Raw genomic sequence first — 230686 nt, 5'->3', positions numbered from 1 at the left:
CTTTTGTTAGTTTAATTTATCTTTTGTTCTTATTCTATTTGTGCTTTTGAGCTTCTATTTAATACTAAAGCTTGATTTATTTTTGATTGAAGACGATCGCTTTGCATAGCCGCAACTTGTCGTGAAAATACAATAATCCATCCAAGAAATAGCAGACACGATAATGCTTCAACATTTGTAAGAGTATTATTTCCATGTATCCACTGATTTCCTGCCCACGCAGTAAGAATAACCGCTAAATCGGAAGCAATATAGAATGTGCGAGAAAGCTTAGGCGCAAGCCATGGAAGACATACAAGCATTGTGCAAATTAATCCTGTTACTCCTCGAGCACACAAATCATGTAAGAAAGGATGTGGTGTGTATCTAAAAGTTCCTATTCCAATAAACGATATTCCTCCAAGAATCAGCAAAGCTGCCATAACAGTTGTGCGCATCTTGAAGTGTTTAATTAGTTTTTGGCTATTGTGTTGCAGCATTTCATGCTGCGTTGCAACGAATTCAGTAATAGCAAAGTAGCTCGTTATGATAATGCAAATTCCTGACAAAACAAGTGTTGCATTAAACATACTAGCTGCAAATGTTGTGCGGTCTCCAAGTTGAGAGAAATTATTGTTATACCAGTACGGATCATCTGTCGTAAGACCTGCAGTTGCAGCTCCAGAAATAACGAATAATGGCAGGAGAGAAGCCACTGTTTTAGCTTCGAGAAGTTCAGCTTGAATAAGAGTTGCGTATCCAACAATTCCAGATAATGCTGAGCATAATACTGGTAAATAACTGTTCATTGCTGCTCTGCCAATAATACTATTAATAATAGATAGCAAAGCAAAAGACATAAGAAACATTGTCGCGCCGTAAATCGTAGAAAGTGCTGTTATTTCAAACGCATGCTTAGCTACTCGAATTAAGTGATGGCTGATAACTTTTTTATTTGTACGCAAGTATCCAACAATAAAAGCGCCTACGCTGCACAAAGACACAATAGTTGAAGCTGTAAGGAATAGTCGCTGACTAATTTGCCAAAACGCTGGCATTGTTACCATATACATTCTCATAATAATCATTCCACAAGCTGCGCAAACTATGAATGATATTAAGCCCATTGCCTCTGTTCGCTGGAAGCGTCCCATACTTAGCCCCTTTTTCTTCAAACTAATTCTATTGTATCGTTTGGTAGCTAGTAATGAGTTTTGCTAGTTGAATTTTGTAATGAAGAAAAAATTTTCATAATACGTGTGTCGTAATTTGCATTTGTCTGCAAAGTGCGCTATTGTAATTGATTGTGCTTGGAACTGGTAATCAGTTCAAAAGTCTCGGGGTGTAGCGCAGTTTGGTAGCGCGCCTGCTTTGGGAGCAGGATGTCGCAGGTTCGAATCCTGTCACCCCGACTTTTTATATCTAATGAAATATGCGTATTTTTGCTTTTTTATTCTTATTTAGCAGTACATGTTAATCGATAGTATTCATAGTATGAGTGATATTAACGATATTGCAGATTGCACTACTCCTTGGAAAGCACCGTATGCTAATCATCAATTAAAAGCTTATATTGAGGTTCCTGGCAGTAAATCTTTGTCGAATCGTTATTTAATTTTGGCAGCTTTGGGCACAAAATCAGTAGTTTTACAAGGATTATTGCGCTCGCGCGACACGGATCTTATGATTAACGCTTTATCTACATTTGGCGTTAGATGTGAGTCATTAAATGAAGATGGAACTAAGCTTCGTGTAATTCCTCCAGAAGACGGAGTTTTTAGGGTTCCAGATAATGCTGAAGTGTATTGCGGTTTAGCTGGAACTGTAATGCGTTTCGTTGCAGCTTTAGCTTTATTTGCAAATAAAGCTGTGCGATTTGATGGCGATAAGCAAGCTTATGCTCGTCCTATGAAGCCAGTTCTTGACGGTTTAGAGCAGCTTGGTGCTCGCGTAAAATATCACGAAGAAGAGGGTTTTTTACCTTTTACTATTACGCCACCTTCAGTCGAATTTAAAATAAATAATTTTTCTGAAAAAATCGTGCAAATTGATTCTTCTTCATCATCACAATTTATTTCTGCGCTGCTTCTGATTGGTTCACGTATTCCTGGTGGATTAGAGCTTAAACATATTGGTGACACATTGCCAAGTATGCCACATATTCGCATGACTATGGACGATATTTGCAAAGCGGGTGGGTCTGTAAATATGACTAGCAACGCAATGTGGCATGTTAAAGAGAGTAAAATAAATCTAGCTAACGTTGTTACTATAGAGCCTGATCTTTCTAATGCTGCGCCATTTTTAGGAGCATCATTGATTGCTGGAGGAAGTGTCAGTATACCTAATTGGCCGTTTTCTTCAACTCAACCTGGAGGATTGCTTCCTGGAATATTAGAAAAAATGTGTGCAAAAGTTAATTTTGAAAAAACAGGTGATGATGCTGGAATAATGCATGTGGAAAGCGATAGTGCGATTAAAGCAATTCCATATCTTGATTTGAGTGCAGCAGGGGAGATTGCTCCTAGTATTGCAGCTATTCTTGCTTTTGCGGACGGTCCAAGTGAACTTCATGGTATCGCGCATTTGAGAGGGCATGAAACGAATCGTTTGCAAGCGTTAGTTAATGAATTGAATCGAGTTGGGATTGGCGCTAAAGAGCTCGAAGATGGAATTCGTATTGAGCCAAGTAATCATATGCATGGGGAAGTAATGGAAACTTATGCGGATCACAGAATGGCAACTTTTGCTGCAATGCTTGGATTGCGCATAGAAAATATGAGAATCAAAAATATTTCTACTACTCGCAAAACGATTCCTGATTTTCCAGGCATGTGGCATAAAATGCTTGAATAACAAATAATCCCGAGCCTTTTTGACCCGGGATTATTTATATCTATTTATTTGTTTGTTCTACGCAGTTAAGCGCAAACAATTTAGTGCTTGAACTTGTTGCCGTAGCTATCTTCGCCAGCTTCAGCAATAGCTGCAGCCTTGCGTGCGATAGCCAACTCTTCGTTCGTTGGAATTACAGCAATAATCACAGAGCTGTCTGGAGTGGAAATAACGCGTGGCTCCTTAGAACGAACCAAATTCTTTTCCTTATCGAGCTTAACGCCGAATGGCTCAAGCTTTTCGCATACGCGAGCGCGCACGATTTCGTCGTTTTCGCCGACACCAGCTGTGAAGGTAATGACGTCAACGCCGCCCATTTGAGCAGTGTAGTTGCCAATGTATCCAACAATGCGGTGCACGTATACGCCGAGAGCGAGCTTAGCGTTTTCATCGCCTTCTGCGATGAGCTTGTGAATATCACGCAAATCGCCGTGACCAGTCATGCCCATCATGCCGGAACGCTTGTTGAAGAGAGTGTCAAGTTCGTCCACGTTCATGTGAGCGTTGCGAATAAGGTGGAACACTACAGCTGGGTCAATATCGCCAGTGCGACCGCCCATCATTAAGCCTTCGAGTGGAGTTAAGCCCATAGAAGTTTCAACTGGCTTACCAGAAATCTGAGCAGAAGCAGAAGCACCGTTACCAATGTGCAAAACAATCTGCTTCAAACCTTCTGCAGGCTTACCTACAACGCTTGGAACAACAGAGCCAATGTATTCGTGAGAAGTGCCGTGAGCACCATAACGACGAATATGATAGCGGTCTGCAATTTCCTTATTCAAAGCATAAGTTGCTGCAACCTGTGGCAAAGCATGGAAGAAGGAAGAATCGAATACCATAATCTGCGGAACATCTGGCAAAAGTTCAGTCATGACTTCAGCGCCAACAGCTTCTGGGCCGTTGTGAAGTGGAGCCAAAACTGCCAAATCCTTAACCTTATTGATTGTCTTTTCATTGACTAATGCAGGCTTAGGGAATGTTAAGCCACCCTGAACAACGCGGTGACCGACAGCAACAATGCCAGACTCTGAAAGCTTTGGACCATATTCTTCGAAGAATCCAAGTACGCGCTTCAAGCCCTGCTCGTGGTCGTGAACTGGCTCATCGAACTCATGCTTTTCGCTATTGAATACGTGCTTGTAGTGTCCGTCAACTGGCTCGCCAATCTTCTCAACGATGCCGGAAGCGATACCTTCACCGCTTTCCAAGTCAACGAGTTGATACTTAATCGAACTGGAACCAGAGTTGATAACAAGAACGGTTTTTGCCATGTGGGCATCCTCCATAAGTATTGATAAGGCTTATAAATTGCCACGCTCTAGTTTAGCGTTAAGTTCCTACAAACTTAAAGATATTGAGTGCAATGCAATACCTAAAAATCGTGTATGCACTGTGGTGCTGTTTTAGGAGCTTTATTATGTTTATTCTGATTGTGCTTCTAACGCGGTTAAAGCAACGGTATTAATAATATCTTGTACTAAAGCTCCTCTAGACAAATCATTTACAGGCTTATTTAATCCTTGCAAAATTGGACCAACAGCCAGTGCTCCGCTAGAGCGTTGCACGGCTTTATAAGCGATATTTCCTGCGCATAAATCAGGGAATACAAATACATTCACATGACCAGCAATACTATTATTTTTTGCTTTTGCTGCAGCAACTGTAGGAGACCATGCTGCATCAAACTGTATAGATCCAACAATTGCTAAATCAGGTGCTTTTTCTTTCGCAATGCGTGTTGCTTCCTCTACAGTATCAACATCTGGCCCTTTTCCTGAACCAAGCGTTGAATAGGATAGCATTCCAACTTTAGGGTTGAGTCCGAAAGTCTCAGCAGTGTGTGCAGACTGAATAGCAATATCAGCAAGCTGTTCTGCACTAGGATTTGGGTTGATTGCACAATCTGCAAATACAGATACGTGATCTTTGAAGCACATAAGAAATGCTCCAGAAACCAGCTTAGAACCAGGCTTAGTTTTGATAACTTGAAGAGCAGGACGTACAGTGTTAGCGGTTGAATTAACTGAACCAGAAACAAGACCGTCTGCTTGACCTAGTACTACTAGCATGGTGCCGAAGTAGCTTGCATCTGTTAATTGTTCACGCGCTTGCTTTTCTGTCATTCCTTTCTTTGCTCTTAATTCGCAAAGTTTTGTAATCATATGGCTTAGCATTGCCTCATCGTGCATAGATTGGAAACTAGCCTTGCAAAGAGAATTGAGATTTAGTTCTTCTGCTCGAGCAAGAATAGATTCGCGTTCTCCAATGATAATTAGATTTACAATATCACGTTCTAGCAAGTAGTTTGCTGCTTTAAGAATACGATCTTCTTCTCCTTCTGGAAGAACTATAGTTTTCTTATTTTCTTTTGCTTTTCCTAATAAACTGTATTGGAAAGCATAAGGTGTAGTTGGAACTTTAAATGGTTGGTGAAGAGCATTAAGAACATCATTTTCTCGAACGCAATTTACGAATGTTTCTAATGAAGAATTCTTAGTTTCTTCATCTATTGGTGGCAAAACCCATAATGGAGTTTGGCTTACTCGAGATGCTTCGTCGTTTGAGTTTGCATAATTCCTAGAGCTATAGTCACGCATTAACTCAGCTCCAAGTTCTGGATCGCAGTTTGTAACAAATACTCCTAAAACTTGTGTGCATGATTTAAGAACGCAAGCATTTGCAGAATCTATAGTTTGTAAAATTTGTTGTGAGTTTCTGCCTTGAGCTGAAACTGTGAGAAAAACAGGTGATGCCAAGTCAGCTGCAACAGTTGCGTCGAAAGAAAACAGTTCTGGATCATATGCTGGGTTTGCGTCACTAGAAACAATAATAGAAGCTTGAGCAGAGGTGGATTGCAACAATTCGTTATAGCGCGCAACGATATCTCCTCGCACTGTGTCTTTATTTGTTCTAACTATTTCTGGAGTTGTTGCAATAACTTGCTCTAATTTCGTTGAAGTATTTGTGATACCCAAAAGTTGTTTAGTAAAAGTGTCATTTGGTTGAGCGCATGGACGAAAAACAGTAGTGCTGTAGTTATTAGACAGAATATGTGTTATTCCGAATGCAACAGCATTTCTGCCGTACATATCTTCGTTGCCGATAATTGTTACATTAATATGCGACACGATGCGTTCTCCTTTGATACTTCGTGTTACTGCTAGGTTTATATTGTTAATGTAAGTTTTGCATTTTGCAATATAAACAAACTTTTTCTATTGTACGGCTTATCTATGTTGTACACGCACAAAATAGTAATTATAAATGTAATTTATTTTGCATATAACTAGTTTTATTGCATTGTTTGTTTTAATACACAAAACGGGAGCCAATCTTTCGATTGACTCCCGAAATGTTTTAGCTAACCAATTTTAGCTTTATCAGCTTAAAACTACTCGTTATCGCCTGCGGTTGCAGCGGTAGCGGTGACAGCGCCTGGCTTATCGGTCTTAACGCCTGGCCATACCCAATCGGTGTAGTCTGGGTGATCAAGACCCTTGTCGACTGCATACTGGAAGGCTTCGAGGCGGAAGTCCTCGAGCTTCTTGATTTCGTCGGCATACTTAGCGGCGTCAACCATGCGCAATGCTTCAGCGGTAAGCTCGTAACGATCCATGTCGTTCACACGAACCATATCGTATGGCGTTGTGGTGGAGCCCTGCTCCTTGTAGCCATGAACGTTGAAGTTATCGTGGTTTGGACGATCATAAATCAAGCCGCGAACGTCATGTGCATAGGAGTGATAAGCGAAGAGGACTGGCTTGTCAGCAGTGAAGAGCTCAGTGAACTCTTCGTCAGTCAAAGCTTCGTTGTTTTCCTTAGCGGACTGCAACTTGAGCAAGTCAACAACGTTAACAACCTTGAACTTAACGCCAAGCTTGTTCAACTTGTCGGCAGCTGCCATCAATTCCTGCTGTGGAACATCGCCAACACCAGCGAGAACAACCTGAACTTCGTCATTGTTCTTAGCGTTGGAAGCCCACTTCCACTCAGCAGCACCCTTCTCGAGCTCTTCGCGAGCTTCGTCGAGAGTCAACCAAGTAGCAGCTGGCTGCTTACCAGCGAAGATAGCATTAATCATGTTGGTGGACTTGTAAGCCTTTTCAGCAACAGCAAGCAACATGTTGGAATCTACTGGGAAGTAAATGCCGATTACGTGATCGTTGTTGAAGGTCTTGTTCAAGAGCACGGAGGTTACGCCTGGATCCTGGTGCGAGAAGCCGTTGTGATCCTGACGCCATACGTGAGAGGACACCAACAAGTTCACAGAGGAGATTGGCTTACGCCATGGGATCTCACGAACGGTAGCCTCAAGCCACTTTGCGTGCTGGTTCAACATGGAGTCGATAACGTGTACGAAGGACTCGTAGGAGCTCCAGATGCCGTGACGACCGGTGAGCAAGTAACCTTCGAGGAAGCCTTCCATCTGATGCTCGGAAAGCTGCTCGGTGACCTGACCGGTAACAGCCATGTGCTCATCGACTAAGCCGGAGAGATAGCCAGCATCCCACTGCTTGTTGGTTACTTCGTAAGCAGCCTGCAAACGGTTGGAAGCAGTCTCATCTGGTCCGAAGATACGGAAGGAATCTGGGTTGTTCTTGATGATGTCACGAGTGTAAACGCCAAGACGACGGGTAGCTTCGAGCTGACCCCAGCCGTGACCGAATTCCTTAACTTCCTTGACTTCGTAATCCTCAAGCTTTGGAAGCTTCAAATCTTCACGAATACGACCACCGTTGGCGTTTGGATTTTCACCAATGCGGAGTTCGCCCTTTGGCATGAAGGAAAGAACGTCTTCCTTCACAGCGCCCTTTTCATCGAAGAGCTCTTCAGGCTTGTAGGACTTCATCCAGTTCTTCAAAACCTCGAAGTGAGCTTCGGTATCGCGAGCAGATGCCAGTGGCACCTGGTGTGCACGCCAAGAACCTTCGGTCTTCTTGCCATCGATGAACTTCGGGCAGGTCCAACCCTTTGGAGTGCGGAAGATAATCATCGGGTAGTAAGGACGAGTTACATCGTTAGTCTGAGCCTCAGCCTTAATATCGCAAATTTCATCGAAGATAGTTTCGAACATGTCAGCAAAGCGACGGTGGATGGACATATGATCCTCATCGTCGAAGCCAGCAACGAACTCGTATGGTTCATAACCCATGCCGTGGAAGAACTCATGAAGCTCCTCATCGGAAATACGGGAAAGAATTGTTGGGTTAGCGATCTTATAGCCATTCAAGTGCAAGATTGGAAGCACGATACCATCGGTACGTGGGTTCACAAGCTTGTTGGACTGCCAACCGGTAGCCAAAGGACCGGTCTCAGCTTCACCATCGCCAACGATTGCTGGAACGAACAAGCTTGGGTTGTTCATAACAGCGCCGTAAGCGTGGGAGAGTGCATAACCAAGCTCGCCACCTTCGTGGATGGAGCCTGGGGTTTCAGGAGCGAAGTGAGAAGGAATACCGCCTGGGTAAGAGAACTGGCGGAAGAACTTCTGCAAACCAGCTTCGTCCTTTGTAATCTTTGGATAGTACTCAGTGTAAGTACCGTCGAGGTAGGACTGAGCAGTACCAGCTGGGCCGCCGTGGCCTGGACCCATGATAATCACGGTATTCTGCTGGTGGTCAGCAATGAAACGGTTGATGTGGCCAATAAGGAAGTTAAGACCTGGAGTGGTGCCCCAGTGGCCCACCAGACGATGCTTAACGTCTTCGCGAGTGAACGGCTCCTTCATTAGAGGGTTGCTGCGAAGATAAATTTGGCCAATTGCAAGATAGTTGGCAACGCGCCAGTACTTGTCTACGCCTTCGATAGCTGCCTCGGAAACTGGAGCGTTGAGCTTCTTCCAAGGTGTGCCAATAACAGGACTCGTCATGTGTACTCCTGTACTCAAGCACTTTTCAGTGCAATTTGATCATTACCATTTGGTTATAGAGACTGGAAAACAAATGTATTACAGCTCTTTTTCCATCCGTTTCAGTATAGTGCCAGCGTCTGACTTTTGTTCGTTTGGTTACTTCTTCGTGCATTTGTGTTGAAAAAATGTGTGATTATGTGCGTAAAAAATGAGCCATTTGTATAGATTATGTTATATTTAATGTTCATTTTATACTTTATAGTTAAGCGTTTCGCACAAAAATCTGTCAACGTTATTTTGCAGTGTTAGACTGTACGTGTAACTTTTGTGTTTAATTTTCGGCGTTTTGTAATTACGTAACGTCGCAAAGTTTCACTATTATAAGTTGAATCGTATTAGAACTTATATATAAGGAGAATCATGGCAAAAGGACCAGTGCTTGTCGTTGATTTTGGCGCTCAATACGCTCAGCTTATTGCTCGTCGAGTGCGCGAAGCAAATGTGTATTCAGAACTTGTTCCTCACTCTATGCCAGTTGACGAAATGCTTGCTAAGGATCCTCAAGCTATTATTCTTTCAGGTGGTCCTGCTTCTGTTTATGAACCAGGTGCTCCTGACATTGATCCAAAGATTTTTGAAGCAGGTGTACCGGTTCTTGGTATTTGCTATGGCTTCCAGGTAATGGCTCATGAGCTTGGTGGCGATGTCGATAAAGCTGCACTTGGTGAGTATGGCAAGACTGCTGCAACTATTGATGATTCTGAAGGTTTACTTTCCGGATCTCCATCTGCGCAGAATACTTGGATGAGTCACGGTGTTGCTGTTAAGCGTGCTCCAGAAGGTTTTACGGTCTTGGCTCACACAGAAGGTGCTCCAGTTGCAGCAATGCAAGACGAAAGTCGCAAACTTTACGGTGTGCAATGGCATCCAGAAGTTAAACACACTCCATTGGGTCAGGAACTTATATCTACATTCTTACATAAGTGTGCAGGATTAGATAATAATTGGAATCCTTCTAACATTATTGAAGATCAGGTTGCTAAGATTCGCGCAGAAGTTGGGAATGCACAAGTTATTTGTGGTCTTTCTGGTGGCGTAGATTCTGCTGTTGCTGCAGCATTGGTGCATAAAGCAATTGGCAATCAGCTTACTTGCGTTTTTGTTGACCACGGTTTGCTTCGTAAAGGCGAAGTTGAGCAGGTTAAGCATGATTTTGTTGAAGCAACAGGCATTAAACTTATTGCAGTTGATGCAGAAGATGACTTTTTGAACGCACTTAAAGGCGTGAGTGAGCCGGAGCGCAAGCGCAAGATTATTGGCGAAAAGTTTATACGCACTTTTGAAAAAGCTCAGCGTCAAGTTATTGAAGAAGCTGGTAAAACTGGAGCTGAAGTTAAGTTCCTTGTGCAAGGCACACTTTACCCGGATGTAGTTGAGTCCGGTGGTGGTGATGGTGCTGCAAATATCAAATCTCATCACAATGTTGGAGGTTTGCCAAAAGATTTGAAGTTTAAGCTTATTGAACCTTTGCGTACTTTGTTTAAGGATGAAGTTCGTGCTATTGGAACTGAGCTTGGACTTCCAGATGAAATTGTTTGGCGTCAGCCATTCCCGGGTCCTGGTTTAGGTATTCGTATTGTGGGTGAGATTACACGCGAACGCTTAGCTGTTCTTCGTGAAGCAGATGCTATTGCGCGCGAAGAGCTCTCTAAAGCTGGATTGGATCGCGATATTTGGCAATGCCCAGTTGTTTTGCTTGCTGATGTTCATTCTGTTGGTGTTCAGGGTGATGAGCGCACATATGGTTCTCCAATTGTTTTGCGTCCTGTGAGCTCTGAGGATGCCATGACAGCTGATTGGTCTCGTGTGCCTTACGATGTATTGGCAAATATTTCTACTCGAATCACGAATGAATGTCGTCAAATTAATCGTGTAGTGCTTGATGTAACTTCTAAGCCGCCTGCCACGATTGAGTGGGAGTGACCGTCAAAGTAAATATGTAATCTGTAACGATTATTTAAGTCTTCTTAAATTAAGATTATATAAATTAATTTGTTTATAACTGAAATAGATTGTCAATGACTTTCAAAAGTAGCATGCTTAATTTTAGAAGTTTTATTTTATGAGTCGCGTTTACTATTACCAGTGTGTTTTTAAAATGACGTGGATATGTGTGCCCCTTTCCTATAAATGTTTAGAAAAGGGGCACATGTAGTATCAGAGTGAGTTGCAGAAAGTATATCTGTTAATGATTTTGTATTGTAACTTTTTCATTTCTTATTTGATGTATCATGATTATAATTAGTTCTGTATTGGTAAAGATCTTGGATAATACGTATCAATTAATAGATATTTATCTATAATCTATAGATTGAATTATTGTTTATATTTGTTGTTTAAATATTATGATTCTTTGTTTGCTGTTTTGCAAAAGTAATATGAAAAGTTTTTTATACTCTTATAAATGGGAGTTTTCAATAAAAGTTGTCTTTTGTCTGGTCCTCATCGAATTTTTTTCGCCTATAATCCGAGTTGTGTGCACGGATCATTAATAGTTGGTGTTTTACTCTAGAGGTTTTTATTTTGCAAAGACATAGGCTATGACAAACTTAGCTATTCCTGTATTGTTTGAAGAGGATCCCTAACGTTGTTGAGTGGTGAAGTTATTTGTAGATATGTTTTAAAAGCTATCATTTTAGTATGAGGAATGTTTATGATGCTGTGTATTCAATAGCCTAGGTGAGTTGCATGTATCAAAAACTAACATGAAGATATATATCTTATGCATAGAACTACATGTACCCTATAGTGGACAAAATATGCATGTTGATGGATAGGCACTTTTATATTTGTGATTATTAAATTGTCCTAAGTAACTAGGAATAGGTGAAGTTCTTCCTAATCTCTATTGACTACATTATTTTATTTGGATACCTCAAAGGAGACGAACATGAAAGATGTACTTGTTGAGATTACAGATGCTGAATTAGATGAAATTCTCGGTGCTGGAGATGGAGTCATGCATACATTGACTCATGAATGCCATATGAACACTTGGCAATTCTTGTTAACCTGCTGTTAAGACCATAAAGAAGTTAGGAAGGATTTCACCTAAAATGGTTACTGATGAAACCAATGAGCTATATCAGTTTAATGGTGTATTCGAAAAAGTTAGAAGTGCTGATATTCGTCTTATAGATACTTCTAATCTGGAGCTGGAGCATGTGCTTGGGCCAACGATAGTACTGTTCCTAGCGAACTATAAAGCCAAGAATGGGAAACCGTCTTTTGCTGATTTCATCAGTCGTTTAGAGCATGATGATACTTTCTTTTCAGAATTCATGCATTTAGCAAGGCATAGGCTAGAAAATGTAGCAAAACTAGAATTAAAAAAGAAAGAATATAAAAAATGGGTTACAGGTTGTTTGCATAGTGATGTTCATCAGATAAACAAGGTTTTCAATTATTCTTTCAATAAGAATAATAAAATATTAACTAAAGTTTGCGGTGATTTACATGAAACACCTCCTTCTTTCCTAGTAGAATCAAAAGACTTTAAGTTGTATTTGAAGCGTGGCTCAAATGGTAATTTACAAGTATTGGAAGTTCTATGGAGCTTAATATCTGAAGATGAGAAAATATTGGATTTGGTTTGGCCAAAAAGTTTAAATTTGGGGGATCATTCTTGGTATGAATCTATTGATCGCAAACCATTATCATCAAAAGAACAGGCTTCAAGATACTACCGGAGATTTGGACAAATTATGTGTTTGGCTTATGCGTTGCGTATGAGCGATTTGCATTATGAAAATATTATTGCTCATGGAGAATATCCTGTAATTATTGATTATGAGACACTAGGTGCGTTAAATATAAATGAAAGTTATCGCAAGAATGATGTTAGTTTTAATTATAAACTATTGAAGCGGATAAATAACAGTGTTCTTATGACAGGAATGCTTCCACTAGCTGCAAATCAATCTGAGCGTGATGATGTTGGTGCTATATCTTCAAAGAGAATACTTAGATCTGTTAAGGAACTGGTTGATATAGGAACTTTAGATATGAGGTTTGAGAGAAAAGATAGAATAGTCTCTACTAACACTGCCTCTCCCTTCTTAAGTAAATATGATGGTGAAGAAAATTTGGCATGGGAAGATTATTACGATGATATATTAGATGGTTTTCATTATACGTATACAGCTATTCTTAAAGTGCGTAAGGAGTTGATTGCTAAGTTAGAAAGTGTTGCTACATCTATCGAAAGTAGAATTTTATTACGTAATACCCGAGAATATGCTGCTGTTATAGAGGCGTTGAAATCATATCGTTTTCAAGAACGTAAGGAATATATTTGGAAGATTTTTTGCGAAAAGAAGTATGGTATTTTATCTTCAAATTTAGTTGACTACGAGCGTTCGGTTCTAGAAGTTGGACTTATTCCGTCCTTTTACTGTAGAGCAAATTCAAAAGATCTTTATGGTGGAAATAAACAGCTACTATGTGAGCTTTCTTTGACTCCCATTACTTTAATGAAACAACAACTTGAAAGGCTGAATACAAAAGATCTTAAATTTCAAGTTGATGTGATTGAGTTTTCTCTTAAAGGTGTAGCTACAGTGCAAAACACGCAATGGTTAACCTATTGTGAGACTTGCAAAAAAAATAGTTTAATTGCGCTAAAGTCACAAACACAGATAGCTTCCGATTTATCTTTTAGTATTGAAGAATTCTTTACAAAGTATGCTGTAATTGATAAACATAATTCGAAGAATAGATATTGGTTTGGAGCCAATGTTGATGATCGGGACAATCTAGTTATTGATGTTGTTTCCAGTAATTTATATTCTGGAAGAGACGGTATTGAGACTGTTCTTAAAAATAGTCTTCCCGATGATAAGAATGGTCAATTTACATCTAGTTCAGTTTATTTGAGTTATATGTCTCGTTTGATTGTTGGTGAAGATCGTAATCGATTTTTATCGTGCAATATTAATGAAATCTTGAATTGTGTTCGAAAAGATAGTGTTCATGATGTTCTTGGAGGGAACGCGGGTTTTATTTTTTCTTTGGCTGATATGAACACTGATTATACGCATGTTCTTATTCAAGAAGCTGCATACAGTTTAAAGAAAAAAATGATCTGTGAAGAAGGGATTTTGCGATGGCCTATCGGAAATGAAGTAAGAAAAGCTAATGCCAGCTTTGCGCATGGTAATGCTGGCATAGGATTGTCGCTTCTTAAGGCTGGAATAGTTCTCCATAACGAAGAATACGTCGATCTTGGATTAAAAGCTATAAAGACAGATGATTCATTTATAAATGCAAGTGGTTTATGGGTGGATACGCGTCATATTCCATCAATTCCAACTGCTAACTGGTGTAATGGAACAACTGGTATGGTTCTTAGCCGATATTTATTATTGGAATTGGATAAAACAGTAGGATTTCTAGATTATTTTGAACGTCAAAAAGCTCGTGAAGAAATTCATTTAGGGATTCAACATATTCTTTCTAGCTTTTATTCATTAACAAGTTTTTCTATGTGCCATGGCATTTCAGGTAACCTTAAGTTGCTAATATTTCTTGATAAGCAAGGTCTTTTATCTGTAAATCAAAGTGTTGAATTGAGTCGTCAGATTAAACTATTCCTACGTTATATTGTTGATTTTGGATGTGGGTTCGGTAATAATCGTTTTCAATCTTTAGGACTTATGACAGGACTAGCCGGGATTAAATTGTTCCTCGATGAACTCTCTAATGACAAAGCAACTTTGTTTCCTCTTATTCCAGTAAGGAGTGATGCAAATGAAAATGATTAAACAACAGTCAGAAAAAGATTGTTTACTCGCATGTTTTGCCATGGTTTTGTCTGTTTATGGGATTAGCAGAGATCCATATTCGATTAATCCTGAACACTACCTATTTGAGTCTGATGGATTACGAGCATCTAGTTTGCGATCTTTATGTGAAAAATATGGTCTACTGTTAAAAGCATATCGTATTAATTCTTTAGAGTTGTTGGAATATGCCAAGCAAAGTGATTCAATCTTGATTTTACATTTGATCAACAATCATTATGTTGTGCTATCAAAAGTAAAAAAAGAGTTTTTAGTTATAAACGATCCAGCATACGGTATAAGACGTATTCGTATTGATGAACTTAGTAGAATTTTTTCAGGAACAGTGTTGTCGATTTCTAAAGATTCTTCATCAAAAGTGAAAATCGATAAAAAAGATCCTGTGAAAAAAACTAATGTTTTTTCTTTATTTTCAAAAACTGGTTTTTTGTGGATGCTGCTTTCTTTTATTTGTATTCAAGGTGTTTCATTATTATACGCTGCGTTATTGCGTTGTATAGTTGAGAAAAACAATAGTTTTAACTATTTGTTTATAGCAGTAGGGTGTATAGGGCTAATTACTGTATTGAATTATTTTGTGCAGGTAAAAGCATTAGAAAAAGGGGCTAGAGATTTTGATAGGGCTTATTCAAATCGTCTAATCAAATCAATGACACAACAGCCATTATCTTATTTCGAACGTTCCAGCATAGGTGCTTTAATCGAGAAGTTAGCTTTACGCACTACGGTGCGTGATACGCTACAAAAGGCAATCATTCCTCAACTGTTTTCAGCTATATCTTCTACTGTCCTTCTTGGATTCATAGCCTATTTTACCCCTATTATTTCAGTCGTTCTACTTTTAGGGTTAGCTTTTTTTGCAACCATTAACTATTTCATTGTTAATAGACAAAAAGAATTGACGTTTGATTTTATTCAATCTCAGCAAAACTTATCAACTAGAATTCAACATGATATTGAAGATATTGCTGTTCTTATTTCTACTCGTAAAACCAATTATATTGCAGATAAATGGATTCAATTAAATGATTCACTAACGTCTAGTTATCTATCGCTAACAAAACTAGTTACGTTAGCTCAGTCGTTCTCTTCTTTTTTCACATATGCTTCAAATATTTTTCTGGCCGTTTATCTAGCATTTTGTTTCAAAATGGGCAGTGTTAACCTGGGTGAAATGCTAATGATACAATCATGTGCAGCACTATCTGTATCAGGATTAAAAGATGTGCTTAACTCGTTTACTGGATATGTAACTGTACGACAAAATCTAGATAGGAATAATGACCTTACTGCTACGCAACCTAAACAATTATTTGTCGAAGATTCTTCTAGCTCTGAATTAGTTGCTACAAATTTGAGCGTAACTTTACCAGGAAATAAACATTTAGATTATGGGACTATTCATTTCACTCCTGGAGAGAAGGTATTTCTAATAGGCAGATCTGGTATTGGAAAAACAACCTTTATTAAGACTCTGCTTGGTTTAATACCTCATCAAGGTCTGTTGTATCAGCCGAGTAGTTTTAACGATAAAGTTGGAGTTTCGTTAGCTGATACACCTTTAGGCGGATCTACCATCCGAGAATTTCTTGTGGGTGAATATGATAAAAAAGATGCTAACTTACTTTGGTCGGCACTGGAAATAGTTTCTTTAGATCAACGTATAAAAGAATTTCCTTTAAAATTGGATTCCTTATTGTTGGAAAATGCTTCTAATTTGTCAAGTGGAGAAAAAAAGAGATTAGCTATTGCTCGCGCTCTTGTTTCGGCTCAAAACGGATGGGTTTTTTTGGATGAGCCTTATATTGGGTTAAATCAAGAACTTATAAAAACTATTCATTCGAATCTTAAAAACAACAAACAATTATCAATTATGTTAGTTACGCACAACTTGCGAATGTTGAAACCGCAAGACAAAGTTATATTTTTCAGTGATATTGCATCACCAGAAATTGGTACACATTCGCAGCTATTGAATAGTAGCGAAATGTATCGAAATTATTACAAATCACAAATGAATGGAGATATTAATGTCTAAGTACGCAATTGAAACTTGTAGACTATCAAAAGTCTATGGTGATCAGGCTGTAGTGCGGGATTTGTCTATTCATGTTCCACGTGGAAGCATCTATGGTTTTCTTGGACCAAATGGTGCTGGCAAATCAACAACTATGAAGATGTTGCTTGGTCTTGTTAAACCTTCAAGTGGTCAGATTGTAGAGTTTCGGAATTCTGCAAGTAATGGTAGCTCTAAGAAAGTGTTGCCGGGGTTATTGGTGGGATCGTTGATAGAAGGTCCGGCATTTTATCCTAATTTAAGTGCCTTAGAGAACGTTGATTTGGTTTGCGATTATCTTGGCATTGTTCGTGCTCAAGGTCGAGAAGCACTCGACATGGTTGGGCTTTCAGGTATAACTGGTAAAAAACCAGTGAAAGCGTTTTCTTTAGGAATGAAGCAGCGTCTAGGTATAGCGCTAGCTTTGGCAGCGAATCCACCTGTGTTGATTTTAGATGAGCCAACAAATGGTTTAGATCCTGCTGGTGTAGTAGAAATGCGTCAGCTAATTGTTAATTGGGCGCATAACCGTGGTACGACGGTGATGATTTCATCTCATATACTTTCTGAAATTGAACAGATGGCTGATTATGTGGGGATTATCTCAGCAGGAACTTTACGCTTTGAGGGGCGTATGCAGGATATTTGTTCTGCAGGGTACTTGCAACTACAAGTTTCTGATATGCAATCTGCAGTAGTTCTATTATCTAATTGTGGTATTGATTATAAAGTGGAAGAGGCTAGTAGATCCCTAATATTGCCAATTATATCTAATGAAGTAGTAGCAAATTTGGTTGCACATCTTGTGAATCAAAATGTGAAAGTATATAGGGTACAAATGGTTCGTCAATCTTTGGAAGAAGCATTCTTAGAACTAACAGATCCAATTTACACATCAAAGGTGGTCGCAAAATGAAGCAGTTTATTTTAACGCTAAAAAGTTTGCGTCATCGACAGATTTTGCTGATTACATTATTATTCATTGCTGTTGTTGGCTTATGGTTGGGTGCAGCGCTTGCTAAACGTGCTCGTGGCCCCAAAGAGATTCACCTTTATTTGCTAGCATTGAATGAGGTGATGATGTTAGCTATCTACGTGTTACCGATTATTGCTGCAATTGTCGCCTCTAGGGTGGTAACCACATCGCGTGATGGTGGTATGGATACTAAACTGCGTTCTATGGGAATTTCTGCTAGTCGCCAGTTTGGTGCAAATCTTGTTGTAACTATAATGATTACTACGCTAGTTGCTGTTTTCATTTTGGCATTAGCGCTCGTATCATCGTTAATATATGGATTTAATAGACCAAACAACATTACAATAATATCATTATCTGCTTTACTTGCACTGGTAGGAGATGCGATTGCTGTAAGTGCTATACATACATGGGCTGCTACACAATTTTCACAACAAGGTGTGACTCTTGGAATGGCTGTGGTTGCTGCTATAGGTACATCTGCACTTCCATTTGCTGGTTTAAATTATTTATCTTGGATTTTGCCTTGGGGTATTGTTAGTGCTGCGAATCCGGTACTTGGTTCAACTGGTGGCGTGGTTACTATTAGCTCCGAAGCACTACTGTTTGGCGTAGTAGCAGTGATTGTTGGGATTTTCTGGTCTAGTGTGTGCATGTTTTTGATTAAAATTAGAAAGGTGGAACAATGATAAAAAAAACATTTGCTTGGGAATGTAGGAAAAATAACATTACTTGGTATTGGATTGCTTTATTGTGTACGTCTTTTCTTGGATTGCTTATGGGAATTAGTCAATATGAGTCATATGAAGCAGAGTTCAAGGCTCAAGGAGTTACCTATTTAGCAGTATGGGGTCAGTCTGCGTTGTTGCCAACGACATTATTCTTTCCTATATTGCTTGGTGCACTGCAAGCGCAGAAAATGTCTAATGAGCATAATGGCCGTAATATTGCTCGTTTAAAGGCTATTGGAGTTGTTAATAAGTATATTACAACATTGACGCTTCATTCCTTTGTTATTTCTATGTTTTCTGTATTGCTGTTTGGCACTTTACAACTTGTTGCTGGCATATTTCTTCATTTTCATATTTCTGATGTATTTTCTCTAGTTCCTCGTTTATTTGCGATTGCATTAGCGATGACAGCTTGGCAACTGATTGTAGTGGGTATTGGGGTTCGCCTTTCAGGATTTTCTTCAATTGTTACAGTTGTGTTGGTTTCATCACTCATAGGATTTGGAATGGCTATTGTTGCACCCGCATTATCTGTTGTTTATCCACCGGCTCTTCTTGCGTATGCAAGTGCTGTACGTTGTATAGGTGATTTTTATGCGGTAGGTTCGATTGTTATCTCTGTTATGATGAATCTAATGTGGATAATTTTGGGAATGATATTCATAAAGGTTCAATTCAAACGAGCAAGGCTATGAGCACTTATATGCGTGAGAAAGCTTTATTTCATCACGATTATAACGCTAGACGAATATCCTCAAGTAGTTACCGGCTTGGGTTCTTTGACCAAATATATGCAGCTTGGATAAATAACTCTGAGCCGGTATGGATTATTGGAATACTTTCGACTATCTATCAAATAATAATTGGATTACGTAGTGATGCTGATCCGATTATAGTGTGGATGACGGTTGTGCTAACTTCTATTGCAGTATTTGGTAGGCGCCGATATTGGCATATTTCTGTTGCTTTATCTCTTATGGCCGCTAGTATATCTGCCTATTGTGGAGATGTAAATATTGGATTGCTTACCATGTATATTCTGGCTTCTTCAGGTATATGTTTGCTTGATATGCGAAAAATGTTAATAGGTATATTAGCCTTAGGTGCTGGAGTTGTCTTATCAACTCTTTATGGATATGTAGTCTTCGGCAGGAAATTAATTATTCCTGCCATTTCTGTTTTTGTATTTACATCTCTAACTGCTGCTCTAATACGAATGAGAGCAAATCAGGTCAGAGAGAAACAACAAGAACAAGCCATATTATCTGAACTACATGAGAGTGAATCCCAAGCACGAGTTAATGAGAAAGCTACGAGAATGGCAACTGTGCTACACGATTCTGTTGGACATTGTCTTACTGCAATTATTAGCCTCACTGAGGGTCTGCAAGTAGATGATGATTTAGATGTGAAACAGCATGAAATAGTGAAACTTATCAACGAATACGCTAGAAGTGGCTTACGGCAAACAAGAACTCTAGTTAACTCGATATCTGGTGGAGAACAAGATAGTAATAAGGAACATTCTATTACCGATATTGAAGAACTGGTTGCAGGAATCAATAAACTTGGAATACGCGCACAGCTAGAAATAACACCAGTAGTTCCAGAAGTGGGGGTTCAAATTCAATGGGCATACAGGATTATTCGCGAATCTATAACGAATACTTTGAAACATGCTACACATGCTACAGAAATTAGTGTTCAAATCACCATAACGTTGAAAGGAGAACTCGAAGTTGTTGTAATTGATAATGGCAAACAGATGGGTATTCATGAACAGACTCCGTCTACTGGTTATGGTCTTGCTCATATCGCTGCTGATTTAGTCAGTATTGGAGGCTCTATTACTGCAGGGGTCTATGCTAGAGGTGGCTGGAGAGTGCATGCAATTATACCAAAGGAAAATATCTATGATTGATCGCAAAAAAATCCGAGTTATTATTGTCGATGATCAGAAAGCTATCCGTTATGGATTTTCAATGATAATTAACAAATCTGCTACATGTACTGTCATAGGATCTTGTGAAAACGGGCTAGTTGCATTAGATATGCTTGAAAGGTTATCTGCATCGGGTGAGCAGTTGCCGGAAATAATAATTATGGATATTAGGATGCCTGTTATGAATGGGATCATTGCGACAAAACATATTAAAACTAAATACAGAAATATTAAGATTCTTGCACTTACTACTTATGATTATGACGACTATGCATTTAAAATGCTAAGTTCTGGAGCTTCCGGTTTCCTACTAAAGGATGTGCGCGGACCGCAACTTATATCTGCTATTGAAGCTATTAATGCAGGAGATGCTGTGCTAACTCCAAGAATAACAGGAAAGATATTAGCTCGTCATGTTTCTCAAATCAGTGCAAGTCAAGATGTGCAAATAGCTAGAGCTAAATTTGATGCTCTAACAGAACATGAAATTGAAATAGTAAGCCTTGTGTCATGTGGTCTCAATAATGCAGAAATTGCTGAGAAGCTTTTTATTGAACCTGATTCAGCCAAAAAAGCTGTCTCTCGTATTCTTGCAAAACTGGGGATGCGTGATCGCGTGCAACTAGCTATAGAATGGATAAAAACTTCTAATTGAGTAAAAATAAAAGTCATACTCTAATTAGACATATGTAAGACAATTCACATTTACGAAATAAATCGAAAAATTTAATAGTTTTGCACTCAAAAACGATAAAAACAATTATGTGGTATGAACTGTGCTAAAAATTAAAAATATTTTACTCAGCAGTTTTATATGTATTGTATATTTGAAAAAGTGGGAGTGACAGTTTTTGATGAGAATTATTGACCGAAATATAAACATATGTTTATACAGTAAAACATATGTTTATTTTCATTAAAAACTGTAATAATTACTGATTTTATAAAGCACTTCGTGAAAATGGAGTGCTTTTTTCTGTATATTGGTGTGTCGAATTTTCTAAAAACAGGTAAAAATTTCGAATTTTATTGATATTTAATAAATATTTTAGTTATAAATAGTGTTATTTTAATTGTTTATAATGTTTAAACGATATAATGAATTTGACATGAAACAACAGTATGAGCTGTAACAGTAGTTGTTGGCTGGGTATAAAAACTACTGCTCGTAGTAGCTCTTACTACTTTGCTTCATTGCGGAACCGTGAATTTTGTATGTGTAGTTTTACTGTGCTACGAAACTAATCGTGTATTTCGAATAGTTTCGCCTACGGTATCGTTTGCGAAGTTTGTAAGATATTTTTGCCGCCAATAATTGCGTAAGCCGCTCAAACTATATCGATTAATATGGTAAGGAGAGTTACGTGGACGGAATTCTGTCAGTACTGCTCGATATTTTCAGACAGCCATCTGTTATAGTTGCGCTTATTTCTTTTATTGGGCTTGCAGTGCAAAGAAAGAAATTCTCGGATATTTTGCAAGGATCAATCCGTACTCTTGTTGGTTTTCTTGTTTTAGCAGCTGGTTCTGGAGTTATTACTGAAGCGTTGAACCCCTTTGGCAAAATGTTTCAATACGCATTTCATGTGCAAGGCGTAGTGCCGAATAATGAAGCAATTATTGGAACTGTTTTATTGAAGTATGGCTCTGAATCTGCGCTTATTTTCTTCTTTGGAATGATTGTTAATATTATTCTTTCTATTACTTCTCGTTTTAAATTTATCTATTTAACGGGTCACGTAGCTTTCTATATGGCAAGTATGCTTGCAGTTATATTTAATGTTGCAGGATTTAGCATGTGGGAAGTTCTTTTATGGGGTTCAATTGCTCAAGGATTGTTTACGACAATTTCTCCAGCACTGGTGCAGCCGTTTATGAAGAAAGCTTCAGGCAAAGATGATGTTGCTTTAGGACATCCTGCTGGTACTGGTGTTGCTTTAGGTGCGTTAATTGCAAAGCTTACTGCTTCAAAAAAGCGTCCTTCTAAGTCAACTGAGGATATTAAATTCCCAGCAGCATTGGGATTCTTGCGTGATACAACAGTTCTTATCACGCTTTCTATGGCTGTTATTTATATAGTAGTGGCACTTTTTGCTGGATCTTCGTATGTCGAAACACATTTATCTAATAGTCAAAACTTCATTGTTTTCGTTATGTTGAAGGCTGCAACTTTTGCTGCAGGTGTTTATATTATTCTTGCAGGCGTGCAGATTGTTCTTGACGAAATTGTTCCAGCTTTTAAGGGAATATCGGAAAAGCTTGTTAAAAATGCGCGTCCTGCTTTAGATGCACCAATGACTTTTGGCTTTGCTCCTAATGCTGTTCTTATTGGTTTCTTAGCTAGTTTCTTTGGCGGTTTGCTTGGAATGACGCTTATGGCGATTTTGGGAACGACAATTATTATTCCTGGAATTGTTGCGCATTTCATGGCTGGTGGTGCTGCAGGAGTATTCGGTAATGGTCAAGGTGGAATACGTGGTTGCTTGACTGCATCATTTATTAATGGCCTTTTCATTACTTTCCTTCCGTTGTTCCTTTTGCCAGTGCTTGGCAATTTGGGAAGCGCAAATTCTACATATTCTGATGCGGATTATGGCGTATTTGGTGTAATACTTGGTTACGCAAATATTGTCGGTGGTCGTACTGTTTTAATTTCTGTAATACTTATTGCACTAATATTGTTCTATTCTGTTTCGATATTGATGAATAAACGCGATTCTAATAATTTTGAAAAGGTTGAAGAAATAAAATAAGTAAAGAAAATAAAAATACAATTAAATAATTGTATATACATATAAAAATTAAAAATTTTTTTACTCATTTTCTTATTTATTTGTACATTTTATTGTATGACTGGTAGGATAACAGAGTTATTAGTTTTGCATGAGCCGTTGTTACTATGCTGTGTTTTACACAAACTAGTATCAACGGCTTTTTCATATTAGCGTTTAGCTAGGGGAGAGTGATAATGGTCGAAGGTGTGCCTAAATACATTGCTGTGCGAGATAATCTACGCGCTCGCATTGATTCTATGGAAGCGAACGAACAATTACCTCCTGAAATTGAATTGTGCAAACAATACAATGTGAGCCGTATTACTTTGAGGCATGCAGTCGATAACCTTATTACTGAAGGATTACTTGTTCGTGAGCAGGGTAGAGGAACATTTCGAGCTTCTTCAATTATTCCTAGTTATAGTCAAGAAGTAATTTCTGATCGTGCGCAAGGATTTTACGAGCAGACTTATTCTAATGATGCAAAAAATTAGAATAAAAGTTATTGAAAACGATGTTATTCATGATGAAGATGCTGCTGCTCGTTTAGGCCTTGATCCAGTAGATGAATTGATATGTTTGAAACGCTTGCGTTATGTTGACGATGTTTTATCGCGTTATAGTGTGCTCTATTTGCCTGCTTCTCGTTTTCCTAAAATTTTGACGCATGATTTTTCAGATGAGTCGTTATCTGATTTTTTGCTTAAAGCGTACGCTGTTCAACTTGTAGAAAATGAAGTGTCTGTGCATATAGAAAATCTATGTGACAGGCTTGCAGCAGTACTTAACCTTGAAGTTGGAACTCCTGCAATTACAGCTTATTCTACTGTAAAAGATAAGTTTGGTACGATTATTGCTTTTGGTGCATCTGTTTATGCGCCAAATTCTGGTGAGATTCGTTTCCACCTGCATTCAAATGCTGCTTAATTAAACTTTAGGGCTAACTAAGAATGTCTTAGCTAGCCCATTTTTGTGTTAAAAAACAATAAAACCTTGCTGGTTTTCCAGCAAGGTTTTTTCGTGTCCGGAGCGGGAGTTGAACCCGCACGCCTGTAACAAATAGGCACTAGCACCTCAAGCTAGCGCGTCTACCATTCCGCCACCCGGACAGGTGTTTTAGACAACAGATAAGACTATAACATCTTTTTTTCTTCTTCGCTTCGGCGTGTTGAAAAAATTACGAATTTTCAAAATATTTATATATGAAAATAGTAATAATAGTTTTAAATTATGCTATTTTCAGTATAAAAATCTCCTTTACTATCTTGTTTAAAATCAATAATATTCACTGACTTTTTTGCCAAGTTTCCATCAAAGTCAATGAACGAGTGTTGTGGCAATGAAGAAATATCATGTTTTGGATAGTCTCTTCTAAAGAAAGCACCTCTAGATTCATGTCTAGCAAGTGAAGATTGCAATACTGCCTTTGCAAGTAGTGACATGTTCTTTATTTCCCATATTGCAGTAATTTCTTGGTTAAAAACTAAATTATTGCTATGGATGTGTAATGACTGAATTTTAGGATCTATAAATTCTTGTATTTCATTAAGTGCTTCCTTAATTGATTGCTCGTCACATGATATTGCAACAGCGTTTTCCATGATTTTTCCTAAATCTGCAAATAATTTATAAGGATTATATTCTTCTTCTATTTGTGAAAATTCGTCGTTATAGCTGTTGTCTGTAAAATCTGTAGCTTGATTCGCACTTGTTTTCATAAGCTGATTAAGCTCATTATTTCTTTGTTTATATAAGACTTGTAGCGCAGTATTATTTGAGAAAGTTTTATTGGTTTCGTTGGTTTCGTTGGTTTTGTTACTGTTAGTTTCGTCATCCTTGTTTAAGTTTTTCAATTCTTTTGCTATTGTTGCTCCCGCGCGATTTCCAAAAAGGCATGCGTCAAGCAAGGAGTTTCCTCCTAATCGATTAGCTCCGTGCACTCCTACGCATGAGCATTCTCCGGCAGCGTATAAACCATAAACAATAGTTTGGTTGTTATTTTGCCATCTATATACTTTTCCATCCAAAGTTATCGGTATTCCGCCCATTGTGTAGTGAGCTGTAGGACGAATTGGGACTAAATCGCAAGTTGGGTCAAGATGAGCATATTTTTCAATAGTTTCTGTGACTTGTGGCAAGTATTCTAACATATTTTCTCGGCTGATATGTGTCATATCTAGCCAAATGCAATCGTTATGTGAATTGCTTTGTTGCGTAGTTGTTGAATCGTTTACACCTCTGCCTTCGCGAATTTCTTGGGCAATTGCACGAGAAACAACATCTCTTGGAGCTAAATCTGCATGTACTTCATCGTATTTTTTCATAAAAGCTTCGCCATTTGAGTTCCTAAGCACGCCGCCTTCAGCTCTTGCTGCTTCTGAAAGCAGAATACCAGTATGAGCTAGTCCAGTAGGGTGGAATTGAATGAACTCGCAGTCTTCAAGTTGTAATCCTGCTTTTAAAGCTAAAGCCATGCCATCGCCTGTTAAATCCCACGAATTAGATGTTGTTGCAAATAATCTTCCCGATCCGCCTGTAGCTAAAAGTAGGAATCTAGACTTTATTGCTCGCAAGTTTCCTGCAGATAAATCAAATGCAACAATTCCTTCAACGCTCATAGTTTGATCGTTTATAGCAACATCTGTTACGTAACAATCTTCAGCAAATACAATATTCTCGGAAACACATTGTTGCCATAAGCTATGTAAAATTTGGTGACCAATACGATCTGCAGCAAAAGCTGCACGTTCAATTGGATTCTTTCCAAAATTAGCAGTATGTCCACCAAAACGGCGTTGGTTAATATATCCATTTTGTGTTCGAGAAAATGCTACGCCATCATGTTCAAGCTGAATAACTGTTTTTGGTGCTTCTTTTGCAAGTAGCTTTGCTGCATCTTGATCGCTTAGCCAATCTCCGCCATGAACTGTGTCATAATAATGCCATTGCCATTTGTCGTGCTCTACATTCCCAAGGCTTGCTGCTATACCTCCTTCAGCAGAACCCGTGTGTGAACGCAATGCTGGCACTTTAGAAATCACTAAAATTGATGGTGTTTTTCCTTCTTTTTTCATGCATGCGTATTCTTCGGATTTAATTAATCCTAGTGCTGCAGATAATCCTGCAGCTCCAGCGCCAACAATAATAACATCGTAGTATTCGCTTGATTGCATACTTTTATTTTCTCACATATCTTGTATTGAGCGCGTTATTTTACGCTACTTTTTGCTGTGATAATGTTAAATTTTCTTTATTTTGTACAATAATTCCTTCCAATTCTAGCAATGCAATTTTTCCAGAAATTTCAGCAATAGATGGTATGTAATCTAATTGTTTTTCTTTGTAAGAAGTTTTTATTATTTCGTATATTCTGTCAACATTTGCAAGTTCGTGTTTGCGTTTGCACGTTGTAATTGCGTCGATAATTAGTTTTTGTGTATTGTCATAATTTTTATAGTCTATACTTAATTTTTCTGGTTTAGGTTGAGAATAAGCAAAGTAGTGATGAGATTGAGGAAACAGAATATCTATATCTTGAGTTGAACACAATATTATAGCTTGTGAATCGTGTATTAGCTTGTTGCATCCCGCATTATTAGGCTGATTGATATCTCCTGGTATAGCGTATAGTTCGCGATTTAAATCCGTTGCCCATGTTGCAGTATTTAGCGCTCCGGATTGTAATCTTGCTTGAGCAACTATAATTTTTGATGCTAGAGCTGCAATAATTCTATTTCGCAATAAAAATCTGTGGCCTACTGGTGTTGTATCTGGGCATAGTTCGCTAATACACACTCCGCCTTTTGCAATAATTTGTTCAAAAAGCTGATAATTGCATCTGGGGCCCATATGATTTAATCCTCCTGCAAATACAGCAATGGTTTTTCCTGTAGGCTTATTTTCATCTATATCTTGTGCATCTAATGCGCCCCAATGTGCTGCTGCATCAATTCCGTACGCTCCACCAGAAATAACAGTATGACCTTTCGAAGCGCAATCATAAGCAAATTGATATGCAAGTTCTCTTCCGTAGTCTGTGCAAGAGCGTGAACCAACAATAGCAAGTGGATTATGACATTGTGTTAATGTTTGTGGATTCCCTACGCCCCACAAGCATAAAGGTGGTGAGAAATGACTCTGAAAAGCCAAATCTTGTAATTGTTTCGGCCAATATTTGCTGTGTGGTGCAATAATCCATTGCTTTCCGCCAGAAGTGAACCATTGACATAGTGATTCATTATTCCATGTCGGCAAATGCAATAATCGAACGCACCATTTTGAAATAGAATTGTGTAACACTTCTAAAGACTTAGGCGCATTATTGTGATAACCCCACGCTGTTAAGCCCTTCTTGAAATAATTTTCTAAGAGAGCAAGCTCTTTATGTTTTTTTATGGAACTTAACATTGTAGATACTAATTCTTGATTTTTGTTACGTTTTCTTGAGCTAAAAGTTTTAGAATTGGCATCGTTTTCTTGATCTGCTACTTCACTAATAATTGGAAGTTGCATTTGTTGAGCTGAGCATGCTGATTGTTGTTTCGTATAATTTTTCACAATTGTTTTTAATAGAGAGACAATTTCTTTAGCGCTTTTAGATCCCAATAGTAGTGTGTACATAATTGCATCCGCTCCTTCAAGGCAGAATGTAAGTATTGCACGAGATATTGTTTCTTCGTCTGGTGAAGAAAAATCGCTAGATGCACTAATGGTTTCTTTAGTGTTATCCGTGTTGTTTATGCTCTTAGTGTTCATATTCGTGTCCTTAAACTGATAGCTTGTACCATGTCTGTCATGTCTGGTGAAGTGTGTCCAGAAAGATCAGCAAGTGTCCACGCGAGTCGCAATGCTCTATCTACTCCGCGCAAACTCAATTGATGCTTTTCTAATGCACGGTTAATAAGTCCTACAGCTTGCTGTGAAGTGTATTTTCTAAGCCACGTTCCAGATGCTTGTGCGTTGCAATCCCAACCTTGTTTTATAAAACGATTGCGAGCAATTTTACGAGCTTCTATTACGTTACCTCGCATTGTTTTGCTATTCAGATACGTGTTTTTAACTGAGTTTTGTGCATTGTCTTGATAATGGTTTGAAATAATAATTCGTTCTACTGGAGGTACATCCATTTGAATATCAATACGGTCAAGAATTGGACCTGAAAGGCGTGAAAAATATCGTGCTCTTTCGCGCTCTTTGCAAGTGCATCTTTCTCCATTTCCGTATGCGTAGCCGCAAGGACAAGGATTTGCAGCAATAACAAGCTGGAATTTAGCTGGATAAAGAGTTGTACCTTTTGAACGAGAAATAGCAATATGCCCTGATTCCAATGGTTCTCTTAGGGTTTGCAATACTCTAGGAGAAAACTCTGGAGCCTCATCCATAAACAGCACTCCGCAATGTGCTCTAGTAATAATCCCAGGTTTTGCAACTCCTGTTCCTCCTCCAATAAGAGAAGCTGCTGAAGCAGTATGATGAGGTGCTTCAAATGGTGGAATATTGCTAATTCCGTAGTAGGGAAGTGTGCCACAAAGTGAACGAATTGAAGCAACCTCAAGCTGTTCTTGTTCGTTAAGTGGACACATAATGCTTGGTATTCGTGAAGCTAGCATGGTTTTTCCAGATCCTGGAGGTCCAATCATCATCACGTGATGTCCTCCAGCTGCAGCAACTTGTAGAGCCCATTTTGTATGTTCTTGCCCTATTACTTCAGACATATCTCCAATTTCATGTTTTGGTTCAATTTGTAGTGGGGAAGTGCTTTCTTCGTGAATTGACGGATTATAATCTTCTTCTCCATTGTTATAATTTCCATTTCGTTCAAGAACTTGCATATGTTTATACGCAGGGTCTTCTTCAATAAGCTTTAATGATTCCTCGCTCAAACTGCCATGCAATTGCGTCACTAAATCTAAAATATGGTGTATTCCAATAGATTCAATTCCATCTACAAGTTGTGCTTCGGCAAGATTTTCTTGTGGAATAATCATTCGTTTAAAATGCATCTTTTTTGCGTAAAGTGCAATAGGAAGAATGCCTTGAATAGGTAATACTGTCCCGTCAAGATTTAGTTCTCCTAGAATAACTGTATTTTCTAATTCTGTAAGTGGAATATACTTTTCTGCGCTTAGTATGCTTGCTGCGATAGCTAAATCGTATGATGCTCCGCTTTTTGGCATTGAAGCAGGTGATAAGTTTACTGTTACCTTTCCTTCAGGCCATTTGCAATGCAATGCAAAATGAGCTGATTTAACGCGCTCTCTTGCTTCGCTTAATGAAGTGTCGGGTAAGCCGATAATAGAAAAGTTTGGCATATTTCCAGATATAAAAGCTTGCAGCTGAATAGTAAAAGCTTTAAGACCAATAAGTCCTATTGATGTTGCGTTTCCAATATGCATTAGAATGCTCCTTGAACATGCTTGAATTGGATTGATGAATTATCTTCAATTCCTTCCAAAGATTGCAATTCATATGCAGAATCTGGATAAGTGTATTTGTTAATAACGAGAATTGATACAGCATCAAATCGAATACGGTAATGAGGTATGTCGCTTCCGCATTCTTCCAGCCATTTCATACCAGTTGTACGTAATTTGCTACATTTTTCTTGAGTAATTGCTTCAAGTGGAGTGCCACAACGTACGCTTCTTCGAGTTTTTACTTCTACGAATACCAATTTTTGTTCTGGAGTAATCATTACCAAATCTAGCTCTCCATTGCGGCAATGCCAGTTTCGGTCAATAACGTGCCACCCTTTTTGCATAAGTCGCAAAGCGGCGTATGTTTCTCCCAGTTTTCCCAACTCTTTACTTTCAAGAGAATCATCTTGAAGCTCGTTGGACACTTGTTCAAGTTTTTCTTGCAAAAATACTTGAGCAGTTTCAGCGTTGTCAATCTCGGCAAGCGAGATAATTTCATCGTCAATAATGTGTTTTTGTGTAATCATGCTGCTATTTTCTGTGCTTATTGAGCAGTAATCCAGATTTTTTAAGCATTGTGGATAAAAGCTGCATACGGCGTGTTGTATTAGAAATTCAGTATATTTTCCGTATTTTTCTAAAACAAATTTCGCTATTTTTTGCAAACTGTTAATTCGTTATAGCTAATTTTGATAACCGCACGTATGTACGAATGAACCATAGTGGCATATTGTCGTTATCACTTAAATAAATATGTAAACAGAAAACGGAAAAGTAAGCGGATGCGCAAAGTAAGCTGAAGCAAACTAATCTACTGTTTAAAAAGTCGCAAAACTGGAGGGGTATTATGAGCGATATTGAAGAAACGCAAGGAAAGTATCATTTTGAGACCTTGCAATTGCATGTAGGTCAAGAGCAGGCGGATCCGGCAACTGATTCTCGTGCAGTTCCTATTTATCAAACAACAAGCTACGTATTCCATGATTTTGACCATGCTGCAGCTCGTTTTGATTTGCGTGACGCTGGAAACATTTATGGTCGTTTAACGAATTCTACTCAAGATGTTTTTGAGCGCAGAATTGCAGCTCTTGAAAGTGGTACTGCAGCTTTGGCTGTTGCTTCTGGCGCGGCCGCTGTCGACTATGCTATTCGTAACATTACGCAGCAGGGCGATCACATCGTGTCTTCAAAGAATGTGTATGGTGGAACTTATAACCTTCTTCGTCACACTCTTCCTCGAGATGGTGTAACAACTACTTTTGTCGATCCTAAGCATCCTCAAAACTTCGAGGATGCTATTCAACCAAATACAAAGCTTGTATACTTTGAAACTTTCGGTAATCCTAACGCAGATTTGCCTGATTTTGAGACTATTTCCGAGATTGCTCATCGCCACAATCTTCCTGTTTTTGTTGACAATACTTTCGCAACTCCATATCTTTTCCGTCCGCTTGAGCATGGTGCAGATATTGTAGTCGAATCTGCTACGAAATTTATTGGCGGTCATGGTACAACTCTTGGTGGCATTATTGTTGAAGGCGGCAATTTTGATTGGGCTAAAGTCCCTGGAAAATTCCCAACTCTTACAGAAGCTGACCCAAGTTACCACGGTTTGAACTTCTATGAAGCTTTAGGACCTGTGGCTTTTGTGACGCGTATTCGTGCGATTATTTTGCGCGATACTGGTGCTTGCATTAGCCCATTTGCAGCATTCTTGCTTTTGCAAGGCACGGAAACCTTGAGCTTGCGTGTTGAGCGTCACGTTGAGAATGCGTTGAAGGTTGTTCAATATTTGCAAACTGTGCCAGAGGTTGAATCTGTAAGTCATCCTTCTATTGAAGGTCGTTCTGATCACGAGCTTTATAAGCGTTACTTCCCGAATGGTGGAGGCTCTATTTTTACGTTTGATATTAAAGGTGGAAGGGATGCAGCTCGCGTATTTATTGACAATTTACAGCTTTTCTCATTGCTTGCAAATGTTGCTGACGTGAAGTCATTGGTTATTCATCCTGCATCTACTACGCACTCTCAGGAAACTCCTGAAGAATTGGAAGATCAAGGCATTCATGAAGGCACTATTCGTTTGTCTATTGGAACTGAACATATTGACGATATTCTTGCTGATTTACAGCGCGGGTTTGATGCAGTTCGTAAAGCAGGACTTGCTTAAATAGAAAAGAGAAAGCAAAGCAAAAATTATCAATTAAAAATATTCCTGAAGATCCATTACCATTTTATTCGGAGCGCATATTGTATTTGTATGTGCTCCGATTTTTATACATTTTGTAAATTTGTGCATCATACTTTAGGATGAGACGCTAATTTTTTCTCAATAATTTCCGCCTTACGCACGATGGTAATCAGCTGTATTTTTCCGTAAATTTAAGTATTAACAGTAGATAACTATGCGATTACTACTTTTTAAGAAAAGGAGCAGTTATGAACAGTCCGTACGAAACAAGCTCATACGAGCAAGAAAATGCTTTAGATTTTAGAGCAGATTTTAACCAAAACTTGATTGGTGAAACAGCAGTTGCAGCTTTGCATGTTGTTAAAGATTTTGGCAAGGGTGCAGGCATTGTTCACGCTTTGCGAGATGTAAGTGTAAGTTTTGAACGAGGCAAGTTTACTGCAATTATGGGTCCTTCTGGCTCTGGAAAGTCAACTTTAATGCATTCTTTGGCTGGACTTGACAGCGTTAATTCTGGAAAAGTTTTGGTTGATGGCTTAGATATTACGGGCATGAGTGATAAGCAGCTTACGCTTATGCGACGCGAAATGGTCGGATTTATTTTCCAAAGTTTTAATCTTCTTCCAATGTTTAGCGCTGAGCAAAATATTCTTATGCCTCTTACTTTGGCAGGCAAAAAGCCAGATAAGCAATGGTTTAATACTTTGGTTTTAACTCTTGGATTGCAAAATCGATTACATCACAGACCTGCTGAGCTTTCTGGTGGTCAGCGTCAACGTGTTGCAATTGCTCGAGCTTTAATCTCTAAGCCTTCCGTAGTTTTTGCAGACGAGCCTACCGGAAATCTTGACTCTGCTTCCAGCTCAGAAGTTTTGCATTTCTTGAAGAAGTCTGTAACGGAGCTTGGTCAAACTGTGATTATGGTTACTCACGACGCTGTTGCAGCCTCTTACGCGGATCGAGCAATCGTGTTTGCAGATGGTCAAATCGTTGAAGACGTGCAAAATCCTACTGCAGAAGGCATGAGCAAGATGCTTATGGAACGCAGCGAGGCTGGTATTAATAATCAGCCTGCTCAATTGCAATAAAAGGTGGTGAAGTTAGAATGTGGAAAATCGCACTAAAACTTATGCGTAAAAGTGTACGCATGCTAATCGCCTCTGGAATTGCAATTCTTATAGGCAGCATGTTTATGAGCGCTACTTTGCTTTTTGTAAATAGTGTTGACGACTTGATGGTTCGCAATGCAACGGAAGAATTCCGTAGCGCAAATTATGCAATATCATTTAAAAATCCTAACAGCTCTCCGAGTAGTGAAATTCATTATAAAGACCTTCATTTAGACAAAATATCGAAGATGCCTGGTGTCAACGGTATTCGCAGTAACGATGCGACTGCGCTTGTAGGAGTAGAAAAAGGTGATAAATCAGTTACAAGTATTGCTTGGTCTAGTGGTTTGTATGGAAATCTTCCTGTGTATAAATCAACAGAAGGTAGAGATCCGCAAAAAATAGGCGAAATTACGCTTATTAAAAGTATTGCTAAATCCATACATGCAAATATTGGCGATACTATAACCTTGGTTAAAGTAGATGAAGCTGGCGGAAATAAAGAAAAATCATACGATGTTCGTGTGGTTGGTCTTGTTGACGATGGAGAACATTCTCAAATACCAATTTCAAATCGCGGCACGTATCTTGGTGGCATAACGAATGATTTTTGTGCAAAACTCAACAATCTTAAAAATTTTGACAATCAAGTTGTGCAAAGCAAAGTGTACATGAGTATTGATGAATCTAAAATAAACGATTTATCTCCTAAGATTAATGCTTTGCTTCCAGAGCAATTTTCTCTTATGTCTAGGCACGAAGTTGGTGTAAGAGCTGTTCGAAGTGTGTCAAACGGCACAAATTTTGTGACTATGTTCTTGCTATCGTTTGGTGTTCTAGCGTTGCTTATTTCTTCGCTTGTTATAGCAAACACATTCCAAGTGCTGGTTGCTCAACGCAGACGCACTCTTGCGCTTTTGCGCGTAATCGGTGCACAATCGCATCAGCTTTATACAGCAGTTTTGCTTGAAGCTGCAATACTTGGAGTTATTTCTGCGGCTATTGGCGTGCTTTGCGCAATCGGATTTATGGGCGCAATTAGTAACGTGAATATTAATTCTGGACCATTATCTAAAATTCCTTTGATTGTTTCACTTCCGGCGATTGTGTGGCCAATAGTAATTGGCGCGATTGTAACAGTTCTTGCATCTATGGGTGCTGCGCGATCTGCTACAAAAGTAACGCCTATGGAAGCGTTGCGACCAATGGATTTGATGAAAGATAAGCGTGCAAGCATTATTCGCGCTGTTTTTGGCGTTCTATTTATTGTTGTAGGTATTTTATTTACGGCTTTAAGTTCTACTTCTTTGGCAAGCATGATTGCTCAGCAGTCACCTAATGCTGGTGCTGACTCTTGGAGGACTTTGATTGGAGCAGTTTTTGGATGCGCGCTTGTGTTTATTGGAATTATTATTACAGCAACATTCTGGATGCCGTTTGCTATGAAGGCAACTGGCGCAGTTATGGCACTTTGTGGGCCTGCTTCTAAAGTTGCTAACGCAAACGTGCAACGAAACCCTAGAAGAGTTGCAGCAACTGGAACAGCTTTGCTTATTGGAGTAACGCTTGTTTCAACAGTAGTAACTGGCGCAATGTGCGGTAAAGCAACTCTTAAAGGTGTTGTTGATGACCGTTACAGTGTTGACATTATTATTCAAGGCAAGAATGTTGATGAATCTTTAGCTGCCGACATTTCAAAGATTAGTGGAATAAAGCATACTGAGTTGCTTCCTGCAGTTCCTATGACTTTTAAGAACGCTAAGGGCAAAACTGAGTACGCTATGGCAGCTGGAGTTGATAATGTAAATCAACTTAGAAATGTAATGCACACTGACCTTGATGGCGTTAATATAAACAAAGATTCTGTGCTTTTGCCTAAGTTTAATGATGAAGGTGGAGAGCCTTTTGATCTTAAAAAAGGAAGTCTTAATCTGCAGGCTTATGTAGAAAAGTACAGTTCTGGTGAAACAGACAGTGATAATATTACGCCATTTACTGGCATGAATACAGACTCTAGTAATAACGATAAGAGCATTACTGTAAAGCAAGTTCAGTTTAAGAAGTATCGAAATGTTGGTGTGTATTCAAATAATACTGCTTTTGTGAGCAAATCCTACTTCAATAACTACCTTAAGCCTACAACGCATATTTTGCTCATTTCGGTAGACTCTAGCAAAGCTAATCTTGTAGATATTGCTAAAAACATTCGAAATGTTACATCTAGTTATGCGGAGGTTGTGTCTACTGGAAGCGTGTTTGAGCGAGCAAAGTGGGAGAGTACTATCGACGCAATGATGATGGCGCTTGTTGGCTTAATAGCAGTAGCTGTTGTGATTGCTTTAATAGGCGTTGCAAACACATTAAGCTTGTCTGTTATTGAGCGAACCAAAGAATCTGCAACTTTGCGTGCAATAGGCATGACAAGGGGTCAGGTTAGAAGGTCTCTTGCGTTGGAGGCAACGTTAATTTCCTTAACAAGCACTGTTTCTGGATTGGTTATTGGAACAGCATTTGGTTGGATTGGATCCTACATGGTATTTAGCGTAATTGGCAAAGTTCCGTTTGTAGTTGATTGGACTATTTACGCGGTTCTTGCTCTCATCGCTTTGCTTGCAGCGCTTCTTTCCAGCGTGCTTCCAGCTCATAGGGCAGTAAAGTCTTCGCCAGTAGTTGCGCTCGCGGAGGACTAAATTTCGTAAGAACATATGTGAAAAGATAGTCTGTAGAAGCTAAGTTGCAGAAAAAATAGAGATAGTGCCGGTATGTAAATTTTACTTATCGGCATTATCTTTTTCTTAGGCTTTTTCGACACTCTGAAAAAATTTGTAATATTGTTATTATTTTTTTATTGAAACGTGCGTATAATTATGCGACTAGCATAATATTATGTAAAAAAAAGAGCATTTTTTATTAGTAATATTCAAAAATAATACGATTATTATTCATCATGACAAGTTTTATCGGAAATATTCCGAATAAATGGCATTGAAAATGTATTTATTTCTTTGTTATGCTCAAAATGACTGCTGACATAAGTTAGACATGAAGGCCGCTACGAGCAAGGAGTAACAAATATGGTAACGGTCAAGAAAAAATCTGCCGCAGCAATCGCAGGATTTGTTTTGTTCCTGCAAGGTCCAATGCCAGCATGGGCGCAAGAAGCTGCTGAGGTTGTACAAAATACGCAAGCTCAAACAGAGGTGACTGCAAAAGCATCTACTGAAAATAAATTATTGCAAGTTGAGCATAACATTGAAGAATTAAAGTCTAAAATTGATGAGCAAACTAAAAAACTTGAAGATGTAGTAAATAAGTTAAATAAGACTATAGAGAATATTAATACTTTTACAAAAGGTATTGCTAAAAAAGAAAAAGAACTTGATGGAATAAATAAAGTTATTGGAACTGATTTAGCTCAAGCACAAGCTGTTCTAAAAGATCTTAAGAAGAAAAAGCAGCTAAAAGAAGTAGAACTTAAAAGTCTTGAGATTCAGAAAGAACAGTCTAAAGATAATTATGAAAAATCAAAAAATGAATTAGATTCTCTTATTTCTCTTGAGAGTGAAGAATCTTCTAAGAAAGATTCATACGAGAAAATATATAAAAACTATGAGAATAAGATGCAGAATCTTAATTCAGACATTAAAGTTCTTTCTGAAGAAATAGAAAAGGATAGAGCTGCTCTGCTAAAACTTAGTGCTAAAGTAGATGAAGATGCGAAAGCATTGGAAGATGCAGAGCATCAAGATAATGCAGATTTTGATAAATTGCGTTCTAATCTTGAAAATGCTGACAAAGAGTTTAATTCTTTAAATCAGGAAATTGGTGTAAAGAAACTTAAGCTTAGCGATATGAATTCTTCTTTAACTCAGCTTGAGCCTAAGTTTAATGAAGCTGTAAAGTCGTTCGAAGAACAATCTAAGCAGCTTGAAAGTATTAAGCAAGATTTAGACATTGCAAAACAAGATACAGAAGATAAGCTTAAAGATTTGAATGATAAGACTAGTTCTATTGAAAACATTAAAGAAGAGCTTTCTGCAATAGAAGTAGATATCAACAGTTATGAGCTTTCTAATAATGAATCTGAAAGAAATAAAAAGATTGAAGGTTTGCGAACAAATATTGCTGTACTTAAAGATCTTCTAAAAAATTTCCAAGTTCAAAAAGTAGACAATGAAAAAGCAAAGAAGAATTTAGAAGATACTTTGAATGATCTTAAGAATCAGCATAGTCTTGCATTAGCTGAACTTGACGCTTTGAAAGCTTCTCAATCGGAAAAGAAGAAGAGCTCTGAAAGTGACTCTACTTCACCTGTTCCTAAAAGAAATAATTCTGATTCTCAAACACAATCTAATGATTCTGAAAGAAGAATTGCTCCTAATAATCCGCAATCTTCTGTAAATTCAAAAGATAATGCTGATTCTTCTATGCATCCTAAAGTTTCTACTCCTTCTGATGTAGAAACTTCGGGAGCGCCTTCTGTAAAGCATTCTGGAACTTCTTCTAAAACTCCTTCTGAAGCGCCTTCAAGTGCGACTAAAGAAACCTCTTCTTCTAGTGAAAGCTATGTTCCTCCGGTAACTGCTGTTGAAGAACAGAAACAGAATGAGAATATTTCTCAGGAGCAGCCTGCAGCTCAGTCTTCTAATCCTGTTCGTACTGTTGCAGTAAAGGATATTGTTTCTGAAGATGCTGCAGATAAGCAGTCAAAGCCTGTTGAAAGCAAGACTGTTGAATCTGCAAAGCCTTCTGCAAAGACTTCTGAATCTAATGTGGCTAAAGAAAACGCTAAAACTGCAGAAAGTACTGAAACTGCCGAAAATGATGATGTTCAGGATCGTCCTGCTAACGAAACTGACGAAAAGATTTCGGATACAGTAAGCGAAAAGCCAAAAACTCAAGCTAGTGCTACAGCCGAGAACAAGTCTTCTGGCAATATGCTTAGCAATATAATGTTGGGTGTTTTGGGTGTGCTAACTATTTCTGGAGCTGCTGCTGCCGGCGTTACTGTTATGCGTCACCGTCGCCTTCCGAGAGCATAAATTAAAAAACTACTCGGTACGTTGATAATCTAAATTTGCGGCTATTTGTGTCTATGCATAAATAGCCGCAGATTTATATGCTTACGGCTTAACTAAGCCATTTTCATAAGCGAAAACTACAGCCTGCACGCGGTCTCGAGCACCGATTTTTCCTAAAATATGCGCAACATGAGTTTTAACTGTTGGCAAACTAATAAATAGTTTGTCAGCAATTTCCTGATTTGAAAGTCCGTGAGCAATTTCAACAAGAACTTCGCGTTCTCTATCAGTAAGTTCTGTAATAGCTGAATTTGTGTACGCGCAGCTTTGTGTTGCTTGCGCAGCCGGATTTGCTTGTACATCGTAACTTTCTTGTGCAGCGTAATTCGCAGTGTAATTCGCAGCACTGTTTTCTGTAGTATTTGTTGCTACTTTGCCTTGCTGAATCATATTTTCAATCAAACGCTTCGTAGCAGTCGGAGCAATAATTGCGTTTCCTTGATACACTGTTCGTATTGAATTAAGCAAAGTTTCAGGTTCAGTATCTTTCAAAAGGAACCCGGAAGCACCAGCATGAATTGCAGCCATAACATATTCGTCTAAATCAAAAGTTGTTAGAATAATAATTTTAGTATTTTCGTTAGTTTTTTGCTGCAGAATTTTGCGAGTTGCTTCCAATCCGTCCATTACAGGCATGCGAACGTCCATAAGAATAATGTCTGGATTTTGGCTTTTAGAAAGCTCCACAATTTGTGATCCATTAGAAGTCTGAGATACAACGTGCATATCTTGCTGCGAATTTATTACCATCGCAAATCCTGCTCGCACAAGCTCCTGATCGTCTGCTATTGCAACGCGAATTACTTCATTGTTTTCCATATTTTCCATAGTATCAACTTACTATTGCTTATTTAATGCGTTGTGTTGAATTTGCTCATCAAGTGGGGCAGCAGGGCGAATAGCAATCTCAGTTACATTCGCAGCATTATTTGCTGAATGAACGCTTGAACCTGTTTCTCGCAAAACTCCAAGCAATTTTCGCATATATTTCAGTGCCGAACGACCTTCATCTCCAATATTTTTAAAGGCTTTACTAATTTCTTCACTTTGTTCCTGTGATTGCTTTGGTTCTGATAACTTTCGATTTTCTGCATTGCTATTTGTTTTTTCGTATTTATTTAGCATATCAATTCCGCTATTTGCGGCATCGATTACTTTATGCAATGTAATAGCAACTTTTTGCTGAATATTTGAGCTAAGTCGTTGCCTTTCTGCGTTAGCTGCAAGTACTTCTAGCTGTTTTTGCTCTTGCTCTAATTCTGTTCTGCGCGCTTTTAGAATCAGCAAATTATTGTCATCGTTTCTGCGGGAATAAGCAAATGCAATGGCCGCAAAACAAATTAACGCAACTATAAAACCAAAAACTAATCCAACGGACGCAAATTGCATAAAGTCATAAAAATTGGTTGTGGCAATATTTGATGTAAAGAATCGTATTGGAGTTTCAGTTTGTGGAATATTTTTTGATGAAATACCAATTTTTACGGCGAAAATAGCAGATTCGGCAAGCACTACTGCGCTAACCCATTGCCATGCGCGTTTTTTACCGTAGAGCACAGCAGCGTAAATAATATTTGGTATGAAAAAATTAGCGAATAAAATATTCGGCAAGAGTATAAGCTGTATTGCAGAAAATACTGCTGCAACAATTGCGCATGCGGTTGGAGCTTTTCTGCGAAACATGAATGGCACCATGGTTGTAAGAGTAAATACTTTATAAAGTATTTGTAATGAAAGCGAGTTGGAATATTGTGAAGACATTCCAACTCCAACAATAAAATCGTAGGTTGGCAGAAAGAGCATCATAACAACCCAAGGTGATGCATAAATAATGTCTCCAATAAGCCAATGTTGTTCAAACCATTGTGATACTTTCTCAATCCTATTTTTTGAAGTATTTGCTTCTGGTAAAACGTATGGCAAAACGTTTGTCAAAACTTCCGATGATGTTGAAACGTTTGCATTTTCCGGTTTTGTTTGTGCTTCTGCTTGATTATTAACTTTTGCATTCTTATGAGTAACGTTATGAATACTATTTAATACAGAAGCAGTACTGTTTGACTGGTCTGCGCTGTAGGAATATGGAATAAAAGCAACAATACTAAACGTTCCATCATTCATTTTTCCATAATCAAGCGTTCCGTGAAGATTTTCAATTCGCTCTTTCATGCCAATCAAACCATAACCGTTTTTATGTGGCGCACCGCTATTTTGCTCTTGATTAGCTTCTAGCTTGTTTATTTCATTTGTAATTTTTAGTGTTAAGCCTTGGTTCTTCCACTGTTCGTGAATGTTTATTTTAATGCCATCTCCTGCATGCTTTCGAATATTAGTAAGAGACTCCTGAACAACGCGGTATGCAACGGTTTGTGCGTCCGCGTTAAGCCTATTTTGAGAATTTATGCCATCAACAGTGTGCCAAAAAATATTTTTAGGAGATGCAATTTTTGCTTGCTCAATAAGAGAAGGCACGTGATTGAAGTCCAATTGACCCGATGGAGCGTCTGTTAAAGCTTCTAGAAGTCGGCGCATATCGTGAACGGCTCGCTCGGCTTCATTTTTAATAATATGCATTGTTTTTTTAGCAAGCGAAATATCTTTGGTTGCTGCATAACGACCACCATCTGCTTGCACAATAATAATAGAAAGCGTGTGGGCAACAATATCGTGCATATCTCTTGCAATTCTTGCGCGTTCTGCAGTAACAGCAATGTGTTGAGCTTTTCGGCGGTACGCGCGAATAGAATTATTGTGATCTTGCAAAAGTTGAATAGTATGCACGTGAGTGCGCTGCCAGTAGCCAATAATAACCGTAATAGTAGTAATAATAATCGCAAAAATTATTGAAGGAATTGCAAAATTAAGTATATTTGAAACGCAATTTTTTATGTTACTACTATTTATATTTTGTACACTACAAGTGTAACTAGCTTTTGAATGATTGTTGCCATATATTGGCCCCATTACGATATTCCACGATATTATTGCGCAAGATAATACTGTTGTTACGTAAGCTGCAATAACAAAAGCTTTTGAATGTTCTGGATTTCCGCGCGCAATAGCATTAACAAGTAGCACGAAACCAAAGAAATCAGCGAAAAGTTGAGTAGAGCCAAATGCTACTTGCACAATGCAAATAACAATAAAAATAGTAGCCGATTGTTCAGGCCATAGTTTTCGGACTGAAAGTAGTAATGCAACAACAATATTGATAAGCGTTACTGTAATAAGCGAACCTTGAGTCAAAAAGCCATCAACGTTGCTTATAACGTAGCGATCGCTTGAAAGCATAAAAAGAATAAACGGAATAATACCCCACAATATATCGTTTAGCGTAAGTTCAGTGCGTAAGCGTTGTATGCAACTGTTAAACGTGTGAGATATTTTCATATTTACTAGGCTAGTGCATAGTACTTTATAGAACAATCAAACTTGAGTATGATTTATAAATAGAGTGTGTAATTGATAGTTGCAATGTAGCACGAAAATAAAGAAAGGGATGGCAAGATGGCATTGCTTACAAGCTATTATGTTCCGGGATTGCATATTGAAGAACGAGCGATTGATGTGCCGCTTGATTGGGAGGGTAACACTCCGGGTGGTGCTATCAAAGGTGAGACTATTCGCTTATTCTGCAGAGTAGTTTGCGCTCCTGAGCATGTGCATGACGATTTGCCGCTGCTTGTGTTCTTGCAAGGAGGCCCAGGCGGGCAGTGCCCACGTCCGCTTTCACCTTCTAGCGATGGTTGGATTCAAGAGGCTATTAAGCATTTTCGCGTAGTTTTGCCGGATCAGCGCGGTGTTGGACGTTCCTCAAGGGTAGATGCTTCAACCATGAAGCGTATGTTGGATGACGGCGTTAGTGTTGAGCGTCAAGCATGGTATTTGAAGCGTTTCTTAGCTGATTCAATTATTCGCGATTTTGAGCATTTGCGACTTACTGAGTTTGATGCGAAGCCGTGGGTGTCTTTGGGACAAAGCTACGGCGGTTTCCTTACGCTTACATATTTGTCACTGTTCCCGCAAGGATTAATTGCAAGCTTCACAACCGGCGGTATTCCTCATGTTCCGGCGAATGCGCGTGAAGTTTACGAACACACGTTCCCGCGTATGGCTCGCAAAACAGAGCAATTCTATGAGCGTTATCCGCAGGATGTGGCTCGCGCCGCTGCTATTGCAGACCGTATTGCTCAAGGAGACGTTATGCTTCCAAATGGCGAAAAACTTACGGTTGAACGATTCCAAATGTTGGGCTCTTCCTTTGGTATGAAACCAAGTTTTGAGCGAGTGCACTGGCTTCTTGATTCCGCTTTTTCTGACGGTGACGGTTCGCTTAAAGCTTTCAAACACGCTGGCGGTTCTGTTGCTGGTAGTTTAAGCGACGAGTTTGTTTACGGTGTCATGGACTCTACAGCTTCTAGTCCACTTTATTGGCCGCTGCAAGAATTTATTTATGCTGACGGTGAATTGGAACACCCAATTTTGTGGGCTGCTCAACAGGTTCGAGAAACTATGCCAGAGTTTTCTGGTTCTGCACGTCCGCTTCTTTTTACGGGCGAAGCTATGTTTCCTTGGATGTTTGATCAAGAAAAAGCTTTGCAGCCATTCTTGCCAGCAGTTGACTGCTTAATGAGCGACAAGCAGTTTGGCAAGATTTATGATCAAGAGCAGCTTGCTAATAATGAAGTTTCACTACAGTCTGCAGTCTACTTTGATGACATGTATGTTGATTCTGGTCTTCAGTTAGATACGCTTTCTCGTATTGCAAACTCCCATTATTGGACAACGAATGAGTTTGAGCATGATGGTTTGCATGGAAACATTGTTTTCCGTCATCTATTTGATGAGGCTTTAAATCGCGGTGATTTAGAGGGAATTTACAAGAGATAAGCCGTATACAAAGGTAATAATTTTAATATGCGCAATGATTATAGTGCACTCTTTGCTATGCTATACATCTGTTTGCTTAGTAATGAGTGCACTACTGTTTTATCAATGCGCTAAAGGGAGTCATGTATGGGTACTTGTGTATCTGGAACTGTTGGTTTTATAGGCTATGGCAATATGGCACAAGCAATCGCTAAAGGTGCGCTGAATGCAGGAGTATTGCAAGGTGAAAATATTGTTGCGTGCGCGCATAATTTTGAAAAACTCGAGCGTAATACTTCACTAATTGGCGCTCGCGCTATGCGTACTGCTCAAGAAGTGTGTGAAGCAAGTGATGTGATTATTATTGCTGTAAAGCCGTATCAGGTTGCTGAAGTGCTTAAGCCAATTTGTGAAGTTATTAATGAACGAGGTATTGCTGTTATTTCCGTTGCAGCCGGTTGGACGCTTGAGCGTTACATGGAACTGCTTGGCAAGAATGCTCATGTTCAGTGCATTATTCCGAATACTCCTATTGCGGTCTGCCAAGGCGTGACTTTAGCTGAAACTACTCATACGCTTAGTGATAGTCAACTTTCAATGTTTAGTGCTTTATTTGAGCCAATTTCTTTGGTAGAGCGAGTGAATAGTGATCATATGAATATTGCAATGTGTATTTCTAGCTGTGCTCCAGCTTTTACAGCAATGTATATGGAAGCATTGGGCGATGCTGGTGTGAAATATGGTTTGCAACGTGATTGTGCTTACCGTTTGGCTGCAAAAATGATTGAAGGAGTAGGTGCGTTATATATGGATTCGCGCACTCATCCAGGGATTATGAAAGATGCAGTGTGCTCTCCTGGAGGAACAACTATTCGTGGCGTTGCTGAGCTAGAATCTCGCGGATTTAGGGGAGATGTGATTGCTGCAGTTGATGCTATTGAAAATAAATAGTAAATAAAATCAAGTTGTGTCGGCTTTCCCGGCGCTGGTCTAAACTAGGTAAATATGTCTTTAACTATTGGAATTGTTGGATTGCCAAACGTTGGTAAGTCCACTATGTTTAATGCTTTAACCCGCAACAACGTTTTGGCGGAGAATTATCCGTTTGCAACTATTGAGCCTAATACTGGTATTGTTCCGCTTCCGGATTATCGTCTTCCAGTTTTAGCTAAATTAGTTAATACTGAAAAGATTGTTCCAGCAACAGTTACTTTCGTTGATATTGCAGGAATTGTTAAGGGTGCCTCCGAGGGTGAAGGCTTGGGCAATAAGTTCCTTGCTAATATTCGCGAAGCAGACGCTATTTGCGAAGTTGTTCGCGCGTTTAATGACGACGATATTGTGCATGTTAACGGAAAAGTAGATCCTGCTGACGATATTGACACGATTAATACTGAGCTAATTCTTGCCGATATGCAAACTATTGATAATGCTTTGCCAAAGCTTGAAAAAGATTTGCGCGGTAAGAAAGTTACGCAAGAATACGTAGACGCTGTAAATAAAGCTAAGGAAATTCTTGAATCTGGCAAAACTATTGACCAGGCTCATAACGAAAAGCTTATTGATAAAAACGACGTGTATGATTTGCACTTGCTAACTGCTAAGCCATTTATTTACGTGTTTAACGTGGATGATTCGGAGTTGGCTGATGAAGATTTAAAGTCTAAACTTTCTGCATCTGTCGCTCCTGCAAAAGCAATATTCCTTAATGCTCAATTTGAGTCCGAACTTACTGAGCTCGACGAAGCAGATGCTCGTGAAATGCTTGAAGATGCTGGTTTGAAGGAATCTGGTTTGGATCAGCTTGCTCGCGTAGGATTCGATATTTTAGGTCTTCAAACCTATTTAACTGCCGGTGTTAAGGAAGTTCACGCCTGGCAGATTCATAAAGGCTGGACTGCTCCACAAGCTGCTGGTGTGATTCACACTGATTTTGAGCGTGGATTTATTAAGGCAGAAATTGTGTCATATGATGATTTTGTTGCTGCTGAAGGATCTATGGTCAAAATTAAAGAGGAAGGCAAGCTTCGTCTTGAAGGCCGTGATTATGTTATGCAAGACGGCGATATTGTTGAATTTAAGTTCAACGTATGAGATTGTTTGCGAAAATAAAAGCAGTATGATTCATATTTAATATTGCTGAATTAATAAGTGAAAAAATATTGCTTTTTGCGCGTTGCATCTAATAATTTCCTGCTAAACTATTGGATGCAACGCTTTTGCATTTATATAGGAGACATAATGCAGTTTATTCGTAACATAATGAATGACATTAAAAAGTGCATTCGCATTGCTGCGAAAATGCGCAACTGGTGGAGGAGAAGCTCTAAAGCTGCTCGTATTACGTCTTCTGTTTTATTAGCTTCTTTGCTGATTGCATGGTTGTGCTTTATTATTTTCGAAACTGTTAATATGGTTTCTTACTCGTCTAGATACAGCGCAAAATTGCAGAATTCTGTATTAATTCAGCGCGAAAAAAATGCTTATAGTGACAATCTTGGTAATAAAGACAATGAGGTTGCTGAGAATAAGTCGTTTGAAAAATATTTCGATAAATATTGCAAACAAAAGTTAGATAAATCAACGGTTAATCATGTTTTTTGGAAACATCCTACTGGTGGTGAATATCCAAATCTTTCAGGGGTTAAAGTTTCTGACTTAAAAGTTAATGTGGACTTAAAAAAGCAACGAGTGCATATTCTTGCCAATGGTAAAACTGTATATACAATGATTATGAGTTCTGGAATGGGTGATTCCACTCCTCATGGTGATTATCACATTAATATGCGCGGAAAACATTTCTTTAATCATGAGGAAAAAGTTGGTGCTGATTATTGGGTTGGTTTTATTGGTGGAGAATACTTATTCCATTCGGTTCCAACGCGCTACAACTTTGGTGAATATATTCCGTCGGAGGGCATGAAACTTGGTAAGCCTGCTTCGCATGGTTGTGTGCGTTTAAGTGTTGCGGATGCCAAATGGTTTTATAAAAATATTCCTGATGGAACGGCTGTGCATATTAGATAGATTTTTCAAGAATACGCGAAAATAAATTATCGAGAATATAAAATGAGGATCTTCAAACGAAGACCCTCATTTGTTAAGCAAAACTATTCTGTAATGTTTTATTTAGAAGAACAGTACTGCAGCTGCATAAGCCAAAGCAACTAAAACAATAGAAGCTAGGAAGCTTGCTGCAAATGCTGCGCGACCTTGCTTGAAAATAGCTCGGAAGTTTACGTTAATTCCAAGTGCAGCCATAGCCATGCCAAGGAAAACGTATCCTGCTTCTACAAGAGTTGATGCGTGTGCCGCTACGAAAGGAACGTAAGTTCCAATAACAGATGCTGCAATAAAGCCAAGCATAAACCATGGGAAGCTAATCTTATGCTTTCCGCCATTTTCAACTTTGCTATGACGAGCATTCCACCAAATTGCAATAAAGATGGAGGCTGGAACGAGCATAAGAACTCGCGAGAGCTTCATGATTGTTGCAACATCGATACTATTGAACGCTCCGCCAGCTGCAACAGCATGTGCAATTTCGTGAAGTGATGCACCTGCTGTAATGCCAAGCTGCTGCTTAGTCATGCCAAAGTTAGGCAGGATGAAAATTTCAGCAAGAGCGTAAATAGTGCCCATAATTGCAACTGTTGCAACAGCCATAACTTCGTTCTGTTCTTTCTCATCTTCCTCTTCTGGAAGAACTGGCATTGAGCCAGAAAGACCCATAACTGCAGCAGCTCCACAAATACTTGTGCCTCCTGCTGTAAGCATTGCAAGCTGAGGATTTACTTTCAAGAGTTTAGCAATGTTATAAGTTACGCAAACCATTATTGCAACTAACACAGCTGCAATAGGCAAGCATTTAATGCCCTTGGTAAACAAATCATGCAAATTCAGCTTAAATCCGAGGAGAATAATACCTAGGCGAAGAAGTTTGTTTGCAATCAAACCAGCAGCGCTTTTAACGCCTGCTCGCCTTGAATCATTATTCATTTTGTACACGTGCAATGGCAGCTGCAGAGCCATGCCAACAAGCAACGCAATAATAAGAGCACCAAGTAATTGGAAACCTGGGTACTGCTTAAGCCAGCTGCCAATAAAGGAAGCTAGAAGTGTCAATACAGCAATAAGAGCCATATCGATGGTGCAGATTTTCTTTTTCCATGTATCAAAGAAATTAACCATTTAGCCAAGTATTCTCCCATAATCGGACAAAAACGAACATAAATTAAAAAAATTAAGCAAATTTTATATAATTTTGCTGCAAATAAACGCGACACGCCGACATAAAATCACATAATCGAACATAATAACTCAATTTATATCGCAGATATCTTTTGCTAGTAAATAATTCCTTGAAAAAATAAATAAAGCTGCGATTATGGTAAACGTATAAAGGAGATTTTATGAACAAGTGCACTGTGAAGATTAAGCGTGTGTATGAAACGATTAGTGAAGATGATGGTGTGAGAGTCTTGGTTGATAGACTTTGGCCGCGTGGTATAAGCAAAGAATATGCTCATATTGATAAATGGCTTAAAGATATTGCTCCTACTTCGCAGTTACGCAAGTGGTTTAATCATGACCCGGAGCATTTTGAAGAATTTTCACATCGTTATGTTGAAGAACTTGATTCAAATCATGAAGCTGTTGGTGTGATTATGGATTTGTTTAATAAGTATCAAACTATAACTTTGTTGTATGCTGCAAAAAATCCAAAAGTAAATCACGCATTAGTTTTGCAAGAATATTTACAAAAATTACTTGCTTGAGTATGTGTTTACTAATTTTGCGATTGTTTAACTTTGCCTAACTTTAATTATTTTATAAACATAAGTTAGTAAGTATCAACTTTAGTTGGTGTTCGTTGCATTCTTTTCAACACGCCGACCTTGCTTGATATTCCAACAAAAATAAAAAACAAAACTGTAATTTTTTTCTTATGCTCGACACTTTCGTTTTGCGACATTAGAATGTCCCTTTGGCATATGGGTCGGTGGTGCAATGGACCTCCCAGAAGCTGCCATCCCAGCGCTCAATGAGTGCTTGTTTTTTTAGCGACACTTGTTTTACACAACATTTTGCATAGCTTGTTTTTGCAAGGAGAAGAAATGAATTCATTATTCACGTGGCAGCTTCACGGTAATGGCAAAACGTTAAAGCCTGGTGAAGTTGTAGAGCCAGACGAGCGTTTAACTTGGACTCGTACTGCTGGAATTGGTGCTCAGCATGTTATTGCAATGTTTGGTGCTACGTTCTTGGTGCCTATTCTTACGGGCTTTGATCCATCAACAACATTGATGTTCACTGCTATTTCTACAGCACTGTTCTTACTTATTAACGCAAATAAGCTTCCTAGTTATCTGGGAAGCTCTTTTGGTCTTATAGCACCTGTTATGGCTGTAACAACAGCTCATAAAGGTATTGCAGTTGCAAGCTTTGGCATTATGTGCACAGGTTTGCTTCTTGCTCTTATAGGTGTGCTTGTACATTTTGCAGGAGCTAAGTGGATTGACATTATTATGCCACCTGTCGTAAACGGTGCAATCGTTGCAATTATTGGTTTTAATTTAGGACCTGCAGTTTGGACTAACTTCCAGAAAGCTCCAGATACAGCTCTTGTGACATTAGTTGCTGTAATGCTTATTGCTGTAGTATTTCGCGGTCTTCTTGGTCGTTTAAATATTCTTTTAGGTGTTCTCGTTGGTTACGCTTATGCATGCTTCCAAGGTCAAGTCGATTTTAAAAAGATTGAAGAAGCTTCTTGGATTGGTTTTCCTAAATTCCACACGCCACAAGTTGATTTCTCTGTTCTACTTATGTTCTTGCCGGTAGTACTTGTTCTCATTGCAGAAAATGTTGGTCACGTAAAGTCTGTAGCTCAAATGACTGGTCGCGACTATGACTCTAAGATTGGAACTGCATTATTCGCAGATGGTTTTGGTACAGCTATTGCTGGTTTATTTGGCGGCTGTGGTACCACCACGTACGGTGAAAATATCGGTGTTATGGCTGCAACAAAGGTTTATTCTACTGCAGCTTATTGGTGTGCTGCAGCTTTTGCTTTTATATTGAGCCTTTGCCCAAAGTTTGGCGCTGTTGTAAATTCAATCCCAGCTGGTGTTCTTGGTGGCGTGACCACTTTGCTTTACGGCATGATTGGCATGATTGGCGTAAGAATCTGGGTAGAAAACAAAGTTAACTTCGATAAGCCAGTGAATATTATGATTGCTGCAATCGTTATGATTATTGGTATTGCTAACTTCCAGTTTGCTATTTCTGGAATTCAGTTCAACGGTATTGCAATCGGAACCGTTGTGGTGTTGGTTGTATACCACTTACTGAAGGCTATTGGAAAGCTTACTGGTACGATTGCTAAAGATGATCCTGATGTTGCCTAGCTTAAATACTCCAATTTGATTTAATTTAATCGCTTTAAGCGCGTTCGCATTAACTTGCGAGTGCGCTTTTTGTAATTAATTTTGATTACATAATATATAGATTGGGAATAATTAGTATAGTATCATTAACCTTATGTTGAAGCTCATCATAGAAGTAATTATTGGCATTATGTGGGTTGTTGCTGGTGCATATATGGCTAAAAATAATAAAAATAGTAAGAGCAGTGCGAGCAATAAAAGTAACAAAAATGTACAGACTATATTCTCAATGATGATGAGAAAGATAACAACAATAAGCTTAAGAATGAAAGAAATTGTTCTATGAAAGTTAATCTGAATTTTGCAAAATTTACTTATACTGCAAAAAAGTGGAAGTGGATTCTTGCGATAGTAGTGTTAATCGTCGCGTTTGCTGTAGCTGCAATATTTGCTCTCGCAAGGTTCATAACTGATTGCATGTGGTATTCACAGCTTGGATTTGAAAGTGTTATTTGGATTCAGCTTGCAGCAAAAGTGGGCGTTTGGGTGCTTTATGCAATATTAATGTCTGCTTTTGGATACTTGTCTGCAGCTTTGGCAATAAAAGCGCGTCCAAGCAATGCAGATGGAACTTATATTCGAATTAAAGGCAATGTTATTGATTTAAAGCAGGGAATTAGTTCAAAGCTTGCTTTGCATGTTGCAGGAATTTTTTCATTGATTGTAGGCGCAGTATTTGGATTTAAATTCTACAATCATTGGGCGCAAATTTTGTTAATGTTTAACGCCCAACCTTTTGGCATTAAAGATCCGCAATTTGGAATTGACAATGGCTTCTATGTATTTGTGCTTCCAGGATTAAGGTTATTTATAAATGCATTTGTGCTTTTATTGGTAATATCTCTTGTTTTCTCTATTATTACGCACATTCTTATGGGAGCAATTCGTTTTAATATGCCTATCGATGGTAAAGGCATATTAAGTATTACAAAACGAGCACGTAGACAAATTTCTGTATGGTTTATGCTTGTGATTTTGACATGGGCACTTCAACAGATTTTAGACATGTTCGCTTTAGTAACTCTTGATGGATCTCGAATTACAGGTGGCTCATACACTGACATGAATGCTGGTGTTCCTGGAAGCATAGCAATGGCAGTGATAACAGTGTTAGTTGGTTCTGTTATTGCATTTTGGTTTATGAAATCTCATGCTTTATCTGTAGAAGCACCAATTTCAGTGCGTTTTAAAACAGCAATTAAGGCATGGAAAACACCAATTATTGCTTTAGTTTTTATGATTGTTTGCTCAATTGTTATATCTTTCGCTTGGCCGGCACTTGTGCAGCGATTTAAAGTTGCTCCTAATGCTCAAGAATTGGAAGCTACTTATATTCAGCGTAATATCGATGCAACAAAGTTTGCTTACGGGCTAAATAACGTAAAGAAAGAATCGTATAACGCTACTTCTAAAGGTAAATCAGGTGCATTATCAAAAGAAGCAGAGTCAACTGCGCAAATTCGTTTGTTAGATCCACAAGTTACGTCTCCAACGTTCCGTCAATTGCAGCAATCGAAGCAATATTACACTTTCGCAGATACGCTTTCAGTTGATAAATACGATATTGACGGTGTAAGTCAAGATACGGTTATTGCTGCGCGCGAGCTTGATTTAGCTGGCAACGATAATCGAAACTGGGTTAATGATCATACAGTTTATACGCATGGCTATGGAATTGTTGCAGCTTACGGAAATAAAGTAACAACAGATGGACAGCCACAATTTATGGAGTATGGTATTCCTGCTCAAGGCAAACTTACTAAGTCACAAAAGTATGAACCGCGTATTTACTTCTCACCAAATGCTCCTGAGTATTCTATCGTTGGTTCTCCAAAAGGGACATCTCCATGGGAGTTTGATTATCCGACTGGCTCTCAAGGTGCTTTAACTACTTTCAAAGGCAATGGTGGTCCAAGTTTAGGAAACTTCTTCTCTAAACTTTTGCATGCAATTAGATTTGAGTCTGATCAGATTCTTTTTTCTGACCGTGTGACTTCTGAATCTCAAATTTTGTATGATCGTGATCCTAAGACACGCGTGTCTAAGGTTGCTCCTTACTTAACTTTGGATGGTCGAGTTTATCCTGCAGTAGTAGACGGTCGCGTTAAGTGGATTGTTGATGGCTATACTACTTCTGATTCTTACCCTTATTCTCAAATGACTGATTTTGGTAAGGTAACTCAAGATTCCACAACAACAACTTCTCATTCTATTAAAGGGTTGACAAATCAGCGCGCAAACTACATTCGTAATTCTGTGAAAGCTACAGTTGATGCTTATGATGGATCTGTTGATTTGTATGTGTGGGATACGAAAGACCCTGTGATTAAAGCATGGCGTTCAATTTTCCCAGGTCATTATCATGACATTTCTAAGATTTCTGGCGATTTGATGAAGCATTTGCGTTACCCAGAAAGCTTGTTTAAAGTTCAACGTCACTTATTAGCAAAGTATCACGTCGATACAGCAAGCCAATTCTTCTCTGGAGAAGACTTCTGGCAGATTCCTGTTGATCCAACTGAATCTCAAAAAGCACAAAAAGAAGATATTTTGCAACCTCCATACTATTTGACTTTGCAAACTGGAGACGCAAAGAAACCAGTATTTTCGCTTGTTTCTACTTATATTCCGGCAGGTAAAAGTACTCGTGAAATATTAACTGGTTTCTTGTCTGTTGATTCAGATGCGGGGGATACTCCTGGAAAGATTGGTCCAAATTACGGTAAGATTCGTTTGCAAGAATTACCTAAAATATCTAATGTTCCAGGACCTGGTCAAGCTCAGAATAATTTCAACGCTAATGCAAATGTTTCTAAAGAATTGAATTTGCTTGAATCCGGTTCTACTAAAGTTAAGCGCGGCAATTTGATTACATTGCCTCTTGGCGGTGGGCTGGTTTATGTAGAGCCCGTTTATGTGCAATCTAGCGGTTCTACTAGCTATCCTTTGCTTAAGAAGGTGTTAGTTGCGTTTGGAGATCAAGTTGGATTTGCAGATACGTTAGATGAAGCACTTAATCAAGTATTTGGCGGAAACTCGGGCGCTTTGGCTGGAGATGCTTCTAATAATTCTTCTTCAAACAATGCTGCTGAAAATAATGAATCTAAGGATGCTGATTCTAAAGAAGGTACTTCTAAGGAAAATGAGTCTACGAATTCAGAAAAATCTCATTCTATGAGCCAAAAAGCTAAAGAAGCACTTAAACGTGCGGCTCAAGCATTAAAAGATTCTGATTCTGCTATGCGATCCGGAAACTGGGAAGCTTACGGAAAGGCACAAAAAGAGTTGAGCGATGCTATTAATGAAGCAATGAAAGAAGAATCAGGTAAGTAAGTAGGTTTTCGTTAATATATCAGTTTGTGAGTTACAAAAGTAGCGAATGTTACGTTATTTTCGTTACTTTTGTAGCTCACATGGGCTATTTTAATTCATTTCACAATTGGTTATCTGGATCCTCATCTTCGTCTGCTGAGCCAAGCAGAATTCTTTCACAAACGTTAACGATGCACATAAAAAGCGCAGTAAGAATTATTATTACTATTGTTGCAGAAAAAATAAGTGGTGTTCTAAATGAGTTATAAGCGAATTGAAGCCAAATTCCTAGCCCATCTTTGGCTCCCAAATATTCTGCAGTTGAAGCAGTTCCAAAAACATAAGCTGCACTAATGCGTATGCCACCAAAAATTTGGCGAGCTGCAACTCTTAATTTAACATGCCACAAAGTCCAAGTTCTGCTTGCTCCACAAGTTAAAGCAACATCTGTATAAAAACTTGGAACAGCGTCAAGACCTCGTATAGTTTGCACAGCAATAGGGAACATGCTGAAAACCATTACTATTACAATTTTTCCAGATATTTCAAAACCAAACCAAATCAAAAAAATTGGCGCAATAGAAATTAATGGCATAGTTTGCGCTGCGCATAAAAGCGGGAATAAAGCAGATTTAACAAGCTTACAAACATGGAAAATAACACCTAAAAGAATTCCAACTACTATTGCAATAGAAAAACCGATAACTGTTTCTTGTGTTGTAATTAATGCTGCAGGTAATAGAGTTGGCAAAGAGTCAGCTGTTGATTGAGCAATTGAAGATGGTGTTGGAATCAAATTTTCCGAAATTTTATAATATTCGCATGCGTACTGCCAAAAAACAAGTAAAACTATTACAGAAAATACAGTTGGCAGATATTTAATTAGCATACGTTTAAAACGCGATTGCGTCATGAAAACTCGATTCCTTTCTGTAAATGACTTCGATTGCTGCCCCAACCGAATTATTTAAGACTACAAATAGCATGTACATTCCATTCTATTAGAAGCGCACAACTTCTGTGAATTTAATAGTGTACATGATTTTTATTTGTCTCTTTAACCGTGCATAATCTAAATGTTTCGTGAGTCAATGTGTGGCAAACTGTAGCAGGTTGAATCTGCGCAGGGGCATTGAACGGCGCGAGCTAGGCCCTTTGTTACCGTTTTCTGCCGAGTTCGTGTCACTTTCCCAGAAGAACGGTACAAGAAACAAAGTAGGGAACTCATGAATATGCGTATTGTAAAGCGTACTCTTGCGTTTGTTCTTTCTGCGTGCTGCGTATTTTCTTTCTCGGCATGTGGATCTGCAAGTAGTAGTAAGAATGCAAATCTTCGTAAAGTGTCGTTTATGCTATTTTGGGCACCGGATACTAATCATATTGGTATTTATGTTGCTAAGCATAAAGGATGGTTTAAAGATGCTGGATTAGATGTCAATATACTTGCTGTTGCTCAGACTGGTTCGGAACACGCAGTTGATAGTGGTGTTGCTGATTTTGCTCTTAGTACTTTGACAAATGCTGCTGATTTTTCAACAAAGGGAGCAAATCTTGAGCAAGTTATGCAAGTTCAGCAAAAGCCAAGTGCTATTTGGTGTTCACTTGCTTCGAACAATAAAATTCATTCTCCAAAAGATTTTGATGGTCGTACTTTTGCAACTTTTGGTTCAGCTGAAGGTGATGCTGTAATTCGTAGGATGATTCAACACGATGGTGGTCAAGGTAAGTTCGACAAAGTGACTGTTGGAACTTCAACTTTTAGAACTCTTGAATCTGGCAAAGCTGATTTTGGTGGTTTCTACGGCACTTGGGAAGGTGTACAGTCTGAAATGTTTGGGCCAAAGCTTCGCTGCTTCATGGAGGGCGACTACGGTGTACCAGGTCAGCCAGATACTATTGGAATAATCGCAAATAAGCGTACTGTAGCTAAAGACCCTAAGCTTGTTCGAGCATTTGTTAAAGCTGCAAAGCGCGGATATGAGTATGCTTATGAACATCCTGATGAGGCTTCTGAAATTCTTGTGAAAGAAGCAAAAGATGCTAATCTCGACATAAAGTTTGTTCAGCGTAGCATGAAGATGATTGTTGACGGTCAATATTGGGGCAATCGCGCGGATATTAAGAGCGGAAAATTTGTGTTCGGAACCACTGATGTTAAAGGCGCTCAAGCTTACTTTAACTTCTTAAGTAAGGAAGGTGCTTACACTGATTCTAAAGGCAAAGTAACTCATAAAACTCCGCAAGCAAAAGAATTGTCTACTGACGAATTTTTGAAATAAATAACATAATGACTTGAGTCTTGATAGAATAGGCTGAAGTATATAAGGGCGTATCGAGTAGTTGTGATTTTACGTTCAGCTACAATCGATGCGCCCGTTTTGTTGTTTTGCTAAATATTTGAATGGGGAGTGGTCTGCCATGGCATCGGATTTTTGGCTTATTGCTGGCTTGGGAAATCCTGGTACAAAATATGAGGGTACTCGACACAACATGGGTTTTATGGTTGCAGACGTTTTGGCACAACGTTGGTCAGTATCTCTTTCAGATCACAAAGGTTTAGCTAAACTTGGCAAAGGTGTTATGAATCTTGATGGTCGCGTAGCAAAGTTTTTCCTTGCTAAACCGTTGACTTTTATGAATGATTCTGGTGCTGCAGTATCTTCTATAAGCTCCTATTATCAAATAGAACCAGATCATATTGTGATAATTCATGATGATATGGATTTAGATTTTGGGCGTATTAAAGTAAAAGCAGGAGGCTCTGCGGGAGGACATAACGGTATTCGTTCTATCGATCGCTCTCTTGGTACTCCTCAATATTCTCGAGTGAGAATGGGTGTTGGTCATGCGCAGCGTGGTGCTCACGCGCACGATAATACAGTCAATTGGGTTCTTGGAGGTTTTGCTGCAGCTCAAAAATCCGATCTTCCAAACTTTTTAGCAGATGGTGCTGATGCTGCAGAAAGTATTATTTTCCATGGATTAGTAGCAACGCAGGAGAAGTTTAATGGCCGCTGATAGCAGGTCTAATATCAAAAATAACAAGAATGATAAGACTGATGATATTTCAGTAATAAGCTTGAGAGATATTCTTAATGATTTATCAACTAAGGACTCACTTTTTAAAGCTTTATCTGAATATGATCTTGATGCGATATCTGATTATTGTTGCGAAAGTGCAAATAAAAATCGTAAAGATTTAGATTCAATAAGTGAAGATTTAACAATTTCTTCTCCTATTGGAATTCGTTCTGCTATTGTTGCTGCATTAGCTAAGAAAAAGCCAGTTGTTGTTATTGTTCCATCGAGTAGAGATGCTGAAGATTTTATTGCGTCTGTGCGTGATTGGTACGATGGTGATGCTCAAGACGTTGCTAAATTAGAAGCGTGGGAAACGTTACCTCATGAAAGGCTTTCGCCTAGGGCAGATACTGTTGCTAGCAGGATTGCAGTGTTTCGTAGGCTTTGCCATCCTGAAAATAACACATCACTTTTTGGTCCGATTCGCGTGTTGGTTATGCCTGTGCGATCGCTTATTCAGCCTATAGTTGAAGGCATTGGTGATATAGATCCTCTGTTATTTGAGTGCGGAAAAGAATTAACTCTTGAATATGCTGTGAAACGTTTGGTAGAAAACGCATATACTCGTGTTGATTTGGTTATGGAACGTGGAGAGTTTGCTGTTCGTGGTGGAATTATTGACGTTTTTGCGCCAACGATGACGCATCCTGTGAGAATTGAATTTTTTGGTGATGAAATTGATACTATAAAGCAATTTCATGCTTCTGATCAGCGTACTTATGGCAATAATATTGCAAGTATTTGGGCTACGCCTTGCCGTGAGCTTCAGATTACAGAAAAAATTTGCAAGCGTGCGCGTTCTCTTATTGGTGCAATTCCAAATGCTGACGATATGCTTGAATCAATCGCAAATTCTATACCTGTAGAAGGTATGGAGTCTTTGTTGCCAGCACTAGTGGATCGCATGGAATCAGTGCAAAATATGCTTCCGAAGGAATCTGTTATTATTCTATCTGATCCCGAAAAATGCCGTAGAGCTGCAGATGACGTAACTGCTACAGCTAACGAATTCTTAGCAGCTAGTTGGCATGTTGCTGCTTCTGGACACGGTTCTGGAGCTCCAATAACATTCGATCAAGCTAATTTCTTGGATTTTGATGAAACGATTTCATCGTTAGAATTGTCTAATCATGACGTATGGAAATTAACATCTTTTGGTGTTGACAATCAAATTTATGGAAATATTGCTTTGCCAGCATCGGCGCCACAAGAGTTTCGAGGAGATGAATCGAAAGTTTCTGGCGGCATCACTTCTCTTGTTGACAATGGTTTTGCTGTAACTATTACTGCAGCGGCTTCTGGTACTCTTGCACGCTTGAGGCGCGCTATATATGCGACTGCTGTACATGAATTTACTACAGTGCGCTCAAGTATTTCGGATGGCTTCATTGATAATGTTGCGCGTATCGCGATTCTTACAGAGCGTGATCTGACAGGTAAATCTTCTGCATCAGCTCAACTAAAAACTCCAAAACGCAGGCGCAAAGCAATCGACTTAATGGAACTAAAGCCTGGTGATTTCGTTGTGCACGAGCAGCATGGTATTGGACGTTTTGTTGGCATAAAACAACGTAATATTGCTGTTTCGGGTGGTAGTGCAACTCGCGAATATTTAGTCATTGAATATGCTCCTAGCAAACGTAACGCTCCTAACGATAAGCTTTTTATTCCAACTGATCAGCTTGATTTAGTGAGTAAATATATAGGTGCAGAAATACCAAAGCTTAACAAGCTCGGAGGTTCCGACTGGGCTCAAACTAAAGCAAAGGCTAAAAAGCATGTTCATGAAATTGCTGAAAATCTTATTAAACTTTATTCAGCAAGGCAGCAATCTCGCGGATTTGCATTTAGTAAAGATACTCCTTGGCAAAAAGAGTTGGAAGACGCATTTCCTTATCAAGAAACTGCTGATCAGCTTACAACTATTGATGAAGTAAAAGCAGATATGGAAAACCCAATCCCAATGGATCGCTTAATTTGTGGAGATGTTGGTTTTGGTAAAACTGAAATTGCGTTACGTGCAGCTTTCAAAGCTGTGCAAGATTCTAAGCAAGTTGTTGTTTTAGTTCCAACGACCTTGCTTGTTCAACAGCATTACGAGACTTTTACAAATCGTTTTGAAGGATTCCCTGTAAAAGTTGCTGCAATGAGTAGATTCCAAACTTCTAAAGAGATTGAAGAAACTTTAGCTGGATTGCAAGATGGAAGCATTGACGTTGTTATTGGAACGCATAAGCTTTTGAATCCTAGTATAAAGTTCAAAGATTTAGGTTTGGTTATTATTGACGAAGAGCAGCGTTTTGGTGTGGAACATAAGGAAACGCTTAAAGCTTTGCGCACAAACGTTGACGTATTAAGTCTTTCGGCAACGCCAATTCCTAGAACTCTTGAAATGGCTGTAACTGGTATTCGTGAAATGTCTACTCTTGCAACTCCTCCAGAAGATAGGCTTCCAGTGCTTACATACGTTGGTGCGTATGATAATTCTCAAGTTGCTGCATGCATTAAGCGTGAATTGTTGCGTGGGGGTCAGGTTTTTTACGTCCATAATCGCGTTGAAGATATTAGTTCTGTTGCAAGTAAGATTCAGGAGCTTGTGCCAGATGTTCGTGTTGCTATTGCTCATGGAAAAATGGGTGAGAAGCAGCTCGATGCTGTTATTCGTGATTTTTGGCATAGAGATATTGATGTGCTTGTTTGTACAACGATTATTGAAACAGGTCTTGATATTTCTAATGCGAATACACTTATTGTCGATCACGCAGATAGATTCGGTTTAAGCCAGTTGCATCAGCTTCGTGGTCGAGTAGGTAGAGGTCATGAGCGTGCTTACGCTTACTTTTTGTATGATCCGTCTAAGCCTATGACACAACAATCTCACGATAGGCTCTCAACAATTGCTCAGCATACTGCGCTTGGTTCTGGTTTTGATGTTGCGATGAAAGATTTGGAATTGCGCGGAACTGGAAATTTGCTTGGAGATGAGCAAAGTGGACACATTGAGGGTGTTGGATTTGATTTGTATGTTCGTATGGTTTCTGAAGCTGTTGAAAAATATAAGGAACCTGAAAGAGTTGAGCCTGTTTGCGTAACTATTGATCTTCCTGTTGAAGCTTCTCTTCCAGTTGATTATATTGCCTCTGACAAGCTTCGTTTGGAAGCGTACAGGAAGCTTGCTGCTGCTAAGGATAATAGTGATTTGCAAGAACTTCACGATGAGCTTCTTGATCGCTTTGGTAATCCACCTGAAGAGTTTGAGTCTTTGTGTGATGTTGCTCGTTTGCGTTTTAAAGCACGCGAGATTGGTATTACGCAAATCAGCTCTCAAGGAAAATCAGTGCGAGTTGTTGGCATCGATCCAAAAGAGTCTGTGATGATGCGTTTGAAGCGTATTTATAAAGGATTGCAGTATCGTCCTCTTACTCATATGCTTATTGTTCCAGCTCCTTTTGAATCTTCACTCGGTGCTGGTTCAATGAGTGAATCAGATATTCTTAAGTGGTCTAAGCAATTACTTGAAGACTTAGCGTGGTGATTTGTAATATCTGTTGCAATATAAGTGTTAAAAATATTTATTGCAATGCCATGCGTAGTTCATCTTCTATTTCAACGTGATTATTTGGACGCTTTTGTGCATCAAGTTGGCTTCGATCAATATTCCAGTTTTTCTCGATGATTCCGTCTTTAATCATAAGAATTCTGTCAGAAAGTCTTACTGCTTCGGAAATATCGTGCGTGACCATTATCGTGGTCCAGCCATGTTTTTGCCTTAGATTATCAAGCAAATCTTGCATGTCTAAACGAGTTAAAGCGTCTAATGCTCCGAAAGGCTCGTCTAAAAGTAGTAATTCAGGATTATGAACTAAAGCTCTAGCTAATGAGACTCGTTGGGCTTGACCACCTGAAAGTTCTGATGGCCATTTCGAACCATAATTATTAAGTTGCATATCGTTAAGAGCTTTTTCTGCAATAGATTTTAGTTCTGATTTGTTTCCTTGCATGCCGAAAACTACGTTCTTACTTACTGTTAGCCATGGTATTAATCTTGCATCTTGGAAACCTATTGCTTGATGTTGTGTGACGTTTATTGTTCCAGAATCAGGTTTGATTAATCCTGAAATAACTTTAAGAAGAGTGGTTTTTCCGCATCCTGAGCGTCCTATTAGAGATACGAATTCGCCTTTTTTAATATTTAGATTTATATCTCGTAATATTTTAGCGTTATTTTTAAAAGTCACGCCAATATGTTCTAGAGTAACGCAGTAAGAGTTATCTTTAGTCTCATAGTTTTCTTCTATTTGAGTGTTCATATTTACTCCTACTGCGTTGCTCTAAATCATGTTTATATAATCTTGTTATATAACTTTGTTTTAATTTTGATTAATCAGTTATTTATTATTTTATTTTGATATTTAATTTTGTTTTTTATGAATATGTGTTTTATGGATAAATGATAAATGAATTAATTTACTTTGTGCAATCCATTACAGAATCTTTCAAATTCTTTGGAGCTTGCTTAATTAAACCATATTTCACGTATTCTTTAGCCTGAGTTTCCATCATTTTCAAACCTTTTTCATCGATTGGACGAATAGTTGGATTGTCAAACTTTTCAATTTGCTTAATAATAGTTTCGCTTGCTCCGAGCTGCTTGTATGCGTTTCCAATAACATTGTTTTCTTTATGAGACTTTTCTGCTTCGCGAACAAGAGCCTTGTACATCTTCTTAACAAGATCTGGATGCTTTTTGGCAAAGCTCTTAGAAACAATGTGAATAGTAACGTTCATATTGCCGTACTTTTTAGCATTTACAAGCAATTTTGCGCCTGGAGTTGTCATTGCTGCAGCAAGATTCTGATCGAATGAGGAAATTGCGTCAATCTGTCCAGAAGTAAATGCTGCCTGGAAGTTCTTAGGGCTCATCTCAACTTTGTTAACTTTAGAAACGTCTAAACCGCTTTTATCAAATGCGCGGTGAAGCATGTAATCGCCAGTGTCACCGTTGTGAATAATAGCAACTTTCTTACCATATAAGTCTTTTAGTGTTTTCACTCCGCTTTTTGCGGATGCAACGATTCCTTGAGAATCACCATTGTAATATTCGAGCGCAAAAGCTACCCATGGCTGTCCTTCAGCAATCAAATCAATGAAGCGTCCAGTTCCAGTAGTTGTAGCATCTGCATTTCCGCTCATCACAGCAGTAAGACCGTCAACTGGAGTGTAAGGACCAGTGTAAGTTACTTTAGATTTTCCAAATTCTTCTTGAAGGAATTTCTCATTTTTCAAAGTAGTTAGATAATTTGCTGTAGAAAGATAAGCAACTCTCATAGTTCCAGCATCTTCTTTTGAAGAAGCGTTTGATGATTTTTGTGAGCTTCCGCAAGCTGCAAGAGATACAGTTGCACAAGCAGCGCAGATTAATGCAATAATGCTCTTTTTAGAAAATCGCATTTTTAAATTGGCCATGATATACAGCTCCTTTTGTTTGTTGTTTTGTTTGTTGTTTTGTTTATCTGTTGTTTGTTTGGTTGTTGTTATTTGGTTGTTGAATCTAAATATTGACTAATTCTTAAAAAGCAATTTAATGCATTTTAAAAAGTAGTTAACTTTAGAAAAATGTTGATATTACTAGATTATTGGCGTGATTTTTTATTTAATCTGCGTTCAGGTATAAGAAGATACTCTAATATGTTTGCAGTAAGCTCAGATCCAAGACCTGCAATTGCGTACATAATAACGCATGCCATCATTTGATCTGGTCTAAAGAATTCTTGTGCTCTTGAAAGAATGTATCCAATTCCAATAGAAGAATTAACTGTTTCGCAAGTCACTAATGCAACCCATGCTACAGATATTGCAAATCGCAAACCTGTCATAAAACTTGGAAGTGTGCCGCGAAGCAAAATAGATATAAAAATAGTAGATTTTTTAACGTGATAAACCTGCGCTAATTCAAGAAGTTTTGAATCAATATTACGAACTCCGTCGCGAATATTAACGTACATAGGTCCAAAAACACCGACAGCTATAAGTGCTATTTTCATCGTTTCATCTATTCCGAGGAAAATTATTAATATTGGAGCTAAAGCCGGGAATGGGATTGACCTCAACATGTGGCTTGGTTTATCAACTACAATATTGCCAAGCTTACTGCCTCCTGCAAGTATTCCTGCTGGAACAGCAAAAATAATTCCTAACAAAAGTCCTAAAAGAACTCGTAAAATACTTATTCCTAAGGATTTTAATAATATGTCTTCGTTGTTTAAATCAATAAAAGCTTGTATTACTTCATATGGGGATGGCAAAGAACGGTCTTCGGTTGGAGAAAGAGTTGTGAAAAACCACAAAACCAAAATGAGGATAGTTGAAATCCACACTTTACATGAAGATACCGCTTTAAATGCAATCTTCAATATGTTCTTCGCTTTATTAGGCGAACTGTAAGTCATGCGACAATCCCTTCGATAGTTTTAGCTATATCAGGTTCAACGAGTGTATTCTCAGCGCAACACTATATGTATTGTTGTTTGGCACGATGTAGTTGCGCACCCCGTGTCTGAGGTCATTATCACTTAAGGGTATGGACAAGTATATTTTAAATCGATATTTATAAACGATATTGCTTAAAAATATACAATTGGCTCATATGACTCGAGTTGAATCAAAATATTGTGAACGTTCACGGCATAAATACGCTGGTACTCAATATAACGTCCATAAAACGCACTAGTCTTAAAAGAGTCATCACAACCCATAGGTATAAAGGAGTAGTTGTGGCAGCTATTGAAAGCGTATATGCACGCGAAATTTTGGATTCTCGTGGAAATCCTACTGTTCAGGTTTATTTGGAGACCGAAGATGGCGCTCAGGGTATTGGTTTAGTGCCTTCTGGTGCTTCTACTGGTGAAGCAGAAGCTTGGGAGCGTCGCGATGGCGACAAGTCCCGTTATCAGGGCAAGGGCACGTTGGAAGCTGTTAAGGCTGTCAACGAAGTAATCGCTCCTAAGGTTATTGGCATGGATGCCACCGATCAGCGCGCTCTTGATGAGACGATGATCGAGCTTGATGGCACGCCAAACAAGGGCAAGCTTGGTGCTAACGCAATTCTCGGCGTTTCCCTCGCTGCTCTCTACGCCGCTGCTGAGTCTGCTCAGCTTCCGTTGTACCGCTACATTGGCGGCACCAATGGTCACATTCTTCCAGTTCCAAACATGAACATCATGAACGGTGGTGCTCACGCTGATTTTGCAACCGATATTCAGGAATACATGATTTCTCCATACGGTTTCGCAACCTACAGCGATGCTTTGCGCGCTGGTGTTGAGGTTTATCACACCTTGAAGAATGTTTTGAAGAAGGAAGGCTTGGCTACTGGTCTTGGCGACGAAGGTGGCTTCGCTCCAAAGATGAAGTCCAATGAGGATTCCTTGAAGTACATCATGGATGCAATCGCAGCCGCTGGCTACGAGCCAGGCAAGCAGATTGGTATTTCTCTTGACGTTGCTTCTTCTGAGTTCTACAACAAGGAAACTGGTAAGTATCGTTTCGACGGTGAAGAGCGCGAATCTGCTTACATGCTTGATTACTACGAGAAGCTCATCAACGAGTATCCAATCGTTTCCATTGAAGATCCATTCCAGGAAGAAGGATGGGATGATTGGGCAGAAATCACCAAGCGTCTTGGTGATCGTTTGCAGTTCGTTGGCGATGACTTGCTTGTCACCAATCCAAAGCGTTTGGCTAAGGGTATTGAGCTTGGTGCAGCTAACTCCTTGCTCGTGAAGTTGAACCAGATTGGTTCCGTCACCGAAACCCTCGACGCTATTGAGCTTGCAACTAAGAACGGCTTCACTTCTATGGTTTCCCATCGTTCTGGCGAGACTCCAGATACCACCATTTCTGATCTTGCTGTTGCTAAGAACACTGGCCAAATCAAGACTGGTGCTCCTGCTCGTGGCGAGCGTATTGCTAAGTACAACCGCTTGCTTGAGATTGAGGAAGAGCTTGGTTCTACCGCTCAGTATGCTGGTTACGGCGCATTCAAGGCTTGCAAGAAGTATATGAAGTAACTTTTAGTTTTAAGTAACTTAGTGGCTTCTTGAGTCTTTGAGTTTTAACGGTCAGTCGTGTTTACGGCTGACCGTTTTTCGTATATTTTAGCGATTTTTTGAAAAAATATATAAATTTTTCTAACATTACTTTTATTCTCATCAAAATAGTGCTATTTTTTATGGAAAACTAAAAACGGAAGGAGATGTTTCATTATGCGAAAAGTAGCAGTTATAGGCATGGGAAACGTTGGTGCAGCAGTAGCGCATCAACTTGTTGTTGGCGGTCACGCTGATGATTTGTACCTTTATGATACAAACGAGGCGAAGGTGAATGCCGACGCATTGGATTTTGAAGATTCAATGGATAATGTGCCTTTTAACGTTAATATTACGGTTAATGATTATGAAGCATTAAAAGACGTAGAGGTAATCGTAAGCGCCTTGGGTCACATAAAGCTTTTAGACGTTCCTCATCCAGATCGTTTTGCAGAGCTTAAGTATAATCGTAAGGAAGTTGCAGAAGTTGGTGCAAAGATTAAGGCTTATGGATTCCACGGTGTTTTAATCGACATAACAAATCCTTGCGACGCTATTTGCCAGCTTTACAAGGAAGCTACTGGTCTTCCTTACGAAAAGATTATTGGAACTGGCACTTTGCTTGATTCTGCGCGCTTGCATCGTGCAGTAGGCAAGTTCTTTGGCGTGCATCCAAAGGCTGTTAAGGGATATAGCTTAGGAGAGCACGGTGATTCGCAATTCGTTGCGTGGTCTACTGTTAAAGTCTTTGAGCAGCCTATAACAGAGCTTATTAAAGAAAAGAACATGAATTTAGACGCTATTGATGAGGAAACTCGTGAAGGCGGTTTTACTGTGTTCTACGGAAAGAAGTACACAAACTACGGTATTGCTGCTGCTGCAGTTCGTTTAGTGGATGCAGTTCTTTCGGATTCTAAAGAGCAAATGCCTGTTTCAAACTATCGCGAAGAATACCATTCTTATCTTTCTTACCCAGCAATTGTTGGTAGAGAAGGAATTGTTAAACAATGCCAGCTTGATTTGACTCAAGAAGAGTTGCAAAAATTGCAACATTCTGCAGATACAATTTTGAGTAAAGCTCAAGCAGAATAGATAAGTCAAAAAATAAAATAACTAAAAAATACTACTTTTGAATCTAAAATATTTTACAGATTTTAGATAAAAGCGTATTGGAAAATGTCGTTGTAGGTTTGATTGCTCTTCAAGAGTATTGAATTTACAGCGACATTTTTGTTATAAAAATTTTTGATATTAGATTATTTATTGTTTGAATTCATAAAGTTGGCTAGTCCTAATTGTTTATGATATATACTTTTAACTATAAATGACATTATTTTTTGGGGGAAATATGATTTCTAGTGCATACATAAGTGTTGGAAGTAATATAGGTGATAGATTACTTAATTTGCGTCAAGCTGTTTCGCTATTGAAGCAAAATTCGCATATAAGCAATATTATCGTTTCTTCAGTGTATGAAACTGAACCAGTTGGTGACGTAGTGCAAGACAGTTTTTATAACATTGCTTTACGCTTGGACACTGATTTAACAGCTTTTGAATTGCTTGATTTTATTCATGATATTGAACAGCGTCTTCACAGAAAGCGCATAGTTCGTTGGGGTCCTCGAACAATCGATTTGGATATTATTGATTTTGGTGGTCAAACTATAAAAAGTGAAAATCTTACGATTCCGCACAAAGAAAGAGATAATCGCAGATTTGTATTAGTTCCTTTGCTTGAAATAAGCGCAGACGATGTAAATTATCATGAACTTATACAAGATAAGCTTAATAAAACTAGCGACACTAATTGGATTAATATTATTGAAAGTAGCGAAGTTTTTAATTAGTTTGGAATATAAATTTAGTTTTTTAAATATGAGGTTTTAGAAAGAAAGACTACAAATGCGAATTATTGAAAGCAATTTGGAGAATGCGTCTTCTAAAAGTATTGCAGATATAGCGTTGCTGCAGGATCTTTGTGTAAATCAAAAAATTTTATGCACGTGGGAAAATATTAGCGAAAACGATTTAAGCAAAGTAGCTGATTTTCTCGATCATTTTGATACAGCTATCAAAGTTTCCGAGTCTTCTATTGACTTCATTTTGCCGCTTATTGCTCTTAAACCTTTTATGCAAGAGTGCGAAAAAGCATGGTACGAAGATCAAGAATTACTTGCAAGTTTGCGCTCGCTATTAAAGCAAAAAGCAATTGTGTGGAATGCAGGGCGATTCTGCTTTGATACACTTGACAAGCCGATAGTTTACGCGATTTTGAATATTACTCCTGACTCATTCTATGATGGCGGCAAGTACCAAAGTGAAGACGAAGTAAATAGCCATATTAAAGAAATAGTTGAAGCTGGTGCTGATGTTATAGAAGTAGGCGGTCAAACTACAAAACCTGGCGGTTATTTAGAAATTACTCCAGAAGAGGAAATAAGTCGCGTTATACCTGTTATTAAGTATATTCACAAAAATTATCCTCAAATTGCTGTAGCAGTAGACACTTACAAGTTACCTGTAATGGAAGCTGCAATTGAAGCTGGCGTAGATATTATAAATGATGTTCGTGCGTTTGATTCTCCAGAAAAAGTAAAGCTTATGGCAGATTCTAACGTTGGATTAGTAACAATGCATAGCAATAGAGATACAGAATATGACAATTTAACAAAGGTTATGTGTCAATTCTTTAGCGATAATTTAACAATGCTTGTTGATGGAGGAGTTGACTTAAATAGGATTATTCTTGATCAAGGAATTGGCTATGCAAAGGTTGCTGATGGTGAACAAGATTATGCAATGATGCGCAATATTAATCAATTGCATCGTTTTGGTCGACCAATACTAGTTGCGATTTCTAGAAAAGGCTTTGGTAAGAAGCTTTTTAATTTAGATAAAGAAGATCGTTTGCCTGTCACTTTAGTTGCAGAAACAGCGATGTTTATGGCTGGTGGACGTGTAATACGTGCTCATGATATTGCAGAAACAAAGCAATTAGTTGAAATGATCGATGTTATTAATAGAAATTACTGGTTTAAGTAGAAAAATTTGAATATTTTTTTGCAGTTTTGTTCGTCAGTTTTTTTAATTTTAATAACGAATAAATGTGAGTTACTGTAAATGTAGCGTGATTGTAAATGTGGCACAACAGCATTTTGCATCTAAAAGCGCGTAAGATACTAGCGGAATGTATGATGTTTTCACGTCGAATACATCAAGTAATTTAGAGAGTATGGTTATGAAAAAGCGTCGTAAAACAGCATTAGGTGAAGATGTAGCACCATTGCAACAGCGTCGACTACTTTCAGGACCACTTGTGTTTTTATTTATGGTTTTTGTAGTTACTGTTGGTTCAATTGAGTGCATTTCAACAGTTAGAAATTATGCGTTAAGCTTATCTGAGCTTCATGCACTTCAGCGTGAAGAAAGTGATTTACGTGAACAAAAACGTACGTTGGATAATAATATTGACCGATGGAAAGACAAAGCATACGTTACCGCTCAAGCTAGAGATCGTCTCGGCTTTATTTTTCCCGGTGAGCAGGCTGTTCGCGTAGAGCATCCTGAAGCAGTAACTGGAAAAGTTCCGAATGAATTTGCTCAAGAAAATAGCGAAACTAAGACTCATTCAGTCTTGCCTTGGTATAGTGACTTAATGTATGCAATACATAAAGCAGACAAACCAGATACTGTGCCATCCTTATAACATATAAACTGATAAAATATATAAACTGATAAAGTAAAAGATTATTTATTTGTAAAACAGCTTTAACAGGAGTAGAAACGCATGGCTAACAGCCAAGAAAGTTCAGATAAAATGCAGAACAGTAATAAAAAATATATTCCAGAAGAAGCTGTGAAACGTTTATTTACTACACCTGCAAGTGATGCTGAGCGTACAATTGTTGAAAAGCAACTTGGAAGATTCCCTAGAGGAATGGTAGCTGTTGGTGCGCGTTGCGTTTGTGGTAGACCTCTTGCTGTTATTACTAGACCATGCTTAGAAGATGGCACACCATTCCCAACTACATGCTACCTTACCTGTCCTGAAGCTGTAAAAGCGGTGTCTCGCGTCGAAGCAGACGGTATTATGCGAGAATATAACGAGCTATTACAATCGGACGAAGATCTAAAGAAACAATATGAGCGTGCACATAAGTATTATTTGGAATTCCGTCATGAATTAGCTGTGTCTTTGGGGGATAGTGAAGAGCATATTAGTCAGATGAGCGCTGGTGGAATGCCAGTTCGTGTTAAATGCTTGCATGCTTTGCTTGCGCAAACATTGGTAATGGGCAAAGGTGTAAATCCTATTGGTGATATGGTGTTAGAGCGCATTAAAGATGAGTTTGATCCTAAAGTGTGCCGCTGTACTACTCCGTGGAGCGATGATGCATATGCTACTGAAACGGAAGTTGTTGTGGAAGACGAAACGGTTGCAAAAGATAAAACTGCAGAGGGTGAAGCTGTAAAAAGTGAAACGACTACTTGCGCAGAAAAAACAGTGCAGGTTGCCGCAATTGACTGTGGTACGAATTCTATTCGACTAAAAATTGCGCAAGTTTCTGAGCATGGAATGAAAGATATTGTTCCGCGTATGCTTCGCGTCGTTAGACTCGGCCAGGGAATTGACGAAACTCATCGTTTCGCAGATGACGCTTTGGAGCGAGTGAGGGATGCTGCGCACGAATTTGCGCAAGTTTTGAAAGAACATCCAGTTGATGCGATTCGTTTTGTGGCAACTTCAGCTACACGAGATGCTGAAAATCGTGAGATTTTTGAACAAATGATGATTGATGAGCTTGGTGTTCGTCCTGAAGTTATTAGTGGTACTGAAGAGGCAGCTCTTAGCTTCCTTGGTGCAACAAGCGTTGTGTCTCGCGATGAGTTGCAGCCACCGTATCTCGTAGTTGATTTAGGTGGAGGTTCTACTGAGTTAGTGCTTGGAGGGGATGGGGACTGCTTGCCGGCGCACAAGGTTTCTGCAGCATACTCCATGAATGTTGGTTCTGTTAGAATGACTGAAAGGCATTTGCATACTGATCCTCCTACGGAAGAGGAAATTCAAGCTGCGATTGAAGATATTGACAAGCATATTGATGACGCTTTCAAAGTTGTCCCTGCAGGACGAGCGCGCACTATTATTGGCGTTTCTGGAACTGTGACAACTATGGCTGCTTTGACTATGGGATTGCAGCATTATGATCATACTGCTGTCGATGGTGTGCATATTGGATTAGAGCAGGCTTATGCTGTTAATAATCGCTTTTTGCGTATGCCTAGGGACTGCAGGCGCACGTATGCGACGATTCACCCAGGGCGTGTGGATGTTGTCGGCGGTGGAGCAGTGATTTGGAGCCGTGTGTTGGAGAGATTAGCAAAAGCTGCGTATGAGGATCACGGTGGGGTTTTGGATACGTTTGTTGCAAGTGAGCATGGTTTGCTTGACGGAATTACGCTTGATTTGGGAAGAAAGTTACTCGCCACACGCTGAGCTTGTTCTTTGCTTAGATATATGGCATAATAAGTGATTGCTGCCTCTGTGGCGGAATTGGCATACGCATCAGACTTAAAATCTGACGCCCTTACGGGCTTGTGGGTCCGAGTCCCACCGGAGGCACAAACAAAGCGCTGCACAGTTTTTAGCTGTGTGGCGCTTTTGCTTTTCTGTTGGTTTTACCTATAACTCATAATGCATGCATGTTGACAGCTTGTGATTACATAGTCATAGACAAAGTAATTGATAATAGTGAACCCCGGCTTAGGCTGGGGTTCATTACGTATAAGGCAAAATGCGAATGATATTGAGAAACAATATCGTCCAAATATTTTAATATTTTAGGAGGCTGGAAAGTGCATAATCATAACGATGTAATTCGAACTAGTGACACTGATTCACACTCAAGCAGTGCGAATGCAAATGCCAACTCTTTCGATACTAATTACAACAATGCCAACGCAGCTTCCCAAGCAGAAGCAATTCACGCAAGTCATGCGCATCAGCATCGTTTGCTTCTTACGCTTTCTCTTACTGCAACTGTGTTTTTTGCTGAGGTAATTGGTTCTTTCATAACCAATTCTTTGTCGCTGCTTATAGACGCAGGTCATATGCTTACAGACATTTCCGTTCTTGCAGCTTCAACAGTTACTGCAATTCTTATGCGTCGTCGTCCAAATAGTAAGCGCACGTGGGGTTGGGCGCGTCTTGAAGTTATTACAGCTGCTGCGGGAGCTCTTATTTTACTGCTTGTAGGAGTGTATGCTCTTGTTGAAGCTGGAATGCGTCTTTTTGGTAGTGGACATCAAGGCATTCGCGATGTAAATCAGCTGCTATTCTTTGGTGTCCTTGGTTTAGCTGCGAATTTAGGTTCTCTTGTAATTCTTATGTCTCAATCGCAAGACAATATGAATATGCGTGCTGCTTTTCTTGAGGTTATGAACGATGCTCTTGGATCTGTTGCAGTTGTAGTCTCAGCTATTGTAATGATGAGTACAGGTTGGGCAGGTTTTGATGCTTTAGCTGGCGGTATTATTGCGCTTCTTATGATTCCTCGTGCGTTAAAGCTTCTTAAGAATGCTGTTAAGGTTCTTCTTGAGCAGACTCCTGAAGGTCTTGATTTAAACAAAGTTCGTGAACATCTAGAGCATGTTCCTCATGTTCTTGCAGTTCACGATTTGCACGCTAGTACTGTCTCTACTGGTATGCCGATTTTTATGGCACATGTTGTTGTGGATCCTAATATGACAATGTCTCAATGCTCTCAGGTGCTTTCCCAGCTTCAGGACTGCTTACGCGAGCATTTTCCTGTTTCTGTCTCTCACACTACTTTCCAACTTGAGCCTAAGGGTTATACCACTTCTAGTGCTTCAGAGCATCATGAATAGAGTTTCTAAGGTTTTGCTTATAAGTCTTGTTGCAAAGAACGTGACAAGTTTGCATAAATACGTGAATGCGTATTTCCTGTGTCGTAATTGTTTTTGAAGTAAAGTTATATTTATGCCGTTAAAAGAACTAATTGATAATACTCACAGTGAGCGCGTGCGCAGACTCGTTTCTTTAGGTCGCGCAAAGTCGCATGATTTGCAGCGTTTTTTAGTTGAAGGTCCGCAAAGTGTGCGCGAAGCTGTACGTTATGTCACAGATTCGTTATGTGATATTTATGTTACTAAAGATGCTTGTGAAGGTAATGAAAAGGAAAGTTCACAATTTTCTTCTTTGCGGGAAATAGTTAAAGAAGCTTTATCTCGATCTTGTTATGTTCATCCTGTTGAGTCGAATATTATGCAAAAAATTAGTGCTGATTCACAGGGAATTGTTGCGGTTGCTAATTCGAAATCTTTGGACGATATTTATTTTAGTGAGTTTAAAAATTTACAGCAATCAGCACAAGTAAAAGTAAAAAACGATTTTAAGCCTCTTCGTATTGCAGCTTGCTGGCAGGTAAGAGATCCTGGCAACGCTGGTGCTATTATTCGTGTTGCAGATGTTGCTGGATGCGATGCTGTTGTTTTTGTTGATGATTGCGTAAGTCGTTGGAATGCTAAGCTTGTGCGTTCGACTGCTGGCTCACTATTTCATCTTCCTGTAGTGCAATTAAGCGTTCAAGACTGGTTTGAATGCGCTACAAAATCAAATATTCGAGTTATTGCAGCTGATATTTACGGAACTGACAAGATTAAACCTGTGCCATTTCCAAAAATTTTAGTCAATTCCGAGGTTATTAGCAGTTCTTTGGCTATTTTATTTGGTAACGAAGCTAGAGGCTTACCTAAAGAAGTATTGCAGCAGGTTGACGATATTTCAATAATTCCAATATATGGAAAAGCGGAATCAATGAACCTTGCAACAAGTGCAGCAGTAATGCTTATGGGCTTGGCTATGTCGAGTCATGAGCGAAAAATATAGCTTTGGGCAATATTTTGCAATAGCGTATATAAACAATGAATATACGTATAACACAGATAGGAAAGGTGCTGTGACCGATAATAAGCCATTCGATATTAAAGCTGTAAGTAAAGCAGTAAAAGAAGGTATTGCTAGCGTTACAGCTGCTCAAACTATGGAAGAGCTGAAGGCTGTTAAAACTAAGTATGCTGGCGCGCAATCAGTGATGACTGTTGCAAGCAAAGCAATTGGTTCTTTGCCTGCGGATCAAAAGAAGGAAGTTGGCAAGGTGATGTCAACTTTGCGAGCTGATTTTGGTCGAGCTTTTGCAGAAGCTACAGAGCGAATTAAAGCTGTTGAAGAGGCTAACATGCTTTCTGCAGAAACTGTAGATATGACTCTTCCAATTAATCGTAAGCCTTTAGGTGCTCGTCATCCTATTGCTCGTATTATTGAGGATTTTGAAGACTTCTTTGTGTCTATGGGTTGGCAGATTTCTGCAGGTCCAGAAGTTGAAACTGAATGGTTTGATTTCGATGCATTGAACTTTGGTCCGGATCATCCTGCGCGTCAAATGCAAGATACTTTCTACGTTCAGGGCAATCAAGCTAAGGACGCTGCAGGCTTTGTCGGTTCAAATATGGTTTTGCGCACGCAAACTTCTTCTGATCAAGTACGTGCGTTAATTGAGCGTGGAGTTCCTCTGTATATTGCTTCTCCTGGTAGAGTGTTCCGCACTGATGAACTCGATGCAACACATACTCCAGTTTTCCATCAATGTGAAGCTTTGGCTGTAGATAAGCATTTAACAATGGCTGATTTAAAGGGTGTTCTAGATCGTTTAGCTGTTGCGATGTTTGGTCCAGATGCAAAGAGCCGCTTGCGACCAAGCTACTTCCCATTTACTGAGCCTAGTGCTGAGCTGGATCTTTGGTTCCCGGATAAAAAGGGCGGTCCAGGCTGGATTGAATGGGGCGGTTGCGGAATGGTTAATCCTAATGTGTTGAAGTCTGCAGGTTTAGATCCACAAGTGTATACCGGTTTTGCTTTTGGTGTCGGCTTGGAGAGGACTCTGCTTCTTCGTCACGATATTAACGATATGCATGATTTGGTTGAAGGCGATAAGCGCTTCAGTGAACAGTTTGTGATGGGGGAGTAAAACTCATGCCAATGGTAGATATTGACTGGCTCAAAGATCATGTTGAAGTGCCAGAAGGTTTAACTTACGAACAGCTTGCTAAAGATTTAGTTCGTGTTGGTTTAGAGGAAGAAGAAATTCATACTTCTCAAGTTACCGGTCCAATTGTTGTCGGTTACGTAGTTGATGCAACTCCTGAACCGCAGAAAAATGGCAAAACTATTAATTGGTGCCATGTTGATGTTGGAGATAAATACAACGATGTTGACGAGAACGGCAAGAAAGTTCCTCGTGGCATTGTTTGCGGTGCTCCTAATATGGCTGCCGGTGAAAAGGTTGTTGTAACTCTTCCTGGTGCTGTTCTGCCTGGAGATTTTAAGATTGAGCCGCGTAAGACTTACGGTCATATTTCTGACGGTATGTGTGCTTCAGAGCGTGAGCTTGGTTTAGGAGATAGCCACAATGGCATTATTTTGTTGCGTGAATATGGCTTCTCTAAGGCTGAATACGATGAGTTGAAGCCTGGCGACGACGTAATGGAGTTGTTGCATCTTAATAAGCCGATTTTGGAGATTAACATAACGCCTGATCGTGGATATGCTTTCTCTTATCGTGGTGTTGCTCGCGAATATCATCATTCAACTGGTGCTGTTTATACGGATCCTGTTTCAAAGTTGAATGAGCAGGTATCGCAAATTAATGATGAAGGTCACAAGACTTCAGATATTGACGTGAGTATTGAAGACACTAATCCAATTCATGGTGTACCTGGTTGTGATCGATATTATGCGCGTGCTGTACACGGTTTTGACTCCACTTGTGCAAGCCCACGTTGGATGCAGCGTCGTTTAACGCGTGCAGGTATGCGCAGTATCTCTCTTGCTGTTGATATCACTAATTATGTCATGCTTGATTTAGGTCAACCTCTTCATGCTTATGATTTAGACAAAATTGAAGGTCCAATTGTAGTTCGTCGTGCACATGAGGGCGAACATCTTACGACTTTGGATGGCAAAGATCATGAATTGCATGTCGAGGATTTAGTTATTTGCGATTCTCCTCGTGGAAACCATGGTTCACGCGTGCTTGGCTTAGCAGGTGTTATGGGCGGCATGTATGGCGAAGTTACGAGTGAAACGAAAAATATTTTGATTGAGGCAGCGCACTTTGATCCCGTTTCAATTGCTCGTACTGCTCGTCGACATAAGATTCCTTCTGAGGCTTCTCGTCGTTTTGAGCGTGGCGTTGATACCCAATTGCAGCCAGCAGCTGCACAAATGGCTGCAAATCTTTTGGAACAGTTTGGTGGAGCTAAGCCATCTACATCGCCGTGTGATGTCAATAATACTCAGTCGCGAAATGTGATTGTGTTTAAAGCTAATGAAGTGCAGCGAGTTGCCGGTTTGGATGTTGATTTGAATCGCATTAGCGATATTCTTACCGATATCGGTTGCTCTGTTGCTGGTGGTGGCAATGGATCCTTCTCCGTTCTTCCTCCAACTTGGCGTCCTGATTTGAATGAGCCTTGCGATCTAGTAGAGGAAATTGCTCGACTTGTTGGATATGATGAGATTCCTGTTAAGGTCCCTGCTGTTCCTGTTACTGGTCGAACTGGCTTAACTGCGCAACAGCAAACTAGAAGAGCTATTGCTTATGAGTTAGCGGAAACTGGTTTTGTTGAATCTTTAAGCTATCCATTTGTTGGTGAGGAAGATATTAAAGCTTTCCGTCAAAATGTGGATGAAGTTGCTGAAGTAAGTGTTCGTATTGCTAATCCTTTAGCTGGAGACAGGCCTTGGCTTCGTCGTTCTGTTTTGATGACTTTGGCTGGTACTGTTCGACGCAATCTTCATCGTGGTTTAACAGATATTTCCATGTATGAGCTTGGTCATGTGTACTTTAGCGATCCAAATGCTCCTGCAATTCCTGCATTACCTGGTTCTGTTAGACCTTCTAATGCTGAGCTTGCTGCGTTGGATGCTGGATTACCGGAACAACCTTTGCATGTTGCTGCTTTGCTAACTGGTCATGCTGAAGAAACTGGTTGGCTTGGTACTCATAGAGATGTTGATTGGAGCGATGCTGTTGAAGCACTCCAGCGAGTTGGTAAGAGAATTGGTGTTAAGTTCATTCTCGAACAGTTTAAAGCTCAAGATGCTCCATCTTCTTGGCATCCTGGTCGTAGTGCTCAAGTTTGTGTTCTTGCTGAAGATGGTTCAAGCGTCAATCTCGGTGTTGTTGGCGAATTGCATCCACATGTTTGTGAAGCATTAGATTTACCTAAGCATTCTGCAGCATTCGAGCTTGATTTAACTGAATTGTTTAAGAATATGCTTATGAAGCCTGTTCAAGCTAAACCAATTTCGACTTTCCCTCCTGTAAAGCAAGATTTCGCTTTCACTGCACCAATTGAGTTGAAAGCGAATGAATTGCAGTCTGCTATTGAAAAGTCTGCTGGAGATTTGCTTGAATCTGTTGAGTTGTTCGATGTGTATGAGGGTGAGCAGCTTGGAGAAGGCTTGCGTTCTCTTGCTTATTCCGTAACGTTCCGAGCAAATGATAGAACACTTTCTGGCGAAGAGATGGAAGAAGTTCGTAAGAAGATTACGGATGCTGCTGAAGTCTTGCACGCAACTTTGCGAGTGTAAAACATAATATATTTTAGTTAATGCGATTGTGCATACGTTCTAATAATAGTATGCATAATCGCATTTATTGTATTATTAACTCTTTTTCTTTTTATGTAAAGTAACATCTATTTTTTAAATAAAATATAGCATTTTCATGCATAATAGATATGTGTGACGAAGAACACACAAATAATTTTTTATGCATGTAGATATGTATACACATATTCGTATATATTTAATTGAAAATATGTTTATGAAAGGTTTTGATAAAACTATGATGAATCCAGAAACGGATGCAGAATCAAATAACGAAGTGTCAATAAAACAGCAACGTCCTGCAACAAAAGCAGCGCGTTTAAACGCTATTGAACAAGCGTTACTGGCAGAAGTGATTACTTCTCAATCTCAACTCGCTAAAGTGTTGGCGCGTCATGGTTTTAATGTTACTCAAGCTACTTTGAGCCGAGATTTAGATGAGTTAAATGCTGTTAAAATTCGATTAACGGATGGCAGGATTGCGTATGTGCTTGGCGATGGTACTGGCAATCGTCATGCTATGGATACTGTGCGAATTGATCAGCAAGTTGCTCGCACTTTAGCGGGTCTTGTCACTGAAGTTGGGCATGCAAATAATATTGTTGTTATTCATACTCCATCTGGTGCAGCACAGTACGTTGCAAGTGTTATAGATCGTCAGCCTTTGAAAGGTATTTTAGGATCAGTTGCTGGAGATGATACAGTTATTATGGTTTGCGTTTCAAATGAAGAAGCTGAAAATCGAGCAAATTGGATGCTTTCAGTAGCTTCTCGTTAAACAATTTATTAAAAAATATTGTGGCTATTTAATTAAATATTGTATTAAAAAAATAATTTTGCAGTAACGAAAAGATTTATACGCGTGCAGTGCATTGTTGAGCTGCGCGCGTTTTTATATGTATAACTATAATTGATATATTTTTTATATTTTATAATAACTCTTCGAAGATGGTAAAAATATAATAATTTTTTGGCGCATCTGTTGATTTTATTTTAGATGTATAATATGCTCTTTATTGTTTATTTATTCAATACATGACCTGGGAGGTCACAATGACTAATAAAAAACGTATTGTCTTGGCGTATTCAGGTGGTCTCGATACTTCGGTAGCAATTCCATACCTTAAAGAGCAAACAGGTCAAGACGTTGTAGCTGTGTCGCTAAACGTTGGTCAAGGCGGTGAAGCGCTTGAAGTAATTAAGAATCGTGCTTTGGCTTGTGGTGCAGTTGAAGCATATGTTGTCGATGCTCGCGAAGAATTCGCAGATAACTATTGCATGCTTGCATTAAAAGCTAACGCAATGTATGAAGACGTGTATCCATTGGTTTCTGCTCTTTCTAGGCCTTTGATTACTCGCCACTTAGTGAATGCAGCTCATCAATTTGATGCAGACACAATTGCGCATGGTTGCACCGGCAAAGGAAACGATCAGGTTCGTTTTGAAGTTGCAATCCAATCTTTGGATCCAGAATTAAAAGCTATTAGCCCAATTCGAGACTTGTCACTTACTCGTGATGTTGAAATAGAATTCGCTAACGAGCACAAGCTTCCAATTGAACAAAGCAAGAAAAGCCCATATTCGATTGACCAAAACGTGTGGGGTCGTGCAATTGAAACCGGTTTCCTAGAAGATCCATGGAATGCTCCGACTGAAGAGTGCTATTCTTATACGCAAAATCCTCTTGAATCTCAAGAACCGGATGAAGTTACAATTACTTTTGAAAAAGGTATTCCAGTCGCAATTGACGGTCATAGCGTAACGCCTTTGCAAGCAATTGAAGAAATGAATGCAAGAGCTGGAGCGCAAGGAATTGGACGAATCGATATTATTGAAGATCGTCTTGTAGGAATTAAATCTCGTGAATTGTACGAAGTTCCAGGTGCTCAAGCTTTAATTGTTGCACACCAAGAGCTTGAAAATTGCTGCCTGGAGCGTGAGCAGCATAGGTTAAAGCGTGCTCTTGATAAAAAGTGGGCTGAATTTGTCTATGATGGTCAGTGGTTCTCTCCAGTTGTGCGTTCTCTTAACGCATTTATTAATGAAACTCAAGAGCATGTTTCTGGAGAGATTCGAATGACTATGTATGCTGGCAAAGCTGTAGTTACTGGACGTCGTTCTGAGGAATCATTGTATGACTTTAATTTAGCAACGTATGATTCTTCAGATACATTTGATCAGCGTGCTTCCAATGGATTCATTGAAATCTACGGATTGTCTAGCAAGGTTGCAGCAGCAAGAGATATGCGCGTTGCAGACAACAACTAATACGATATATATAAAAAAGATATAAAGGTAATAAACTATGCACGATGCAACAAAAGCAGCAGCCGCAGAACTAGAAAATAATGAAAGTAATAATACTAATCACCCTATTGCATTGTGGGGTGGACGATTTAGTTCAGGTCCTTCAGCAGAGCTGGCGAAACTAAGCAAGTCCACACAATTTGATTGGCGATTAGCGGATGATGATATTGCTGGTTCTAGAGCTCATGCGCATGCGTTGCATCGTGCAGGTCTTCTTAACGAAAAAGAGTATGCTGATTTATCTTGTGCATTAGATGAATTGCAAAAGCGTGTAGATGATGAAACTTTTGCACCCATTGAGGAAGATGAAGATGAAGCTACAGCATTAGAGCGCGGTTTACTTGAAATTGCTGGAAATGAGCTTGGTGGAAAGCTTCGTGCAGGTCGATCTAGGAATGATCAAATTGCAGCTTTAATACGTATGTTTTTGCGTAGGCATGCGCGCGTTATTGCATCATTATTGTTGTCAGTTTGCCAAGCGTTGCTGAATCAATCAAAAAATGCAAAAGACGCGGTGATGCCGGGTCGCACTCACATGCAACATGCTCAACCAATTTTGCTTGCGCATCAGTTAATGGCACATGTTTGGCCGCTTTTACGAGATGTAAATCGCTTCATAGATTGGGATTTGCGTGCAGATGAAAGCCCTTATGGAGCAGGAGCTTTGGCAGGCAATACTCTTGGTCTTAATCCAGAAGAAGTAGCTAAAGAGCTTGGTTTTTCTAAAGTTTGCGCTAATTCTATAGACGCAACTGCAAGTAGAGACTTAGTCGCAGAATTTTCATTCATCGCAGCAATGATTGGCGTTGATATATCACGATTAAGTGAAGAAATTATTATTTGGAATACTCAAGAATTTGCATTTGTTCGTTTAGATGATGCTTATTCAACTGGCTCATCGATTATGCCTCAAAAAAAGAATCCAGATATTGCTGAACTTGCTCGCGGTAAAGCTGGTAGATTAATAGGCGATTTAACTGGTTTAATGGCAACTCTTAAAGGTCTTCCTACTGCTTATGCTCGCGATTTGCAAGAAGATAAAGAAGCTGTTTTTGATCAAATTAACACTTTAGAAGTGCTTCTTCCAGCTTTTGCTGGAATGGTAGAAACTATGAAATTTGATCTAAATAGACTTTATGAACAGTCTTCTACTGGTTTCGCTCTTGCTACAGATATTGCAGAATGGCTTGTAAAAAAGGGCGTTCCATTCCGTAACGCTCATACTTTGTCTGGTTTGTGTGTAAAGCGAGCTGAGGGAATTGGGGGAGATCTTGCTGATTTAAGCGATGATGATTTTTCAAATATTCTAAGCGGTTTTGTTGATAGCGCAGAAATTGCGAATATCAGAACAATATTGACTAGTGCTGGATCTGTGTCTGCCAGATGCGGTCGTGGCGGTACAGCCTTCGCGCGAGTTAAAGAGCAAATTGTAGAGGCTGAAAATGCAATGGATAATTATTATAAATTTGCAAATTCAAAAAGCGATGGTTCTGCTTATATCTCGCCTATAAAATAATTTTAAAATTAGATTATTAGCTGTCACGTTATAGTGCCAAATATTGTACTTTATAATATTTGGCACTTTTTTATTATGCGTGTCGCCATGTGCTGCAAAAATTGAAAGGCTTGTGGACGCGCAAAGCGCCCGATATTTATCGGTATTCTGTATTAAGGAGATACGAATGGCTCAGGTCAGGAACTACAAGGAAGCAGGTTTTGCTTCTTTGTTTGAAGAGCTTAAGTGGCGTGGATTAATTTCACAATCTACTGATGAGCAGCAGCTTGCTCAAGCGCTTGACGGAGAACCATTAACGTATTATTGCGGTTACGATCCTACTGCTGCTTCATTGCATATTGGTAATCTTGTGCAGCTTATTAATATGCGTCACTTGCAGGCTGCAGGTCATCATCCTATTGCTTTAGTTGGTGGTGCTACTGGTTTGATTGGTGACCCTCGTCAAAGCGGAGAACGCACTCTTAATTCTAAGGATATTGTGGCTGGCTGGGCTGAACGCTTGCGTAAGCAGATTGGTCGAATCTTGCCTCTTGATGGTGAAAATCCTGTTCGTTTTGTCAGCAATTACGACTGGGTTTCTAAGATGTCTGCTATCGACTTTTTGCGCGATGTTGGTAAGAACTTCCGAGTTGGAACAATGCTTTCTAAGGATATTGTGGCTCGTCGCTTAAATTCCGATGAAGGTATTTCTTTTGCTGAGTTTAGTTATCAAGTTTTGCAAGGCAACGACTTCTTGTACTTGTTTGATAATTACAACGTAACTTTGCAACTTGGCGGTTCGGATCAGTGGGGTAATCTCACTTCCGGCATGGATTTGATTCGTAAGGTTCGTGGCACATCCGTAAACGTGTTTACTAGCCCGATTATTACAGATAATCAAGGTCGTAAGTTTGGTAAGTCAGAAGGTAACGCCATGTGGCTTGATCCTTCTATGCTTAGCCCTTATCGCTTCTACCAGTTCTGGTTCAATCAGCCTGATGATGAAGTTGTTAAGTTGCTTAAGGTGTTCACTTTCTTGCCAAAAGATGAAATTGAGCGTTTAGCTCAGCAAATTCAGGATGATCCTGGAAGTCGTGAAGCTCAGCGCGTGCTTGCGTGGGAAGTTACAAGTTTCGTTCACGGTGAAGATTTAACGAGCCAGGCTATTGAAGCTTCTTCCGCTTTGTTTGGACGTGGCGATCTTTGTAATATTGATGAGCAGACTCTTGAAGCTGCTTTAGATGGTGTTAAGGTTAAGGCTGAAGACGGTAGTTTAGATTTCGCTAAGGCTAAAGTTGCAGATCGTGTTGTTGAGGCTGCAGTTGCCGCTGGTCTGTTACGTACTGTTTCCGAAGCTCGTCGTGCTATTGAAGCAGGCGGTTTGTATCTGAATAATGAACGTGTAAGTGGTGTCGACGATGTGTTAAGTGAGGGCTCTTTCTTGCACGGTCGTTTCGTTTTGCTTCGCCGTGGCAAGAAAGCTATCGGTGCCGTAGAGCGCGCTTAATAAATGTTTGTGATGTATTAAAAAATACATCTGTTGTAAGCTTGCTGCTTGATGTATGCTATAGCTTGCTTCAGCAGATGTTTAGTTGTTTTATGAATATAATTAAAATGTGATTTTGTAATAAAATTGCACATAGATGAGAGGTATGCCAGAATGGGCGAAGAACGCGAACACTCGCGGAGTGGTAAGAAATCTTTTGGTGAACGTGGTGGATTTGGTCATCGCAATGGTGGTAAAAGTAGCGAGCGTCGCGGTGGTTTCCATAAGGATGGTTTCCATAAAGGCGGTTTTAAGAAGGGTGGTTTCCGCCGTAATGATGATGACCGTGAAGAGAGCTTCCACTCTGGCGTAAAGCGTGATGGTGATCGTCGTTTTAACCGTCATGACGATCGTAAAGATGACCGTCGCGGTGGTTTTAAGAAGAATGGTTTTAAGAAGGACGGATTCCGCTCAGAGAATCGCGATAATGATCGTCGCTTTGATCGTAACCGTCATTTTGATCGTATAGATGATCGTAAAGATGACCGTCGCTCTAGAGATTTTGAACATTCTGGTGAAGAAGGTGGCAACCCACGCTACAAGAAGTTTGATGGTGAACATCGTTTTGATCGTCGTGACGATCGCAGGGATAGTCGTCGTGAGAACCATCGCAATGGCGATTTCCATAAAGATTTCCATAAAGGCTCTAAGGGTGGCTTCCGTGATGACCGCAGAGACGATCGTCGCGATGAGCGCAGAGATAATGAGCGTCGTTTTGATCGTCGTGACGATCGCAGAGATGATCGTCACGCAAATTCGCGTAGTAACTTCCGCTTTGAAGATGGTCCACGCCGCAATTCTGACGGAACTGTTTCTTATCCATCTCAAAATCCTTATACAGCACGTCGCCCTGGTGAACCTAAGATGCCAAAAGGTTTGGAATGGGCAATGCTTTCTAAAGAAGATCGCGAGCGTTTGCGCGGTCTTTCAAAGGAACACGCTGAAAATATTGGTCTTCATATTCTTGCAGCTTATACTTTGCAAGAAGAAAATCCTGAACTTGCATTAGAACATGCAAAGTGGGCTGCTAAGCAAGCTTCTCGTATTGATTTTGCTCGCGAAACTTTAGCTTTTGTGGCCTATCGTCAGGGCGATTACAAGCTTGCTTCTAAGGAATTCCGCACTGCAATGCGAATGAATGGTTACCTTGATTATTTGCCATTTATTGCCGATTGCGAGCGCGGTATGGGCAATCTAGATAAGGCTTTAGAAATTTGCATGTCAGATGAAGCAAAAACCTTAAGGGGAGAAGTAAAAGCCGAAATGTTCCTCGTTTATGCAGGCGTTTTGGCTGATACTGGTCATGCTGATAAGGCTATTGAATTGGTTCATGCAATGGGTCGTTCAAAGGGTCTTCCTGGGGAGTATCGTATGCGTGCAGTTCAAGCAGAACAATACTTCTTGGAAGAAGCTGGTCGTAGTGACGAAGCAATTGAATTAGAGTCTTTGCTTGATAAGCTTGAGCAACAGTATGCTGATGTTGATGACGAAGATATAAATCCTGATGATATTGTTATCGACTATGATTTAGAGCATTTGAATGATGACATGATGGATGAAATTGGCATGAGTGAAGATGATGCTCAATTTGCTCCTGATGAAGAATCTGATGAATATGCTGATGAAGAATCTGAAGCAACTGAAGATTCTGAAGATTTAGAAGACTCAGAAGACTCAGAAGAGACAAGTAACTCTGAGAATGCGGATAATACGGATACAATCGAGATGAGTGCTGTTCACGCTGACGAAGAGTAGTTCGTAACATTTGAATATTTGCGCCCGGCTGCTTTTAAGTAAGCCGGGCACTTGCTGCTTTGAGAGTTGATATTTATAAAATATATTTGAAAAATTTGAATCTAAATTAAGTGCAGTGTTTAGCAAACTTAAATGAGGTATAGTATGCAAGTTGAAACGAAAAAGAATTTTTCTTCATGTAATCGTCCGTTAAGCGATGCATTTCGTTTAGCACTGCTTGATTTAGATGGTGTTGTATATCGTGGTGGAAATGCTGTTGAATATGCGTCTGATTCCATTTTGTTTGCGCAAAAAAATGGAATGGCAATTGAATATACAACTAATAATTCTTCGCGTTTCCAATCTGTTGTTGCAAAACAACTGGAAAGTTTTGGCTTAAAAGTAGAACCATGGCAGATTATAACGTCTTCTGTTGTTGCAGCAAGGATGGTAGCTCGCAATGTTGAGAAAGGATCTCAAGTTCTTGTTCTCGGCACTGAACATTTGCGTCAAGAAGTGCAACGCGTAGGATTACAACTCGTAGATTCGTGCGAAGATAATCCTAAAGCTGTTATTCAAGGCTGGTATCCTCAAATGACTTGGCAAGAAATGGCGGAAGTTTCTTTCGCTGTTGAGCATGGTGCAAAATATTTCGTTACTAACCGCGACTTAACTATTCCAAGAGAGCATGGTATTGCTCCTGGATGCGGTTCCATGATTCAAGCTGTTATTAATGCTACGGGTGTAGAGCCTATTTCGTCTGCTGGAAAACCAGAATCTGCAATGTATGATGAAGCAAGGTTTTTGGTTGCTGCTAATGCTAAGCATGATGATTCTGAATGTGAAGAATACACTGAAAAAGACGAGTATGGGAATCCTGTAATTAGTATTGAGCATTCATTAGCAGTTGGAGATCGTTTAGATACTGATATTGAGGCTGGAACAAGAGGAGGCTATGCTTCATTACTTGTTCTTACTGGAGTTACAGATCCTCGCATGCTTATGCTTGCGCCAAAACATTTGCGTCCAAGTTTTGTTTCTAAAGACTTGCGAGGATTAAACGAATCTCATAACGCTCCTGAACGCGTTAACGGTAGTACTTTTACTTGTGAAGATGCTATAGCAAGAGTTGTGAATAATAATATTATTGAAGTTAACAACACTAACGATTGCAATGCTTTAAGAGCTGCTTGTGCGCTGGCATGGAGCTTGCAAGATTGCGGTGAAAATATGGAAAATTATACTCTTCCGGAGTTTTCCTTATGACTGTGAATGAGGATTTAAGTAAACTTTCAAATAGCAATATTTCACAACGCTTAGATTGCGCTTTGGTTAGTCGTGGTTTAGCAGAAAGTAGGACAACTGCTCAGCGTTTAATTCATGCTGGCGTAGTGAGTGTTGACAATCGAAATATTACGAAATCCTCATTTTTAGTAAACAATTCACATACAATAACAATCGACGAATCAAAAAATACGCAATTTTGTATTAGATACGTTTCTCGTGGAGCACTTAAGTTAGAAGGTGCTTTCGAAGCGTTTTCTAAAAATGGTTTAACTACTTCCAAATCAACTAAAGCTCTAGATATAGGTGCATCAACGGGCGGTTTTTGCGACGTTCTTTTGCAAAGAGGTGTTCATTCTGTAATAGCTTTAGATGTTGGTCATGGTCAATTGCATCCAAAAATAGCTAACAATTCACATGTAATTGAAATGAGTGGCGTAAATATTCGAGATGTGTACGAAGAGAACTTGCCATATAAACCAAATCTTATAGTTTCGGATGTTTCTTTTATTTCTCTAACGCTTGTTATTCCAGTAATTTCTAGAATAGCTCAATTGCATGCAGATATTGTGCTTTTAGTTAAGCCGCAATTTGAAGTAGGAAAAGGAAACCTTGGAAAAGGTGGAATAGTAACTGACGAGACTTTAAGAATTAAAGCTTTAGAAACAATAAAAAGTTGTGCAAATCAAAACGGTCTAAAGGTTATCTCCTCTTGCGAATCTCCTATTGAAGGAACGCATGGCAATACGGAGTATCTTCTTTATGCACGTTACGAGAAATAAATTAATCATTGAATGTTTAGCATTTTTCAATATGTATCCTAACAATTATAATAGTAGTAGTTGTGTTTAAACAGTACGAAGGGGCTGCATATGCAGGAACATTTCGATACTAATTCCGCTTCGTCGGCTCGTCGTGCTCTTGTAGTTACTCACGCTAGAATCGATGTTCACAGTGATGTGGTAAATCAAGTCAAGACTCAACTTATTAAAGCTGGATTCGTTGTTGACATATTCAACAGTGCTTCTGTGTCTGATTTTGCTAAAAAAACTACTCGTATAGTTGATGAAAATACGGAAATAGTTGTGGTGCTTGGGGGAGATGGCACCATGCTTCAGGCTGCTGAGTTAGTGCATTGTACTACTGTTCCAATTATCGGCATAAATCTTGGTCATGTTGGTTTTTTGGCAGAATTTGAAAGTTTTCAAATTAATGATGCTATTCGTAGGATTGCAAACAAGGATTACACTATTGACAGGAGAATGGAAGCTCATGTAGATGTGTGGCTTCCTGGCGAAAGTAAGCCTTTAAGTGATTGGGCGTTGAACGATATAACTCTTGATCGCGAAGACAGAGGTCGAATGGTAGAACTTTCAATACGAGTAGACGATGTTGAAATGTCATCTTTTGGTTGCGATGGTGTAATAGTTTCAACTCCGACTGGTTCCACAGCTTACGCATTTTCAGCAGGTGGATCAATCATGTGGCCAAATGTAGAAGCGTTACAACTAGTGCCATTAGCTGCTCATGCTCTTTTTGCGCGTCCTCTAATTATTGGTGCCGGTTCTACTTTTACTATTGATATTCTTAATGAATCGTCTTCTGGAGGTTGGATTTGTTGCGACGGTAGAAGACAGCGCGCTCTTCCTCAAGGATCAAGGATTCAAGTTCGTCAATCAAAAGATGACCTATTATTAGCTAGACTTTCTGGTGCTCCTTTTACGAAGCGTTTAGTTACAAAATTTGATTTGCCAATAGTTGGATGGCGTGAGCACAATAATAATTCTTTAAACTGAATTATTTAAGTAGAAAATAATATTAAATATAGCATTTATAAAACGAGGTACAGCGTGCTTGAAGAGTTAGAAATACGTAATCTTGGGCCAATTTCACATGCGCTTATTACTCCTTCGTCTCACATGACAGCTATTACGGGCGAAACAGGCGCTGGAAAGTCAATGCTTTTAAGTGCTATCAAGCTTATTTCTGGATCCAAAGCAGAAGTTGCAAGGATTTCTCCAAATGCTAAAGAAGCATGGGTTCAAGGCATATTTAGTATCCCTAAAACAAGTGAATTAGTAGATGCTGTTGGAAAATCCGGTATTGAATTAGAGCCTTCAGAAAATGACGAAAATAAATCAGATATGTATGTTTCTAGAACAGTGCCGCAAGAAGGTCGTTCAAGAGCAACAATTTCTGGTTTCGCAGTACCAAAAACAGTTCTTGAACAAGTATGCTCTCGATTGATAGTGATTCATGGACAAAGTGACCAATTACGCATAGCAACAAATTCAAAACAACGCGAATTGCTTGATACTGTATCTAAAAATAGTGAATTACTTAAGCAATACGCATGTGCGTATCAAGCGTGGAAAGATGCTAAAGAAACATGTAATCGACTAGAAAATCAAGCGTCTTCTTCGCGGCAACGTGCAGATTACCTTAGAGAATCGTTAGCGAGAATACGAGATGTGAATCCGCTGCCTAATGAAGATAAGGAATTGCGTGCAAAAAGAGAAAGAATTGAGAATTCTGCTCAAATTGTTAAAGCAGTGAGCATTGCGCTCGCATCCCTTGATTCCAGTCAAATAGATTATGGTGCTTCAGAATCATCTGAAGATGCTTGTTTTCTTGTAGATAAAGCTTCTCAAGCATTACGAAATATTCGTGTAGATGATTCTTTCAATTCTATTGCAAATCAACTTGACGATATTCATGCTCAACTTGACGATATTGTAATGCAGCTTGCTCAACAGTTGGATATCGATGTAAGTGAAAAAGATTTAGATGATTTAAATTCTCGTATTCATGATCTTACTGATTTAACTCGTAGGTGGGGTCCAACATTAGATGACGTACTTGATTGGTCCGAAAAAGCTCAGTTTGAACTTGAAGATTTAGATGATTCTCCTGAAGCTATTGCCAAAGCGCGTGCTAAGTGTGCTCAACGATATGATGATGCTCTTAAACTTGCTGAAGAATTATATAAAACTCGTTTAAATGCAGCTCATGATTTTGGCACTTTAGTTAGTGAAGAATTACATTCTTTGGCTATGCCAGGTGCTCAATTAATTATCAGTGTAAATAGGCGTTGCGAAGATTTATCTGGTTCTATTCCGCTTGATTCTAACGGATGTGATGATGTAGAGTTTTTGTTCCGACCATTTCCTGCTTCTTCAGATTTGCCGATGAGTAAAAGTGCTTCTGGTGGTGAATTAAGTAGGCTTATGCTTGCAATTGAGCTTGTTGTTGCGAAGTTGACAGATTGCGACGAAGAAAATATTACATTTGTTTTCGACGAAGTAGATTCTGGTGTTGGTGGTGTTGCGGCAGTAGAACTCGGTAAACGTTTGGCTCAACTTTCTCAACATGCTCAAGTTATTGTTGTTACTCATTTAGCTCAGGTTGCTTCTTTTGCAGATGCACAATTTGCAGTACAAAAAAATCTTGTTGAGAATAGCGAGAATAGTTCTTCTGCTATAGTTGCGGATACTTCTGTTATTGAGCTTAATGATTTGATGCGTGAACAAGAGATTGCTAGGATGCTTGATGGAAGTGAATCAAAAACTTCATTAGGACATGCTCGTGAGCTATTGAATGCAAGTAGGAAGATCATTGATGGATTTACAAAATAATTCGTCTATTGTTGCAGCGATTTTTGATTTTGACGGCACATTACTTGATTCTTTAAGCGTTTGGGATGATATTGATCGAGTAAGTTTTGCGAAACGTGGTATGAGCGTTCCCTCAATCTTTGCTAGTACAACTGCAACAATGAATCCTAGACAAATTGCAGAATATGTTATTAAAAATTACGGATTTACTGATGCTCCTGAAGCTTTGATGAAGGAGTGGTCAGATATGGCTTTTGACGCTTATGCTAATCATCTTCCGCTAAGAAAAGGCGCGTATGAATATGTGCATTATTTGCGTTCTAATGGTATAAAGCTTTTTCTTGTTACAACTCTTTCTAAACGCTTGTGTATTCCAGCTTTAAAAAGAGTTGGCATTTTTGATTGTTTTGATTTTATTCATTTTGGAGAAGATTTATCTGAAAAAGGTAAGCATAGTCCTAAAACTTATATCGATATTGCTAATCAACTTAAAGTAGATCCAGCTAAATGTGTAGTTTTTGAAGATTCTGCTACAGCTTTATGTTCAGCTCAGCAAGCTGGTATGCAAACATGTGGGGTAGTTGATAATTCAAACGTAAAAATTGATTTAGACTCGTCGTTTAATAAATGCTTAGCAGTATTTTCTGATTTTTCTTTCGCTCCAAGAATCAGCGATATAAGTTGAAAATATGCTATTGGTTGAGTTGATGAGGTTTCACATACCCCGGGTTTTGTCGCATACACAAGTGCATGCGGATGGCCATCCATCTCGATTTGACGTTACCGCCAAACTCTAGCAGTCTACCCGAAGACTTGAGCGAGCAGCTCTAAAGCGTCTTCTGCTTGACCTTGCTCCCAATGAGGCTTGCCATGCGGCTTACTGTTACCAGAAGTCCGGTGGTCTCTTACACCGCCGTTTCACCCTTACCCGAACGAAACGTTCAGGCGGTCTATTCTCTGTTGCGCTATCTCTCAGGTCGCCCTGGGCGGACGTTATCCGCCATTGTGCTCTGTGGAGCCCGGAAGTTCCTCAGCCACTCCGAATGAACATTGTGACCGCGGCCATCGTGAAACCTCAACCTTCCCAATTATAGCAGATGATATTAATATCGTAAAAAATTCGTTATTTTATAAGAAATTCCGTAATAAACGTTAATTTTTTTATTTTAATTTAATAAATTGCTAGGTTTGTATGGATTTAGCAGATATAATAGAAGAACCGACGGCATCGTGGCAGTCGGGTTGTACAAATCGAACTTAAGGTTCGAGTCTATATGGGGAGGTTTCGCATGGAAATCGTCATTACTGGTCGTCATACGCAGATTAATCAAAGGTTCCGTGACGTTGTAGAAAGTAAGATGAATCGTGTGACCGCCATTGCACCTGATGCGCAGCGCGTGCAAATCGTGTTGACTCATGAAGGCAATCCAAGGCAGGCTGACACAGCAAAGCGAGTTGAAATTACTGTTGTTGCAGGAAGCACTGTGATTCGCGCAGAAGCTTCTAGCACTGATCAATTTAGTGCATTAGATATGGCGCTTGATAAGTTGACGCTTCGTTTGCGTCGTACTCGCGATCGTCGTAAGGATCATCGCCGTGGATATACGGAAATGACTCCTGTAGATATGGGTGCTGTAGAGCCTGAAATTGAGACTACTGTTGAAGAGCCAGAAGAAAATGAGGTTAATAGCGCAGATGCCGCTGTTGCTTCCGATTTAGGTCCTGGTGAATCTGTGGAAGTAAGTGTTGGCGACACTCCTATTGTGATTCGTCGTAAGCTACATATTGCAGAGCCTATGAGCATAGATGAGGCTTTGTATGAGATGGAGCTTATTGGACATGATTTCTTCCTGTTTGTAAACAAAGAAACTATGAGACCATCTGTAGTATATCGCAGACATGGTTGGAGCTATGGCGTGTTTGAAATTGATACACCTGAAAATGTTGCTAAGCAAAAGTAATGGTTAAAAAACACGTCTAAAATGCGCGAATAAGTGCGTATGCCCGTCTAGCACAATGTTGGGCGGGCATTTTTATGTAGTAATCAGACTCGCTAACTTATAAAAATCGTAGCCGTCGCGTAATATGGGCACAGTTTACGTCTATGTTGGCTAGGCCGTCGTCATAGACATGACCTAAGGGAGCAAAACGTGGTAGATATCGTCGATAAAGCCTTGCGTATGGGTGAAGGCCGTCAATTGAAGCGCCTTGAGAATGTAGCAAAGGCTGTGAATGCGTTGGAAGATGAAATTTCCGCGCTTTCCGATGAAGAATTGAAGGGTCAAACTGCTAAATTCAAGCAGCGTTTAGACAATGGTGCAAAGCTTGATGATTTGATGCCTGAAGCCTTCGCTACTGTGCGAGAGGTTTCAAAGCGTACGCTTGGCCAGCGTCATTTCGATGTGCAGCTTATGGGTGGCGCTGCATTGCATTGGGGCAATATTGCAGAAATGAAAACTGGTGAAGGTAAAACATTGGTTGCTACTTTGCCAAGCTATCTGAATGCTTTGGAAGGCAAAGGTGTGCACGTTGTCACAGTCAACGATTACCTTGCTAGCTACCAGAGCGAGCTTATGGGTCGTATTTATAGATTCCTTGGCATGAGTGTTGGATGCATTATTACAGACCAGCAGCCGCCAGAGCGTCGTAAGCAATACAATGCTGATATTACTTACGGTACAAATAATGAGTTTGGCTTCGATTACTTGCGTGATAACATGGCGTGGGAAAAGAGCGAGCTTGTGCAGCGCGGTCATCACTATGCAATTGTCGATGAGGTCGATTCCATTCTTATCGATGAGGCTCGTACGCCACTTATTATTTCAGGTCCTGCTGAAGGTGATGTAACTCATTGGTATCGTGAATTTGCAAAGCTTGTTTTGAAGCTTACTCGCGATGTTGATTACGAGATTGATGAAAAGAAGAAAACCGCAGGTATTCTTGATCCTGGCATCGCAAAAATTGAGGATTACTTGGGCATCGATAACCTTTATGAGCCAAGCAATACAGCTCTTATTGGTTATTTGAATAACGCTTTGAAAGCTAAGGAGCTTTTCCTTCTAGATCGTGACTATGTTGTTACAAACGGCGAAGTTTTGATTGTCGATGAGCATACTGGTCGTGTTCTTCCAGGTCGTCGTTATAGCGAGGGCTTGCATCAAGCAATTGAAGCTAAGGAAAACGTGGAAGTCAAGGCAGAAAATCAGACTTTTGCTACTATTACTTTGCAAAACTACTTCCGCATGTACGACAAGATTGCTGGTATGACTGGTACTGCTGAGACTGAAGCTGCAGAGTTCATGGGAACTTACAAGCTTGGTGTTCTTCCAATCCCTTCCAACCGTCCAGTAATTCGTAAAGATAAGGACGATTTGATCTTCCGCACAAAGAAAGAAAAGCTTACTGCTATTGTGCGAGATGTTGCTGAGCGCCATGCAAAGGGTCAGCCTGTGTTGCTTGGTACAGCTTCTGTTGAATCTTCTGAGATTCTTTCTTCGCTTCTTGACGTTGCTCGCATTCCTCACCAGGTTTTGAATGCTAAGCAGAATGCTAAGGAAGCTGCTGTTGTTGCTGTTGCAGGTCGTAAGGGTGCTGTAACTGTTGCTACTAACATGGCAGGTCGTGGTACCGATATTATGCTTGGCGGCAATGTTGAGTTCCTTGCAGATGCTAAGTTGAAGGCTGAAGGATATTCTCCAGACGATACTCCTGAAGAGTATGAGAAGCGTTGGCCAGGCGTTTTAGCTGAAGTTAAAGAGCAAGTTAAGGACGAGCACGAAGAAGTTAAGAATCTTGGTGGCTTGTATGTACTTGGTACTGAGCGTCACGAATCTCGTCGTATTGATAACCAGCTTCGAGGTCGTTCTGGCCGTCAGGGTGATCCTGGCGAGTCCCGCTTCTACTTAAGCTTGGAAGATGATTTGATGCGCCTGTTCAACACTCAGCTTGTTGCTCGTGTTATGGCTAAGGGATTGCCAGAAGGCGAACCAATTGAGTCTAAGTACGTTTCTAACGGTGTACGCACGGCACAGAAGACTGTTGAAGCTCGTAACTTTGAAATGCGTAAGAACGTTTTGAAGTATGACGATGTTATGAATAAGCAGCGTACTGTGATTTATGCAGAGCGTCAGATGGTTCTTAAGGGTGAAGATATTCACGAGGACATCTTGAAGTTCATCAGTGACACCGTAGAAAGTTATGTGCGTGGCGCAATGAACGGTTCTGATAAGCCAAAGAATTGGGATTTGGACGGCTTAAAAGATGCTCTTAACTCTGTAATGCCTGTACTTCTTGATTGGGATCAGGTGCGTGAAACGATTATCAATCTTAAGGGCGAAAAAGCTGTTTCTGCTTTGCGTGATTTGATTGTCGACAGTGTAGTAAAGGTTTACTCTCTCATCGAAGATCGTCTCGGCGCTGATCCACTTCGTCAAATTGAACGTCGCGTTGTTCTTTCTGTTCTCGATCGCAAGTGGCGTGAACATCTTTATGAGATGGATTATTTGAAGGATGGTATTGGTCTGCGTGGTATGGGTCAGCGTGATCCGCTCGTTGAATATCAGCGTGAAGGCTACCAGATGTACAATTCGATGATTGAGGCAATTAAGGAAGAAAGCATTCAGCTTCTATTCCACATTGATATCAATCAGATTGCTTCTACTGAAGATATTTCTTCTGACGATGAGCTTGATGAAGATGTTGCACAAGCTTCGTCTGAGGTAGATGCTGAAGATCAGGCTGCTGGTATTGTTGGTCCTGCACCTTTGAGTCATGCTGAGGGAGATGTTCCGTTGAGCATGCGACCAAAGAATGAAGAATGGAAGACTCCATGGTCTGATGGTCGTACATTCCCAGGAACAAATAAGAATGAAGAGTGCCCATGTGGTTCTGGTCGTAAGTACAAGCTTTGCCATGGTCAAAACGAATCTGAAAATGAAGCTGAGTAACTTGAAAGCTGCTAAGTAAAATAAATAAAAGGCGGTGTGATTATAATCATGCCGCCTTTTTATTATATTCGATTGATTATTAGCTATACTCGAGCACCATCTCCATAATCGCTGTAATCTTCTTTATACGGATCAGGTTTTTTGCGATTCATAAGTAATCCTGCTCCACTAAGTAGCATTAATAGGCCGCATATAATACCAACAATGCTTGCTATAGCAGGAATAAAAGCACTTACAATAACACCGAAGATACCTATAACAAATAGAATCCACAAAACTACATTAACTAAATATACGTTATAAAATCGTGGATTTGGGGGCACAAAATCATCTCCATAGTCTTCCATAGTCTTATCTAAATCAAGCCAACTTGTGCGTGTATTATCACGAGGACCTTTAGCAGTTATGATCGTGTGAGGGTCTTGCATTCTAGTAGGAATAATATAGGATTTATGGCTGCTTAGATTTTTTAAGCTAAATTTATTTTTTATAGCATTTTTTTGATTTTTAGAATTATTATCGCTTGCTATACTGTTGCGTTCTTTCTTTTTTTCTTCTTTCTGAGCATGCTTTTCAAAGCTTTTTGCGCTATGTGAATTAGCAATATCATTCATATCGTCAGAATGCTCTGCAATAAAAGATGACCAATCATCATCAAAATTTCTATTGTTTTGTTTTTGATTATTCTTTAATGATTCTGACGTTAACTCGTCATCACGGCGAGGGTCGTTGGTATTCTTAGAAGAAGTCATGAACTATACTGTAGCAAGTCTTCCTGATTCTATGCTTAAAATGTTCGAAATTGGACTTGCAAGAAAGGATATGGTATGTTGTACTGGTTCTTCGTGAAGGGACTTGGGGGTATTGCCCGCATGAGGATTCATCCATCAGCGCAAGGTGTTAAAAATGTTCCTAAAAAGGGTGGAGCTATTATTGCTGCAAATCATCTTGCTGTTATTGATGACGCGCTTCTGCCATTGACTTGTCCTCGTATGATCCACTTTATGGGTAAAGCAGAATATTTTGAAGGCAAAGGTTTAAAGGGTCGTTTTAAGAAGTGGTGGTTTACTTCTGTGGGCGTTTTCCCTGTAGATCGTTCTGGAGGCGCAAAATCTCTTGGCGCTTTGAATCATGCTCGTGAAATATTAGAAAAAGGTCAGCTTTTTGGCATTCATATTGAAGGCACAAGAAGCCCAGACGGTCGTTTATATCGTGGTCATACTGGTGCTGCACGTCTTGCTCTTGAAACAGGTTGCCCGATTATACCTGTTGCAATTATTGGAACTAGAGAATTACAAGTGCATGGTCAAGTTATTCCAGCAAAAGGCAAGACTAAGGCGATTTATGGCGAGCCTATTCAAGTAGAGCGTGTTCGTGACGAAAGTGAGATCACTCACGAGCGTTTACGCGAAATTACAGATAAAGTAACTAAGTCTATTCAGCAAATGAGTGGTCAAGAATATGTTGATGAATATGCTCAAACCGTAAAAGAACGTATGCGTCAAAAACGTGAAGAAAGTAACGAAAATAAGTAAAATATAATGCTGATTCTCATGCTATTAGATTAACATTTTATATATTTAAATTTTATTTATGTTCAAATATGTAAGCGGCGAAAGTTATTGAGCTTCCGCCGCTTACATAATACTTAAGACACGCTTATATTACTGTAAGAGTAATAATAGAAGGATTTCCATTAGAATCCTTCAATGGCACTTCGCTTCCAGCTCCAGGGGATTGGAAGCGCACTACGTGCATTAAATCACCAAGTGGAGCAGAAATACGAACTTTAAGCCCTAGACTTTCAATAATCCTTCTAGCTTCATCACTGCTCTTTCCGCAAACGTTTGGCAATGTAACAGTTTTTGGACCTTTTGAAACAACAACTTTAACGCTATCGCCCCAATGTAAGTCAGAACCAGCTTCAACAGAAGCTCGGATAATCTTACCCTTTGCTACAGTATCGCTATTTTCTTCTTCGTACTTTACATCCAGCTTAGCGTCAGTCAAAGCTAAGTCAGCTTCACTCTTTGCCTTCCCAACAATATCTGGCATTTGTACAGGCTTAGGTCCCTTAGAAAGTAAAATACTTACTTCTTCGTTATGGTTCATGCGCGTGCCAGGTTTAGGGCTAATATCAATTAAGCTGCCAGCTGGTATATCTATAGAATACGTATCTCCTGACTTATCGTGAATAATGTTAGTAAAGCCTGCTTTACGCAATGTTTTCAAAGGATTTTTGCCATTGTAAGTCTTTGGATCTGTAATATCGTCCGGGATTGTAGCCTTACGAATTCCACGCGAAATTACAACATTAAGAGTGCTATTATTGTGCTTTTGAATATGGCTTCCGACAACATCAGGATTTGTTGAAACTACTTTTCCTTCTGGCACATCGTCACTATAATCTTTTGAAACTGTGTAAGGAATTCCAGCAACTTTAAGCGTGTGCTCATATCGTTGCCAATTGACATCAGTTATTTTGCAAGATGCATAATTGTTGCATTGAAGGTCGTCAGGCTTAGGTAGCGTCCAATAACTGCCAGGACCTAAGAAATACCAAAAACCACCAATAGCAGCAATTGCTAATACTCCAGCTGTACTTAAACCTGCAATAATGAAAACACGCTTTTTAGAAGAGCGGTTAGACTTGTTTCCTAAGTCCTTTTCTGTATATGACAGGCCCAATGGTTTTGTTGCATTTAATTTGTTGTTAAAATTGCGAGAGCTAATAGCAATTGTTGGCATATTGCTATCGTCAAATTCTTCTAAAGGATTATCTTGCGAATTGTATGACACATCTTCTGCATTAGTAGTATGCCATTGCATAGCTTGTGTTTTTTGAAGATTATTCGCATCGAAAGCACTGTCGGACTTTGCTAGTGAATTGTCTATTGCTACATTATTGACTTCAGGATTATGTAGATCATTATTTTTGTGTGAATCGAGTTCACTTACAGAATTATTTCTAGGTATTGCAACAGTTTCGTCTGTAGCATTTTGCAATAAAGAGTTGGAATTAGCAGAAAAATTAGAGCCTGAAGTATTTATTGCTCGTGTAGCATCTGAGTCATTATTAGGATTCAATTTGTCCGAATAATTTGCTTCAGGGGAAACAAGCAAATTATTAATAGGAGAAAAGTCTGTTTCTTCTGAAAACTCTTGTGGTTCTTCTGCTTTGTATTGCCAATCTTCAGAGTTTAATTGTGTAGAAAGTGCACGTAATTTTGCTAATGCTTCACTTGCATCTTTAGGTCGTTCGTTCATGTCGCGAGCAGTGAGGTTTGCTATGAATTGTGCAACTTTTTCGCTAATTCCAGGGCAAGCTGTAGCAATTGAAGGAGTGTTTTCATGCACATGCTTGAAAACAAGCGTAACAGGATTATCTGCAGTAAAAGGCACTCTTCCTGCAAGCATTTCCCAAGCCATCATGCCTGCTGAATACAAATCACCTTGAGGAGTTGCAAGATTATGCTCAATAAGTTCAGGAGCAAGATAAGCTGCTGTGCCAAGAAGTAATCCTGTAGAAGATAGTGTTGCTTGCGAAATTGCTCTAGCTAAACCGAAATCAGTAATTTGAACATGACCTCGATCGTTAATTAAAATATTTTCCGGCTTAATATCTCTATGTACAACTCCAGCATTATGTGCAGAAGCGAGACCATCCAAAGTTTCTGCAAGTAGACGCAGCGTATCTCGCGCACTGAATGTGCCTTGCATATTCATTTCATAACGCAAATTAACGCCATGAACATATTCCATTACGAGATAATCGAGCCCGTCATATTCGCCTGTATCATAAACTTGTACAATATGTGGATTTGCAATTGCTGCAGCAGAAGTTGCTTCTCTGCGGAATCTAGCAATAAATTGCTGGCGATGCACCCCTTGAGCAAGTTGAGTGTGCATGATTTTAATTGCTACAGGTCTATCAAGGCGTTCATCTTCTGCTTGATACACAGTAGCCATGCCACCCTGAGCTATTTTGCGCACAATGCGATAGCGATTTTCAATGCGCATACCTGGCTGCGCCTGCGTAGCTTCATCCATTGTCACAATCCTTATACGCGTAAAACCATTTTTACTACTTACGAGTGTACAAGCAAGATAGTAAAGAAAGCTAATTTCGAGCGTTATTTGCTAGATATTATTGTACATTACGCCATGCTTCAGGTATAAATCGTTTGCTAATTTCATGCAAAATAGCTTTTCCACTGTCGCTCAATGTACTTGATTCGATTGCTTGTTGTGAATCATTCCACAGATTCTCAATTCGCTTTTTTGATTTTTCAATAGCACCAGAAGTATGGTAAATCTGTATTATTTTATTTACATCATCTTCGCTTCGAGTACTACTCGTGTAAGCTTTTAATAGTATTTCTCTTTCGTTATCGTTTCCGTATTGCAAAGCATCTGCAAGAAGAACCGCACGCTTACCTTCTCTAATATCACCGCCAATAGGCTTACCTGTAATCTTGCTATCTGAAACAATATCAAGCAAATCATCAGCAATTTGGAAAGCAACACCTAACGAATTGCCAATAGAATTAGCAAGATTGTATGCTTCAGTTGGTTGCATATTTGCTGCAAGAAAGCCGAGAGTTAATGGAGCAACAGTAGTGTAACTGGCTGTTTTCCATCTAAAAACATTCAAAGATGATTCCGCAAGTTGTATTGGATTATCTAGTTGCATCATTTCTATTGACAAATCCAATACTTGACCAATACCAACATTTCTTTGCATAGACGCAAATGCTGCTAACAATTCCTCGCCATAAGTAAAATTCTTCGCACGATTTCTTGCAATATCGAAACTTTCTGTGGCAAGTAGATCTCCCAGCATTAAACCTAAGCCTGTGCCAATATGCTTATTATTGCAAACTTTACTTAATGCACAATACGCACTAGGCTTTCCACGTCTTAAATAAGATTCGTCAATAATATCATCATGAATTAATGCAGCTGTTTGAAATACTTCTAGAGCACAAGCTATGTCAAATACAGACTGTTCATGGATTTTTTGAATATTGGTTTCTTTTGATGCAGCGTAAAATGCTGAAATCGTAAGAAGAGCTCTAAGACGTTTTCCGCCTTCGCTTGAAACAATAGCTTGCTTTATTACTTGCTGTAGTATTTGCGCACATGTGGATGAAAGATTATTTTCTAATCCCGTATTAAATTGCTGAGAAATTAAAAAAGTAATTCTAGATTCAATATCGTTAAGACTGTAATTGTTGCCTATAAATGTGCTCATATTATGAAAGTTATCCACAGGGCTGAACATTACAAAACGCAGTTATTATTATGGTTTAATAAGCTTTTCACCGCGGAAATAGTTTTTTATTGAATGCTGACTCATATCTTGAGAAACTTCAATATATCAAAAATGCTATTGCATAGTTTGATTATCAAAATAAAGAATCATGTAAAAAATGAGGGGGAGTATGCATGGAAATTGTAGAGGATGATTTGAAAACGAAGATATCGCATAATTGTATTGATGACTTTGATATGCAAAGTCTTATGCAAATTTATGGTGAAAGTGCTAATTCTTTTAATGGTTGTTTAGATTTTGCAGGTTCAGAAGATTTTGAAAGTTTTGCTGGAAGAGAAATTTCAGATATTAATGGGACTATATATCCTTCCAAAGAGTGCAGCTTTTTTATGACTTTTTCTAAGGAATATATTTACAACAACTGTAGTGATAGTGCGCAATGGATTAAAGGATTAGAATATTGGGTTCCGGCAGTTTCGGAAGCTTTTATAGAAAATGTTGATCAAAATGGCAAGCAATATGCTATTAGAGATATTGCAAGCAGAGCACTTATGCGATGGTACAACATGTTTGCTTACGATGAAAAAATGTTTGGATATGATTTAGTAAATCTGCCAATAGCAATGTTGCATAATATTAATGTTCGTGATGCAATGCTTATTTCTATTCTGGATGAAAATCAAGAATGGTATGACGAAAAAACTTTGTCGGAATTTGCTTGGTGCCCTCATACACCTGAAGTATCTCGTAATTTGCGGCATTGTTTAGAAGCAAAATTCACTCAAACAAATAATAAGCCTGATATAAAGAGAGCTATTTTCGCGTGCAAAATTTTAAAATCTATGGCTATTATTACTAGAAGCATTCCAAAATTATCTGTGCAAGTTTACGCTTTGTTAGCTTATATCAGCTGGTGGTTTAGGCTCGGAGAAGTAAAATATTATTGTGATTGTGCATTGCGCATTGATCCTGATTGTTCTATGGCAAAAATAGTGTGTGGAGCATTCGAAAATGGTCTTGAGCCAGCATGGATTGAATAATTCGCCACGCCGCAAAAATTAGTTGTGGAATAATCGTCTTGCTTAAATGGTTTACTACTTAAGGTAAAACTTGCCCTTGCATGAACTATGCCTATATGCGTTACAAGGGGATAATACAGGAGGAACAGTTTGACGAGTGAAGTTGGATTAACGGTCGACAGCGACGAAATGCAAGATGATACTAAGCCTGTAAAAACTCGCAAGGCTAGCGTTGCGCGTAAAACCAGTACTCGAACTTCGTCAGCTGATAGCAAGACGCGCAGTTCTCGCTCAAAGAAAACTGAAGACAACAAGATTGATACTGAATCAGTATCGGCTGATGCTGAACATGACGAAACTGAAGATAGCGTAGACATTGAATCTCAAGATCAATTATCTATTGACGATCCTTTAGATGACGATTCACATCTTGATGTTGGTGATGAACATTTGAATCTTGATGATTTGGACGATATTCAGCCAGAAGATATATCTGATGTTGACGATTTAAGCGATATTGACGTTGCAGATGATCTTGATGATGAAGAGTCTGAAGATCTTGATGAAATTGATGATCACGACGAAATTAAGCATGATGCTCCGCAAGTGCCACAAGCAAAAGGCGCATTTGTTGTACGTGATGATGACGATGACGATAATCTAACTCCATCTGGTAATCCTAAGCGTCGTGTAATTGCTACAGGTGCTACTGCGGATCCTGTTAAGGATTATCTAAAGCAGATAGGTAGAGTTAGCTTGCTTAATGCTGAGCAAGAAGTTGATTTGTCAGAGCGTATTGAAGCTGGATTGTATGCTCAGCATTTGCTTGATACTCAAATTGATCAAATGGAGTTTAAGCGTAAACGTGAGCTTAAGTGGGCTGCAGCAGATGGCAAGAAAGCTAAAGATCATCTTCTTGAAGCAAACTTGCGTCTTGTTGTTTCTCTTGCTAAGCGTTATACCGGTCGAGGCATGCTTTTCCTTGATTTAATTCAGGAAGGTAACCTTGGTTTGATTCGTGCAGTTGAAAAGTTCGACTGGAAGAAGGGCTTTAAGTTCTCAACCTACGCAACTTGGTGGATTCGCCAGGCTATTACGCGTGCTATGGCAGATCAGGCTCGTACTATTCGAGTTCCAGTGCATATGGTTGAGGTTATTAATAAGCTTTCTAGGGTTCAGCGTCAAATGCTTCAAGATTTAGGTCGTGAACCTACGCCGGATGAGCTTGCTCGCGAACTAGATATGCCAGTAGAAAAGGTTCAGGAAGTACAAAAATACGGTCGTGAGCCAATTTCTTTGCACACTCCTCTGGGCGAGGACGGCGATTCCGAGTTCGGTGATTTGATTGAAGATACTGACGCAATCGCACCGTCTGATGCTGTTGCGTTCTCGCTCCTTCAAGAACAGTTCAGGCAAGTTTTGGAAACTTTGGCTCCTAGGGAGGCTGGAGTTATTAAGATGCGCTACGGCTTGGAAGATGGTCAGCCAAAAACTTTAGACGATATTGGTCGCGTTTATGGTGTTACTCGTGAACGTATCCGTCAAATTGAGTCTAAAACAATGTCTAAGCTGCGTCATCCTTCTAGATCGCAAACTTTGCGTGACTTCTTAGATCAGTGATTGTGTGAAGTTATATTACAAAGTGTCGTATTGTTGCTTTTGCGATAGTACGACACTTATTGCTTAAAATAATCGGTTGTACGTTTAATAAGTGCAAGGGGTAGAAGTGGTCTCTCATAAAGAGCAGTATGATGCCGACAGTTTGACAGTGCTAGAAGGCTTGGATGCTGTAAGAAAGCGTCCAGGAATGTATATTGGCACTACAGACAGCCAAGGATTAATGCATTGCCTCTGGGAGATTATTGACAATGCGGTTGACGAGGCTTTGGCGGGTGCTTGTGACCATATTGTTGTTACTCTTCACGATGATGGCTCTATTGAAGTCGCAGATAACGGTCGTGGTATTCCAGTAGACGTTGAACCTAAAACAAAGCTCACTGGTGTTGAAGTCGTTTTAACTAAGCTTCACGCTGGAGCAAAGTTTGGTAACGCTTCTTATAATGCTGCAGGCGGTTTGCACGGCGTTGGCTCTTCTGTTGTAAACGCTTTAAGTTTACGTTTGGATGTTGAAGTTGATAGAGACGGTAAAACGCATCATATGGCGTTCCATCAAGGGCATCCTGGTGTTTATAGTGATGCGGATCCGGAGCATCCATCTCCAGCATCTCCGTTTAAGCGCACGCGCAAAAATAAGCCTACTGAGCTTGAAATTATTGGCACTGTTTCGCCAAAAACTACCGGAACTCGTGTACGCTATTGGGCGGATCCAGAAATCTTCAATTCTACTGCTCATTTTAGCTATGAGCAGCTTATTGCTCGCGTGCGTCAAACAAGTTTCCTAGTTCCTGGCTTAAAAATTACTGTTATTGACGAGCATGTTCCTGAAGGTGAATCTGCAAATATTGAAGAAATTGATTCTCCTGAAGATAATGTTGCAGAAAATAATATTCTTGAAAATCAGTCTGATAATAGCGATGACTCTGTGGCTGAATTTGAAGAATTAGAATCTGAAACAACATTAGAAGATGAAGATAAGTCTGAAGATGAGACTGAAAATATAGCGATTGAAAATTCTGAATCTGAAGAATCAACAGCACAATCTATTGCAAATGCTGAGTCTGCTAACTCAATGCAAAATAAGCATCACCCTCGCGTGATTGAGTTTTTGCATAATGGTGGCGTTAAAGATTTCGTTGATTTTCTTTCAAAAGGTGAAGCAGTATCCGATATTTGGCGTATTTCTGGCGAAGATACGTATGTAGAAGAAACGCAAGCCGTTGATTCTGCAGGAGATTTACACGCGCAGCAGGTAACTAGAAAATGCGGTGTTGACATTGCAATGCGCTGGGTAAACGGCTACGATTCAACGATTATTAGTTTCGTAAACGTTGTTGAAACTCCTGGCGGAGGCATGCATGTTGACGGATTTATGCAGGGATTAACTAAGCAGATTCGTAAAGCAGTGGAAGATAATGCTAGAAAGCTTAAAGTAAATCTTAAAGACGCCAACACAAAAATTGAGCGTGACGACATTATGGCAGGATTGGTAGCAGTCGTAACTGTTCGAATTGCTGAACCTCAATTCCAAGGTCAAACTAAGGATGTTCTTGGAACCGCACAAGTTAAGCCAATCGTTACCAAAATGACTGACGCTCAATTTGGCGAAATGATTACCGGTTCTAAGCGAGGTTTTAAAGAGCAGTCTGCTAGAGTTTTGGAAAAAATAGTTTCCGAAATGCATGCGCGTATTCAGGCGCGTAAAACTAAGGAAGTTACGCGCAGAAAGAATGCGCTTGAGTCCGCTTCAATGCCGCCAAAACTTTCCGACTGCCAGCCTGGAAACGACGATGTTGCAGAACTTTTCATCGTCGAGGGCGATTCTGCACTTGGTACTGCAAAAGCTGCTCGAAACTCTGCTTTCCAAGCGCTTCTTCCAATTCGCGGTAAGATTTTGAACGTGCAAAAAGCAAGTCTTGCGCAAATGCTTTCCAATAAAGAGTGCGCTGCAATTATTCAGGTTGTTGGAGCAGGATCTGGCGCAAGTTTCGATATTTCACAAGCACGTTATAACAAGATTGTTATGATGACCGATGCAGATGTTGACGGCGCGCATATTCGTATTTTGCTGCTGACGCTGTTCTACCGTTATATGCGCCCGCTTATTGAGCACGGCCATGTTTATGCTGCAGTGCCACCTCTTCACAGGATTGCGCTCGCTGGAAAGCGCAAGGGCGAGTATATTTACACGTATTCCGACGATGAATTGGCTGGAAAGCTTGATGATTTGCAAGCTAAAGGCATTGATTTTAACAGCGATATTCAGCGTTACAAGGGCTTGGGCGAGATGGATGCAGATCAGCTTGCAGACACAACCATGGATCCTAGAACTCGCATGCTTCGAAGGATTCGTATGGAAGATGCTCAGCAAGCGAGTGAAGTATTTGATTTGCTAATGGGCGATGATGTTCCTCCGCGCAAGCAGTTTATTGTTGATAACGCAGACGACTTCGATCGTTCCAAAATCGATACCTGATATCGGTATGTTGCTCGCGTCGCTTTATGTCGCCTTGTATATTTGTATTCCTTTATATTGCTTTATAAAGTCGCGTTGGCATTACAAATATGAAGTACTAGTGTTGGGGAATTTTTATGATTAACCTTCTTCTTGCTGTTATTTATCTTGCTTTTATAAGCTTGGGTTTGCCGGATGCTCTTCTTGGAGCTGCGTGGCCTACGATGAGTCATGATGTTGGTGCGCAAATTTCTTGGGCTGGTGGAATATCAATGGTTATTTCTGCAGGAACAATTGTTTCTGCGCTGCTATCTAATAGGTTTACGCATAAGTTTGGCCCTGGGAAGGTTACGCTTATTTCAGTTGCTTTAACAGCTTTAGCGTTACTAGGTTTTTCTTTTGCTCCGAATTATCTTGTGCTTATTTTTCTAGCTATACCATACGGTTTAGGTGCTGGAGGAGTGGATGCGGCTCTTAATAATTACGTTGCAATTCACTATGAAAGCTGGCACATGAGCTGGCTTCACTGCATGTGGGGAATTGGTGCTTCCGCAGGTCCTTATGTTATGGGTTTCGCACTTTCTCACGGTCAGCGCTGGCCTGCAGGCTACCAGTATATTGCTGTTATACAAATTGCTCTCACTCTTGTGTTATTCATAAGTTTGCCGCTGTGGAAAAATAATAATAAAAAGGCAGAGACGCATAATCTTACTGAGGTAAAGAAACAATCTTCTGGGATGCTATCTTACGCAGAAGTTTTGCGCATTCCAGGAGCTAAGAATATTCTTATTATGTTCTTTTGCTATTGTGCGTTGGAGCAAACTGCAGGATTGTGGGCTAGTAGTTACATGGTTTTGCATGGAGGAGTTAGCCGCATTGTTGCGGCAGGTTGGGCAAGCTTGTTTTATGTTGGCATTACAGTTGGTCGTTTTGTAAGCGGATTTCTTACTATGCGTTTTAACGATGCAACGATGATTCGTATTGGGCAGTGCGTAATGCTTATGGGCATTCTAGTATTGTTGCTGCCTTTGCCGAATCATATTGAGCTTATTGCAGGATTTGTAATTATTGGACTAGGCTGCGCTCCAGTTTACCCATGCATTATTCATTCCACGCCGCATTATTTTGGTGCAGATAAGTCTCAAGCTATTGTTGGCATGCAAATGGCAAGCGCATATATTGGGTCTATGGTAATGCCTGCGATTTTTGGACTAATTGCGCAGAATGTTTCTATGGTGCTTCTTCCGGCTTATTTGCTTATTCTTCTCGCTGTAATGACTTTTATGCACGTGCGCTTGCTTCGAACTTGCGAAAGTTGAGCGTGAAAGTATTTGTATGCGCGATTGCTTATATTTTTTTGATGTAGACTTGTGTTAGATGTGTTATGTGTGCTAGGTGTGTTAGAACTTGTTGCATACGCATTATCTAGTAGATGTATTTCTAATAATGTTTTTACAAAAGGAGGGGTTATGAATGATATTAAGCAAGAAGTCTTTGACAAAGATAAGCTTGATTTTGCAATATTTTGTATTGAAAATGTTGCTAAGAAGCTTAATCAAAACCCTCGCGATACGTATGATGCTTTGACTAAGAAGAGTAATATTCTTATGTCTTATATTGTTCCATCTTATGACGTTTTGCACACTCAAGGCAAAGAGTATATTACAAACGATATTATTTCCTTCATGCGCGAAAAAGGTGTAAAAGTATGATTGTTTATCACGGTTCTTTTATGCCTGTTGAATTTCCAGATGTATTGCATTCGCGTAAAGATGTTGATTTTGGCGCAGGATTCTACGTTACATCAATACGTAGTCAGGCTGATAATTGGGCGAAGAAATTTATTCGCAAGGACAAAGATGCTTTTGTTTCTTCTTATAATTTTGACAATAATGTTCTTAATGAATTATCTGTTCTTAAGTTTGATTCATATTCTGAAGAATGGCTTAATTTCATACTTAATGCTCGTTCTGGAAATGATACAAGCAGTTTTGATGTAGTAATTGGCGGTGTAGCAAACGATAAGGTTTATAACACACTTGAATTGTTTTTTGATGATTTAATTACTAAGTCTGAAGCTTTAGGCAGACTAAAATATGAAAAACCTAATAATCAAATATGTTTTAGAAGTCAAAAAGCTATTGATTTGTGTCTTACATACATAAAAAGCGAGTGTGTAAATAGTAAGTTTTTAGGGGAGTGATGGATTTTGAAGGCGAATCCTATTTTGTTGCAAAAGAAGTATGCTAGGGTTGTAAGTCTTCTGGCTGAGCGTGCTGGGTTGAGTTATGAGCAGGCGCTTGACGTGTTTTACCATTCTGTTACTTACGATTTGATGCGTAATGGTATTTCGGATATGCATTGTATGAGCGACGGATATTTGGTTCAAGATTTGCTTGATGAGATGCATAATTCTAAAATGTGTGTTAATGCATGACTTTTGTAATAAATTAAACGATTGTGTGATATACCATGCTTGCATTTGTATTTCGACTATAAAGCGTACAATGTGTATACGTTTTTACATTATCTCGTTATCTATTTTTTAAGAGGGTAAATGAATAAGAGAACTGGTCTTATGTTGACTAGCACTATGATGGGTATTGCTACTGCTGCTTGTGCTTTCTGCATGGCGCAAAGTGCGAATGCTGCCGAAACTTCAGCTTCTTCTGGTGTTAATACGACTGTAAATTCTTCTACAAATAATTCTTCTACCACAGCTTCTAATACAGAAACTTCCTCTACAGAAGGTTCTTCTTCCGTAACTTCTTATAACGCAGCTTCTAATACGCCCAATGGGGGGGTCTGCTTTAGATAGCACTTCCGCAAAACCTTCTGGAAATACTGTACCTTCCAAGTCTAGCGAAACTGCAAAAACTGCCGAAACCACAAAATCTACTAAATCTTCTAAAGCTTCTGAATCTGTAACTGATGCTGAAAATTCTGAAAATGCTAGACTTACACAAACTCTTATAGATGTAAGCAATACTAATCTTCAAACAAATAATCGTGAAGATAGAAGCGTACACGCATCTGCAGAATCTAAAGCAGCATCAACTGATTCGGGTACTACAGATGATGCATCTTTAACTTGGACGAAGGACGACTTTAACATTTCTGCCGATGGTAAAACTGTTGGTGGCAGGAAAGATGTTTATCATCCTGAAACGAATCAAACAGTAAATGAATATGTGGATGGACTTAGCGCCAAAGGCAAGGAAAAGCTTAAGAAAAATCATCACATAGTTATTCCTGAAGGTATTGAAGTTATTCATGAATGTGCTTTTACTGGAAGTGCAAAGCAGGTTGGGAATAAGCATGAGCACATTGATGGCGAAACTTATATTGAGGGTGTAACTCTTCCGCAGTCTCTTAAAATCATAGAATACGGTGCGTTCGGTTGGAATAAGATTAAAGGAACCGTTGTTATTCCAAAAAATGTGGTTTCAGTAAGCGATGCAGCCTTTGTTGCTAATGAAATTGAAAAAGTTGTGTTTGAAGGCGTGCTTGATGATAAGGGAAAAGAGCACGATACAGATACTAATCCGTATTATCTTGCTGGAGTTGGTAGTGTTGCTTTCCAAGGTAATAAAATTTCTGATATTGTCGTAAAAGGTAATTTAGGACAATATAAGTTTCGCTCAGGGGAAAATGATTCACCGTTTGACAATCAAAATCCTGGACCTTTCACTATTGAAGTGGGAGAGGAATACAAAAGTCCTATCAAAATTACGCAAGAAAGCGCTGGTCATACAATCAGTGTTATGGAGGGTTTTGAGGAGAATGGAAATCCTGTAACGATTGACCTCTCACCATATTTTAAGAAAAATGCTGATGGCAAATATGTAGCTGTAAAAACTGGCACACTTGAAGGTCAGTGCATTTTTTATGACTTTGTTCAGCGTGTGCCTAGGATGATTGGTAGATCGCATTTTACGTACAACATTGTTCCTAAAGCTACGATTTACACAGTTACTTTTGTAAATGGCGCTAATTCTCATTATGCTTCTGTGCAAGTTAAGGAAGGCAAGAGCATAAACGATAAGAGTGTTGATAGTCAGTCGATGCCTAAAGATCCTACGAAGATTGGGTACACTTTTGAAGGGTGGAATGAAGATCAAGACGGTACTGGTGCAGTGTTCCTTGCCAGCACTAGTGTAAACAAAAATTTGAAAGTTTACTCCATTTTTAAGAATTACTTACCAGTTATTACAGTTCAGAATAAGACTATTACTGAGGGTGATTCACTCGATTTGAATAGTCTTGTTGTGTCTGTTAGTGATATTGAGGATAATTCTATAACAACTAAGGTTAGGCGTATTAGTGACGGTGGTTTTAATAACAATGTTCCAGGCGTTTACACTATCACGTTTAGCGTAACGGACAATGGCGGTGCTACTGCAACAGCAGTTGCAACAGTAACTGTTAATAAGAAGCCAACGCCTCCAACTCCACCAGCTCCTGCGCCGGAGCCGGAGCCAACTCCAACTCCTGTTCCAGTTCCTGAGTCGCCGACCCCTGTCGCTCCAGGTCCGATTCTGACACCCTCTGAGTCTGAGACAGAACCTGAGTCCGCTCCAGCTCTTTCGCAACCCGAGCAACCGGAAGCTAAGCGCGTTGTTAAGCATCTTCCTAAAACTGGCTCTTCAGTAGCTATGGTAATAAATTATTTGTTTGCATCTGTGACTGCAGGAATTTTTGCACTTGTAGAAGCTAGAAAATCACTTCGCAGATATTCCAAGCATGCTCGCAAAAACTAGCTTTAAAAAATGTAAAACTAGCAAGCAAAAACATTACTACCCAATATGTGCAATTGGGGAAACAAGCTCAGTTCCAGAAGCGTCCCTACGCATATCTGGTTTAGGTAACTCAACATTGCTTCCGCCTTCCGTAACTGCTTGCAATGGATAGTATCCAACATATGCGTGTATCAACGTATCTTGACCTTTAAGGAATCTTTGCGAGCGCACGCCACCAGTTGCGCGACCTTTTGTTGGGTACATGTCAAATGGAGTAATCTTTGCAGAACCGTTTTCGGTTCCAGGAAGAGCTTCACTGTCTCCAGCAACGGTGAATACAACTGTTCCAGAAGCGGAGAATAAACCATTTTCACCTTCTTCGTAATGCCACTCTATTGATTTTTCTGGCACTACTGCGAAGGTTGCAACTTTAGCACCTTCTGCTAAACGAATGCCTGCCATTCCGCCTGCTGTGCGTCCTTGTGGTCTAACTTGTTTAGCGTCAAAGGCAAGTAATGAAGAATCACTACTAATGAACACGAGTCTGTCGTTGTCTTTTGCTGGAGCTGCGGCAATAAGGGTGTCGTCGTCTTTTAAGTCAATTATGCTCCATGAATCCATGGTAGTTGGAGCTTCAAAATTCCATCTTTTAACTACACCGTTTCGTGTTCCAATTGCAAGTGGAGTAGCGTTTTGTGAGGCATCAAATGCTATTGCTGAAACTACGCGTTCTCCTCTTACTGGATCCGTGCTTTGCGTGGAAGTTAGCAGTTCTTGTGCTTTTACTCCGTGGTTGAGCAGCGCAGGTTTTCCTTCTTCATAGTTAAGTTGTGGCAAATCTGCAACATGAGCTAGAACTAGTCGACCAGATGAAGTAACAAGAGCACAAGTTGAACGCGTTGTTGTTGCAAACATTGTTTTACAAGGAGTGTTAAATACGTTGTTGTTGTGCGAATTCCAATGTTCTAACACTGCAATGCTTGTTCTGGCAATTAACCCTGAAGTGCTTAATGCTACTGCGCAAGGTTCGTCACTTAATTGCATTGCAACAGAAGATGCGTCAGCTTCTCCAGTTTTACGAGCTGCATTAGCTGCTGCAGCCAAATCTGCTTGAGTTGAAGTAATTTTATTTGCTGATTGAACGGCTTTAATCGCAATATCCTCACTGTTTTTATTTATGCTGGAGGCTACTGGAGTAAAACTACCATCTTCATTTTCGTCAAGCAAAATTGTTCTGCGTGGAGTATCCCATTGTTTAACTGCAGAATCCATATCTGCTATTACGACGTTGTCGAGTTTAGCTTCAGAACTTAATATTTGATTTAGCTCTTCAATTTTTTTGAGCAAATCGTCGCGTTCAGCTTCGAGCTCTATTCGGCTCATTTTAGTAAGTCTGCGAAGACGTAAGTCAAGAATATACTGTGCTTGAATTTCATCAAGATCGAATACTTTAATTAACTTAGTTTTTGCACTATCTGCATCTTCAGATGAACGAATGACCTGAATTACTTCATCAATATCAAGAAGTGCAAGAAGCAAGCCATCAACCAAATGTAAGCGTTCTTGAGCTTTTTTGCGCCTAAATTCGCTGCGTCTGCGTACCACGGTTCTGCGGTGAGAAATCCAAACGTCTAATAGCTCTCGCAAGCCCATTGTGTGAGGTCTACCGTCAACAAGTGCAACATTGTTAATAGTAAAGCTCTCTTGCAAAGGAGTGTGCTTAAAAAGTTGAGCAAGCACAGCGTTAGGATCAAAACCTGTCTTAATCTCAATAACAATACGAGTTCCGTTATGTCGATCTGTTAAATCAATAGCACCTGAAATACCGTCTAATTTTCTTGATTTAACTCCTTGAGAAATTCTTTCCAAAACGCGCTCTGGGCCAACCATAAACGGAAGTTCTGTAACAATAATAGCTTTTTTGCGAGCAGTAATATTTTCGATATGTGTTGTAGATCTTGTAGTGAATGCTCCGCGACCTGTTGCGTAAGCTTCGCGAATGCCACTTCGACCAATGATAATTCCTCCGCTAGGCCAGTCAGGTCCTGGAACTAGTTTCATAAGATCATCTAGGGTTGCATCAGGATGTTTCATAACATATTTTGCTGCAGCAACTACTTCGCCTAGATTATGCGTTGCCATATTTGTTGCCATGCCTACAGCAATTCCAGAAGCGCCATTTACTAAAAGATTTGGAATAGCTGCAGGAAGCACAGTAGGTTCTTTTAGTTTATTGTCGTAATTTGGTACAAAATCAACTGTGTCTTCGTTGATATCCGCGTTCATACCTAGTGATGCAGGAGCTAAACGCGCTTCGGTGTATCGAGAAGCTGCTGGACCGTCGTCAAGAGAGCCAAAATTACCGTGTCCGTCAACAAGCGGCAAGCGTAGGGAAAATGGTTGAGCTAGACGAACCATTGCCTCATAGATTGCAGAATCACCGTGAGGATGAAGTTTACCCATTACTTCACCAACAACACGCGCTGATTTCATATAAGCATGATCAGGACTCAAATTCATATTGCCCATTTGATACACAATGCGTCGCTGCACTGGTTTCATTCCGTCTCGTGCGTCCGGTAAAGCTCGAGCATAAATAACTGAATAAGCATATTCCAAGAAGGATTTGCTCATTTCTTCGTTTAATGGTGTTTCAACAATATGCTCTTTAACTTTTCTTGGGTCGAAAGCTTGCTGTGTTGAGTGATGGCGTGAGGGCATATTTAGAACTCCTTGAATGACATTACGGCTATCAATCTTACCAATTTATATGCACAAACAGCATGTTTTTGCTGAATTTTTCAGCAATTTGACTAGTTATTTATATAAATATTTGTTATTCGCGTTTTGTTCAATGCAATATAAGTGGTTCAATAGTAAGTATGAGTGCTGAAATACCGTCTGAAAATGATCTTTTGCAATTTGTTGGTAATGTTAAGTACGGTGATTTTTCTAATTCCGCAGTTAATGAAAATTTTTCTTACGATTTTAATGAAAAAAATCTTGGTGGAGCGTTACATATATCTTCGGTTCTTCCAGCTTTAAGTGATGCAATAGATGCTCCTGTTAAAACAGCTATTCATAACGATCCACACGCTTTGCGAGAAAGTCTTGGTTTCCCTAAATCTAATTCTGCAATTGTAGTGTTAATAGATGGTTTAGGATACTGGAATATTCTTATGCGCAAAGGTCACGCTCCTTATTTACGATCCTTGCTTAACGAATCAATAAATCAACGACCAATTAGCACGTGCGTTCCAAGCACAACTGTTGCTGCAATGGCTACTTTTGGAACAGGCACATGTCCTGGTCTTACTTGCATGACCGGTTACACGCAAAAGAATTCTCAAACTGGTAAACTTGCGCAGCTTATTCAATTTAATGATGCGCCTGATCCGCTAGTTTTGCAGCAAGAGCCGACTATATTTGAAAGTTTAGTTTCTAATGGAGTCCGTGCAGATAGCGTGGGATTACCAAAGTTTGAAAATACTCCTCTTACCAAAGCTGCTTTTCGTGGAGCAAATTATATTACTGCTGGAACTCCTAGAGCTCGCATTCTTAAGGCTGCTAATAACAGTAAAACTCCAGGTTTAACTTATATGTATTTACGTGACGCTGATAAAACCGGTCATAATTATGGTTGGGATTCTCAGCAGTGGGTTTCTGTTTTTGAGCAAATTGACGAGCAGTTGCGTCTTTTGCGAGCAAATTGTGCTCCTGGAACATTAATTGTTATTACTGCAGATCATGGGATGATTAAATCCGATCCCAATAAGCGAATTGATATTGCTAAACATGATGAGCTGATAAAAGGCGTATCGATGGTTGGCGGTGAACCTCGTTCTGTAATGTTGTATGCTAACAGTGACGCAAATCCTGAAGATATTATTTACCGTTGGCGTGAATATTTTGGAACTAATGCAATTGTACGCAGTAAAAAACAAGCCATTGACGATGGTATTTTTGGTTTAGTAAACAACAGGGCAGAGGATGTTATTGGCGATGTTATTGTGCAAGCTTGTGGAGCTTACACAATTGTTGATTCTCGCATTCAATCTGATAAAGCTATGAGTTTACCTAGCGTTCATGGATCGATGACTCATATGGAAATGGATATTCCGTGCCTCATAGATTTAGTGTAAGCGATTTTTGCTTCTATTATTGAAAATATTTTATAAATCGTAACTTAGCAAATAAAATGTGTGACACTCAAATTTTACTAAGAGTGTCACACATATTGTTAATAAGCGAAAAATTTATTTTTAAACTTCTTATTTAGCTTTCGCCAAATAATATTTCATCCCAGCTTGGTACTGCTGCTCTTCCAGCTTTACGTTTATTGTGCTCAGAAGATGATTTTTCTTGGCCATTAGTATTAATTTCTTGATTATTTTTAGCAGAATTTTGATTACTTTCAGCAGCATTTTTTTGCAAATTCGTACTAACAATATCTGCTTTTTCAGAATTTTGAACTTTCGCAGCCAATGATTTTTGTGCTTCATTAGACGCATTGACGATTTTGCTATTCGTTTCGTTTCTATTAATAAATTCAGCATCTGGTTGTATTAGCGAAGTCTGCTGAGGATTATCTTCTTTAATAAATTGCGTATTTGTTTCAGTAGAACGCTTAGAATAGCCTTTTTCTAATACTTGCTGTATGTCAGAATTATTGTCCTGATTTTCGAAGGAAGATTGGGCTTGTGCATCTGCAAGTTTGTCACTGTTTCTAAGTTCCCATTGAGAAACAGCTCGTTCGATTCTGGCAGAACGAATAGAATTTCCTGGAAGCTCTTCAGTGTTGAATGGGAAATTAATGCTTACAGTGTCTCTATAAGCTCCACCATATGGAGATTGTTTAGAAGTATCCGCTGCATTAACATCTTCACCAAGCAATAATCTAGACGAAGGGTTCGCGCATGTAACAGAGTTGTCATGCATGTTCCATGTCCACTCAGCTTTAATAGTGCGAGTAGCAGTTTTGAAAGTAGCAGTAATTCGCCATGGCTCTAATCCTCTGCGCGTTGCTTTCCATTGCACTGTTTCCATGCCAATATGTGCTTTAGCTAATGTTCTTTCAATTAAATCTGCAATAGTGCGCATATTGCTTTGTTTAGGAGTAGGTACTAGAAGGAACTGCTCAATTGCATACTGCTTTTCGGTTTCAACGCCTGCAGAAAAACGCCTAACTTGTGCTTCACTAACGTTGTATCTTTGCGCCACATGTGAAGGTGCAACTCCTGCGCGAATCAATGCCTGAATTTGCGAAATAGGCAATGTTGCATTAGATTGTATAGAATTTGTGCCAGCATCTGCTGAGTTATGTTCATCGCTGTTTTTACTCGTAATTTTATGTGAACCAGCGATGGCGCGTTCCAGCGTGTCGTCCACTTGAATACGTAACGGCGTGTTTTCACAAATGAAAATCAAATTACCGTCTGCGTCAATATGGTCGAAACTCGCCTCTTTTGGCGGATTTTCAAGCATTATGCACCACTTTCTTCGCTTTTAACAATACTATTTATATACTTTAGTCCATACACTGCATTCTTTACCATTTTATTTAAAATAAAAAATGTGTAATATACGGGGTAGCATTCGTGTATGCTATGCGCGTAAGTAGCTTTAAAAACGAAAGGACCATAATGGCACAGGATTATGATTCTCCTCGTAGCAAAGATGAGGACGAAGAGTCGTTGGAAGCTTTGAGTAAAGGTTCTCAAAATTCAAACAGCGATATTGACGATGATGAAAATGCTATTGCTGAAGACTACGAGTTGCCAGGTGCTGATTTAAGTAACGAAGATGCATCCGTAACTGTTATCCCTATGCAAGGCGATGAATTTATTTGTTCTGAATGCTTCTTAGTTAAGCATCGCAGCCAGTTAGCTGAAACTAATGCTGATGGTCAGCCTGTTTGCAAGGAGTGCGCAGCTTAAATGGCATATGACGAGACCTATACTGGCCCCGAACAGGTTGAGGTATTAATTAAGTATCTCGATGATGAAACATCTACATTACAGCCGCTTTGCTACGCGCATGCAGGTGATGCAGGTGCCGATTTAAGAACTACCCAAGATTTTACTTTGCGTCCTTTCCAGAGAGCGCTTGTTCCTACTGGAGTTGCTATAGCTTTACCTGCAGGTTATGTTGCTTTAGTGCATCCTCGTTCTGGTTTAGCAGCAAAACAGGGTGTGACTGTGCTAAATGCACCTGGAACAGTTGATGCCGGGTATCGTGGTGAAATTAAGGTTCCTCTTATTAATTTAGATCCTGAGAACACAGTGCAATTCCATAAAGGTGATCGTATCGCTCAAATGGTTATACAACGTTATGTAGAAGCACGATTTATTCCCGCATCTAAATTACCTGAATCTGATCGCTCTGATAAAGGTTTTGGCTCCACTGGCGTACAATAATCTTTTTATAAATATCCGACCGGTTTTTAAAACTGAGTCGGATTTATTGTATGTATTTTTTGTTTTGGTAGTGTATTGAGCGAATTGCAGGTAGGATAGTAAAAAGTACCAGGAGGTGCCAAATGGGTGAACTTCAAGAGGATATAAAAGGATCCAATAGGCTCGGATGTGAAATCAGCGAAGATTCTCAAAATCCATTATTGCCAATATTGAGCATGTGCAAATGGCATCATCCTAATGAGGATATGAGCATTCTTCATAGAGCTTATGATCGTGCTGTAAAGCAGCATACAGGTCAAAGACGCAAATCTGGTGAGCCATACATTATTCATCCTCTTGCTGTAGCTCAAATTCTTGCAGATCTTGGAATGGGACCAATTGTTGTTGCTTCAGGATTATTACACGACACTGTAGAAGATACAGATTACACGCTAGAAGAATGTCGAGCTGAATTTGGCGATACTGTAGCAGGTCTTGTAGATGGTGTTACAAAAATATCCAACATGGAATATGGCGAAAGTGCTCAAGCAGAAACTATTCGTAAGATGGTTGTTGCAATGAGCCGCGATGTGCGAGTGCTTGTAGTAAAGCTTGCGGATCGTTTGCATAATGCTCGTACTTGGAGGTATGTTAAGCCATCAAGTTCACATAAAAAAGCAAGAGAAACTCTTGACGTATATGCGCCTCTTGCTAACCGTTTAGGCATGAATGCAATTAAAACTGAACTTGAAGAGCTGAGTTTTAAAGTATTGTATCCAAAAATTTATAATGAAATTGTTGTTTTAGTTGCTCGTAGAGCAGGTCAGCGTGAAGTTTATTTACGACAAATTCTTGAAGAAATTAATGCAGATCTTGCAGAACAACATGTTAAAGCATCGGTAAAAGGTCGACCAAAAGATTATTTCTCTATTTACCAAAAGATGATCGTTCGAGGTCATGATTTTGCTAATATTTACGATTTAGTTGGTGTGAGAATAATAGTCGATTCTATTCGTGACTGTTATGCAGCATTAGGTGCAGTGCATGCTCGATGGAGCCCTGTTCCAGGACGTTTTAAGGATTACATTGCAACTCCAAAGTTGAATATGTATCAAAGCTTGCATACTACAGTTGTAGGCCCTGGTGGAAAGCCAGTAGAGATTCAAATACGCACATGGGATATGCATAGGCGTGCTGAATTCGGCATCGCAGCTCATTGGAAGTACAAAGCTAATGGTCAGGCTGGTCGCGCTTTAAGTAAGCCTGATAATGATGATTTAAAACGCGAAAATAATATTGATGACAAAAAAGAGCTTAGCGAAGCAGATAATCTTAAGTGGATTCAACAGCTTGCTGATTGGACTAGTGAGACTCCAGATTCAGATGAATTCTTAGGTTCATTAAAACAAGATCTTGGTGCTTCTGAAGTTTATGTTTTTACTCCAAAGGGGAGTATTGTTGCGCTTCCGCAGGATGCAACTCCTGTTGATTTTGCATATTCTGTGCATACTGAAGTTGGTCACCGCATGATGGGTGCGCGTGTAAATGGACGCTTGGTTCCTCTTGATACGAAACTTTCAAACGGTGACACTGTAGAGGTGCTTACTTCAAAGTCGGATACAGCTGGACCATCTCGCGATTGGCTGAGTTTTGTAAAATCTCCTCGTGCTCGAAATAAAATACGTCAATGGTTTAGCAAGGAACGCCGCTCTGAGGCGATTGAAGAGGGCAAGGATGAGCTAACTCGCGCTATGCGTAAACGTAACTTGCCTTTAACTACTTTGATGACGCAGCAGGCATTAATTGGCGTTGCTGATGAATTGAATTTGCCTACTAATGTTGAGTCTTTATATGCGGCTATTGGCGAAGGTCAAGTTTCTACACAGAATGTTATTTCGCGTTTAGTAAAAGATGCGGGCGCTGATGAAGTTGCAGAAGAAGTAGAACAAGAAGCATTGCCTTTACGCCATGTTGAGCGCAGCCATAAGTCTAACGGTGCTTTGGGAGTATCAGTTAAGGGTGTTGGAGACGTTTGGGTCAAGCTTGCAAAATGTTGCATGCCAGTTCCAGGAGATATGATTATTGGTTTTATAACACGAAACCAAGGTGTGTCTGTGCATAGGACTGACTGCCAGAACATGCTCGATTTGCAAAAAACTCAATCAGAGCGCGTTATTCCTGTTCAATGGACTAGCGATAAAGGCTTGTTCTTGGTTAAGGTCCAAGTTGAAGCATTGGATCGACAACATCTTCTTTCGGATGTTACTCGCGTTCTTTCAGATCATGGAGTAAATATTCTTTCCGGAACTATTGCTACAGGCGATGACCGTGTTGCAACAAGTCAATTTACCTTTGAAATGGCAGATCCTCAGCACTTAGCAACTCTACTTGCTGCTATCCGTAAAATTGAAGGCGTTTTTGACGTTTACCGCATTACGGGAGCAAAAGATAGCGCAGAGCCGCGTTTGCGAAAAATGGAACGAGGAAATCTATAAAAGATGGGCACCCCAGCTTTGGAGTGCCCATCTTTGTTTTTGCGCAAATAGTATTTGTTTAATGTAATAAATACGAAAAACGCTTAATTTCAGGCAGTAACAGCCTTCTTCAACAAGGAGCCAGCGGAAATACGTACACCGTAAGAAGCTGGAATCTTGATGGTTTCACCGGTACGCGGGTTGCGGCCAGTGCGCTCAGCACGCTTTACGCGTTCTGCGGAGAACAGACCAGTAAGCTTCAAACCTTCACCGGACTGTAAAGCCTCAACGAACACATCCTGGAATGCGTTGACGGCGGCTTCGGCCTGTGCCTTGGTCAGGTTGGACTTCTGTGCGATCTTAGAAACGAGATCAGACTTGTTGTATGCCATGCAGCATCCTTTGTGTCAGGGGACCTTCTCTTCAAAGGTCACGTTCATACTAGATATTAGTACATTTTCCCTACAAATGTAGCCATTTTTGCAATTTTCTTAATATTTTTTATTTATTTTTTGCTATTTTTTATTTAAAACGTACTTGCATTGAAACAGATACGATATTTGCTAATAAAAATACACAAATGTTTGTAAATCTCACTTATATAAGCTCATTATTGCTGAGCCACTTCATTGCAAACGCGCCTAACGGAATTCTCAACCAGTAGAACATAAGCCTATACAGAAGAGTGGCAGACAAAGCAACTGTTGGAGGAACACCTACAGATGTAAATGCGAAAGTAAGAGAAGCTTCAACAGCACCCAAGCCGCCTGGCGTAGGCACTGCCGATCCAGCAGCGTTAGCAAGTAAGAATAGTAAGATTGTTTCCCAAGGATTTGCGTAATATCCAAATGCAAGCAAAGAAATCCAATAACCCAATCCAATGCATGAAACAAGCACAATAGCACCAAAAGAGCCTGCAATAAGTTGCATAGGATGTGAAATAAGTTCCTTAATTTGATGGCCGTAATCAGATAATATTGGCAAATAATGCTTTCGAATTGCTTTACGAGCGGACGGAATAACCATTAAAACACAAACTATAAGTGTGATTATTCCAATGAAAGTAATGAGCATATGAGTAGGAATCATTCCAGAAAGCACATTTTTACCAGTGAAAACGCCTATAGAAAGTAATACTAAAGTTGTCATTAATGCTTGAATAAGCCATACTGCACTAGTAATTGCTGTAGCTTGAGCTGAAGTGTACCCGCTTTTCTTTAATAATTGCATATTTACAAATGCAGGACCAACACCAGCAGGCATAGAAACTGCTGTGAAACCAGTAGCTGCTTGAGATGCAAACAAAACATGTGCAGAAGGTTTTTGATCATCCATGAATGAGCCGAGAGTAATTGCAGATCCAATCCAAGCAAACATGCTGCAAGCAAAGCACATAAATACCATTACATTATCTGCGTGACGCAAGGCAGCAAATACTTCCTGAGGATGCCACTGTGTAGCAATAACAGCAACAGCAACAATCGAAAGAACCAAGCTAACAAAGAAACGTATATTGAAGCGCGCTAAACGCACAGTATCATAATCTTCTTCATCTGTGTGTAAAGCAACTATTTGACTTAACTTATTGCAAAGATTTTGGAAAACTTTTTTATTCCAAGATGGCAAAGATCTCGTGGAAGCAGGAATAGCAGCTTTCTGCATAAAAGGCAATAGTGCAGATAACTTTTCTGCACCCCATGTGTTAATAGCAGCTTTAAGAGCAGTGTCAATATCTGTGCAAGATGCAATAAGCGTTAAAAGCTGAACTTTATCAAGTGCAATATTTGTATCATCGCTGGCAACGTCGCCGTTTTGCCAACCTGCAATAACTGGTGTTCCGTCTTCAAGCCTAGCAATAGTTTCAGGAGTGATGCGTCTATGCGTAATACCGCGAGTGTTAGCAGCATCTACATAACGCATTAATTTTGCTGCATCATCAATAGTTAAAGTGTTCAAATTGCAAGGCAGTAGAGCGTTAGAAGCGTGAAAAACCATTATTGAAGATTTATCACTGTCGCTTACTCCATAAACATTCGCTGTTGGCAAATGCATATTTCGTAAAACAAGAAGCATAGAAAGGTGGTGATGAACAGAATGTCTAGCAGAACGATCTCTACGAGTTGGTATATCTACTAAACGCACCCACTGCCATAATTGATTTAAATAACCTGGTAAATGAACTTGATTATCTAATACTGAAATTACATAACGTATGCCGTGGATGTCTGTTGCATCATACAATCTTGAATTTTCAATTAAATCGTCATCAAGACTTGAACGAAGAACTCCAGTATGATCAGCTTGCTGAGTTCTACGAGTTAATTGAGTAAGATTATCTATGCCAATATTTTTTAAAGCAAGAACAATATCGTCACCCCAAGCACCCTTACTGCGTGTGCCTTTTGCGAAACGAATAAGCGTACCAATTGCTCTTCCTAAGCAACATGATACAAGAATAGCAGAGTAGGAATCCCAAGATGAAAATAGAAGTATTGCTGTAACAATGAATAAAGCATTCCAGCCCCACATTACATGCTTATATTCGCGTCTAGGACCACTAACTGTAAGAAAAGCAACCAGAACAGCATACATGTCTGGAAGCAAATCAGCCCAAGTGTTATTAGACCGCATTTGTAAAGATTCAATCAAAGCTATATTGTGTGTAGAAAATATCGCAATAGATAACAGCCATACTGAACCATAACTTATAAACAGCGTAATAACAGAAATAGCGGTATCAATCCAACGCCTGTCAGAAACCATGTGTGCAATAACTTCTGCAACAACAATAAGAGTAAGACCTTGCTGTATCAGAACAAATGAAAGATTATTAAAAGATAATCCTATAATTTGAGTAGCACTTCGTGCATCAATCTTCATAGCATCAGCCGTTGCTGATAAACACATTGACGACAACAAAGTAAAAACGCCAATTACAACTGATGATATTGCATACAACAAATCAGCCCAACTACGTACTAAGCTAGGCTGAGTATCTTCAATAACAAGATTTGGATTTATGCTAGATTGCATGGCTTTACCGTCTACTTAATCAATAAAGTCCACCAATTGTGAAGCAAATCCAGTGTAAGATTCTGGTGTCATTGCTTGCAAACGAGCTGCAGTATTGGCATCAAAGTTACGAGATTTAATGAATTCTTCTACGTCACTTTGTGAAATATGGTGACCGCGCATTAATTCTTTTACTTGCTCATATGGTCGTTCCATACCAGGTACGCCAGCAATTTCTTCAGCACGCATTGCTGTTTGAATTGGCTCTCCAAGAACTTCCCAATTTTCGTCTAATTCTTTTGCCATAAATTCTTTATTAGGATGAATAGACTTCAAACCGCCTAAAAGATTATTCAAAGCAAGAAGAGCATAGCCGAAAGCTGAGCCAACATTCCTTTGAGTAGTAGAGTCTGTAAGATCACGCTGCCAGCGGCTTTCAGTAAGAGTTGCACATAATGTGTCAAACAGTGAGCAAGAAATCTCAAGATTAGCTTCAGCGTTCTCAAAACGAATAGGGTTAACCTTATGAGGCATAGTAGAAGATCCTGTAGCTCCCTTTACAGGAACTTGCACAAAAATACCTCTGGAAATATACATCCATACGTCAACTGCAAGATTATGCAGAATATGGTTTATGTGACTTACAGTGCTATAAAGTTCAGCCTGCCAATCGTGGCTTTCAATTTGAGTTGTTAATGGATTCCATTGGAGACCCATTCTATTTTCAACAAACTCTTGAGATACGCTAATCCAATCAACTTCTGGGAAAGCAGCTAAATGAGCTCCAAAAGTTCCTGTAGCACCATTCAACTTTCCTAAATACTCTTGAGTATCAAGATGACGAAGTTGACGACGCAAACGATATGCAAACACTGCCAATTCCTTACCTAAAGTAGTTGGAGTAGCAGGCTGGCCATGAGTTAACGAAAGCATAGATAAATCTCTATATTCGTTAGCATTCTTAACTAAATAATCAACTATCGCTTCTAAATTCGGACGATAAACGTTTAAAACAGCTTGCTTTACGCAACGCGCAATAGAAAGATTATTAATATCTTCACTTGTGCATGAAAAATGTACTAAAGTTTTTAAATTTGAAAGCTCAGTAGCATGACCAAGCTTATTTTCTGCTTCGTCTAACGCATCGTCAATGTAGTATTCAACAGCTTTAACATCGTGATGAGTAATAGCCTCATGCGCAGCATGACGAGCAATTCCTTCAGCATCAAAATTTTCAGGAATAGAACGTAAATATGAGCATTCTTCATCAGTTAAAGGATTAACACCCTTAACAATTGGCTGGAATTGATTAGCTTCATAACCATTTGCGAGAAGAATCATCCACTCAACTTCTACACGCATGCGCTCGCGATTTAACGCAGGTTCGCTTAAATATTCAACGAGTGTGGATGTTTGATTATGATAACGTCCATCGAGAGGAGTCAGAGCTATTGCAGGAGAAATATCGGTAAGCTTCATAGTTTTAAGGTTACATCATGCTGCGAATTAGCTTAATTTTGCTCAATAAGAATTTAATTATTTTATTTTTTCATTACTCCTTGCCACAATGTAGTACTTTGCAATTTGCCATTAATAGTATTCTGAAAATGTCGATCTTGCTCGCGCACACTTTTAGATCCGAGTTGAAGAGCATCTTCATAAGCTGCAGTATGGTAATGCAAATCATGAGTTAAAGTTCTTTCTTCTGGAACGTCATTAACGAATATTCCGTCATTATTGAATTTTTTAGTCGAATATTGTTTGCCAGAAAAACGCGTGACTCCAGGAGGTAAAGAACGCTTAGATTCTTTAACATGAATTGCATGTCCATGAATAGTCACCCAATTATTTCTACGAGGATTCTCTTTGCCATCTAAAGAAGGCACAATCTCATCGTCCATCTCAATACTAGTAACCCAAGTTTTCTTAGGAATTGGATGATTTGCAATAGGAGATCCAGCAGTAACAACATGCTGTATGTTGTATTGCTTAGCGTAATCGCTTGCAATGCTTGCTGCAACAATACCTCCTTGAGAATGTCCTACTAAAGCAACAGGCTCGTTAGATTTAATTCCAGAACGTTTCATAGCTTCTACAACCATTCGAGTGCTATCAGCTTGTTTTCTAACTAAAGAACTATGACTCATTACTTCTGCGTTTTGTGCCCAACCAAAAGGAGAGTGTGCTTTACCGTCAGTTCCTGGAATTATTACTAACCATGACGAACTGCCATCGCTGTGCCTAAAACGTTGAATTGCAATAGTAGCAGCATCTGGATTAACAAGTGGTGGTCTAACGCCCAAATTTTCGCTTCCAAGTTCCGTTAAATTTTCTAAAGTTTCAAGCAGATTACGTCCAGGTCTAGCAAGAACAGATCCAGGTTTTCTCCACATCTCATTTACTTTAGTGAGAAGTAAATTATTACCTTGCTTTCGATCATTAATAGGCGCGCTTACGAAGCTAAGAGCACTAGAAATAAATGGAATAGCTTGTGATAAATATTTTTGAGCATTGGATAAAAAGTTTAGTGAGGTTTCACGCTCTTTTTTATTTATGGGGCCTTTCGCATTTCCGGCAATAAATATTGGCAAACTTGTAATAGGATTTAAAATAAGGTGCTGCGATAAACCTCGAATAATTCCTTGTTGTATATTCTTAGTTGTGTAGGACCATCTAGCAAGATTTTGGAAACCTGAATGATTTTTATTATCTTGATTAACGGCGAGACCTGCGGACAATAAAACATGTAAAGCAAAAATAGGGTTTGCAAGAGCCAAGAAAGAAATTTTATTGTCTAACTCGTCTTTTGCACGAAATTCTGCATCTTCATACAAATTATTTGCTCTTGCAATAAGAAAAGCAAGATTTTCTAAATTTTGAGACATTAAATAACATTTATGAGCATATTCATGACATATGCTTTCAGTTAAAAATGATTGCGAAGAATCATGAATATATGCTCCTGATTCTTTTTGTATACCATAATTTTGACCGGCAATAACCATCGCTGCATTAAGCCATAAATTTTTTAGCGTAAGTAATTCTTTAGCAATATTATTGAGTTTTCTGGAAAAACTAATATACGCTTCTCTATCAGCAACGCTAAGCGTCATTCCACCTACAACAGAGGACTTAACTTTCCAAGACATACTATATTCCTCCGCGAATGTTATATAACGCATACGCTTGTGCAGAAATATTTTTCATACTATGACGAAAATGTTCGGCTGCAAGCCCTTGCCAATCTTCTAATTCAGTCGCTGCGGATTCTGCCATAACGCAGCGAGCGCACTCTTGAGTGCGTTGTATAAGCCATTGCCATTCGTAATATGTGTGCATAATCGTTATTACACACGTTTATTAATGAAAAGTCACTAAAAAATATTCAATGTGGTTAAAAGGTTATTAATGCTTATTGCTTCGCTTATAGATAATCGTTGAAGATTTAATTACCAAGGCTTATTGCTGCTTTCATCAGTTTTAGTACGTTTTTCTGTCTTTTCTAAACCTTGCTGGTCTTCTTGATTCTGTGAAGATTGAGAATCCACATGATCGTTCTGTTTTAGCAAGTTTTCAACTTTATTGCGCTGAGCATTGCTCAATTGAGGCTTAGACGAATCTGACTGCTTTTTATCTTTAGAAGAATTGTTAGAATTATCGTTTTTAAAATGATTGTTATGCTTTTTCGGTTTCTGTTGCTTATTAGTATTGTTTTGATTCTGCTTTAATTTTTCTGTTAACTTTCGTGATAATTCAGCATTTTTGTCAATACTATTTCGAAGTTGAGGAAGCAGTATCATTTCTTGAGATTTAGCATCATCAAATTGCGCATCAGTTTGCTGTTGCTGAGTTAAAAGCACATTCTTGTCGCTATCGATACTCTTAGCAGATTTTATGTTAGAAATAAGGCTATCCGTAGCAGTATTATACGCGTATTGTGCTCTCCAATTTACGATAGCAAAATACGCTACGAATATCGCAATAATCAAGAACAAAAATGTAACAATGCGAATAATTGTGCGACTAGACATGTGCTTCATACTAATTTCCTTGAAGTTATAAACCACGACATTAATTCCCAAATTAAAAGTATCGACGCAAATATTGCAAACGGCCAAATAATTGGTTCAGGTCTCAAACGAGGTTTTGCTGTCTCGTTCATTCTCCATTGGTGTGAAAGAATTGGTTTTGCTTCGTCTCCAAATGTTACGTTTAAAGATGAGTGCATATACTTGCCGCTAAGCTCATCGGCAATATTTCGCAAGTTCTTTTCATCAAGCTTTGAAATTCCAGGATTTCCTGTAGCAGGATCAATAACCCATTGATTAGAGGTATTGTCTTCGCTGTAGTCGTCAAGTTGCAGCTGTGTTTTTTCCAAAGGTATTTTAGCTCCTTTAGATGAGCCTATTCCAATAACAAATGCGTTAGTAATATAAGCTCTGAGCGATGAAAATGTGCGGCGCTTTCGTTGAGTTGTTTCCTCACCGTCGCTTAAAACATACAAAACTGTTGTATCATCTGGATGAGCATCATGTATAGCTTTTGCAGTAAGCAAAGTTTGATCTATAGGTGCGTCAAGACTAGTTCCAGTAGCTACGCTAGTTGGTTCAGTTCGTAAAGTATTTATCCAATTGTCAACTGCTCTAGCATCAGGCGTTAATGGAACATCAACAGACGTAGAAGCACCAAAAGAAATAGCAGCAAAACTTGAGTTAGCATAGGATTTTGTTATTTGACGAATAATATTCCTTGCTGCATCAATACGCTCAATCTTACTATTTTTTGCATAATCAGCGTCTTTTGCTCTCATTGAACCTGTTATATCTAGAGCAATAATCACGTTTGTTGCATTTACTGCTCTTTGTAAAGTTGAACGCATAATACTTGGAGATAGCACGCAAATTATTAGCATTATACATATGCCAATACGTCTTAATCTCATGCAAAAAGTTTCATCACTTGATTCAGGTTTCCTACGTATAGGCACAATTTCAAAAAACATTGCTGCCAACAAAACCAATATTGCAATAATCGCAATAATCCAACCATATGATGGAGAAAAAACCAACTGACCTGCTTGAGAAGTGTCAGAAGCTTCAATTTTAGCGTGTGCAAACAGTAGGGTAGTAGCAGAAAATAGTGTTGTTGTCATCGCTTCATCCTCTTTGCAATAGCTAACCAAATCACAACGCTAAACACAGTAAACAAAACCCAAAGACCAGGATCGTCACTAAATGCAGACTGAGCAGCGCCTTGAGGAATTGCAGTATGTCTTTTTTCAATTTCTTTTACTAAATTAATAACAGAATCAGAATTGCGTTGAGAAAGGAAAATTCCACCATGAGATTCAATAAGCTGTTTCATTTCTAACGTAGCATCATCATTCTCATTCTGTTTTGCGCCAGAATATAACCCATCGACAGTAATTTTAGCCTGCTTTGTTAAATCTAAAGCTTGCTTTAATGAGTAAGTTTGTTTTCCAGAAACAACATTATCTGTAGCAAGAACAATAGAAGAACTTCTATTAAAACGGCTTTGCATTTTATGGTTATTATGAGCAGAACCATAAATAAAACCTGGAAGCATTGCTGCACAACTAACTAAACCGTCTCCAATAAGAGATGTTGCGTTTTTGCGATTTTGAGTTCCTTCAAGCCAGTCAGAAATTTCCTGATATTGGCGTTGTTGTAAACGATTAATACGACTTTGCGATTGAACTCCGCCAAGCAAATTTGCAGCATACTGCAATTGTTTTTTAGCCAATCGATAGTCGTCAGTCAGTGGAAAAACTGTCCTAGATGTGGAGTTAAAAATGCTCAATCCAATGCGTTCACCCTGAAAATGCTCAATAAAATTAAGATACGCTTGAATCACTTCGCGATCATATGGTAAAGCAGAACCTGAAACGTCTAAGCATAAAACAATGTCTCTAGAACTAACTTGCTCGTTCGCATTAAACACTCGGGCTGGCCTGGAAGCAACAGCAAGCGCACTGCACAAAGATACTACCAATGCAGCCGTAGCAAACCTTCTAAACATTCGCCACATATACCATGAATGACTAGTAGTAGTTCCTTGTAGATCATTGTCAAAAGTAAAAGTATAGAATTTTCGCGTAATATTACTAGTTTGACTCTTATACTTCTTTTTTAAAATATTGCTACGAATGGAATCTAAAATTAGTAAGACAGCAAAAATTGATGCAGAAACAACAACGCCTGCAACAAAAAGCAAAGGCCATTGCCATCTCCATGGCCATATGTATTCCCAAACATTATTACTCATCAACGTTTGTCCTTCGTTTGCCAGCCTTCAAGCAATACTAAAACCCATTCAGCAGCCTGCTCAACAGTAGTATTTCGCGCTTGCTCGTTTGCTTTGCGATCAGCAAATTCTGGAGGATACAAAGCAGATATTGTTTGGCGTAACATATCAGCACCTTTTTTATTGCGCCATTTCAAACGCAAAGAAGCCAATTCTCCCAAAGTGTGAGTTTGAATATCTTCACCGCTCATCTTCGAAATATAAGATCTAGCAATAGAAGCCAATTCTGCACAAGCCTGATCTTTAGTAAGTTCATTGTTATGATACTTCTCAACAATCGCATCAATATCTTTACGCCAAGCTTGTTTGTCTACATTATGAACGTGAACTGCTTCTGTAGAATTGCTACTTTCAGTTAATTTTTTTGGCTTTTTAAAAGAAAAATATAAAACCGCAAAAGCAATAAAGATAACAACAAACGATGCAGAAAGTAGTATTAAAAAAAGCGTTTCATCATGTAAAGGCTTTTGAATATCTTCCAGGCTCATTCTATTCAACCTCCTTGTTAAATGAGTCAGCAAGATAATTTGTACGGCTCACTTTTTGTGCAGAAATATGGAACACTTCTTCACTTGAAGAACCATGAATTATTGAAGATTGAACACCAAGCAGCATATCGTATAAAGCGTTTATTCTAATATTTCTACGAGCTTCGACTTCATTTTTATTTGATTCTTTTTTCAAAAACGCCGGTACTTTACGTAAAGTAATTCCATCAAATATTTGCAAATCAATTGCAGCATCAAAAGGATTAATAGGAGAGACAACAATAACTACAAGCTTATGATTTTGCGTAATTTTACGCAAAGATTCAGAGTTATGAGCTTGTAATGCATACTCATCAGTTATTAAAACTACCAGACCATTATTGTCAATATTTTTTAGTAACGAAGTAAGCAACGCATCAATGTCTCTGGTATTCCTACGAGTATTAAGCAACGTATAATCTAGATTTCGCTCAAAATCAGAAAGATTACTAGCAGAATGAACATTGATAACGTTTTTTCCATCTGCACACAACAAAGAAACAGCATCATGACGTTTTAAACTCAAAGATGCAAAAAAGCATGCAGAGTTAGACGCAACTTCATACAGAGATTCTCCAGAAACACAAGCTCCATTCATATTGATGCTTGTATCTAAAGCAATCCAAGTATGAGAAGACGAAGTACGCTCTCTAGAAGACACCATAGGTTGTCCAGTTCGAGCACTCGCAGACCAATTCATCATGCGAGCTTCATCTCCTGGCTGCCACGCGTGTATGTCAATAATATCACCTGTGCCAAAACGTCTGTGCGAAGGATGGTCTCCCTCTAATAAGCCTAAAGCTTTACGCGCAATAGGCAAATCAATTCGCTGATCCAAAAGCTCAATTTTGCGACGCACGGCTTTAGCAGGTTCAGATAATACTAACCGCTTCGTACGCATCATGGCACAGGAACCGTCTTAACTAATGCATCAATTACTTGATCTGTAGTAATAGAATCAGCTAAAGCTTCAAAAGTTAAAAGTATGCGATGCCTTAACACTTCATGCGCAAACAATTTAATATCTTCAGGTATCACATAATCGCGTCCAGAAAGTAAAGCGTGAGCTTGAGCAATACGAATAAGTGCAATTGATGCACGCGGGCTAGCTCCCATACGAACCAATGAATTAATTGTAGGAAGTGGATGCGTACCTTCACCGCGAGAAGTTGCAACAAAATCAACTACATATTTCATAACTGCTTCAGAAACGTGTATGCGACGCGCTGCAGTACGCATAAAAACAACATCTTGCAAACTTATGCGTTGAGTATTTAGCTTTGAAGGATCAACGACATCCAATCCGCGTTGAGTAAGTAATTGCAGCATACGAACTTCCTCTTCAGGATTAGGGTAAGTCATAACTGCCTTTACCATAAAACGATCCATTTGGGCTTCTGGAAGATTAAATGTTCCTTCTTCCTCAATTGGATTTTGCGTAGCAATAACCATAAATGGTTGAGGCAGAGGAATTCTTTCGCCTCCAATAGTTGTTGCTCCTTCTGCCATAGCTTCAAGCATTGCAGATTGAGTTTTTGCATTTGAGCGATTAATCTCATCCAACAAAATAACATTTGCATGGATAGGACCAATTTGCGTAGTAAAATGTTGAGAAGCAAAATCAAAAACTTGAGTACCAACTAAATCTGCTGGCATTAAATCCGGAGTACACTGCACACGACGGAAACTACCTGACATAGCTGTTGCAAGAGTTTGAGCAGCAGTAGTTTTTGCGAGACCTGGTACTGATTCAATAAGAATGTGTCCGCCTGCAATAAGAGTAAGAATAAGAGACTCTCGTAAAGCGTCTTGACCGACTAAAGTTTGTGCAAAACGTGCGCGCAAAATATTTGCAATTTGCTGACAACGACGTATGTCATCACTCGAAATAGTTGCAGTGACTTGCGCACTTGCATTAGAAACAGCAGACGGTTGAGGTACAGCTGATCCAATGCCAAGCTTAGAAGCAATTGAAGTTTTATCGGTTAACGGTTTCTTCTGTGGTTGCGGTGGAAATAATGCCATAAGAGACATTTTAACCGATATGCAGTACTGACATGTTCAAAAATGGCATTTTTATTGTCTTTATAAGATAATTTGCAATATTTAAGACAATTAGATTTCTTGAGAATCTAGGGACCAATTAATTGGCGAAACTCCCATATTAATTAAGGCCTGATTAGCTCTTGAAAATGGATGCGATCCAAAGAATCCTCGCATTGCAGAAAGAGGACTTGGGTGCGCTGAAGTAATAAGAGTTGCATTCGTCAGCAAAGGAGCCAAACTTTGCGCATTACGACCCCATAAAATAGCTACAAGCGGCAATGGATTACCATTGCAATCAGTTCTATTGTTTAATGCTCGAATAGCTGCATCGGTTACAGGCTCCCAACCTTTTCCTTGGTGGCTATTTGCCTTACCAGCCTCAACAGTTAAACATCTGTTAAGAAGCATCACACCCTGCCTGGTCCACGGTGTTAGATCTCCACTTTTTGGAGTTTCTACACCTAAATCGTTTACTAATTCTTTATAAATGTTTATGAGACTTTTTGGCAGTGGGCGCACTTTTGCAGCTGTGCAAAAACTTAAGCCTACTGGATGGCCCGGCGTTGGATATGGATCCTGGCCAACAATTAAAACTTTAATGCTTTTTAGTGGAATAGAAAAAGCACGCAAAATGTTGTGGCTAGCAGGAAGAATATGATGTCCGCTTTCTATCTGCTCTCGCAAAAATACTCCCATTGCGCGTATTTGTGGCTCAACTGGCTTTAATGCTTCAGCCCAATCAGGATCCATTAGCTCGTTTAAAGGTTTAATATTTTGAGGATTCATATTGCTACTGTATGTCAAGGCATACCATAAAAGGAAACCAATCAAATTTTCTAAATTTGTGCTTTGTGCTAAGCATTAGATAGTATAGATTCATTATTGTTTAAATGATTTTATAAGGAGTGCAATTATGGCGCGAAATAATCAGAACGTGTCGTATACGCCTGATGCTTTTGATGAGCCACCAGAGGGACCGATTGGAGTTCATCGTGGAAATCCTGCGTGGTATGCCGTAATACTTCCTTATTTTGTTGCATTAATTGTTGCAGCGGTTGTTGGTGTTTTGGTTTGGGCTATCGCTTCTGGCGAAATCTCACATCTTCCGTTGCCTTGGAATCATCAGCAACAATCATCTCAATCAGCATCGCCTTCTAAGACTTCTGAAAACAAAAAGTCGGTTAAAAGCGACGAAGATAAATCTTCTGAAGGCGAAGATGACGACGATAATAAATCTGAAGAAAATAAATCAGATAGGAAAGATGCTGGTGACTCTAAGGATAATTCAGCAAATGATTCTAAGACGCAAACTTCACTAGATAAATCAGTTGCTGTGAAAGTTCTTAACGCAACCAAGATAAGCGGTCATGCTGCTGCTGGCGCAGATAAGTTAAAGCAAGCGGGATACGCAAATGTGACAGCTGGAAATCCAACTGGTAAAGTCCCAGGCGAGTCTGTTGTTTGGTATAAAGACGATTCACAAAAAGCTGCAGCTGAAGATATTGCAAAGACTTTAGGTATTAGTGCTGTCGAAAATGAAAAACAAATCGTTTCTCCGATTGTAGTTGTGCTTTGCAAGTAATATTTTTCGCATAAAAATAACCGGTTAGAATTATTTTCTAACCGGTTTTTATGTATAAACGCCAAAAAGTTGGCACTCGGGTACATAGAGTGCTAATCTTCAAATTAGCACTCAAGCCTTGAGAGTGATAATAAGCAGCTGACGGCTTATTACTCAAGATTGCAGTGAAAAGTTCATAAATAACGTATGTGGAGGAACTATGGCAAAGATTATTGCCTACCAGGAAGACGCCCGCCAGGGTATGCTCGCCGGTTTGGATAAGCTTGCAGACACTGTTAAAGTTACACTTGGTCCAAAGGGTCGCAACGTTGTATTAGATAAGACTTATGGTGCACCAACTATCACAAATGATGGCGTTTCTATCGCTAAGGAAATCGATCTTGAAGATCCATACGAGCGTATTGGCGCCGAACTTGTTAAGGAAGTAGCTAAGAAGACTGATGATGTTGCAGGCGACGGTACTACAACTGCTACTGTTTTGGCACAGTCTTTGGTGCATGAAGGTTTGAAGAATGTTGTTGCAGGAAGCAACCCAATCGCTCTTCGCCGCGGCATCGAAAAGGCTGCTGAAGCAATCGTCAAGGAATTGCTTGCTTCTGCAAAGGATGTTGAGACCAAGGAACAGATTGCTGCTACTGCTACGATTTCTGCAGCTGATCCTGAAGTTGGCGAAAAGATTGCTGAAGCTTTGGATAAGGTCGGTCAGGATGGTGTTGTCACAGTTGAAGACAACAACAAGTTTGGTCTTGACTTGGACTTCACTGAAGGTATGCGCTTTGATAAGGGCTATATTTCCCCTTACTTCGTCACTAACGCTGACGATCAAACTGCTGTTCTTGAAGATCCATACATTTTGCTCACTTCTGGCAAGGTTTCAAGCCAGCAGGATATCGTCCACATCGCTGAGCTTGTTATGAAGTCTGGCAAGCCATTGCTTATTATTGCTGAAGATGTTGATGGTGAAGCATTGCCAACACTTGTTTTGAACAAGATTCGTGGCACTTTCAACACTGTTGCTGTTAAGGCTCCAGGATTCGGCGATCGTCGTAAGGCTATGCTTCAAGATATGGCTATTTTGACCGGTGCACAGGTTGTTTCTGACGACCTTGGCTTAAAGCTCGATTCTATCGACGCTTCTGTGTTTGGTCACGCAGCTAAGGTTATTGTTTCTAAGGATGAAACAACTATCGTTTCTGGTGCTGGATCTAAGGAAGATGTTGATGCTCGCGTGGCTCAGATTCGCGCAGAAATCGAGAACACTGATTCCGATTACGATCGCGAAAAGCTTCAGGAGCGTCTTGCTAAGCTTGCTGGCGGCGTTGCTGTTATTAAGGTTGGCGCTGCTACTGAAGTTGAAGCTAAGGAGCGTAAGCATCGTATTGAAGATGCAGTTCGTAACGCTAAGGCTGCTATTGAGGAAGGTTTGCTTCCAGGCGGTGGCGTAGCTTTGGTTCAGGCTGCTGCAAAGATTGAAAAGTCTCAAGCAATCACAGAGCTTAAGGGCGAAGAAGCGACGGGTGCTGCAATCGTGTTCCGCGCTGTAGAAGCTCCAATCAAGCAGATTGCTCAGAACTCTGGCGTTTCTGGAGATGTTGTGCTCAACAAGGTGCGTGAGCTTCCAGAAGGCGAAGGCTTCAACGCTGCAACCAACACTTACGAAGATTTGATGGCTGCTGGCGTTACTGACCCAGTTAAGGTAACTCGTTCTGCTCTACAGAACGCTGCTTCTATTGCAGGTTTGTTCTTAACCACTGAAGCTGTGGTTGCTAACAAGCCAGAAAAACCAGCTTCAGCACCACAAGCTGGTGCCGACATGGGCTACTAAATTAAAAGTTGTAAAAATTTTATAGCTGAATAGCTCATAGTAAATGGCGGTATGCTCACAAGTAAAGTATACCGCCATTTATATTTCATTAGATTATTCAGACTATTCAGCCCATTCCAAATAGGGAAGTAGCTTGAGCTTCCGCATCAAGATACACTCCTGACGCATGTTGCATAGCTTGCTGAATTGCTTCTAATGATTGTTCCATTTGTTGTTGCGCCGCTCGCCACTGCTGAGCGGTCGACGCAAATTGTGTAGCCGCCGATCCAGTCCACACGCTCTGCAATTGCTGTAAATTGGTATACATCCCGTTGACTGCATCTCTAATTGCACTAACCGAGGTTCCAACGGCTGCCGCAGCCTGCTGAATTTGCTCTGAATCAACTCGAAATTGTGCCATATTTCCCCTCCATTTGTTTTGCGTCTAAATAAACGCTTTTTTATAAATTATTTTGCGAAACATTCCAAATAAATTAAGCAAAGATTTTTATAATGCTACTTTTACTTGTGTGATGTCACGCTATTATGAATATATGCCATCAAAAAACTACGAAAAAGATTTATGCACCAATGTGGTTAAAAGCTTAGCTTGCATGCGTATTGCAAATTTTAACTACCAGCATTCTTATTCAAAACTATTTTTAGCTAAACGCGTATTGCTTTTATTAATGGCATTTTTATTTAGTTTTTCTTTTATTCTTCCAACTCTTCCAATAAATTCGCTCATATTTTCACCTTTAAATAGAGTAAATACAATTAATGCATATGCTGAAAGTAATGAGCAAAATTCTGGAATAGTTGCAACAGACTCAATAACAGACACAGAAAATTTGCTTGGGGATTCTGTCAGTAAAGTTGCTGACATGATTGAGACAACAAAAAAGCGTACAGGAGTAAATGTTAGGCTCTTATATTTGTCTACTTTTGGAAATACAAAAAATCCATCAAAATGGGCTAGTGATTTGTTGATTAGTACGCTTCCAGCTAAAAATACTGTGCTGCTTGCAGTAGCAACTCATGATGGAAGATTAGTTGTAGCTGTTTCGCCTAATTCCGATGAATGGCTCAAAAATAAAAATACTGTAGACTCGTTATCCGATGCAGCTTATAAGCCATTAGTAAGCACAACTGGAACGCATTGGGATCAATCTGCAATAATGATGATGAAACAAATAATGCGTGCAAAACGTACGTCAACAACTTCTTCTGCAAGTCTTATTTCTACAATTATTATGCTATTAATATTGTTGGCATTATTCTCAATAGTCGCGATTATTCTGTTTAGAAAGAATCGCATACAACGTCAAATACTTGCTGGTATTAGAAAAGCTCGTAGAAGGCACGCTCGTCACAGGTAGACAAAAATATTCGATAACTTGTTTTATTTTCAGCAATTATTCAGGAAACATTCAGCTTGATAAGTGATGCTAATCAATATGAGTAAGAACGTTGAAGCATCTATTGTCGTGGTCGATGACGAGCCATCAATCCGTGAACTTTTGGTAGCATCTTTGCATTTTGCTGGGTTTGAAGTAGAAACTGCTGCATCCGGCTCAGAAGCTGTTGAAGTAATTGAACGAGTAAATCCAAATCTTATCGTTATGGATGTTATGCTCCCAGATATTGATGGTTTTACTGTTACGAGGCGTATTCGTCAAAATGGAATTAAAGTTCCTGTATTGTTCCTAACTGCAAGAGACGATACACAAGATAAAATTATGGGTCTAACCGTTGGTGGAGATGACTACGTTACAAAGCCATTCAGCTTGGAAGAAGTAGTGGCAAGAATACGAGCAATTCTTCGCAGAACACAAGAACCTGATGAAGAAACTCATATTATAAAAGTTGCAGATCTTGAGATTAACGAAGATTCTCATGACGTAACTCGATGCGGCGTGCCAATCGAACTTAGCCCAACTGAATACAAACTACTTCATTATCTTATGGACAATGAAGGTCGAGTTCTGTCAAAAAGCCAGATTTTGAATCACGTATGGCAGTACGATTGGGGCGGAGACGCAGCAATCGTTGAATCTTATATTTCTTATTTAAGAAAGAAGATTGATGGCATTGAAATTACTGATGATTCAGGAAAACAGCAAAAAGTAGTTCCTCTTATTGAAACTAAACGTGGCATCGGTTATATGATTCGAGAGCCTAAGGCAGGTCAAGCCTGATCATGCAATCTAGTAATAATAACTACAATAACGCTGAATCAACTATTAGCAACAGCACAAATAATAACTCTAAAGATGATTCAGATGTTAGAACTGCTGGAAAAAGTGTTGCGATAGAGCTAAGTGAAAATAACAAAAAAAACAAAAAGCCTCGTAAAACCTGCTGGCTACGTCGTCGCATAAATGCAATACCACTGAGTACGCGTTTAGTTGCATGTACTCTCGCTATTTTAACTGTAGCCGCTTTTTGCATATCACTATCAATTCAGCAGCTCGTAGGAAATTATTTGCTAGAAAAAACTGATGTACAATTAGCAAGTCAAGCGCAATTTGTTTATGACAATGTTGATTCATTGCGCATGAAAAACTCAAATCAATCTTCAGTAGGTCCAAATAATTACTTTATGCAAGTTAGAGATACGCATAATAAAATTATTTCTACTCCATTAATACCAATTAAAGGATCGGTTGTTTCGGTTCCTAAACTTCCTGCAGACGGTTTTGATAGTAAAAAAATTGTTACCCACAAGCCTTACACAGCACCTGCAATCGTCAAGGGGAATACTAATAAAGTCGATGCAATCACTAAAAAGGCTGCAACAGCTCCATGGAGAGTTTTAGTATTAACGTGGGGTCAAAAAAATAGCTATAACTCAGAGTTAAGTGTTAGCGGTTATGTCTATATTGCTTTATCTCTTAGCGATCAAATTGATACCGTTAGCACACTTACTCGTTACTGTATAATGGTGAGTATTGCAGTTATTTTGTTTGGAGCAGTATTTTCAGCAATTATTATTCAATCAGCTTTAAGACCGTTAAAACGAATTGAAAAAACAGCTTCAAAAATTGCTTCTGGAGATTTAAGCAAACGAGTTCCATCTGCTCCTGAAAATACTGAGGTTGGATCTTTAGCAGCTTCTCTTAACTCTATGCTTGCTCGTATTGAAAGAGGATTTAATGAGCAAGAAGATATGACAGAAAAAATGAAGCGATTCGTTTCAGATGCAAGTCATGAATTACGTACTCCATTAGCTGCAATTCATGGATATGCTGAGTTATATACAATGTGGCGCAACATGCCAGGAGAGCAGGAGAGAGCAGATGACTCTATTGCCCACATTAAGGCTTCTAGCGAGAGAATGACTGAACTAGTAGAAGATTTGCTTTCTTTGGCGCGTTTTGATGAGGGTCGTGGAATTAATATTTCACAGCAAGTTAGCTTATCTCCAATACTTTCTGACGCGGCTAATGATCTACATGCTCTTGATCCTGCTAGATCCGTTCAACAAGGCTATTTAACTATTTCGGATGAGTGGAAGCTTATGAGTTGCACAAATTGCGATTTTGAGCGTAAGCTCCAATTCCATGTTGGTACACTTCCAACTGTTACGCTACTCGGTGATGGTGCTAGATTACGCCAAGTAATGACAAATATCGTAGGAAATATTCATAGATACACCCCTGTTGATTCTCCTGTAGAAATTGCAGTAGGAGTTATGAAGGCGTCTATAACTCCAAATGAATTATCTAAATTACCTTCTGTAAAAGAATCACTGAAGGAGTTTTTGGAAGCAGCGGAAGTCAGCCAATCTACTGATACGGGTCATAAGTATGCTGTAATTCGAGTTGTTGACCATGGCCCTGGAGTTCCAGAAGAATCATTGTCTAGAATTTTCGAGCGTTTCTATATTGCTGACCCATCAAGAGCTAGAGAAAAAGGTGGAACTGGCTTGGGTATGGCAATTGCGCAATCTGTAGTAAAAGCACATCATGGTTTTATTTGCGCAACTATATCTTCTCCATTAGAAGCATCGACCAATTCTAAAACTAATCTTGATGACACTATGGATGGGTCTGAGCAAATAGATGTTAAAGCTCATGGCCTAACTCTTACTGTAGTTCTGCCAGTTAATGAAATCGATGAGCCTTCTAAAATTGTTAGCGATTAAAATATTGGCATTAGCAACACTTGCGTAGGTTAAAAAAATTTTATTGCCCGCGTGTATGCGCTACAATGTAATAAGGAAACAAGTAATAACAATATTTGGTACACTATCTATAAACCTATCGCATATGCTGATACTTTATGCCTTGTGCACTTCAGCGTGCGAAATGAGAATTATTTGGAGTGAGGTGTGTTATGCCCAATGGGCGCGTGCGTTGGTACGATACGCAGAAGGGGTACGGCTTTATTGTTGGAGATGATGGTAAGGATGTTTTCTTGCCAGCAGCAGCATTGCCAGTTACTGTAAAAAGTTTACACAAGGGTACACGAGTTGAGTTTTCTGTAATTGAAGGTCGCAAAGGACCACAGGCTATGGGCTTGAATGTTATTGCAACAGCACCATCGCTTGTAAAGGCTACTCGTCCTAAAGCCGAAGATATGGCAGCTATTGTAGAAGATCTTATTAAGCTTCTTGATTCTGCTGGTAATGGTTTGCGTCGACGTCATTACCCATCAACTGCTGAAAGCAAAAAACTTGCTACATTGTTGCGTGCAGTGGCAGATAATTTTGACGTTCAGGAATAGTGTCTGGAATATTATTTATGACTGATGAAGTGATGGATCCACAAGAACTAGCTAGAAGTATAGCTGTGGAAACTTCAGAACGTACTGATGCAGTAGGAGATTTTGTATCTTCTATAGAGCTTGGCAACGGAGTTACAGACTTTCGTTTCGTAAGCAATTTAGTTGGGTATGAAGGCTGGCAGTGGTCAGTTACGTTGTATCATGATGAAGAAACGCAACGTTGGACCGTGAACGAATCAACGCTTGTTCCTACTGAAAATTCTTTGCTTTCACCACCATGGATTCCGTGGAAAGACCGCTTGAAACCAAGTGATCTTTCTGTAATGGACTCTATTGGCACATCTGAAGACGATTCTCGACTAGAAGATGGCTTCCGCCAAGTAAATAATATTGATGATAATAATTCTGAAAAGAATATAGAATCAACAAATTCAGATGATCATTCTGAGTCTAAAACTGAAGATGACGCTAAAGCTAATACTAGCGAAGAAGATGCAGACACAAACGCAAACGCAGAAAAAGATATTAATCAAAATCAAGAATCTTGCGATGCAAATAATGATTTTGACGAAGATCTTGAAGAAGCTGTTTCAACGCTAAGACTGTCTCGCAGACGAGTAATGACTGCGGAAGCAATTTCACAAACAGCTAAACGCTGGTACGCAGGTCAACATGGCCCAAAGTCGTTATCTACAAAAATTGCCGATGGCAAAGCATGTTCATCATGCGGATTCCTCATTCCTCTAGCTGGAAGTTTAGGCTCTATGTTTGGCGTATGCGCAAACATGTGGAGCCCAGACGATGGGCGAGTTGTATCGCTTGATCATGCTTGTGGTGAGCATTCTGACATTGAACCACCTGAGCCATCGCAGCTTTGGATTCAATCTGAACCTGCATACGACGATTATCATATTGACATTTTGCAACAAGCTCCACGAGATGAGCGAGCAGACGTTGAGCTTATTGAGGAAGCAATCGAAGACAGTAAGATGCATCGTCGTAAGCGCAGAAAATTAGATTCAAAATTGCGCAACAAAAAAGAAGCCTCAACAGACAAAGATGAACAAAATAATTTATCTGAATCTGATTTAATAGACAATTCAACTATTGACGAAAAATCATATGAAAATAATGATGACAAAAATCGCGAAATTGAAGTTGAAAATCAAACTGAAAAAATTGAAGAGACTGTAGCTAATGAATCTGAAAAATTTGAAAAATCCCAAAAAGATACAGATTATCCTGATTCTTCAGAAGTAAACTTAGTAGACGAAAATTCTGTTACAGAAGAAATACCGTTAACAGGAAAAGTGGAAGAGTCACAAGAATCTGAAGACACTTCAAAAACTACAGCATCCACATCAATGCGATTATATAAAAGAAAATCTCGCAGACAACATAAGTAATTATGCAAGAAACGAGAATATGAATATTTAGGTTCATCATTCATGATTATTGTGATGCTATGGAATGCTGTACGAATGAATAAATATATACGACGCTTCGCGTCATGGCGACTCGTTACCATGGAATGAAAGAAAAGAACGGAAGGTAGTTATGTTTGAACGGTTCACTGATCGCGCACGACGCGTGATTGTGCTAGCTCAGGAAGAGGCTCGCTCACTTCAGCACAATTATATTGGTACTGAGCATATTTTGCTCGGGCTTATTCGCGAAGGTGAGGGCATTGCCGCGAAAGCGTTAAGCTCAAAAGGCGTAGGCCTAGAAGGCACTCGCAAACAGGTTGAAGAGATGATCGGCAAAGGCACTGTTTCGCCTGCTGGTCATATTCCTTTTACGCCTCACGCTAAGCAAGTGCTTGAACTGAGTTTGCGCGAAGCTCTTCAGCTTGGTCACAGTTATATTGGTACTGAGCATATTTTGCTAGGGCTTATACGCGAAGGCGAAGGTGTGGGCACGCAAGTACTTATAAAGATGGAAGTTGATCTTGGAGACTTGCGAAGCACTACTGTTGATTTAATTCGTGGAGATAATGCTCCTAATGGTAGCGAGAAGGGCGAGTTAGCTAATGCTGGAAGTGTGCAAGATAAGCGAAATCAATCCGGCTCTGCTCTTCTTGATCAATTTGGACGCAATTTAACATTTGAAGCTCAAGAAGGAAAGCTTGATCCTGTTATAGGTCGTTCTGAAGAAATTGAACGCGTTATGGTTGTACTTAGCCGACGCACGAAGAATAATCCTGTGCTTATTGGAGAGCCTGGAGTTGGTAAGACTGCAGTTGTAGAAGGTCTCGCACAGAAAATCGTTGAAGGCGATGTGCCGGAAACGTTAAAAAATAAGCAAGTTTATTCTCTAGACTTAGGTTCAATGATTGCAGGATCTCGCTACCGTGGCGATTTCGAAGAGCGCTTGAAAAAAGTGCTTAAAGAAATTAAAACACGCGGCGATATTGTGCTTTTTATTGATGAGATTCACACTATTGTTGGAGCAGGTTCTGCTGATGGAGCTCTTGGTGCATCCGATATGCTTAAACCAATGCTTGCGCGTGGAGAGCTACAGACAATTGGTGCTACTACTACTGACGAGTATCGCAAGTATATTGAAAAAGATGCTGCTTTGGAGCGTCGTTTCCAGCCGATTCAAGTTCCAGAACCTACAATTGCTGAAACTATCGAGATTCTTAAAGGATTGCGTTCTCGCTACGAAAATCACCATCATGTAACTATTACCGATGGAGCTTTACAGTCTTCTGCTGAGCTTTCTGATCGTTACATTCAAGATCGTCACCTTCCAGATAAGGCTATTGATCTTATTGATGAAGCTGGTGCGCGCTTGCGTATTAAGCGCTTGACTCAGCCGCCTGAGCTCAAAGAATTAAACCATAAGATTGCTAAGATTTCTGAAAAGAAAGATGAAGCAATCAAGCAGCAAGATTTTGAAGAAGCTGCCAATCTTCGCGACGATCAAGAAAAGCTTGAGAATGAAGCTGCAGAGAAGGAAAAGGCTTGGCGAGAAGGCGAGTCTAATGTCAAGATGGTTGTTGATGAAGACATGATTGCTTCCGTTGTTTCAAGCACTACAGGCATTCCTGTAGTAAAGCTTACTCAAGCGGAATCACAGAAGCTTCTTCAAATGGAATCTGAACTTCACAAGCGTATTGTTGGTCAAGATGAAGCTGTGTCTGCTTTAGCTCGCTCGATTCGTCGTGCTCGAGTTGGTTTGAAGGACCCTAAACGTCCTTCTGGATCGTTTATTTTTGCTGGTCCTACTGGAGTTGGTAAAACTGAGCTTGCCAAGGCGCTTGCAAACTTCTTGTTTGATGACGATAATGCCTTAATCAGAGTTGACATGTCAGAGTTTGCAGAAAAGTATGCTGCGTCTAGGCTTTTCGGTGCTCCTCCTGGATATGTTGGATATGAAGAAGGTGGCGAGCTTACTGAAAAAGTTCGCAGAAAGCCATTCTCTGTGGTGCTTTTCGACGAGATTGAAAAAGCTCATCCAGATATTTTCAACACGCTTTTGCAAGTACTCGATGACGGTCACTTAACAGACGGTCAGGGTAGAAAAGTGGACTTTAAGAATACGATTATTATTCTTACCACCAATCTTGGTACTCGCGATATTGCGAAGGCTGCAAACACTGGCTTTACACTTGGAAATAACGCTGATTCCACGTATCAGCGCATGAAAGATCAGGTTAATTCTGAGCTTAAGCGTCATTTCCGTCCAGAGTTCTTAAACCGTTTGGACGACACTATTGTGTTCCGTCAGCTTACGGAGCCAGAAGTTCGTCAAATTGTTGACATGGACGTGAAGTTGCTTAACGACAGGCTGTTTGATCGTCACATGTCTCTAGAAATTACGGATGCCGCTAAGAATTTGCTTGCACAGAAAGGCTTCGATCCTTTGCTTGGTGCACGTCCGTTGCGTCGCGTAATTCAGCGAGATATTGAGGATACTATTTCTGAAAAGATTTTGCTTGGTGAACTTTCTGACGGCGAACACATTAAGGTGGATGCTGAAGGCGAAGGATTGCTGGGGGAGTTCACAATTAAAGGCGAAAAGTTTGAGACAATAGACACAACTGCTGCTGTTGCTACTGAAGAAAATAAATCTGAGGATAATAAGTCTGAAGATAGCGCAGCTAAAGAAGATAGCAATAAGAATAAGTAAAGTTACACAATAACTAACTGAATACACTAAAAGCCCGGCGCGTAAACTCGTCGGGCTTTTTGTTTGAATAAATTTTATAAAAACGTATAAATTACTTAGCAGTTATGTCAGACGCAGTGCACATTACATTAGCAGAAGTTCCAGTTGCGCTCTTATGAGACACTTCTTTGCCATCAACAGTAATTGAACATTCAACTTTGTAATTGTCTGGCGTTGGATTATCAACGTCTATTTTTGGCGATGCCATGATTGTCCAATCCTTTTGAGCATCCTTGCCAGTAAAGACTTTCTCCCAAACACCATTATTTGTGCTTTCATTGCTGTTAGAACCAGAAACTAATAAGTTAATATCAGTTGGAGCAGTGCCCTTAACTTGAATCTTCATCTCTTTAGCATTCTCATTGGCAATACCTTTTGCCATATTGTCTAGCTTTTTACTTGCTTTATCTAAGCCAGACTTAGCTTTATCTATAGAAGCACTAAAACTTGCTTGCATAGATAAAGTAATTACTATTGAAAGGATACCTAGAACAAGACCAGCGATTACCATTCCATGACCACGCTTGTGTCCTTTTTTACCAGTTGATTTCCAAGAGCATCCAGCAAAAACTATTGCTAGAACTCCCAACACTATGCACAAATTGTTAATAATTGGAACTACAGAAAATACAATGCTAATAATACCCAATACAAGCGCAGATACTCCAAGCCCACTCAAATGCTTGTTATTGTTATCATTATTCACTGGAGGCATTTCCATATTCTCCCCATTCATCTTTCTTCCTTTCTTAATTCGATTTGAAAATTATGCAAAATTAGAGTCAGCCCCAAAATTTGCATACATCACAATAAAGTTTATTCACTTAAAAAAAAAGCAATATTTTTTTCGAACTATGAGGATAAAAGGTTCAGTTACGAGTTTCACAATTCAACTGCGTATTGTTTCAGAAGAATGAATATGCTAGAAGGTCACACAAAACTTGTGACCCTCTGCTAACAGCAATCAACACTTCTTAATATAAATCCTGACTTGTAGAAACTACAGATTTGTTTTTAGTTTTGTGGGTTTGTTTATATTAAATTCATTCCTTAGTCATGTGAATATAGGATTTGAAGAGAATTTCTAGGCGCTCGTCGTTATTAGTGCAAGGCTTTGTAGCACCAAAAGCAACATCTACTATTTTATCTAGCTCGTTGTGAGCTTTGCGCAAATCTGGAGGCATGTAGGTCGGTCTAGTTTCTTAACTCTTGGATACTCTGAAACTGTTTGCTTTCGTACTCTGAAACTGTTCCTTCTAAACTCTGAAACTGTTTGCTTTTATACTCTGAAACTATTGCTTTCTGTGTTATATATCCCAACACTCATCACGTCGAGACTGTCGTATTGATGTCAAAGGCTGATTAGGTGGGTGCATTTTTGCCCTTGTGTAGCAGGGGTTTGCGAGGGCTATCGTTAAAAGGTTTAATGAGTGGCTGCTTTAGGCTGGCTTGGCGTGGTTTTTGGGCGCAGTTTGGCTGTTTGAGGAAACATGTCGACGCTCTAGGGTCGAGTGCACAGGATGTTAACGTTAAAAAGTGCACCCACTTTGCACCCAGCTGGTGAAGTGGGAAATTGAAGTCATAAAACAAAAATAAGGTAAGATTTCACATATAAGGTGTGGTCGTACCTTATTTTTTGGTCTATAACCCGATAATTGAGAAAAATGAGCAATCGTAATAGAGGATAGTCTGCATATTTTCATGTGAATTTTATTTTCAAAATCATACATAATTCGCGATAATTACATTAATGCCAGGATGAAAGTTGGTGGAAATATCTGGTATATATGTGTTATAACATTTTCGTTGCAGTGTATTGACAAGACATCATAAATGATTTATAACTATGGTGAGAGTTGAGAATGCAACATTCGTCTATGATGTTGCGGATTTAGCTCTATAGGAGGTTTTTACTTGAAAGAGAGGAGATGATTATTATGAAGAAGCTAACACTAGAAGAATCTCGCTCGATTAGAGCTGGATGGATGTGCGTTGTCTGGGGTTTCATCTGCTGGGGATGATTCTCTAGTTCTGCATATGATTATATTACCAGATTTCATTACAACAGTAGATTAGGTTAGTCTCATTGTAGTGTTCTAACTGTAATCTATTTGCGTAATTTAGTATTTGAGAAAATTGATTTGATTGTATGATGCTTTTTAACATTTGTGATTAAATCTGTAGCGTGGAGGCTATGATATCCTCCACGCCTTGAAACTTTGAGGAGCTCAATAGATGGTGGCTTATCCTCATAATATGCAAAATTTGACTTCAGATTGCGGTATTGCAGTTATCAAATCATTGCTAGAAAATTATCATAGATTTAATGAAAGAAGTTTTAAATCGGTTGTTTCTAGTTTAGATATTGAGCAAGGTTTATCTTTGTTTAATATTGAAGAGGTTTTGAAACAATTCGGAGTTTACGGTTCTAGTTATGAAGTTGAAGATTTTCATCTTCTTGATTTTACTAAGCCTATGATATTACTGGTTGATAGCAATGGCGAAAATCATTATATTCTATCGTATGGTGTTAAAGACGGTAAAGCGATTGTATCTGATCCTTCGCATGTAGTTCTAGAACAGGTTAATTTAAACGAGTTAAAAGGGGTATTTAAAGGGTATGTTTTCATAATTGAAAATGTTGTGGAGCGTACTCATCAGGAAAAGTTACTGCAAAAACATAGTCATGTAAAAAAGAATCTTAAATTACATGTTGATCTTTTATATTTAACAGTGTTGTTATGCATAATTCCAATTATAATTATTTTCTCAATTCAATATTTTTTGATTTATCAATTGCGGAATCTAGTTATATGGCAAGTATTGGTAATCTTTATTTTTGAGACATTGCTCACGTGTATTTATGTAAAATTAAAGACGGAATATAATGGAATTGTATCAAATGAAGATTCTCTAAAGCAAGAAGCGTTGGCTTTTTCTTTTTTGGAAGATATAGACCAGTTAAGTGAAAAAGATGAGAATATCTATAATAGGCTGATAAAGTTTTGGAATAATTTTAATGCGTCGGACTGGCAGTTAAAGAGGTATCTTTCATATTTCGAATTAGTTTGTGTAGTTCTTATTTTTAGTGCGACTTTTGCTTTTAGTAGAGGGATAGCTTTGTTGTCGATCGTATGCATGCTTACCTACGTCATTATCTTCAAAAAAGGCATCGTGACAAGAAAAAATTATAATAGGAATTATTTCAATAATATGGGAGAGCTTTCTGTTTTCATTGAGGAATCGATTCATAATAAGCTGGATAGATCCATATTCTCAAGTAAAGAGGAAGTATCTACTTATCTGAAAAGCATATTGCTCAAAGTGAAAGATTCATTTGCTAAACAGCGAGAAAGCACAGCTCATATTTTGACACTTTATGATGGGGTTATGTATCTGAATTTAAGTTTGATTTTTGTTTATGTAATGCTTATGTATTCCATCAAAATGGATATGAAAGTTGTCAGCGTTTTTATCAGCTTTGTAATCGTTTATATGGTTTATAGTCTTGGCAAGCCCGCTATACAAAAATTTTTAGATTTGGAGAGATATTCTTCGCTTGATTCCCATTATCGTAAACCACCTGCTATTGATAGAAACAATGCAGCAGATTTTACTATTACTGGAATATCTTTAGAAAATGTTTCAGTTTCGTACAGTCAAGACACTTCAGTCTCAGTCCTTTCTGGAATATCAAAGCAATTTCGTAGTCATAGCTTGATTTTGGTTAAAGGGAAGAATGGAATAGGCAAATCGACTTTAATGTATGTTATTATGGGCGTAGTACCAGTGTCTGCTGGAAGTGTGCATTATTATGACTCTGATAGGGATTTGTATGGTTATCCAATAGAAATGATTCAGAGTAGAATAAGTTGTTATCAGCAAAATCAATTTTTAAACTATGCTTCTATTTGTAAGAATGTTGCATATGATATTTATAAGAATGCAAGACAGCCAGTAGATAATATTTTTAAACTTGATTTAGATAAGATAATTTTTTATAACGGTGTGAATTTATCGCAAGGGGAACGACAGAAGGTTTTATTGTCTAGAAGTTTGAATAAAGAAGCAGATGTGTATATTTTTGATGAGCCTACTTCAAACTTGGATGATTCTTCTAAGAAGATTTTTATAGACAAAGTCTTGGAGTTAAAAAAGACTGCGATGATTTTTATTGTTACTCATGATGCAATGTTCGATAAAATTGCTGATGAAATAATAGATTTGGATGTGATTAAGAAATGAAAAGCAAAAAATGGATATTTGCAGCTACCATAGTAATCCTCGGTCTTATCAGTCTGCTGTATGTAGGGTATAAGACAAATAATGTTCGTTTTGGTATAATTCGTGATGATTTGCCAACACTAGTTTCAGGAGATTATAAAAATAACGATAACTTATCGTTAAATCCAGGAGTGTATGCTATTTATGCAAAGAGAGGCAAAGGAGAGATACGCTTTGCTGGAAAGCTGTACAAGCTTGATGATGCTCTTTTTGTGCGTGCTCAGAAACAGCCAGGAAATGTTAAAAATGCTGTTATCTACGAAGAGAGTCCTAAAATTTTTATTGGTGAAGATAGTAAGATTTCTGTAAAAGGAGATCGGAAATTTTTAGTTTCATTTGTTAAGAGGTAATCTTATGAAGATATCTCATTTGAAAAAATCATATGGGGGAAAAGTCGTTTTAGATGACATTTCTTTGGAAAGCAGTGCTGGGCAAATTATTGCGTTAGTAGGCAATAATGGTTCAGGAAAAACCACGTTAATGAAGTGCATTGCAAATTTGATAGTTGATTATCAAGGCAATATTGAATTGGACGGTTCACTTTCATTTGCTATTGAGAATCCATCTTTTTATGACGAATTTTCTGTACAGGATAATCTTAGAGTGTTTGCTGCTTTGATGGGGAGAAAAGACTTTAATTGTGATAAATTATTGCATCAGGTGAGTCTCGACGAAGCAAAAAATAAAAAGTTTAAACAATTGTCGCTAGGTATGAAGCAAAAATTAAATATTGCTAGAATATTGCTCTCAAATAGTGAAATTATTCTTCTTGATGAACCTTTCAATGGATTAGATGTTCTTACTATAAAGCAGTTAAAAGACACTATCTTGTCATTGCGCTCACAAGGTAAAAGCCTTGTAATTTCAAGTCATATATTAGATGAGTTAGGTGAAATTGCTGATATTGTATGGTATTTAAAAAAAGGGAAAATTCAAAAAATTGTTAATTTTAACGATAATCTAAGAATTTATAATGTGATTGTTGTAAATGATGTGGATATTAGTAAATTGCTTTCTAACAGATATGAGGTTTTTTGTCGTAGCAAAGATAACAAAGAATCAACTTTTAGAATTAAATTGCCTAGAGAGGATATTGCCAAGGTTCTTAAATTGCTGATTGAGCATGGGGTACAAATCGTGGAATACAGTGATATTACACATGATATTAAAGATTTTATGTTGGAGGAAGATGATAATGAAGTACTATATAAAATCAGAAATTATTAAGTTTAGTCATCAGAAGCTTTTCTTATTGTCTTTTGTTTTGTATTTGGCATGTTGCGTGTTTATAGTATTTCAAGCTAAAAGAGGTGCATTTTTATCACAATATAAATTCTTTTCAACGATAACTATACTATTTTTAAGCCTATATCAGATATTATCAATTGGTGAATGGCAAGAGAAGAAAATTATTCATCATTATCTAGAGTATATTCCTAATAGGATTAAATTATTGTGTTTTATATATGGTGAATACGTAAGCATTTATCTAGTCGTAAATTTGGTATTTTTGTCACTAAATTACTCGTCTCTAGGGATAGTTATGCATCAACTGCTCGTATATCCGATAATTTTCCTTTTGTATATTGCTATAAATATGAATCTGTTGATATATTTTGAAAAAGTTGGTGTTACGATGATTCTTTCCTTTATATTATTATGGATATTGCCGAATTTAATAAACATAATATTGTCTCAAACATCCGTGTATTCTTTTCAGATATTTTATTATTTATCACCAGACTCGTTCACCGCTCTTACGTCTGCAACTTGTATTATTGCTCTAATGTATATTGTTATGTTTTTCCTATTGTCGTTATTACAATTTACGAAAAAGGAGTACTGAGTTATGAAAAGTGTAATATCTCGTATACTTCCAGCTATTGTCATAATGTTATTCGTTGGTTTTATTGCATATATTCATTTGAGTGGCTTAAGACCCTCATTTTCAGTATTACAGGAGAATAATATCTCAAATCTTAAAACTGGAGAAGTGCTCTATTTTGGTAGTTCAGGCTGTGGAGCATGTCAGGAATTCAATAAAGTTCTAAAAGAATATCAAGATGAAACGCATGCTAAAATTTATTATTGGGATGCCACAGACATGAAGATTGTGAGAAAGGCAGCTGAAATAAAGATTTACAATACTCCAACTATTGTAATGAGGAAGCGTGGGAAACTGGTAATTTCTCAAGGATATAAGAATTTGAAAGAGTTAGAGACTTTTGTAGAAAGCTAGTAGCGATGAAGAAGATTATTTTATACATTGTTTTAGTATTCAGTTTAATTGCAAATGCTTATTTTATTGTTGGACAAACTTACGAAAAGGATATGACGCATCCTACATTGACTATGTATGATAAATTAAATAGCCTGTTGGAAAAAAATTTTGTGTTGCGCAATAATGATGGAAAGAAGCTTATAGTTTATTTTGGAAGGCCGGGTTGTGGTGATTGTAATAAATTTGATCAAATATTGGGGGAAATGATCGACAAATATAAAATTAGTGATAGATTATATTATGTCAATGTTGAGAGGATTCACGAAAATAAATCTGAATGGCTTCAGTTTAAGAAGAAGTATAACATTAAAGGTACTCCGACGTTGGCTATATATAATCATAGAAAATTGTTAACAAAACTAGATTTTGAGGAGCATGGCGGATTCTCTCTTAAAGAACTAGAGATGTGGATTAGTAGAAATCTTGTTTCAGAATAACTAATAATGCAAATGCTTGATTTTTATGGTTATTTCCTAGAAAGTGTGCATAGAATTGGTGTGTCGTTACCATATTCTCATATTCATGCCAACCCTTTTCGTATAAACAAGTATGAATCCTCCCATGGTTTGTACGGGATTAATCGCGTTACCGTACCCTGTTATTTCTTCTTTTCCTCGTGAGGAGTATTTATAGTTTCTTGTTTAAAAAAACTTAACAGTCGTTTCATGACCAATTGTAACGGTTTTTGACGTGTTATATATTGACGATGTTGCTTTGAATAAGCGCCACATGTTTTGCATCTCCATCGTGTTTTCTTTGCACCGGTTTTACCATTCCTAACCATCTTGTTGCTACATACACTACCAATGGGATTATTGCAAGAGTTCATCATTTAATTACAACAGTAGATTAGGTTAGTTTCATTAGAGTATTCTAATTGTAGTCTATTTGCATAATTTAGTATTTTGGGGAATAACCCTATTTCTATTTGTTACAAGTAAAACTTAGAACACCTTATACATTTTATGTGTTATCAAAAATAGCAACAACAATTGTATGGCAAAAAATTATTGGATAGAATGAGTATTAAACCCAATGATAGGTCTTTTATATATTGTAATTACAAAGGAGAATTTCTATGAAATGTCATATTTTTAAGTCTATTGCTGTAGTTGTTGCAGCATTATCAACCTGTGTTTCTCTGGTATCAACTGCTCAAGCTAATGAGATAGTGGATAACGGACCAAGTGTTGTAGAAAGCAATGTCGGTGATGCGAATATAGATAATTATGCTAAGCGTCTTGAAATTATTTTTTCAAAGTATCTCAAGTTTGATGAAATTAATAAAAAATGGACTGTAACACAAGCAGGGGAGTTTTCTCATGTTCCGAAAGAAGTGCTTGAGAATTTAATTCATAAGCTCAATGCAAATGCATCTGTTGGTGAGATTTCGTCTAATGATAATCATGCAGTGCGTTCGAAGGATTATGTTAAATGTATAATTAAGACTACTGGTCTAATCGGTATTACTGGAGTATTTACTGCTACTTTCAAAAAGTTACTTGAAAAGCATCTTTGGAAGCAAGCTGCTATGTATATTTTAAAGGCAGTTGGTTCATCCGCATTTAGAGGTGGAGTTATGGGTCTAGCTACAAGTTTAGCAGCTTCTGCTATTTGGTGTTCGACTCCGTTTAGTGAGTGAGGAGGATATTCTCATGTACAAGGTTCTTATGTTCGTGCTGAAGTTGGTTATGTTTACAGCTGTGAATTTTATGTTCCTTTACTTGTCGATGGTGGTATTCGGCCATGATTTTGGTGTGATGTTCAAAACGTATGGGAATGCGCTCGGTCCGTTTACGTTCATGCTTGCTTTGATGACAACGATGTCGTTGCCTAATGAAGGAACTATTTTTGAGGGTAAGCGGCAAAAAAGTGTGTCTAAAAACCCGAGTTATCGTTGAAATACCAAGGAAAACTTGCTGTAGTTAAGCTGAAAAGCTTAACATTTAGTATTACTTGACATTGAAAACAAAAGGGGCTTAGGACAATTTTTAGACATTTTGTGCAATCATAGCACGATGTTCCATAATTGTCTTTTAAGCCCCATTTTAATTCTGTGATTGTTGTAAAAATCAATATAAGTATGAATAGCTTGACGTAATTCTTCTGTACTATCCCAGTTATGTTGCAAGAAGGTTTTCTCTTGCCAGAAGCAGGCTATCTTCTTGATATTAAAAACCATAAATAGATTCAAAAATGCATGTTTAGACCATTTGAGCCAGTCTGTTTCATTATAATTATTCTCTTTAACTACTCTAATCTTGCGCTCTAAAAGTCCAATACGTTGCTTAAGTGGAATTATTTTGCCAGTTGTTGCATTAGAGAAAATACTGAAGCATATAAAAGTTTACTTAATAATTTATTAGCTCTTACTGTTGTTATTACTGATGGGAACGCTGGCGCGTTGAGCGCTATTAAACAAGTTTGGCCAGAGACTCGAGTACAACGCTGTTTAGTACATATTAAACGTAATATACGCGTATTAACTACAAGCAAGCCTAGGCTGCAATCACATAAGGCTTTGTGGGGTTTAGCTAAAAAGTTAGTTAAAATCAGAACGTTGAAAGAATCTGATTTATGGGTTAATTTACTACAGAAATCTTATAACCAGTGGAAAGATTGGCTTAATCAAAAAACGTTCCGTAGGAATGTTTCTGAAGAAAATATTCCTTCTTGGGTAAGAAGTAATCAACAATGGTGGTATACGCACCAGACAGCAAGAAAAGCTTATAATCTGCTTGCTATACAAGTTAAAAATGGTACACACTATTTACCTTTCTTGATCCTTTACTATTAGAGAAAACGAGCGTTCCTATTCCTAGTACTACTAATGCTTTAGAAGGTGGTATAAATTCACAGATAGATAAATTGGTAAGTGTTCATAAAGGATTATCTGAAGATCACATGCGTAGAGCTATAGAATGGTGGTGTTACTTCAGTCGTGAAAATCCTTCAAATCCTAAACAATTTATAACTTCTGAATGTTTTAAACCAAAAAATAAAAAAATTATTATTGATGATAATCCAATCGGACCAGCTCATTTAGACACTGGGTTTAACTTATGTAAAGCTGACTATCATCCAGATATTGCAATCAGAAAAGGGACTATGTGTTAAAGACACGCCGACTAATAGACACACTTTTTGCCGTTTACCCTTAGTTTCCCCCTACACGCACGACAGAATAAATCGGGCTTGACACTGCAAAATCATTCACAAGCATCAAGCCCAATACGTCAATTTCCGATCATTGCAACCATTTTGGATTCACAGCTGGAATTCCCGGATATAAATTCGTATTTTTCTGAGCTGTCAAATAGAGAAAATCTTTATTAACTTTTATTTTTTTCAATAATTTTCCAGTCTTCCTATCAAATCGTTCGATAACAAAATCTTTCAAATCAGAGGTATCGATAATCGATGGTATACGAACTATTTCATGGTTTCCTACCAGCAAACGATAGTTGACGCCCGCTGACGACTCTTGACGCGTAGTTTTATCTAACAATCGGCGAAGAACACCTGTTTGCGTATCAAGAGTAAACACTCGTCCATTCTCGGTATCAACAATATGAAGAAGCTTTTCATCGTATGCCTGTGCGTTTATGTAACCAGCAATCTCATAAGAGACCGTGGTCGGACCATACAACACTTGACCTTTGCTGTTCTTCAATGGAATTGTTGTTATTTTACCAGTTTTCACATCCCATCGCACAAGAAAATGTTCCTGAATAGCTTTAACATCATCAGCAGAATCGCTGTGTTCTACTGCCATATCCTTTGTGCGAGCAGACGATGGACCATACGAATATAAGAAAGTAATCACACCATTGTTGCATCGTGGGCTATAAGCAGCATCAATTACTCCTGTAGATTCATTTTCTCCTTGATATAATTGCTCACCCACCATGTCTTTTTCATGGTGCCGCGATACCTCATTTAGGCCAACATTTGCTTCATTGACCATGCGATACAACACAACTTCATGCTTGTCTGTTTGAGCAATTGCATACGCTTGATTGCCACAGGTAGAACAAGTTTTAATAAATAGGTTCTCTGAAAATTGTATTGTTTGCTGCTTACTCTCACCTTTAGAAGTCGTAGAAAGAATCTTATATGTTGTTTTACCTCTATGCTTCATCATGCTTTCGTCATACAGATCAACAAAACCGCCATTAGCAAGAGAAAATGCAAAATTCTGACGTTGCACCTTTTCTATAGAGTTTACCGTAGGTTTTCCAGCGTTCACTGGTATGAAATAACTATCACGGGAATCTGTATAGTGAAGCGCCTCAGTATTCCAAATTGGCGTTTGGCCTTCTATATTGCTCACCTTATGCAGCTTAAAACTGCCATCTTCATAAACAATTGACATAAATGCGCTGCCATTGGGAATAAGAGATGTCTGAGGGTTATGCAGCGGGATTGCAACAACCGCATGCTGCAACCGAAGATTTTCAAATTTCTCCGAATGAGCAGATACTGTATATTCTGTCGATAAAACCCAATGAAAGGCACCTACAGTAACGGCTGCAATTACAGCAATTATACCTATAACCCCGAAAATCCAGACTACTACTCTATGAGTTTTATTCCCAGTTGTGAATGAAGATTGAGGTGCAGCATTACGCACATAATCATCATTCACTCTCTTGTGAGCTTCAGATTCATGAATAAATTTTTTCCACATAATGACCGCACCTCAACTACTGAACATATTGATATTCCCTAACATATCCAGAATTTTTAATATCATATGGCCACACATATTCACCACTACCAGTATCCAAATCAATACCAGCACCATAATAATATGCAGCCCACACTAATTGAGAACAGTTAAGACCTCCCCAATCATTTCTATTAGTATCAGTAATATCTGCATTGTAACCCCTACCAATATAACCAATTGCCCGACGCGCCGCTTTATCGCGGTTTCCCTGGGAAGTTTTTACTTCAAGAATAGAGGCACCGCCGGCTGCGACACTATTTTTCCTTGATACTCGATGAGCATTCTGGAACATCCCTACTGCTTCGACAATATCATCACGATTAACATAAATTCCAGTATGCCCATGCTTCCAAACGAAAAATGATGAATTATTAGAAACAAAAATATCTCCTGTATGACGAGCTCTTGGTAACTGTGTATTCCCACTTCTTACAGAGAACCTCGCAGTATCTAACACTGAATCACGAACCGATTTCTCCACCCTACTAGCAATCGAGTCAGGGCTCTCACCAGTGCGACGCGAGGTCTCCTTTATCTGCTCATCAATTTCTTTTTCACTGAGTGTGTGATTCAGATAAGTTGATATATCCCCCAGTCTTTGCTGATAATTCTCATTATTATCTTGTCCAAATGCCAATGGGGAAAAAGTAAATAAACAAGCAGCAGAAACAACTACAGATAGACTTCGCATTATTATATTTTTCATAATATCTCTTTCTCGATAAGAAGGCATACTATGCATCTTTACAATAGTAAAACACCTTGCTCTTATTGTACGCTTCTATGAAAAAATATGCAATACTCTTTCCCTGCAATCTCGTGTATACGACCTCGTATATGTGCGTATTTGTCAGGTTTTTGAAGAGCCTTTTTAGCATAGTAATAACTTGAACGTTTTATCTGAAGTGTTTTAATCAGAAGCTCTAACGGTAACACTAAAAGTAGTTAGGCCTATAACACTTTTTGCGGAGTGAGGATTTCTGATATTAATACGGTTGGGATTATATTAGATTTGTTGGGATTGTATTAAATACAGTTGGGACTTTATTAGCTACGGTTGGGACTCTATTAGAGCGTGGCTAATGCTCGTTTTGTTTTCTAAAACGGGTGTTCTTTAACGAGAAGGGGGGTGAAAACATTGTTAACGCTTAAACCTCAAAGCACGTAGCTTTCAAGGCAAGTGTGGTTTTTACATGTCAAACTGTTATAAAAACGAGATTATTCCACTCTTTTTCACACTCATGATACGGGTTTTAAGAAAGAGCGGGTAAATGTTATAAGAATTTTTGGAACAATTAACAAGATTGTGGTTAATGATTAATCAATAAGACACTACTAATAAACAGTTAAAGCCTGATTAGCTATAGGGCGATGAGATACGTCAATAGGATCCTCATGGTTTTTTCATGACTCCTATGAAGTACCTCTATTCTACTATGGCTGTTTTTCAGGTATTAGAGTCGGTACTTCATAAAGTATCGGCTCTTTTTTGTATGTGTCTTCACCCTACCGCTGCAGGCGGGAAGGGTGAGCATGAGGACTCGCAAAACTAATAGCAACGATCGAGCAACATATAAGTATACAAGTTGTGTTCGTAATGAAGATGGTAGTTATAGTGAAGAAACTATCGAAATCAAGCCAGGCGAAAACGGTGTCACTGAAGCGGATATTAAGATGCTTCACTCAATGGATGACAGAGAGGTTTACTACAACAATAAGAACCTGCGTCCTACTAGAACTGCTGAAGAAAAAGCTGAGATTGAAGCGTGGAAAGAAGAATATATCCGGAATTTTAATCTTAAGCACGGTTATGAGCCTAACAAGGATGATGTTGATTATGCTGCTAACGAGCATTTTCCACGTAACTATAATCTTTCACTGGATTTTGATGCAGATGGTGAGCTTGAAGTAGATAAAAGTCATCTTGCTGAAGCTCTCAGTACTACTGATGATTATGGTTTTATTACCAACGATTATGGTTTTGAAATGTCAGAAGAAATGGAGAATGCGTTTTCAACACTCACTGACAAGCAACGTCAGGTTATTCGTTTGATGTTTATTGAAGGATACACTCAGTCAGAGATTGCAAGCATGCTTGGTATCTCGTCTGCTGGCGTGAAAAAGCATCTGGATAAGGCTCTCGAAAAGCTTAGAAAAACGCGTTAAAAAAAATTCTAGAAATTTTATTTGGAGGAGGTTAAAAACTCCTCCTTTTTCTTTGCCTGTGATGTGTAAGGAAGAAACCCCTTACAGAAAGGAGGCAAAACTCGTGAAACACAAGATCGTTATTAACGTCACCGGTGAAAACGGTGAGAAGAAACAGGTTCTACGTGGAGCTGTGATGCGATTACCTCAACGGTTTATCCGCTGGCTGTTTGGTGATTACTCGCAAGTCTACCTATTAGATCCCGGAAAGAGCGTTCAGTCAGTTGATGTCAAAGAAGTTTAAGGAGGAAAAACCGTGAACAAGGAAATATTGAGAGAAGTCATCAAAGACTTGGAAAACTTAACAGCTCATCTTAAAACGCTATTTGATGAGTCTAACGTTAGTAAAGAAAAACCATCTAAACCGGTAGAGAAACCAAAGCAGAATACAGTCAGTCTTGAGCAGGTTCGAGCGGTTTTAGCAAAACTTAGCCAGATGGGAAAGACAGCTGAGGTGAAGAAACTCATCGTTAAGCACGGTGCGCAAAAGCTCTCGGATGTTCCTGAAAGCGAGTATGAGAGCCTGTTGCATGAAGCGGAGGGAATTAAAGGTGACTAAGCATGCTTTACTTTCCCCATCTTCTGCTCACAGGTGGATTAAGTGTACTCCTAGCGCTGTTTTAGAAGAAAAGTTTGAAAACACTACTTCTGCAGCGGCTGAGGAAGGAACGGCGGCACACGCGTGGTGTGAGTACAAGCTGAATAAGCTTCTTAACCGTCCGTGCGAAAAACCGTCCACCGAGTATGACTCAAACGAGATGCAGGAATGCTCGGATGCTTACGTGGATTTCGTAATGGAAAAATACGAGCAGGCAAAACTTAACTGCCAAGATCCTATCCTTCTCATCGAGCAGAAGGTTGATTTTTCAGCTTACGTGCCTGACGGGTTTGGAACAGCGGACTGCATTATTGTAGGCGAAAAAACGCTGCAGATTATCGACTTTAAATACGGTCAAGGCGTGCTAGTGGATGCTTACGAGAATCCTCAGATGAAATGCTACGCTCTTGGAGCTTTAACGCTTTTCGACAGCTTGTACGAGATACAAACTGTTGAGATGAGTATTTTTCAGCCAAGACGTGACAACGTATCCACTTTCACACTACCTGCCACGGAGCTTATCTCTTGGGCTGAAAAAGTGCTTAAACCAAAAGCAGAGCTTGCTATTAAAGGCGAAGGCGAATTTGAAGCCGGTGACTGGTGCAGGTTTTGCAGGGCAAAAGCCACGTGCCGTAAACGTGCGGAAGAAAACCTTAAACTTGCAGAACTTGAGTTCAAACCGCCATCTGTTTTAACGGATAGTGAGATTGAGGAGGTTCTTAAAACTATTCCAACTCTTACGAAGTGGGCTGATGATGTTTTAGCGTACGCCACAGATTCCGCGATAAACCACGGCAAAGAGTGGAGTGGTTTCAAACTCGTGGAAGGCAGATCAGTTCGTAAGTTTAAGGACGAGACAGCTGTTATTGAGAAAGCAAAAGCCGCAGGCTTTACCAACATTTTCAAAACTAGTCTTATCGGTTTAACTGAAATGCAAAAGCTGATGGGCAAGAAAAAATTTGAGGATATTCTGGGCGACCTCATTATCAAACCGTCCGGAAAACTTACGCTCGTACCAGACTCGGATAAACGGGCAAAAGTTAACGTAACAAATGTAAACCAAGAATTCAAAAAGGAGAATTAGTACTATGTCTAAATTAAATAACACGAAGGTTATCACTGGTAAGAACACGCGTCTTTCCTATTTCAACGGTTGGGAGCCAAAGTCTATTAACGGCGGCCCTGAAAAATATAGTGTTTCACTGCTTATCCCTAAAGATGATGTTGAAACAGTAAACGCTATTGAGAAAGCTATTGATGCTGCTATTGAGGAAGGTGTCGGCAAGTTCGGTGGTAAAAAACCAAACAAGGCTGCTCTTAAAACACCACTCAGGGACGGGGATATTGAGCGTGATGATGAAGCGTATAAAGGACATTACTTCATTAACGCGAACTCAACCACGGCTCCGCAGATTGTAGACAAGCAGGTAAAACCAATCATGGATCGCAGTGAAGTGTATTCAGGCTGCTATGCGAGGGTTTCCATCAACTTCTACGCGTTTAACTCTAACGGTAATAAGGGTGTTGCTTGCGGTCTTGGCAATATTCAAAAAATTCGAGACGGTGAGCCACTCGGCGGACGTAGCCTCGCAACCGATGATTTTACGACTTTAGAAGATGATGACTTTCTAGCATAAGGAGCGTGAGTTAATTATGGAAATTGTTATAGCGGTTTTTATTTCAGTGTTTATAGGAGTATTACTTCTTGATTTCACGGTAAAGAAACTCGTGAGTCTTTACGTTGATATTAAACACATTCTAAATAGGAATTAGAAGATTCCTGAAAAACAGGATTTAGAAGATTCTATAAGTGGGGTGGCAGGTTTTCTGTCACCTCTTTTATAAGCTTGGAGGTGATGTAATTTGGAAAATTTGAGTATAGATTTAGAGACGTTTTCGAGTGTAAATCTTGGTAAATGTGGGGTTTACAAGTACGCAGAATCAGAGGATTTTGAGATACTGCTTTTTGGCTACAGTGTGGACGGTAGTGAAGTTCAGGTCGTTGATTTAGCGCAAGGTGAAACCATACCCGAGGTTGTGCTTTCTGCTTTAACGGATGAAACGGTTATAAAGTGGGCGTTTAACGCTCAGTTTGAAAGAGTGTGTTTATCACGCTACCTGCGAGATAAAGGCATCAATCTTAACCCTGGTAAGACAGTGAAAAGTGAATGCTTGTTTTTAAACCCAAGCTCCTGGCATTGCACAATGATTTGGTCAGCCACCCTGGGGCTTCCCATGTCTTTGGAAAGCGTGGGAGCAGTATTGGGTCTTGATAAGCAGAAGCTCACTGAGGGTAAGAATCTTATTAAATATTTCTGCCTGCCGTGTAATCCTACGAAAGTAAACGGTGGAAGAACAAGAAACAAGTATTTCCACGATAAGGAAAAATGGGAGCAGTTTAAATCGTATAACAAGCGTGATGTGGAAGTTGAGCTGAGTATTCAAGAAAAGCTCTCACGCTTTCCCGTACCAAACTTTTTATGGCAGGAGTTTTATCTCGACCAAACTATAAACGACCGTGGGATAGGAATAGATCCTCTTTTCGTTGAGTCAGCCATAAAACTCGACCAGGAGGTGAAAACGCATCTCATGAGTGAGCTTAAGCATGTTACAGGTTTAGAAAACCCGAACTCCGTGTTACAAATGCGCTCTTGGCTTAAAAAGCATGGTCTTGAAATGGAGTCGCTTGGTAAAAAAGAAGTAGCTAAAGAACTTAAAACAGTGGGTAAAGAGTTGGCGGAAGTTTTACGGCTTCGTCAGCAGCTTGCTAAATCTTCGGTGAAAAAGTATACGGCGATGAAAAACGCTGCCTGTATGGATTATCGGGAGCGTGGCATGTTTCGCTTCTATGGGGCAAACCGTACAGGAAGGTTTGCGGGAAGGCTCGTGCAATTACAAAACCTGCCACAAAACCATTTGCCTGATCTAGCTGAGGCTAGAAGTCTTGTTAAACAAGGAAATGTTGAAGCGTTGGAAATGCTTTATGAGGATATTCCGGATACCTTATCCCAGCTTATTCGCACTGCTTTTATTCCACGCACGGGATTTAAGTTTATTATCGCAGACTTTTCAGCAATCGAAGCTAGAGTCCTTGCCTGGCTTGCAGGTGAAAAATGGCGTATGCGAGTATTCGAGGAAGGTAAAGACATTTACTGCTCGTCAGCCTCTCAAATGTTTGGCGTACCCGTTGAAAAACACGGAGTAAACGGGCACCTGCGGCAGAAAGGGAAGATCGCGGAACTCGCTCTTGGATATGGCGGCTCTGTTGGTGCGTTAAAAGCCATGGGTGCACTCGACATGGGGGTTCATGAGGATGAGCTGCAGCCACTTGTTGACGCATGGAGATCATCTAACCCGATGGTGACCACACTGTGGTGGGATGTGGACAGAGCGGTAAAACAGTGTGTACACGAACACGCATCTGTTCGAACACACAATATTGTGTTCACTTACAAGAGCGGGTTTCTTATCATCAAACTGCCTTCGAAAAGATGCCTTTACTATGTGAAACCACGCGTGGAAGAAAACAAGTACGGTGGCGAATCAGTCACCTATGAGGGTGTGGGATCTACTAAAAAATGGGAGCGGCTGGAAAGCTACGGGCCTAAATTCGTGGAAAACATTACGCAAGCTATAGCTCGTGACATTCTACTTTACGCCATGCAAACACTGAAAGAATATCGCATCGTCGCGCACGTGCATGATGAAGCCATTATCGAAACCGATAAAAGCGTGAGTGTTCAAAGCGTGTGTGAGCTAATGGGAAGAACACCACCTTGGGCAGAAGGGCTTGTTTTACGAGCTGACGGCTACGAGTGTGAGTTTTACAAAAAAGATTAAAAAATTTTTAGGAGCAGGGTTAAAAACCTGCTCTTTTTCTTTGCCTGTGATTTAGAAGGCAATACCGCCTTCAGAAAGAACGTAAAAGGATACGCGAATGACTATTAAAAACAATATTAGTAAGCAAAAACGTGGTGTTAAAGGAGACTAAAAGTGGGTAAGTCTTATAAAAAGCATTTAGAAACGACACCGAATTTTAAGCCTATCGTCTACATTTGTGCTCCCTACCGTGGAGATAAAGAGAAAAACGTGCAACACGCTATTCGGTGTGCGGCTTACGCGTATTTGCACGGGGCAATACCAGTAACACCACACCTGCTTTTTCCGTTCATGGATGATGAGAATCAAAAGCATAGAGGGGATGCAATGTTTATGGACATTATCCTCTTAGGCAAGTGCAACGAACTATGGGTGTTCGGAGAGAAAATCACAGGCGGCATGCAAGTAGAAATCAATCTGGCAGAAAAACGAAACCAGCCGATTAAGTATTTCACGGATAAGGATTTAGGGGGTGAATATTGATGCGTAGTTTAGCTATCGCTTACGGTAACAACAGGCAGGCAAAAACATGGGTGAATAAGACCATCACCTATGATGAGCTGAAAGACCGTCTTAAAGTGACAATTCGCACCTCAGAGTCAGCGGAAGAGTATGCGAAAATGAAAAAAGCAGACCGTGATCTTGCAAAAGACCACGGTGGTTTCGTTGCAGGAGCGTTGGCTTATGGTAGGCGAAAAGTCGACAGTGTTGAGTTTCGCTCCATGCTTGCCTTAGATGGTGACCACATAGAAAAAGACTTTATTGCACTCTATGAGAGTGTTGCTCCATACACGTCTTTTCTGTACACGACACACAGCCACACGCCTGATAATCCGAGGGTGAGAATTGTTTTTCCTTTAACGAGGAATGTAACGCCTGACGAGTTTGTAGCAGTATCAAGATATTTAGCTGACATGCTGGGTATTGACCAGTTTGATGAATGCTCTTACTTGCCTAACCAGCTCATGTACTGGCCTTCCACGCCACGAAACGGCGTGTACGAGTATAAAGAGGTTGAAAAAGACTGGCTTAATCCTGATGATATTTTATCCGCTCACCCAGAGTGGGTGGATCCAACCAGGCTTCCGACCTCGTCTCGTGAGAGTAAAGCGAATCAGGTGCAGAAGCAGAAAGTGCAAGATCCACTCACAAAAAATGGCGTGGTTGGATTGTTTAACCGAGTATTCTACCCAGTAACTCTTGCTTTGGAAAAGTTTTTAAGCGACGTGTATGAGCCGACTGATAACGAAAACCGCTGGCATCTTGTAGCCTCACACAGTATGGCAGGAGTTGAGATTATCGAAGATAAGTTCGTTTACTCTCATCATGCTAAAGACCCAGCGTATTTGAAACTGTGTAATGCTTTTGATATTGTTCGCACGCACAAATTCGCTAGCTTGGACGAGAAAGAGTCGTTTAAGAAAATGAGCGAGTTTGCGATGAGTCTTGATGAGGTAAAACTTCAAGCGGCAAACGAGAGACTCTCGGAAGCGGAAGATGATTTTATTGACAGTGAGGATTGGAAGAAAAAACTACGCTACACGTCTAAAGGCGCTGTTTTAGAAAACTCGCTTTATAATGCGAAACTCATTATTAAACATGATCCTTTGCTTAAAGGAATCGTTTTTAACCAGCTGGCTGATGGTCTTGAAATTAAAGGCGACGTGCCTTGGCAGCATCCTGCAAAGTTTTGGAGGGACGCGGACGACGCGCAGCTTATCTGCTACGTGGACGACCATTATGGCTCGTTTTCACAGAGAAACTATGATATTGCTGTAACGAAAGTATCAGATGATAGAAGTTATCATCCGATAAGACGCTATTTTGAGAGTCTTCCTCAATGGGATGGTGTGAAACGTGTAGACACGCTTTTTATCGACTATCTTGGCGCTGAAGACAACGCGTATATTCGTGCAGTGTGTAGAAAAACACTGTGTGCAGCATACATGCGTATCTACCATCCCGGCATTAAATTTGACTACCTTCCTGTTTTTAACGGTGCGCAAGGTATCGGCAAGTCAACGTTTATAGCAAACCTTGGCATGGAATGGTTTTCAGACAGTCTCACGCTTTCAGACATGAACGATAAGACCGCGGCTGAAAAACTCCAAGGATATTGGATTCATGAAATCAGCGAGCTTGCCGGCATGAAAAAAGCTGACCTTGATAAGGTAAAAGCTTTTGTTTCAAGACGTGACGATAAGTATCGTGCTTCTTTTGGAAAACGTGTAGCACCACACCCGAGGCAGTGCGTGTTCTTCGGTACAACGAATAGTGAAAACGGTTATTTAAGGGATGTTACTGGTAACCGGCGTTTTTGGAATGTGAAAGTGTCGGGAAACGGTAAGTATAAGCCTTGGGAAATGACACGAGAACTGGTTGAGCAAATATGGGCGGAAACCATGGTTATTTCTAAGGCGGGTGAAGAACTATTCCTTGACAAGAGCTTGGAGGCTTTCGCTCAAGAAGAACAGCGTGAAGCCATGCAGCAAGACGACCGTGAAGGCATTGTTAGAGAGTATCTTAACATGCTTCTACCCGATACTTGGGATGAAATGGATATTTACAGGCGGCGGGATTACTTCCGTGACATGGAGGATCCGACACGGCCTAAAGGCACGATTAAACGCATGGAAGTATCCAACATTGAAATATGGTGCGAATGCTTCGGGAAAGCCAAAGAAGATATTAAGCCTATCGACAGTTACGCAATATCGGCGATTATGAAACGTTTGAAAGACTGGCAAAGATCTGACAATCGTAGAACCATACCAATCTATGGAAGGCAAAGAATTTATACCAGAATTTGAGTGGACAAGCGGTTAAAAACAGGACAACTGAATGTAGCTTGTCCTGACCTTGTCACTTGTCCCACCCATAACAACAGGCTTTGGACGAACAGGGACGGACAACACATGAAAATCTATATTAAATAAAATCTTTATTTATTACTTATAGCGTACACGTAACACGTGTATTCGCGCGTAAAGGGATTTTTAGTCACTTGTCCGTCCTTGTCCCGATAGAAAGGATAAAAAATTATGAGAAGTAAACAAGCAAGAACAATGGAGAGATACATGAAAGCAGGAGCTGAAATGAGACTGCTTAAGAGCCTTAGTGCAAGGCTTATCACAGATACAGGCTCTATCCTCTTAAAAACGCAGCAGGATAAATTGATGAGAGCTATGGATAAAGTCCGTCAGCTATGTTCGCTAGCAGAAGAACACATGTTTAAAGACTATCCCGATTTAAGCAAAGACTATATTGACGTGTTTTATGGCGATGTTGCTAATGAGCCGAGAAATGAAGTGGATAAGAAGATAATCGAGATTGCAAAAGAGGTATCTGATGGGCTTTTTAAGAGAAAAGGAAACTGAGCGAAAACTCGTTCGTGAAGTCAAAGCTATGGGAGGACTTTGCTTAAAGCTTACGAGTCCTTCAGTTGACGGGCTTCCTGACAGGCTGGTTTTACTTAACGGCGGGAAGATTGGTTTTGTCGAGCTTAAAGCACCAGGTAAAAAGCCTAGAGTTTTACAGGTGAAACGGATGAAGGATTTACAGGCTTTAGGTTTTAAGGTTTTCGTGGTTGATGACAAGAGTCAGATTGGAGGTGTGATTGATGCGATACGAGCCACATGAGTATCAAAAGTATGCGACTGATTTTATTATCACACACCCGGTTTCAGCGGTTTTGCTTGAAATGGGACTTGGTAAGAGTGTTATAAGTCTTACGGCAATTAACGACCTGATGCTTGACTCGTTTGATGTTTCCAGAACTCTTGTTATCGCTCCTCTTAGGGTTGCAAACACTACGTGGCCTTTAGAGTTAGAAAAGTGGGAGCATTTAAAACACCTGACTTATTCTGTGGTAACAGGCACTGAGAAGGAGCGGATTCAAGCACTAAAAACGCCTGCTCACGTTTATATTATTAACCGTGAAAACGTGGAGTGGCTGATAATGAAAAGCGGCCTGCCGTTTAATTTCGACATGGTTGTGATAGATGAGCTTTCAAGTTTTAAATCGTATCAGGCGAAACGTTTTAAAGCATTACTGAAGGCTAGGCCGAAAGTTAAAAGGATTGTTGGTCTTACAGGCACGCCTTCTTCTAACGGGCTAATGGATTTGTGGGCTGAGTTTAGGCTGCTTGATATGGGTCAAAGGCTAGGTCGCTATATTACGTACTATCGGCAGAACTTTTTTAATCCTGATAAGCGTAACCAGCACATGATTTTTTCTTATAAGCCTAAAGATGGTGCTGAGAGTTTAATCTATAAACAGATAGCTGATATTACGATTTCGATGAAGTCGAAAGACTATTTGAAAATGCCAGCATGTGTGATAAACGAGGTGAAAGTAGAGTTATCCGGAAAGGAGCGAAAACTCTATGATGAGCTGAAACAGGATATGGTGGTGTCGTTGGAAGGTAAAGAAATTGATGCGATTAACGCAGCGTCTCTTTCAAATAAGCTTCTTCAAATGGCAGGCGGCGCGGTTTATAACGAGAAAAAAGAAAGCGTTCATATTCATGATCGTAAGCTGGACGCGTTAGAGGATTTAATCGAGGCTGCTAACGGTAAACCGGTGCTTGTAGCTTACTGGTTTAAGCATGATCTTGAGCGGATTAAGAAACGTTTTAACGTGCGTGAGATTAAAACGAGTGCTGATATTGCTGACTGGAATGCCGGCATGATTCCTGTAGCATTGATTCACCCGGCTTCTGCAGGTCATGGTCTTAACCTACAGGCTGGCGGTTCAACTCTTATCTGGTTTTCCCTGACTTGGAATTTGGAACTTTACCAACAAACAAACGCCAGGCTTAACCGTCAAGGGCAAACCGACACGGTTGTAATCCATCACATCATCACTAAGGACACGATTGATGAGGATGTGATGAGGGCTTTAAGCATGAAGGCTAAAGTGCAGGATGCTTTAATCGAGTCGGTTAAAGCAAGACTATCAATTAATGAAGTGAGGGAAAGGGGTTCTAGAGAGAACTTACCTCAAAATGGAGGTAAGAATGAACAAAAAAGAATACTTACGGCAAGCCTATCTTCTTGATAAACGGATTAAGGCTGACATGGATGAGGTAGTAAGACTGCGTGAGCTTGCTACAAGTGTTTCTTCATTAAGATACGACCGAGAGTATGTGCAGACGACTCGAAGTATAGAAGCTCCGTTTGTGAAAGCTCTTATAAGGGTTATGGATTTAGAAGCGAAGATTAACATGGAGATTACGATGCTTATCAGTTTGAAAGAGCAGATTTTGGATGTGATTTCAAAGCTTGAAAGCGTGGATGAGCAGATGATTTTACGCTACCGTTACATGAGTAACATGACGTGGGAGGATATTGGTAAAGAACTCCATGCTAGCAGAATGACGATTATCAGGTGGCATGGTAAAGCGTTAGAGCACATGGTTTTACCAGATAATCTAATCCAAATCTGAAAAATGGTACGGTTTGGTACGCTCTGATACGAGACGTTACAGCCTTCTATATGGTATTATAAACTTAGCAAAAATTATAAATACTAAGCCTTGAAAGAGTAATCTTTCAGGGCTTTTTTCATGCCTAAAAGGAGGGCACAACATGGATCAGATGGTATTACTAACACAGCAATGGTTAAACAAAACCTATGGTGATAAGCCTGGGTTTGGTTCAGTTATTACTGATGGGAATACTGGTTGGGATACAATTAATGGGCTTATTCGTGCTTTGCAGATTGAGCTTGGTATAACAGAAACGGCAAATAATTTTGGGAAAGGTACTCAGTCACGATTTAAGAAGCGCTGGCCAAATGGTATTGATCAGACAGATGAAAGTAATAATATTCATGGAATTATTCAGGGTGCTCTTTGGTGCAAAGGGTATGAGGCTGAATATGGAGGCATAACAGAAGAATTTACATATAATGTAGCAAACTCTATTTCTGATCTTAAAAGTGATATTGGTCTTTCAGATATTTCATCTACTGTGGATCTAGAACTAATGATGGTTCTTTTATCAATGAAACAATTCAAATTGTTATCGTTGTATGGAGGCAAAGAAGACATTCGTGTAACACAGCAGGCTGTTAACAGTAAATATAAGAATTATACTGGAATTATTCCAACAGACGGTCTGTATGGTCGTGAGATGAATACAGCATTGATTCAAGTGTTACAAGCTGTTGAAGGGTTTACTCCAGCTGAGGCTACTGGCAATTTTGGTAATGGCACACGATCACGTTTAAAGACAATTAGTGAGGGAACGAGTGAGTGGGTTTGGTTGGCAAGCGTAGCGCTCACATGTAATGGGTATTCGCTTACGCCAACTTCAACATGGAATAATGCAATAGTGTCGGCATTGTATAAGTTCCAAGCAGAGCATGTTATTCCTGTTACAGGTAAGGTTGATCCAACAACATGGATGAGCCTTTTAACTTCGAAAGGTGATCCTAATCGTTCTTGTGTAGCGTGTGATACACGTTTTGAGATTACTGACGAGTTTGCTGAGTGTTTGAAGGCTGATGGTTATAGGATTGTTGGTCGTTATTTGAGTGAACCTGATCAAAAAAACACTGCTGAAAAGGACTATTTTAAGGCATTGCGTACTGGAGAATTGGAAAGAATTGTGAGCCACGGTCTTCAATATTTCCCTATTTTTCAAGAGTATTCAACTGAATTACGTCATTTTACAGCAGAAAATGGAGCTCGTCATGCAAAAGAAGCGGTTGCTTCAGCTAAACGTCTTGGAGTTCCGCCAACAGTAATCTATTTTGCGGTTGATTATGATGCAACGAATCCGGAAATTAGTAGCAATATTTTGCCGTACTTCAAAGCTGTTAAAGAAAATATGCATGGTGGTTATCGGATTGGAATTTATGCATCTAGAAATATTTGTACTCGTGTTAGTAAAGCAGGATATGCGGTAGCATCATTTGTGTCTGATATGTCTACAGGTTTTAGTGGAAATCTAGGCTTTTCTATTCCAAGTAATTGGGCGTTTGATCAGTTCCATGAAATCCCTGGCTATAAAGGTAAATGGGATCTTGACAGAGTAGCATATTCTGGACGTTTTGGAGCGGTTGGAAGTGTAAATCATTCAACTGGCAATCCACAATCAAAGATTACTTATGTCGCTCCACCTAATCCAGATACGTCTCGTTTAACAAAAATTGAAAAAGTGATAGACCTCATTCAACAATTAGAAAGCGTGTATGATAAATGGCGAAAAGTATATCAAAAGTATGCGGTGGTTCTAGAGTATCATCCTTTAAGCGTGACTCAAGGTGTGATTAATTATCTAGCTAAGGCATATATGACGAATTGGAAATTTGCTATTGCTGGCGCGTTTGCAGACCCATTTTTCATAATATTCATGGAAAAAGAATATCCTGCATTAAAAGATAAGCTGGATACTTATATTGGTAATAAGCGTGACGAAGTTGCTGATATAAGTGGTGGTAAAAACGATATAGCACACTTTGCTTATACGCTTTATTGTTATGCTTATTCTAATTTAGCTCCAGATCATTGGACTGGTTGGGCAGGAGATCTTGCAACAGGCATGGATGACTTACATAAGTACCTGCAAAAGTATCCATCTCTTGATCGTATGAAAACAGCATATGCTCTTATTGGTTCAGACAGTAGTGCACAGTCGGAGTATTTTAAAGCAAATCATGTCAGTAATAAACTTGGTATTCGCTGCAATTTTACAGATTTTTGTGATGATGCAGACGCTATCTATTTAGGAATGAATCTACGTAATGCTAGTGATGAAAATTTGCATACTTTAAGCGATATGATGACAACTTATTATAGTAGTATTACTGCTCAAAAGAGATATACTGCTTATGCTCAAGATGGGTTAGATTTCAGTTCATTTAAAGCACTGGAAAATTCTATTAAGGCAAAAATGTATGGATGTCTGGAAAAAATTCTAGGATTTGGATTGCTGGCACGGCTTGCTGGCGAATCAACTGATGAAGAACGAGATGCATGCTGTATTGCTATGGCTCATTATTTGCTGGCAAAATCAAAATAATCATAGAGTTAAATTATTGAGATAACAGGTCACGGAGGTGATTGAGGGTGTCTTTATTCTCAATCACCTTTGTGCTTTTGGTTTCTTCTTCGTAAAAACTCTTTAACAATGATTGGAATTATAGTTGGGATACATTCAAGAGTAATAAAAAATGTAATGTACGTGCAAGTCCAGCTACTACCTAATTGCCGAGGAGACTCTTGTAATATCAATAAATCAATAGCAGGGGCGATAAGCGCGATAGCGATGGTTTTACAAACTCCTAAGTTTTCGAGTGTTTTTTGATTGACAACAATCGAGTAAAGAAGAATTTTTGTTAAACCAAGTGCATGAGCTATAACAATGAGTAAAAAGGGTGAGTCATAAACAATTTCCCAATCGAGTGATTTAAGAGAATTGATAATAAGTCCTAAAAGAGGGAGTAATAATGAAAAAAGGAATAATCGTATAGCTTGATACATAGATTTCTTCATAACTAACCTCCTTAAATTTATATAGCCAAGCAGATGACTACTGTCGTAGACGGACTATTTTCACTTATTTTACGTTAATTTATCTTACTTGAAAAGGGAGGATGAGTCTTGCCAAGAAAACCTAAAAGACCGTGTTCTTATCAAGGCTGTCCGAACCTAACTGACGGCAGGTTTTGTGAGGAACATTTAAAACAAGAGAACAGACGATACGAAAAATACGAGCGTCCTTATGATGCTCACAAGCGTTACGGCAGAGCATGGCAGAAAGTCAGGGATTCTTATGTGAAAGAGCATCCTTTCTGTGAGCTTTGCTTTAAGAACCATATGCTTGTACCTGTTGAGCAGGTTCATCATATTAAACCGATTGCTGAAGGCGGAACGCATGAGAGGAATAATCTTATTTCTCTATGCAAATCCTGTCACTCTAAAATTCACGCTAAGCGTGGAGATCGCTGGCATAACAAATAACCCACCCCCTAGGGGGGGTTAAATCTCTACGAGCCTACCCCATGGGGAACGGGCGCAGGGTATTTTGCGTAAAAACAGCGAAATCAAAAGGGCAATAGGCAAAATCAAACACGAAATTTTTTAATAGTTACAACTCACGTGGGAAGGAGGCGGAAAGTTTGCCTACAAAATCAAATAATATCGGCGGTCGTGGCGGCAGACGCGTATGTGCCGGGCGTAAAAAGAAAGCAGTTGTTGAAAAAGCGAGTGAAGGAAACCCTGGTGGCAGGCCTTTAAGCGTTCTTGATATTCCGGAGCTTGAAGGTGCTGAAATGCCTCAGCCTCACGAGTTTTTATCCGCCACGCAAAAAGACGGTACTCAGCTTCAGGCTAAAGAAATTTTCGCTGAAACATGGAAGTGGCTAAAAGACATTGGTGTTAGCAGTAAAGTCCCGTCTCCTCTTATTGAACGGTATGCGATGAGTTGTGCTCGTTGGATTCAATGTGAGGAAGTAACCAGTAAACTCGGGTTTCTTTCCAAGCATCCGACCACGGGTAAACCGATACCATCGCCTTTTATCAATATTGGTATTAACTACATGAATCAGGCGGTCAGGCTTTGGAATGAGATTTTCCAGATTGTGAAAGAAAACTGTTCGACTGAGTTTGATGGCGTTTCACCTCAAAACGATTTAATGGAACGCCTGCTTATTACACGTAAAAACATTTAGGAGAAAAATTATGATAGAAAAAGTAAACCCGTCGCATGTCGACAAGATTGCGGATCGTATTGCTGGAGCAATTGTTGATCTGGCTTACAAGCTGGATGAGAACCCGAAGATTGCTGTTGAAGTGATGCTCGGGCATGGTAAGTGTGCCGTGTTTATTGAAAGCACGGTGATGTTTAAGTTTAAGGATATTAAAAATATTATCCACCGTTTAAGCCCTGGGAAAGTAAAGATTGATATTACGGTTGTGCCGCAGGATAAGCATCTAAGCCGAAACCAGGATGGTATGGTTCGCTGCGCTGATAACGGGATTTTTAAAGGCATGCCACTAACAGGCGAGCAGAAGAAACTCTCGGCTATTGCTCGAAAGGTTTATGAAAAGTATCCGTATGACGGCAAGTATGTTCTTGATGGTGAAAAGCTTATCATCTGCCAGTCTCACGCTAAACGAGAAGACTTATTGAAAGACTATCCGAATGCGTTTGTTAATCCTTTAGGCGACTGGACGGGTGGTATCAGCGTGGATACGGGAGCGGTTAACCGAAAACTCGGGTCAGATATGGCTGATGCTGTTACGGGCGGCGGTCTTCATGGTAAGGATCTTACGAAAGCTGATGTGTCGGTTAATATTTACGCGTTTTTGAAAGCGCAGGAGACCGGTCGGGTGGTTGAGTTTTCTTGTGCTATCGGGGATGAAATGGTTGATGGTAAACCGTATGCGCAGATTGTGAAAATTGCGAAAGATTATATTGACTCGGTGGGTGGTTTTGAAAAGCTGGCTTGCTGGGGTCTTTTCTAACGGGAGGAAAGCTTATGGAAAAAGAAATGCAGTATTATTTGGCTGACGTAAGTGAGCTTATCCCGTATGTGAGAAACGCTCGCACTCACTCTGAGGCGCAGGTAGCTCAGATAGCGGCAAGTATTCGCGAGTTTGGTTTTCTATCCCCAATTCTAGTGGCGGAGGATAATACGATTCTCGCAGGCCACGGCAGGCTTGCCGCGGCATTAAAACTGGGTCTTAAAAAAGTTCCGTGTGTGAAAGAAAATCATTTAACTGAAACACAAAAGCGTGCTTATATTATTGCGGATAATAAGCTTTCACTTAACGCAGGCTGGGACAATGAGCTTTTAGCAGTCGAGTTGTCGGAGCTCGAAGGAGCTGATTTTAATCTTGATCTTCTCGGGTTTGACGAGGCGGAGCTTTCCAGTATTTTCGATGCTGATAAAGACGTGAGTGATGATGATTTTGATGTTGAAAAAGAGCTGGAAGAACCGTGTTTTTCTAAAACAGGTGACATATGGACGCTTGGCAGGCATCGTGTTATTTGCGGTGATGCTACTAAGTTAGAAACATATAAGACGCTTCTTGAGAATACTAAAGTGAATCTGGTGGTTACTGATCCGCCTTATAACGTGAACTATGAGGGTTCTGCTGGGAAAATCAAAAACGATAATATGGAGGATGATAAGTTTTACCAGTTTCTTTTCAACTCGTTCGTGAACATGGAGCAGGCGATGGCAGATGATGCATCTATCTACGTGTTTCATGCTGACACGGAGGGATTGAATTTTAGAAAAGCATTCCAGGACGCGGGGTTTTATCTTTCAGGTTGTTGTATTTGGAAGAAACCGTCGCTGGTGTTGGGTAGAAGCCCTTACCAGTGGCAGCATGAACCATGTTTGTATGGGTGGAAGAAAAAAGGTAAACACAAGTGGTACGCGGGTAGGAAAGAAACTTCAGTTTGGGAGTTTGAAAAGCCTAAGAAAAACGCTGATCATCCAACCATGAAACCAATAGCTCTTTTAGCGTATCCGATTAAAAACTCGAGTATGACGAACTCGCTTGTGTTAGATCCGTTTGCTGGAAGTGGTAGCACGCTTATAGCCTGCGAGCAGACTGGTAGAATCTGCTACGCTATCGAGCTTGACGAGAAATATTGTGACGTGATTGTGAAACGTTATATTGAGCAGATTGGAAATGATAAGAGTGTGAAAGTTTTAAGAGGCGGTAAAGAATACTCGTTTACTGAAGTATTTACTAACAAGTAAGACTCGTATTTTATATGAAAAATAGTTTACGACCGCTTGATAAAAACCTTCTTTAGAGTGATTTATATATGTACCCGAAAAAACCTAAAGGAGGCAAAATGGAATTAAAATACGGGTTAAAAGGAAAAGATAGGCAGCCGCTTATTAAAGCTATAGAGGATTCTACAGGAGTAAAGGCTGTTTACTTAAAAACTCCAAGTATGTCTTACAAGATAGGTGTTTTCAACATTAGTAAAGATGGTACGGTCACGTGTAGTAGTGAAGAAAATTTAGATGATTTAAAAAACATGTTAGACGCTGACTATGGTATAAGTCTTCCAGTCTGCGCGTGTGATGGTACGCAATATTTTAGTGTTGAGTTTCCTAAAGATAAGGCTGATGTGGTAAAGCTTAAGAAAATACTTGATAATAAGGGCGATCTTATTAAAAAAGCGTTAGGAGTGAACAGTCTTAATATTAAGGAAGAAGATGATAAGCTTATTTTTCCTTGGTTTGAGCAGGCTAACCAACCAGGCTTGGCATCCTATGCGAAGTTTATAAACAGTCTTTGTAAAATGAGCGTGGAAATTAAACGCGTAAATAATAGTAAGCGTGAGACAGTTAACGATAAGTATGCTTTCAGATGTTTCCTTCTTAGACTCGGGTTTATAGGAGACGAGTTTAAACAAGACAGGAAAATTATGCTTTCCCGTTTAGAAGGCTCCTGCGCTTTTAGAAACGGGGGTGAGCGTAATGCTGTATGCGAGTGAAGACCAGGCGTACGAGTTGAGTGAAGACTGTACTACAGGCTCTTTGGTTGAAGAAATTTTCGCGAATTTAGAGCAAGAGAACGAGGTTTTTGTAAAAGCATGTTTTACTGTAGTAGATGATTTTTGGGTGATTATTATTTCAGCATGATTTTAGAAACATTTTAACGGTTTTTAAGAGTAAAAAAATTAGCGAAAACTGGTGGGGAAAAACGTGTAAATACCCGGTGTTTCTTGGCTTAAAAGCTTGCTATTGCGCGCTTTTAGAGTGATATATAGTATCAGCAAAAAGCACAGAAACAAAGGAGAAACCTTATGAAAAAAGAAATCTTACAAAACCTTACAAACGAAGTTAAAACATGCAGACGCTACGCGCTAAACGCAATCAAAAAAGCTGAAGAAGGGAAAATTAGTTCGGCTATCAGCATGCTCGACATTGCACAAACAGCAAAAACCTGCGCCAGTAAAGCTCACGAGGAGCTTTGGAAGGTAAGCGGAGGAAAACTCAACGATACGGAGTTTGAACTGTTTGCGGATGCTGAAACCTTGGACAAGGATATTCAAAAAGCTTATCAAGCGATTCAACAAGCAAGAAGCTAAAAGAAAGGGGGATAGTCAGCCATAGGGTTGGAAGGCTGGAGAAAAATCGTGGAATTATCCGCGATTTTTTCTCGTTTACGGCTTGCTATTATATGCTTTTAGAGTGATATATAGTACTAACAAAAAACACAGAAAAAGGAGAAAAATCATGTGGGAACAAGATACGCTTAGGGTTGAAGATCAGGTTGTAAGCTACAGTATGAAGGTTTTTGAAGAGCCAAGCGAATATGGGATTAACCAGGGGCGAATTTCCAAGCTTACTTTGAAAAACAATAACAAGGTTATCGCAAACTATGATAGAGGCTGGGATATTATGCCAACAGGCAAGCTTGCAAACGAGGCTTTAGAAATGATCCTTGACGCAAGAAACTAAAAACTTTAAGTCTAGTTAAAAGCAGCAGGGCTTTTTAAGGCCCTGTTTCTCGTAGGAAAGATAAGAAATGATGTGGACGCAAGTAAGCGTCTTTTTTTATGCCTAAAGAAAGGAGGAGCTTAAGTTGCAAAAATACGAGGTTACTAAGTTTAAAAAAGAAGATTCAACCTATAGTAAAGAGCTTGCGGATTATGCCGTGAGTTTTATCGAATGTTTAACACACACGAAAGGCACGTGGGCTGGTAAGCCTTTTAAGCTCCTAGCCTGGCAGGAACAGATTATCAGGGACTTGTTTGGCGTGGTGAAACCGAATGGTTACCGTCAGTTTAATACTGCTTATATTGAGATACCTAAGAAAATGGGTAAAAGTGAGCTTGCCGCGGCAGTAGCCTTGCTTTTATGCTGTGGGGATAATGAGGAGCGAGCGGAAGTTTATGGTTGTGCGGCGGACCGTCAGCAGGCAACAATCGTGTTTGACGTGGCCGCGGACATGGTTAGAATGTGTCCGGCTCTTAATCGTAGGGTTAAAATTTTAGCTTCGCAAAAACGTATTATTTTCCTACCAACTAACAGTTTCTACCAAGTGTTGTCGGCTGAAGCTTACTCTAAACACGGGTTTAACATTCACGGTGTCGTGTTTGATGAGCTTCACACGCAGCCAAACCGTAAACTTTTTGACGTGATGACTAAAGGCTCCGGGGATGCTCGCATGCAGCCACTATATTTTCTGATTACCACAGCCGGTACGGATACACATTCTATCTGCTATGAGACTCATCAGAAAGCAGTGGATATTCTCGAGGGTAGGAAAATTGATCCAACTTTTTACCCAGTGATTTATGGTGCAAAAGATTCGGATGATTGGACTGATCCGAAGGTGTGGAAGAAAGCTAATCCTTCTCTTGGAGTGACGGTTCAAATGGAGAAAGTTAAGGCTGCTTTCGAGTCCGCTCGGCAAAATCCTGGTGAAGAGAATGCTTTCCGTCAGCTTCGTCTTAACCAGTGGGTGAAACAGTCTATTCGTTGGATGCCGATGGAAAAGTGGGATGCTTGCGGTTTTCAGGTGAATGAGGAAGAACTCGAGGGCAGGGTCTGCTACGGGGGTCTTGACCTTTCAAGCACCACTGATCTTACGGCTTTTTCGCTTGTGTTTCCGCCTTTAGATGAGTCGGATAAGTTTCGTATCCTACCATATTTTTGGGTGCCTGAAGAAACCTTGGATATGCGCGTGAAACGGGACCATGTGCCGTATGACGTGTGGGAAAAACAAGGGTTTATTAAAACTACGGAAGGAAACGTTGTTCACTACGGGTTTATTGAAAAATTCATCGAAACATTAGGTGAACGTTTCAATATTCGTGAGATTGCTTTCGACCGTTGGGGCGCGGTGCAAATGGTGCAAAACCTTGAAAACATGGGGTTTACCGTGGTTCCGTTCGGACAGGGATTCAAGGATATGAGTCCGCCTACCAAGGAGCTTATGAAGCTTGTGCTCGAGCAGAAAATCGCACACTCCGCTCATCCGGTGCTTCGCTGGAACATGGACAACATTTTTATCCGCACTGATCCTGCAGGAAACATTAAGGCAGATAAGGAAAAATCAACCGAGAAAATTGATGGTGCTATCGCAACCATCATGGCACTTGACCGTGCTATCAGATGCGGTAACGCGAACACTCAAAGCGTGTATGACAATCGCGGGATTTTGTTTATGTAGGAGGTGACAATGAACATTTTTAGCAGACTATTTAAATCAAGAGATAAGCCTGAAAACAGGATGTTAGGCGGTGGTTATCGTTTCTTAATGGGTACGTCCTCGTCGGGTAAGAGGGTGAATGAGCGTTCGGCGATGCAGATGACGGCAGTTTACTCGTGTGTGCGTATCCTGTCTGAAGCGGTGGCGAGTCTGCCGCTTCACGTGTATGAGCGGACGAGTACGGGTACGGCTAAAGCGATTAAACATCCTTTATATAAGGTGCTTCATGATGAGCCGAATCTTGAAATGACAAGCTTCGTGTTTAGAGAAACTTTGATGACGCATCTACTGTTATGGGGTAATGCTTACGCGCAGATTATTCGAAACGGTAAAGGCGAGGTTTTAGGCTTATACCCTTTAATGCCTGATCGTATGAGAGTTGACCGGGATGAGAGTGGTCAAATTTTTTACGAGTATACGTTAAATGATAGTGATGTTTTAGCGGGTAAAGAAACGAGTGTGAAACTTAAACCTTTTGACGTGCTTCATATTCCCGGTCTTGGTTTTGACGGTCTTGTTGGCTATTCGCCTATTGCGATGGCAAAAAACGCTATCGGTATGGCGATAGCTACGGAAGAGTATGGTGCATCGTTTTTCGCTAACGGTGCTACACCAAGTGGAATCTTGGAATACCCCGGTACAGTGAAAGATCCTCAAAGTATGAGGGATAGTTGGAATAAGGGGTTCTCGGGTTCTAACTCGCATAAGATAGCGATTTTAGAGGAAGGCATGAAGTATACGCCTATTTCTATTTCGCCTAACGAAGCACAGTTTCTTGAAACTCGTAAGTTTCAGATTAACGAGATTGCTCGTATTTTTAGAGTCCCACCACACATGGTTGGTGATTTAGAAAAGTCGAGTTTTTCTAATATTGAGCAGCAGTCGTTGGAGTTTGTGAAATACACGCTGGATCCTTGGGTGGCGCGTTTTGAACAGTCTATTACGAGGCGGCTTTTTACTGATAAGGAGAAAGAAACTTATTATGTGAAGTTTAACGTGGATGGTCTTCTTCGAGGAGACTATCAGAGTCGTATGAATGGTTATGCTACCGCTCGTCAAAACGGTTGGATGAGCGCGAACGATATTAGACAGTTAGAAAACTTGGATAAGATTCCCGCCTGTGAGGGTGGTGACTTGTATTTGATTAACGGTAACATGCTCCCGCTTAACCGTGCTGGAGCGTTCACTGTAATTGGTAGAAATAAGTTAGGTGATTAAGATGAATTTGTGTCTTGATAATATTAATATAACATGTTATATTAATATTATTATAGTATAACTGTTTAGACAGTGGATGAATCATTTAGGCAACGAAGACATAACGAATTATCTTAACGTTAAGCGAAAAATAGAATTTAATCTCTATGGATACTTAGCTAAGATAATATCCTACACTATGAGAGTATACAACAAATTAATAATAGCAGAAAGGATGGAATAATTTATGTGACATTATAAAAAAAATCATAAAATGTACAAGAATAGTGATCATTCGAGATAAAATCTGATTAATCTCAATCTTAGTTAAAGATGTTGTTTTTAAGGAGGTGCTTACAAATGATTAGAAAAAGAAAGATGTTATCAGCAATAACCACTTATGTAATGGTTGTTGGAATGTTGTTTTTCACATCCAATTCTGTTGCTTATGCGTATACTTTATCTCAACCAAAATCGTTTTATGATAGTATTTCATGGACATGGTTTTATAGCGATAAGGCTACGCCAGCATATAATTGTCTAGGATTTGCAACTGGTAGTATGACGTACGAATGGCCTAGTGACTTTGGTGATGATGGTGCTACTAAAGCGCAATTGGATAATTATCTGGCAAAGAAAGGTTATAGACCTTATAAATATGATCCATTTATTCTAGCGTATGGTCATTCTCCTGATAAAATTGTTCATTTTGCAAAGGTTACTGGTCTTAAGTGGTGCCGTGCTAAATGGGGACAATTGGAGCTGTTTAACCATGGTAGTCATGATCCTTATTACCCTAATTCTGTTTATGGTTCTTTGCAACACAAATACACTGCGAATTAGAATTCTAGGAGGTGTAATACTATGTCTAAGAAAAAAATGTATATTTCGCTAGGAACTTTACTTTTATTGGTTCTATTTGTATTTACTGGAATTTTTATTATTGGAAATAATCCAGCATCAAAGAATAGTGGGAATATAGCTCATAAATTGATGCCAGTAAACGTAGCTTATGCTGAAACGTTAGATGATATAAAGGGATCCATGAATAAGTTGATGGTGGAATTAGAAACTGAGACGAAGACTAATCCACAAGTGGCTATGCAGGCACATCCAGGAAAGTTTATTAGGAATTCTAAAAACTATCAAAGAATATTGAAACTGGGACTGAAGGCAATTAAACCTCTTTACGATGCTATTTATGATAGTAGAGATGCTGGATGCTATGAATATATTCTAGCTATGGCTATTGAAGACATAACTGGCGAAAAGTTTGTTTACAATTCTGACTATGGTTGGAAAAATTCGTTAGAGTTTAGGATGGCTTATGACGAAAAAGTAAACAATACAAGGTTTAATGTTGAAAGAATCAGTAATAATGAAACTTTGAATGATCATGACCGAACTCAGAAATTTAAGGAATTAGGGATTTTTGCAGTTTCTGATTTAATTAAAGAGTATAGGAAAAGTGATTCCAAAGTTTCTAAACCATCGATATTAGAAGCTGTTAAGGGAATTACTAGTAAGTATAAAGAACTTGCAATAACGGAAAGAACTCCAACTGAGAGTATTCTAGATGAAACACAATTATTTGATTCTCTAGTTTCCTTAAATGGAAGAGCATACAAGTAAGGTGGATTATTTAACTGTAAAGCTAGTTCTTTAGGTATTATATGAGTGTTATACGAACATGAAGCGACCAAGAAAATCTTGGTCGCTTCTTTATATAAGAAAGGAGGAAAAAGGTAATGAGGAAGTTTTGGCAGTGGAAAAACCAGAAGGAAAATCAGGAGTCAAATGAAATATTGGAGAGGACATTGTTTCTTAACGGTACGATTGCTGAAGAATCATGGTTTGATGATGATATTACACCACAACTTTTTAAAGACGAGTTAAACGCTGGTAGTGGAAATATTACCGTGTGGATTAACTCACCTGGCGGCGATTGTGTGGCTGCGGCACAAATCTATAACATGCTCATGGATTACAAGGGTTGTGTGACGGTAAAGATTGACGGTATAGCAGCTTCGGCTGCATCAGTGATTGCTATGGCTGGGACAAAGGTTTATATGAGCCCGGTGTCAATGCTTATGATTCATAATCCTATGACTGTTGCTTTTGGTAACAGAAATGAAATGGAAAAAGCAATATCAATGCTTGATGAGGTAAAAGAGTCCATTATTAACGCTTACGAGATTAAAACAGGGCTTAACCGTGTGAAACTCTCGCATTTAATGGATTCGGAAACGTGGATGGATGCTAACAAGGCGGTAGAACTCGGGTTCGCTGACGGTGTTTTAACTAGAGGTGAAACCACTGATATTGGCATACCACAAGTTTCAACATTGTATTCGAAAGCAAGCGTGCAAAACACGTTATTGGAAAAAATATCTAAAGCCTGCCGGATAAGCGGTAAGGAAACAAACAATATTAGTGCAGACGATCTTATGGATCGTCTTTTTTTAATCAAAAATTGGAGGTAAACATGATGAACACTATTTCAAACATGGTTGAGAAACGTAATAAGGCTTGGCAGGGTGCGAAAGCTTTCCTTGAGTCTAAACGTGACAAGGACGGGCTTATTTCAGAAGAAGACGCGAAAACCTATGATGAGATGGAAGCGAAAGTGAAAGCTTACAGTACGGAAATTGAACGCTTGGAACAGATGGAAAAAATGGATAAGGAGCTTTCAAAACCAACATCTGAGGCGATTGTTGCAAAACCTATGAAAACAGGTGTGAACCTTGAAAAACAAGGTCGTGCGCGTGACGAGTATAAGCAGGCGATGCTTACAGCTCTTAGAAGTAATTTTAAACGAGTCGATAACGTGTTGCAGGAAGGCGTGGACGCTGACGGCGGGTATCTTGTGCCGGAAGAATACGATAATCGTCTGATTGAAACGTTGAAAGAAGAAAACATTATTCGCTCTCTTGCTACCACGATTACTACTAGTGGCGAGCGTAAGATTAATGTTGCGATGAGTGATCCTGCGGCGGCTTGGATTGAAGAAGGCGCAAGCCTTAACTTTGGTGATTCCAAGTTTGCTCAAATCCTGCTTGACGCTCATAAGCTTCACGTTGCGGTAAAAGTTACTGAAGAACTCTTGTATGATAATGCGTTTAACCTCGAGAATCATCTTCTCACATCCTTCGGCATGGCGTTGGCTAACGCTGAGGAAGACGCTTTTCTTAACGGGGATGGCCTGGGAAAACCGACTGGTATTTTCAACAAGAAAGACGGCGGCACGTTCCTTAAAGAAACAGCCGGTATTAAAACTGATGATCTGATTGATCTTATTCACGCTTTGAGGCGACCATACCGTAAAAACGCGAGTTTTATTATGAACGATAAAACAGTCGCGAGCATACGAAAACTTAAAGACAATAATGGCGCGTACGTTTGGCAGCCTTCATACCAGGATGATGAGCCGAACAGGATTCTCGGATACCCGGTATACACGTCTGCTTACGCGCCTGAAAACATGGTAGCTTTTGGCGACTACTCGTACTACAACATTGGTGATCGTGGTTCACGCTCGTTTAAAGAGCTTACCGAACTTTTCGCTGGAAACGGCATGATAGGTTTCGTCGCTAAAGAGCGTGTAGACGGCAAACTCGTGCTTAAAGAAGCAGTACAGATTCTGCCTGTTAAAACAAGCGTAGCAGCTTAAAAGTTAAGGAGGGGTGTTGATGATAGTTACAGTTGAGGAAGCAAAAAACTATCTTAGGGTGGATAGTAGAGAAGATGATGAGCTTATCAACACCCTTATTCGTTCTGCTGAAAAACTCTGCCAGGGAGTAGCTCGTAAAAACGATAGTAGTTTGATTAGTGAAAACTTTGACGAGTATCGGCTCGCAGTCTTATACGCTACAGGCTACTTGTATGAGCATCGGGAAGAAGCCGACCACCACGCGCTTATGCTTACCTTACGTTCGATGCTTTTTACTGTTAGAAAAACGGGGTTTTAAATGAGAATAGGCTTATTAAACGAGCGTATTGTGCTGCTTAAAAACAGTGTTGAAATTGATGATATTGGTAACCATAAGATTAAGTGGAGTAAATATTACGAGTGTTACGCCACGGTGAGTGCTGAAAGCCCAATGGAGCAGACTTCGGCGGGAAACGTGTGGGATGAGTCAAAAATAGATTTTACTATCCGCTATTCGAAAGAAACAGCCGTAGTCTCATCTCTTGGTTACAGGATTATTTTCCGTGATACGGTTTACGAGATTTTAGGTGTTGACCACATGAATTATAAGAAGAAAAGCCTGAAACTTCACTGTAAGAGGTGTAAAAAGTGAGCAAAGTAAGTATTGGCAGCCTCTCTAAAGAAGTTATTAGAGAGCTTAAAACTTACGCGAAAGTTACAACCGGGAAAGTAAAAGAAGCAGTAAAAAACGCTGGTAAAACAGCAAAAGAAGAAATTAACATGACAGCTCCTAAACGAACTGGAGCGTACGCGAAAAGTTGGGCGGTTAAAACATTAAGCGAAACAGGCAGCAGGCTAGTTCTCGTAGTGCATTCTAGAAACAAGTATCAGCTTACACACTTGTTAGAGTACGGTCATGCTAAACGAGGCGGCGGACGCGTGGAAGCTAGAGCACACATTGCTGAGGCTGAAAGTAAAGCAGTACGAAGTTTTGAAAAAGAAATAGAGGAGGCGGTTAAAAATGGGTAATCTTTTAAACATTATGAGGGAGATAGGTTTTCCTTTTGCTTACCATCATTTTGCTGAAGGAGAATCACCTAATCCGCCTTTCCTCCTGTTCTTAACGCCTGCGAGCAGTAATTTTGCGGCAGACGGGAAAACGTATTTTAAAGCAAACGAAGTCCATATTGAACTATACGCAGACTATAAGAACCCCGTGCTGGAAGAACAAGTTGAAGCCGTGCTTGATAGGCACGGCATTTTTTATAACAAAACAGAAGCGTTCATAGAGTCGGAAAAGCTTTATGAAACACTCTACATTTTTGAAATGGAGGTAACAATAAATGGGAAACAAGGTTAAATACAATCTGAAAAACGTGTACGCGGCAAAACTTAAAAAAGATTCGAGTGGTTTCTCCTACGATGAGCCTAAGCCGATTCCGGGGGCGGTGAGTATAAGCCTTGAGGCTGAGGGTGAATCCTCACCGTTTTACGCTGACGGGATTGTTTACTTCAGGTCGACTGCTAACAACGGTTACAGTGGCGACTTGGAAATTGCTCTTATACCTGAATGGTTTAGGACGGAAATACTACGAGAAGAACTAGATAAAAACGGTGTTCTGGTTGAAAACGCGAAGATTAGTGAAACAGAAAAATTCGCGCTCCTGTTTGAGTTTGATGGTGACGTGAACGCTATCAGACACGTTTTATATAACTGTTCAGCAACACGACCGTCTATCGAGTCAGAAACTAAGGAAGACACTATAGAACCGGGCACGGAAACTTTGTCGCTTACGGCTGATCCTAGAGAAGATGGTTTGGTGAAATCCCGTAGCGGTGACACTACTTCAAAAGAAACCTATGAGAAATGGTATAAGAGCGTGTACGTTCCGCAAGTTAACACGGAAATCAAATAAGTTTTAAAGGGGTAAAAGTGTTAGAAAAAACAGTAAAAGTAAATGGTAAAGACGTGAAGTTTCGTTCTTCCGCCACTATTCCAAGATTGTATCGTATTAAATTCAAGCGTGATATTTTCAAAGACCTGTCAAAATTAGAGCAGTCGTTTAAAATCAACGAGGGTGTTTTTGAAATAGCAGATCTTGAAATTTTTGAAAACGTAGCCTATATCATGGCTTACCATGCGGATAATAGTATTCCAGCGAGTATTGATGAGTGGCTTGACGAGTTTGAAATGTTTTCTATCTACGAGATTCTTCCTGAAATTCTAGAACTTTGGGGAGCAAACTTGGAAACTGAAGTAAAATCTAAAAAAAATTTAAAGCAACAACACGGCAAATGACAACCGCGTTGTTTCTTCTTAGATGCACCGAAATTGGGATTAGTATTGGCGAACTGGATCTTTTAACCATCGGCATGGTTTTAGACATGTGGACGGAGAAAGCAAACGATAGTGTGAAATACGATAAGCTCGCAAGCCAAGCAGAATTCGACAGGTTCTAGACGAAAACCAAACGTTCTTATACCTGACGTTAAAATATCTATTTTTTCACGCGTAAATTAAGAGAAAAAGGGAGGTGAAGTTATGGCAAACAGGATTAAAGGTATTACTGTTGAAATTGGTGGGGATACTACAGGCTTAGATAAGTCTTTACAACAGGTGAATTCGACTATTCACTCAACCGAACAGTCGCTTCGTGATGTTAATAGGCTTTTGAAACTTGATCCGACAAGCACGCAGCTTTTAAGCCAAAAGCAGGCTTTTTTGCAGAAAGAAATCCAAGAAACGTCTAATAAGCTTAACGTTTTGAAACAGGCGGATAAGCAGGCTAAAGTACAGTTGGAAAACGGGGAGCTTGGCAGAGACAAGTATGATGCGTTGCAGCGTGAGATTGTTGAGACAGAAAATAATCTTGATAGTTTAAAAGAAAAATTAAAACAGGTAGGTAGTGTTAGTTTAACCAAGCTTAGTAGCCAGTTTGATAGTACGAGTAAAAAGATAAAGAAACTAGGAGATGGTATGTCATCTCTTGGTCAAAGTTTAAGCACGAAAGTTACGCTGCCGATTGCTGCTATTGGTACTGCTGGTTTTACTGCTGCAGCAGACTTACAGGATGCTATGGGTGCGACAGAGCAGATTTACGGTAAGTCTGCTAACAGAATGCTTAAATGGTCAGGAAGTTTGAAATCCTATTATGGTATTGCTCAAGGTCAAGCTTTAGAGTATGCGAATACTATGGGCGCGATGTTGAAAAATATTGGTGGGAAAAGTGATGCTGAAGCAGCTGAGATGAGTCAGAAGCTGGTTGCTCTTGCAGGCGACTTGTCTGCTATGTTTGGTGGCACAACCGAGTCTGCTGTTCTTGCTTTAACAGGCGCGCTTAAAGGTAATAATGCGATGCTTGACAATTATGGTATGGGTGTTAACGAGGCGACTATTAAAGCTAAAGCTCTTGCCATGGGTTTGCATGATGGTAGAGGCGCGATGAGCTTGCAAGCGAAACAGGCTGCTACTTTGGCTCTTATTATGGAGCAGACTGCTGACGCTCAAGGGCAGGCTGGGCGTGAAGCCGCGGGCGCTTCGGGTTCTATGAAGATTCTAAAAACAGAGTTGCAGAATATTGCTGCGACTATTGGTAATGTTTTACTTCCCGTCATAACACCATTAATGCAGAAAATTTCAGCATGGCTTTCTAAATTTAAACAGCTTTCTCCAGAAAGCCAAAAACTTATAGTGACACTTGGGCTGATTGCTGCGGCAGTCGGCCCTTTTTTAGTGGTTCTTGGAACGTGTATTTCTAAAATAGGTGTTGCTATACAAGGGTTTTCTAAACTAGCTTTGTTTATAGGTAAAATGTTCGCAAGTTTTACTTCCGGCTCTAGTATTCTTGAAGGGTTAGGCGCTGTTTTAGGTGGAGTATCCGCGCCAATACTCGCGGTTGTTGCGGTTATTGGTGTTCTGGTAGCAGCTTTTGTAACCTTATGGAACACTAACGAAGAGTTTAGAAACAGTGTTATTGCTGTTTGGGAGAAAATTAAGGAAACTTTCACCGGTTTTGTTAATGGTGTTAAAGAAAAACTGTCAAGCCTTGGTATTGATTTCACGAGTATTGTTGAAGGGCTTAAAACAGTGTGGAATGGTTTGTGTGCTATTCTAGCTCCACTGTTTGAAGGCGCTTTAAATTTAAGTTTTACTAGTTTCAAAACCGTTCTTGATTTAATCACAGGCGTTTTAGACGTTTTTATAGGCTTGTTTACCGGTAACTGGTCTCAGCTTTGCAATGGTGTAAAAGAAATTTTTACCGCTGTTTGGAACGCGGTTAAAAACACGTTCATAACAGTATTTAACACGTTAAAAAACGTTTTTAACGTGTTCTTGTCTTTCTTTGGCACTAGTTGGAACAAACTGTGGTCGAGTGTGAAAAACTTTTTCATGAACGTTTGGAATAGTATCGTATCGTTTTTCACTAACGTTTTAAACGGTATTAAAAACACGGCAACAAGTGTTTGGAATGGTATTAAAACTGCGATCATGAGCGTGGTAAACGGTATTAAAACAAGCATTTCAACAGTGTTTAATTCAGTAGCAAACATGGTTAAGTCTGTGTTTAACGGTATTAAAAACACGGTTGTGTCAATTTGGAATGGTATTAAAAACGCTATCATCACTCCAATTGAAGCGGCGAAAAACAAGGTTAAAGCAGTAATCGACGCTATAACAGGGTTTTTCTCTGGCATAAAACTTAGTCTTCCTCATATTAAACTGCCTCATTTTAGTATTAAAGGACAATTCTCTCTTACGCCACCGTCTGTACCGTATCTTGCTATCGACTGGTATAAGAAAGCAATGAACAAGCCAATGCTGTTAAACGGGGCGACTATTTTCGGTGAGAAAAACGGGCGTATGCTTGGCGGCGGTGAAAAAGGCCCGGAAGTGATTATGGGGTTGAATAGTTTAGAAAACATGACCACTGGAGCGAACACGCAAATGCTTAATGTTATGAACCAGATTCTAACGATTATGGACGCGTATTTCCCACAGTTTTCCAACCAGAGTATTGTGCTCGACACTGGCGAACTAGTGGGTGGTATCGCGCACAGGATGGACAGTGAGCTTTTCAAGCTTCAAACAAGAAAAACAAGGGGGTGGTAAAAGTGTATGGGATGCTAATAAACGGGTTGCATAGTTTTAACGATCTAGGGCTTGTTGCTACAAGCCGTCCACGCGTTCAACTTCCAGAACCTAAATTAGAGTATTTGCAAATACCAGGCAGGCAGGAAAGTATTGATATTAGTGAAAGTCTTGCCGGTGAAGTGTTATACGAGATGCGTGAAGGCTGTTTCGAATTCATTGTCGCAAACAAAAACAAGTGGAGTGAAACATGCCATAGGGTTAAAACGTTAATCCACGGCAAGAGTGTGAAACTGTCTCTTGATGATGAACCATTGTTCTACTATCAGGGTCGAATGTGGGTTAGTGGTTTTAAATCGGATAAAAACTATTCAACTCTCACACTCAACTATAAGCTGCAACCATATAAGTATAGTGTAGATGATTCGGATGGTGTTCACACAATATGGGGTGTGCAAGTAGATGATAAGCGGGAAATAACACTCGTTCACGATTTTGACATGACACTGATTCCAGAATTTAACAACCTGTCATCTAACAGTATGCTACTGGATTCTAATGGTAAAAAGTATGAGATTAAAACAGGTGTTAACCGTTTCCCACAGCTTCGTTCAAAAATAAGCATGCGCTTAACATTCGTTGGAAACGGGATGGTAAATATTTCCTATAAAAGGGGGTGGTTGTGAGTGTACAGGATCATGCTTGACGGTAATACGATTTACTATCCGAATGATGACAAAGCGGTACTTGATGATATCACGTTAAACTTGGAGCTTAACACTGCGGGAACGTTAACGTTTACTTGCCCTAGTCAAAACCCTTGCTATGAGCTTATTAAAAACCGGAAATCAATAGTAAGCGTGTGGCGTGACGATGAGGAGATTTTCTTCGGCGAGGTTAGAGAACAAGTAAAAAACTTGTATGGTAGTAAGAAAGTAACTTGCGTAGGGTTGTTAACTTACTTAGCTGATAGTATTCAACCTCAGAAAGAATACCATGATCAGAGTTCATACCAGCTTTTAGAAAAACTTTTACAAGCTCATAACAGTCAAGTAGATGATTATAAGAAAATAAGAATTGGTTTCGTCACAGTATCTGACTCGAATGATTCACTCTACAGGTTTACTAATTTTGAAACCACGCTTGAAGCGATCATGGGAAAAATGGTTGAAAAACTTGGCGGATATGTGCGTCTTAGAAAAGAAGACGGGAAACTTTACTTAGACTACCTACGTTTAGAAGAAATAGGTAAAGCTACAAGCCAGCATATTAGTTTCGGCTTGAACCTGCTTGAATATGCGGAAAACCTTTCAGCAGAGGATGTTACTACAGCGGTTATTCCTCTCGGAAAAGAGTTGGAAAACGAGAATAGTGAAAACGAGGTTCTTAAAAAGCATGTTGATATTACTTCAATAAACAATGGGAAAAACTATATAGTATCTCGCGAAGCGCAAAAAACATTCGGCTGGGTTTGTAAAGTTATTAATTTCAATAATGTGACAGTCCCAACTAATCTTATGCGCAAAGCTACTAAATGGTTACAGGATAACCAGTTTGAGCATGTAGAAATAAGCCTTAGCGCGGTTGACTTATCCGAGTTAGGTTTATATTATGCGACGATTAAGTGTGGGGATAGGGTTCGTTGTCTCGCTCCACAATTTGGCATGGACCGCGTGTTTCCTGTAGTAAAACAGACTATACCGATTCAAAAACCAGGCGAAGTGAGAATCGTGCTTGCGAGCAGGATTTCTAAAGGGTATGTGCAAAACGTGTCGCATGCTGTTCAAACGTTAAAAGAAGAAAGCGGTTGAAACTAGAAAAATAGACAACGAGCGTGTTAAAGCTGCGATCGATAATATTAAAGCGCAAATGGGTAATTCTCAAAGCGGCTATAAGATAAGCGAATACGATAGTAAAGGCATGTGGGTTCGTGACCTTTACATGGATACGCCTGATAAGAACACTGCTACGAAAGTTTTACAGGTTAACATGAATGGTATTGCTGGAAGCCATAACGGTTTTTCAGGCCCTTACAATACTGCGATGACTCTTGACGGCATGGTGTATGGTGACAGGATTATCGGGACATTCGATTGACGCGGAAAAACTTTCAGTCTCTTACACTTCGCAGGTAGAAAAGCAGATTCAGTAAAGCAAAAAACGAGGCTATAAAAGACACTGGTAGGCGGCTTGAAAACTATTACACGATAAGTGAAATCAACACGAAACTGAAATGTTACAGACGGTAAGATTGAGGCTGGTGTTGAAAGCGTTAACCATAGTCTTAAACAGAAAAACGGTAACTATTACGGCTCGTATACTCCAAGCCAGTTTAACGCTCCTATGAGCTTGTGGCTGACTGATAGTGAAAAAATGCAGCATGTTGGTGATTTTTTCTACGACACGTCAACCGGCTACGCTTACAGGCTTATTGTTAAGCAGGAAAGTTTAGCCGTAAAATTTAATGAGAAGTCGCATACGGAATCAGCTTTTGACGATTTTGTAGACATTTTTTACAAGTATGAGGATAAAATTTACGCTATACCTGGTTTAACTGGTGAAAAAATTTCTGGCGCAACAGTGTTTGTTCCATCAAACGAGTTTTGGCTACATTTTAGAACTAACTGGTCTCCGTTTGACAATTATGGTTTTAAGATTGATAGCATTAAAAAAGAGTATTCAGGAGAAATTTCAGGATACGTGTCTAAACTGCCTGAAGATATTAACATTATTGAGGTTGAAGGTGAAAATTATCCTGAGTCTGAACACCCGTATAAAGGTGGAACAAGCAAACTATGGCATTACGTTTCAGCTGACAGTATAAGTAGTTTTAGAACGTTCGATTGGATCAGAGTTAAAGATAAAGACATTGAGGCTGCTAAATCCACGGCTGATAAGGCTATTTCTAAACTAACCATAGTAGAAGATTCCATATCTTCAATGGTTAAAAAAGGTGATTTTGGTAGTTTCATGCAGCAAAACTATAACAGTTTCCTTCTCGGGTTTAACCATTCGAGTAAATACGTGCAAATAACACCCGGGCAGATAGAGCTTTACGATGGTGAAGTTGATGAGGATCATAAAAGAGCTGTTTTTGATAAAAACTGGAACAACTTCTACCGTAACGGCGTGTATATTGGCTATGTTGGAACCGGCGAGTGGGAAGAAGATAATTCTCACAAGGGTCTAGTTTTTCATCTTACTAGCGACGGAAAGTATATGGCTTTCGCGCAGCGTAAATCAGGCTGATGAAGAAACATACGCTACTATGCTGTGTTTTTCACGTTCGCAAAGCATTTATAAAGAGTATGGTATTCACGCTGGATGCAACTTTTACATGCACGGTAACAAGATTATAGATCCTGTTTGGCAAGACGGTGCAGGAGTAGACGCGGATATTAACTATGTGCAGATTATTGAGATGAACCAGGATGGGAAAGCTTCAAAATGGGGTTCTAACGCTCACATGGTGTTTAAAAACGGGATACTCATGAAAGTTAAATACTATTAAAAACGCGGAAGTGAAGCGCGGAAGTGAACGTGGTGGAAGCGTTGATGGAAGCGTGGAAGTGAACGTTGGCGGAGAATTTGTTATAGGGAGAATAAAGGGAGAATTTGTTATGGAGAAACTCATTATTCACACAAACAAAATAGTGGCTAATAAGGGTACGCGCTTAAAAGACGTGACAGAAAGTATTACAACGCCTGTAGTTGATAATACGAAAATTTTATGCGAAATCAGCCACAAGCTGGATATTATTCTAAAAAGATTGGAGGAGAGTAGTGGTAAAACCGACAATTAGCTACGCGGTAGCTGTGCAAAAATATAAGGCTGAGTTAAACGAAAAAATAGTCGAGTTGAATAAGCAAATACCAATACCTACTTACATGATAGAAGGCATTGTTGCAAGCGTATTATCTGATATGCGTTCGGCGGTGATTGCGGAAAACTCGATGGAATATGAAGTGTATGTGAAACAGTTAGAAGACTATTTTAATTCTAGAGAACGCGAACTTAACGACGAGATTTTGAAAATAAAAGCCGAAAAAGATGAAAAAGATGAAAAAGATGAAGCGGCTGGGAAAGGTGTAAAAGGTGGAATGGTTGAGGAAGGTGTAAAAGATGGTAAGGAGTAGTCATGTGTTGAAAAATAATATCAGTTGAAATGCTGAAATGCTTGAAATGTTAGGGCAGGTGTGGTTTAAACCATGCCTGTCCTTTTTTATTACTTTCTACTTTTTGTTTTTATAAGAGTACTGGCAAATGTTAGGAAAACTTGTAAGGAGAATTATGAGAGGATTTTGGAATAGTGCTCAACTGGCTTTCACACTAGGTAGGCGGCTGGCTGGGATACTTTTTAGGCGGATGCGACGGGCTTATCCTCGCACTCGTTTTATTTGTGGTACTGATTATATTACAGGCGTGATGTGTGCATGTCACGGATAAGAAACTGTCTAGCAGCATTGGTTTTAAGGGCATTTTTAGAAAGGTGCTCATTTTTATGCTTGTTGGCTATAGCAAACATTATAGATTTTCATGTTTTGAAGCAAGGAAGCGTGATGAGAACCGCAGTAATTTTCTTCTACCTATCTAACGAAGGATTATCTTTAACCGAAAACGCGGCTCACCTGGGGCTTCCCGTGCCTGAGAAATTAAAAAACGTTTTAGAACAATTACACGACAAGAACAGGAAGGACAATACTCATGAGTAAAAAAGGAATAGACGTATCAGAATGGCAGGGTGACATTGATTTCAACGCGGTGAAAAGCATCCGGCAGTCGAGTTTGTGATCATTCGAGCAGGATACGGTATCGGATGCAAAGACAAGTGGTTTGAACAGAACTATCGTAAAGCAAAAACAGCTGGTCTTGACGTGGGAGCCTACTGGTATTCGTACGCAAACTCCGGTTCTGAAGCGGCTGAGGAAGCTCAAAGCTGTGTGAACACGCTTTCAGGTAAAAGTTTTGAGTACCCAGTTTACTTTGATTTAGAAGAAAAAAGCCAGCTTAACCGTGGGCGAGCTTTCTGCGATTCGCTGATTACCAGTTTTTGCAGCAAACTGGAAACTTACGGGTATTATGCAGGCTTTTACACCTCGCTTTCAGTGGCTAATAATCTTGTGTCATCTCATGTTAGAAACCGTTACGCTTTGTGGATTGCACAGTGGAACACGCACTGCAGTTATCAGGGTTCGTATGGTCTTTGGCAATACTCGTCAAACGGCAGCGTTCCTGGAGTAGCCGGCAGAGTTGACATGGATTATGCTTACGTGGATTATCCGAGCATTATTAAAAACGTTGGATTAAACGGGTGTAAAAACGGCGGCTCTGACCAAGCTGCGCGCACCTCGAGTATTGATGAGGTGGCGCGAGAAGTTATTAACGGCGCTTGGGGTAACGGAAATGAGCGTAAACAGCGTTTAACTTCTGCCGGATACGATTATGCGAGCGTGCAAAATAAGGTTAATAAGCTTCTTGGTGTTAAGACTCGTAGAAAGTCAGTTGATGAGCTTGCACGTGAAGTAATCCGAGGCACGTGGGGTAACGGAAATGAGCGTAAACAGCGTCTAACTCAAGCCGGATACGATTATGCTACGGTACAAAAACGAGTAAACGAACTCTTGTAAAACAGTTTGAAACATGTAAAGCCCGAGGCTTGTTCCTACATTGGAGCAATCCTCGGGCTTTTTTTTATTTTTAAGGTTAAATTATCAAGCCAAGAGGTTAAAAAACACTGTTTTTTCTTTGCCTGTGATGTAAGGAGGCACAGGCAAATGAATGTGGAAGAAAAAAGTAAGATTGGAAAACTAAGAAACATGGGGTTTGGCTATACGAAAATAGCTAAACAGTTAAATCTTTCAGTTGATACGGTTAAAAGCTACTGTAAGCGCAACAATCTTGGCGGCGTAAATGTTGGCAATAGCGTTCAATTATGTGATTTATGCGCTAAGCCTGTTAAACAGAATGCTGGTCGTAAAGTTAAACGTTTCTGCTCTGACGCGTGTAGAAACACGTGGTGGAGTAAGCATACACAGTTGGTAAAAAGACAGGCAAACTATGAGTGTGCTTGTCTTAACTGCAAAAATTCTTTTATCTCTTACGGTAATAAAACTCGAAAATACTGCTGCCACGCCTGCTATATAGAGCATCGTTTTGGAGGTGAGCATCATGCAGATAAGTAATGATGTTCACGGGCTAGAGGATGTTAAAGCTAGAGCTTGGACGAAAGAGAGTATGCAGGCGGATTTTCGTTTTGAAATAGCCGAAAAACTTACCGTTTCACTCTTTAAAAAAGGGCTTATCAGTGAGCAGGAAAAAGAAAAAATAAGCCGTCTTAACAGGGAAAAATTTCACCCGTTTTACAAGGAATTATTGGGTTAAAAGCTTGATAAACACTGCTTTTAGAGTGATGAATAGTATTAGCTGAAAGTGAGGGGAAATAGTGAAAGAAATAATAAAAATAGACTCTACAATGCGAAAAACTGGTTTTGAGAAAAAGACGCGGGTTGCAGCGTATGCGAGAGTTTCTAGTGATAGTGATGAGCAGCTTCTCAGTCTAGAAGTGCAAAAGGAGCATTACGAAAACTATATTAAGTCTAATCCCTGCTGGGAGTATGCGGGGCTTTACTTTGACGAGGGTATTAGTGGCACGAAAATCGGTAAGCGTGAAAGTCTTAAACAACTGCTTAAAGACTGTCAGAGCGGTCAGATAGACAGGATTGTTACAAAGTCTATTAGTAGGCTTGCAAGAAACACGGTTGACTGTCTTGAAATAGTTAGAAAACTTACCGGTCTCGGTATTTATTTGTATTTTGAGAAAGAAAACATTGATACCGAGCATATGAGTTCAGAGCTTATGCTTTCCATCCTGAGTTCTATTGCGCAAAGCGAGTCAAGATCCATCTCGGAAAACAACACGTGGGCAATTCAAAAACGGTTCGAAAACGGAACCTTCGTCATTCCCTGCCCTGCGTATGGGTATAAAAACGAGAATAAGAAAATGATTATAGTTCCCGAGCAAGCCAAGGTAGTAAAAGAAATTTTCAACATGACTCTTTCCGGCATAGGTGGAGAAGCAATAGCACGAGTATTGACCGATAAAAAGATTCCAACTAAAAAGGGCGGAAGTTGGACTTCAAGTACCGTGAATGCTATTTTGAACAATAAAACATACACAGGGGATGTGATTTTTCAAAAGACATTTACAGACGATAGTTTTAACCGTCATAAAAACTGTGGCGAGAAAAAACAGTATGTTATTGAAAACCATCACGAGGCTATCATCAGTCATGAAACTTTTAATCTTGTAAAAGAGATTATCGCGTGGAGAAGAAGTGAAAATAACATAGTATGTGGTAGTGGTAAGTACAATAAGCTTTATGCGTTTTCAGGTAAAATTCGTTGTGGTGAGTGTGGAAGCAAGTGTAAAAGACGAATAATTTATCAACATAATAAGGCGTATGGCATATGGGTTTGTATAACGCATCTTGAAGATATTCATGCTTGTTCACAAAAGTCTGTTATGGAAAGTTATCTTAAAATTTCCTTCCTGCAAATGTTAAACAAGTTAAAAGCAGGATACGTTCAAATGTTGACTCCTCTCGTAGAAAGTTTGAGAGGTGTGAATAATAAAGACGGTTTGAACAAGGTTATCGAACTTGAAGAAAAAAAGCTTAAGCTGCAAGAACAAGAGCAAGTACTCAGTAAGCTTTTAGCCGGTGGCTACATTGAGATGGATTCCTACTATCTGGAAAGCAATCAGCTTAAAACGGAAATAGATACTTGTCTTAAGGAAAAACTTCAGCTTTCCAACAGTTTAAACGGTAACTTAACGCACTTAAACGAGGCACAAAAACTTCAACGGTTCGTAAGCGTCACAGAAGTATTTAGCGAGTTTAAGGATGAGGATTTTCTGGATTTTGTAGACGATGTCGTAGTTAAAAGCAGAACAAGATTTCTTTTTATTTTGAAATGCGGATTGGAATTAGAAGAAGAGGTGAAAGAAACATGGCACGCATCCCATATGGTTACAGAATAGTAGACGGTAAAGCGGTTATAGATGAAGTAAAAGCTCAAGAAGTAAGAGAGTTTTTTCGTTTCTATCTTGAATTTAAAAATATTTCTCAAGCTGCTAAAAAATCAGGTATAAAAAGGGATTGGCCAGTCACGGGCAAAATTCTTAGCAAGAAATTGTATTTAGGAACAGAGTTTTATCCTCAGATTATCGATGAGGATATGTTTAGACAAGTGCAACAAATAAGGCATGAGAATGCTATCAGGAATCATCGTTATAAAGAGCCTAAGCCAATAAAGGAAATTCGGCTTATTACAAGCTACCAGTTAGAAAAGGTAGAAAAGAAATACGATGATCCTTATCGGCAAGCAGCATACGCGTACAGTCAAATCAAGGAGGTGTAAAATGAATGCCAACGTTACAATTATTCCACCAAGAAAAATAGCGGGGAATACGGTAGATAAGCATGAAGATAAGCCGAAGTTAAGAGTAGTAGCGTATTGTCGTGTCAGTACTGACAGTGAAGAACAGGCAACAAGTTATGACACGCAAGTTCAGCATTATACGGATTATATTTCAAGAAATCCTCTCTGGGAGTTTGCCGGCATTTACGCTGATGACGGTATTTCAGGAACTAGCACGAAAAAACGTGTCGGTTTCAACGACATGATCCACGATTGCATGAGCGGTAAGGTAGACATGGTTATCACTAAGTCGATTAGCCGTTTTGCGAGAAACACTATCGACTGTTTAAAGTTTGTTAGACAGTTGAAAGACAAAAACATCCCGATCATTTTTGAAAAAGAAAACATCAACACCATGGAAGCAAGCGGAGAACTATTACTTACTATCATGGCTTCTTTAGCTCAACAGGAATCCGCGTCGCTTTCTCAGAATGTGAAGCTTGGACTTAAGTTCCGCTACCAGGAAGGCAAAGTGCAAATCAACCATAACTGGTTTTTAGGATACACAAAAGACGATGAAGGGAATCTTGTAATTCTTGAACAGGAAGCAAAAGTCGTAAGAAGAATCTATAGAGAATATTTAGAAGGAGCAAGCCTTAGAGACATAGCGGAGGGCCTTGAAAAAGACGGCATTAAAAACGGTGCCGGGCATTTAAAATGGAATTTATCTAATATTAAAGGCATCTTGCAAAACGAAAAATATATTGGTGATGCTCTTTTACAAAAAACCATCACGACAGATTTTATTAACCATGTTCGTATAAAAAATGATGGAACAGAACCACAGTATTATGTAAAAGATAGCCACACGCCTATTATTCCAAGAGATATTTTCTTTAAAGTTCAAGAAGAAATGGTAAGACGAGCCAACATGTTTAGCGGTGAGGAGAACAAAAAAAGAAGAGTTTATTCCAGTAAGTACGCTCTATCCAGCCTATGTGTTTGTTCTAAATGCGGGGATGTTTACAGAAGAATTGCTTGGAACAACCGAGGAGTGCATTCTGTTGTTTGGCGTTGTTGCACCAGAGTGGAAAATGGTCCTAGTGCTTGCGATGCTCCGACAGTACAAGAGAACGAACTGCAATCTGCCATAGTGAAAGCCATAAACAAGGTGTTTAGTATATCGGATGAAGTGTTGGATACGTTGAAGAATAATATTAGAGAAATTATCGCGGGCAACAACTTAAACGAGATTGAAACGGTTGATAAAAGAATTGCAGATAAACAGGCGATACTGCTAACCTTGCTTAAAGCTAAAAAAGACTACACGAAAACTGCTGATGATATTGATGAGCTTAAAGGTAAGAAACAGCAGCTTCTTATAGAAAAAGCAGGTCAAGAAGATGCTAAAAGACGAATCAGAGAAATGGAAGATTTTCTGAAAAGTGAGCGTCACGATATTAGTGAGTATGACGAGAAGCTAGTAAGAAAGTACATCAAGAAAATAAAAGTTTACGAGGACAGGTTCAGTATAACTTTTAAGTCAGAGATTAGTGTGGATATTGAAAGGGCATCGTAAAAGCCAAAAGAATGTGAGCGTTTGAAATGTTACAAAAGTCAGCCTAGGGGGAATCATCTCTAGGCTGTTTTTTTGTTTTTATGCTAAAATCAAGCTATTAAGCCAATCTTAAACCTTTTAACGATAGCTTTTCCTATCGTTAAAAAGTGCACCCACTATCAATAGTGTGCACTCAAAAAAGTGTAGCTATACTAGGAGTTCTCTCAATCCACGTCGAGAGTGTTGTATTGATGTCAAAGGCTGATTAGGTGGGTGCAAGTTTGCCCTTGTGTAACAGGGTTTAGCGAGGGCTATTGTTAAAAGGTTTAATGCGAAGCAGCTTTAAGCTGGGTTCTCGCGGTTTTTGAGTGCGAGTTTTCTGTATGAGGGAAGATATCAACGCTCTAGGGTCGAGTGCACAGGATGTTAACGTTAAAAAGTGCACCCACTTTGCACCCAGCTGATGAAGTGGGGTTTTATAATTCTTCATGCTGAATTATTCTTTTCTTTTTTGAAATAATGGTGTTCAAAAAAGGAGTAGATAATAAGTATGCGCTATGGGTATGCGAGGGTGTCTACAAAGGATCAGTGTGTAGACAGACAGTTTAAGGCCTTGGAAGACAATGGCATTAGAAAAGGCTGTATTTATGTTGACAAGGCATCAGGGAAGGATTTCAACCGTAGAAATTATTTGAGATTGTTTAGACGTTTGAGATCTGGTGATGAGTTGTTTGTGAAGTCGATTGACCGTTTAGGTAGAAACTATGATGAGATTATTGAGCAGTGGAACAAAATCACGAAAGAAAAAGAAGCAAATATTGTAGTGTTGGATTGTCCTTTGCTGGATACGAGAAAACATGTAAATGGTGTAACAGGTAAGTTTATTGCCGATCTTGTATTGCAGATTTTATCGTATGTTGCTCAAGTTGAGCGAGAAAATATTCATCAAAGACAGATGGAAGGGATTCGTGTTGCCAGACAAAGAGGTGTGGTGTTTGGTAGGGCAAAGATTGAGCTTCCTGATGATTTTTATGCTGTGGCGACTAGGTGGCAGCGTGGACAGGTAAATTTGCGTGAGGGTGCAGAAATGCTTTCTGTTTCGCATACTACCTTTTCTAAGTGGCTACATGCAAGAAAAATTGAAAAAATTTGTAAATAAATCTAGGAATTAATTTACAAATAAATATTGCAAATCAACCCTACCTTTTCCTTGATTTTACTACGCTTGCTGACAAAAAGCCACTGTGTAAATTAAACCCTACTTTAGTTGCCATCAACATGAAAATGCGGGGTGAATAAATATGACAGCAAGAATAATAAAAAAATGGATGATCCTATTACTGGCGGTGGTCATGCTTATAAGCATGGCTCCATTAAATGTGAGTGCAAGTGCAAGTGCAAGTGAAACTGATAAGACTTATCAGGCATATGATGCTAGTCAGCATAGAAAAGTTATAAGTGAAAATGGGACAACAGATTCAGAATGGTCCTTATGTATGGATCATCATAAACAATCTCCAGGAAAAACCGATAAAGCCACAGGGAAATATTCAAAAAACGAAAATGCTACGAATGATACGTATGCTAGTAACGGTGGAAAAGGAGATTTTCAGAAAATCAAAAGGATGCTATTTTATAAATTAAAACATCCGCAACTTAATTATACAGTCTTACAAAATGAATATTACTATCAGCAAGACAATAAAAAAATTTATGATACAGATTATAGTCAAATCCCAGAATTGAACAAGCAAAAACAAGACTTAAGAACTTTTGCTGAGGATTCTTCTCATGATGATGAGATTAATAGCACAATGGAAGTTTTTATTTATAAATCAAAAAACCCAGAGATGCAAAATTTAATTAGCGCGAAGCTGAAAGAAGTTCCAACACCAACAAAAGTTAAGTTTTCTAAGAAAGCATTAACAGAGAATGGAGAAGATCTTAAGGGCGCAACTATCCAATTGACAAAAGCAGATGGAAGCTTAGTCAAAAAATGGGTAACAGATGGAACGGTAACAGAGTTTGAATTAAAAGACGGTAAGTACACATTCACAGAAACATCTGCACCAGCTAAATATCAAGTAGCGACAGCAATAACATTTGAAGTAAAAAATGGAAAAGCAATAGTGAAAGGTATAGCTGTAACAGGAAATACGATAGTGATGGTAGACAAACTGAAAGAAGTTCCAACACCAACAAAAGTTAAGTTTTCTAAGAAAGCATTAACAGAGAATGGAGAAGATCTTAAGGGCGCAACTATCCAATTGACAAAAGCAGATGGAAGCTTAGTCAAAAAATGGGTAACAGATGGAACGGTAACAGAGTTTGAATTAAAAGACGGTAAGTACACATTCACAGAAACATCTGCACCAGCTAAATATCAAGTAGCGACAGCAATAACATTTGAAGTAAAAAATGGAAAAGCAATAGTGAAAGGTATAGCTGTAACAGGAAATACGATAGTGATGGTAGACAAACTGAAAGAAGTTCCAACACCAACAAAAGTTAAGTTTTCTAAGAAAGCATTAACAGAGAATGGAGAAGATCTTAAGGGCGCAACTATCCAATTGACAAAAGCAGATGGAAGCTTAGTCAAAAAATGGGTAACAGATGGAACGGTAACAGAGTTTGAATTAAAAGACGGTAAGTACACATTCACAGAAACATCTGCACCAGCTAAATATCAAGTAGCGACAGCAATAACATTTGAAGTAAAAAATGGAAAAGCAATAGTGAAAGGTATAGCTGTAACAGGAAATACGATAGTGATGGTAGACAAACTGAAAGAAGTTCCAACACCAACAAAAGTTAAGTTTTCTAAGAAAGCATTAACAGAGAATGGAGAAGATCTTAAGGGCGCAACTATCCAATTGACAAAAGCAGATGGAAGCTTAGTCAAAAAATGGGTAACAGATGGAACGGTAACAGAGTTTGAATTAAAAGACGGTAAGTACACATTCACAGAAACATCTGCACCAGCTAAATATCAAGTAGCGACAGCAATAACATTTGAAGTAAAAAATGGAAAAGCAATAGTGAAAGGTATAGCTGTAACAGGAAATACGATAGTGATGGTAGACAAACTGAAAGAAGTTCCAACACCACCATCAACATTACCTAAGACTGGTGAATCCAGCTCTCTTGGCGCATTTCTTTCTGCATTGGGACTATCTTTAGCTGGTCTTGGAGTACTTTACAAAAAAATGAAGGCTTGTGAATAACGTCTTAGCATAAAAGGTTGGCAAGCCATGAAAAGACTGACAAAATCCTTGACAGATAAACAGACAGACAGCATAACTCTGTCTATTTTCACGTAGAATTTTTTAATTTGCAGAATTATATACCTGATGGATAGGTATGTGTTTCTGCCTATTTTTATGCAGTTTTTTCAAAGTAATAAAAAGAACATTTTTAGATTAATAAGGAAATGTGAATAAGATGAAATTGTTAGCAAAAAAGACAATGGGGCTACTGCTGGCAACATTAGTAGCATTTGGCGTAGTAGCTGGAACTACGCAGGCATTTGCTGGTGGCGATGCGGTAGCATCTAAGCAAGCCGACAAATATACGGAAATAGACATGCAGGAACCGTATATAAAAGACGCAGAGCTGCATGTTTATTCTGTAAAAGACGATAACGGCTCGCCTGCAGCCGCGATAACTATCACTCACAAAAATTCGGGTGGAGTTGACCCTCAGCTTACAGGCGTAAGGGAGTACACTGCCGCTGCAAAAGAAGGTTGGGTTTTTAAGAATTGGACGTACGAGCAGTTTTTTAAAGACAAGGACTACGGAAACTACAAAGGTGTTTTCTATTCATTTTCGAAAGATCACAACAACAAGAGCATTCCTTATACATCGGGAAATGTGATTTCCGTAAACAGAACGGGGACTATAGGAGAATCAACATTAATTAAGCGAATTTATAAGGTCTATGCAAACCTTAATCCTACTATCACGGCAACTGCCGGTGAAGGCGGATCGATAACTCCTGCCGGAAAGACAGAAGTCACATACGGAGAAAATCAGAAATACAATTTTACAGCCAACAAAGGATACATAATAGCTTCGCTGAAGATAGACGGAGTAGAACAGACCGTCGAACATACAGCTTCGGGTTCATATGAATTCAAGGCTGTAAAATCGCCTCACACTATAGAAGTAAGCTTTGTAAGAGAATACACGATAACTTATACTGATGGCGTTGACAACGAAGCAATTTTTACCGATCAGGTTTACAAAGCTGCTTCGGGTTCCGATACTCCTGCTTTTGAGGGAACCGCTCCAAGCAGAACAGATTATGTTTTTACAGGCTGGACTCCTACCGTTGCGAATAAGGTAACTCGTGACGTAACATACGTCGCTCAGTGGAAGGACGACAAGAACAACAATGGCACTCCTGATGATCAGGAAGATCACTTCACAGTTACTTATACCGACGGTGTTGAGGGAGAAGAAATCTTCCAAGACCAGGTACATCAAAACATACTCGTCGACATGCCTACTCCTGCTTTTGAGGGAACCGCTCCAAGCAGAACAGATTATGTTTTTACAGGCTGGACTCCTACCGTTGCAGATAAGGTGACTGCTAACGTAACATACGTCGCTCAGTGGAAGCGGATTCAAAGAACAGTTACTTTCAAGGATGGCAATAAGACTCGTGCAAAAGTGAAAGTGGAAACTGGTAAGGCTATTAATACTGATGCGTTGACTAATGAGTCCATGCCGAAGAATCCAACGAAGGACGGTTATACCTTCAAGGAGTGGAATACGAAGGAAAATGGTAAGGGTAAGACGTTTACGGGAGAAAGCGTAGTTAATGGTGATATGACTGTGTATGCCATTTACGCGAAAGATTCTGCACCAACTCCAACACCGGCTCCAACACCAACTCCGACACCGGCTCCAACTCCAACACCGACGCCAGCTCCTAAGCCGCAGCCTGAAAAGCGTATTGGCATGATTCCTAAGACGGGTGAATCGGCGTCGTTTGCAGGCTTGCTTGCAGCACTTGGTTTCTCGATTGCCGGACTTGCAATTCTTCTTAAGAAGAAAATGACGGAAGAAAACAATAAGTAAGCACGCTTGTTTTAAGTAACTAGCATTGTTTATTAGAAGATGGCCCTAGCGATATGTTAGAGCCATCTTTTTGTATGCTATTTTTTAAGTGTTATTTGAGATATAAGCTTTCTTATTCTCAATAAAAAACAGTATGGTGCTCCAAGCTCTAAAGTTTCAGAGTTCAAAGTTAAAGTTTCAGAGTACAGAGCAATAGTTTCAGAGTTCAAGGTCAAGGTTTCATTGTATCCAACACGTAATGAAACTAGAAGTAACTCATGTTTGTACACTTGATACGTTAAATGGCATGAGTATTTTAGAAGGAACAATCACCAAGGATGCAAGCCTTGAAGTAGTTTGTGAGAATTGTGTCACCGAGGTTTCTGATAAGAAGAAGGTAAATTGTAAAAACGATGGGTTTGCGCATTACATGGTGCACTGTCTTAATGGGAAAGCTGTAGTGAAGTAATACTGTTGTGGTGTTTTATGTCCGCTACTTTGACCAATCGCACGAAATAGAGTTTGGCATGTTCTAAAAATGCTTCGGAATGTTGGAGTATTAGGCTTGGTGGTTTTTAATCCAAGTGTAAAGGTCATTTTCATTTGCTTTGCCTGATGCAACTTTGAGAATAATATCAATCAGTTCTTCATCTTTATAAGACAACATAATGTTGTTGAGTGCTAGAAAGATTAGCATGATATGTGTGCAGATACGCTTGTTTCAATCAGAGCTTGGTGAAGTTTAATCACTTGTTCTCGCTTTAAATACTTCATTTGGCAAGTTCCTCATAGACTTTTTTGTTCTTTTTTATGAACATGTTGGATAAAGCCATAACTTCATCGTCTGTTGGAACAGTAACTTTTTCAGTTTTGGCTTTCGGGAATTTTAAAATTACGTAGCGAGGAGCGTTGTTTTTCAAAATAACAGCTGATCCGTATGTGTCAACAAGTCGCGCAACTTTAGAAAAGTTTTGATTTGCTTCGGAAATAGAAACAAGTGTGTCTGTATTTACATTCATAACGATAGCCTCCATTTTTAGGAGGATTATAGCATATATTTTAGGATAAATAAATCCTAAGTATTTCAAATCTACGTCATAACTATTAACTCAGAAAAGATGTGGCAGGTGTCAATCGGAACTCATGGTTTGTCGATTGAAGCTGTATAAATACAACAGTCTTAGGTTGAGCATTAGACGACAACGCTAGTAAAAAATACTTGACTAAAATACTTGACTATGACGTTGCGTAATACTTTATTCTAGTGATAAGGAAGGAGGTGAGATAGTGAAAACAGTGAATGAAGTCAGCAAGATAGCAGGAATTAGTATTCGTACTCTTCAGTATTACGACAAAATCGGTTTGTTAAAACCGTCCGCTTATTCGGAGTCAGGATATAGGTTGTATGGTGATGAGGATCTAAAGGTACTACAATCCATTTTGCTGTTTAAAGCTTTGGAATTTCCGCTCAAAGAAATTAAAGAAATAATAACCAGTGAGCATTTCGACAAAGATTTAGCGCTGGAACAACAAATCAAATTATTAATCCTGAAAAAAGAGCATTTGGAAAATTTAATTCTTTTTGCAAAGGGATTAAAAGCATTAGGAGGTAACTATATGAACTTTACAGCATTTGACACAAGCAAAATTGATGAGTATGCCAAACAGGCAAAAGAGTATTGGGGAGATACACCGGAATTCAAGGAATTTGAAGCTAAAGAACAAAGGAGAAACAGCGAGGAAACAAAAATGCTCCATCAACAACTCATGCTGATTTTTGCAGAATTTGCCAAAGTAAAATCACAACCCAGCGATTCAGTTGAAGTTCAGGCTTTGGTAAAGAAACTGCAGGACTTTATTACAGCTAATTTCTATAAGTGCTCGAATGAGATTTTATACGGACTTGGGAAGACGTATGCTTCTGGTGGTGATTTTACGAAAAATATAGATGCGTTTGCAGGCGAAGGGACATCAGTATTTGTCAACAAGGCAATCGAATATTATTGCAAGTAAGTTTTATAATCGAATTATTGATTAAAAACACCTAATTAACTAATGTAATGCTCCCAAAAGTTGGACCAAAAATCTAACTTTTGGGATCATTGCAAAAAGGTGCTTTAATTTTCTACCAGAATAAAAAATTGTTTTGTAGAAAATAGATTCTTAAACTTTTTAACGATAGCTTTTCCTATCGTTAAAAGGTGCACCCACTATCCATAGTGTGCACTCAAAAAAGTGTAGATATACTACCCGTTCTCTCAATCCATACAGAATCAGTGGCGCTCCTTTACAAATCGTGACTGTTTCAAGATATCGTTTTGATGACACCTACTTGCGTATAGTCTAGTTCCTGAGTTTAAGAAGTTGCTTGTTGAGTATTATGAGGGTGAAGATTTGCAGGTGATTGCTTCGTTTATGAGGGAATATTGTTGGAAGCATTAAACGCTCGCGATGATATTGGTTCTTCTGTTTCTTCGAATCTTGCTATTTATGAAAGAGTATAGTTTGCTAGTAAGTGAAGAGATTAGCGTCGATAGTATAGACAAATTAATAAAAAAAATAGAATATTTATTAAGATTATTACAGTAATCAGAGAGAATGGGAGATCTTGTTTACTTAATAATCTGTTTTATGATCATTTGATACAGAGTCGTGTTATAGAAAAGGAAGGTAATGGTGTTATGAGAAGTAAAATTATTTTTTGTAAAAACATTTTTCAAAGTTGTCTTGTTATGCTTCTGCTGCTAGGCTCTCTCTTTTCTCTTTCTGCATGTGCTGACGATAAGGAGAAGGCGGAGCTTGCGTCGTATCATTGGGAAACGGTGGCGGTGTCTCGGGAAGAGTTTCGTATACCAGAAAACTATATGAATAAGAATGAGTTGTATCTCTTTGCGTCACGAGATATTCTTGATTCTCATTATGATTTGTCTAAAGTCACTCTTGGCGGTGAGCGTATTAAGTTAGTTGACTCATCGTTTAATTTACCTGGTCCAGGGCTTAAAGCTTTATTTTTAGTTGGGAAATTTGATTTAAAAGACAAGTCAAGCTCTTGTGTTCTTAAAGTACCAGGTATTGATAAAACAGGTAATGTTGCTATAGGTTATAAGAAGAAATAGTAGTATTTTGCGCTAAATGCTTAGTGTGAATGTTGAAAGTGTTTATATCAGTCGAGGAATCCTATTCATGTAAATTGTGTTGCAATATGCGACACAGTATTTTATGGTGTGTTTATGGAGGTTGGTTGATATGGCAGTTACTAAAAGTGCGAATGTGAATGTGAGAATACAAGAAAATATTAAGCAGCAGGCGGAGAAGATTTTGGAAACTATTGGAATTTCTAGGGCTACTGCTATTGACATGTTTTATCGTCAAATCATTCTTAATAAGGGTATTCCGTTTTCGCTTACTATTCCGAAGTCGCTTCCGGCACAAGATGATATGGATGAGAAAACGTTTAACGCGTTGATGGCTAAAGGTTATGATCAGGCGGTTCAAAGTGATAGTTATTCGATAGATGAGGTTTTTGAAGAGCTTGAACGTTGATTGGAAGCTGTGGGGGTAAAGCTGGGTTTTAGAAGAATACGCGTAAAAAATTATTACGTTTATTTTTGTGTTGATTAGAAAGGAGAAATCAATGAGCTTAGATGAATTGAGGAATGATATCATCATAAAGCAGAAAAAAGGTCTGCCGTTTATTCTTACCTCCGTCGTAATATGGTTATTGATTACGGTTGTCGCAGCATTGGATATAAATATTGCGATGAAAAATATCTTGGTGTTTTGTTGTTCAACGCCTATGCTTCCGCTGTCATGGCTGATAGGGAAGAAAATTGGCGTGGATATATTTTCAAAGGACAACGAGCTGGGAAATTTAGGGTTTTTATTTACAATGAATCAGATTTTATATCTTCTCATTGTAATATGGGTGTTTAACACCGTACCTGATAAAATGATTATGGTGTATGCAATGGTCTTTGGCGCACATTTACTGCCGTATTCATGGCTGTACACATCAAAAGCCTACCGGGTTTTCGCAATTATCATTCCTGTTTTATCGCTTGTTTTAGGAAATTTTTTTGGTGGATTTGTTGTTGCAGGAACAGCTGCAGCTGTCGAAATTGCCTTTGTCTTTATTTTGCGAAATGAACTGAATGGTATATAGATAAGTAAATGGAATTCTTTATTGAATATGTTCACAAACGCAATAAATACGAAAAGGACACATTTAGCATATGATGAAAGAGAAAACAGACAGAGTCTTAAGCATAATCATTTCATGCATAGCAATCAGTGCTGCTGCTTTCGGTTTATTTTATTCAAATGCAGGTGAAGCTTTCTGGGTAAAGAACTTATACGACCAACAAGTGGAACTGTATGGAAACGGAATATATGCCTACAATTCTTGGATAAAATTCTAAAAACTGCTTGTGCCTTTGCCAATAACTATATGAACAATGAGATAGGCTTGTTGTTTGTTGGTATTGAAGAAGTCGATGATAAAGAAACGGGAGAAAAAGCAATTCCTAAAAGACCGATTGAAGGGATAAAGGAAGCAAAGTTAGAGGGAATTGAAAATGAAATTAAATCACTCCTTGCCGATATCCATCCTAAAATCAACTATCACATTATTACGAATCAAATTGATGATAAATACTATATCGTAGTTGTGGTAGAAAGTAGTAGTAACGATCCGTTTCAAACAAGTGAAAAGGCAGAAAAAGATAAAGATATTCGATTAAAGGCAGGAAGATATATTAGAGTCGGTAGAGATTCAAGACTTCCAAATCCAACCGAAGAATTTGAATTTTTGAAGAAATTTGCAAACTTTTCTTTTAGCTCAAACTTGAACGATACAGCTACCATAGATGATTTAAGCTATGAATATATGAAAGAATATCTGCTTCAAACAGGAGCAAAGAAATATATTAGGGAAATGTCTAAGCTGGATATAGCAAAGAGTATGGGGCTTATCAGTGAAAGTGAGTATGGTGGTTATAGAGCTAAAAATTTTGCTGTGCTGATGTTTGTAGATACACCAAATAAATTTATTCCAAATGCCCATGTTGAAATCATAAGAGAAATTGATGGAACTGATAAAATGGAATCAAAGAAATTTGATGGTTCGGTTTGGATACAGGCAAAGCAAGTCAGCAAATATTTTGAAGATAATATTATGGCTTCATATACCATAAGGGAAGCGGATAAAATCGAGCATAAGATTGTCTATAACTATCCTCTTACAGCATTTGAGGAACTTGCTACAAATGCCATTTTGCATAAGGAATACGATACGCCTGAATATGTCGGGATATAACATTTACAAGGACAGAATTTCTTTTATGAATCATAATAGGTCGCTCCCTCCTGTAACCATTGAGACTCTTAACAGGGACAGAAGTTTTGATAGAAGGCAGTATCTTAACAAAGAACTTAAAGATATGTTCTTTTCTCTTAACTTAATAGAGTCTTATTCAGGTATAAGGCGTGCAAAGGATGCACTATTGGAAAATGGTTCTCCTGAGCTTAAGTTTTATCCGGATATGAAGAAGATAACTATACCAATGCAGTTATGGGTGTGAATAAAGAATTTTTGAAAGAGTTTAATGGTAGTAATGATGAAAAAACTACCACGAAAACTACTATGAAACAGGAAGAGATTATTAAGATAATAGCTGAAATCCTCACATAAGCGCGAAAGAAATGGCAGAAAAATTAAACCTTACTGTTGATGATGTACGTTATCATTTAAACAAAATGAGGAAAGCAGGACTTATTCGATATGAAGGCTCAACAAAATTAGGTCAGTGGGTAATTATGAAATAGTGGTAAGTTGCAATACACAGAATTAAAAAGTGATTAGAGTAAAATCTAACCGCCTTTTTTGTTTGGAAAAAACGAAGGAGGTAAAAATGCGAATAAATGATTTTCATAACATTTTGGAGCTTGTAAAACAAGATATTTTGCAAAGCAAAGTAGAATATCTGAAGCTCTTAAAGGTTGTCGGAAATAATCAAAGATACAATTTTAAAAGTCAATTAAGTATATATGACAAAAATCCTGAAGCGACAGCCTGTGCCAAGTTTGATTGCTGGAGGGAACGCTTTAATCGAACAGTAATGCGAGGACAGAAGGATATCCCCATTTTAGAGAACTATGGCACATACAAAAAAGTGGACTATATTTTTGATATAGGTCGGACAGTTTCAAGAAATAGAGATTTCAATGAAGTAAATCGAAGGTTGTAAAACGAATTTTCAGAGAGTACCTAGAGGGTGCAAGTTTTAGGGATATTGCAAATTGACTGGAAAAAGACAAAATAAGGACTGGGCGCAAAAGATATAAATGGCATATAAGCACAATTCGAGGGATACTTAGAAATGAAAAGTACATTGACGATGCACTTTTACAAAAGGCAATCACAACAGACTTCATTGAGAAAATACGAATCAAGAATGATGGAACAGTGCCACAACATTATGTAAAGGATACTCAGGAGCCAATCGTAGCTAGGGATATATTCATGTTCGTGCAGGAAGAAATGGTCAGAAGGGCGAACCTAACAAGAAGAGTAGGCAGCAAAAAGAAAAGAGTCTATTCCAGTAAATATGCCCTCTCAAGTATTTGTACCTGCACAAAATGCGGTGATGTTTTTAGGAGAATTGCATGGAATAACAGAGGAAAGAAATCTACAGTATGGAGGTGTTGCACCAGAGTAGAGCATGGTCCATCAGCCTGTGATGCTCCTACCATTCAAGAGTCGGAATTGCAAGTTGCAACAGTCAAGTCAATCAATCAGATCCTAAGATGTTCGGATAGTATGATGCAAATTCTGAAAGAAAATATAGCCATGGTTATTTCAGATGATAATTCAGAGGAGATGGAAAAGCTAAAGGTTATCCTTAAGGAAAAACAGAAGGAACAGGTAAAGCCTGCTCATGCTAAGAAAGATTACTTTATACTAGCTGATGAGATTGATATTCTTAGAGATAAGAAGCAGGAACTTTTGGTAAAAAGAGCAGAGACAGAAGGTATGAAAAAACGAATAGAAAAATTAATAAACTTTCTTCAAAGGAAAAAATCATCACTTGACAGAATATGATGAGGGGATGGTGAGAGAATACATTGAGGAGATAAGAGTATATGAGGACAAGCTTACGATTTGTTTCAAGTCAAAACTTGAAGTTGAGATAATTAGATAAATACTGTGATGTAAGGCAGGATCTTAGTTCTGCCTTTTTTGTGGTTTTTGGGCTTTAAGGAATATATTATAATAAGTAAGCAGAAATCAGTTTGATAAATTTAGATTGACCTACGGTCAAGAAGATATGTGGTATATAATTCCTGTTTGTCGAGATAATGCATTGTATTGGCTATATAAAAGATGTACAGGAACCAGTAGATAAATACAATAAAGAACGGAAAGAATATAAAAATAATATGAGGTGATTATATGGCTGAAATTAGATTTAAAAATCTACCTAAGTTGTTAAGTAGTATGGAGAAGAAAGCATGGATTATTGATAGCTTTTTATTCAAGTATAAAAATGAGAATTATGTTGTAATATTAAAGCTATATAGTGATATAGAAAGAAAGCCATCTAAATATGCTAAGGTAAAATTAGAATTCATTAGGGCTAATAATACCAATGAATCTATACAAGCGTATGCGGATTTTTACGAGGTTCACTTCCATTCTTTAGATGAATTTGCGAATTTCTTTAAGATAAAAAGAGGTAATGCAAATAGAGATTTATTTGTAGATTTCTCTGAAATTTTTTCAAAATTTATACCAGATGAAAAGCATGAGGAAAAGCAAGGTTTGATTCGACAGCTTCAAGGTTCAAGATGTGAGGAAAACAATCCTAATGCAATATACTGCTATGATGTAAGAAGGAATGGAGAGACTGATGGAAGAAAAAATATCAGATCAAAGGCGAATAGTAATAAGGCTTATACTCTAAGAAAAAGTTTGTATGAAAAATATAAAGAAGATAAAAATCTTAGTTTCATCTTTTCTGATAAATCAGAAGATGAAAGAACTGATGAGGAAATAATAAATCAAGTTGCTGCTAGACACTGATTTGTTATATATGGATTAAACAATTTAACGATAGCCCTCCCTATCGTTAAAAAGTGCACCCACTATTCATAGTGTGCACTCAAAAAAGTGTAGATATACTAGGAGTTCTCTCAATCCATACAGAATCAGTAGCGCTTCTTTGCAAATCTCACTGAATCGCAATAGCGTTTTGATGATTTCTACTGTGCCTGCAGCCTGTTGTAGCGTTTTCGTTCTGACATTTATTTGTGTTCATAAAGGTGAGTGTAAGACTAAATAATCTTGTTAGAAAGAAAAATTTGTTTTAGTTTGCAATATTTAATAAAATACTCTCATTGGTGTAGCATACGCAAATAACAGTACCCGACGCGCATCTTAACAATGCGGATCAATTCGGGTTTTCTGATTTTTGAGGAGAGAGAATGATGCGTAAAGCAATGAAAATGTTATCTGTACCGATTGTTAGTGTCTCACTAGTATTGTGTTCAGCTGAAGTGTCTTCCGCTAACACATTGACAGAGCGCGGTAACTTCACATATGCTGCTGGTAGCCTATCTTCTACTACAACTATGACAGATGCAGACTTGGATGCGTTGATCCGTGCATTTGAATCAGTGCCTGCTGATTTGCAGTATGCTAATCCACGTACAACTTCAAATTATGAAGCACGCTTAAATGCAGCATTGCATGGCTTAACGTTTAAGTCACTGATGCGTAGGAATAGGGTTTCTATGTTTGGACATTATGCACCGATGGTTAATTGGGTCGGATGTGCATTAGCGATAGCTTCATTTGTATTTCAATATGGTGTGCCTATTGCTAAGGCACTTGGTTGGCTGAAGCGAGCGAAGCAAATATATGGAACTGTGTCGGCTATCTGGAAAGCATTTAAGCGAGGAGAGCTTCTAGCTCATCTTGGTTCTGATGGAGCTAAGTTTTTGGAAAGTATTCTCGGTATCGAGCCAATTACTCGTAATTGCCTTTCCTAGGGTTAGATGATGAGTGAGATGAATGTAAGGCCAGTGCTTTTCAAGCATGCTTTTTGGGGTCATGTGATTACAGAAACTGTTGCTGGTATTTGCACGCTTATTATTGCGCTGCTCGTACAACAGTTCGTAGGGCACCGCGTACTAGGTTGGGAAACTGTGGTCATACTCGCGCTGAGTGTTGTGGTGTTTTCGCTGCTAAGCACAGCGTATCTGCAGTGGGACAGGCATCGTAGACCAGATGACAGGTCTGGTGATTTGCTCATCGGAATCATCGATTTTGTGCTCAGGCTTCTGGTGACCTCTGGTATTGCTTCATTGCTTGTTTCCAATACTACGCTGCTAAGCATTATTATTGGCGCAGCGATTACTAGTGTGTTGCTGTTTGTTTTTGAAAAGTCTTGGCAGCCAGGTATGACGGATGCGCAATTACAGGAAGCTTCAAAGAAATCGGTTGAGCTTGGCGTTCAAATGCTTGAAGAAGAGCGCGTAAAGCGCGCCGAGGCGAGAAACATGATTGCATTACAGCATGCGAGCGCAGGTAAAACAGGCACTCCTAGAAGTACGTCTTTAACATTCTCCTCGTTAATCGTTGCGAATATGCTGATGGAAGCAGTATGCGATGTTGTCACATTTTTGCTTGCATTGATACTGCAATGGTGGATGCTTTGTACTATCGATGGCTGGCGCACGCTACTCGTCATATTCTTGGGCAATATGCTATTTTCTTGCGTGGCGGCTGCGGTTATGGTTCTGATGGGTGCATTGAAGGCTGATCAACAGAAATGCCTAACAAAAAGTTTGCCTTTCTTGGTTATTGTTGTACTGCTTCGGCTGCTGATTTTCGGTGTTCTCGCTTGGCTTCTTACGCCGAGTTTGGCATGGGTAAGCGTAGTTGTTGGTATTGTGCTTACCGATATTGTTCTCGTTATCAAGCAGCACCCATGGAAAAGAACCGCAGTAGCAGCATAAGATTTTATAAGACTGTTTTCTTCTCTTTTGAGCAAAGGGCTCTACGTACGTTGAGAGTGTTGTATAGTATTGATGTCAAAGACTAGTATCGAAACGAGCTGAGTGTACAAGATTGATGTAAGAAAAATGCACACCCTTTGCACCTGGCTTTGCAACCGCTTTTTACGCAGAAGGAAAGAGAGTTTATTATGGGTAATGGTAGTTCGAAAGAAGAGTTAGCTGCTGACATAAATAATGCTAGAGAAGCATATTCTGAGATAAAAACATTGAATAAGTATTTAAGTAAATTTAAAACAATTAAAAATAAAATTAAGATGCGTAGAGGTAGAGGAAAATTATTAAAAAATTTATATTGGTGGGAAATAGAACTAAAAAATAATGTGGATATTTACGAGATTAAATATAACAAAATTCTTTTAATGCCATATACTTTTGGACTTACAGAAGATGATTTAAATACAAATACAAGTACGGAAATAAATTTGAAAAATTATGAAGAAGATGATTTCTTGGGAGATAATCGCTTATTTGATATCATAAGTAAGGAAAATAGAAAAGAAAAATATAAAAAAGCTAAAATACATTCTAACAATTATAACGTAGATATAACTACAGGTAATTTTCACCCGCATGATGCTTTGAAGGTAGTAATAAAAGGAAAAGAAATTAAACAGATCATGCTAGTAAGAAATACCTATACCTACAAAAAGGGGTCTCACTACGGAGTTTTATACGACAATAATTGCCCTAAAGGCGAAGAAAAAAATTTCATAATTTTAAGAGATGAAGCCAATAAATTACGCTACATTCCTAAAAAATGCATAAAACCAGTAAAAGAAAACGAAGAACTAGGAAAAACACTTATTGATTTTTTAAATTCCATAGGAGTTGAATAAATAATATTACTTAGAACTAAGAAATAGTTATCAGATGTAAATGTGATGTACCCCACAAAAAAGTTAGACTTTTGTGTTTGAAAAAATAGGGGGTATTTGATAATTTTACGTAAGAAAATAAGTAAAGCTGCTATAGGCTATAAGAAAAAATAATATTTGTATATCCCTATTTTTCATATTCGTGTATAACACGTTTTATAAGAGCGTCTTTACCAGAGCCTGGTTCAATCATTGATAAGAAATGACGGGATGAAATTGTGGTCATCAGATCAATTAGATATCTCACGCTTTCATCAGACCCAAGAATAGTATCTTCTTTGTCAATATGTTTAAGTATGTAATGCTTGTAGTATTTAGCCGTACTATTGGGTTTCCAACCATTTTCTTTTAGTTCGTTGTATAATTTGTCAAGATCTAAAGTAATGGTGACCTTCGTAGGTAAAGTAATATTTTCATTTTTATCCATAAATTTGCACCTCCTATTGCTGATAACATACTTCAATGTAGAAACAAAGGCAACAAGTAGGTATGTGGAAGGCGCGAGTGGATGGGAAAATGATTGAGGGGTTGCTAAAATGTTGGAAGTATTAAAGCTGTAGATTTAATTTGCAATTGTATTGAAGATCGTAACAAGAATCTATCTATTTGATGAGAAAAGTTTATAGAAACGGTTTTTGAGGTTTATTTTCTTAAGGTAGATTGTTTTATAAGACCTTGAGTGATGCGAACTTAAGGTGAGTTGAATGATTAACTGGAAAATGGTATTACCGAGGTTTCTGATAAGAATAAAGTAAATCTTGGTTGCATAATATTGTGTGCAAAACAGATGGATGTGCTCACTGCGTTGTGCACTGTTCAATGTGTAGAATTATGTGATAAAAAACACTAAAATATGTATAATTATGTGATTAAATGCACCAAAACATGTGATACACGATAAAAGATAACGCAAAATATAACAGAACAGCAGTGAAACTAAGCGTAGAAACAGCCGAGCGTTAATACGGCTGCAATATCTAATAGTGTAATGCAAGATGAAAGGTGAGTAATCATGAAAAGGCTGATTATACAGATAAACTTATAGAACTTGCGCTGAAGGAGAATAATTGAGAAAGAAAGATAATCTACAAGGGGGAAGAGAGAAAGAGAAAGAAAAGCAGGAACATACTCCCACAGATGAGAAAAATCCTCTATATTGTGAATCACATGAGCAAATATGTGAAAACCTTAACAGTGCAAATAAGGAATTATCCAAGTATAAGGTTTTGCAGCCGAGTGCGGAAATCTTTTCCATCTTAATGATTATTGGAACTGTTTTTATGGCATCCAATAAGCTACAGCTTTTTGGATGGATCACCTATTGTTTTGCAATTCTGCTTCTTGTTGTAGTTTCTCTTATTTGGGTTATTGGTGTTATTTGGCAGCGCAATATACACAGCCGTTTTAGTAGTGCAAATGTAGAGCGTAACAAATCTTTTCTTAGCTATGGCAAGCAACAGTGGAAGGGTAGAATCTCGCTGGTTCTTTATTGCTTTTTTGTGTTAAGTGGTATTCTAACTGCATTCTTTGGAATAACTGCAGTACGTCTTCCAAATCAGTGGCTTTTGCAGACTTGGGTATATGTTATATGCGCGGCAATGCCAGTTGTTTGGATGATTACGATTGCTCTTGTATGTGTCTTCTATAATCTCTATCTTATTTCGCGTGTACGGAAGATAGGTATAAGAATTGTACTTCGTTGTCTACATGTTCTGCTTTGTGTGCTGATTATCTTAGGTCTTGGATTTTTTGACGTTTTGTTTATTGTTGGCAGATATTCTGTGAAACAAAATGATAATGGTACATACACAGAGCACGTGGACGATATGTATGCTCCTTTTGAGTATTATCTTTATAAGTCTGAAGGCCCATTTTTCCTTAAGTATCTTCGACCAATGAAAGATTCAAGTGATACTGATCCAAAAATAAGTGAATCTGAGTGGTATAGCAGAATTGATCGTAATAACAGGAAAGATACAAGATTAAAAGATACAAGATTAAAGGTTGAAGAGCCAGATAAAAATTACGATTTGCATGATTCCGCTGAGCATGATTTAGAATCAAAGAAGGAAAGAAATGCAGCGCTTAAGATATTTGATAAGTATTTTGCGGCGAAAGGCTTTGCGTTCAAGGAGAACTATACCGCCAAGGGAGATATGTACTTTGTTCTGAGTGAAAGCCGTTCGGACATTACCTATCTGCAGTATAACAGGGACTCTCAGGATGGAAAATGTGGTCTTTATATTCTGTTTAAGGCTTCAAAATCTTCAAATGGAAGCTGGTCGCCGAGTGATGCTCATATGCAGAGCACCTACACGTATGAATATAACACTGGAGTAATTGCAAAGAGCAGTAGGGCATATTGGTAGTAGGGTTGATTGGTTATATGTAGGAATATAAGACTATCGGAAGATTGCCAGATAGTAGCATCCATAGTTGTATACTCTAGTTGCTTATATTTTGGAGAACAAAACGGTGTAAAAATTGTAAAAAAGTTCTCTACATTATTTGATTTCTCATGGCAGGGGCTTGTTGGTTATTCCAGAAAATAAGGTTCCTGAGTTTAAGAAGTTGCTTGTTGAGTATTATGAGTGTGAAGATTTGCATGTGATTGCTTCGTTTATGAGGGAATGTTGTTGGAGGCGTTAAACGCGCGCGATGATATTGGTTCTTCTGTTTCTGTAAATCTTGCTGTTTATGAAAGAGTATAGTTTGCTAGTGAATGAAGAGATTAGCGTTGATAATAGTTTTAGTATTGCTTGTAAGTATGTTAAAAGTTTAGGCTTGCAGTCTGTGACGAATGCGTTTGCTTGCGTTCGTGAAGATGATTGGAAAGCACGGTATGTGAAATACATGTTATCGAGTCATAAAGGGCAAGATATTTAGTGCGTGTGAAGTAATTTTTGCTGCGTGTTTTTACGTGTTTTTATGCTCAGCATTGCTCAATGCGTATAATTATGTGATAAAAAACACTAAAATACGTATAATAATGTGATTAAATGCGCCAAAACGTATATAATAATGTGATATACGATAAAAGATACCGCAAAATATAACAGAACAACAGTGCAACTCGCGTAGAAATAGTCAAGCGTTAATACGGTTGCAATATTTAATAGCGTAGCGTCAAGTGAAAGGTGAGTAGTCATGAAAAGGCTGATTATGAGTAAACTTTTAGCATGGAAGAACTCACCGTATCGTAAACCATTGATATTAAAAGGCGTGCGTCAAGTTGGTAAAACTTGGATACTAAAAGAATTTGGTAAGCTTTACTACAAAAATATTGCTTATTTTAACTTCGATGAAAACAAAGAATATAAGCAATTCTTTGAAACCACTAAAAACGTGGAGCGAATTTTACAAAATCTAATGCTTGCAAGTGGTCAAAAAATCGAAGCAGAAAACACGTTGATTATATTTGATGAGGTTCAGGATTGCCCAGAAGTAATAAACTCGATGAAATATTTTTGTGAAAACGCTCCGCAATATCATGTTGCTTGCGCTGGATCGTTGCTTGGAATAACACTTGCAAAACCATCTTCATTCCCAGTTGGAAAAGTTAATTTTATGCAAATAAACCCAATGAATTTCACTGAGTTTTTACTTGCTAATGGAGATGAAAATCTAGCGAAGTATATTAAACAAATCGATAAAATAGAGCAGATTCCAGACGCATTTTTTAACCCTCTATGCGAGAAATTAAAAATGTATTATGTTACAGGGGGAATGCCTGAGTCAGTTTTAATGTGGGCTAAAGCGCGAGATGTAAACGCAATGCAAGAAACGTTGTTTGAGATCATAACAGCTTATGAACGAGATTTTGCGAAACATCCTAGTGTTAGTGAGTTTCCTAAAATATCAATGATTTGGAATTCTATTCCGTCTCAACTTGCGCGTGAAAACAAAAAATTCTTGTATAAAGTTGTTAAAAATGGTGCGCGAGCAAGAGAATATGAAGATGCTTTGCAATGGTTGGTGTCAGCACAATTGGTGTATAAAATTTATAGAAATACTGCGCCGAGTTTACCTATTGCTGCTTATGATGATGTATCTGCTTTTAAGATTTATTTGGCAGATGTTGGTTTGTTAAGGCGATTATCTCAACTTGCTCCGACTGCGTTTGCGGAAGGCAATAGACTGTTTACTGAGTTTAAGGGTGCTTTAACAGAAAATTATGTTTTGCAAGCGCTGCTTACTCAATTTGAAGTGATGCCTAGATACTGGTCTCAAACGAATCCGCCGTATGAAGTGGATTTTCTTATTCAACGAGAAAATGATATTTTCCCTATTGAAGTTAAATCTGAAGCAAATATTAATAGTAGAAGTTTGAAAAAGTTTAAAGAATTATTCCCTAATCAAACGAAATTACGTATACGATTCTCGCTGAATAATCTCAAACTAGACGATGATATGTTGAATATTCCGTTATTTATGGCTGATTACACGGATAAGCTTATAGAACTTGCTCTGAAAGAGAATAATTAAGAAAGAAAGAAAGATAATTAAAAAAGGAACGATTACAAGATATAGAAATAAACTAGGGCAAAAGTTAAATGAGTGTCAATCGACGAAACGTTGCAACCAGCCTAGGAGGGCTTCTAGGCTGGTTGCATTCCCAAAAATCAAGCTATTAAGTCAATCTTAAACCTTTTTGCGATATTTTCCTATCGTTAAAAAGTGCACCCAATATCCATAGTGTGCACTAAAAAGTGTGAATACGTTGCCAGTACTTTTCTATCCCAAATCGCGCATTAATTGTTTGAGTCGTTAACAATGTTTTCAATATTTCTGCCTGAGTAGAAGATACGAATAACTGTTACAGTCATTTGGTTTTCGTCTACTTGGTAAAAAACTGTGTAGTTATCTATGGGAACTCTGCGTATTCCTTTAGAACACCACGGATCCCAATTAACAAGTGTATATCGTATAGGCATAGTCTCAAGAGAACGTATAGCATGCTTAATGCGGTTGACTTGTTTTTCCGCCGTTCTTGGAACTTGTAATGTAAAACAAATGTATTCGTATAGCTCTGTAAGATCAAGGAACGCTTGCGGAGAATAGATGATGTTATAAGTTGTACTCATGCACCATATTCCTTTGCAAAGAACTGATCTACTTCATCTGCACTATATTGTTTGCCAGTCGAAATAGAGTCGATGCCTTTTTGCAATTCCTTATCCAACTCATCTCTTGTTAAGCTGCCTAAAGCAAGCGGCTTTTCTTGCTTATTAGTTGGCAAGCGAAGTTCAAATGGCATGCCTTTTTGTAAAACAATCTGGCTGTAAAGCATTTGAATCGCAGAAGACGGTGTTATGCCAAGCTGGTTCAATATGCTTTCAGCGTTTTCTTTAAGATTTGTATCGATTCTTGCATATACAGCATTCGTATTTGACATTGTGTTCGCATCCTTTCTGTGCTTATTTTACAAAATAGTTGCAAGCATACGCAAGCAGATGAAAGCAAAAGTTTAATCACCTGTTCTCGTGTTAAATACTTCATTTGGCAAATTCCTCATAGACTTTATTGGAGATTTGGAGATAAGGAATTTATGAGGTTGCTTAGCCTTGTAATAAGTAGTAAATAGGCAGGTCTAGTTTCTTAACTCTTGTATGCAATGAAACTTTTCCTTTTGCACTCTGAAACTATTGCTTTCTGTATTATATGTTTCGCAAGTATCACGCTACTTGAGACTTTTGTTAACACGTTAAAAATTGCAGTGGGGTAGTACAAAAGAATTACATATCAGTTTTTGTCTCAACAAATTCGTACGTACGTTGTTTCTATTAAATTATTTTCATAATCTGTACGCACTTTTAATGAGGAGAGTGTTTAGTTATGGGATCTTCAGTTACACAACGCATTAAGAGCATTAAACAACCTTATGGTGGATATTTGCCACGAAAAGATTTTGTTGAAAAATCATTAGGTGAAGGAATAGAAGACTTATATGATAAAGGGAACATTCACCCAAGTTTAGTTGGTATAGTAGTTGACTACATGACTCGTTTAATGTCTGGATCGAGTGCAATAGACGCGTTTAAAATTTCTTTACTGGGCGCAATGATTATAAACGAACGCGATAATGCGTTGAAACTTATGTCCGGCATTAAAGGACTTAGCGATGAAGATATAGTTAACGCCGTCAAACTTGTTGGATTCGACGTATGCTTTAGATATGATCCTATTGGCTACAGGCCTTTTGATGAAATCAATCCCGATGAGCACACAATCCAAAACATCAGAGTTATGGTTCAGCGCTCGCTTCATTTTCTTGAGTGTTACGGTCCGAAAGTGCTTGACGGTTTTACGCTAGAGGGCGGTTACACTAATACGGTAAGTGCTGGTGATGGTGATTTTATAACAGCTGATACTTTGTGGGATTTTAAAGTTTCTAAAGAAAAGTTGGATAAGAATCAGACTCTTCAACTGCTTATGTATTGGCGTATGGGTTTGCATTCTATTCATCCAGAGTTTCAGAATATTAAGTACTTGGGTATTTATAATCCTCGCATGAATAAGGTCTATCGTATTGCTGTTGAAAACATATCCGAGGACGTTATACGCGAAGTTGAGAAAGATGTGATTGGGTATTAGGATCAGACGGTTTTGCGTGCTTTAGGCTGTTGTTCGTACTTAGTGAAGACTATCGCTAAAAAGTTTAGTGCACTGCGGCTTTAAGCTGGTTGATTCAGAAAGCAGTATGTAGCAATCGTTAGACACCGTTATTTTCTCAGTTCGTTGACCGAGTTAGTAACGGTGTTTAGATCTTGGATTATATCCCCGGATATTCACAAGCTTTTCTCTACACATTTTGCCGATTACTCATGATTCATGTGCTATAAGCCAAAAAATAATGGAGACCGCACAACACCTAAGGTGAGTAAATCAGCCGACGGCGTGAATCCGACTTTCAACTAAATATATCAAATATTTAGAACACATTGATTATTCACACAACAATTACAATATTCAATCTTCAGAACTAACAAAATTAGATTAATTTCATTGTTTATTTTCAGAAAATAAGATAGATTTGGCATTTTTATATATCTTTCAAAACAAAGGGTTCTTTATATTTAATTTTGGCGTAGGAATGTTATTAGGAAAAATTTTTGGCATTTTTTATTTCAAGATTTTGTCTATAAAATTTAGCAAATGCTTCAGTTATTGCACTAAATGATTTATTATCCAAATGAATCATATCGCTTATTGAAGCGGAAATATTTTTTACAGCTTCTTTAGATAATGAATTTGAAATTTCACTCAAAGCGGGCGAAACAGCTTTGATAAAATGCTCATTGATTCTATTCGTTTGAATGATTCTAGTAAACGAAGATAAAACATTTTCTAAATCTGTAACGCTCAAATGCTTTCTGTTCTCAAAATCAGCAACGGCAATATCTAACTTCTTTATATATTGCTTAAGTATATTTCTATATTTGCAAAATTCAGTATCAGAAATTTCTTTGTTGTGCACTACTTTGTTTCTTATTTTTCTAATTTCATCAAGACTATTTCTAGTTAAATCTATATTTCTTTTACTAAAAAGTCTTTCCCATAATGATATCTTTTCACCCTTATTTAATATATTAATAATATTATTTGAAGATTCCCGTTTTTTCAAAGCTAATTTTGCATCTTCAATTACCTCATTTGCATCTTCAATAGATTGTTCCTTAAATAAATAATCAATATAATTTTGAAAAGTAAAACAATCTAAAGCAATCTCAATATAACGATTTTTATTCCTTATATTCTCTGCAACATCATTCTTAATTTCTTCGTCGACTAAAGTTTTTTTAGTCCATTCTGTACCATATGCGCTTAACACAGTAAGGTATACAAATTGTCTTAATTTCCTTTCAAATGTGAATATATACTTAGACAGGTTATTGCAGTAATAATCTGAAGCTCCATCAAAAATGACAACAACGTTATATTTGCATCTTAGATTATTTTTTATAAAAGCGAACTTCAAAGACTCGATTGAAATTGCTTCTTTTCTTGTAGTTTTCTTATTAATAGTTAAAATTTTTAGCCTAATTTCTTCGCCTATTTTCTGAATATTATAATTAAATTCTTGATCATCGTTGTGTAAGCATAATGTTTTTTCTTTAAAAGAAATCAGGTCTGCGAAATTTTCCTTAAATGAATCAATATCATTTTCGCTATCCTTATTTTTTAGCATAAATACAAGGTCAATAAACATAAGTCACTTCGATTCAGATTTTACTTTTCCATTTGTTATACAATCTACTTCTAACAACACGTATATTGGGATTAATGCCTTTTGCAAAATACACTAATTCTTGATAATCAAATTCTTCCATCATTGGGCCGCATATCAATTCCATGTCGTCAAAATATTTACCATCAATGTTAAAGTCTGCATAATGAACGATGGGTTGATTATTTGATAATAAATCATTAACAATTTCTTGACCAACATTAGCACTATATTTCTCATCCCTAAGAAATTTTATTTGATCAAATGGAATATACATTACTGAATATCTCCATTCTTTTTGGAACTCCCACTCAGTACTTTTATATTTCCCTAACACATTCGCGTCAAAACAAAAAAATTCACCATCCTGTCTCAAACATCTAGGATAGATAAGTGATTCATCGTCTGTATATGTTACTTTTGCATTTAAGCGCTGGGTAAGAATGTCTCTATCTTTGTCACTTATAATAAATTGCGGCATTAGCTTAAATCTACATCCAAAACAATATTGCGCAGGTACTATAAAAGTTTCATCCGTTGACTTTTCCGATGGTTGATCTTCTTTATTAATGCAATGCTCAACGTAATCATCATAATTATTTTTTAAAAGGAAAACTTCTTAATTTTATGCAAACGCCTCTGCTAGAATCTCCATACATAGACCATTGTGGTATGCTGTCTCTATTCTCACTCCAGCAGCTTGAAAAAATAAATTTCCCCAAATTGCGACCTTCACCGGTAATTGCTTCAGTTTTATCATCCATACATTCAAGTGAAGTTAGTCTCAAAGTTTTATTCATTAAAATTAGCTTTGCCGATTTCAAACTAGTGTAATGATATAAATATTCTGGTATTCCTTCAACTATTTGCATAATAAACTTCCTTATCCTCCCCTATATTTCTTTTAGCACAGCAAAATCTCTTTTTTATCATTTAATTTATTATCAAGTAGAGCCCATTTTAGATATATTTCACCATTTTCAATCACTTCAATTCTAGCAGGACATGCAGTATTTGACTGTCAAGTTAAACAATAAGCACATAATCCCTAGCAAGTTAGATAATATACTCATGAATATTGCAGATCAGCACAAAAAGGCAGCAGAGTTTATTGAGCGCTGGCAAGGTCGCGGCGATGAAAAGCAGGAAACGCAGAAGTTTTGGCTTGAACCTTATGCAAAACGTTTTGGGCATTCCAGACGCAATAAACAATACCGAGTTTGAGTATCGTACCGCTAACCGTGGGTACATTGACATGTTGTGCCCTGATTCTCGTTTTCTTGTTGAGCAAAAAAGTAAGAATGTTGATCTTGATAAGCCTGAAGAACGTCAAGGTGATTCTGTTACTCCAGCTGAGCAAGCCGTAAGATATTCCGACAATCTTCCGCTTCCAGAGCTTACAAGTGATATGCGAGAGAAAGTTATTGAAGCAGGTAAAGCCATACTTAAAGCGCGTGCGAATCACCCAGGCCAATCTCTAGCAGACTTGTATGATCCAAAATGCATGCCTCAAGATTTGCGCAAAGCTCATGACGAGCTAGATAAAGTAGTAGATGTTGCTTTTGGTTCTGCAAAGCCTTGCTCTAATAACGACGAACGTCTAGAAATTCTTTTCAAATCCTATATTCGCATGACTAAGGAATGAATTTAATATAAGCAAACCTATAAAACGAAAAACCAATCTGTAGTTTCTACAAGTCAGGATTTATATTAGGAAGCGTTGATTGCTGTTAGCAGAGGGTCACAAGTTTTGTGCGACCCTCTAGCATATTTACATTAGAAAATGTCGTTTTGTATAAGATGCTTCATTGGGAAATATACACCACTGTTACAAATAATATCGTCAATTATATGAGCTGTTTTTAATACTGCTTTATCTCCACGAGAAAGTTGAGATGATTCTAATGATTTATCAATCATTGCAGCGCGCGAAGCGATAAATAATGCCATATCAATCATTTGCAATCCAAAGTATTGTCTTGAATCTTCCCAATGGAATGGCATCACAATATGAGAAAGATTTGAATTATAAAAACCCTCTGTATTACCATTATTCTGATATTGCTTAATGCGACCTTCATGTGCTTCAGGATCAGCCACTTTATCAGCAACAATAGTTATATCAGTTCTATATAATTCAGCAATAAAATTAACTCTCTCGAGACAATATTGAAGTGCAACATCGTGAGGTGTATGAGCATGTTCTTTATATCGTTGTTTTAATTCAGTAGCAGCAACACCGCGAATAATAACTTTTGCACATGATTTTGCCAATATACGCATTGCAGATCTATAAATACCAGTGGATTGTGTATATAGCCCATTCATGCATTTCCAATCACCCTTAAACTGGAACATACAATGACCATGAAATTCAACATTACTTGGAACATTAAATTTTTGTATAACGCTTTCTTTTAATTTTGCAAGCTCATGTTCTATAAATTCTTTTTGCTGCTCGTCAACAATTAACGCACCAATATAATATATATCTCCGCCAATTTTTCTATCTACAGGCGAATGAGATTCATCAATATAAGCAGTTAACATAGAATTATTATCACACATAATTATTCCAACCATCGAACTAGAAAAATAATGTGCATAACTAATATGAATTACTTCTCTATTTACTACAAATTGTTGCATAAAATATTAACGATATTAAAAACAACTTCATATTCGTGCTAAAATATGGCGAATATATTCTTCTATGTTTATAACATGTTTTTGTATTCAAAAATTATCAATGCAACACGTAGTCCTAAAATTTGTAAAAATAACCAAATTTGTATATTCTTGTATGTACGACAAGCTCACTTCACTATAGGAAGTGTTGATTGCTGTTAGCAGAGGGTCGCGGTTTTGTGCGACCCTCTAGCATATTTACTTTCCCAAAACAATGCGCATTAAGGATAAGCGGCAATTTAGGTTTATTTCCCAAAATGTGGGGTAAGCGGCAAAAAGTGGGGTAGTGGCAAGACATCTATTATTAACATGGCAATATCTGAGATTCCAATAAACGAAGACAAAGCCAAAAGAGTAGAGAAAGAAAAATGGTATTCAAAAGTATACAAAAGAATCAAAAAAATTTTTACTTCACAAAAAACTGAAGAAGAAGATCAATGTCATTATCCAATAGTTATTAAATTCTCACCATGGAATTATTCCGACAAGAACAATTTAATCAGTTTGTTCTTTTATGAATTGAAGAATAAATTAGGTGTAGCTAAGGGGGAGGGACATAAACTATGTATTCTAATGCATCCAATAAGATGGACAGTAAAAAGAGAAATGAAAAAACTATCATACATGCAGAAAATTTATTATTATATGTACGAGAAACTTCGCCCTTATGATAATAAATACATGGATAAAACTATAAAATGAGACAACTACTCTAATTATCTCGCAGGATAAACATTACTAGTAGTTGGTATGGCATTTGAATAATAATCTTTATTATGATAGTCATTGCACGAATTGAACAGAAAAACAAGACATATCGCAACAAACATTAAAGTCAACATAAAGTGTACATAAGATTTGGAATTCAATTCATCAGATTTCTTATTACTACTAGGTGGCATCCTGTGAACCTCAAATGGCAGATACCCTGTTAAACATTTTTCTGAATCAATTTTTTTGTTTATCAATACATTGCGCTTACGTTTTTTATCAACTTTATTTTGAACATGTAACGTAGCTTTACAATCCTCTAACGCATCATGCGCATTATAAGAAAATTTACACTCTTCGGCAGCCCATTTTAACGCAATTGTTTTTGAACCATAGAAAGTTTCGGCATATTCACGCATAGTATCAGTAACTTTGTTCCTGTTAAGGCGTATACCAATCTCAGCGAGAAAAGCCAAATCAAACTTAGCATTGAATGCACATATTTCTCTAGCTCTATTAATGATATTTTGTATAGCCTCCACATCTTTAGTAATACATTCACATTTTCTAACATCAAAAGGATTTATATGATTTATTGCTTCAGCTTGAGGCCAATGAGTAACATATTCTGGTTTATATAGCTTATTCCATAAGACATTGCCATTCCCATCAATTATAGACAACTGCAGTATTTCATCATATTCAGGATCCAAACCTGTAGTTTCTGTATCCAAAACAATTCTTGGAATTATATCTTCACATGGAATGCTAACAGTATTCATCTCAACCTTTAAACTAAATTGAATCAAACTAGAACTGCTATTAGAAGACGTTTTGGGCTTGTAAGAAAAATATTCTAGTCTATTACCTACTAATGGCATTAATACATTGTTAGCTTCTGTTAATACATTTTTTGTCTCAAAAATTATATTTCCATAACCATTTTTTACAATTATATATTTTTCTTCATCTTTACATTCAGTTGTAACAATGCAATTCTTAAAGCTATGAGACCTTGAGATATCAATAGAATCTGCAACAAAACGCGAATCAGCATAAAAAGAGTACTTACCAGATAATTTCATGAGACTTCGCATAAAATGATTTTTTACCAAAGCTTCCTTCTTCTCAAATATGTCTGCTGCGCAATCATCTGCTCTCTATATAAGTCTAATAAGAACTAAAGATTTAAGTTTAAGTATGGGTCATTATGCTTACCCATACTTTTTGCCTTTTACAACAAGACATTTGATTAATAAACACAATTTTTGTCTATAACACAATTCATTAGCCTTAAACATTTAGAAGATATTGAAAAAATTTATGCGGCAAAAATTAAATACATTTCAAAATCCGAAGATATATTAAGTTCTTACCAATTTCGTATAGCATTTTACGTATGGAAATGTATTAATAAGAAAGCTGCTCTCACGTATGTTACAAATCTATTCAATAATGAGACAAATAAGCTTAGATTCTTATGTGTAACAACATACAATAAACTAACAAACTGGAAATTTTATTCAGAAAATTGCTTTAATCTAACCGCAAAATATTTAAAGACATCACACACCCGCGTATCAAAACTGTTTCCTTAACGCAACAATTTTGATACACTTGCGTTATATCTATTTTTGTGAATGATACTCTTCTTAAGCATTAAACATCTACATCTGCTTTACTTTTGTAAGAGTTATACCACTTTGAACAATTTTAAATTTATACTACAAACGGATTAACCGAATGCGTACAAGATCTAGATTAAAGGAATCACAATAACAATGCTGTTGATGTATAATCGCTTTTGATAGAGCTTCCCGCATGCGCGGGTGTGATCCTTCTGTGTTTCGTGTTCTATCGTCTTTCTCGCATTGGCGAGGCAATTATTTGGGCTTCAAATGCATGCAATACGTTTGAAGCCCAATTAGTTTAGTAACGAATATGCAACACAATCTTTCTTAAAGCTCTTATTGAGAGTATATTTACCATTATTTAGTAATCATTGTGGATTAAGGGGATAGTAGGTATGAATTGTAATCATATTATTAATCCTGCATTATGGGGTAAAAAGAGAGAAGTCAATGGTACTATGCAATGGCTTCCTCTTGCTCAACACCTTGAAGATACTGGAAATGTTATTGGTCAATTATGGGATCATTGGCTTAGTGATGGTCAGCGAAGATTAATTGAATTCTCATTAAGTAAACATGTTGATGCAAAAAAATTATCTCAATTTTTAGGATGCATACATGATATTGGTAAGGCTACTCCCGTTTTTCAGTTTCGAAAATCGTATTCAAATTCAGAAGATTTAGATATTGCGTTAAAAAATAAGTTAGCTACTGTTGGTTTTACAAATATCGATGATTTTATTCTTAAGGCAACAGATTGCTCAAGTAGTCATCACACTATAACAGGTCAAGCTATTCTTTCTAAGGCTGGAGTTCCTGAAGGAATTTGTGCAATCGTTGGCGCTCATCATGGTAGGCCTTTAGATGATGATTCTGTTTATAAAAATAATATGTCTAAATATATTGATCATTATTATCAAAGTGAATCTGAGAGTGAAAATAGTAAATTATGGCAAAAATTGCAGAATGATATTTTAGGCTGGGCTTTAGAAAGGAATGATTTTTCTAATGTGAATGATCTTCCTGAAATAAGTGAACCTGCGCAAGTTTTGTTGTGCGGATTAGTAATTATGGCTGATTGGATTGCTAGTAATGAAAACTATTTTCCGCTTATTCCAATAGAGAAAGATTTGATTGAGAATCAGGAAGAAAGATATAAAAAAGGCTGGGAAAAGTGGTTACAGCATGGTTCTAAAGACGTATGGGAATCATTAAATTGTTGTAGCAGTGTTTCAGAACTATATAAGCATCATTTTGGTTTTTTGCCAAATGATGTTCAGATAGCGTTGTACGACGTAATTTCTCAATCTAAAGAGCCTGGAATTTTTATTCTTGAATCGGCAATGGGTTCAGGTAAAACAGAAGCTTCTTTAATTGCTGCTGAGCAATTGGCAAATCTAACTGGAAGAAGCGGAGTGTTCTTTGGTCTTCCTACTCAAGCCACTTCTAACGGAATGTTTAGGCGAGTTGAGAATTGGCTTAAAAGTGTGAATAGTGATTTTCAGGGCGAAATTGGTTTACGTTTAGTTCATGGTAAAGCTGAACTGAATGCAGATTATGCCCATTTGCCTCGTGGAATGCAAAATATGAATGATGGTTGTGAAAGTACTTCAAGTAATAACGATGCAAATAACAATGGAGTAATACTTAATGATTGGTTTACGGGGCGAAAAACCGCAATGTTGGATGATTTTGTAGTTGGTACAGTAGATCAATTTTTGTTAGCTTCTCTAAAACAAAAACATCTTATGCTTCGTCATTTGGGTTTAAGTAAAAAAGTTGTAATTATTGACGAAGTGCACGCATATGACGCTTATATGAATAAGTATCTTGAAGAATCTCTTATTTGGATGGCAGCATATGGTGTTCCTGTAGTGTTGCTTTCTGCCACCTTACCTGCAAAGCGTAGAAAAGAACTTATAAAATCTTATCTGCTGCGCGGGTTGGGATTTAAATGGAGTGAATGCAATAAGTCTAATGTTGATTTTGAAACAAATGGTTATCCTTTAATTACATACAGTGATAAAAACTGTGTAAAACAAAAATTTATTGAAAATGATAAAAGTGATAATAAATCTATTTCTGTAAGAAAAATAACAGACGATAACTTACATGAATCGCTTGTTAGTAAGCTTAAATCTTTGTTAAATAATGGCGGTATTGCTGGAATTATAGTAAACACCGTTAAGAGAGCGCAAGAAATTTATAATGCTTGCGTTGATGAATTTAGTGATGACGAAGTTATACTTGTTCATTCGCAATTTATTGCTACTGATAGAGTTAGAAAAGAACAGCAGATTTGTAATATGATTGGCAAGAATGCTCATAGACCTGCTTGTGCAATAATTATTGGTACGCAAGTATTAGAACAGTCACTTGATATTGATTTTGATGTTTTGTTTACTGATCTTGCTCCTATAGATTTATTACTTCAGCGTGCTGGTAGATTACACAGGCATACGATAGAACGCCCAGAAAATTTCACAGAGCCAATTTTATATGTGTTGGGAACCAACGATCGTTATGAATTTGATAAAGGTTCAGAGTCTATTTACAGCAAATATTTACTTATGAGAACCCAATACTATTTGCCAGATGTTATAAACATGCCTAAAGATATTTCTCGATTAGTGCAAATAGTTTATGGCGATAATCCTTTAGAGTTACAAGAAGATTTGAAAGATGTGTATGCTGTTGCAAAAAGAGAACATGATTCAGTAAGAAATAGTAATGAAAGTGCTGCAAAAACATATAGAATTGAAAATCCAGAATCAGAAATTGGTGAAAGATCTATTGTCGGCTTGTTGAAGAATCCAATTACAAATGAATCTGATGAATTTGCATGTGCTCAAGTTCGCAATAGTGGTGAATCTATAGAAGTTATTGCTGTGAAAAAAGTTGGGTTTGGTTATGGAACTTTCCATGATTGTGAAGATATTTCACAAAATATTGATGATGCGGAAGTTGCAATAAAACTTGCTCAAGAAACAGTAGGATTGCCGTGGATGTTTACACTAAACAGCAATCGTGTTGATGAAACAATTGCAGAGCTGGAAAGAATACGAAAACAAAAGCAATTCAAAGACTGGGATAATCAGCCTTGGTTGCGAGGTTCTTTGGTGCTTCTATTCGATGAAAATAATATTTGCGAATTATCGAAATACAGAGTTGCGTATTCTGAGAAAAGTGGTATTGTGTGTATTAAGAGTTCAGAAGAAGACAGAAAGGAATAAAGGGTGAGCAGATTTAATTTATTAGATGAGCCTTGGATTTCCGTCATTGTAGACGAAAAAGGCCACAATAAACTCGTATCAATTACAGACGTGTTTAATCATGCATCAGAATATAAAGCTCTTGCGGGAGATATGAAAACACAGGATTTTGCATTGCTTCGCATTTTGCTTGCTGTGCTTCATACTGTTTTTTCTAGGTACGATATTCATGGAAATTCTCGTGAATTTGATTCAGGTGAAGATGATGAATATTATTTCAATAAAGAAACAATGAATATTTGGCGCGAAGTTTGGAATTCAAAAAAGTTTCCAGACGCAGTTTTCAAATATTTAGAACAATGGCATGATCGTTTCTACCTTTTTGATGACAAGTATCCATTTTTGCAAGTACTTAAACAAGATATAGATAGTAAAAAGCTTGGTGGCAAATCTCCTAGTGAGATATCTGGTAAAAATATAAATCGATTGATTTCTGAAAGTAACAATAAAATAGCTGTATTTTCTCCAAAAGATAATGTTGATAACAACAAATCGTCACTTACTGAAGCACAATTAGCAAGATGGATTATTGTGTTACAGTCATACGTTGGATTGGCAGATAAGACCATTTTTGGTACGGAAAAATATAAAGCTTCTAAAGGATGGCTTTTTGACCTTGGTGGCATTTACATAGAAGGCGAAAACCTATTTGAAACTCTTATGCTCAACTGTGTACTTGTTGGCGAAATGCAATCTCCTGAGAAAAAACAAAAACCATGTTGGGAATATTCAGGAGCGGAAAATATTGAAAATTCGTTTTATGAAACATTTATTGACAATATTTCTCAACTTTACACTCGATGGAGTAGAGCAATATATATAAATCCTGATATTAGCATTGATAAGCCAATATCGGTTTCTATAGTGAAACTTCCTGATATTAATCATCAAAATGCTTTTATTGAGCCAATGACAGTATGGCAGTACAACAAGGAACGTGAAAACAAGGACAAATACACTCCAAGGAAGCATAAAGTAGAAGAATCTATGTGGAGATCATTTGGGTTACTTACATTGCAAGAATCAGATGATGGGATCCTAAAAAATCACAAACCATGCATTATGGAATGGTTAAACAAAATTAGTAAAGATATTGAAGGTTCTTCTATTTCATTACAGGCTGTGAGTATGAAAGATGATGGTAATGCTACATCTTGGGTTCCTACAGATGAAATATGCGATACTCTGCATATTGATGAAGTTGTAGTAACTGATAATTCTGACAACGGATGGGTGGGCAGAATTAACAATGAAGTCGAGTATACAAGATCTGCCATAGGATTTATTTACAGGCAATTTCTTCTAGACATATGTGAAATACGTAATAGAAATAAAGATGATGCAACTAAATATGCTGATAAGTGTATTAGTCATATTTATTTCTTAGTCGATAAGCCGTTTAGACAATGGTTAGCAAATATTAAACCAAAAGATTTAATGAATGAACGATGTACTCAATGGAGAAATACTTTGCATAGCATACTTATAAATGAAGCAAAAGGCATGTTGGAAAATGCTACATTGCGTGATTTTACAGGTAGGTCTGCTATGCAAAGTGAGAAAGAAACTACAAAAAATATAGTTACGGCTTACAGCATTTTTACTAGTCGCTTAAAAAAATTATCAAAAAAATAAAGACATAGAAAGGAGGCTATTATGGCTGAAAATCAAAGCAAATCTGTTGAAGTATCTAATGCTGTTAGAAAAATTATCAATCAATTTTTGAATGGCTCAGATATTGCATCAAGGCGAGCTATGCTTGCTCAACTGCGTCACACAATTGGTAAGCCATTAAGTCAGTCTGTAGAAATATGGCCATGGATACTAAGCAATGTTCCAGAAAGCTTTATCAATAAATATGGTGAAGTTAGCTATCAAATGCGATCTGTTATAAATACTTTGCAAATATACGCATTGTATGAACAAGGTAGTGTAGAAAAATCAAGTTATAAGGATTTGAACAAATCTGAAGATTCAGAAAATGAAAAATCTTATAACAATATGGGAACAGCTTTAAGAGCACTAAGAAGTGACGAAGGTGTGCGTGGAGCGATGGATAGACGCTTTAGTGTTATGATTACTGCAAGCGATTACGAAAGTTTTTACTATTACCTTCGTCAACTAGTTCGACTACTAAAAAGCAGAACAAAAGAAAATCAACAAGCGATTGATTATTCTAAACTAGCAGGCGATTTATATTTGCTTCAGTTTGAAGATTCAGAAAAAGTAAGACTTTCCTGGGCGCAAGAATATTATCGCTTAAGCAAGTAGCAATAACTTTTTAGCAATATCACATATTTTAAAAATTACATATTTCAAAAACAACGTTATTAAACAATTAACTAAAATTTAGAAAGGCAAAACAATGAACACTCATTTATTCTTAGATATTCAAGCAATCCAAGCTGTTCCACCATGCAATATTAATCGCGATGATGCAGGTAGTCCAAAAACTGCTCAATATGGCGGTGTAACTAGAGCTAGAGTAAGCTCTCAATGCTGGAAGCACTCAATGCGCGAATATTTCAAAGAACACAGCGGAGATTCTAATGTTGGAATACGAAGCAAAAACATTGTTAAGTACGTTGCAGATAAAGTTATTGCATTAAAACCAGAATTATCTGAGCAAGAAGCATTAGATTTAGCAAATAAAACGTTAAATAATGCTGGCGTTAAAACTAAAAAAGATAATGATGAAATAGTTCCTACAGCAAAAGCTTTATTCTTCTTAGGAGAGACTCAAGCAAATTCTCTAGCGCAAGCAGCAATCAATAATGTTACTGACAAGAAGCAACTGCAAGAAATCTTGAAAGATAATCCACCTATTGATATTGCTTTATTTGGTCGCATGCTTGCAGACGATCCATCGCTTAATGAGGATGCTTCTTCTCAAGTTGCTCACGCAATTTCCACTCACGCTGTTCGTGCTGAATTTGATTACTATACTGCTGTTGATGATTTATCTGCGGATGATAATGCTGGAGCTGGGATGCTGGGCACAATAGAATATAATTCTTCAACACTGTATCGTTATGCAAATGTTGCAATACATGAATTTAGTCATCAGTTGAGTGATAACAAAGAATCTACAATTAATGCTCTTAAACTTTTTATTGAAGCTTTCGCTAATGCTATGCCTATTGGAAAAGCAAATACTTTTGCGAATCAAACTTTGCCGCAAATGCTTGTAGTAACTTTGAGAGATGACAGACCAGTGAATTTAGTTAGCGCATTTGAAGATCCAGTAAAAGCAAAAGACGGATATGTTTCAAAATCTATTGAGAAACTATCTCAAGAATACGAGAAAGTTCAAAAATTTGTTCATAAGCCGCTTGCATCATTCTATGTGACAACGGATTCTTCAAATGAGGAGATTAAATTAGGAGTGGAAGAGCAAAGTATGCAGCAATTATTGGATGATTTTTCTTCCAAAGTCTCCGAATTGCTTCAGTAAATTTCTTAATAAATAACACTTATTGGTTGATGTTTAGTGTTTAACAGTTAGGAAGCTTATGAAAAGTTTATTACTGAAGTTCGCTGGACCTTTGCAATCATGGGGTACAGATTCTCATTTTGAAACTCGTCACACAGACTACTATCCATCTAAAAGTGCGGTAGTAGGCATGATTGCTGCAGCTTTTGGATATAGAAGAAGCGCAGATTGTGATGAAGAGATTGCAAAGCTTAATGATTTAGACTTTGCAGTACGAATAGATCAGCAAGGAAATTTGCTTAGAGATTATCATATTGCTGCAAAATATAAGTCTAACGGTGACTTTGAAAAAAATTACGTTACAAATCGTTACTATCTAGAAGATGCCATATTCTTAGTTGCAATAGGATCCGATAATGAGAAACTTATCGATAGCATTAACGATGTTTTGCGCTCGCCATATTTTCAATCTAGTTTGGGTAGAAGATCGCTGCCTCCTACAGCTGATTTTATTTTAGGCGTAGAAGATTGCGGAGTAATTCAAGCATCATTAAAGTATAAGTGGCTTGCAAGAAAAGCAGGTAAAAACCAAGTACAAGTTTCTAAATTATCTATGCTCTCGCAATCTTCTAATGAATCATGTAATGCAGGATTTATATCTTTATATGCTGATTCAGATTTAGTAGATAAAGCAGAATGCGAATTAGCTAAAGATAATACTTATACTTATAAAATTCAGTCGTATGTTCGTAAGCTACGAAAGGATTACGTTAATTCTTTCTCAAATAAGGAAAGAAAATTTGGATTTCGATACGAGTCAAAAATGGAAATTCCTATTGAGAAGATTTCGCACAATAATTCGGATTCAGAAAGCAGCAAATCAGATAGTGAACATCTAAAAGATTCTGAAACTTTTAGTTTTGAGCATGATGCTTTTTCTGGATTGGAGGATTAAATGTCTTATTTGAGTAGAGTTGAAATTGATTATAAAAAACCTAAATCGCAGCTAGATCTTAAATCTGTAGGAGCTTTTCATAACTGGGTTGAACAAAGTTTTCCAGATGAATGGATAAATCATGAGCGAAGCAGAAAATTGTGGAGAATAGATTCTTTGAATGGGAAACATTACTTACTTATAGTGAGTGATTCAGAACCTAATTTACAACGTTTAGAGAT

General features: G+C 38.7%; 201 protein-coding genes, 3 tRNA genes, 1 other RNA gene, 6 pseudogenes and 1 riboswitch (1 of these 212 only partly in view). Of the genes and pseudogenes, 160 read left to right on the top strand and 51 right to left on the bottom strand.

The window, feature by feature from the left end; genetic code table 11:
• Positions 1 to 29 precede the first annotated feature (29 nt).
• Entirely contained in the window at positions 30 to 1133 is a 1104-nt protein-coding gene (locus HXT39_RS03845; RefSeq protein ID WP_004111335.1) for a hypothetical protein, read from the bottom strand.
• 184 nt (positions 1134 to 1317) lie between these two features.
• On the opposite strand from HXT39_RS03845, the gene HXT39_RS03840 reads away from it, so the two are divergent.
• Both HXT39_RS03840 and aroA read left to right on the top strand, forming a co-directional pair.
• Positions 1318 to 1391: transfer RNA gene (locus tag HXT39_RS03840), tRNA-Pro, on the top strand.
• A gap of 82 nt (positions 1392 to 1473) precedes the next feature.
• Positions 1474 to 2835 carry a 3-phosphoshikimate 1-carboxyvinyltransferase gene (gene aroA / locus HXT39_RS03835; RefSeq protein WP_103014043.1) on the top strand — a complete coding sequence of 454 codons (1362 nt, stop codon included), beginning with the start codon at positions 1474 to 1476 and terminating at the stop codon, positions 2833 to 2835.
• 80 nt (positions 2836 to 2915) lie between these two features.
• Here aroA and HXT39_RS03830 read toward each other — a convergent pair whose 3' ends face one another.
• The 3 genes from HXT39_RS03830 to HXT39_RS03820 all read right to left on the bottom strand — a co-directional run bounded on the left by HXT39_RS03830 (position 2916) and on the right by HXT39_RS03820 (position 8743).
• Positions 2916 to 4145 (bottom strand): acetate/propionate family kinase, encoded by a 1230-nt coding sequence (locus HXT39_RS03830; protein ID WP_162863123.1) that lies wholly within the window; start codon positions 4143 to 4145, stop codon positions 2916 to 2918.
• 150 nt (positions 4146 to 4295) lie between these two features.
• On the bottom strand, positions 4296 to 6002 hold the full coding sequence (pta, locus tag HXT39_RS03825; RefSeq protein WP_004111340.1) for a phosphate acetyltransferase: 1707 nt from the start codon (positions 6000 to 6002) through the stop codon (positions 4296 to 4298).
• Positions 6003 to 6265: 263 nt separating this feature from the next.
• Positions 6266 to 8743 carry a phosphoketolase gene (locus tag HXT39_RS03820; protein WP_004111342.1) on the bottom strand — a complete coding sequence of 826 codons (2478 nt, stop codon included), beginning with the start codon at positions 8741 to 8743 and terminating at the stop codon, positions 6266 to 6268.
• A gap of 402 nt (positions 8744 to 9145) precedes the next feature.
• On the opposite strand from HXT39_RS03820, the gene guaA reads away from it, so the two are divergent.
• From guaA to HXT39_RS03765, 11 genes and pseudogenes are all read left to right on the top strand, one after another.
• Entirely contained in the window at positions 9146 to 10708 is a 1563-nt protein-coding gene (gene guaA, locus HXT39_RS03815; protein WP_064621521.1) for a glutamine-hydrolyzing GMP synthase, read from the top strand.
• A gap of 967 nt (positions 10709 to 11675) precedes the next feature.
• Positions 11676 to 11807 (top strand): lacticin 481 family lantibiotic, encoded by a 132-nt coding sequence (locus HXT39_RS03810; RefSeq protein ID WP_004111352.1) that lies wholly within the window; start codon positions 11676 to 11678, stop codon positions 11805 to 11807.
• Positions 11808 to 11841: 34 nt separating this feature from the next.
• Positions 11842 to 14547, top strand: coding sequence for a DUF4135 domain-containing protein (locus tag HXT39_RS03805; RefSeq protein ID WP_103013981.1), 2706 nt, complete (start codon positions 11842 to 11844; stop codon positions 14545 to 14547).
• Positions 14534 to 16624 carry a cysteine peptidase family C39 domain-containing protein gene (locus HXT39_RS03800; protein ID WP_004111355.1) on the top strand — a complete coding sequence of 697 codons (2091 nt, stop codon included), beginning with the start codon at positions 14534 to 14536 and terminating at the stop codon, positions 16622 to 16624. Before HXT39_RS03805 ends, HXT39_RS03800 begins: the two co-directional genes overlap by 14 nt.
• Positions 16617 to 17558, top strand: coding sequence for an ABC transporter ATP-binding protein (locus HXT39_RS03795; protein WP_004111357.1), 942 nt, complete (start codon positions 16617 to 16619; stop codon positions 17556 to 17558). The genes HXT39_RS03800 and HXT39_RS03795 overlap by 8 nt, the downstream gene beginning before the upstream one ends.
• Entirely contained in the window at positions 17555 to 18307 is a 753-nt protein-coding gene (locus tag HXT39_RS03790; protein ID WP_004111358.1) for an ABC transporter permease, read from the top strand. Before HXT39_RS03795 ends, HXT39_RS03790 begins: the two co-directional genes overlap by 4 nt.
• Positions 18304 to 19044 carry a hypothetical protein gene (locus HXT39_RS03785; RefSeq protein WP_004111359.1) on the top strand — a complete coding sequence of 247 codons (741 nt, stop codon included), beginning with the start codon at positions 18304 to 18306 and terminating at the stop codon, positions 19042 to 19044. The genes HXT39_RS03790 and HXT39_RS03785 overlap by 4 nt, the downstream gene beginning before the upstream one ends.
• A complete protein-coding gene (locus tag HXT39_RS03780; protein WP_146012655.1) occupies positions 18987 to 20270 on the top strand; it encodes a sensor histidine kinase in 1284 nt (427 codons plus the stop codon). The genes HXT39_RS03785 and HXT39_RS03780 overlap by 58 nt, the downstream gene beginning before the upstream one ends.
• Positions 20263 to 20946 carry a response regulator gene (locus HXT39_RS03775; protein ID WP_004111361.1) on the top strand — a complete coding sequence of 228 codons (684 nt, stop codon included), beginning with the start codon at positions 20263 to 20265 and terminating at the stop codon, positions 20944 to 20946. Before HXT39_RS03780 ends, HXT39_RS03775 begins: the two co-directional genes overlap by 8 nt.
• Before the next feature lie 709 nt (positions 20947 to 21655).
• Positions 21656 to 23044, top strand: coding sequence for a PTS ascorbate transporter subunit IIC (locus tag HXT39_RS03770; RefSeq protein WP_103013982.1), 1389 nt, complete (start codon positions 21656 to 21658; stop codon positions 23042 to 23044).
• A gap of 215 nt (positions 23045 to 23259) precedes the next feature.
• Positions 23260 to 23992, top strand: a pseudogene (locus HXT39_RS03765) (GntR family transcriptional regulator).
• A gap of 94 nt (positions 23993 to 24086) precedes the next feature.
• On the opposite strand, the gene HXT39_RS03760 reads toward HXT39_RS03765, so the two are convergent.
• The 5 genes from HXT39_RS03760 to HXT39_RS03740 form a co-directional block, all read right to left on the bottom strand.
• Positions 24087 to 24174: transfer RNA gene (locus tag HXT39_RS03760), tRNA-Leu, on the bottom strand.
• Between the two features lie 114 nt (positions 24175 to 24288).
• The gene (locus HXT39_RS03755) at positions 24289 to 26238 is read right to left on the bottom strand and encodes an FAD-binding protein (protein WP_102703031.1); all 1950 of its coding nucleotides are present in this window, start codon (positions 26236 to 26238) and stop codon (positions 24289 to 24291) included.
• Positions 26239 to 26278: 40 nt separating this feature from the next.
• On the bottom strand, positions 26279 to 27820 hold the full coding sequence (gene dprA / locus HXT39_RS03750; RefSeq protein ID WP_103013983.1) for a DNA-processing protein DprA: 1542 nt from the start codon (positions 27818 to 27820) through the stop codon (positions 26279 to 26281).
• Complete coding sequence (locus HXT39_RS03745; RefSeq protein WP_103013984.1) at positions 27817 to 29460, bottom strand: YifB family Mg chelatase-like AAA ATPase; 1644 nt, start codon at positions 29458 to 29460, stop codon at positions 27817 to 27819. The genes dprA and HXT39_RS03745 overlap by 4 nt, the downstream gene beginning before the upstream one ends.
• Positions 29460 to 30008: a YraN family protein gene (locus tag HXT39_RS03740; protein ID WP_103013985.1), complete on the bottom strand. Its 549-nt coding sequence runs from the start codon at positions 30006 to 30008 to the stop codon at positions 29460 to 29462. The genes HXT39_RS03745 and HXT39_RS03740 overlap by 1 nt, the downstream gene beginning before the upstream one ends.
• Before the next feature lie 320 nt (positions 30009 to 30328).
• On the opposite strand from HXT39_RS03740, the gene HXT39_RS03735 reads away from it, so the two are divergent.
• The 4 genes from HXT39_RS03735 to HXT39_RS03720 all read left to right on the top strand — a co-directional run bounded on the left by HXT39_RS03735 (position 30329) and on the right by HXT39_RS03720 (position 37823).
• Positions 30329 to 31651 carry an O-acetylhomoserine aminocarboxypropyltransferase/cysteine synthase family protein gene (locus HXT39_RS03735; RefSeq protein WP_064621975.1) on the top strand — a complete coding sequence of 441 codons (1323 nt, stop codon included), beginning with the start codon at positions 30329 to 30331 and terminating at the stop codon, positions 31649 to 31651.
• Between the two features lie 269 nt (positions 31652 to 31920).
• On the top strand, positions 31921 to 32760 hold the full coding sequence (locus HXT39_RS03730; RefSeq protein ID WP_103013986.1) for an ABC transporter ATP-binding protein: 840 nt from the start codon (positions 31921 to 31923) through the stop codon (positions 32758 to 32760).
• Between the two features lie 17 nt (positions 32761 to 32777).
• The gene (locus HXT39_RS03725) at positions 32778 to 35471 is read left to right on the top strand and encodes an ABC transporter permease (RefSeq protein WP_103013987.1); all 2694 of its coding nucleotides are present in this window, start codon (positions 32778 to 32780) and stop codon (positions 35469 to 35471) included.
• A gap of 384 nt (positions 35472 to 35855) precedes the next feature.
• A complete protein-coding gene (locus tag HXT39_RS03720; RefSeq protein WP_103013988.1) occupies positions 35856 to 37823 on the top strand; it encodes an ATPase in 1968 nt (655 codons plus the stop codon).
• 81 nt (positions 37824 to 37904) lie between these two features.
• Here HXT39_RS03720 and HXT39_RS03715 read toward each other — a convergent pair whose 3' ends face one another.
• Together HXT39_RS03715 and HXT39_RS03710 are read right to left on the bottom strand one after the other, a co-directional pair.
• The gene (locus HXT39_RS03715) at positions 37905 to 38690 is read right to left on the bottom strand and encodes a response regulator (RefSeq protein ID WP_012914080.1); all 786 of its coding nucleotides are present in this window, start codon (positions 38688 to 38690) and stop codon (positions 37905 to 37907) included.
• A 12-nt stretch (positions 38691 to 38702) separates the two neighbouring features.
• Complete coding sequence (locus tag HXT39_RS03710) at positions 38703 to 41252, bottom strand: sensor histidine kinase (RefSeq protein ID WP_076002791.1); 2550 nt, start codon at positions 41250 to 41252, stop codon at positions 38703 to 38705.
• Between the two features lie 117 nt (positions 41253 to 41369).
• Between HXT39_RS03710 and HXT39_RS03705 the strand changes: the two genes are divergently transcribed.
• The 4 genes from HXT39_RS03705 to HXT39_RS03690 all read left to right on the top strand — a co-directional run bounded on the left by HXT39_RS03705 (position 41370) and on the right by HXT39_RS03690 (position 45758).
• Positions 41370 to 42752 carry an alpha/beta fold hydrolase gene (locus HXT39_RS03705; protein ID WP_064621612.1) on the top strand — a complete coding sequence of 461 codons (1383 nt, stop codon included), beginning with the start codon at positions 41370 to 41372 and terminating at the stop codon, positions 42750 to 42752.
• Between the two features lie 126 nt (positions 42753 to 42878).
• Positions 42879 to 43682 (top strand): pyrroline-5-carboxylate reductase, encoded by an 804-nt coding sequence (gene proC / locus HXT39_RS03700; protein WP_064621611.1) that lies wholly within the window; start codon positions 42879 to 42881, stop codon positions 43680 to 43682.
• Between the two features lie 54 nt (positions 43683 to 43736).
• A complete protein-coding gene (ychF, locus tag HXT39_RS03695) occupies positions 43737 to 44825 on the top strand; it encodes a redox-regulated ATPase YchF (RefSeq protein WP_004111381.1) in 1089 nt (362 codons plus the stop codon).
• Between the two features lie 147 nt (positions 44826 to 44972).
• Positions 44973 to 45758: a L,D-transpeptidase gene (locus HXT39_RS03690; protein ID WP_103013989.1), complete on the top strand. Its 786-nt coding sequence runs from the start codon at positions 44973 to 44975 to the stop codon at positions 45756 to 45758.
• Between the two features lie 102 nt (positions 45759 to 45860).
• Here HXT39_RS03690 and HXT39_RS03685 read toward each other — a convergent pair whose 3' ends face one another.
• Positions 45861 to 46922, bottom strand: coding sequence for a YeiH family protein (locus tag HXT39_RS03685; RefSeq protein ID WP_033888753.1), 1062 nt, complete (start codon positions 46920 to 46922; stop codon positions 45861 to 45863).
• A gap of 221 nt (positions 46923 to 47143) precedes the next feature.
• On the opposite strand from HXT39_RS03685, the gene HXT39_RS03680 reads away from it, so the two are divergent.
• The 3 genes from HXT39_RS03680 to HXT39_RS03670 all read left to right on the top strand — a co-directional run bounded on the left by HXT39_RS03680 (position 47144) and on the right by HXT39_RS03670 (position 52510).
• A complete protein-coding gene (locus HXT39_RS03680; protein WP_012914086.1) occupies positions 47144 to 47509 on the top strand; it encodes a DUF488 domain-containing protein in 366 nt (121 codons plus the stop codon).
• Positions 47510 to 47848: 339 nt separating this feature from the next.
• The gene (locus HXT39_RS03675; protein ID WP_004119362.1) at positions 47849 to 49138 is read left to right on the top strand and encodes a uracil-xanthine permease family protein; all 1290 of its coding nucleotides are present in this window, start codon (positions 47849 to 47851) and stop codon (positions 49136 to 49138) included.
• 321 nt (positions 49139 to 49459) lie between these two features.
• Positions 49460 to 52510 carry a UPF0182 family protein gene (locus HXT39_RS03670; protein WP_064621638.1) on the top strand — a complete coding sequence of 1017 codons (3051 nt, stop codon included), beginning with the start codon at positions 49460 to 49462 and terminating at the stop codon, positions 52508 to 52510.
• A 100-nt stretch (positions 52511 to 52610) separates the two neighbouring features.
• Here the strand turns inward: HXT39_RS03670 and HXT39_RS03665 are convergent, their stop codons facing one another.
• A complete protein-coding gene (locus HXT39_RS03665) occupies positions 52611 to 53402 on the bottom strand; it encodes an ABC transporter permease (RefSeq protein ID WP_103013990.1) in 792 nt (263 codons plus the stop codon).
• Between the two features lie 313 nt (positions 53403 to 53715).
• On the opposite strand from HXT39_RS03665, the gene HXT39_RS03660 reads away from it, so the two are divergent.
• The 3 genes from HXT39_RS03660 to mfd all read left to right on the top strand — a co-directional run bounded on the left by HXT39_RS03660 (position 53716) and on the right by mfd (position 59105).
• Positions 53716 to 54768: an ABC transporter substrate-binding protein gene (locus tag HXT39_RS03660; RefSeq protein WP_004111395.1), complete on the top strand. Its 1053-nt coding sequence runs from the start codon at positions 53716 to 53718 to the stop codon at positions 54766 to 54768.
• Positions 54769 to 54907: 139 nt separating this feature from the next.
• Entirely contained in the window at positions 54908 to 55507 is a 600-nt protein-coding gene (pth, locus tag HXT39_RS03655; protein ID WP_103013991.1) for an aminoacyl-tRNA hydrolase, read from the top strand.
• A complete protein-coding gene (gene mfd, locus HXT39_RS03650; protein ID WP_103013992.1) occupies positions 55497 to 59105 on the top strand; it encodes a transcription-repair coupling factor in 3609 nt (1202 codons plus the stop codon). The genes pth and mfd overlap by 11 nt, the downstream gene beginning before the upstream one ends.
• 37 nt (positions 59106 to 59142) lie before the next feature.
• Here the strand turns inward: mfd and HXT39_RS03645 are convergent, their stop codons facing one another.
• The 3 genes from HXT39_RS03645 to HXT39_RS03635 form a co-directional block, all read right to left on the bottom strand.
• Positions 59143 to 59880 carry an ABC transporter ATP-binding protein gene (locus HXT39_RS03645; RefSeq protein WP_012914090.1) on the bottom strand — a complete coding sequence of 246 codons (738 nt, stop codon included), beginning with the start codon at positions 59878 to 59880 and terminating at the stop codon, positions 59143 to 59145.
• A 157-nt stretch (positions 59881 to 60037) separates the two neighbouring features.
• On the bottom strand, positions 60038 to 61036 hold the full coding sequence (locus tag HXT39_RS03640) for an ABC transporter substrate-binding protein (RefSeq protein WP_103013993.1): 999 nt from the start codon (positions 61034 to 61036) through the stop codon (positions 60038 to 60040).
• Between the two features lie 167 nt (positions 61037 to 61203).
• A complete protein-coding gene (locus tag HXT39_RS03635) occupies positions 61204 to 62019 on the bottom strand; it encodes an ABC transporter permease (protein ID WP_103013994.1) in 816 nt (271 codons plus the stop codon).
• Positions 62009 to 62133, bottom strand: a riboswitch (TPP riboswitch). (Overlaps the previous gene by 11 nt.)
• A 210-nt stretch (positions 62134 to 62343) precedes the next feature.
• Here HXT39_RS03635 and eno point away from each other — a divergent pair.
• The 21 genes from eno (at position 62344) to HXT39_RS03530 (ending at position 88013) form a co-directional block, all read left to right on the top strand.
• Positions 62344 to 63639, top strand: coding sequence for a phosphopyruvate hydratase (eno, locus tag HXT39_RS03630; RefSeq protein ID WP_103013995.1), 1296 nt, complete (start codon positions 62344 to 62346; stop codon positions 63637 to 63639).
• Between the two features lie 195 nt (positions 63640 to 63834).
• The gene (locus tag HXT39_RS03625; protein WP_103013996.1) at positions 63835 to 64749 is read left to right on the top strand and encodes an L-lactate dehydrogenase; all 915 of its coding nucleotides are present in this window, start codon (positions 63835 to 63837) and stop codon (positions 64747 to 64749) included.
• Positions 64750 to 65005: 256 nt separating this feature from the next.
• Positions 65006 to 65506 carry a 2-amino-4-hydroxy-6-hydroxymethyldihydropteridine diphosphokinase gene (gene folK / locus HXT39_RS03620; RefSeq protein WP_103013997.1) on the top strand — a complete coding sequence of 167 codons (501 nt, stop codon included), beginning with the start codon at positions 65006 to 65008 and terminating at the stop codon, positions 65504 to 65506.
• 55 nt (positions 65507 to 65561) lie between these two features.
• The gene (gene folP / locus HXT39_RS03615; RefSeq protein ID WP_116773757.1) at positions 65562 to 66701 is read left to right on the top strand and encodes a dihydropteroate synthase; all 1140 of its coding nucleotides are present in this window, start codon (positions 65562 to 65564) and stop codon (positions 66699 to 66701) included.
• Positions 66702 to 66891: 190 nt separating this feature from the next.
• Positions 66892 to 67365, top strand: coding sequence for an FtsB family cell division protein (locus tag HXT39_RS03610; RefSeq protein WP_012914095.1), 474 nt, complete (start codon positions 66892 to 66894; stop codon positions 67363 to 67365).
• 111 nt (positions 67366 to 67476) lie between these two features.
• Positions 67477 to 69153 (top strand): DUF501 domain-containing protein, encoded by a 1677-nt coding sequence (locus HXT39_RS03605; RefSeq protein ID WP_165845985.1) that lies wholly within the window; start codon positions 67477 to 67479, stop codon positions 69151 to 69153.
• A gap of 42 nt (positions 69154 to 69195) precedes the next feature.
• A tRNA-Leu gene (locus HXT39_RS03600) sits at positions 69196 to 69279 on the top strand.
• 233 nt (positions 69280 to 69512) lie between these two features.
• Entirely contained in the window at positions 69513 to 70544 is a 1032-nt protein-coding gene (locus HXT39_RS03595) for a cation diffusion facilitator family transporter (RefSeq protein ID WP_004111421.1), read from the top strand.
• A 112-nt stretch (positions 70545 to 70656) separates the two neighbouring features.
• Positions 70657 to 71565, top strand: coding sequence for a TrmH family RNA methyltransferase (locus HXT39_RS03590; protein WP_103014000.1), 909 nt, complete (start codon positions 70657 to 70659; stop codon positions 71563 to 71565).
• A gap of 70 nt (positions 71566 to 71635) precedes the next feature.
• The gene (gene pheS / locus HXT39_RS03585; RefSeq protein WP_033888768.1) at positions 71636 to 72703 is read left to right on the top strand and encodes a phenylalanine--tRNA ligase subunit alpha; all 1068 of its coding nucleotides are present in this window, start codon (positions 71636 to 71638) and stop codon (positions 72701 to 72703) included.
• A gap of 5 nt (positions 72704 to 72708) precedes the next feature.
• A complete protein-coding gene (pheT, locus tag HXT39_RS03580) occupies positions 72709 to 75330 on the top strand; it encodes a phenylalanine--tRNA ligase subunit beta (protein ID WP_103014001.1) in 2622 nt (873 codons plus the stop codon).
• 256 nt (positions 75331 to 75586) lie between these two features.
• A complete protein-coding gene (locus HXT39_RS03575) occupies positions 75587 to 76126 on the top strand; it encodes an arginine repressor (protein WP_032842537.1) in 540 nt (179 codons plus the stop codon).
• A 275-nt stretch (positions 76127 to 76401) separates the two neighbouring features.
• Positions 76402 to 77616: an argininosuccinate synthase gene (locus HXT39_RS03570; RefSeq protein ID WP_103014002.1), complete on the top strand. Its 1215-nt coding sequence runs from the start codon at positions 76402 to 76404 to the stop codon at positions 77614 to 77616.
• Positions 77617 to 77653: 37 nt separating this feature from the next.
• On the top strand, positions 77654 to 79171 hold the full coding sequence (gene argH / locus HXT39_RS03565) for an argininosuccinate lyase (RefSeq protein ID WP_103014003.1): 1518 nt from the start codon (positions 77654 to 77656) through the stop codon (positions 79169 to 79171).
• A gap of 166 nt (positions 79172 to 79337) precedes the next feature.
• Positions 79338 to 80657, top strand: a complete 1320-nt coding sequence (tyrS, locus tag HXT39_RS03560) for a tyrosine--tRNA ligase (protein WP_103014004.1) — start codon at positions 79338 to 79340, stop codon at positions 80655 to 80657.
• A 153-nt stretch (positions 80658 to 80810) separates the two neighbouring features.
• Entirely contained in the window at positions 80811 to 82451 is a 1641-nt protein-coding gene (locus HXT39_RS03555; RefSeq protein ID WP_103014005.1) for a hypothetical protein, read from the top strand.
• Positions 82452 to 82595: 144 nt separating this feature from the next.
• Positions 82596 to 83696 (top strand): HAD-IIA family hydrolase, encoded by a 1101-nt coding sequence (locus HXT39_RS03550; protein ID WP_103014006.1) that lies wholly within the window; start codon positions 82596 to 82598, stop codon positions 83694 to 83696.
• Positions 83693 to 84496 (top strand): TlyA family RNA methyltransferase, encoded by an 804-nt coding sequence (locus tag HXT39_RS03545; protein ID WP_102703055.1) that lies wholly within the window; start codon positions 83693 to 83695, stop codon positions 84494 to 84496. The genes HXT39_RS03550 and HXT39_RS03545 overlap by 4 nt, the downstream gene beginning before the upstream one ends.
• A gap of 90 nt (positions 84497 to 84586) precedes the next feature.
• Complete coding sequence (locus HXT39_RS03540) at positions 84587 to 85510, top strand: NAD kinase (protein WP_102703056.1); 924 nt, start codon at positions 84587 to 84589, stop codon at positions 85508 to 85510.
• 54 nt (positions 85511 to 85564) lie between these two features.
• Positions 85565 to 87349, top strand: a complete 1785-nt coding sequence (gene recN / locus HXT39_RS03535; RefSeq protein WP_103014007.1) for a DNA repair protein RecN — start codon at positions 85565 to 85567, stop codon at positions 87347 to 87349.
• The gene (locus tag HXT39_RS03530) at positions 87333 to 88013 is read left to right on the top strand and encodes an HAD family hydrolase (protein WP_103014008.1); all 681 of its coding nucleotides are present in this window, start codon (positions 87333 to 87335) and stop codon (positions 88011 to 88013) included. The genes recN and HXT39_RS03530 overlap by 17 nt, the downstream gene beginning before the upstream one ends.
• A gap of 19 nt (positions 88014 to 88032) precedes the next feature.
• On the opposite strand, the gene rnpB is transcribed toward HXT39_RS03530, so the two are convergent.
• An RNA gene (gene rnpB, locus HXT39_RS03525) (RNase P RNA component class A) lies at positions 88033 to 88406 on the bottom strand.
• A 211-nt stretch (positions 88407 to 88617) separates the two neighbouring features.
• Between rnpB and hpf the strand changes: the two genes are divergently transcribed.
• Positions 88618 to 89289 carry a ribosome hibernation-promoting factor, HPF/YfiA family gene (gene hpf, locus HXT39_RS03520; RefSeq protein ID WP_004106803.1) on the top strand — a complete coding sequence of 224 codons (672 nt, stop codon included), beginning with the start codon at positions 88618 to 88620 and terminating at the stop codon, positions 89287 to 89289.
• A gap of 189 nt (positions 89290 to 89478) precedes the next feature.
• Positions 89479 to 92274 (top strand): preprotein translocase subunit SecA, encoded by a 2796-nt coding sequence (gene secA, locus HXT39_RS03515; RefSeq protein WP_103014009.1) that lies wholly within the window; start codon positions 89479 to 89481, stop codon positions 92272 to 92274.
• A gap of 83 nt (positions 92275 to 92357) precedes the next feature.
• Here secA and HXT39_RS03510 read toward each other — a convergent pair whose 3' ends face one another.
• Positions 92358 to 93026: a hypothetical protein gene (locus HXT39_RS03510; RefSeq protein WP_103014010.1), complete on the bottom strand. Its 669-nt coding sequence runs from the start codon at positions 93024 to 93026 to the stop codon at positions 92358 to 92360.
• A gap of 75 nt (positions 93027 to 93101) precedes the next feature.
• On the opposite strand from HXT39_RS03510, the gene HXT39_RS03505 reads away from it, so the two are divergent.
• Positions 93102 to 93809: a lysophospholipid acyltransferase family protein gene (locus HXT39_RS03505; protein WP_032842512.1), complete on the top strand. Its 708-nt coding sequence runs from the start codon at positions 93102 to 93104 to the stop codon at positions 93807 to 93809.
• Between the two features lie 124 nt (positions 93810 to 93933).
• Here HXT39_RS03505 and HXT39_RS03500 read toward each other — a convergent pair whose 3' ends face one another.
• The gene (locus HXT39_RS03500) at positions 93934 to 96324 is read right to left on the bottom strand and encodes a Stk1 family PASTA domain-containing Ser/Thr kinase (RefSeq protein WP_103014011.1); all 2391 of its coding nucleotides are present in this window, start codon (positions 96322 to 96324) and stop codon (positions 93934 to 93936) included.
• A 97-nt stretch (positions 96325 to 96421) separates the two neighbouring features.
• Positions 96422 to 97528: a polyprenyl synthetase family protein gene (locus tag HXT39_RS03495; protein WP_004111463.1), complete on the bottom strand. Its 1107-nt coding sequence runs from the start codon at positions 97526 to 97528 to the stop codon at positions 96422 to 96424.
• 194 nt (positions 97529 to 97722) lie between these two features.
• Between HXT39_RS03495 and HXT39_RS03490 the strand changes: the two genes are divergently transcribed.
• The 9 genes from HXT39_RS03490 to HXT39_RS03450 all read left to right on the top strand — a co-directional run bounded on the left by HXT39_RS03490 (position 97723) and on the right by HXT39_RS03450 (position 107400).
• Entirely contained in the window at positions 97723 to 98589 is an 867-nt protein-coding gene (locus tag HXT39_RS03490; protein ID WP_012914115.1) for a hypothetical protein, read from the top strand.
• Between the two features lie 129 nt (positions 98590 to 98718).
• Positions 98719 to 100188, top strand: a complete 1470-nt coding sequence (locus tag HXT39_RS03485; protein WP_012914116.1) for an RNA polymerase sigma factor — start codon at positions 98719 to 98721, stop codon at positions 100186 to 100188.
• Between the two features lie 106 nt (positions 100189 to 100294).
• Positions 100295 to 102661, top strand: coding sequence for a DNA gyrase/topoisomerase IV subunit B (locus HXT39_RS03480; protein WP_064621596.1), 2367 nt, complete (start codon positions 100295 to 100297; stop codon positions 102659 to 102661).
• Positions 102662 to 102777: 116 nt separating this feature from the next.
• Entirely contained in the window at positions 102778 to 103959 is a 1182-nt protein-coding gene (locus HXT39_RS03475; protein WP_012914118.1) for an MFS transporter, read from the top strand.
• Positions 103960 to 104109: 150 nt separating this feature from the next.
• Positions 104110 to 104352: a DUF3791 domain-containing protein gene (locus tag HXT39_RS03470; RefSeq protein ID WP_012914119.1), complete on the top strand. Its 243-nt coding sequence runs from the start codon at positions 104110 to 104112 to the stop codon at positions 104350 to 104352.
• Positions 104349 to 104843 (top strand): DUF3990 domain-containing protein, encoded by a 495-nt coding sequence (locus HXT39_RS03465; protein WP_012914120.1) that lies wholly within the window; start codon positions 104349 to 104351, stop codon positions 104841 to 104843. Before HXT39_RS03470 ends, HXT39_RS03465 begins: the two co-directional genes overlap by 4 nt.
• 6 nt (positions 104844 to 104849) lie before the next feature.
• Positions 104850 to 105077 (top strand): DUF3791 domain-containing protein, encoded by a 228-nt coding sequence (locus HXT39_RS03460; protein ID WP_004111475.1) that lies wholly within the window; start codon positions 104850 to 104852, stop codon positions 105075 to 105077.
• A 120-nt stretch (positions 105078 to 105197) separates the two neighbouring features.
• Positions 105198 to 105458: a hypothetical protein gene (locus HXT39_RS03455; RefSeq protein WP_103014012.1), complete on the top strand. Its 261-nt coding sequence runs from the start codon at positions 105198 to 105200 to the stop codon at positions 105456 to 105458.
• Positions 105436 to 107400, top strand: coding sequence for an InlB B-repeat-containing protein (locus HXT39_RS03450; RefSeq protein ID WP_421793265.1), 1965 nt, complete (start codon positions 105436 to 105438; stop codon positions 107398 to 107400). The genes HXT39_RS03455 and HXT39_RS03450 overlap by 23 nt, the downstream gene beginning before the upstream one ends.
• 36 nt (positions 107401 to 107436) lie before the next feature.
• Here HXT39_RS03450 and HXT39_RS03445 read toward each other — a convergent pair whose 3' ends face one another.
• On the bottom strand, positions 107437 to 110100 hold the full coding sequence (locus HXT39_RS03445) for a DNA gyrase/topoisomerase IV subunit A (protein ID WP_103014013.1): 2664 nt from the start codon (positions 110098 to 110100) through the stop codon (positions 107437 to 107439).
• A gap of 161 nt (positions 110101 to 110261) precedes the next feature.
• Here HXT39_RS03445 and HXT39_RS03440 point away from each other — a divergent pair, with 161 nt between their 5' ends.
• Positions 110262 to 111521, top strand: coding sequence for an alkaline phosphatase family protein (locus HXT39_RS03440; protein ID WP_004111479.1), 1260 nt, complete (start codon positions 110262 to 110264; stop codon positions 111519 to 111521).
• 133 nt (positions 111522 to 111654) lie between these two features.
• On the opposite strand, the gene sepH is transcribed toward HXT39_RS03440, so the two are convergent.
• Positions 111655 to 112863: a septation protein SepH gene (gene sepH / locus HXT39_RS03435; protein ID WP_103014014.1), complete on the bottom strand. Its 1209-nt coding sequence runs from the start codon at positions 112861 to 112863 to the stop codon at positions 111655 to 111657.
• A 158-nt stretch (positions 112864 to 113021) separates the two neighbouring features.
• On the opposite strand from sepH, the gene HXT39_RS03430 reads away from it, so the two are divergent.
• The 3 genes from HXT39_RS03430 to HXT39_RS03420 all read left to right on the top strand — a co-directional run bounded on the left by HXT39_RS03430 (position 113022) and on the right by HXT39_RS03420 (position 116269).
• Positions 113022 to 113315 (top strand): DUF4193 domain-containing protein, encoded by a 294-nt coding sequence (locus tag HXT39_RS03430; protein WP_004111484.1) that lies wholly within the window; start codon positions 113022 to 113024, stop codon positions 113313 to 113315.
• The gene (dut, locus tag HXT39_RS03425; protein WP_004111486.1) at positions 113316 to 113795 is read left to right on the top strand and encodes a dUTP diphosphatase; all 480 of its coding nucleotides are present in this window, start codon (positions 113316 to 113318) and stop codon (positions 113793 to 113795) included.
• A 122-nt stretch (positions 113796 to 113917) separates the two neighbouring features.
• Positions 113918 to 116269 carry a RelA/SpoT family protein gene (locus HXT39_RS03420; RefSeq protein WP_103014015.1) on the top strand — a complete coding sequence of 784 codons (2352 nt, stop codon included), beginning with the start codon at positions 113918 to 113920 and terminating at the stop codon, positions 116267 to 116269.
• An 89-nt stretch (positions 116270 to 116358) separates the two neighbouring features.
• On the opposite strand, the gene HXT39_RS03415 is transcribed toward HXT39_RS03420, so the two are convergent.
• The 12 genes from HXT39_RS03415 to HXT39_RS03360 form a co-directional block, all read right to left on the bottom strand.
• On the bottom strand, positions 116359 to 116640 hold the full coding sequence (locus HXT39_RS03415) for an HU family DNA-binding protein (protein ID WP_004119480.1): 282 nt from the start codon (positions 116638 to 116640) through the stop codon (positions 116359 to 116361).
• A gap of 205 nt (positions 116641 to 116845) precedes the next feature.
• Positions 116846 to 119281 (bottom strand): lysylphosphatidylglycerol synthase transmembrane domain-containing protein, encoded by a 2436-nt coding sequence (locus HXT39_RS03410; RefSeq protein WP_004111489.1) that lies wholly within the window; start codon positions 119279 to 119281, stop codon positions 116846 to 116848.
• Positions 119282 to 119296: 15 nt separating this feature from the next.
• Positions 119297 to 120739, bottom strand: coding sequence for an adenylosuccinate lyase (gene purB, locus HXT39_RS03405; protein ID WP_012914127.1), 1443 nt, complete (start codon positions 120737 to 120739; stop codon positions 119297 to 119299).
• A gap of 62 nt (positions 120740 to 120801) precedes the next feature.
• The gene (locus HXT39_RS03400; RefSeq protein WP_102155211.1) at positions 120802 to 122409 is read right to left on the bottom strand and encodes an alpha/beta hydrolase; all 1608 of its coding nucleotides are present in this window, start codon (positions 122407 to 122409) and stop codon (positions 120802 to 120804) included.
• Between the two features lies 1 nt (position 122410).
• Positions 122411 to 122599: a hypothetical protein gene (locus tag HXT39_RS03395; protein ID WP_041160494.1), complete on the bottom strand. Its 189-nt coding sequence runs from the start codon at positions 122597 to 122599 to the stop codon at positions 122411 to 122413.
• Between the two features lie 110 nt (positions 122600 to 122709).
• On the bottom strand, positions 122710 to 123300 hold the full coding sequence (locus HXT39_RS03390) for a DUF6466 family protein (RefSeq protein WP_102155209.1): 591 nt from the start codon (positions 123298 to 123300) through the stop codon (positions 122710 to 122712).
• Positions 123297 to 124412 carry a vWA domain-containing protein gene (locus tag HXT39_RS03385; RefSeq protein WP_103014016.1) on the bottom strand — a complete coding sequence of 372 codons (1116 nt, stop codon included), beginning with the start codon at positions 124410 to 124412 and terminating at the stop codon, positions 123297 to 123299. The genes HXT39_RS03390 and HXT39_RS03385 overlap by 4 nt, the downstream gene beginning before the upstream one ends.
• On the bottom strand, positions 124409 to 125545 hold the full coding sequence (locus HXT39_RS03380; RefSeq protein WP_103014017.1) for a vWA domain-containing protein: 1137 nt from the start codon (positions 125543 to 125545) through the stop codon (positions 124409 to 124411). Before HXT39_RS03380 ends, HXT39_RS03385 begins: the two co-directional genes overlap by 4 nt.
• Positions 125545 to 126072, bottom strand: coding sequence for a hypothetical protein (locus tag HXT39_RS03375; RefSeq protein WP_102703070.1), 528 nt, complete (start codon positions 126070 to 126072; stop codon positions 125545 to 125547). The genes HXT39_RS03380 and HXT39_RS03375 overlap by 1 nt, the downstream gene beginning before the upstream one ends.
• A gap of 1 nt (position 126073) precedes the next feature.
• Entirely contained in the window at positions 126074 to 127015 is a 942-nt protein-coding gene (locus HXT39_RS03370) for a DUF58 domain-containing protein (RefSeq protein WP_102703071.1), read from the bottom strand.
• The gene (locus HXT39_RS03365; RefSeq protein ID WP_033888761.1) at positions 127012 to 128136 is read right to left on the bottom strand and encodes an AAA family ATPase; all 1125 of its coding nucleotides are present in this window, start codon (positions 128134 to 128136) and stop codon (positions 127012 to 127014) included. The genes HXT39_RS03370 and HXT39_RS03365 overlap by 4 nt, the downstream gene beginning before the upstream one ends.
• A 90-nt stretch (positions 128137 to 128226) precedes the next feature.
• Complete coding sequence (locus HXT39_RS03360) at positions 128227 to 128943, bottom strand: uracil-DNA glycosylase (protein ID WP_004106746.1); 717 nt, start codon at positions 128941 to 128943, stop codon at positions 128227 to 128229.
• Positions 128944 to 129070: 127 nt separating this feature from the next.
• On the opposite strand from HXT39_RS03360, the gene HXT39_RS03355 reads away from it, so the two are divergent.
• On the top strand, positions 129071 to 129739 hold the full coding sequence (locus HXT39_RS03355; protein ID WP_102703072.1) for a LytR C-terminal domain-containing protein: 669 nt from the start codon (positions 129071 to 129073) through the stop codon (positions 129737 to 129739).
• A gap of 199 nt (positions 129740 to 129938) precedes the next feature.
• The gene (gene groL, locus HXT39_RS03350; RefSeq protein WP_103014018.1) at positions 129939 to 131564 is read left to right on the top strand and encodes a chaperonin GroEL; all 1626 of its coding nucleotides are present in this window, start codon (positions 129939 to 129941) and stop codon (positions 131562 to 131564) included.
• A gap of 106 nt (positions 131565 to 131670) precedes the next feature.
• Here groL and HXT39_RS03345 read toward each other — a convergent pair whose 3' ends face one another.
• On the bottom strand, positions 131671 to 131964 hold the full coding sequence (locus HXT39_RS03345) for a WXG100 family type VII secretion target (protein WP_004111519.1): 294 nt from the start codon (positions 131962 to 131964) through the stop codon (positions 131671 to 131673).
• A gap of 52 nt (positions 131965 to 132016) precedes the next feature.
• Here HXT39_RS03345 and HXT39_RS03340 point away from each other — a divergent pair, with 52 nt between their 5' ends.
• From HXT39_RS03340 to HXT39_RS03315, 6 genes are all read left to right on the top strand, one after another.
• The gene (locus HXT39_RS03340; RefSeq protein WP_103014019.1) at positions 132017 to 132922 is read left to right on the top strand and encodes a hypothetical protein; all 906 of its coding nucleotides are present in this window, start codon (positions 132017 to 132019) and stop codon (positions 132920 to 132922) included.
• Positions 132923 to 133000: 78 nt separating this feature from the next.
• Positions 133001 to 133741, top strand: a complete 741-nt coding sequence (locus HXT39_RS03335) for a response regulator transcription factor (RefSeq protein ID WP_004111521.1) — start codon at positions 133001 to 133003, stop codon at positions 133739 to 133741.
• 2 nt (positions 133742 to 133743) lie between these two features.
• Positions 133744 to 135690 carry a sensor histidine kinase gene (locus tag HXT39_RS03330; RefSeq protein ID WP_012914138.1) on the top strand — a complete coding sequence of 649 codons (1947 nt, stop codon included), beginning with the start codon at positions 133744 to 133746 and terminating at the stop codon, positions 135688 to 135690.
• 191 nt (positions 135691 to 135881) lie between these two features.
• On the top strand, positions 135882 to 136271 hold the full coding sequence (locus tag HXT39_RS03325) for a cold-shock protein (protein WP_012914139.1): 390 nt from the start codon (positions 135882 to 135884) through the stop codon (positions 136269 to 136271).
• Positions 136272 to 136288: 17 nt separating this feature from the next.
• Entirely contained in the window at positions 136289 to 137677 is a 1389-nt protein-coding gene (locus HXT39_RS03320; protein WP_103014020.1) for a DUF3027 domain-containing protein, read from the top strand.
• Between the two features lie 151 nt (positions 137678 to 137828).
• The gene (locus HXT39_RS03315; protein WP_103014021.1) at positions 137829 to 140405 is read left to right on the top strand and encodes an ATP-dependent Clp protease ATP-binding subunit; all 2577 of its coding nucleotides are present in this window, start codon (positions 137829 to 137831) and stop codon (positions 140403 to 140405) included.
• Positions 140406 to 140496: 91 nt separating this feature from the next.
• Here the strand turns inward: HXT39_RS03315 and HXT39_RS03310 are convergent, their stop codons facing one another.
• Both HXT39_RS03310 and HXT39_RS03305 read right to left on the bottom strand, forming a co-directional pair.
• Positions 140497 to 141180, bottom strand: a complete 684-nt coding sequence (locus tag HXT39_RS03310) for a DUF4190 domain-containing protein (RefSeq protein WP_004111526.1) — start codon at positions 141178 to 141180, stop codon at positions 140497 to 140499.
• Between the two features lie 307 nt (positions 141181 to 141487).
• Positions 141488 to 141628, bottom strand: a complete 141-nt coding sequence (locus HXT39_RS03305; RefSeq protein WP_004111528.1) for a type IIL restriction-modification enzyme MmeI — start codon at positions 141626 to 141628, stop codon at positions 141488 to 141490.
• Between the two features lie 1051 nt (positions 141629 to 142679).
• Between HXT39_RS03305 and HXT39_RS03300 the strand changes: the two genes are divergently transcribed.
• From HXT39_RS03300 to HXT39_RS03275, 6 genes are read left to right on the top strand one after another with little or no spacing between them, the layout of a single operon-like run.
• On the top strand, positions 142680 to 144689 hold the full coding sequence (locus HXT39_RS03300; protein WP_103014022.1) for an ATP-binding cassette domain-containing protein: 2010 nt from the start codon (positions 142680 to 142682) through the stop codon (positions 144687 to 144689).
• Positions 144686 to 145078 (top strand): hypothetical protein, encoded by a 393-nt coding sequence (locus HXT39_RS03295; RefSeq protein ID WP_103014023.1) that lies wholly within the window; start codon positions 144686 to 144688, stop codon positions 145076 to 145078. The genes HXT39_RS03300 and HXT39_RS03295 overlap by 4 nt, the downstream gene beginning before the upstream one ends.
• 4 nt (positions 145079 to 145082) lie before the next feature.
• Positions 145083 to 145955 (top strand): ABC transporter ATP-binding protein, encoded by an 873-nt coding sequence (locus HXT39_RS03290; RefSeq protein WP_016798451.1) that lies wholly within the window; start codon positions 145083 to 145085, stop codon positions 145953 to 145955.
• Positions 145924 to 146574, top strand: coding sequence for a hypothetical protein (locus HXT39_RS03285; protein WP_103014024.1), 651 nt, complete (start codon positions 145924 to 145926; stop codon positions 146572 to 146574). The genes HXT39_RS03290 and HXT39_RS03285 overlap by 32 nt, the downstream gene beginning before the upstream one ends.
• Before the next feature lie 3 nt (positions 146575 to 146577).
• Positions 146578 to 146967 carry a thioredoxin family protein gene (locus HXT39_RS03280; protein ID WP_004125685.1) on the top strand — a complete coding sequence of 130 codons (390 nt, stop codon included), beginning with the start codon at positions 146578 to 146580 and terminating at the stop codon, positions 146965 to 146967.
• Between the two features lie 5 nt (positions 146968 to 146972).
• A complete protein-coding gene (locus tag HXT39_RS03275) occupies positions 146973 to 147446 on the top strand; it encodes a thioredoxin family protein (protein WP_004125686.1) in 474 nt (157 codons plus the stop codon).
• Positions 147447 to 147607: 161 nt separating this feature from the next.
• Here the strand turns inward: HXT39_RS03275 and HXT39_RS03270 are convergent, their stop codons facing one another.
• Complete coding sequence (locus HXT39_RS03270) at positions 147608 to 147793, bottom strand: hypothetical protein (RefSeq protein WP_032834794.1); 186 nt, start codon at positions 147791 to 147793, stop codon at positions 147608 to 147610.
• Between the two features lie 294 nt (positions 147794 to 148087).
• On the opposite strand from HXT39_RS03270, the gene HXT39_RS03265 reads away from it, so the two are divergent.
• Together HXT39_RS03265 and HXT39_RS03260 are read left to right on the top strand one after the other, a co-directional pair.
• Positions 148088 to 148651 (top strand): hypothetical protein, encoded by a 564-nt coding sequence (locus HXT39_RS03265; protein ID WP_004125687.1) that lies wholly within the window; start codon positions 148088 to 148090, stop codon positions 148649 to 148651.
• Between the two features lie 13 nt (positions 148652 to 148664).
• Positions 148665 to 148910, top strand: a complete 246-nt coding sequence (locus tag HXT39_RS03260) for a hypothetical protein (RefSeq protein WP_004125688.1) — start codon at positions 148665 to 148667, stop codon at positions 148908 to 148910.
• A 107-nt stretch (positions 148911 to 149017) separates the two neighbouring features.
• On the opposite strand, the gene HXT39_RS03255 is transcribed toward HXT39_RS03260, so the two are convergent.
• Positions 149018 to 149191, bottom strand: a complete 174-nt coding sequence (locus HXT39_RS03255) for an IS3 family transposase (protein ID WP_076002745.1) — start codon at positions 149189 to 149191, stop codon at positions 149018 to 149020.
• 132 nt (positions 149192 to 149323) lie between these two features.
• On the opposite strand from HXT39_RS03255, the pseudogene HXT39_RS03250 reads away from it, so the two are divergent.
• A pseudogene (locus HXT39_RS03250) lies at positions 149324 to 150126 on the top strand (transposase); the annotation flags it as partial.
• 130 nt (positions 150127 to 150256) lie between these two features.
• Here HXT39_RS03250 and HXT39_RS03245 read toward each other — a convergent pair.
• Positions 150257 to 151699, bottom strand: coding sequence for a hypothetical protein (locus tag HXT39_RS03245; RefSeq protein ID WP_004125695.1), 1443 nt, complete (start codon positions 151697 to 151699; stop codon positions 150257 to 150259).
• A gap of 16 nt (positions 151700 to 151715) precedes the next feature.
• Positions 151716 to 152474 carry a hypothetical protein gene (locus tag HXT39_RS03240; protein WP_004114709.1) on the bottom strand — a complete coding sequence of 253 codons (759 nt, stop codon included), beginning with the start codon at positions 152472 to 152474 and terminating at the stop codon, positions 151716 to 151718.
• Positions 152475 to 153274: 800 nt separating this feature from the next.
• Between HXT39_RS03240 and HXT39_RS03235 the strand changes: the two genes are divergently transcribed.
• The 13 genes from HXT39_RS03235 to HXT39_RS03175 all read left to right on the top strand — a co-directional run bounded on the left by HXT39_RS03235 (position 153275) and on the right by HXT39_RS03175 (position 166451).
• On the top strand, positions 153275 to 153907 hold the full coding sequence (locus HXT39_RS03235; RefSeq protein WP_103014025.1) for a sigma-70 family RNA polymerase sigma factor: 633 nt from the start codon (positions 153275 to 153277) through the stop codon (positions 153905 to 153907).
• A 61-nt stretch (positions 153908 to 153968) separates the two neighbouring features.
• Positions 153969 to 154190: a hypothetical protein gene (locus HXT39_RS03230; RefSeq protein ID WP_016815920.1), complete on the top strand. Its 222-nt coding sequence runs from the start codon at positions 153969 to 153971 to the stop codon at positions 154188 to 154190.
• 12 nt (positions 154191 to 154202) lie between these two features.
• Positions 154203 to 154505: a hypothetical protein gene (locus HXT39_RS03225; RefSeq protein WP_103014026.1), complete on the top strand. Its 303-nt coding sequence runs from the start codon at positions 154203 to 154205 to the stop codon at positions 154503 to 154505.
• Complete coding sequence (locus tag HXT39_RS03220) at positions 154498 to 155628, top strand: DUF2800 domain-containing protein (protein ID WP_103014027.1); 1131 nt, start codon at positions 154498 to 154500, stop codon at positions 155626 to 155628. Before HXT39_RS03225 ends, HXT39_RS03220 begins: the two co-directional genes overlap by 8 nt.
• Before the next feature lie 4 nt (positions 155629 to 155632).
• Complete coding sequence (locus tag HXT39_RS03215; RefSeq protein ID WP_075523955.1) at positions 155633 to 156181, top strand: DUF2815 family protein; 549 nt, start codon at positions 155633 to 155635, stop codon at positions 156179 to 156181.
• A 226-nt stretch (positions 156182 to 156407) separates the two neighbouring features.
• A complete protein-coding gene (locus HXT39_RS03210) occupies positions 156408 to 158384 on the top strand; it encodes a DNA polymerase (RefSeq protein ID WP_103014028.1) in 1977 nt (658 codons plus the stop codon).
• Positions 158385 to 158537: 153 nt separating this feature from the next.
• A complete protein-coding gene (locus tag HXT39_RS03205) occupies positions 158538 to 158906 on the top strand; it encodes a hypothetical protein (RefSeq protein ID WP_421793310.1) in 369 nt (122 codons plus the stop codon).
• Positions 158906 to 161233, top strand: coding sequence for a virulence-associated E family protein (locus tag HXT39_RS03200; protein WP_103014030.1), 2328 nt, complete (start codon positions 158906 to 158908; stop codon positions 161231 to 161233). The genes HXT39_RS03205 and HXT39_RS03200 overlap by 1 nt, the downstream gene beginning before the upstream one ends.
• Positions 161234 to 161464: 231 nt before the next feature.
• Positions 161465 to 161800 carry a hypothetical protein gene (locus HXT39_RS03195; RefSeq protein ID WP_103014031.1) on the top strand — a complete coding sequence of 112 codons (336 nt, stop codon included), beginning with the start codon at positions 161465 to 161467 and terminating at the stop codon, positions 161798 to 161800.
• Entirely contained in the window at positions 161772 to 162062 is a 291-nt protein-coding gene (locus HXT39_RS03190; RefSeq protein ID WP_103014032.1) for a VRR-NUC domain-containing protein, read from the top strand. Before HXT39_RS03195 ends, HXT39_RS03190 begins: the two co-directional genes overlap by 29 nt.
• Entirely contained in the window at positions 162043 to 163482 is a 1440-nt protein-coding gene (locus HXT39_RS03185) for an SNF2-related protein (protein WP_103014033.1), read from the top strand. Before HXT39_RS03190 ends, HXT39_RS03185 begins: the two co-directional genes overlap by 20 nt.
• A complete protein-coding gene (locus HXT39_RS03180) occupies positions 163442 to 163870 on the top strand; it encodes a sigma factor-like helix-turn-helix DNA-binding protein (protein ID WP_019260867.1) in 429 nt (142 codons plus the stop codon). The genes HXT39_RS03185 and HXT39_RS03180 overlap by 41 nt, the downstream gene beginning before the upstream one ends.
• 142 nt (positions 163871 to 164012) lie before the next feature.
• Complete coding sequence (locus tag HXT39_RS03175; RefSeq protein WP_103014034.1) at positions 164013 to 166451, top strand: glycoside hydrolase domain-containing protein; 2439 nt, start codon at positions 164013 to 164015, stop codon at positions 166449 to 166451.
• Between the two features lie 59 nt (positions 166452 to 166510).
• Here the strand turns inward: HXT39_RS03175 and HXT39_RS03170 are convergent, their stop codons facing one another.
• Entirely contained in the window at positions 166511 to 166924 is a 414-nt protein-coding gene (locus tag HXT39_RS03170) for a hypothetical protein (RefSeq protein WP_103014035.1), read from the bottom strand.
• Between the two features lie 108 nt (positions 166925 to 167032).
• On the opposite strand from HXT39_RS03170, the gene HXT39_RS03165 reads away from it, so the two are divergent.
• The 39 genes and pseudogenes from HXT39_RS03165 to HXT39_RS02975 form a co-directional block, all read left to right on the top strand.
• The gene (locus tag HXT39_RS03165; RefSeq protein ID WP_014554460.1) at positions 167033 to 167392 is read left to right on the top strand and encodes an HNH endonuclease; all 360 of its coding nucleotides are present in this window, start codon (positions 167033 to 167035) and stop codon (positions 167390 to 167392) included.
• A gap of 158 nt (positions 167393 to 167550) precedes the next feature.
• Entirely contained in the window at positions 167551 to 168102 is a 552-nt protein-coding gene (locus tag HXT39_RS03160; protein ID WP_421793309.1) for a P27 family phage terminase small subunit, read from the top strand.
• 10 nt (positions 168103 to 168112) lie between these two features.
• Positions 168113 to 168898, top strand: a complete 786-nt coding sequence (locus HXT39_RS03155; RefSeq protein ID WP_421793307.1) for an S-adenosylmethionine synthetase N-terminal domain-containing protein — start codon at positions 168113 to 168115, stop codon at positions 168896 to 168898.
• 14 nt (positions 168899 to 168912) lie between these two features.
• Positions 168913 to 170148, top strand: a complete 1236-nt coding sequence (locus tag HXT39_RS03150; protein ID WP_421781530.1) for a site-specific DNA-methyltransferase — start codon at positions 168913 to 168915, stop codon at positions 170146 to 170148.
• A 98-nt stretch (positions 170149 to 170246) separates the two neighbouring features.
• Positions 170247 to 170897, top strand: a complete 651-nt coding sequence (locus tag HXT39_RS03145) for a virulence protein (protein WP_065189400.1) — start codon at positions 170247 to 170249, stop codon at positions 170895 to 170897.
• The gene (locus HXT39_RS03140; protein WP_180946780.1) at positions 170881 to 171045 is read left to right on the top strand and encodes a hypothetical protein; all 165 of its coding nucleotides are present in this window, start codon (positions 170881 to 170883) and stop codon (positions 171043 to 171045) included. The genes HXT39_RS03145 and HXT39_RS03140 overlap by 17 nt, the downstream gene beginning before the upstream one ends.
• 164 nt (positions 171046 to 171209) lie before the next feature.
• Positions 171210 to 171494, top strand: coding sequence for a transcriptional regulator (locus HXT39_RS03135; RefSeq protein WP_065189401.1), 285 nt, complete (start codon positions 171210 to 171212; stop codon positions 171492 to 171494).
• A gap of 148 nt (positions 171495 to 171642) precedes the next feature.
• Positions 171643 to 171867, top strand: a complete 225-nt coding sequence (locus HXT39_RS03130) for a DUF7678 domain-containing protein (protein ID WP_065189402.1) — start codon at positions 171643 to 171645, stop codon at positions 171865 to 171867.
• 124 nt (positions 171868 to 171991) lie between these two features.
• Positions 171992 to 173584 (top strand): terminase large subunit, encoded by a 1593-nt coding sequence (locus HXT39_RS03125; protein WP_103013948.1) that lies wholly within the window; start codon positions 171992 to 171994, stop codon positions 173582 to 173584.
• 9 nt (positions 173585 to 173593) lie between these two features.
• Positions 173594 to 174841, top strand: a complete 1248-nt coding sequence (locus tag HXT39_RS03120; RefSeq protein WP_075523002.1) for a phage portal protein — start codon at positions 173594 to 173596, stop codon at positions 174839 to 174841.
• Positions 174842 to 175180: 339 nt separating this feature from the next.
• Entirely contained in the window at positions 175181 to 175663 is a 483-nt protein-coding gene (locus HXT39_RS03115) for a DUF7689 domain-containing protein (protein ID WP_016815963.1), read from the top strand.
• 21 nt (positions 175664 to 175684) lie between these two features.
• Positions 175685 to 176452 carry a hypothetical protein gene (locus HXT39_RS03110; protein WP_004104990.1) on the top strand — a complete coding sequence of 256 codons (768 nt, stop codon included), beginning with the start codon at positions 175685 to 175687 and terminating at the stop codon, positions 176450 to 176452.
• Between the two features lie 116 nt (positions 176453 to 176568).
• On the top strand, positions 176569 to 177303 hold the full coding sequence (locus HXT39_RS03105; protein ID WP_081264724.1) for a head maturation protease, ClpP-related: 735 nt from the start codon (positions 176569 to 176571) through the stop codon (positions 177301 to 177303).
• Positions 177304 to 177305: 2 nt separating this feature from the next.
• On the top strand, positions 177306 to 178490 hold the full coding sequence (locus HXT39_RS03100) for a phage major capsid protein (RefSeq protein WP_103014108.1): 1185 nt from the start codon (positions 177306 to 177308) through the stop codon (positions 178488 to 178490).
• 19 nt (positions 178491 to 178509) lie between these two features.
• Positions 178510 to 178788 carry a head-tail connector protein gene (locus tag HXT39_RS03095; RefSeq protein WP_020760694.1) on the top strand — a complete coding sequence of 93 codons (279 nt, stop codon included), beginning with the start codon at positions 178510 to 178512 and terminating at the stop codon, positions 178786 to 178788.
• Positions 178789 to 179121, top strand: a complete 333-nt coding sequence (locus HXT39_RS03090; RefSeq protein ID WP_020760693.1) for a phage head closure protein — start codon at positions 178789 to 178791, stop codon at positions 179119 to 179121.
• Positions 179118 to 179498 carry an HK97 gp10 family phage protein gene (locus HXT39_RS03085; RefSeq protein ID WP_065189406.1) on the top strand — a complete coding sequence of 127 codons (381 nt, stop codon included), beginning with the start codon at positions 179118 to 179120 and terminating at the stop codon, positions 179496 to 179498. The genes HXT39_RS03090 and HXT39_RS03085 overlap by 4 nt, the downstream gene beginning before the upstream one ends.
• Entirely contained in the window at positions 179491 to 179829 is a 339-nt protein-coding gene (locus HXT39_RS03080) for a hypothetical protein (RefSeq protein ID WP_103014107.1), read from the top strand. The genes HXT39_RS03085 and HXT39_RS03080 overlap by 8 nt, the downstream gene beginning before the upstream one ends.
• Positions 179813 to 180385 (top strand): major tail protein, encoded by a 573-nt coding sequence (locus tag HXT39_RS03075; RefSeq protein ID WP_014554473.1) that lies wholly within the window; start codon positions 179813 to 179815, stop codon positions 180383 to 180385. Before HXT39_RS03080 ends, HXT39_RS03075 begins: the two co-directional genes overlap by 17 nt.
• Positions 180386 to 180402: 17 nt before the next feature.
• Positions 180403 to 180768, top strand: coding sequence for a hypothetical protein (locus HXT39_RS03070; RefSeq protein ID WP_014554474.1), 366 nt, complete (start codon positions 180403 to 180405; stop codon positions 180766 to 180768).
• A 243-nt stretch (positions 180769 to 181011) separates the two neighbouring features.
• Entirely contained in the window at positions 181012 to 183579 is a 2568-nt protein-coding gene (locus tag HXT39_RS03065; protein WP_421793305.1) for a hypothetical protein, read from the top strand.
• Between the two features lie 11 nt (positions 183580 to 183590).
• Positions 183591 to 184244, top strand: a complete 654-nt coding sequence (locus HXT39_RS03060; RefSeq protein WP_421793304.1) for a hypothetical protein — start codon at positions 183591 to 183593, stop codon at positions 184242 to 184244.
• Positions 184245 to 185369, top strand: a complete 1125-nt coding sequence (locus HXT39_RS03055) for a phage tail spike protein (protein WP_421793302.1) — start codon at positions 184245 to 184247, stop codon at positions 185367 to 185369.
• A 58-nt stretch (positions 185370 to 185427) separates the two neighbouring features.
• Positions 185428 to 185655 carry a hypothetical protein gene (locus HXT39_RS03050; RefSeq protein ID WP_421793301.1) on the top strand — a complete coding sequence of 76 codons (228 nt, stop codon included), beginning with the start codon at positions 185428 to 185430 and terminating at the stop codon, positions 185653 to 185655.
• Positions 185656 to 185901: 246 nt separating this feature from the next.
• Complete coding sequence (locus HXT39_RS03045; RefSeq protein WP_421793300.1) at positions 185902 to 186807, top strand: hypothetical protein; 906 nt, start codon at positions 185902 to 185904, stop codon at positions 186805 to 186807.
• Between the two features lie 19 nt (positions 186808 to 186826).
• The gene (locus tag HXT39_RS03040) at positions 186827 to 187069 is read left to right on the top strand and encodes a hypothetical protein (protein ID WP_421793299.1); all 243 of its coding nucleotides are present in this window, start codon (positions 186827 to 186829) and stop codon (positions 187067 to 187069) included.
• 10 nt (positions 187070 to 187079) lie between these two features.
• Complete coding sequence (locus tag HXT39_RS03035) at positions 187080 to 187361, top strand: hypothetical protein (RefSeq protein WP_233186371.1); 282 nt, start codon at positions 187080 to 187082, stop codon at positions 187359 to 187361.
• Positions 187342 to 187695 carry a toxin gene (locus HXT39_RS03030; protein WP_103014095.1) on the top strand — a complete coding sequence of 118 codons (354 nt, stop codon included), beginning with the start codon at positions 187342 to 187344 and terminating at the stop codon, positions 187693 to 187695. Before HXT39_RS03035 ends, HXT39_RS03030 begins: the two co-directional genes overlap by 20 nt.
• A gap of 154 nt (positions 187696 to 187849) precedes the next feature.
• A pseudogene (locus HXT39_RS03025) lies at positions 187850 to 188271 on the top strand (phage holin family protein).
• Between the two features lie 75 nt (positions 188272 to 188346).
• The gene (locus tag HXT39_RS03020) at positions 188347 to 189186 is read left to right on the top strand and encodes a GH25 family lysozyme (RefSeq protein ID WP_421793297.1); all 840 of its coding nucleotides are present in this window, start codon (positions 188347 to 188349) and stop codon (positions 189184 to 189186) included.
• Between the two features lie 147 nt (positions 189187 to 189333).
• Entirely contained in the window at positions 189334 to 189741 is a 408-nt protein-coding gene (locus HXT39_RS03015; RefSeq protein WP_103014093.1) for an RNA polymerase subunit sigma-70, read from the top strand.
• On the top strand, positions 189728 to 189940 hold the full coding sequence (locus HXT39_RS03010) for an SHOCT domain-containing protein (RefSeq protein WP_103014092.1): 213 nt from the start codon (positions 189728 to 189730) through the stop codon (positions 189938 to 189940). The genes HXT39_RS03015 and HXT39_RS03010 overlap by 14 nt, the downstream gene beginning before the upstream one ends.
• 61 nt (positions 189941 to 190001) lie before the next feature.
• Positions 190002 to 191597, top strand: coding sequence for a recombinase family protein (locus tag HXT39_RS03005; RefSeq protein WP_103014091.1), 1596 nt, complete (start codon positions 190002 to 190004; stop codon positions 191595 to 191597).
• The gene (locus HXT39_RS03000; protein WP_004111243.1) at positions 191567 to 191977 is read left to right on the top strand and encodes a hypothetical protein; all 411 of its coding nucleotides are present in this window, start codon (positions 191567 to 191569) and stop codon (positions 191975 to 191977) included. Before HXT39_RS03005 ends, HXT39_RS03000 begins: the two co-directional genes overlap by 31 nt.
• A 1-nt stretch (position 191978) precedes the next feature.
• Complete coding sequence (locus HXT39_RS02995) at positions 191979 to 193556, top strand: recombinase family protein (RefSeq protein ID WP_103014090.1); 1578 nt, start codon at positions 191979 to 191981, stop codon at positions 193554 to 193556.
• Between the two features lie 529 nt (positions 193557 to 194085).
• Entirely contained in the window at positions 194086 to 194694 is a 609-nt protein-coding gene (locus HXT39_RS02990; protein ID WP_004128639.1) for a recombinase family protein, read from the top strand.
• A 142-nt stretch (positions 194695 to 194836) separates the two neighbouring features.
• Positions 194837 to 196759 (top strand): MSCRAMM family protein, encoded by a 1923-nt coding sequence (locus HXT39_RS02985; RefSeq protein WP_421793296.1) that lies wholly within the window; start codon positions 194837 to 194839, stop codon positions 196757 to 196759.
• Positions 196760 to 196976: 217 nt separating this feature from the next.
• Positions 196977 to 198617: an InlB B-repeat-containing protein gene (locus HXT39_RS02980; protein WP_102703087.1), complete on the top strand. Its 1641-nt coding sequence runs from the start codon at positions 196977 to 196979 to the stop codon at positions 198615 to 198617.
• Between the two features lie 244 nt (positions 198618 to 198861).
• Positions 198862 to 199065: pseudogene (locus HXT39_RS02975) on the top strand (hypothetical protein); the annotation flags it as partial.
• 301 nt (positions 199066 to 199366) lie between these two features.
• Here HXT39_RS02975 and HXT39_RS02970 read toward each other — a convergent pair.
• The gene (locus HXT39_RS02970) at positions 199367 to 199615 is read right to left on the bottom strand and encodes a prevent-host-death protein (protein WP_102703089.1); all 249 of its coding nucleotides are present in this window, start codon (positions 199613 to 199615) and stop codon (positions 199367 to 199369) included.
• A gap of 268 nt (positions 199616 to 199883) precedes the next feature.
• On the opposite strand from HXT39_RS02970, the gene HXT39_RS02965 reads away from it, so the two are divergent.
• The 14 genes and pseudogenes from HXT39_RS02965 to HXT39_RS02900 all read left to right on the top strand — a co-directional run bounded on the left by HXT39_RS02965 (position 199884) and on the right by HXT39_RS02900 (position 209509).
• Entirely contained in the window at positions 199884 to 200609 is a 726-nt protein-coding gene (locus tag HXT39_RS02965) for a MerR family transcriptional regulator (protein WP_102703090.1), read from the top strand.
• A 668-nt stretch (positions 200610 to 201277) separates the two neighbouring features.
• Entirely contained in the window at positions 201278 to 201712 is a 435-nt protein-coding gene (locus tag HXT39_RS02960) for a hypothetical protein (RefSeq protein ID WP_102703091.1), read from the top strand.
• Positions 201713 to 201842: 130 nt separating this feature from the next.
• Positions 201843 to 202139 carry a type II toxin-antitoxin system RelB/DinJ family antitoxin gene (locus tag HXT39_RS02955; RefSeq protein ID WP_165845964.1) on the top strand — a complete coding sequence of 99 codons (297 nt, stop codon included), beginning with the start codon at positions 201843 to 201845 and terminating at the stop codon, positions 202137 to 202139.
• A gap of 91 nt (positions 202140 to 202230) precedes the next feature.
• Complete coding sequence (locus HXT39_RS02950) at positions 202231 to 202758, top strand: DUF7010 family protein (RefSeq protein ID WP_102703093.1); 528 nt, start codon at positions 202231 to 202233, stop codon at positions 202756 to 202758.
• A gap of 285 nt (positions 202759 to 203043) precedes the next feature.
• Positions 203044 to 203910: an ATP-binding protein gene (locus HXT39_RS02945; protein ID WP_199172896.1), complete on the top strand. Its 867-nt coding sequence runs from the start codon at positions 203044 to 203046 to the stop codon at positions 203908 to 203910.
• Positions 203861 to 204175 carry an ATP-binding protein gene (locus HXT39_RS02940; RefSeq protein WP_369827479.1) on the top strand — a complete coding sequence of 105 codons (315 nt, stop codon included), beginning with the start codon at positions 203861 to 203863 and terminating at the stop codon, positions 204173 to 204175. Before HXT39_RS02945 ends, HXT39_RS02940 begins: the two co-directional genes overlap by 50 nt.
• A gap of 121 nt (positions 204176 to 204296) precedes the next feature.
• On the top strand, positions 204297 to 204419 hold the full coding sequence (locus HXT39_RS02935; protein WP_199172894.1) for an ArsR family transcriptional regulator: 123 nt from the start codon (positions 204297 to 204299) through the stop codon (positions 204417 to 204419).
• Positions 204420 to 204505: 86 nt separating this feature from the next.
• Positions 204506 to 204829: pseudogene (locus HXT39_RS02930) on the top strand (hypothetical protein); the annotation flags it as partial.
• 17 nt (positions 204830 to 204846) lie between these two features.
• A pseudogene (locus tag HXT39_RS02925) lies at positions 204847 to 205083 on the top strand (recombinase family protein); the annotation flags it as partial.
• A gap of 33 nt (positions 205084 to 205116) precedes the next feature.
• Positions 205117 to 205695 (top strand): zinc ribbon domain-containing protein, encoded by a 579-nt coding sequence (locus HXT39_RS02920; protein ID WP_369827482.1) that lies wholly within the window; start codon positions 205117 to 205119, stop codon positions 205693 to 205695.
• A 351-nt stretch (positions 205696 to 206046) separates the two neighbouring features.
• Positions 206047 to 206676: a DUF6037 family protein gene (locus HXT39_RS02915; protein ID WP_102703095.1), complete on the top strand. Its 630-nt coding sequence runs from the start codon at positions 206047 to 206049 to the stop codon at positions 206674 to 206676.
• Between the two features lie 401 nt (positions 206677 to 207077).
• Positions 207078 to 207644, top strand: a complete 567-nt coding sequence (locus HXT39_RS02910; RefSeq protein WP_102703096.1) for a hypothetical protein — start codon at positions 207078 to 207080, stop codon at positions 207642 to 207644.
• 9 nt (positions 207645 to 207653) lie between these two features.
• The gene (locus tag HXT39_RS02905; RefSeq protein ID WP_180963722.1) at positions 207654 to 208613 is read left to right on the top strand and encodes a hypothetical protein; all 960 of its coding nucleotides are present in this window, start codon (positions 207654 to 207656) and stop codon (positions 208611 to 208613) included.
• 188 nt (positions 208614 to 208801) lie between these two features.
• Entirely contained in the window at positions 208802 to 209509 is a 708-nt protein-coding gene (locus tag HXT39_RS02900; RefSeq protein WP_199172893.1) for a hypothetical protein, read from the top strand.
• A 166-nt stretch (positions 209510 to 209675) separates the two neighbouring features.
• Here the strand turns inward: HXT39_RS02900 and HXT39_RS02895 are convergent, their stop codons facing one another.
• Positions 209676 to 209975 (bottom strand): hypothetical protein, encoded by a 300-nt coding sequence (locus HXT39_RS02895; protein WP_033888427.1) that lies wholly within the window; start codon positions 209973 to 209975, stop codon positions 209676 to 209678.
• A 640-nt stretch (positions 209976 to 210615) separates the two neighbouring features.
• On the opposite strand from HXT39_RS02895, the gene HXT39_RS02890 reads away from it, so the two are divergent.
• The 4 genes from HXT39_RS02890 to HXT39_RS02875 all read left to right on the top strand — a co-directional run bounded on the left by HXT39_RS02890 (position 210616) and on the right by HXT39_RS02875 (position 214033).
• Positions 210616 to 211917, top strand: a complete 1302-nt coding sequence (locus HXT39_RS02890; RefSeq protein ID WP_421793295.1) for a YcxB family protein — start codon at positions 210616 to 210618, stop codon at positions 211915 to 211917.
• A gap of 139 nt (positions 211918 to 212056) precedes the next feature.
• Complete coding sequence (locus HXT39_RS02885; RefSeq protein ID WP_004109059.1) at positions 212057 to 212197, top strand: hypothetical protein; 141 nt, start codon at positions 212057 to 212059, stop codon at positions 212195 to 212197.
• A 69-nt stretch (positions 212198 to 212266) separates the two neighbouring features.
• Entirely contained in the window at positions 212267 to 212434 is a 168-nt protein-coding gene (locus HXT39_RS02880) for a hypothetical protein (RefSeq protein ID WP_012914158.1), read from the top strand.
• A 261-nt stretch (positions 212435 to 212695) separates the two neighbouring features.
• On the top strand, positions 212696 to 214033 hold the full coding sequence (locus HXT39_RS02875) for an ATP-binding protein (RefSeq protein ID WP_103013871.1): 1338 nt from the start codon (positions 212696 to 212698) through the stop codon (positions 214031 to 214033).
• A 266-nt stretch (positions 214034 to 214299) separates the two neighbouring features.
• Here the strand turns inward: HXT39_RS02875 and HXT39_RS02870 are convergent, their stop codons facing one another.
• Together HXT39_RS02870 and HXT39_RS02865 are read right to left on the bottom strand one after the other, a co-directional pair.
• Positions 214300 to 214632, bottom strand: a complete 333-nt coding sequence (locus HXT39_RS02870; RefSeq protein ID WP_103013870.1) for a type II toxin-antitoxin system RelE/ParE family toxin — start codon at positions 214630 to 214632, stop codon at positions 214300 to 214302.
• Positions 214629 to 214943, bottom strand: a complete 315-nt coding sequence (locus HXT39_RS02865; protein WP_076002873.1) for a type II toxin-antitoxin system RelB/DinJ family antitoxin — start codon at positions 214941 to 214943, stop codon at positions 214629 to 214631. The genes HXT39_RS02870 and HXT39_RS02865 overlap by 4 nt, the downstream gene beginning before the upstream one ends.
• 440 nt (positions 214944 to 215383) lie before the next feature.
• Between HXT39_RS02865 and HXT39_RS02860 the strand changes: the two genes are divergently transcribed.
• Complete coding sequence (locus tag HXT39_RS02860; RefSeq protein WP_102703101.1) at positions 215384 to 216142, top strand: hypothetical protein; 759 nt, start codon at positions 215384 to 215386, stop codon at positions 216140 to 216142.
• A gap of 505 nt (positions 216143 to 216647) precedes the next feature.
• Here HXT39_RS02860 and HXT39_RS02855 read toward each other — a convergent pair.
• The 3 genes from HXT39_RS02855 to HXT39_RS02845 form a co-directional block, all read right to left on the bottom strand.
• Positions 216648 to 217757: a hypothetical protein gene (locus tag HXT39_RS02855; RefSeq protein ID WP_102703102.1), complete on the bottom strand. Its 1110-nt coding sequence runs from the start codon at positions 217755 to 217757 to the stop codon at positions 216648 to 216650.
• Positions 217758 to 217770: 13 nt separating this feature from the next.
• Positions 217771 to 218256 (bottom strand): hypothetical protein, encoded by a 486-nt coding sequence (locus HXT39_RS02850; RefSeq protein ID WP_102703103.1) that lies wholly within the window; start codon positions 218254 to 218256, stop codon positions 217771 to 217773.
• Between the two features lie 115 nt (positions 218257 to 218371).
• Entirely contained in the window at positions 218372 to 218647 is a 276-nt protein-coding gene (locus tag HXT39_RS02845) for a hypothetical protein (RefSeq protein ID WP_102703104.1), read from the bottom strand.
• A 263-nt stretch (positions 218648 to 218910) separates the two neighbouring features.
• On the opposite strand from HXT39_RS02845, the gene HXT39_RS02840 reads away from it, so the two are divergent.
• Positions 218911 to 219420: a type IIL restriction-modification enzyme MmeI gene (locus HXT39_RS02840; RefSeq protein ID WP_180963723.1), complete on the top strand. Its 510-nt coding sequence runs from the start codon at positions 218911 to 218913 to the stop codon at positions 219418 to 219420.
• Between the two features lie 131 nt (positions 219421 to 219551).
• On the opposite strand, the gene HXT39_RS02835 is transcribed toward HXT39_RS02840, so the two are convergent.
• Positions 219552 to 220343 carry a DUF3800 domain-containing protein gene (locus tag HXT39_RS02835; protein ID WP_158245253.1) on the bottom strand — a complete coding sequence of 264 codons (792 nt, stop codon included), beginning with the start codon at positions 220341 to 220343 and terminating at the stop codon, positions 219552 to 219554.
• Between the two features lie 429 nt (positions 220344 to 220772).
• Between HXT39_RS02835 and HXT39_RS02830 the strand changes: the two genes are divergently transcribed.
• On the top strand, positions 220773 to 221165 hold the full coding sequence (locus tag HXT39_RS02830; RefSeq protein WP_233186346.1) for a hypothetical protein: 393 nt from the start codon (positions 220773 to 220775) through the stop codon (positions 221163 to 221165).
• Positions 221166 to 221179: 14 nt separating this feature from the next.
• Here the strand turns inward: HXT39_RS02830 and HXT39_RS02825 are convergent, their stop codons facing one another.
• Entirely contained in the window at positions 221180 to 222259 is a 1080-nt protein-coding gene (locus HXT39_RS02825; RefSeq protein ID WP_158245252.1) for a 3'-5' exonuclease, read from the bottom strand.
• 941 nt (positions 222260 to 223200) lie between these two features.
• Between HXT39_RS02825 and HXT39_RS02820 the strand changes: the two genes are divergently transcribed.
• The 6 genes from HXT39_RS02820 to cas6e all read left to right on the top strand — a co-directional run.
• A complete protein-coding gene (locus tag HXT39_RS02820) occupies positions 223201 to 226038 on the top strand; it encodes a CRISPR-associated helicase/endonuclease Cas3 (protein ID WP_102703108.1) in 2838 nt (945 codons plus the stop codon).
• A 3-nt stretch (positions 226039 to 226041) separates the two neighbouring features.
• A complete protein-coding gene (gene casA / locus HXT39_RS02815) occupies positions 226042 to 227712 on the top strand; it encodes a type I-E CRISPR-associated protein Cse1/CasA (RefSeq protein ID WP_102703109.1) in 1671 nt (556 codons plus the stop codon).
• Positions 227713 to 227733: 21 nt separating this feature from the next.
• Entirely contained in the window at positions 227734 to 228348 is a 615-nt protein-coding gene (casB, locus tag HXT39_RS02810; protein WP_102703110.1) for a type I-E CRISPR-associated protein Cse2/CasB, read from the top strand.
• A 94-nt stretch (positions 228349 to 228442) separates the two neighbouring features.
• Positions 228443 to 229531: a type I-E CRISPR-associated protein Cas7/Cse4/CasC gene (gene cas7e, locus HXT39_RS02805; protein WP_102703111.1), complete on the top strand. Its 1089-nt coding sequence runs from the start codon at positions 228443 to 228445 to the stop codon at positions 229529 to 229531.
• Between the two features lie 58 nt (positions 229532 to 229589).
• Complete coding sequence (cas5e, locus tag HXT39_RS02800; protein WP_102703112.1) at positions 229590 to 230465, top strand: type I-E CRISPR-associated protein Cas5/CasD; 876 nt, start codon at positions 229590 to 229592, stop codon at positions 230463 to 230465.
• Positions 230466 to 230686 carry the start of a type I-E CRISPR-associated protein Cas6/Cse3/CasE gene (cas6e, locus tag HXT39_RS02795; RefSeq protein ID WP_102703113.1) on the top strand. It continues 424 nt past the right edge of the window, so the window shows 221 of its 645 coding nt (coding positions 1-221); the start codon lies at positions 230466 to 230468; its stop codon lies off the right edge, out of view. It abuts the gene before it with no gap.

Source organism: Gardnerella sp. DNF01159, from assembly GCF_049244215.1.
GTDB lineage: Bacteria > Actinomycetota > Actinomycetes > Actinomycetales > Bifidobacteriaceae > Bifidobacterium > Bifidobacterium swidsinskii.
Note: the sequence above shows the minus strand (reverse complement) of the source record. Positions and strands in the feature narration are given on the sequence as shown.

What these genes read in the sequence shown, in the direction of transcription:
- HXT39_RS03590 (WP_103014000.1), top strand. Translation starts at nt 70,657, where the DNA reads ATGCCGTTAAAAGAACTAATTGATAATACTCACAGTGAGCGCGTGCGC.
- purB (WP_012914127.1), bottom strand. Translation starts at nt 120,739, where the DNA reads ATGAAGCTTACCGATATTTCTCCTGCAATAGCTCTGACTCCTCTCGAT.
- HXT39_RS03670 (WP_064621638.1), top strand. Translation starts at nt 49,460, where the DNA reads ATGAAAGTTAATCTGAATTTTGCAAAATTTACTTATACTGCAAAAAAG.
- HXT39_RS03705 (WP_064621612.1), top strand. Translation starts at nt 41,370, where the DNA reads ATGGCATTGCTTACAAGCTATTATGTTCCGGGATTGCATATTGAAGAA.
- dprA (WP_103013983.1), bottom strand. Translation starts at nt 27,820, where the DNA reads ATGAACACTAAGAGCATAAACAACACGGATAACACTAAAGAAACCATT.
- HXT39_RS03245 (WP_004125695.1), bottom strand. Translation starts at nt 151,699, where the DNA reads ATGTGGAAAAAATTTATTCATGAATCTGAAGCTCACAAGAGAGTGAAT.
- HXT39_RS03080 (WP_103014107.1), top strand. Translation starts at nt 179,491, where the DNA reads ATGGGTAATCTTTTAAACATTATGAGGGAGATAGGTTTTCCTTTTGCT.
- HXT39_RS03790 (WP_004111358.1), top strand. Translation starts at nt 17,555, where the DNA reads ATGAAGCAGTTTATTTTAACGCTAAAAAGTTTGCGTCATCGACAGATT.
- HXT39_RS03715 (WP_012914080.1), bottom strand. Translation starts at nt 38,690, where the DNA reads ATGGAAAATATGGAAAACAATGAAGTAATTCGCGTTGCAATAGCAGAC.
- HXT39_RS03755 (WP_102703031.1), bottom strand. Translation starts at nt 26,238, where the DNA reads ATGCAATCAAGCGAATACTACGATGTTATTATTGTTGGCGCTGGAGCT.
- aroA (WP_103014043.1), top strand. Translation starts at nt 1,474, where the DNA reads ATGAGTGATATTAACGATATTGCAGATTGCACTACTCCTTGGAAAGCA.
- HXT39_RS03200 (WP_103014030.1), top strand. Translation starts at nt 158,906, where the DNA reads ATGCGTAGTTTAGCTATCGCTTACGGTAACAACAGGCAGGCAAAAACA.
- HXT39_RS03320 (WP_103014020.1), top strand. Translation starts at nt 136,289, where the DNA reads ATGACTGATGAAGTGATGGATCCACAAGAACTAGCTAGAAGTATAGCT.
- HXT39_RS03240 (WP_004114709.1), bottom strand. Translation starts at nt 152,474, where the DNA reads ATGCCTTCTTATCGAGAAAGAGATATTATGAAAAATATAATAATGCGA.
- folK (WP_103013997.1), top strand. Translation starts at nt 65,006, where the DNA reads ATGATTTCTAGTGCATACATAAGTGTTGGAAGTAATATAGGTGATAGA.
- HXT39_RS03170 (WP_103014035.1), bottom strand. Translation starts at nt 166,924, where the DNA reads ATGAAGAAATCTATGTATCAAGCTATACGATTATTCCTTTTTTCATTA.
- HXT39_RS03625 (WP_103013996.1), top strand. Translation starts at nt 63,835, where the DNA reads ATGCGAAAAGTAGCAGTTATAGGCATGGGAAACGTTGGTGCAGCAGTA.
- HXT39_RS03775 (WP_004111361.1), top strand. Translation starts at nt 20,263, where the DNA reads ATGATTGATCGCAAAAAAATCCGAGTTATTATTGTCGATGATCAGAAA.
- HXT39_RS03495 (WP_004111463.1), bottom strand. Translation starts at nt 97,528, where the DNA reads ATGAGCACATTTATAGGCAACAATTACAGTCTTAACGATATTGAATCT.
- HXT39_RS03610 (WP_012914095.1), top strand. Translation starts at nt 66,892, where the DNA reads ATGGTTATGAAAAAGCGTCGTAAAACAGCATTAGGTGAAGATGTAGCA.
- HXT39_RS03155 (WP_421793307.1), top strand. Translation starts at nt 168,113, where the DNA reads ATGATAGAAAAAGTAAACCCGTCGCATGTCGACAAGATTGCGGATCGT.
- HXT39_RS03400 (WP_102155211.1), bottom strand. Translation starts at nt 122,409, where the DNA reads ATGTCTTGGAAAGTTAAGTCCTCTGTTGTAGGTGGAATGACGCTTAGC.
- HXT39_RS03260 (WP_004125688.1), top strand. Translation starts at nt 148,665, where the DNA reads ATGTACAAGGTTCTTATGTTCGTGCTGAAGTTGGTTATGTTTACAGCT.
- HXT39_RS02970 (WP_102703089.1), bottom strand. Translation starts at nt 199,615, where the DNA reads ATGAATGTAAATACAGACACACTTGTTTCTATTTCCGAAGCAAATCAA.
- HXT39_RS03180 (WP_019260867.1), top strand. Translation starts at nt 163,442, where the DNA reads ATGAACAAAAAAGAATACTTACGGCAAGCCTATCTTCTTGATAAACGG.
- HXT39_RS03310 (WP_004111526.1), bottom strand. Translation starts at nt 141,180, where the DNA reads ATGAATGGGGAGAATATGGAAATGCCTCCAGTGAATAATGATAACAAT.
- HXT39_RS03230 (WP_016815920.1), top strand. Translation starts at nt 153,969, where the DNA reads ATGTGTAAGGAAGAAACCCCTTACAGAAAGGAGGCAAAACTCGTGAAA.
- HXT39_RS03280 (WP_004125685.1), top strand. Translation starts at nt 146,578, where the DNA reads ATGAAAAGTGTAATATCTCGTATACTTCCAGCTATTGTCATAATGTTA.
- HXT39_RS03740 (WP_103013985.1), bottom strand. Translation starts at nt 30,008, where the DNA reads ATGATTACACAAAAACACATTATTGACGATGAAATTATCTCGCTTGCC.
- pheT (WP_103014001.1), top strand. Translation starts at nt 72,709, where the DNA reads ATGCCAATGGTAGATATTGACTGGCTCAAAGATCATGTTGAAGTGCCA.
- HXT39_RS03640 (WP_103013993.1), bottom strand. Translation starts at nt 61,036, where the DNA reads ATGGCCAATTTAAAAATGCGATTTTCTAAAAAGAGCATTATTGCATTA.
- HXT39_RS03050 (WP_421793301.1), top strand. Translation starts at nt 185,428, where the DNA reads ATGGGTAATTCTCAAAGCGGCTATAAGATAAGCGAATACGATAGTAAA.
- HXT39_RS03445 (WP_103014013.1), bottom strand. Translation starts at nt 110,100, where the DNA reads ATGCCCTCACGCCATCACTCAACACAGCAAGCTTTCGACCCAAGAAAA.
- HXT39_RS02915 (WP_102703095.1), top strand. Translation starts at nt 206,047, where the DNA reads ATGGCTGAAATTAGATTTAAAAATCTACCTAAGTTGTTAAGTAGTATG.
- HXT39_RS03335 (WP_004111521.1), top strand. Translation starts at nt 133,001, where the DNA reads ATGAGTAAGAACGTTGAAGCATCTATTGTCGTGGTCGATGACGAGCCA.
- HXT39_RS03505 (WP_032842512.1), top strand. Translation starts at nt 93,102, where the DNA reads ATGTTGTACTGGTTCTTCGTGAAGGGACTTGGGGGTATTGCCCGCATG.
- HXT39_RS03490 (WP_012914115.1), top strand. Translation starts at nt 97,723, where the DNA reads ATGGAAATTGTAGAGGATGATTTGAAAACGAAGATATCGCATAATTGT.
- HXT39_RS03115 (WP_016815963.1), top strand. Translation starts at nt 175,181, where the DNA reads ATGATTAGAAAAAGAAAGATGTTATCAGCAATAACCACTTATGTAATG.
- HXT39_RS03365 (WP_033888761.1), bottom strand. Translation starts at nt 128,136, where the DNA reads ATGGCATTATTTCCACCGCAACCACAGAAGAAACCGTTAACCGATAAA.
- HXT39_RS03450 (WP_421793265.1), top strand. Translation starts at nt 105,436, where the DNA reads ATGGGGGGGTCTGCTTTAGATAGCACTTCCGCAAAACCTTCTGGAAAT.
- HXT39_RS03255 (WP_076002745.1), bottom strand. Translation starts at nt 149,191, where the DNA reads ATGGTTTTTAATATCAAGAAGATAGCCTGCTTCTGGCAAGAGAAAACC.
- HXT39_RS03545 (WP_102703055.1), top strand. Translation starts at nt 83,693, where the DNA reads ATGACTGTGAATGAGGATTTAAGTAAACTTTCAAATAGCAATATTTCA.
- HXT39_RS03475 (WP_012914118.1), top strand. Translation starts at nt 102,778, where the DNA reads ATGATTAACCTTCTTCTTGCTGTTATTTATCTTGCTTTTATAAGCTTG.
- HXT39_RS03270 (WP_032834794.1), bottom strand. Translation starts at nt 147,793, where the DNA reads ATGGTTAGGAATGGTAAAACCGGTGCAAAGAAAACACGATGGAGATGC.
- HXT39_RS03735 (WP_064621975.1), top strand. Translation starts at nt 30,329, where the DNA reads ATGAGCGATATTGAAGAAACGCAAGGAAAGTATCATTTTGAGACCTTG.
- HXT39_RS03265 (WP_004125687.1), top strand. Translation starts at nt 148,088, where the DNA reads ATGAAATGTCATATTTTTAAGTCTATTGCTGTAGTTGTTGCAGCATTA.
- HXT39_RS03500 (WP_103014011.1), bottom strand. Translation starts at nt 96,324, where the DNA reads ATGGATGAAGCTACGCAGGCGCAGCCAGGTATGCGCATTGAAAATCGC.
- HXT39_RS02960 (WP_102703091.1), top strand. Translation starts at nt 201,278, where the DNA reads ATGAGAAGTAAAATTATTTTTTGTAAAAACATTTTTCAAAGTTGTCTT.
- HXT39_RS03430 (WP_004111484.1), top strand. Translation starts at nt 113,022, where the DNA reads ATGGCACAGGATTATGATTCTCCTCGTAGCAAAGATGAGGACGAAGAG.
- HXT39_RS03100 (WP_103014108.1), top strand. Translation starts at nt 177,306, where the DNA reads ATGATGAACACTATTTCAAACATGGTTGAGAAACGTAATAAGGCTTGG.
- ychF (WP_004111381.1), top strand. Translation starts at nt 43,737, where the DNA reads ATGTCTTTAACTATTGGAATTGTTGGATTGCCAAACGTTGGTAAGTCC.
- HXT39_RS03065 (WP_421793305.1), top strand. Translation starts at nt 181,012, where the DNA reads ATGGCAAACAGGATTAAAGGTATTACTGTTGAAATTGGTGGGGATACT.
- HXT39_RS02950 (WP_102703093.1), top strand. Translation starts at nt 202,231, where the DNA reads ATGAGCTTAGATGAATTGAGGAATGATATCATCATAAAGCAGAAAAAA.
- HXT39_RS03440 (WP_004111479.1), top strand. Translation starts at nt 110,262, where the DNA reads ATGAGTGCTGAAATACCGTCTGAAAATGATCTTTTGCAATTTGTTGGT.
- HXT39_RS03530 (WP_103014008.1), top strand. Translation starts at nt 87,333, where the DNA reads ATGGATTTACAAAATAATTCGTCTATTGTTGCAGCGATTTTTGATTTT.
- HXT39_RS02980 (WP_102703087.1), top strand. Translation starts at nt 196,977, where the DNA reads ATGAAATTGTTAGCAAAAAAGACAATGGGGCTACTGCTGGCAACATTA.
- HXT39_RS02875 (WP_103013871.1), top strand. Translation starts at nt 212,696, where the DNA reads ATGAAAAGGCTGATTATGAGTAAACTTTTAGCATGGAAGAACTCACCG.
- HXT39_RS03095 (WP_020760694.1), top strand. Translation starts at nt 178,510, where the DNA reads ATGATAGTTACAGTTGAGGAAGCAAAAAACTATCTTAGGGTGGATAGT.
- HXT39_RS03415 (WP_004119480.1), bottom strand. Translation starts at nt 116,640, where the DNA reads ATGGCATACAACAAGTCTGATCTCGTTTCTAAGATCGCACAGAAGTCC.
- cas7e (WP_102703111.1), top strand. Translation starts at nt 228,443, where the DNA reads ATGAACACTCATTTATTCTTAGATATTCAAGCAATCCAAGCTGTTCCA.
- HXT39_RS03685 (WP_033888753.1), bottom strand. Translation starts at nt 46,922, where the DNA reads ATGGTTAATTTCTTTGATACATGGAAAAAGAAAATCTGCACCATCGAT.
- argH (WP_103014003.1), top strand. Translation starts at nt 77,654, where the DNA reads ATGCACGATGCAACAAAAGCAGCAGCCGCAGAACTAGAAAATAATGAA.
- HXT39_RS03420 (WP_103014015.1), top strand. Translation starts at nt 113,918, where the DNA reads ATGGGTGAACTTCAAGAGGATATAAAAGGATCCAATAGGCTCGGATGT.
- sepH (WP_103014014.1), bottom strand. Translation starts at nt 112,863, where the DNA reads ATGCTTGAAAATCCGCCAAAAGAGGCGAGTTTCGACCATATTGACGCA.
- HXT39_RS02895 (WP_033888427.1), bottom strand. Translation starts at nt 209,975, where the DNA reads ATGGATAAAAATGAAAATATTACTTTACCTACGAAGGTCACCATTACT.
- HXT39_RS03390 (WP_102155209.1), bottom strand. Translation starts at nt 123,300, where the DNA reads ATGAAGCACATGTCTAGTCGCACAATTATTCGCATTGTTACATTTTTG.
- HXT39_RS02845 (WP_102703104.1), bottom strand. Translation starts at nt 218,647, where the DNA reads ATGCAAATAGTTGAAGGAATACCAGAATATTTATATCATTACACTAGT.
- HXT39_RS02830 (WP_233186346.1), top strand. Translation starts at nt 220,773, where the DNA reads ATGGCAATATCTGAGATTCCAATAAACGAAGACAAAGCCAAAAGAGTA.
- HXT39_RS03510 (WP_103014010.1), bottom strand. Translation starts at nt 93,026, where the DNA reads ATGACTTCTTCTAAGAATACCAACGACCCTCGCCGTGATGACGAGTTA.
- HXT39_RS03175 (WP_103014034.1), top strand. Translation starts at nt 164,013, where the DNA reads ATGGATCAGATGGTATTACTAACACAGCAATGGTTAAACAAAACCTAT.
- HXT39_RS02945 (WP_199172896.1), top strand. Translation starts at nt 203,044, where the DNA reads ATGAACAATGAGATAGGCTTGTTGTTTGTTGGTATTGAAGAAGTCGAT.
- HXT39_RS03540 (WP_102703056.1), top strand. Translation starts at nt 84,587, where the DNA reads ATGCAGGAACATTTCGATACTAATTCCGCTTCGTCGGCTCGTCGTGCT.
- HXT39_RS03355 (WP_102703072.1), top strand. Translation starts at nt 129,071, where the DNA reads ATGGCGCGAAATAATCAGAACGTGTCGTATACGCCTGATGCTTTTGAT.
- HXT39_RS03090 (WP_020760693.1), top strand. Translation starts at nt 178,789, where the DNA reads ATGAGAATAGGCTTATTAAACGAGCGTATTGTGCTGCTTAAAAACAGT.
- HXT39_RS03680 (WP_012914086.1), top strand. Translation starts at nt 47,144, where the DNA reads ATGAACAAGTGCACTGTGAAGATTAAGCGTGTGTATGAAACGATTAGT.
- HXT39_RS03660 (WP_004111395.1), top strand. Translation starts at nt 53,716, where the DNA reads ATGAATATGCGTATTGTAAAGCGTACTCTTGCGTTTGTTCTTTCTGCG.
- mfd (WP_103013992.1), top strand. Translation starts at nt 55,497, where the DNA reads ATGGCCGCTGATAGCAGGTCTAATATCAAAAATAACAAGAATGATAAG.
- HXT39_RS03730 (WP_103013986.1), top strand. Translation starts at nt 31,921, where the DNA reads ATGAACAGTCCGTACGAAACAAGCTCATACGAGCAAGAAAATGCTTTA.
- HXT39_RS02940 (WP_369827479.1), top strand. Translation starts at nt 203,861, where the DNA reads ATGCCATTTTGCATAAGGAATACGATACGCCTGAATATGTCGGGATAT.
- HXT39_RS03135 (WP_065189401.1), top strand. Translation starts at nt 171,210, where the DNA reads ATGAAAAAAGAAATCTTACAAAACCTTACAAACGAAGTTAAAACATGC.
- HXT39_RS03470 (WP_012914119.1), top strand. Translation starts at nt 104,110, where the DNA reads ATGAATGATATTAAGCAAGAAGTCTTTGACAAAGATAAGCTTGATTTT.
- HXT39_RS02865 (WP_076002873.1), bottom strand. Translation starts at nt 214,943, where the DNA reads ATGTCAAATACGAATGCTGTATATGCAAGAATCGATACAAATCTTAAA.
- HXT39_RS03325 (WP_012914139.1), top strand. Translation starts at nt 135,882, where the DNA reads ATGCCCAATGGGCGCGTGCGTTGGTACGATACGCAGAAGGGGTACGGC.
- HXT39_RS02825 (WP_158245252.1), bottom strand. Translation starts at nt 222,259, where the DNA reads ATGAAATTATCTGGTAAGTACTCTTTTTATGCTGATTCGCGTTTTGTT.
- HXT39_RS03215 (WP_075523955.1), top strand. Translation starts at nt 155,633, where the DNA reads ATGTCTAAATTAAATAACACGAAGGTTATCACTGGTAAGAACACGCGT.
- HXT39_RS03745 (WP_103013984.1), bottom strand. Translation starts at nt 29,460, where the DNA reads ATGCATATTGGAAACGCAACATCAATAGGACTTATTGGTCTTAAAGCT.
- HXT39_RS03195 (WP_103014031.1), top strand. Translation starts at nt 161,465, where the DNA reads ATGAGAAGTAAACAAGCAAGAACAATGGAGAGATACATGAAAGCAGGA.
- HXT39_RS03605 (WP_165845985.1), top strand. Translation starts at nt 67,477, where the DNA reads ATGCAGAACAGTAATAAAAAATATATTCCAGAAGAAGCTGTGAAACGT.
- HXT39_RS03800 (WP_004111355.1), top strand. Translation starts at nt 14,534, where the DNA reads ATGAAAATGATTAAACAACAGTCAGAAAAAGATTGTTTACTCGCATGT.
- HXT39_RS03795 (WP_004111357.1), top strand. Translation starts at nt 16,617, where the DNA reads ATGTCTAAGTACGCAATTGAAACTTGTAGACTATCAAAAGTCTATGGT.
- HXT39_RS03040 (WP_421793299.1), top strand. Translation starts at nt 186,827, where the DNA reads ATGCTGTGTTTTTCACGTTCGCAAAGCATTTATAAAGAGTATGGTATT.
- HXT39_RS02850 (WP_102703103.1), bottom strand. Translation starts at nt 218,256, where the DNA reads ATGCCGCAATTTATTATAAGTGACAAAGATAGAGACATTCTTACCCAG.
- HXT39_RS03845 (WP_004111335.1), bottom strand. Translation starts at nt 1,133, where the DNA reads ATGGGACGCTTCCAGCGAACAGAGGCAATGGGCTTAATATCATTCATA.
- HXT39_RS03710 (WP_076002791.1), bottom strand. Translation starts at nt 41,252, where the DNA reads ATGAAAATATCTCACACGTTTAACAGTTGCATACAACGCTTACGCACT.
- HXT39_RS03455 (WP_103014012.1), top strand. Translation starts at nt 105,198, where the DNA reads ATGAATAAGAGAACTGGTCTTATGTTGACTAGCACTATGATGGGTATT.
- HXT39_RS03570 (WP_103014002.1), top strand. Translation starts at nt 76,402, where the DNA reads ATGACTAATAAAAAACGTATTGTCTTGGCGTATTCAGGTGGTCTCGAT.
- HXT39_RS03785 (WP_004111359.1), top strand. Translation starts at nt 18,304, where the DNA reads ATGATAAAAAAAACATTTGCTTGGGAATGTAGGAAAAATAACATTACT.
- HXT39_RS03295 (WP_103014023.1), top strand. Translation starts at nt 144,686, where the DNA reads ATGAAAAGCAAAAAATGGATATTTGCAGCTACCATAGTAATCCTCGGT.
- HXT39_RS02855 (WP_102703102.1), bottom strand. Translation starts at nt 217,757, where the DNA reads ATGTTTATTGACCTTGTATTTATGCTAAAAAATAAGGATAGCGAAAAT.
- HXT39_RS03000 (WP_004111243.1), top strand. Translation starts at nt 191,567, where the DNA reads ATGGCACGCATCCCATATGGTTACAGAATAGTAGACGGTAAAGCGGTT.
- HXT39_RS03120 (WP_075523002.1), top strand. Translation starts at nt 173,594, where the DNA reads ATGAACATTTTTAGCAGACTATTTAAATCAAGAGATAAGCCTGAAAAC.
- HXT39_RS03190 (WP_103014032.1), top strand. Translation starts at nt 161,772, where the DNA reads ATGGGCTTTTTAAGAGAAAAGGAAACTGAGCGAAAACTCGTTCGTGAA.
- HXT39_RS03550 (WP_103014006.1), top strand. Translation starts at nt 82,596, where the DNA reads ATGCAAGTTGAAACGAAAAAGAATTTTTCTTCATGTAATCGTCCGTTA.
- HXT39_RS03410 (WP_004111489.1), bottom strand. Translation starts at nt 119,281, where the DNA reads ATGCAATCTAGCATAAATCCAAATCTTGTTATTGAAGATACTCAGCCT.
- HXT39_RS03370 (WP_102703071.1), bottom strand. Translation starts at nt 127,015, where the DNA reads ATGATGCGTACGAAGCGGTTAGTATTATCTGAACCTGCTAAAGCCGTG.
- HXT39_RS03185 (WP_103014033.1), top strand. Translation starts at nt 162,043, where the DNA reads ATGCGATACGAGCCACATGAGTATCAAAAGTATGCGACTGATTTTATT.
- HXT39_RS03830 (WP_162863123.1), bottom strand. Translation starts at nt 4,145, where the DNA reads ATGGCAAAAACCGTTCTTGTTATCAACTCTGGTTCCAGTTCGATTAAG.
- HXT39_RS02900 (WP_199172893.1), top strand. Translation starts at nt 208,802, where the DNA reads ATGGGTAATGGTAGTTCGAAAGAAGAGTTAGCTGCTGACATAAATAAT.
- HXT39_RS03345 (WP_004111519.1), bottom strand. Translation starts at nt 131,964, where the DNA reads ATGGCACAATTTCGAGTTGATTCAGAGCAAATTCAGCAGGCTGCGGCA.
- HXT39_RS02910 (WP_102703096.1), top strand. Translation starts at nt 207,078, where the DNA reads ATGATGCGTAAAGCAATGAAAATGTTATCTGTACCGATTGTTAGTGTC.
- HXT39_RS03075 (WP_014554473.1), top strand. Translation starts at nt 179,813, where the DNA reads ATGGGAAACAAGGTTAAATACAATCTGAAAAACGTGTACGCGGCAAAA.
- HXT39_RS02835 (WP_158245253.1), bottom strand. Translation starts at nt 220,343, where the DNA reads ATGTGTGATAATAATTCTATGTTAACTGCTTATATTGATGAATCTCAT.
- HXT39_RS02935 (WP_199172894.1), top strand. Translation starts at nt 204,297, where the DNA reads ATGGCAGAAAAATTAAACCTTACTGTTGATGATGTACGTTATCATTTA.
- HXT39_RS03105 (WP_081264724.1), top strand. Translation starts at nt 176,569, where the DNA reads ATGAGGAAGTTTTGGCAGTGGAAAAACCAGAAGGAAAATCAGGAGTCA.
- HXT39_RS03555 (WP_103014005.1), top strand. Translation starts at nt 80,811, where the DNA reads ATGGGCGAAGAACGCGAACACTCGCGGAGTGGTAAGAAATCTTTTGGT.
- hpf (WP_004106803.1), top strand. Translation starts at nt 88,618, where the DNA reads ATGGAAATCGTCATTACTGGTCGTCATACGCAGATTAATCAAAGGTTC.
- HXT39_RS02870 (WP_103013870.1), bottom strand. Translation starts at nt 214,632, where the DNA reads ATGAGTACAACTTATAACATCATCTATTCTCCGCAAGCGTTCCTTGAT.
- HXT39_RS03645 (WP_012914090.1), bottom strand. Translation starts at nt 59,880, where the DNA reads ATGAACACTCAAATAGAAGAAAACTATGAGACTAAAGATAACTCTTAC.
- HXT39_RS02955 (WP_165845964.1), top strand. Translation starts at nt 201,843, where the DNA reads ATGGCAGTTACTAAAAGTGCGAATGTGAATGTGAGAATACAAGAAAAT.
- HXT39_RS03110 (WP_004104990.1), top strand. Translation starts at nt 175,685, where the DNA reads ATGTCTAAGAAAAAAATGTATATTTCGCTAGGAACTTTACTTTTATTG.
- HXT39_RS03275 (WP_004125686.1), top strand. Translation starts at nt 146,973, where the DNA reads ATGAAGAAGATTATTTTATACATTGTTTTAGTATTCAGTTTAATTGCA.
- HXT39_RS03385 (WP_103014016.1), bottom strand. Translation starts at nt 124,412, where the DNA reads ATGACAACAACACTATTTTCTGCTACTACCCTACTGTTTGCACACGCT.
- HXT39_RS03315 (WP_103014021.1), top strand. Translation starts at nt 137,829, where the DNA reads ATGTTTGAACGGTTCACTGATCGCGCACGACGCGTGATTGTGCTAGCT.
- HXT39_RS03140 (WP_180946780.1), top strand. Translation starts at nt 170,881, where the DNA reads ATGCTGTATGCGAGTGAAGACCAGGCGTACGAGTTGAGTGAAGACTGT.
- HXT39_RS03360 (WP_004106746.1), bottom strand. Translation starts at nt 128,943, where the DNA reads ATGAATCCTCAAAATATTAAACCTTTAAACGAGCTAATGGATCCTGAT.
- HXT39_RS03305 (WP_004111528.1), bottom strand. Translation starts at nt 141,628, where the DNA reads ATGCCTCCAGATTTGCGCAAAGCTCACAACGAGCTAGATAAAATAGTA.
- HXT39_RS03300 (WP_103014022.1), top strand. Translation starts at nt 142,680, where the DNA reads ATGGTGGCTTATCCTCATAATATGCAAAATTTGACTTCAGATTGCGGT.
- HXT39_RS02840 (WP_180963723.1), top strand. Translation starts at nt 218,911, where the DNA reads ATGAAAAGCAGGAAACGCAGAAGTTTTGGCTTGAACCTTATGCAAAAC.
- guaA (WP_064621521.1), top strand. Translation starts at nt 9,146, where the DNA reads ATGGCAAAAGGACCAGTGCTTGTCGTTGATTTTGGCGCTCAATACGCT.
- HXT39_RS03010 (WP_103014092.1), top strand. Translation starts at nt 189,728, where the DNA reads ATGCAGATAAGTAATGATGTTCACGGGCTAGAGGATGTTAAAGCTAGA.
- casB (WP_102703110.1), top strand. Translation starts at nt 227,734, where the DNA reads ATGGCTGAAAATCAAAGCAAATCTGTTGAAGTATCTAATGCTGTTAGA.
- HXT39_RS03665 (WP_103013990.1), bottom strand. Translation starts at nt 53,402, where the DNA reads ATGACGCAATCGCGTTTTAAACGTATGCTAATTAAATATCTGCCAACT.
- HXT39_RS03060 (WP_421793304.1), top strand. Translation starts at nt 183,591, where the DNA reads ATGCTAATAAACGGGTTGCATAGTTTTAACGATCTAGGGCTTGTTGCT.
- HXT39_RS03395 (WP_041160494.1), bottom strand. Translation starts at nt 122,599, where the DNA reads ATGCACACATATTACGAATGGCAATGGCTTATACAACGCACTCAAGAG.
- cas5e (WP_102703112.1), top strand. Translation starts at nt 229,590, where the DNA reads ATGAAAAGTTTATTACTGAAGTTCGCTGGACCTTTGCAATCATGGGGT.
- HXT39_RS03235 (WP_103014025.1), top strand. Translation starts at nt 153,275, where the DNA reads ATGAGGACTCGCAAAACTAATAGCAACGATCGAGCAACATATAAGTAT.
- HXT39_RS03375 (WP_102703070.1), bottom strand. Translation starts at nt 126,072, where the DNA reads ATGAGCCTGGAAGATATTCAAAAGCCTTTACATGATGAAACGCTTTTT.
- HXT39_RS03575 (WP_032842537.1), top strand. Translation starts at nt 75,587, where the DNA reads ATGATGAATCCAGAAACGGATGCAGAATCAAATAACGAAGTGTCAATA.
- HXT39_RS02820 (WP_102703108.1), top strand. Translation starts at nt 223,201, where the DNA reads ATGAATTGTAATCATATTATTAATCCTGCATTATGGGGTAAAAAGAGA.
- HXT39_RS03675 (WP_004119362.1), top strand. Translation starts at nt 47,849, where the DNA reads ATGAATTCATTATTCACGTGGCAGCTTCACGGTAATGGCAAAACGTTA.
- HXT39_RS03820 (WP_004111342.1), bottom strand. Translation starts at nt 8,743, where the DNA reads ATGACGAGTCCTGTTATTGGCACACCTTGGAAGAAGCTCAACGCTCCA.
- HXT39_RS03330 (WP_012914138.1), top strand. Translation starts at nt 133,744, where the DNA reads ATGCAATCTAGTAATAATAACTACAATAACGCTGAATCAACTATTAGC.
- HXT39_RS03130 (WP_065189402.1), top strand. Translation starts at nt 171,643, where the DNA reads ATGTGGGAACAAGATACGCTTAGGGTTGAAGATCAGGTTGTAAGCTAC.
- HXT39_RS03150 (WP_421781530.1), top strand. Translation starts at nt 168,913, where the DNA reads ATGGAAAAAGAAATGCAGTATTATTTGGCTGACGTAAGTGAGCTTATC.
- HXT39_RS03635 (WP_103013994.1), bottom strand. Translation starts at nt 62,019, where the DNA reads ATGACTTACAGTTCGCCTAATAAAGCGAAGAACATATTGAAGATTGCA.
- HXT39_RS02905 (WP_180963722.1), top strand. Translation starts at nt 207,654, where the DNA reads ATGAGTGAGATGAATGTAAGGCCAGTGCTTTTCAAGCATGCTTTTTGG.
- HXT39_RS03380 (WP_103014017.1), bottom strand. Translation starts at nt 125,545, where the DNA reads ATGAGTAATAATGTTTGGGAATACATATGGCCATGGAGATGGCAATGG.
- folP (WP_116773757.1), top strand. Translation starts at nt 65,562, where the DNA reads ATGCGAATTATTGAAAGCAATTTGGAGAATGCGTCTTCTAAAAGTATT.
- dut (WP_004111486.1), top strand. Translation starts at nt 113,316, where the DNA reads ATGGCATATGACGAGACCTATACTGGCCCCGAACAGGTTGAGGTATTA.
- HXT39_RS03290 (WP_016798451.1), top strand. Translation starts at nt 145,083, where the DNA reads ATGAAGATATCTCATTTGAAAAAATCATATGGGGGAAAAGTCGTTTTA.
- HXT39_RS02920 (WP_369827482.1), top strand. Translation starts at nt 205,117, where the DNA reads ATGTTCGTGCAGGAAGAAATGGTCAGAAGGGCGAACCTAACAAGAAGA.
- HXT39_RS03145 (WP_065189400.1), top strand. Translation starts at nt 170,247, where the DNA reads ATGGAATTAAAATACGGGTTAAAAGGAAAAGATAGGCAGCCGCTTATT.
- HXT39_RS02860 (WP_102703101.1), top strand. Translation starts at nt 215,384, where the DNA reads ATGGGATCTTCAGTTACACAACGCATTAAGAGCATTAAACAACCTTAT.
- HXT39_RS02995 (WP_103014090.1), top strand. Translation starts at nt 191,979, where the DNA reads ATGAATGCCAACGTTACAATTATTCCACCAAGAAAAATAGCGGGGAAT.
- HXT39_RS03720 (WP_103013988.1), top strand. Translation starts at nt 35,856, where the DNA reads ATGGTAACGGTCAAGAAAAAATCTGCCGCAGCAATCGCAGGATTTGTT.
- HXT39_RS03465 (WP_012914120.1), top strand. Translation starts at nt 104,349, where the DNA reads ATGATTGTTTATCACGGTTCTTTTATGCCTGTTGAATTTCCAGATGTA.
- HXT39_RS03810 (WP_004111352.1), top strand. Translation starts at nt 11,676, where the DNA reads ATGAAAGATGTACTTGTTGAGATTACAGATGCTGAATTAGATGAAATT.
- HXT39_RS03805 (WP_103013981.1), top strand. Translation starts at nt 11,842, where the DNA reads ATGGTTACTGATGAAACCAATGAGCTATATCAGTTTAATGGTGTATTC.
- HXT39_RS02985 (WP_421793296.1), top strand. Translation starts at nt 194,837, where the DNA reads ATGACAGCAAGAATAATAAAAAAATGGATGATCCTATTACTGGCGGTG.
- HXT39_RS03015 (WP_103014093.1), top strand. Translation starts at nt 189,334, where the DNA reads ATGAATGTGGAAGAAAAAAGTAAGATTGGAAAACTAAGAAACATGGGG.
- HXT39_RS03285 (WP_103014024.1), top strand. Translation starts at nt 145,924, where the DNA reads ATGAAGTACTATATAAAATCAGAAATTATTAAGTTTAGTCATCAGAAG.
- HXT39_RS03045 (WP_421793300.1), top strand. Translation starts at nt 185,902, where the DNA reads ATGAGCTTGTGGCTGACTGATAGTGAAAAAATGCAGCATGTTGGTGAT.
- pth (WP_103013991.1), top strand. Translation starts at nt 54,908, where the DNA reads ATGGCATCGGATTTTTGGCTTATTGCTGGCTTGGGAAATCCTGGTACA.
- groL (WP_103014018.1), top strand. Translation starts at nt 129,939, where the DNA reads ATGGCAAAGATTATTGCCTACCAGGAAGACGCCCGCCAGGGTATGCTC.
- HXT39_RS02990 (WP_004128639.1), top strand. Translation starts at nt 194,086, where the DNA reads ATGCGCTATGGGTATGCGAGGGTGTCTACAAAGGATCAGTGTGTAGAC.
- HXT39_RS03690 (WP_103013989.1), top strand. Translation starts at nt 44,973, where the DNA reads ATGCAGTTTATTCGTAACATAATGAATGACATTAAAAAGTGCATTCGC.
- tyrS (WP_103014004.1), top strand. Translation starts at nt 79,338, where the DNA reads ATGGCTCAGGTCAGGAACTACAAGGAAGCAGGTTTTGCTTCTTTGTTT.
- proC (WP_064621611.1), top strand. Translation starts at nt 42,879, where the DNA reads ATGGGTACTTGTGTATCTGGAACTGTTGGTTTTATAGGCTATGGCAAT.
- HXT39_RS03725 (WP_103013987.1), top strand. Translation starts at nt 32,778, where the DNA reads ATGTGGAAAATCGCACTAAAACTTATGCGTAAAAGTGTACGCATGCTA.